The sequence below is a fragment of the Sphingobacterium sp. DR205 genome, assembly GCF_011064245.1.
GTDB classification, from domain to species: domain Bacteria; phylum Bacteroidota; class Bacteroidia; order Sphingobacteriales; family Sphingobacteriaceae; genus Sphingobacterium; species Sphingobacterium athyrii.
This window is the reverse complement of the sequence record NZ_CP049333.1, coordinates 2249186-2479871: the sequence shown is the minus strand read 5'-3', so window position 1 is coordinate 2479871 and position 230686 is coordinate 2249186. Positions and strand designations below refer to the sequence as shown.

The window sequence follows — 230686 nt, the reverse complement described above, 5'->3', positions numbered from 1 at the left end:
AGAAACTATGAATTTGGCTAAATAATTGTAATTCCACTGTTATTTAAAACTATAATAATATGTTTAAGCTTATTTTGCCATTTGCTTTTATTTTAATTTTCAGCTGCAATCTACAAGCGCAAAATTGCAATTGTGCTGAAAATCTTAAATGGGTCAAAAAAATTATTGAGGAAAATGATGCTGGTTTTCAATATGCTTTAGATCAGAAGGGACAGGATGCATATCAGGCGCATAACGCGAAAATTGAGCAGAAATTAGCGGGAATTAAATCAAACTTAGATTGCACAAAGCTCTTGTCAGAATGGCTACAGTTTATCCGCAAAGGGCATTTGTCAATAAACCGAATCGACGGAAAAGATGTTGATTCATTAGTTTCTGATACTGGTTTTATCACTAAGAACAATCATCCTACTGTGAGCATATCGGAAGACGAGTTCAGGAATTACCTTACTATAAAAAAAGAACAAAATCTAGAAGGGATATGGGATTCTCCTCCCTACAAAGTAGCTATCAAAAAGTATCCTGAGGGGTATAAGGGGATTATAGTCAGCTCTACCGCAGATAATTGGATGTTAGGTGACGTTAAATTCGCCCTAAACAATGAATTATCAGAAGGTATCTATTATCTTAGAGATAAAACTCCGGAAAAAATATCGTTTACGCTACCTATTGGCAAAAATATGTTTCAACTGGGCAATTATTTATATACAAAAATATATCCAACAGTAGAAAACACTCCTTTAGAGGCTGATTTTGTAAAATCATATTCAACAGGTAAACCTTATCTGCAAAAGATTAATGCAAAAACAATTCTGTTGCGTATCCCTAGCTTTAACGGTAGGCAAAAACAAACGATTGATAGCCTTATCGCCATCCATAGACCGCAGTTGGAAAAAATAGAGAACCTAATTATTGATATCCGAAATAACGGTGGTGGCAGTGACGGCAGCTATGCTGAAATTATTCCATTTCTATATACAAACCCCATTCGTACCATTGGAGTAACATTTTACTCCACAAAATTAAACAACCAACGGATGTTAGATTTTTGCAAAAACTATAAAGAATATGGTATAGATCCCATGGAAATTCCTTTCTACAGGGCTGCATATGATAGTTTAAATAACCATTTGGGGGAATTTGTCAATCTTAGGCCAGACCGAAAATTGGTCCGTATTGATTCCGGCTATTCAACACTCCCCTATCCCAGGCAGGTGGCTATCATCATTAATGGTGGAAATGGAAGTACTGCGGAGCAATTTTTACTTGAGGCTAAGCAAAGTAAAAAAGTAAAGCTCTTTGGTACAACAACTTCAGGTGTACTGGATATATCGAATATGTATTTTGTAGAGTCACCTTGTAAAGAATATAAATTAGGCTATGCACTCAGCAAAAGTTACCGAATCCCCAATATGGCTATAGACAATAAAGGGATACAACCAGATTATTATATTGACCAAACTATACAAAATACAGAATGGGTGGACTACGTAAGAAAGATACTGGAAGATTCAAAATAATTGTTAGTTTTCAAAAAAGACCCGGATACTCAAACAAATCAGCGTTATCAATTTCACTTGCACCCATTATAACCAAATTCACTGAGGCACAAGGTATCTCAGAATTAAAATTTAAAAAAAACAAAAAGTTATCGCAAATCAATACGCGCATCTATCCAAAAATAAGCCTGATTTTTGCGGAATAGATCTTCAGGTATCTGATGATTATAAATCAACTCTTCCAACGTATTAAAGTTGTAGCGCAGCATATCATCATTCTTGAATTGGATAGGGCGTAAAATTGCGTCTTCATCATCAATAAAAATATCTGACTCGAAAAGATTAATCTGATGCGCAGAGACCCAGGCAATGGCAGCTACCTTATCCATTCTTATCAGTGCCTTGGCTGCTTCTTGATATTGTTTCATCTCCCAAGGGAGATCTTCAGGATAGTGGGAGGCAACATAATCCTGATAAATTTTTATATCTCCTATACGTAGGCATTCATTGCGAAGCAACAACCTCGTGGTATCACGCGCGAAACTAATATAGTCCGGATGCATAAACAGTCCGTATCGTTTACTATACATTGCTATCTTGTCTGCCAATTCCTGCCTCATAATTTACGTACACAACAAAAATCATCCCAACATCCTCTCTAGCAACACGTTTTGAGCCATATTATTATTTTTTTTCAAAAACTATGATTTATCCAAAGTCAAAGCGAACATGCAAGGTATAAAGCCTAATTGTGAATTAGTCTATAGATATCCCTCTGTTTAATATTTTCGGATTTCAAATATGCAATATTTCGCTAGTACAATAACATTGAATTAGCGCGGACGGAAAGAGCCCGGTAGAATACCGAGCTCTTCTGCAAAAGATCTATTTCCATTAATCCGCTTTAATCCGTTCAACTTTTGGTGCTACTGCACTTTTTGGGCATCCCTATCACGATCAAACAAGTTATATTGCTCGAATAATATCCTCCATATTCAAACGCGACTTGGCTGTTATACTAGGCTGATTTGAGTCCTCCGCATTTCGATAACCAATAGCAACAGCAAATAAAGTATGATATTGTTCAAGTCCTAAAATATGATCATAACGATCATTTTCAATACCTTCCATCGGAGTAGCATCAATATGACTCGCGGCACATGCTGCGAGAAAAAATCCTAAAGAAAGATACACTTGCTGTTTCATCCAGGATTGCACATGCTGCTCTCCCTGTGATTTCAAAAAACGATGGTAGTAATTTATCGAACCTTCGGGTAGTGTACCGTTGATCTGCTCTTCAAATCGTTCCACATCATGAAGGGCACTAAAGACTACCAGATGACTCGCCTCATTAATTTTTTCCGCATTCCAATAAGATGCTTCAGCCAGTTTCGTTTTTGTCTCCCCATCTGAAATAAAGAAAAACCTCCAAGGCTGGCTATTGATGGAAGAAGGACTCAACCGAAGTATTTCTTTTAGTTCTGCGATCTTGTCCGCTGAGATTCTTTCCGTCGAATTATACTTCTTTGTTGTATAACGTTCTTTTGCTGTTTCTAAAAATGCCATAACATACAATTTTAAATTAACTATATTTTTTATAGTTGCAAAACTAAATATAGTGCTATATATTTGCAATAACGGTCAAATTTGATAGTAACAGATGTATTTGATAGACAACAAACAATACCCCTGCAGTACAAGCCTGACAATGAAATATATAGGCGGCAAGTGGAAGGCAGTCATCCTTATCCATTTAATTGAAAAAAAACGTTATAATGAGCTGAGAAAAGAATGTGCATTGATTACAGAGCGTACATTGAGCCTACAGCTGAAGGAATTAGAAGCTGACGGTTTGGTTAAGCGCACAGTACATACCGATAAAGCTCCCTTAAAGGTAGATTATGAGCTTACAGAATTTGGAAAGACGCTGATCCCCCTATTGGAATCCATTGCACTTTGGGGTAGAGAGACTGCAACTAGAACTGCAGGGATTCAACAGGTAAAATAATCGGTCGATTTTGACTAAGTAACATAGGCTGACAAAAGCGTTTTTAATCAGGAAGCTTCCATCTCAGTTTGCTTCCCGATTAAAACTGAAGTACATTGATTGTAGCTGCTATCTGCAGAAATCTTATCAGAAGCTTTCTTCAACCAATTCTTTATTGACCATAGCTCCGGCTAGATTACCTGCGGCGACTGCATTGGAAATAGACCGCATCATACTGGCATTATCGCCACAAGCAAAAACTCCCTTAACCGAAGTTTTTTGAAAATTGTCGACAACAATATGCCCCTGTTCTGTTAGATCACAGCCTAATTCGACAGGAATAGCTGAGTGTTGCTTAAAAGGAATTGCTGCATACAACGTATCAAATGCCCTTGTGCTGTTATCCCCGAAAACTACTTTTTCCAGCCATCCATTCTTATGTTGTATTTTGACAATCTCTTCTTCAATAACAGCTATGCCATGCTTTTCCAATTTCGCAGCCTGTTCAGCTTCAAAATTAGCTTTTCCCGAGGTCAATATTGTCAGATCTGTTGAGAGGTTATTGACCAGAGAAGCCAAATGTAAAGCTCTTTCTCCATTGGCCATAATTGCAGTTTTCTTACCGCTGAATTCATATCCATGACAATATGGACAATGGATAACTGAAATACCCCAACAAGCTGAAAAACCTTGAATGTCGGGCATGACATCTTCTATTCCAGTTGCAAAAATTATTTTTTTCGCGTTAAAAGCTTCGCCATCTACTGTGCTTATTTCAAAGCCATCATTGTTTTTCTTTCCATTTATAGCGAGCCCTTGCTGGAAACGTACTGTTGGGTAACTTAACACCTGCTCCTTAGCCTTTTGTGTTATTACCGATGGTTTTTCGCCGTCATGCGTTATGAAATTATGTGAATGTGGTGTTTGCCTATTACACGGCAAACCGCTATCTATAATCAATACCTGACGTAACGAACGCCCCAAAGCCATGGCTGCTGAGAGCCCTGCATAACTTCCGCCAATAATAATTGCGTCAAAATTTTTATCGTTTTCCATCTTTATAAATTTGATTTTAAATATTAATGATACAACCAGATTTATTAGGCTAGTTCGTAAGTTTGATGTTTATTTCCCTAGCCCACCCATTCATCTGAATAAATCAGGATAATTTCATCAAGGATTGTTTTCGTCTGTTTTACTTTTTACAAGTAATAAAATAAAAGGGATAATTCTCTTCCACTTCCCTGACTTCAATTAATCCATATTTTTCAAATGTTGTTTGAATAGATTCCAAGTCATAAAAGAACATATTAACTCCTCCAAACATTTCAAAACGGTCTTCGCCTATGGCCGTTCCCTGTCCATAGATACTTGCCTGTTTTGATACTGCCGTAAAGATCATATAACCATTGTCGGATAATTGTTCATAACAGTTATGTATAAATTTGATCCGCTCGTCAGCGGCGAGTAGGTAGATTAACCCATGGCAAAATATTCCACCGTATTTTTTGGTATCAAAAGGCATATCAACAACCGACCCATGATAAATAATCGTTTGAGATCCGAAACGTTTTCGCGCGAGTCGAATTGCTGTATTGGACAACTCTATTCCCGTAATACTTATTCCATTTTCTAGAAATACATGACCATTCCGGCCATAACCAAATCCCGGAATTAAGATTTCTTTTATATTCTTCGTCAGAAAGAAATCTTTTGCTATTTGAGCTGAATGAGCAGGACTTCCGCCCCACATCTCTCCTTTTTCCACAAAATTACGTTCCCAAAACTCCATGTCTTTAGACTTTTTATTTTAATATCTTGCATTTATTGAATTCAGCTAACAATAATCTGGTAATTACAATAAAGATAAACGAAGGTAAGTCTTTTTACTATTGCAACTATGTAGCAATAGATTTAAATGCAATTAAATTGCAAATAAATTACATTTAAAGATCTTGGCTCAAATCATGGTTATATATCAGTATTGAAAATTACTGTATGTCAACGATATCTTTGTCGTCAGAAAAAAGAATATACCCTTTGCTAAAAGAAAATCATGAAAAACATAAAAACATTTTTTGCGACCTCATTGCTTCCTTTCTTTACCATGCAGGTCACAGCACAGAAATTGGACAAGATGATCTGGTTTAATGAACCTACCGAGTGGACAATCAGCAACAACGCGCTGTCCATGTTTGTTACGCCTAAAAGTGACTACTGGCGAATATCACATTATGGATTTACTGTGGATGATGCACCTTTCTTCTATACAGAGCGCGGTGGTGAATTTGAAGTGAAGGTCAAGATTTCGGCTAACTATAAAACTCGTTTTGATCAAGCAGGTCTTATGCTACGCATAGATCATGAAAATTATATAAAAGCAGGAATAGAATTTGTCGATGGAAAGTATAACCTGAGTACTGTTGTCACACATCGGACCAGTGACTGGAGCATTATACCGGTAGACAAAGAAATCCCTTTTATATGGATAAAGGCTATCCGGAGACTTGATGCCGTAGAATTCTTTTATTCTTTTGATGATAAGCAATATACGATGATGAGAAACGCATGGCTACAAGACAACCATCCCGTATTAGTTGGATTGATGGGTGCATCACCGGATGGTGATGGCTTCCAGGCTAATTTTGAGCACTTTAGCATCAAGCATCTTCCCGACCAGCGTCGAACAAAATGGTTAAAAGAAAATAGTTCCAATTGATCAGTATCATCAAGTCTGTCAAAAAAGTTGCTTTTGACAGACTTGTCATTATTGTGAATCATCTTCTTGCTTATACATTTTATCGTATATACTGATCGCTTCGTGCAGATTGCGAACCCGCAGTTTTTGTAAAATATTTTGCCGATGCCGGTTAATGGTATTGACACTCAGACCTAACTTTTCAGCAATGTCCTTACTGATCATCCCCCCTCTTACGCAATTCAATACCTCCTTCTCACGTTGGCTCATGACATCCTTGACATCTTGTTTATGGAGTAAATAGGCCTCACCGCTTACTTGATTAAAGATATAGTTATTGTTCCCATGTTGGTCTTCTCTGTCGGGCAATAAGGTATAACAGCACAATGCCAACTGGGGAAACTCTTTGCCGGAGGTATCCAAATAGACGATCTGATGTGACATCAGCATATTCTTCCCATCTTTCCCTACCACACGGAGCACACTATTTGCCTGATATTGAAAACGTTCTTTGGGACCTATGTTCTTAACCATATCAAGAAACTGCAGTTCAAGCCTGTGTTTGACCGCCAGATCTTCAGGATGTACGCGTGCTAAGAGAAAGTCTTCCCAAATACTATTGATCTCCAATTTTCTATCAGGCGAAGACAGATGCAGACGTTCAGCTATCGCCCCCATGAAGGTAAAGCTCCAATTCGCCGTCAAATCACTTAGTACAACAATGCCATTATGGATCTCGGCATAAGTTTTGGCATATTGCTTATAGTATTTTAAAACAGACAAGTCTACACTCGTATTTCGGAGCCCTTTGCCAACAAGATTTTTATTTAATGTCTTTTTTAAATCCGATTCCATCGTTAAATATTATAGATCCAACAGACGACGATGATAATTGATCTGCCCTAAATGGTAGGTTAAATGTGTCGTTAAATGCACCAACAAATATTCCGTTGTTGTCTTCTCCTCAAACACTAATATGGGGTATATTGCGGCAAGGTCCTCCTGATTAAGCTTATCCAAAGCTAGATCAACGACACTTATGGTATTGTCTATACCATCTAAAAGTACTGATCTTGGAATATCCCGCAGGGTAAACTCAGCCTCCCTATTTCTAATATAGCCTGTCTTTCCGATCTCCGCTCCAATATAAGTTTGTAAATTGCCAATTAAATGTAAACATAAATTTCCCGCTGAATTCGCAATACCATGATCAACAATCCAGATATTCTCTTCTTGTCCATAAGATGCAATTTCTGTTTTCAATCTATTCAGATCTCTATAAAAAAGACTTTTCAATGTTTTTACAAGCATAATCTAGTTTTTAGTATAATACCATTAGCATTTCTTAATCAAAACTACCAATTTCACAATATTAATTGGTTCTTTATGTGAAGAAGAAAAAGAAAAAATTGCCTCAACTGACTGTAATTTTGAACAGATAGATCTAAACCTCTTGAAAAGTACATCCATTAAATATTCATAAGATATCGTATTTTTACTTGTATCAACAAAGTAATACATACGTATGTTTCCAAAATTTCCAAGAACGACCTGGATCATCTTCTTCATACTAACAGTAACGATCACCCTGCTATTTTCGAAATGCGAAAGTCCTTCGGATGGCAATGATGTCCTTGGTTTTCCCTTTCCCTTTTATACCTATTTAGGCGGGAAACGTTACCCAGAACCACCGGACAGAACATATTTCAACGGCATATATCTTCTTCTGAACCTTGTCGTCTATTTTGGGATCGCCTGTCTATTAAGTTATTCAATAAAAAAAATCAGAAAATAAAAGATTAAAGAAAATAGCGCGAACAGTACAAATTAAACAACATATAATTGGGAAATGAAGTTTTTACCGATTAAATTTACATTGCTAGAATTGCTATCATTATGAAAAAAAACACACAGATAACCAACCTAAGTATAGAATCTGCTGGTTTACCTAAAGATCCAAAATTGGTCATTGCTGAATATATATGGAACGGCTTTGACGCAAAAGCTACTGAAGTTGATATTGTAATTGATAGCAATGAACTCGGTTATATAAACAGTATTGGCATCAGCGATAATGGAGAGGGTATCGTTTTCGATACACTCCCCTATTCATTTGGTAATTTTCTGGATTCAGTAAAGAAAAATAGCATCAGACGAAGTTCCTATACAAGAGGAAAGAAAGGAAAAGGCAGGTTTTCTTTTTCGTTGTTTGCGACAAGAGCGATTTGGAATACAATTGTGAAAGAAGAAGGAGTTTTAAAAACATACCGCATACAGATCGATAGGGACAGCAAAGAACAATATGACGTTAGCGAAAGTACCCGTATAGAAAATCAAAAGACGGGGACCCAAGTGAGATTAGAGGGCGTTTTCGGGCTAAATTCATCCTATTTGGAATCGAAAGAATTTATAGATTTCATGGCGCAGGAATTTGGCTGGTTTCTATACCTTAACCGCGATTTAGATTACACCATACGAATCAACGGCGCCATATTAATCTATGATCATCTGATTCAAGAAACGGATCTACTGTCATGGACCTTATATAGCCCTGAAGAAGGTCCCTCCTACACGTTTCACGTCAATTATATTCGTTGGAACCAACAGATCGGGGACCGATATTACTATTACTTGCGCAATAGCGATAAAAGAGAAATTGCCAAAGTACTCAGCAGCTTTAACAATAATGCGATAGATTTTCATCACTCGGTATATGTAACATCCGATTTTTTTGACGCTTTTGAACAAGAAGATATTAGCATTTCAACGGACGTCAATCTCTTCACTGGCAAAGAGAAACAAGTTGTGTACCGTAATCTGCTTGCTGAGTTGCGCGATTTTCTGGATCGCAAACAAAAAAAATACGTTCGTGAAAATGCTGTAGCTGTCAAACTCAGTGAATTGGAAAAGAAAGGTTTTCTACCCGGTTACGGGCAAACAGACAACGACAAAAAAAGAAAAGAAACATTGCTCGCATTGCTGCAAGAAATCTACATCATAGACCCGCGCATCTTCTTTGGTGTCAAAACCGACCTGATCCGTACCTATCTGGGTTTCCTGGATCTCCTACTACAAACAGAGAAAAGCACAGACATCCTGACCATACTAGAAAAGGCAATTCCATTGTCGGACAAAGAGAGAAGCCGGATAAAACAGATCCTAATACCCCACAATACGCTCAAAAAAGGGGCTATTTGAGAACATTTGAGCGGTATTTTTATTTAATGACTTTCAAATGTCATTAAATAAAATAAAAAGTTAGAATTTTGCTTAACACTGTTAAATCATTTATGCATTAAGCATGGGTAGTAAAGAACGCATACAACGCCTTAAAGATGAGAATAGAACAAATATTCTCGATGCCGCTCTTCAAATCGTAAAAGAAGAGGGATGGCAGGCATTGAGTATGCGCAAAATTGCGGATATCATCGAATATACCGCCCCCATGATTTATGAGTATTTTGCAAACAAAGATGCAATTTTAAACGAACTTGCCAACCAAGGTTATCTCTTACTTGCCAAAAAAGTCAGACAAGCCAAATCAACTCAAACCGACTTGGAGAAACAATTGGAAGCAATGTGGTTCAGTTATTGGGATTTTGCATTTGAAGAGCGCGAATTATACCAACTCATGTTTGGGGTAGGTACAGCTTGCTGTGGGTTTGAAAAAACCTATAAGTGTGCTGAATCTCATGGCAGATTGATCAGTGACGTAATTCGTGAGATCATGAAGGATAAAAGTCCGTCAGAAGACCTGATCTGTAGAAAATATTTCACGTACTGGTCTATTATACATGGGCTCATATCCATCAATTTAGTGAATCAAGGCAACGGAGATAACACCAACCAGGAGGTACTAAAAGATGCGATCTACGGAATCACCCGTTCGCTTACTGACTAATTTTTTTGCATCAAAAAATACAACGTTAAAGAATCTAACACCGTTAAATATACCAAAACTTCAATTTTTAATATCACATGAAAACAAATGTATCACCAAGTCTTAAGAAGATTTACGTTCCTGCACTTAACAGTGTTAAACGAATTAATATCGTAAAGACTGCATATGTGCTTAGTGCAATCTTGTTGTACAGCTGTTCGACAGGAACAAGCAAACCTAATGATCCACCACCAGTTAGCCTTCCTGTTGTCAGCATCGAAAATGGCAACGAGATCGTCTATCAGGAATATCCGGCAACAATCGAAGCTTCTGCCAATATTGAAATCAGACCTCAGGTTGAGGGCATTTTGGAACAGATTTATGTCGATGAGGGTGCGAAGGTCAGTAAAGGTCAGGCGCTTTTTAAAATTAATGACCGCCCATACCAAGAACAATTGAATCAAGCTAAGGCCAACTTATTAGCTGCGAAAGCTGCATTGGAAACCGCAGAACTGGAAGTTGAAAAGAAAACAAAGTTGGTTAACACCAAAGTCCTGACTGATTTTCAATTAAAAACGGCGATCAGTGCGCGCAATGCTGCTAAAGCGAATGTACAATTGGCAATATCTGCTGTAGAGACCGCAAAAATCAATGTGGGCTATACCTTGATCCGCGCTTCGGCCGATGGATATATCGGAAGGCTGCAACGTAAACAAGGAAGTTTAGTGGGCCCAACTGATACACAACCCCTGACAGCACTTTCAAATGTCAGAGATCTCCACGTCTATTTTTCATTGGGAGAAAATGATTTTATTGCCTTCAAAAACAATACGGAAGGTAGTAATCTGCAACAAAAATTAAACAACCTTCCCCCGATCAGCTTGGTGCTTTCTGATCAGACTATTTATGATCAAAAAGGAAAAATAGATATGGTGGATGGTCAGTTTGACAAAAACACAGGCGCGATTACGTTACGCGCGACTTTCAGTAATCCCGAAGGAGTGTTACGTAATGGAAATACCGGCCGTGTCAGACTACAAAAGAAATACGATCAGGCTCTATTAGTGCCACAACTTGCTACACTTGAAATGCAAGACAAGATCTTTGTGTATACTGTCGGAAAAGAAAATAAAGTTGTACAGCAGCCTATTACTGTCATCGGAAAAAGTGGTTCAAACTATCTTGTAAGTAAAGGAATCAATGCAGGAGACCGCATTGTTTATAAGGGTATTGATTTACTGCAAGACGGCCAAAAAATTACACCACAAGCTTTATCAAAAGACAGCATCAATTAATATTATAACGACAAACTTATGCTTAAGAAATTTATAGAAAGGCCTGTACTTGCCACCGTAATTTCCATATTACTTGTGATATTGGGAGTAATCGGTATCCTAAAGCTGCCCTTACAGCAGTTTCCAGACATCGCCCCGCCTGCGGTACAGGTCACGGCATTATATCCAGGCGCAAATGCCGAAACAGTACTTCGTGCTGTTGCTCCTTCGCTGGAAGAGTCTATCAATGGGGTCGAAAACATGAGCTATATGAGCTCTACCGCCAGTAATGACGGGTCATTGATGATTACCGTATATTTTAAACTTGGTACGGATCCGGATCAGGCTGCTGTCAATGTGCAGAATCGTGTTGCACAGGCCACCAGTCAACTTCCTTCCGAAGTTGTTCAGGCCGGAATCACAACAGCCAAGCAACAAAATAGCTTGATCATGGTATTGGATCTATATACTGAGGATGAAGGTAAATATGACCAAACGTTTATTACCAACTATGCACAGATCAATATTATTCCGGAGCTGAAACGTATCCCCGGAGTGGGACAAGCGTCGGTTTTTGGCGGTAGTAAAGATTATTCCATGCGCGTATGGCTTAATCCAAACCAAATGGCTGCTTACAAACTGACCCCTGAGGAGGTAATGGCAGCTATTCAGGATAAAAACGTAGAAGCCGCTCCCGGAAAATTTGGAGAAAGTAGCCGTGAAGCTTTTGAATTTGTCATTAAGTATAAAGGTAAACTTAATCAGCCGAGCGATTACGAGAACATCATTATCCGTTCAAACACAGATGGTTCTGTATTAAAACTGAAAGATGTAGCTCGTGTTGAGTTAGGATCTTATACTTATGCCAGTAAGACCCGCATCAATGGAAAAGCTGGTCTCAACATCGGTGTAATGCAATTAGCGGGATCCAATGCGAATGAAATTCAGATTGCCATACAGGAGTTTATGAAAAAAGCTTCGTTAAGCTTTCCAAAAGGTGTAAAATATCTCGTTTTATATAACACTAAAGATGCGCTCGACCAATCCATTGATCAAGTTAAACACACATTGATCGAAGCATTTATTCTGGTCTTTTTAGTTGTTTTCCTATTTCTTCAGGATTTTAGATCAACACTGATACCGGCCATTGCTGTACCAGTGGCAATTGTAGGAACATTTTTCTTTATGCAGCTTTTTGGCTTCTCCATCAATCTATTAACCTTATTTGCGCTTGTACTGGCAATCGGTATCGTCGTGGATGATGCGATCGTGGTGGTCGAGGCTGTACACGCCAAAATGGAGCATAATAATCTCCCGCCCAAATTAGCAACGACCTCTGCCATGAGTGAGATTACGGGAGCCATTATCTCCATTACCCTGGTCATGTCTGCGGTCTTCCTCCCTATTGGTTTTATGGAAGGTTCGACTGGAGTTTTCTATCGACAATTTGCCTTTACATTGGCCATAGCAATTGTGATTTCGGCGATCAATGCACTGACATTAAGTCCGGCGCTCTGTGCCCTATTTTTAAAACCTACGCACCATAACCACGACGAGACCAAGAAACTTAATTTCAAAGAACGTTTCTTCACAGGATTCAATGTCGGTTTTGACCGCCTGACCAAAAACTATTTAGGCAGCTTACGTTTTCTGGTCCGTTACAAATGGGTAGCTTTTGCAGGCTTAGGTATCACCTTGTTGTTGACAATTTTTATGATTCGTCGTACACCAACAGGATTTATCCCTTCCGAAGACCAAGGTTTTATCGCTATATCATTTTCTATGCCAGCCGGTGCCTCTTTGGATCGGACTTCGGAAGCATTAGCTGAAGCTGAAAAACAACTTCAACATGCTGACTTCACCAAGACACTAAACGTTTTGGCTGGTTTTAATATTTTAACGCAATCAACCAGTCCATCAGCAGGTGTAGCATTTATTTTGCTGAAACCACATGAAGAACGTGGCAGTATCAAGGACATCAACGCTATTATGGCCGATGTGAACCAACGTTTAGCAAGTATCAAGGGCGCCAACTTCTTCGTGTTTACCTTCCCTACAGTCCCTGGATTTAGTAACGTGGATGGTCTCGATATGGTTCTTCAAGATCGGACAGGTGGACAACTTGGTAAATTCAGTACAATAGGTCAAGGGTTCATAGGAGAACTCATGAAGCGTCCTGAAATCATGATGGCCTTTACAACCTTCAAAGCCGACTACCCGCAGTATGAGCTACAAGTGGATGACATCAAAGCCGAACAACTTGGTGTAAGTACCAAAAGTATCTTACAAACCATGCAAGCTTATTTTGGTAGTGCGCAGGCGTCAGATTTTAATCGATTCGGAAAGTACTATCGTGTTATGGTCCAAGCGGATGCAAAAGATCGTAGCGAACCAACTTCCATGGACGGAATCTTTGTAAAAAACAGATTAGGTGACATGGTACCGATCAACACGTTGGTCAAATTGCAACGTGTATATGGACCGGAGACTGCTTCGCGTTACAATCTATTTAATTCGATCGGAATCAATGCAATCCCAAAACCCGGCTATAGTTCTGGGGATGCGATCCGTGCGGTGGAAGAAGTGGCGAAGCAACATTTACCTACTGGATTTACCTATGAATTTTCGGGTATGACCAAAGAAGAAATTGTTTCGGGAGGTCAGTCGACCCTTATTTTTATTCTTTGTTTAATCTTTGTTTACTTCCTGCTTGCAGCACAATATGAAAGTTATATTATCCCATTAGCGGTTATACTCTCTATTCCAACAGGGATATTCGGGGTCTTTGCAGCAATTAGTCTCACCGATACGGCCAATAATATTTACGTTCAGGTAGCTCTGGTCATGTTGATTGGCTTGTTGGCAAAGAATGCTATTTTAATTGTCGAATTTGCTATTCAGGGTCGGAAACAGGGACTCTCAATACCTAGTGCGGCGCTTAAAGCAGCACGCTTACGTCTGCGTCCTATTATCATGACCTCCCTAGCCTTTATTGTAGGTATGATTCCTATGATGAGCGCAGTAGGCCCCTCTGCACAGGGTAACCACTCAATCAGTATTGCAGCAGCTGGTGGAATGCTCAGTGGCGTTGTATTAGGACTGTTTATTATTCCTATCCTCTTTATTGTTTTCCAATTTATACAGGAGAAAGTAAGCGGCACGCCGGGCGAAAAACAACGGGAAAATGAATCCATTGCTTTGGAAATTCCTGTACATACAAATAATTAGTGAACAATGACAACATCGAAATATATGAATAGAAAAGCAAAGCTACTGACTATTTTCATCTTATCTTTTGCAGCGTGGTCTTGTAAAACAGATAAATTGGTCAGCAATAAAAACCTTGCGCCAAATCTGCCCGAGCAATATCGTGATCAGGGAAAAGCGTCACAAGAAAACAATATTGGTTCTATTCCCTGGCGCGACTTTTTTAAAGATCGGGTTTTACAAAGTTTGATCGACAGTGCTATCCAACATAACCTGGATATGCAATTGGCTCTTAAAAATATCGAGGCATCTCAATTGAGCTTAAGGCAGGCAAAGGCAAATTATCTTCCTTCGGCACAGTTGCAGATCAGGGGAAACAGCACCAACCCCTCCAATAACAGTATGAACGGATTGAGTTTGGGCCAATTTTTAAAACAGCACCATGTTGAAGACTATACGGCTTCAGTGGGTGTGTCCTGGGAGGCGGACCTATGGGGAAAAATCAAAAACCAGAACGCCGCTGCTTTAGCATCGTACTTACAGACGGAAGAAGCAAAAAAAGTCATACAAACACAATTGATTGCCCAGGTAGCACAAGGCTATTATCAACTTTTGATGCTCTACCAATTGCGGGATATCGCACAGCAAAATTTACAGTTGAGCGACACGACACTCCGCATCGTTAAGCAACAATACGAAGTTGGTGATATTACATTGCTCGCCTTAGAACAAGTCGATGCACAGCGTTTATCTGCGGCCGCACTTATCCCTGATTTCGAGCAGCAGATCCGACTTCAAGAGAATGCGATCCAAATCCTTAGTGGTAAACTCCCTGCGGAAATCAAAACACAGGAGCAATTGGTCAATGTTCGTTTTCCCGAAGATTTGGCTACAGGGATACCGGCAGACTTATTAAGCCACCGTCCGGATGTGAAACAGGCTGAACTTGCTGTCACAGCTTCTCAGGCCTATCAAAAATCCGCCAAAGCGAGAATGTATCCGTCCTTGGTCATTAGTGCCGAGGCTGGAGTTAATGCATTCAAAGCAAGTAACTGGTTTAATTTGCCAGGCTCGCTATTTGGTGCTATTACAGGAAGTATTACACAGCCTATTTTTCAGCGTAGAGAGTTGAAAACACAATATGAACTTGCTCGTATAGAACAAGAAAAAAATGTGATGATTTTCAAACAAAAGGTCATTGCTGCGGCTGGCGAGGTTTCCGATGCTTTGGTCTCGATCCAAAAACTAAAAGAAAAACAACAGATTACTTTGGATCGAACCAATCGTTTGAAAGAGGCTACAAAACATGCCAACCTACTGTTTGAGACGGGTATGGCTACTTACCTAGAAGTAATCACCGCGCAAAGCAATATATTGCAGAGTGAACTGGAGCTCGCGCAAGTCAAAAAAGCCGAACTTTCAGCTGTAGTAGATCTCTATCGTTCCTTAGGTGGCGGCTGGAGCAATAACTAATTTTCGAAAGTGCAATTTTTCTAATTTTATATCACATATCTGGGAGGCAGGGGACCGCGAGGGTCTCCTGCCTTATTTTTGGTAGCAACATCTTTGACCTTTTACCGTTTCCGCTAAGTTTGGACTTTCCTACTCCTACTCCTACTCCTACTCCTACTCCTACTCCTACTTGATCTCCCCCTATTGAGACTCCGATATCTTCGCCCTATCCATTACAATTTCATGCATAACGATTGCCACAGTTATAAATACTTCAAACCTTGGAATAAAAGGGACAAATGCAATCACAATCACGCAATTATTTTTGTGAGACAATAAATTCAATAACATGAAAAACTTAAAAATGATTGCAATGCTATGTTACATGGTCATTTGCACTTTATTACTTGGTAGCTGCAGTAAGGATGATGAGGTAACACCCGAACCTCAGCTGACGCCCAGCGAAATATTAGCAAGTACAGCCTGGGAAACTACCAATGCCAAAAATAACAAAGGTGAAAATGTGGTCCTGACAGATGCCAACGTTTCAAATTTTGTAGGTTTTGCCTATTTTAAATCTGATGGCACCTTTACCATGTTCAATCTTGATGACTCTCCCAAAATGCATGGCGACTGGTCGGTTTCAGCGGATGGAAAGACACGGACCATCGTTGCTAAAAACGCTGCTGGAGAAACGCTTTTCACACGTATCGTTGATATTACTGTATTGACAAAAGAGGAATTTACGTACCGGATTTATCCAAACAATGACAATAAGTCCGTTTATTTCGATATTATACACACACCAACCACACACACAGAACCAAAATAATCGGTCGTATTATTTGACGTAGAGATAAGGCGACCCCTTAATCAAAAGGATTGGCAACATTTCAAATATTGTCAATCCTTTTTATCACTTCCGTTTATCAACTTTTTGGACTACTTGAATCCATAAACTCGCTAAATTCTTCAATATCATGGTAACCAAATACCTTTATTTCGGAATGATCAGCTACAAATTCACGAATTTTATCCATCGAAGCCAGTCGTAGACGGTTATCTTCCGCTCTCATTTTGGCTAAGCTATTTACAGGATGTGTTTCGTCTGTCAACTCAACTCTCATGTAATACGCGTCAGCCACATAGAGCAACTTTACTTCCTGTGATTCTATCGCAACACCACAATGCCCCAGTGTATGCCCAAAAAGTGGAACAAGATATAAGGACAGTTTCAGATCAATCGCGAGTTTTCTCGCTTCAAGGCCATGCCATTGAAAATCACTTTTTGCATACGTCCTGATTACGGGGTTATGCAACAATGGTGTCACCAGGTAGCGTTGATTACCGGACAAATAATTTTCATACTCTTCTTGTCCAAGGTGAACTGTTGCATTTGGAAAATCAGCCAATCCACCAATATGATCGTTATCCAAATGGGATATCACACAATCCGTTACAGCGGACGGATCAAATCCAAGTTTTTCAATCTGACGGATAGCCGTTAAATCTTCATTAAATCGATAGCCGACCATTTCGACAAGTTCTTTACCAATTCGTTCTATCGGAAACATCGTATCCATTAAACCAATACCTGTATCCACTAAAACCAATCTTTCGCCTTCTTTGATTAAAAGGCAGTGTCCACATACATTGTCATTCACAGATGAAACAATCCGAACGCAATTTAAATGATAAAATTCAGCCATCTTAAAATTAATTTATAAGAGCCAATTTAAGAAAATAATAGGCTACATCCATTATTTCGATTGTAAAGCGTAATTGAATTCCTTATATTATCAACTGGATGAATGGATCAAACTAAACTGAAGAGGACAATCCAAGATTTGTATCTATACGATTGAGCTGCGGTAAATGGGTATTTCAGTTTACTCTTTGTACACTTCAGAATAAATTTGTAATCCAATTCTTAAATGAATTGCGAAATTTGTATTGATTTAATGGCAATATACACGTAAAACGTATGCAGGAGAAGACGATCTATAAGAATGAAAAAAATTTAATCAGTACAAATAAGAAGAGGTTATTATTTACCCTGTTGTCTTTTTTCCTCATCTACCTTGTTGCTTATATTATAGATCCGTTCGCCAGCTGCTGGAATGGCTATTTCCAACGAAATATATTTGAAATACTGGGCGAATGGACATTTACAATTATTTATAGTTTCCTCATTTCGGAATTTAGCATTATTGTCCATAATCGCTTGGACGCTGTCTTAACTTGGAAGGACAATCCAACTGAAAGACTGCTTATTGAAACCGTCATCAATCTCATTGTCGTTCTACTCATCAATTTATTACTGGTTTACATCATCTCCCGTTATTATTTTGAACTACAGAACGTTACCATTGCAACATCTTTAGAGGAAAAAAGAGGTGCGATACAAAATATCTCCATCAGTGTGATGATCGCTTTAATGATTATGGGGATAAATATTGGGATCCATCTGATTAACAACTGGAAAAATGAATCTATACGCGCGGCCAAACTTGGCCAAGTTATTTTAGAGGCCGAGCTTCAGTCCCTAAAACTGCAAATTGACCCTCATTTTGTATTCAATAATCTGAGCGTATTGTCGGAAATAATTTTAGAAGATCAACAGCTGGGATATGAATATGCCGAAAATTTCTCCAAAATATACCGCTATCTATTGGTGAATTCAAAAAAAGATGTTATTTCGCTGGAAGAAGAGCTCAATTTCCTTGATTCCTATATTTTCTTGATAAAGAATAGATTTGGGGATGGTGTCCATTTTGAAATTAACGTAGATCCTGCCAAGTCCAATTATCAATTACCACCGCTCACGCTACAGCTCCTGGTTGAGAATGCATTAAAACATAATCAGACCAACAAAAAGCGTTCGTTAAAAATCAAGGTATACACCAATGCACAGAATCAGCTTGTTGTCGAGAATATTTTGATACCCATAGAAAATGTATCGGAATCCTCAGGAATAGGTATTTCCAACATCATTAAAAGATATGATCTTCTGTCAAATCTACAGCCGGAGATATTGAACAACGGAAAAACATTTAAAGTAAATCTACCACTTATAGAACAAAACTCATGAGCATAACCAATGTCTTAATTATTGAAGATGAAAAACTGAATGCTGATCGTCTCAAACGACTGTTGCGGGAAATAAAACCCTCCATACAGATATTGGATGTTTTGGATAATATTGCGGACAGTATCAATTGGTTTCAAGGCAATGAATCTCCGGATTTGGTCATGATGGATATCCGTCTTTCTGATGGTTTAAGTTTCGAGATTCTGGAAAGTATAAAAATTGACTGCCCCATTATCTTTACGACCGCATTTGATGAATATGCCGTCAGGGCCTTTAAGTTCAACAGTATAGATTATCTCCTGAAACCTGTAGAGAAAAAAGAATTAGAAAATGCGCTGATCAAATTAGACAGTCTAAAACTTCAACAGACGAATCAGGACCCGATCCGGGGCTTATTGGATTTTATTTATCCAAAAGATTTCAGAACCCGATTTCTCCTACCCTACAAGGATGGTTATAAAACAATACTGGTAGAAGACATTCAATATTTTTATTCAGAGTTTAAGTTGACACATGCCAAATTGAAATGCGGCACGGTCGAAATTGTACCACAAACCTTAGAAGAACTGGAACAACAACTAAATTCCAAAGTTTTTTTCCGTGCCAATAGACAATTTATTGTGCATATAGACGCAATAAAGAGATTACATAATCATTTTAATGGCAAACTTAAAGTAGAAATCAAATATAGCGAAGATGTCGAAATCCTCGTCAGCCGCGAAAAAGCACAACTCTTAAAAAACTGGCTGGATTATTAATAGACAGCAGTCTTTAATTCCAATTTTTTGGCTCCAGTTAACAGGGTGAGATCAGTTCTGCGAGTAGCGTCTTTCTAAGGAAAACGACAAAAAAGCCCCATTCTGATTAAATAATATCAAAATTCAGCGCATTATAGCTACGTTTCAGCAAGCAATTGTTACGTCTCGGTAGATTTCCTTACAACATCCCTTAAAAGAATTCTTTCTTTTGCTTTATATAAAATGATAAAATGGCACTAAGAACGATGACTTTAAAACCTATCCTTACATTTATTACAGCAGCTACATTATTATCGTCCTGTGGAGGTAACCAAGAACAACCGCAAGAGCAGGCAGTTACTGTTGACTTTATCGAACTATCCCCTGCACAGGCGGAAACAGAAAAAAAATATCCCGGCACATTAGAGGGTACGGTCAATGTTGACGTAAAAGCTCAAGTAACGGGTTATCTGGAGCAGATCTATGTGAAGGAGGGGGATTACGTCACCAAAGGCCAAGCCCTTTTCAAAATAAAAGCAGATGTATATAATGAACAAGTTAATAACAGCAGGGCAGCTTATCAGGCAGCGCTGTCCGCAGAGCAAAATGCCAAACTGGAAATTGAAAAAATCAAGCCCTTGGTAGAAGGTAAGGTGTACACCGAACTTCAACTTAAAACTGCCGAAGCAAATTACGCTGCTGCAAAAGCTCAGGTTGCACAGGCACAAGCGGCCTTAGGCTCCTCGCAAATCAATGCGCGATTTACCTTAATAAATGCTCCAGTAAGCGGATATATCGGGCGGATCCCAAATCGTATCGGAAATCTGATTACGGCTGCAGATGCAACACCGTTGACAACATTGTCTGAAATCAATACCGTGAACGTCTATTTCTCCTTAAGCGAAGCTGATTTTATAACCTTTATGAAGGACCATAAAACAAAATCATCTCAGGATGATGCAACATTGATCCTGGCTGACGGTACAGTCTATAATCACCCTGGAAAAGTAGAAATGGCCAGCGGTAATATTGATAGGACGACTGGTAGTATGACACTAAAGGCAATCTTTTCCAACCCGGACAAAATACTTCGTTCTGGCGGTTCAGCCAAAGTTGTCCTAAAAAAGGCTCATGACAATGTATTGTTAGTGCCCATGGCAGCTGTTAAAGATATCCAGGACCGCTATTTTGTTTATGTCATCGGAGACAAAAACAAAATTGCCATGAAACAGATCGAGATTGCCGGAAATACGGCCAACGAGTATCTGCTCAAATCAGGTCTAACAGCGGGTGAAAAAATCGTAATGAATCGAATTGATATGCTTAATGACGGAATGCAGGTTCAACCTACTAAGAAATAAGAACCTGTAGTAGATTTATCTAAAATTTAAAATAAAATGCTGAAGAAATTTATTGACAGGCCAGTTTTGGCAACTGTTATATCTATCATATTTGTCATACTCGGAATCATCGGTCTACTCAGGTTACCACAGACACGGTTCCCGGACATCGCTCCACCCACTGTTCAAGTGACAGGAAGTTACCCCGGCGGTAATAGTGAAACCGTACTACGCTCAGTTGTTACACCACTGGAAGAACAGATCAACGGTGTGGAGGACATGGAATATATTACCTCAACGGCCAGTAATGACGGTACATTTTCGGTGCGTATCGTCTTCAAGGCTGGGGTAAATCCAGATCAGGCAGCAGTAAACGTACAAAACAGGGTGCAGCAGGCTACTCCAATTTTGCCACAGGAAGTGGTCCGTATGGGATTGACGACTTCCAAACAGCAGAATAGCATGATCATGATTTTCAATATCTATACCGTAGATAACAAAAAATATGATGAATTATTCCTGCAGAACTATGTCAACATTAACCTGATCCCACAGATCAAACGTGTTCCCGGCGTGGGCCAGGCCATGGTATTTGGCTCCAAAGACTACTCCATGCGCGTTTGGCTGAACCCTCAGAAAATGGCAAGTTACGGTCTTGTACCTCAAGAGGTCATCGCCGCTATTTCTAAACAAAGTCTGGAATCTGCCCCGGGAAAATTAGGTGAAGAATCAAAAGCACCCCTGGAATATGTCATTCGATATAAAGGGAAAAAGAACCTTCCGGAACAGTATGAAAACATTATTGTCAAAAATAATGATGTTCAGATCGTCCGGCTAAAAGATGTTGCCCGGATAGAATTTGGCTCGATCAGCTATAGCGGTAACTCGCAAAATAATGGTTTGAACACGGTTACAATCGGTATTTTCCAGACTTCTGGTTCCAATGCCAATGAAATCGAAATAGGGATCGATAAACAGATCGAAATAGCACAACGCTCTTTTCCTCCCGGCATCAAGATCTTTAAACTGATCAGTACCAAGGAACGTCTGGATGAAAGTACCGCTCAAGTACGTTCTACATTAATTGAAGCATTCATTTTGGTCTTTTTGGTTGTGTTCTTATTCCTGCAGGATATCCGATCGACCATTATCCCCGCAATTGCGGTACCAGTTGCCATCGTGGGAACGTTCTTTTTCTTGCTGGTATTTGGTTTTACCATCAATATATTGACCCTTTTCGCCTTGGTATTGGCGATCGGTATTGTCGTCGACGACGCCATTGTTGTCGTCGAAGCCGTCCATGGCAAGATGGAAACATCGACCATGACCGGTAATGAGGCCACACACAGTGCCATGGGCGAAATAACTGGTGCCGTAATCTCGATTACCTTGGTCATGTGTGCTGTATTTATTCCGATCGGTTTTATGACGGGTTCATCGGGAATGTTTTATAAACAATTTGCCTATACACTAGTTATCGCTATTGTAATTTCGGCAATCAATGCGCTTACATTGACCCCAGCACTATGTGCCTTGTTACTGAAAAACACACATGCCGAAAATCATAACGGGCAAACGCAGAAAGCAGGATTCTCCCAGCGGTTTTTCAAAGCATTTAATGCTGGTTTTGAGAACATGACAAATAGATATGTTGGTTCACTGAAATTCCTCGTTAAGAGAAAATGGATAGCAGCTTTATTAATTATCACCACGATAGCTGCTGCAGGATATTTGATGACGAGTACCTCAAAAAGCTTTGTTCCAATGGAAGATGACAACTTTGTCGTGTACAGTTTGGAGATGCCGCCGGGAACCGGTCTCGATCGGACGACAAAAGCCGTGGAAAAAATAGAAAAGCTACTCGCTGACCTACCCGCTATTGAAAGTCACACAAGTATAACGGGTTTCAATATGATCGGGAACAACTCCAGTGCGGCATATGCAACAGGATTCATCCGTCTAAAGGATAAGAAAAAACGTGGTGAAATGAACGATATTGATCAGATCCATCAGGTGATTTCTGAAAAGCTGACCACTGTCAAAGAAGGTAATGCAATGGCCTTCCGCTCCCCTCCTGTTGACGGTTACGGTATGATGAACGGGGCCGAACTTGTACTGCAGGATAGAGCCGGTAAATCCCCGGTGGAGCTTAAAGCGATGTCCGATTCTGTTATTGCTAAGATCATGCAACAACCGGGTGTGCAATTTGCTTATACCATGTTTAGAGCGGATTACCCTCAAATGGAACTGGAAGTTGACGAGGATAAAGCTGCCCAGCTTGGAGTCGATGTCAGTGAAATGCTTTCTTCGGTCCAGACCTATTTTGCGGGCGATCAATCATTGAATTTCAATCGCTTTGGTAAATTCTATCGTATTGCCGTAAAAGCAGATGGAATTTTTAGAACAGATAAGGACGCATTCAATGAAATATTTATCAAGAATAACAAAGGGGAAATGCTGCCCGTAAATACATTGGTAACACTACGTAAAGTCTATGGACCAGAATCCGTAACACGCTACAACCTGTACAACTCACTCACCATAAATGTCGTTAGTAATCCGGGCATCAGTAACGGAGCTATTATGGAAACATTGGAGAAAAACGTATTGAACAAGCTACCCGGAGACTATAGTTACGAATGGACAGGACTTAGCCTTGAAGAAAAATCTAGCGGCAATCAGACGATGATTATTTTGACATTGAGCTTATTGTTCGTCTACTTCTTGCTTTCCGCTCAATATGAAAGTTACCTATTGCCGTTGGCAGTTCTGTTATCGATTCCGACAGGGATTATAGGATCGTTCTTAGGAACACGTGCTATCGGTCTGGACAATAATATATACGTTCAAGTCGGATTGATTATGCTAATTGGTCTCTTGGCCAAGAATGCGATTCTGATCGTTGAGTTTGCTTTGCAGCGTAGACGGGCAGGTTCTTCACTCCTTGATTCGGCTCTGGAGGGTGCCAAAGCACGTCTAAGACCGATCTTAATGACCTCATTGGCTTTTATAGCAGGTATGATCCCATTGATGTTCGCATCGGGCGGAACAGCAACAGGCAACCACTCCATCAGCACCGGAGCAGCAATGGGGATGTTAAGCGGTGTGATCCTGGGTGTGATCGTTATACCTCTATTATACCTGGTGTTTCAATATTTGCAGGAAAAGGTTTCAAGTAAAAAACTCGTGGATAAGACAAACCATTAAAATGAAAAAATTTCATCAATATATTATCATATTAGCAGGCACTTCCCTACTGCTCGCTTCATGCAGTGTGGGCAAAAAATATACACGTCAGGACATGGAGCTACCGGAAAATTTCAGAAATAACGAAATTGTCCTGACTTCCGATACACTAGCATTATCATGGCGCAAGTTTGTGAAGGATTCCAATCTGACTGCACTCATAACGAAAGCACTGGTTAAAAACACGGATGTAAGTGTGGCACTGCTTAGTATGCAACAGCTGGAGCTCGCTTATAAACAATCAAAAAAGGGTTTGTTGCCGACACTTGACCTAAATTTGGGCGCGAATAGAACTTGGCTATCCACCAATTCCCTCAATGGTTCCCTCAGTGATCAATTTATCGGAACACCCTATATGGATGACTACAGCGCTACGCTCAGGCTTGCCTGGGAAGCAGACATCTGGGGAAAGGCAAAAATGCAGAAAGAAGAAGCTTTAGCAAATTTCTTTGGACAGAAGGAAAATTTATCTGCATTAAAGACCCGCATTATTGTTCAGGTTATCCAATCTTACTACAATTTGATCGCATTGGATGAACAGCTAAAGATTGCACAAAAAAACGTTCAGCTTAGTGACAGTACATTGGCGATGATACGCCTCCAATATAATTCTTCACTCGTGAGTTCGTTAGCTGTTGAACAAGCCGAAGCCCAAAAGAAAACTGCAGAATTGCTGATTCCTTTGGCAGACCAGAATATTGCCGTGGAAGAAAATGCCCTAAGCATTCTCTGTGGCGGTTTTCCTGATAAAATTCAGCGCTCCGAAGATCTTGATGCAACATTCGTCAACGAAACAGTAGCAACCGGTGTTCCTGCCGAACTGCTTAGCCGGAGACCCGACGTAAAAGCAGCTGAATATGCTATTGTCGCCGCTAATAGTAAAATGGGATTAGCGAAAGCTGCAATGTATCCTTCAATAAGTTTAACACCTTCGATCGGAACGAACTCCTTTCAGTTCAATCGCTGGTTTGATCTGCCGGGTTCAATAGTGAAAACAATAGCTGGCAACATCACCCAGCCCATTTTTCAAAAAGGTGCATTAAAAACGAACTATGACATCTCGGTAATCGAGCGGGAGAAATTGGCGGTACAGTTCAAACAATCCGTTATGCTCGCGGTTTCGGAAGTATCGGATGCCTTGGCTAAAATTAAACATAGCGAAAGGAGGTTACAACTGATTGAAGCTAAATCCAAATCATTGGCCAAAGCGACTTCGGATGCTGCGCTCTTATACAAAAGTGGCATGGCAAATTATTTGGAGGTCATAACCGCACAAAACAATGCTTTACAAAATGATCTCGAACATATTAGCATAAAGCGGGAAAAACTAAACGCAGTGGTGGATCTTTACCGCGCATTGGGTGGAGTTAACGATACCGAACAGTAACGGGATAAGCATAAGGTTTTCTTCAGACGATTTTGGGCATATCCATGTTATCAAAGTTTAATCAACGGGGGCTGATGAAAATTAGCCCCCGTTTTTGGCAGATACCCTCACCACAAATACAATCACCCAAATGGATCCTTGCTATTTTTCATTCATCAAAATTAAACCATTAAATTTTCTTATCTTCGGATAAGAAATAGAATGTTATGAACAGAACAAGCTGTCTTCCTCCTCCAATCGTTTAATATTTGCTAAAATATTAATAAAGTATGGCACCGAATAATCGGCTAATTGCCCATGCCTTAAATTCTCAATCAAATTTTATAACAATAAATATCTGTCTTTTTTAAGATAGATCTGGAAGACAACATCTTATGAAACATTCATATTTCATACTGCATCTTGCTGTGGTATGTTTAGGTATATCGGGCGTATTGGGCAAGGTCATCAGTCTCAATGAAGGTATGCTAACCTGGTATCGGGTATTTTTCGCTGCTATTTTTCTATTTTTTATTTTAAAATGGTTTAAAATTCCACATCAGATCAGCTTAGCTGAAAAATTAGCTATCGCAAAAAATGGGCTTTTGGTTACAGCTTCCTGGCTACTTTTTTATGCAAGTATCAAATATTCCAATATTTCCATTGGCGTAGTCTGTTACTGCATGGCTAGTTTCTTTACCGCAATCTTTGCTCCAATGATCAACAGAACAAGGTTTAAACGTTCGGAGTTTCTGCTGAGTGGACTTACACTATGTGGCATAGCATCGATATTTCATTTCGATACAGCGCATCAATTGGGTATTATCTTGGGAATCATTTCACCAGCATTCGCTTCGCTTTACGCGATTTATAATGAACGTTTGGTCAAACGATACAATAGTATAATCATCAATTATTATCAAATGATCGGCGGGACTATCGGCCTGGGTCTGCTCCTTCCCGGCTATCTTTATTATTATCCCATGTCCTCTTTTATCCCGAGTTTAACGGATATGCTGTACCTCCTCATTTTGTCCCTCTTTTGTACCGTTGCCGTATATATCGCTTTCACAGAAATTTTAAAGAGAATTTCTGCTTTTACGCTCAATTTAAGCCTTAACCTCGAACCTGTGTATGCTATCCTAATTGCATTTTTTTTCTTTCATGAATCCAAAGAACTCAATCTATCATTCTATTTCGGACTTTCATTGGTTATGCTCTCTGTGTTTATCCAGGCACTCCTCGGTAGAAAAAGAGAATAATCGAGATTTTGATATAACATAAAGACGATGAAATCGTTTAGCACGAATTAAGAACAGATTCATGAGATATGTCCAAAAATTTGTTCGGGCAAAGTCTTATATTTATATCATATCGAAAGCTCACTTGCAATAAGAAATTCAAGTGAGCTTTCGAAAAAATGAACATCACTTAGACAATATTATGAGCAATTCTTCTTCAGACAACAAACTTATCCATGAGCAAATTCAATATCTTGAATTTATATCAAGCGATCTTGAAAGAGCTAAACAATTCTATTCAGCAAGTTTTGGCTGGAGCTTTACAGATTACGGTCCTGAGTATACGGCCTTTGACGGTAAATATGTGGATGGAGGTTTTACGGTTGGAACACCGATAAACGGCAGTATTTTAGTCGTTCTTTACTCGAATGATTTGGTCGCTACGCGTGACAAAGTCACTCAGGCCGGGGGTGTCATTGTCAAAGACATCTTTAGCTTTCCTGGTGGCAAAAGATTCCAATTTAAAGACCCCGACGGCTATGAGCTGGCTGTATGGGCAACAGAATAGACCGATCAGACAGGCGAATAGCATAAAACACAAGGGGCTTAATAAATTAAGCCCTTTTTTGTTTCTGATAATTTTTATTTCTGTTCTTATTGGAACGTCTTCGATTTTGCGAATTGCCGCTTTTCTTTGTAGGATTATATTCAGGTCCAGCCTCAAAGCCCTCCGGTAAAGCGATTTGTTCTACAGGATAACCGATCAGGTTTTCAATCTGAGAAAAACGTTGCTGATCTTTGTCATTCACAAAAGTAATGGCAGTACCTGTTGTTGCAGCTCTCGCTGTACGGCCGATACGGTGTACATAATCCTCAGGATCTGGCGGAACATCATAATTTACAACCAGACTGATCCCTACGATATCGATACCGCGCGAAATTACATCCGTCCCGACAAGCACCCTCACCTGCCGTGATCTAAATCTGCTCATGATATCCTCACGCTTCGCCTGTTCGAGATCAGAATGAAAACCTTCTGCGTCTATTCCCTGTTTTTGCAGTTCTTGTGCCAATAATTTAACTGTAGTTTTTTGTGAGGCAAAAATGATGACAGAGACATAATTAACATCCTGTAAGATAATCTTCAATAGATCCATCTTTTGCTTATCATATACAAGATATGCACGCTGATCTATACCTTCCGAAGGTTTTGAAATGGCGATATTGACTTCAACGGGTTTAGAAAGAATCTTTCTCGCAAAATTTCGGATTTTGAGGGGCATCGTCGCGGAAAAAAGCAGCATTTGCTTTTTCTTTGGCAGATAGCTGACAATGCGTAATATATCATCCTGAAACCCCATATCCAGCATACTGTCCGCTTCATCCAGCACAAAATGCGTCAGATGGGTTAAATCGACTTTCATTGAGGTAAGGTGACTAATTAGTCGACCAGGGGTAGCGACAATAATATTAACACCCTCCCGGATAGCACGTTTCTGCTGTTCGTAGCCCATACCGTCACCACCTCCGTAGATCGAGATGGAAGTTGCCCCCGTATAATAGGACATCCCCATGATCTGTTGATCTATTTGCAATGCCAGTTCCCTTGTCGGAACAAGTATAATCGCACGTATGTATTCTTTAGCATCCCTAGCGACTGCATCTAAAATTGGCAACATATATGCCGCCGTTTTCCCCGTGCCTGTCTGCGCACAGGCAATCATATCGCTTCCTTCCTTTATGACGGGAATTGTCTGTTCTTGAATAGGCGTAGCCTCTTCAAACATCATGCTTTCTAAGCCCTCTTCCAATTCCGGAACAAAACCAAATTCAGTAAATCTCAAATTTTATTATTTTATTAAATATGTGCTAAGTTACTAAAACTAATCTATATATGAGGTCAGCTTTTACTTTCCAAAGGAGCATACCGAAAATAAACCTGCTGACAGCATTTTAAATCCATGCCATTTTTAGCCTATACTCTCTAGATTGTTTTTGGAATTACCCGCCAATCTCAATATCGTATATCCTATTATTCCAGCGCAAAGCGAAGCCATAAGCACCGCAAATTTTGCTTCTTCGATCAGGAAGGCGTCATCAAATGATAAGATAGATATGAAGATAGACATGGTAAAACCAATTCCCCCCAATAAACCTACACCGAAAATTTGCATCCAGCTTGCACCATCCGGAAGCTGTGCTATTTTCATTTTTTTTGCGATAAAACAAATTAAAAATATGCCAACTGATTTTCCGGCAATCAATCCCACAATAATACCGAGTCCCAATTTTGAAGTTAAACCGCCAACCATTTCTGCATGAATTGGAATTAATGTATTTGCAAACGCAAACAAAGGGATAATAATAAAATTCACGGGTTTAGTCAATAAATGCTCAAGCTTTTCCAGCGGAGACTCTGTTTCATCAGGCGTAGTGGGTAATGTCATTGCTACCAACACCCCCGCAATAGTCGCATGTATGCCAGAATGATGGATAAAATACCAAATAAAAAGCCCCGGAATAAGATAAGCCCATAGCGCTTTTACCCCAAGTTTATTGAGGACAATTAAAAAAACAAATATGCCCAGCGCAATAAATAGATAGGTTGCATGAATCCCGTTGCTATAGAACAAAGCGATAACTAAGATTGCAAGCAAGTCGTCGACAATGGCCAAAGCCGCCAGAAAAATCTTGAGGCTAGCCGGGACTTTATTTCCCAGAAGTGTGATTACGGCAAGCGCAAACGCAATGTCCGTCGCCATGGGAATTCCCCAACCGTGCGCCGTGTCGGCAGCATCTTTATTGATGATAAAATAGATTGCCGCAGGCAATAATGCCCCACCCACAGCAGCCAAAATTGGAAGAACGGCTTTACTAGGAGAAGATAGCTCCCCCTCCACAATTTCTCTTTTTATCTCCAATCCCACCAATAAAAAGAAAATAGCCATTAATCCATCGTTGAGCCATAACAACCAGGAATATTTCAGCTGGATACTGTCGGTTTCAAATCCTACTTCTCGAAGCAGAAAGTCCATGACCGATCCATATAACGATGTATTGGCCACGATCAACGCCAAGATTACACAGGAAAAAAGAATAATCCCACCAGCAAAGCTAGATTTCAAAAATTCTCTGAAGACAGTTAAATTAATAAGTTTTGACATGACATTAATATCTTTAAATGCTCAAAAGGTTCACAATATACAACTTTACGTCCATTAATCCGACCGCTGATCTCATTATTTCCACCCACGAGCCAGATGACATGAATCTGCCCCATTATAACACAAAAAATAACTATTTTTTAATCGTTCAACACCAAAAAGGTCATTTTGACAACAATCTCTTCCAATAATGTAGACATTTTAACTTTAAACATCGCCTAAAAACCCGACATCTCCATAAAAATCAACACATTATACACAACCACTGCAAACCACTTCTTGATATTGTCATTTTTGTAAAATTTATTTGTCTTTATTGCAAAAAATAGTTAGCTTGCTACTATAGTTAATAAACCGTTTATTATGTGCAAGAAGTGGATTTTCATGGTGCTTCTTTTCGTAGCAAATTTTATATATGCGCAGACGACAGAGGATACAACCCAACATCAACAACAATCAGGCTCCCATTATATTATTTTAGGGATCGTAGCTATTATTGTCATCATTTTTATATTATACAGGAGGCAAAAGAGGAAATTTAATGAATAAGGGAGATCGATTGATCTCCCTTATTGTTTCTAAATACATCCATTTTCTCTTTTAACCACATCATACCTAGTGTTTAATCGGCTCATTAGTTTGCGCTAAACGTTGTGATCCTGTATTCGCAGGGCAAGCAATATCATCTGTCGCGTCGTAAATCAACTTTTTGCCTTTCAATTTTGTGGTCAGTTCCTCGGGTACATATATCTGTACTTTGGTCATGGAGTAACCGCTAGGAAAATATCGGACGTAATAACCATCGGGATGAAGTGTCCAGATACCACTAGGGACATCAGTACGAGGTTCGGCCATACCGGCCATAATCGCATACTTTTCAAATTCGGCATAAGAATAGTTGCCAGAAGAAACCAGCTGCCTGATATTATTCTCTGCTTCAAATATAGTTTGCACAGCAGGTGGCATCTGATCTTTCGCTTTTTGCACAACATCAAACGGTAATATACCTAGTGCCCCGCCTTCCAATAACAACAACTGTTCTGGGCTCAATAACTTCAATGCTGTCTCCTTGACCTCACCAGCATAGTCTATAAATTTGGTCTTAGCAATAATAGTCCACAATAACATCTGTATCGACGATTGTGAAACTTCAGGATGTCTTTCCGCACTTTTTAAGATCGCGATAACAACCTCCCTTTTTTTTCCAAGCGTAGGGGCGTACATATAGCCATCACCCTTGGACGGGGCATAGGTACCCGCCTTCAGACAGTAACTTTTGTTGGTCATTTCAAAATGACCTGCTTCGAGTAGATAGCCGTCCTGACCATTTTTGGTTAAATTTTCCAAGGGTTTATAGACGGCTGTATTTTGAAAATCGGGCATCTGTTCACCTTTTCGATTCACATCTTCAAAACTTGTGCTTATCGCATCAGGTTCCTTTAAAAGCTTGTCCAATCCCAACATTTTGCTCCCTTTGGAAGCTACGGCCTTGCTCGCCTTATCAAGCAGTCCACCAAACTGTGCATGGGCTCCCTGCAAATTCAGCAAAAAGGCAAAAACGACTACTAAAGCATACGGAATGCTATTTCTTTTCATAATTGATTTCATTTCAACGCTAGAGCAACAAAAAAGAAGCCAATTTATAGGTATAGCACCGAATTCATAATTTATTAATCTGGCACATTTTTTTAACCATGTTCTCTACTCTACCGTAGGTCCAATGTCTGCATTTTGCATTTTCGACAGTTAGACGCTATTCACATGAAAATCCAGCTTTTACAAAAGCTAAAACCGAGGCGATTATATCAGGAACTGATGTTTGGAAATAGTTAAAAAATACAAGATTAAAACGTATCTTTGCAGCATGATTAATGTGTCAAATCTCTCCCTTCGTTATGGTAAACGTGTACTATTCGAAGATGTCAATTTAAAATTCACACCTGGCAACTGTTACGGTATTATTGGTGCCAACGGAGCTGGTAAATCTACTTTCTTAAAAATTATTTCTGGCGAAGTTGACCCTTCTACGGGCTCGGTGGCATTTACTCCCGGCGAACGCATGTCTGTATTGAGTCAGGATCACTATGCTTTCGACGAATATACGGTATTAGAAACTGTCATGATGGGTAATCAAGATCTTTACAAAATCATGAAAGAAAAAGATGCCATTTATATGAAAGAAGACTTTTCTGATGCAGATGGCGAACGTGCAGGCGAACTTGAAAGTCTTTTCGCAGAAATGGATGGCTGGAATGCAGAATCCAATGCAGCTACCTTATTGAGCAGCTTGGGCATTAAAGAAGAGCTTCACTATAAGTTAGTCTCTGAAATTGATGGTAATCAAAAAGTACGTGTCTTATTGGCACAGGCATTATTCGGTAATCCAGATATCTTGATTCTCGATGAGCCTACCAATGACTTGGACATCAATACAATTGCATGGTTAGAAGACTTTTTAGCTTCTTATGAAGCAATTGTACTTGTAGTGTCCCACGACCGTCACTTCCTGGATGCTGTATGTACGCATACCGTAGATATAGACTTTGGTAAAATGACTATTTATACAGGTAACTACTCATTCTGGTACGAATCTTCTCAACTGGCATTAAAACAGCGTGCAGACCAAAATAAAAAGATGGAAGACAAGGTTAAAGAACTACAGGAATTTATCCGTCGTTTCTCAGCCAATGCATCCAAATCAAAACAGGCCACTTCCCGTAAAAAGGCGCTGGATAAGATCAATATTGATGAGATCAAACCATCCAACCGTAAATATCCGGCAATCATGTTCAATACCATGAACCGCGAACCGGGAGACCAAACATTACAGGTAGAAGGTTTGAGCAAAACCGTTAATGGTGAAGTATTCTTCAAGGACATCACATTTATGATCAATAAAGGTGATAAAATTGCGGTATTAGGTCCCAACTCTTTAGTCACTACAGCATTTTACGATATTATCACCGGTAGAGATACTGATTTCGGTGGCGAATTTAAATGGGGGGTTACCATCACTCCAGCGGATATGCCAATTGAAAATGCAGCTTTTTTCGAAGGTAAAAATGAAAATTTGGTCGATTGGTTAAGAGACTATACAACCAACCCTGAAGCGGATGAACAGTTTCTACGTGGATTCTTGGGGAAAATGTTATTCTCTGGTGAAGAGGTGATGAAGAAAGTTTCAGTACTTTCCGGGGGTGAAAAAATGCGTTGTATGTTCTCAAGAATGATGCTACAGGGAGCCAACTTCTTAATTTTTGATGAGCCGACCAACCACTTGGACTTAGAGTCAATCACCGCATTGAACAATGGAATGTCAGACTTTAAAGGGTCAATGCTGTTCACCTCCCGTGACCACGAATTGACTGAAACTGTGGCAAACAGGATCATTGAATTGACTCCGAAAGGAATTATCGACAAATTAATGACTTACGATGAATACATCAACAGTGATGTGGTAAAAGCACAACGCGAAGAGATGTATAAATAAGATAATTTATCCCAATTTTATAAAGGCTCCATAACTTATTTATGGGGCTTTTTATTTATAGATAGCCCTGTTTGGACCGTCGAAAATACCCAAACACAAAAAAGCACTGAAGGGGCTCAGTGCTAATCGCGATTGATATGAAAGAATTGAGAAAGTCTACTGATCGAAGGGGGTAATCATGCGCCATCCCAACTGTAACGATACGGCACAATGGTCAGATAAATCTTGTCCCGCCTTGTTTTGAAAAAGATGCTTTTGAACTTGATAGTCCTTTGCTTCAAAAACAATACGGTTATTATTACGGTAATAGATCTTATCAATTCCTTCACAATCATCCGTTAAATCCAATGCAGCCCGAGCTGTAAAGTCTTGTTTATGCGAGGGTATTTCACCGTTATTTTTCAAATTTACCCAAGCATCCACCAGCGCTAACTCACTCTGAAAAGAAACAATATTATCCAAGGTGTACGCATAATGAGCATTAAAATCGCCCATGATCAACAAAGCTTGCCCTGCGGAATGCTTTCGAATATAATTTTTCAGTTGATTCAAATTCTTCTGGCGGGCCACCGTTGCATCGGGATCATCTTGAGCTGTCGCATGCACATTGTAAACATCAATAAAAACCTCTTTCGCCAGCTGGATTCTTGCATACGAAAATCCTTTAGGAGTCAAACAATCCGATCCATTACAGTCCTTCCAGCTCACCCGTTCAAAATCCTGTATAGGATATTTTGACAGTGTGCTCAATCCATCGCCGAAAGGTACACCGCCCATATTTTCAGTTCGATAGCTATGCTTGTTTCTACTGTACAAAAACTTATTATAATTAAAATCCTCCTGCACATTGACAATATCAAAAGAATTTATTAATTCACCGATCGAGGTAATGCTCGAAGCCCTTTCGGTCTCGGCACTTGAAATCAATTCTGGAAGACCAGCAATGTTATAGGTCAATAAACTAAGCCGTCCTTCCCGTGCGTTTGGCATATCGACATAAACGAAATTCATGGGCCTCACTTCCTTAGGCTTCAATTTGAAGCCCAACATGACGCCCGCCGAAGCACAAACAGCTAAAATCAGAACCTTTCGGAGACCTTTGAGTCTAGTTTTCCTTTCGAACAATAAATCTAATAACATGGACTGAATAATTTGTTCATCCCAAAAATACCATTGCAACATTAGGTCAACTATACTCTAAAATTAATTTTACTTATAAAAATTATTGACAAATTATTAATAATTAACAATTTACAAACACTTTAATGATAAAAGATTAATATCTAAATAGCTTTTGAGTTACGCTTTTCAAATATTTTTATGAAACCCCTAATTAAAATAAAATGAGAAAGGTAGCCTTTTTTACAGAAATACTCGTTGAAGATTTCGACGGTGCATCTCGCACAATGTTTCAGCTCATAAATCGTATTGACCAACAAAATTTCAGTTATTTCTTTATTTACGGTGGCGGTCCCACACAATTCCGGGACTTTCTTTCTTACAAAGTTCCCACATTTAAAATACCTGTCAATGATGATTATTGTCTGGCTATTCCGCAGCTCATCAAAAAAAAGCTCGAACTGGCATTGGATGAATTTGCACCGGACATCATTCATATCGCAACCCCCTCGCTGCTGGGCTTCTTTGCATTGAATTATGCCAAACGTAGAAATATACCCGTATTAACCATATACCACACACATTTCATCTCCTACATCGCATATTATTTCAAAAATATATTGCCTCTGGTCAAGCCCACAGAACAATGGATGAAACGTGCAATGAATAATTTCTACAACAAATGTGACATCATCTATGTTCCGACAAAATCTATCTTAGCTGAACTCCAGCAGATCGGCCTTCAACAGGACGGATTGAAGCTCTGGCAAAGAGGCATTGATACGCAGCTATTTACACCTACGAAAAAGAATATGAGTTACATCCAACAACTGACCAAAAATGGAAAACCAACTGTGCTATTTGTAAGCCGGATCGTTTGGGAGAAAAATATCAAAACCCTGATTGACATTTACCAGCAAATACAAGCTCAAAAACTGGACTATAATTTTATTGTAGTCGGCGAAGGAACCGCAAAGTCAACTGCAATGCAGGAAATGCCCGATGCTATTTTTCTGGGAAAAAAGACACATCAGGAACTTGCCATACTGTACGCATCAGCAGATGTCTTTGTCTTTCCTTCGGTTTCAGAAACTTACGGCAACGTTGTTGTCGAAGCATTGGCTTCGGGTCTGCCCTGTGTGATAGCAGATGGCGGTGGTTCAGCATCGCTGATTCAGCATGGTGTAAGTGGATTTAAATGCCAGCCCGAAAATGCGGCCGGATATGTATACTATGTAAAGAAAATCCTGTCTGACGCAGCGCTAAGAAGAAGCTTGATTACAGCGGGACTTTCTTATGTCGGCCAATTAGACTGGTCACGGCTATCCCAACAATACTTTGACGACATCGAATTACTGGCCGATAAAACACAGGACACAGACCTCGCATGGGCAAATTAACAACATTCCCTCGGTTAATCAAAGCCGTCTTTCTCATGTTGATCCTAATTTCCATGGTAATTTTCCTAACCCACAGCGATCTTTCCGCCTTGAAAAGAGAACTGTCAACTATTGGTTATCGCTTTATCATTATCGTATTGACAACTTTTGTAGCCTACTTCTTCGGAACACTGGCTTGGTGGGTTTGTCTGGGAGCCTCGAAAAAAAAGATCAACCTGATCGAGCTTTTTGCAGTGCGTCAAATCGGTGAAACAGTCGGACTCTTCAATCCCACCAGCATCATCGGCGGAGATCTGCTTAAAGCCCAATTGCTAACCCGTTATGATATCCCATTACAGCAAGGGCTAAATGCTGTCACCATCTCCCGTATCACGGCCATACTATCACAATTAAACCTTTTCTTACTTGCAATGATCTGGTTGATGTTTTCTCCGCTAAAAAAAGAAGTTATCCGATCTACAGGACCTGCGGTCTATGCCGTCTGTGCGATACTAATATTGTTTGTCATTTTTATATTCTATTGGCTCATATCCAGCAAAGCACCACCAGCACAAGTAGTCGATACATCACTTCTATTGAAAGCGAAAAATCAGATCCAGAAGTTACTTTGGAGCACAAAAGACTTCTACCAGCAGCAAAATAAGGTATTTTGGTATTCCTATTTGCTGTTTGCATTACATTGGTTAATTGGAAGCCTTGAATTCTACCTGATCTTAAAATTTATGACTGTTGATATCAAACTAATCCATGGGTTAATCCTGGATATGAGTGTAATTATATTTAAAAGTGCAGGTGCATTTATTCCGGGGCAACTTGGCGTTGAAGAAATCTCAAACAAAATACTACTTAGCATGATCGGAATTTCAGGTGGAAGCATCTGGCTAAGTGTTTCCCTCCTGCGCCGTGGCCGTCAGCTACTCTGGACTGCAATTGGAGTAATATTTTATCTCTGTATCAAAAGAAAAAATCTACATGCTACCGTCTGAAATAGAAATCTTATTTGTTAGCCACAAATATCCGCCCGCGGTCGGCGGAATGGAAAAACAGAGCTTTGAGCTCATTAATAATGTGGCACTCTATCTAAAAGTACATACAATCGTTTATGATAATAAAGAATCCATTCTGACTTTTTTCTTTCATTTGAACCGACGTATCGTATCGAAAATCAGCGACAACCCCCGCATTAAGCTCATTCATTTTAATGACGGATTAATTGCTGCTTTGGCATCTTTTCATAAGGGATATGGCCATCTCAAAAGAATCGTCACCCTTCATGGCCTTGATGTCGTTTTTCCATTTCCTTATTTTCAACGTCGGATAATCCCCCGCTTCAATGTATTTGACCGCATTATAACAGTGAGTCAGGCAACTGCCCAAGCCGCTCAATCACGTGGAATTGATGCCTCCAGAATCTTGGTCATCCCAAACGGTGTGGATCCGGCCCTTCCCAGCACTGCTGTAACACCGGAAAATGGCCTGGATTTTATCGGAACTGAGTATCGTAACTTAAGCGGAAATGCTACGCCTCTGCCTTATTTTATCACCTTAGGAAGGCCTGTAAGACGCAAAGGGTTTTCGTGGCTTATGGAACATGTCATTCCTGCAGTTCAGGGTAATTTTAAACTTGTTATGATAGGGCCGTTTGATCATAACCCTACGCCGACGGAACGTTTACTCAACTTATTGCCCAACAAACTTTATCATCTGTTTACCCTATTTCTTGGATATCCAACAGATCAACAGAATATGCGCAAATTATTGAAGGCATATCCGGAACAAATCCAGCATCTGGGAAAAGTTTCCATTGCTCAATTAAAGCAGCTGCTCGCAGGAGCCCAAGCTTTTCTGATGCCCAATATCCAGGTACCGGGGGATATGGAAGGTTTCGGATTGGTCTGTCTGGAAGCATCTGCTGCAGGCACCATCGTTGTCGCCGCCGAACTGGAAGGGATTACTAGCGCCATTACACATAATCACAATGGACTTCTGCTTGCTAGCCGGGACGCTCATGCATGGATAACGCAGTTACAGTCCATTTTAGACCATCCAGATCATTATGAAAAACTGGGGCAGAAATTCAAATGCAATACGAGCAAAGAGTTCAGCTGGGACATCATGGCCAGAAATTACGGTCAGACCTTCGTCGAACTGTGCCAAACCCTTTAACAAAAGAATAGGTTTAGTGCTTCGACAAATGAAGAATTCGTTCGTAATGATATTTTACCGGTCTATAAAAGATGAGCTGCATCATCGCAATTGTAAAGAGAACAAGGAGTGCCGGAAACGAAAAAAAAGTAATTGTTATAAATAGCAAAACCAGAAATAACCGCAGCATTTCGAGAGGAAAAACCCATTTTTCATGCTCCAGCAAGCCACCAACACAAATGACACTACACAGGATAAAGAGACCGCCCACCAACAGCTGTACACTGTTTTGGTAGTTGCCGTAAAGCAAAAAGAAAAACAGAAGTCCCATCGTGGATATGGATTGGAAGAAAATATATCGGCTCAGATTTTTTCCATGAACCCGAGTCTTGGTTCCCGCAAAGATCTTCTGCTCCAATTCCTCCCGAATTTCAGGTTGTATATCATCAGGGCGACCAAATATCGTACGCATTTTGTTTTTAAATCCCACCGCACGCTTAAACGACAGCCCTATTTCAAAGAGATAGTGAAAATGCTGCCAAAGAAAAGTATACCGATGAATTGGTTTGGTTAATCCATAGACGCAAGGCTCCGCTCTTTGTTCAGCAATAAAAGTTCCGAACATTTTATCCCAGATGATCAAAATATCACCATAATTCTTGTCCAGATAAATCTCGTTACTGCTATGATGTACACGGTGATGTGATGGAGTGACAAGTATTTTTTCAAAAATCCCCAGATTACCCACCGTTTGGGTATGGGAGAAAAACGGATATACTCCATGCACCAATAGGATTGTGGTCATCATAAAAGGCGGAAAACCCAAAAGCGGAATAAAAGCCCAGAACAAGGAGCGAAATACCGCCTGAAATATGGTAATCCTTGCAGCAACAGTAAAATTATAATCTTCGCTTTGATGGTGGACCACATGCGCCGCCCACAGCAGGTTGATCTCATGACTATATCGATGATACCAATACCACAAAAAATCCGTAAATAGAAAAAGTATGATCCAAGTCCAAAGGTTGGCTTCGATATGGAAAATCGCAAAGTTCTGGTAGACCCACGCGAAAAAAAAATAGAACAGGCTAACAGAAAACATATCGCACATACGCTCAACAATGCCAACGTTTAGATTAGAGATTGATTCATCAAATGTATAATATCGCTTTTGTTTCTTCAGACTATACCAATATTCACATAACATCAACACTAAAAACAAAGGGATAATAAAAGCTAAAAAATTAAGTCTTCCTGTATACATGCGGCCTTCTTTTGAACTAATAACTTCTTTGTAACGACTAGTTTATAGACGTATAATCTTAAAAAATATTTTATTATTTAACAATCAATTTCAAATCAGGTTTTTATTTTATGCCTTTCTGGAAATAAAAAAGCCCCCAAAAAGTGAAATTCCTTTTGAGGGCCAATAAAACGATATAAAATTTTGCGTCGATGGTTTCTGGTCCACACAGCGGTTAGTGCACACTGGACATATCGATCTGCGTCTTGCCCTGTTTGATCATCAGTACAAAAGGTACACAGATCAAAAATACAACCCCCAAATAGAGGAATACATCCATGTAAGACAGTACAGTTGCCTGCTTCATGACATTCATGTCCAGTATTTGATGCGCTTTGGCCAATGCCTCATTTGAAGCAAAGCCTTTCGCCTGAAAGCTCATCTGCAGCTGCTGTACACGTTGCTGTACCTCAAACTTACTCGGATCCAGATTGGAAACTAAGTCAACACGGTGCTTTTGAGAGTCACGCGCGATAAAAGTTGTGATCAGTGCAATACCAAATGAACCACCCAGCTGACGCATCATACCCGTAAATGCCGCTCCCTCACCGATGGATTTACCATGAAGGGTAGACAGGGATAAAGTCATTACAGGAACAAATAGCAACCCCAAACCTACCCCACGAAGGATAAGCGGCCAAAACATATGTTCAGATCCTGTATCGTTTGTCATTAGACTATACATCCAAAAACAAAACCCAAAGAAGATGCTCAATCCAACAGCAACCATATACTTCTGCGGAACACCATTCTGGATCATTTTACCAATAAATGGCATCATGATCCCAGTCATAATCGAACTTGGCAATAGCAATAGACCTGCATCCGTTGCCGTCCAACCCAATATCGATTGCGTATAAATCGGGATAATAAAGGTCGATCCAAATAAGCCGAAACCAAGGATAAAACTCATTACCACCCCTACCTGTAAATTCTTATCACGCAATACCCTCAGGTTAACAATAGGTTTGTCATATACCAGCTCCCGCCAGATAAAGAACAATAGTCCAAATACAGATAATATGGACAGACCTAAGATTAATGGGTCATCAAACCAATCATCCTGTTGACCATGTTCCAGTACAAACTGCAGTGAACCAATAAACATAATTAAAAAGATCACGCCGAACCAATCCACCTCTTTTGCCGATTGCTTTTGGCTATATTTCGGACTACGCACAAAGGACAAGGTCAGCAAAGTAGCTATAATTCCCAATGGTACATTGATGTAAAAAATATAAGGCCAGGAGAAATTGTCTATGATATAACCACCCAGAGGCGGGCCCAATGTAGGTCCAATAATAACCCCCATACCGTAAATAGCCTGTGCCATACTACGTTTCTCTTTGGGGTAACTTTCTGTGATAATGGTCTGTGCGGTCACTAGTAAAGCGCCCCCTCCCATTCCTTGCAGGAAGCGGAATGCGACAAGCTCCCAAATATTGGTTGCGTTTCCACACAAAAATGAAGATATTGTAAATATGACAATTGACGCCGCAAAGTAATTACGTCTTCCAAACTGTTGGGACAACCAACTTGTCATCGGAATCACAATTACGTTAGCAATGGCATAAGCCGTAATAACCCAGGCCACGTCTGTCAATGTTGCCCCTAACGATCCTTTCATATCGTTTAAGGCCACATTCACAATCGTCGTATCCACGATTTCCAGCAAGGCACAGAGCACGGCTGTAATCGTGATGACTACGCGTCGAAAACCATATTCAACCAGACTATCTTGTTGATTTAAATTTTCCATAGTTATTGAACATGCACATCTACGTCAGCATTCATGCCCGGTCTGAGCAAAGCAACGTTTTCAGCTTTATTATCTTTTGTCAATTTGATTTTTACCGGCAAGCGTTGTACTGTTTTTACAAAGTTACCAGTTGCATTGTCCGGAGGCAATAAAGAGAAACGTGACCCCGTCGCCGGAGAAAAGGAATTGACCTCACCTTCAAATTCGATATTTGGATAAGCATCTACCTTAATACCTACTTTTTGACCGGGTTTCATTTTTTGCAATTGTGTCTCTTTGAAATTCGCAACCACCCAAGTTTCAATATTATCAACAATATAAAATAAAGACTGCCCCGGGTTGATCATCTGACCGGGCTGCACCTTGATATTCGATACCTGACCATCAACAGAGGCTAGCACAGCAGTATAAGACAGATTTAATTTTGCAGCCTCTAATTGCGCCTTTGCCCGCTTTATATTCGCCTCAGCAACAGATGTCTGTTTAGAAGCTACGGTAGTCTTACTTACGATGGCATTCCGTTGTGAAGCGCTTGCGTTGCGCTGTTGTTGTAAGATTTCCACTTGTTTATCCGCTTCTAATTTAGTTGTTAAAGCCTGCTCATATTGCTGCTTTGTGATGGATTGATTATTATATAGATTTTGGTAACGGATATAGTCGTTGTTCGCTTGTTTCGCACGGATACGTGCTGCCTCAATGCTTCCTAAATTTGATTGAATCGTTGCGTCTGAGATCGCTACATTAGCAGAAGATGCCGAAACATCCGCCTTTGATACATCAAAGCTACTTTCAGCAGCAGCCAATGCCGCTTCCGCTTCGTCCACACGGACCTGATAATCTTGGCTTTCAATCGTAAACAAAGTATCCCCTTTTTTCACCAAATCATTGTCCTTGACGTAAACCTTGGAAATAAATCCACCCACACGCGGGATAATCGGACTCATATTCTTCTCAACCTGCGCATCGTCAGTGGTCTCATGCGCTTGACCGTGCAAATATTTATAACCTCCGTAAGCCCCACCGAAGATGACCAAAGCGGCCAGAATAATTGTGAATTTTTTATTTGTACCTTTTTTTTCAGGTGCGTTTTCTACTGTATTTTCCATGTCTAGATTAATTGCTATTTAATATTTAATGACCCATTTGCCAACAGTAAGTCATAGTATTTTTCAATTGTATTTGCTTTGCTGATTGCCAGATTTATTTTGCTCTGAAGCTGTTGAACATCTGCTGTCAATAAATCATCCGTATCCGCAATGCCATTATCATACTTATCTTTTGTGATACGGTAATTTTCAACGGCCTGATCTAATGCCTGACGGTACACCACATCTTGTTTTTGTGCCAGCATATAGCTTTCATTCGCCTGTTGCACCTGAACTTTTACCCGGTCATTGAGCAGTTCTAGGTTCTCATCAATTTCCTTGATCCGGTTCTTAACGACATTCACCTCTCTCTTATTCTTATACAAAGAACCTATATCATAAGATATTCCAACACCTACCATGGCAGCGTTCGTTACCGTAACGACTTTCTGCAGACCAAAAGCATTGTAACCGGCGGTTGCCGAAACTGTAGGCAATGTGGCCGCTTTTGTCACTTTTAACTGATCCTCCGCAACCAAGCGCTGAGACTCCATGGACTTCACATCAGAACGTACGGTCTTGGCAGTTTCGTAAGACGCCTTCAAACCTAAATCTAGCCCATTCACTTCACCTAAATTGATCTGATCCAATTGCGTATCTTCGTCAATTTTCAGAAAATTAGCCAGTTGATAATTGAGCACCTTAATATTTTTCTGCGCTTCCTGAAGCGATACCTGATAGTTTGATAGCTGCAATTCCGCTTTTAACAGGTCGTTTCGCGCGATCAAACCATTGTCCAACATCGCTTTAAAATCTGAAACCCGTTGCTCAGACTGCTTGATATTTTCAGCAATCAACAAATTGGTTTGCTGCGCCTTATACAAGCTCAGATAGAGATTTACTGCGCGGATAGCTAATTGTTCTTTACTAGCAACAGCGTTCCATTCCTCGGCTTTTAGCACATCTTTTGCAATATCAATTCCCCCTTTGATCCGCCCACCTGTATAGATTGGCATACTCACAGAAGCCTGTCCCAACCACAATTGATTTGCAGCGATATCCGGTGCGGAGCCCCCTTCACCCAGTGCCAACTTTAGATTAACATTCGGCGTGGTCATCGCCATATATTGCCCGCTCAATTTTGCATCAGGAAGCTGTTTCGATTTGGCACTTTCGACCTCAAGCTGTCTTCCCAATATTTTGGTATCGGCAGTTTTCGCTTCCACACTTTGGTTTGCAGCCATGTGAATTATTTCTTCCAAAGTCAAGTGTTTGTTGTCTTGCGCCAGCAAACCCAAAGGACTTAAAAGCAATAAAGCACTTAAATTGGCCAACTTATTTTTCATATGTCAATAAAGCTTTAATTGTTTTCTGTATGAATTCTGTTAACGTTGTTTCTATATATTGGCCATAACCTTCGTCATCGGCTATTCCTAATTGATCCTGTAAAAAGACCTGATTCATCTGAAAGTTCATAAACGTCCCCATCATCATGGAATGAATCAAAATAGGATCATTACCCGCTTTAAATACCCCGTCTGCTATACCACCATTAATAATGGATGCAATGACCTCCAAATTGTGAATTTTTAATCTTTTGAAAGCATCCGAAATCAGCATCCGCTGCTTTAAGGTACTTTCAATTGCAATAACACGATAGAGTTTCCGATGAGAGCTCATCGATTTAACATACCTGTCCACCATCACGTCAATTTTGTCAAGCGCATTGCCGACTACTGAGAGTTCATCCACATTGATCATGAAATCTGGAACGCGCCATTCAAAAAAGGTATCCAGTAGCTTATCTTTTGAGCCAAAATAATAGTTGATCATAGCCACATTAACATTTGCTTCATGTGCGATATCGCGTACGGAAGTTCCATCAAAACCTTTTGTCGCAAAAAGTCGCTCAGCTGCAAGGAGGATATCTATTTGTTTATCGTTAAATTCCATGTAAAAACCCTTAACTTTTTATAGCTAATTCCACCTGTTATCCAACAGATAAAATCGTCTTTTGTTAAATGCGGGACAAAGTTAAACAAACGTTTAATTTAAACAAGTGTTTAATTATTAAATTTATGTCAAAAAATACAGCAGAATATGCTACACAAAAAAGCTAAATGACCACAATAAATTGATTTACAGCAAGACACCCCGTAAACACAAAAACCATTTAAAGGATCTTTAAATGGTTTTTGTATCGTTTTTACAACAAAAAAATACGATAAACTGGTCACCCAATTCATCTATCAAACAAATAGACGACAGATCAGGCTAAAGGCTATCCAAGTTTTTTTTCGGCAGGTCTAAAATACCAGGATACCCCAATTAGAACCAAATAAAGCAAAGCTGGAGCCATTAAACCAAAAGCATCCCCTACCATAAGATGAGAATACAACGCTCCGGTTGCCGTAAAGAAAATACCAGCATAAGCCCATTCCTTCAATAGCGGTCTCTTTGGTGACAGCAGGGCGATGACAGCCAAAATCTTCCAGAGACCAAGCAGCGGTAGTATATAGTGGGGATAGCCCAAATGATCTACATTTTGTACGCCACCAGCACCCTCAGTTTTGATACTAAAGACCTGTATGATAGCGGTAGACATCAATCCCAAAGACAACCATGCCGTTGCGACCCAATAGATTATTTTATCTCTCTTTTTCATCATTATTTTTATTGTTTAAATAGTATTTAAAATTAGCCAAACCAATATCCTGATGATCGACTTTGACCCCCATATAATACGGACTATCCAAATCGGATTCTACGTCCAATAATTTTGCGAATAACGCTTTCGATTGTGCCATATCTTGCATCGGATAGCGCACTGTTTTAATTCCTTGATTCATTGATTATATAATTTTGCCTCCTCTTCTGGATTTTCAGCAACTCCCGTTTTTATGGCTACAACTCCACCAACTATTTGTTATGCAATGTATTACAAAACCACAACCCAAACCGGCGATCCATAAATAACAAGGCTTCACTACGTGTAGCTATTTGACTACAAAAATACATGTAGTTATTTGACTACAAAATATTTTTTGTCTTTTTTTTCAGATTAATGTAAATTCGAGTAATTTCTATCCCAAAGTGTTTTCTAAGCATACTGCGGATTGAAATGCCAATTACATACAGCAATACCAGTATTCAACATAAAACAGCATTTGATTGAAAATTTATCTTTTTACACTATTCATGAGCCTATCGCTGCTTTCAGCAGCACAGCCCCGGCATATAAGGCTAATAGGCGCTGTTTCAGCGGACAATTTCGCTGCGTATTTTAATACAGATACGGTACAGCTGAGCCAGCTAAATACGAGCAAAACACCTGCAGGAGTTTTTGTTGCTTACAGAAAAGCTGATACACTTAATTTCAAGCATGAATTTTATCAGAGCTTTGAAGCTGAAAATTACATCAAGGTTGGATTGGCATTTTACGCGAGAAAAGGAAATGACTACCAGCTGTCCTTCAAGAATGACAATGCGTTCTTTTGTGCTTCGTGCAATAATATGAGTTATTATAACGTAAATGCCAGCCGCGATACCGTAAGCATCTCGATTTCGTGGGGGCCGAATGCGCATGGTCGAAATGAGGGTTATTGTTTTGTCTATAGACCGGCGACAAAACGCTGGCAATTGGCTGAACGAGATAATTCCGGATCGGATGACGAAGGTACAAGCAGCAGCGAATATATGACCTATTCTAAAAACGTCAAGGTTTATCTAGACGACTACGATGCTGAGTCCTTATCTTATGATTCCACAGTGGTAAGCAATCAGCGGATCGCTCTGAGCTACAAGCCCGGAGACTATGCTACTCTCCTTCGCTCGTTAAAAGAAATACCTAAAAATAGCCTATTTCTGCTACCTAAAGTTTTTAACGAGCATACGGCAAAATATTTTATGGAAAATGGTCTGGACGAAGACCAGCCTGACAATACAAAGCCAATTCATGGTAAAAATGTCCTTTCGGCCAATGAGATCGGTTATTTTCTGGAGCAGGCGAATCAGCTGGATGCGGCGCAAGTTTTTTTAGATAAAGTAATTGAGCGTTTTCCTGAACGTGAGGTTGCCTATTTAAACCGTGGCGATGTGTTTTTCAAAAGAGGGCAATCTTCTTTCAAGCAAGCTGTCAACGATTACCGCACCTACGTTGCACTCATGAATAAACGCGGTCTGCAGGCAAAAATTCCACAACGGGTCGTCAAATTTCTGAGCACACATTAATCTTGAAGAACTTGCCAGCTCCTAATTTAAGATCCTATAAACCATTTCTTTGAGAATCTCCTCACTATTGAAATTGCTGGGCACATTGACGCCCTTTGATTTGAGGTCAGTCTCTTTGAGGACATTCAATACATCAAAAGTTTTTCGGCGGTTGTAATTTCGGGCAGCCAGTTCATACTCTTTCAAGAAAAACGGATGCACCCCCAATTCTTTCGCGGCAATGGATTTATCAATGAGATAATGGTATTTTAGTATTTTGGTGAAATAAGTAGCCACCTGTCCGACCACCATCACCAGCGGGTTATTCTTTGGGTTTGCCACAAAATAATCCACAATCTGATAAGCTTTCAAGGCGTTGCGCTTTGCGAGCGCGGTGTTGAGTTCAAATACATTGAAGTCTTTTGAAATACCGATATTACGTTCCACATCATCTACGCTGATCTCCTGACTTTTCGGAACATTCAGCATCAGTTTATCCAATTCATTGGATACCTTGGCCAGATCATTGCCGAGATAATCCGCGATTAAAGCCGCTGCCTGCGGATGTATTCGCCAGCCGGCATCTTTAAGATATCCGCCGATCCAAGGCGCAACTTTATCATCGTATAATTTAGCCGCATCGATCACCAATCCAGCCTTCTCAAACACCTTGTATATTTTCTTTCGCTTATCGAATTTGCCATGCTTATAGCAAAATACCAAGATAGTTGTTGGTGTCAGATGTTCCAGATATTTCGTCAACAGCTCCTCCGTATCCGATTTCCATTTGAGTTCCTGGGCTTCCTTTACAATAATCACCTGATAATCGCTCATCATTGGATATCGTTTGGCGGCATTGACCACTGTGGAAATATCGATATCCTTGCCGTAAAAAACAGATTGATCAAAGCCTTTTTGCGCCTCATTCAGCACTGTCGATTCCAGTGCATCTGCGATGGTATCAATAAAATAACTTTCCTCCCCCTGTAGCAGATAGACCGGCTTAAAAGATCTGTTCTTGATATCGGATAAGATCGGATTTATGTTCATGTAAGCGAAATTACGATTTTACCGTCAAATCTACAGCAGTAAACCGATCAGAATTCATCCCGACGTTTGATCTATTTCGGTAAAAGAGATCTAACCAATTGATTAAAAGAAGCAATTATAAAGACGAAAAAAAACCGCTTGGGGAATCTTATGATTTCCCTTTTTTTGCTAAAATTTTAGTATATTTGTGTATGTTTTCACCGACACCGCTCAATTTGCCACCATTCAAAGCTAAAATATCCAAAAAGAATAATGCGGTTTATATTTTTGACGAGCTGCGAAAAAAAGAGCTGGTATTGACGCCGGAGGAATGGGTCAGGCAACATTGGATAAATTATTTGGCATTGATCAAAAATTATCCCAAGTCACTGATGAATATTGAAGGCGGGTTAAAACTAAACAGTCTTCAGCGACGGAGTGATTTATTGATTTATAACAGTAAAGGACATAAGGTGGTTTTGGCCGAATTCAAAGCACCACATATCAAGATCACACAAAAAGTATTCGAACAGATCGCCAATTATAATTCGGTGCATCGTATCCCATACTTACTGGTGAGCAATGGCATAAATCATTATTATTGCAAAGTTGACTTTGACAACGAGTCTTATCAATTTATAGAAGAGCTTCCAGATTATGCTGAAATCGGCTAAGGACTTCTAAGTGAAATGGATAAAGCATAAGCCCTATTAATAAAACGCCTTTCTTTGCTGAAAGAGACCGTATCAAAAAAATGTAAAGTAGATGTAAAACATCTTTTCACTTTATTTGATTTTTAAAATATAGTTTTATATTAGTCCTACAGAATAGAAAAAATAAAAAGATGAATATAGATAAAAACGAATTCAGAAAATATGCAGTAAAGCATCACCGCATTGGAAGTCAACATGTTGACAGTTTTATTGCTCGTACAGAGACTAGCATTCCGACAAATCTGACGCCATACATCGTTGAGGAGCGTCAATTGAACGTTGCACAGATGGATGTGTTTTCACGTTTGATGATGGATCGTATTATATTTTTAGGAAGCGGTATAGATGACCAGGTCGCAAATATTATTCAGGCACAATTGTTGTTTTTACAGTCCACTGATGCACAGCGTGACATCCAGATCTACATCAATTCACCGGGAGGAAGTGTTTACGCAGGCTTGGGTATCTACGATACCATGCAGTACATCACACCGGACGTAGCGACAATCTGTACTGGTATTGCAGCATCTATGGGCGCGGTCCTACTTGTAGCGGGAGCAAAAGGAAAACGTGCTGCTTTACGTCACTCACGTGTAATGATTCACCAACCATCTGGCGGCGCGCAGGGAGTTGCCGCAGATATGGAGATCAATTTACGTGAAATGTTAAAATTAAAAGAAGAATTATATACCATTATTTCAGAACACTCCGGACAAACTTATGAGTGGGTGGAAAAATCTTCTGATCGTGACTACTGGATGAGAGCCAACGAGGCCAAAGAATTTGGTATGATTGATGAGATTTTACTTCCTAAGAAGGAGATTATTAAATAACGATGGCGAAGAATAACGATAGAGACATTCATTGTTCGTTTTGTGGAATAAGCAAAAATGAAGCTCAGATGCTCATTGCTGGAAATGGAGCACACATCTGTGACAGATGTATCCAACAGGCAGGAGAGATTCTGGCAGAAGAATTAAAACAACGAAAAAGCAAGACATTACAGACCGCTTTAAAATTAATACGTCCCCAAGAGATCAAAACTCACCTGGATCAGTATGTGATCGGTCAAGATGACGCAAAGAAAGTAATTTCAGTAGCTGTTTATAATCACTATAAACGTCTGAACCAAAAAGTGGATAAAGATGAAATTGAAATCGAAAAATCCAATTTGATTATCGTTGGTGAGACGGGTACAGGTAAAACATTATTGGCAAAGACCGTTGCCAAAATATTGAACGTACCTTTCTGTATCGTTGATGCCACTGTACTAACTGAGGCGGGATACGTAGGAGAAGACGTGGAAAGTATTTTGACGCGCTTGCTTCAGGCCGCCGATTATGATGTTGCATCAGCAGAACGTGGTATCATCTATATCGATGAAATTGATAAAATCGCACGTAAGAGCGATAACCCTTCCATCACAAGAGATGTCTCAGGTGAAGGGGTCCAACAGGCATTGTTAAAGATTTTAGAAGGTACGGTTGTCAATGTTCCACCGCAAGGCGGACGTAAACATCCAGACCAAAAAATGATCGCTGTCAATACCAGCAACATTCTATTTATCTGTGGTGGTGCATTCGACGGAATCCAAAAGAAAATTGCAAACCGTCTGCGTACACAAACTGTAGGTTATAAGATGAATGAAGATGAAGAGGAAATCGACTTGAACAATCTATACAAGTATATCACCCCTCAGGATCTGAAGAACTTTGGCTTAATTCCAGAGTTAATTGGACGTCTTCCAGTGTTGACTTACTTAAATCCATTGGATAAGGAAACCTTGTTGAGTATTTTAACAGATCCAAAAAATGCTTTGGTCAAACAATACAAAAAGTTATTTGAGTACGAAGGTGTTGAACTGAAATTTGATCCCGAAGTATATACTTTTATTGTAGATAAAGCGGATGAATTTAAACTTGGGGCCCGGGGGCTGCGAAGTATCTGCGAAGCGATCATGCTGGATGCCATGTTTGAAATGCCATCAACGAAAGAACAAACGGGACAGAAAAGTTTGGAAATCAGCTTGGACTATGCAAAGAAGAAATTCGAAAAATCCGATCTGAAAAAGCTTAAAGTCGCTTAAAAAGAATCCCGTTCGCTGAACGGGATTTTTTTTTAACTAGTTAACCTCGTCACTGAATTTAATAACGCCCCTATCCATATTGAAATCCGTGAATAAAAAGCGCTTAAAACAAGCCAAAGCATCATAATAAAAAGAATTAAAAATCTTATATTACAATAATAACATAGCCATAACGGAATGTTGACAGACAGATAAGAGATTCGTGAAATTAAAATTTAATGACTATGACAAAGAAAAGTACAAAAAATACAGTAAATAGCCCGATAACGCCAGGTTTAAAAACCAAAGAAGAAATCGTAAACAACTGGCTTCCGCGCTATACCGGAAGACCGCTGGAAGAGTTTGGAGAATATATCCTATTGACAAATTTTTCAAAATATATCCACCTGTTTTCGGAAATGCATGACAATGCTCCGATCTATGGCGAGGACAAACCCATGCAATCCGTCACTGCTGGCGGTATTACCATTATCAATTTTGGAATGGGTAGTCCGATGGCAGCAACAGTTATGGATCTTTTATCTGCAATCAGCCCTAAGGCAGTCCTATTTCTGGGCAAAACCGGTGGGATTAAGAAAAAGATTCCGATAGGCGAGCTGATATTACCGATCGCGGCTATCCGTGGGGAAGGAACATCGAATGATTACTTTCCACCCGAAGTGCCCTCACTACCGGCCTTCGCCATGCAGAAAGCGATATCCACGACAATCCGTGATCATCAACGCGACTATTGGACAGGAACCGTATACACCACCAATAGAAGAGTCTGGGAGCATGACAAAGCATTCAAAAAGTATCTGAAGTCTATCCGTGCCATGTGCGTCGATATGGAAACAGCAACCATATTCAGTGTCGGTTTTGCAAACAAGATCCCGACAGGCGCTTTGCTGTTGGTTTCTGACCAGCCGATGGTTCCAGAGGGAGTCAAAACATCTGTCAGCGACGTCACGGTTACGGCTAAGTATGTCGAGGCACATATCAGTATAGGTATTGACGCCCTGAAACAGCTTATTAATAACGGACTGACTGTGAAACACCTTAAATTTTAAGCGTTTCATTATAAAGAAAAAGGACTGCAAATAGATTTTCCCAAAGGATAAGGAGTTCGGTCTCCAAAAACATCCTGAAAATCGGAAAAGACTAAACATTGACGATTAAAATAATGAGCTCGATATCGGGCTCATTCCTCCGATCCCTTGCTGTCAAAGTCGAATGATCAGTAGCAAGATCAATTTACTGCTCGCAATATAATAATTATGCCGCCGACCAATACGCGCTGAAAAACAGCAATTTAAAACTAATAAACACCCTACTTGATTATTAACTGATCTGTTATTAACTATAAATTGAAACGTTAACAAATGTTAATTTGCACAATAATTAAACTATTTGGCGTTATAACTTGTAATAGTAATATTACAAATAGCACATATATCATAAATTTAATCAAGCATTGTGAAGAAAAAAACATTATCTATTTTCAGCGTCTCCTTATTGATTTGTTCAGTCTTAACCACCCAGGTAAGTTGTTCTTCAAGTTCTTCCAAAGAAAATAATACCAAAGAAAAGCCTGTAGCCCTACCAGTTTATACTGTTGTCAAGTCAGATGCTACCACAATCAAGGATTATTTAGGTACCATTGAAGGAAAAGTGAATGTTGAAGTGAGACCCCAGGTTGAAGGTTTACTACAGGAAATCTATGTTGACGAAGGTTCTTTTGTGCAAAAAGGACAAAAGCTATTCAAAGTAGACCCTTCTACTTATCAAGAAAACCTAAACAATATGGTAGCAACGGAGCAGGTTGCACGGGCCAAACTCAAAAATGCGCAACTCGAAGTGGACCGTTTGAAACCATTGGTTCAAAATGATGTCATTTCAGATGTAAAGCTGGCCTCCGCCAAATCTGACTATCAGGTCGCCAAGGCCACCCTGGATCAGGCCATTGCTGCTGTACGTTCGGCACAGATCAGCAAAGACTTTACCATTATCACCGCACCTGTAAGCGGTTATATCGGACGTATTCCAAAACGTATCGGTAATTTGGTTTCCAAAGGTGACAAGGAACCCCTCACCTACCTTTCCGACATCCAGGAAGTCTATGTTTATTTCTCCATGAATGAATCCGACTTCCTATACTTTTCAAAGGCACAGGCAAAAAAAGACAGCATTGAAGGTAAGAAATACAACCAAAACCAAAAACTGGTATTTCCCCAGGTTACACTCGTTCTCGCTGATGGCGAAGAATACCCTATCAAAGGAGTTGTTGACGCTGTCAATGGACAGATCAACAGAACCACAGGTGCGATATCTTTACGTGCGACTTTTCAAAACCGGGATAACATCCTACGTTCGGGAAGCAGCGGTACATTAAAAATTGCCGAAGTAAAAAAAGATGTACTCCAGATCCCGCAGATTGCGATCAATGAGTTGCAGGATAAAACCTTTGTTTACATATTGGATCAAAATAATAAAGCGCAACGCCGCAATATCCAGCTTTCCGGTAAAAGTAAGGGCAATTACATTGTGTACTCCGGTCTCAAGGAAAACGACCGTGTCATTACCAGCGGATTTGACAAACTAACAGATGGCTCAACCGTAGCCCCTATTCCACAAAAATAATTAGCGCACGTTTTAACGTATTTACGGCAATCCTTTTTCAGGACTGCCTGAGGTATGTCTAAAATTCTTATATATGTTAAAAACCTTTATAAATAGACCTGTCTTAGCGACAGTCATTTCTATTATTTTAGTCATATTGGGCTTGGTGGGATTAAAATTGCTTCCTGTCTCCCGATTTCCCGAAATCGCACCACCGAGTGTCCTTGTATCACTGAGTTATCCCGGTGCCAATGCGGAGACCGTGGCAAAAAGTGTACTGCTTCCCATCGAAGAGGCCATTAATGGTGTCGAAGATATGACCTATATTAAATCGTCTGCCTCCAATTCAGGTTCGGGAAGCGTTTCTGTTTATTTTAAGACCGGCACAAATCCGGACATTGCCTCGGTCAATGTGCAGACCCGTATCTCAAAGGCCATCAGTTCTATTCCTGCTGAAGTAAACGAGGCCGGAATTACCGTTATGCCACGTCAGACGGGAGTCATCATGACCATCAACCTTTATTCAGATCATCAGGATAAAGCCTATGACGAGACCTTTCTGCAGGCCTACGCGCAGATCAACCTGATGCGGCCCCTATTACGTGTAGACGGTGTCGCACAGGTATCCCGGCTCGGTGCAAGGGATTATGCCATGCGACTCTGGCTGAATCCTGAAAAACTGGCCCTTTATAATCTGGTTCCTCAGGACATTATGAATGCCATCAAAGATCAAAACTTTGAGATTGCCCCAGGGAAATTTGGGGAGACTTCCGACGAAGCATTTGAAACCGTCATTCGGCATAAAGGACGTTTTACGACACCCGAAGAATTTCAAAGCATCGTCATCAAGACAAACAACGACGGGTCGGTCCTCTACCTCAAGGACGTAGCGCGGGTAGAATTTGGTGCCACCAATCTCAGTAGCGACAATAAGGTAAACGGTCACCCCGGACTAACGCTCAATCTGACCCAGACCAGTGGTTCCAATGCCCACGATATCGACATAGCCGTTCGAAAAGTGCTCGAAGAACAAGCCAAGACATTCCCAAAAGGATTACATTATGAGGTGACTTACTCCGTGCGTGACCAGATCGATGAATCCATCAATCAGGTTGAACATACCCTCTTTGAAGCCTTTATTCTGGTTTTTATCATTGTTTTTATATTCTTACAAGATTTTAGATCCACCTTAATTCCGGCAATTGCCATACCTGTCTCTTTGATCGGTACCTTCTTTTTCCTGCAGCTCTTTGGTTTCTCGCTCAATGTATTGACAATGTTTGCCTTGGTGCTGGCTATCGGTATTGTTGTGGATGATGCAATCGTTGTTGTTGAAGCTATCCATGAGAAGATGCACAGTACGGGATTAAAACCCAAAGCTGCAACATTGTCGACCATGTCAGAAATTACGGGTGCAATCCTCTCGATTACTATGGTCATGGCGGCGGTATTTTTGCCGGTCGGTTTTATGGAAGGGCCTGCGGGTATCTTTTACCGGCAATTTGCGTACACGCTGGCAACAGCGATCTTGATTTCGGCGCTGAATGCCCTGACATTGAGTCCTGCTTTATGCGCGCTATTACTTAAGGCACCAAAGCATCAAAAAGAAGACGAGCAAAAGTCAAGAATCAACCAGTTCAAAGATCGTTTCTTTAAGGCATTCAATACCTCTTTTGATCGCCTGACGGCCCGATACGTAACCATAGTACAGTTATTGATCAATCATAAAAGAATAGCCTGGATAGGCCTGATATTGATTACTGCGATCGGTGTCATTTTGATGATCAGAACACCGAAGAGTTTTATCCCAACCGAAGATGACGGTTTTATCACCTATAACATCGCACTGCCTCCAGGGGCTTCGTTAAGCCGCACGACAGAAGTACTCCGTCGTGCTGATAGTCTACTGAAAAAGAGAAAAGATATCGAAGGCATGACGACAGTATCTGGCTTCAATGCACTGGACGGTAGTTCAAGTCCTGCCTTTGCTGCAGGTTACATTACCCTTAAACCGCATGCCAAACGCAAGCACATTAAAAATATCAATGCTTTTATGGACACCATAAGAAACGATCTGGCACAGATAAATGAGGCTACATTTACAGTATTCCCGAGACCAACAGTACAAGGATTTGGTGATTTTGCGGGTATTGAAATGGTTCTTCAAGACCGTATGGGTGGAGACGTCAGGGATTTTAACACCATTGCCGATACTTTTATCAGCCAGCTGAATACCCGTCCTGAAATCCGTAGTGCCTACACCAGTTTTAAATCCAATTTCCCACAATACGAGGTAAACATTGATGCCGTAAAAGCGAAATCACTCGGTGTTGAGATCAAAGATCTGATGTCTACGATCCGTTCCTACTTTGCGCGTGTACAGGCCAGTGACTTCAATCGCTTTGGCCGGCAATACCGTGTATACGTGCAGTCCGATTTTGATTTCCGGAAAGATCCGGAGTCTTTCAATTCAATTTTCGTACGGAACAACAAGGGCGAGATGGTACCCATCAATACCATTTTGACATTAGAAAAAACCGTCGGTCCTGAAACCATTACCCGTTACAATCTATACAACGCCATTGCGGTCAATATCACACCAGCCGAGGGCTACAGTACCGACGATGCCATGCAGGCCATCCAAAAGCTGGCGGACGAAAAGTTACCCGGAAATTATGGCTTTGAATGGACGGGAATGAGTTACGAAGAGAGCCAATCGGGATCTCAGACCATTCTGATCTTTGTTTTGAGTATCTTATTTGTTTACTTTTTGCTTTCGGCACAGTATGAAAGTTATATCCTACCCTGGGCGGTTTTGCTGTCCATACCTGTTGGCCTGATCGGTGTTTTTTCAGTGATCAATCTTGTCGGCTTACAGAATAACATCTATGTACAGGTTGGTTTGATCATGCTGATCGGTCTGCTGGCTAAAAACGCAATCCTCATTGTTGAATTTGCCGTTCAGGAACGCAAAAATGGAAAAAGTATCGTGGAAGCAGCGATCAGTGGGTCAAAACTGCGGTTGAGACCGATCCTGATGACCAGTCTCGCGTTTGTGGCGGGTCTGGTCCCCCTGATGTGGACGGTTGGCCCATCCGCCATAGGTAATCACTCCATTAGCTTCAGCGCTGCGGGAGGGATGTTATTAGGTGTTGCCTTCGGCATCTTTATTATTCCGGTACTGTTTGTTGTTTTCAAAGGTCTGGATGAAAAATTACAGGATAAACTCGCTAAAGAAGAAGAAGAATGAAGAACATAAAAAAATACATTTCAGCGCTATGTCTAGCTACGGGGCTACTGATTTCGATGAATGCCTGTAAAATCGGTAAAGATTATGTTCAGCCCAAATTAAAACTACCCAGTACTTTCCGTGGCGATACATTGGATTTTTTTGGAGATACCTCAAGTATGGGGCTGATCCATTGGAAAACCTTCTTTCATGATCCCACGCTCAAGATGCTGATCGATTCAGCACTTGCCAACAATTTTGAAATGAAAACAGCACTGCTGAATCTGCAGATCTCCAACAGAGTTCTGGCACAGAATAAATCAAATTATTTACCAAGTGTAAGCGCCACCCTAGCCAATGGAAGCCGTACCTGGCGATCGAAAGATTTTGGAAGCGGCCCCCTCACAAAGTATTATGACCGCAAAGGTGAAAAAGCGCCCGAAAATATGTTTGTCTATCAATCCCAGTTTGGTTCTGACATCAGTTTCAGCTGGGAAATAGATATCTGGAAAAAGATCAGCAGCAAGCAAGAGCAGCTTTTAGCCGAGTATCTGGATACACAAGAAGCCAAAAATGCGATTCAGACCAATATCATTACGTCTGTCGCCAAAGGCTATTTCAACCTACTGATGTTAGATGCCAAGATTGAAGTAGCCAAACGTAATGTTCAGCTGAATGACAGCACATTGCGCATGATCAAGCTTCAATACACCGCTGGAGAGATCACTGCACTGGCCATTCAGCAAACAGAATCTCAGCGTCTGCTAGCAGCCTCACTGGTACCAGAATTAGAAAAGCAGATTGTTATTCAGGAGAATGCCCTTCAGACATTAACGGGAAAACTCCCCGACAGCATCAAGCGCGGAACTTCATACGAACATCTCTTTGCCGAAAGCAAAGAGATATCCTTAGGTTCACCCGTCGAAATTATACGAAATCGGCCAGATATCCGCTCCTCTGAGTTTCAACTGATGGCCGCCAATGCGAACGCCAATATTCAGCAGGCCATGCGCTACCCTTCGTTCAATATAGGCGGTGTGCTCGGTGTAAATGCGATGCTTCCCCGAAACTGGTTCAATATTCCCGGAGCCCTATTAGGTGGCATCACCGGCAATCTGACCACACCTATATTCAAGAATAAAACATTAAAAACACAATATGAAGTTGCGAAACTGGAACGGGATAAAGCCGAAATCCAGCTTCAACAGAAAGTGGTTGAAGCCGTTGCCGAAGTCTCCAATGCTGTAGTAACAGTAGACAAACAGCGGGAACAGCTTGAACTGGCAAGAAAAAGAGTGGACAATGCACATCTTGCGGTAAAAAATGCAAACTTGCTCTTCAAAAGCGGATATGCAACGTACCTGGAAGTCATCACCGCCCAAAGCAATGCCTTAGATAGTGACTTAGATCTCGTCGAATTGCGCCAGCAACATCTGGATGGATTCTTAGATCTCTACCGATCTTTAGGAGGTGGTTGGAGATAATGATTTAAAACTCTATTTTTGTCTTATGACACCAGAGGAATTACAAGAATATTTTCAGTCACGGGACTTGCCCAAATCACTGGAGATACAACAAGATATGCAAGTATTTGATGTGGAGCGATTTATCAGCACAAGTTTTATCCATGTTGGATTATGGAAAAAAGACCTGAACAAATGCCCTTCATGGGTCAGGCTCTTAAAGTTTAAAGAAGCATTGGAAAATAGCGAAAAAGCCTAACAAATGTTAGGCTTTTTATTTTTTTAGCTGAGTTGCTTCAACAATACGGACATCTCCTCCTTCGAAAAGATCTGCTCCGCTCCTCCCGCCAGCATTTCAAGGCGTTCACACTCATCACTACTCGAGGTCAGACCAAAAATACGAATGGCGGGAAACTTATCCCTGACTATCTTCGCGGTTTCAATTCCATTTAAGATCGGCATGTGCAGATCCAATATACATACCTCAGGGAGTGCGTTTTTATGTTCAGTCAAATAGTCGATCAGATCTCTACCATTAGCAGCGCAATAAATTATTTCCAATGAATGGGATTGGGCCATTGCCTTCATCATGACATGATGGATCATCGCATCATCTGCGTAGACAATCTTACATTTGCTTTTGGTATCCATTCGAAAAAGATCTCATTCAACTAATTAATATAATAAAATTCTATAAATATGTGATAAAAATAAAAAATTTGATAAGAAGTTAGCAAAAATTATGTTAATATGCAAATCTTATTAAAAAAAATGCACAACAGCTCTTCCGTTAAATTCAGTTAGTTCGAATAATAAGAACATCATTAGGTAGTAAAATGTTGCTTAGACAATAAGTCTAACTCATTTGGATCAGTCGAAGGATTTAATTTAACGACAACATGATATCATTAAAAGTCATCCGCTATAATTTCAGCCACTCGCCCCACCTGGCCATCCGTCAGTCTTACTTTTATCCCTCTTGAATGATAAGATGAGGATGTCAGTAAATCCTTTACAATGCCTTCTGTGAGATTACCGCTACGTTGGTCCTTTTTCAAAATAATATTGACCAACATTCCTGGTTTTACGTCCGCTCTATTTCTTCCGTCCATGGTCAAATGTAAGAAATAAAAAAGGAGTTTTCCAAAAGAAAACTCCCCTATTTTTTGTTGAATTATGTATTTTTTTTCCTCCCCCTATATACGCCGGGGTCCTTGCTGTGATCACCAAGACCTATATTTTTTGTTTTCAGCAATATACGTCAGCAGTTAATGGATCTTGGCTTATTACAACGACAAGATCGCCTGGAATATTCCTATTAATGATGGTGTTCCATCACAGCCATGCGTCAATCTATTTGAACAACTTGAAAATATCATTTCCGAATATAAACACCATCAGGCCCAAAAGGATAAAGAATCCGACCATTTGTGCTTTTTCTAGAAATTTTTCACTCAGCGGTTTGCCTTGAATCATCTCAATCAGTAAGAATACAACGTGACCGCCATCCAGTGCTGGAATAGGTAACAAATTCATAAACGCAAGAGCCATTGAAAGCATACCAACCAAAGACCAGAACCGAATCCAATCTACTTCAGTGCCGAACAGTGTAGCAATACCGATAGGTCCAGATAGCGCTTTATCAGCACGCACCTCTCCTTTGAAGATTTTACCGAATCCTTTTGCATTATCCGTGATTACCGTAAATGCTTTTTTAGCACCGATCGGAAAAGCTTCCATAAGTGTATAATGCGTTGTAAACGACTTGATCGAATTATCATGATTGACACTGATACCCAACATCGCATCCGCTGGTACATTTCCTTTTAGGGAAACCTCCGCTCCCGCACGGATTACTTTAATGGCAACAGGTTTATTGATATTTGCTTTAACTAATGTTCTGAATTGATCAAAGAAAGGTACCGGAGTGTCATTTAGAGCAACAATACTATCTCCTTTAACGAAGCCCATCTTGCTGGCCACGGATCCCGGAGCCACCTGTGCTACACTTGTTGTTTTAAAACGAGGTTCAATAAACTTCTCCCCCTTTTTATCGGACAAGGTATTCAATAAGTCTGCTGGGACCTTGATTTCTTTTGTCGCGCCATCACGTTCTACCGTAAGAGCCACACCGCCCATCAATACTTTCGAACTGATTAACTCAGAGTAATTTTCAACGCGTTGCCCATCTATTGCGACGACTTTATCACCGGCCTTCAGACCGATAGATTCACCGATAGATCCCGGTACGATACCGTTTACCAATTGATCCATCTTGACATCTGTATTGCCCATTTTGAAGGTCAACATCCAAAAGACAAGAATACCTACGACAATATTGACAATAATACCACCCAACATCACAATCAGACGTTGCCATGCCGGTTTGGAGCGGAACTCCCAAGGCTGCGGCTCGCCCTTCAACTGTTCAGTATCCATTGACTCGTCGATCATACCGGCAATCTTGACATAGCCACCCAAAGGCAACCAGCCTATACCATACTCACAGCCTTTATAATTGAATTTAAACAACTTCACTCCCCATGCATCAAAGAACAAATAGAATTTCTCCACTTTAATGCCAAATGCACGTGCTGCTAAAAAATGTCCTAACTCATGTAGAACAATTAAAATTGACAAGCCTAAAATCACTTGTCCGACCATAATTAAAACACCCATGTATGCTTTCTATATTTAATCTTTGATTATTTCTTTTGTTATTAACCGCGCCAACCGATCAGTTTCCAAATAGTCTTCCAGTGTCGGATTAGCTATAAATTCCACTCTATCCAAGGTACGCTCGATCACATCGCTCATTTCCAGAAAGCCGATTTTATCGTCTAAAAAAGCGCCTACAACGACCTCATTAGCGGCGTTCAGTATACAGGATTTATTTCCGCCGGCACGAAGAGTTGCGTAAGCCAGTGCCAAGTTACGAAACGTTTCCATATCCGCTTTTTCAAAATGAAGCGTTGGATAGTCCATAAAATTGAACCGTTCGAAATTATTTTCAAATCGGGCAGGATAAGTCAATGCGTATTGAATAGGCAACTTCATATCCGGTACCCCCATTTGTGCTTTCATCGAACCATCTTTAAATTGGACCAGGGAGTGCACGATTGACTGCGGATGTACGATAACATCCACCTGATCAATGGCAAGATCGAAAAGCCATTTTGCTTCGATTACTTCCAATCCCTTATTCATCAATGAAGCGGAATCTATCGTAATTTTTGCTCCCATAGACCAATTGGGATGTTTTAAGGCCTGTACTTTCGTTACCTGTAACAGTTCATCCCGTTTTCTCCCGCGAAAGGGTCCCCCAGAGGCAGTCACGTAAATTTTCTCAATCGGATTTTGGTCCTCGCCAACCAGACATTGGAAGATTGCCGAATGTTCGGAATCTACAGGTAACATATTGACACCATATTCTTTGACCAAGGCCATGATCAGCTCCCCTGCGACCACAAGGGTCTCCTTATTGGCCAGGGCAATATCTTTCCCGGCTCGGATGGCCGTTACGGTAGGTTTTAATCCTGCAGAACCAACAATCGCATTTAAAACAATAGCAATTTCGGCATATTGCACCGCCTCAATCAGGCCCTCTTCACCGTATAAGACAGCCGTCTCCTGAGATGCCAAGGCTTCTTTAACTTTTTTATATTGGATAGGATCGGTCACAACGACCGATTTTGGTTTAAACTCTAACGCTTGTTTGATCAATAATTCGCCATTGCTGCCGCAAGTCAGAACAACTGCCTCAAACTTATCCGAAAAGGCTCTAATAACATCCAAGGCTTGTGTACCGACACTACCCGTTGCCCCTAAAATGGCAATTCCTTTTTTACTCAAAACCTTCTCTCTTTATTAAAATATATTATTCAAAATCTTCGGATCCTCTCCACCGTGGTAGTCCGACATCATTTCCCGGTAAGCAACCGAGACAACAATACAAGCCAAAGGTACCACTAAGAACGAGCTCACAAGGTTCAAAATAATAAAAATTATGTAATATTCTAAATAATTAAAATACATCTGCAGTAATTGAAAAAAAGCAAATACTGCCAAGATCAATAATAATTTGAATACATTTCCTTTGGTCAACGCAAAACTAAAGCGTAATGACTTAAAGGTTCCCGCATGTTTATCAATGATAAAGAAAGGGTAAAACGCTACACGAATAATCAAAATAAAAGTCAGTATTGCTGCTACGAAAACTACAAAAACTGTAAATTTACCCATGATTTCAGCACGATTTTCGCCATTTTCAAATAAATACAAAAATGGAAGCGATACTGCTCCCAATAGCATCAATAACGCAATAGACATTACCATGATACTCAGCATTGCGCCGAAAAAACAAGCTAATTCTTTTGAACTTGGTATGCAATGGATCAATTTTTTATCCTCGTTACCATCGATGAGATTGAGGATATATTTAAACAAAGTAAGATTCAGTCCAAAATACATTACCATAAAAAAGAAGGCCATAAAACCACTCAGTACCACATTAAAATCACTGATCGTCGTGGCCAAAAAATTAGATAAACCAGAGGTTACAAACAGTAAAAAACACAAGCCAGCAACCGAAAAATAATGCTTTTTCAGTAGCTCCAACGACCTATTAAAAACTTCATTTACGGCAAAAGTACTTTCCTTTAGGAATTGAATCATTTTTTCTTTGAATAAACTTTTACAAAGATGCCATTATTTTTAATTTTCAACAATTTACACCCACATAAAATTGACATTTTTTGTATTTTTTAACATAAAAAAAACCTTGTCCTAGCGAAAGATAAGGGTTTTTGAAAAGAATCGCAGTATAGATTACTTAAACTCTTTTGGAAGTGGTTTTTCCAATAAATATTGGTAATAGAAACGCGCACGCTCATTAAAGTCATATTTACTTTTTGAACGGTCAAATCCATGACGGCTGCCCGGATAGATCATCAATTCAAAGGGTACGCTCCGATCTGTTAATATATCAACCAGTTGAGTCGTATTCTGCAAGTGAACATTGTCATCCATATCGCCATGCATAATACGTAATACACCTTTGTAATTGTCTGTATAGGTCAATACGGATCCCGCTTTGTAACCATCAGGATTATCCTGCGGTGTATCCATCCAACGTTCGGTGTAATGGGTATCGTACAACTCCCAAGACGTCACCGGAGCACCGGCAATGCCAAAGTCAAATACATCAGCCGCTTTCGTCATCGCCAGACAGGTCATGTAACCACCATAGCTGTGGCCAGTGATCAATACTTTGTTTTTAGCTACCCAAGACTGAGATTTCAACCATTTTACGATGGTAGAATAATCGATAATTTCCCAATGTCCCAGATTACGGTGCATATAAGCTACGCCTTGTTTACCGAAGTGGCCAGAAGCCCTGTGATCCGCGGATACCTGGATAACACCTTCATTCGCCCAATACTGATTGCCTGTACCTTTCCAGGTATCCTTTACAGTACCCGCATCCGGACCACCATAGATACTGAAAACAACTGGATAAGTTTTCGATTTGTCAAAATCCGTAGGATACGTGATCGTCAGTGGCAAATCAAATAGACCGTCATCTGATTTGATATGTAAATATTCTGTTTTACCGTAGGTGTATGAACTAAAGTCCGCAGCTTTGCTATCCGCCAGTTGACGTACCACTTTGCCCTGATTATCCACTAAAGCAAAACGGTCCGGTGTGCTCACATTAGAATACCGGGTGATAAAATACTTGCCATCAGGTGATACGTTGACATCATGTGAATATTCACCAAAGGTCAAACGTTTCAGATTTTTACCCGAGTAATCTACGCGGTACAGATCAAAACGGGCCGAATTTTCCTTACGTGCGGTAAAATAAAGCACTTTATTTTTCTCGTCTATCCGTTTGATTTCGGTCACCTGCCAATCGCCAGATGTAATCGGATTTACTAAAGTGCCATCCAACTTATACAGGTAATAATGTGCCCAGCCCGTTTTATCCGATTTTAAAATGTAATACTTGTTGTCGGCAAGGTAAGTAATACGCTCATCATGATCCAGGTTGATCCATGAAGACTGCCGTTCATCGTAAATTTCCTTTTTCGAGCCTGTATTTGGATCCACCTGGTAGAATTTCAGGTTGTTCTGATCCCTGTTCATCCATTGCACCATGATATTTTTACTATCAAAAGCCCAATATGGCTGCCCGAAATACTGATCATCCTTCTCATTGAAATCCGCCCAAGTTACCTTGCCCCCGTTCAGCTGCACGATACCCATTTTGACTTCAGGATTGGGGTCACCCGCTTTCGGATAACGGGTCTCTTCGAGATAACCATGCTGTCCTTTGGATGAATAAATGGGGAACATCGGCACTTTGGTATCATCAAAGCGCATAAAAGCGATCTTCTTGCTATCTGGAGACCACCAAAAAGCTTTATAATTTGTCGAACGACCCAAAATTTCCTCATAGTAAACCCAAGAAGACCAGCCGTTGTAGATGACATCAGTGCCGTCGTTGGTATATTGTGCTTCTTTTCCCGTATTTACTTCCACGCTATACAAGTTGCTTTTGCGTGTGAAGGCCACATATTGACCATCTGGCGATAAAGTTGGATTCTGTTCGGCAATCTCGGGTGAATTGGTCAGTTTTTTTGCTGTTCCAGAGCCATTTTTGATAAAAATATCATTATTCTCAACATAGACCACAGTCCCCTCTTTTGCTGGAATAGTATAGATACTTCTCTTGCCCGATTTGACATCGACCTGATAGAGCCGGCTATCGTTGACATCATTTTCGAGATAAGCAGCTCCATCCGCCCAGCCCGGATATTGATTTGTGCGCACAGTCAAAGACTGTTTCTGTCCCCAGGATTGCGCAAAATCCAATTTTTTCTGCGCAAAAGTCAGATCATGCACAAAAAACACAATAGATGCGCCTAAGAGCACTCTTGATACTGTATTCATTAATTCTTGGATATGTTTATTAATTATTTCAGCTAAGATAAAGAATTGCGGTAAATAACAACGATTTTACCTGTAACAAGCTTATTCAGTCCGATACTTGCCAGATGACCATTCTTTAAATGGGGAGGATTTTACGGCCTACCGATAATTTTCAAAAAGAGCAAGCTGCACACCTTCTTTTGGAAAATCGGTCTCTTCGACGAAATTAGAAATTGAAATGCCAAGCAGCCTCACCTTATTAGCTAAAGCAATCTTACTCAACAGACTATGGGCTGTCGCATAAATTTTCTCTTCGGAATCAAAACTTGTATCCAGTGTAAGGCTCCGTGTCAGCTGCACGAAATCAGCATACTTAAGTTTCAGCGTCAATGTCCTGCCCGATATTTCCTTTTTTCCGATACGCTCCCAAAGCTGTCTACTCAGTCTCTGAAGAATGGCGTTCAGTTCTTCAAAAGTTTCGATATCAGCCTCAAAAGTATCCTCTATTCCGACCGATTTACTGCTCCGATTGGGGGTGACCGGTCGGTCGTCTATGCCGCGGACAATACGGTAAAAAAAATGTCCGGTCTTACCAAACCAACGCACCAGATCGTCCTCACGCTGCTTTTTGAGGTCCATACCGGTAAACAAACCCAGCTCGTGCATTTTCTTGGCGGTCACCTTACCCACACCAAAGAATTTCTCTACCGGTAAGGATTCCATAAATTTCAGGATCTTTGAAGGACCGATAAATGTGAGGCCGTTGGGTTTATCCATATCGGAAGCAATCTTTGCAACGAATTTATTAACGGAAACTCCGGCAGAGACAGTCAGATTAAGTTCTTCCTTAATCGCGGTTTTAATCGCCCTTGCGATGTCAATAGCTGAACCGATACCCTGTTTGTCCATCGTTACATCCAGAAAGGCCTCATCCAGCGACAAAGGTTCAATCAAGTCAGTATACCGCTGAAAGATTTCCCGGATCTGATAGGAAACCTGTTTATATACCTCAAACCGCGGGCGGGTAAATATGATATCCGGGCAGAGCTGAAGTGCTTTACGGGAGCTCATGGCAGATTTTACCCCAAATTTGCGGGCTTCGTAACTCGCTGTCGCCACGACACCCCGTCCATCTGGCGAACCACCTACCGCGATAGCCTTACCTCGGTATTCCGGAAAATCCCGCTGTTCTACAGATGCATAAAAAGCATCCATATCCAGATGGATAATCTTACGGTATGTTTGGGGTGAATCCATTATCCAAATTTACAAAAATTAGCAGGAATCAAGACAATTCGCAACCAAATACTAATATAATTAGCTTACTTAGCCAATTATCAGGCAGTTAATATTTTAATCGTATAATTAGCTTTTTGTTTGTCAATTTCTCAACCCGTTATAATTGGCCGAGTTCTTGTGAGAATAGGTTTTCAGTTAAAACCGTTTCAATGTGCCTACAATATAGAATGGACATGAATAACTTGAAGTGACAGTATCGTTGGATAAAATGAAAAGAAAATAATACAGTAAAAACTAGCGTAAAAATTATGGAAAATTTACCGGAACAAAAAAAGACTAAATCAGGATTTAAGAAATTTCTATTTATTCTGTTGCTCTTTTTGTTAGTAGGCTTTGGGTCTTATGGTTACTGGAAATACTATTACGTCTTTGGTGAAGGCGTAAAATCAGGTTATCTAAATTTTGCTGTCAAAAAAGGCAATATATTTAAAACCTATGAAGGAAAGCTCATTCAGGAAGGATTTGGCAGTGCCAAGACAGGCGGAATTGCCAGCAATCAATTCGAATTTTCCATCGAAGATGACTCGATATTCCGCCAGCTGGAACTAAATAGCGGTAAATATTTTGACCTTCGGTACAAAGAGTACCATGGCGTATTGCCCTGGCGTGGCAATACGGTATATGTAGTTGACAAGATCATTAATATGAAATGATGAAGGAGGGTATCCCCTCCTTTTATGCTGAGTGCACATCTCTTACAGTTAACTGTTCTCCAAAATAGCTTTTGAGTATCGTGCCATCACCATGCAATGTCCACACTTCCCGTGGAGCAACCAGCTTAATGTAATGCAAGATATCGTTCCAGTCCACATGATCCGATATATACAACTCAATATCATTCTGTGCCTGTAGCCGTTTCCATCCGGAGGCAAAGGCACGCAATACTTTTGTAGCCCTAAAATAACTGTTGAAGGTCATGGGCGGCACCAGATAAACCTTATTCTGTTCACCCTGCTTCATTTCTCTGCGGTTGTAAGGTTCATAGCTCATTTTTTTAAGCCCATGCTCATCATATAGGCGATGATAAGGCAATATTCCACTGTGTACCAACACCCTTCTTTCCGGGCAGTACCTATTGATCAGATCCGTCACCCGTTGCGCTTTACCAAGCACGTAAGTTCCCAATAGAATATTACTGGCATGTCCCTCAAGTTTCTTGATCTCTGCAATGGGGTCGGGATGGATGATCTCCGGATTTGCGAACGTACTTTCAGTGATCAACACATCAGCCTGTTGCAACTCGATGGGTTCACAGGTCTCATCAGGCTGCAGTTTATAGTCACCCGTATACAAATAACGTACCCCCTTGTATTCCATTAAGATCTGTGCCGAGCCCAAGATATGACCTGCGGGTAGAAAAGTAATTTCCACCGGACCTATTTTAAAAGTGCCGTTAAATAACTTGACCTGGTAGGAATCCTTGCGATTCTGCTTATAGCGATAGCTCATAAACAATGCTGTCCCATTGGTACAATAGACATAATCATGCCCTGAACTGGCGTGATCGCCATGGGCATGTGACACCACATTATGCGCTACAGGGCTGCCCGCATCGATAAAAAAGTCGCCATAACAGCAATAATACCCTTCCGGTTTTCTGACCAGAAAGTCAGACAATATGATAGACATATATTTATTTTAGAAATTTCTGATGCAATGTCCACACTTGCGGTAGTAGTGGAGTGATTCCATCGTTAACGATGACGAAGTCCGCAAGCTGCAATTTTTCCTCGTCAGACAATTGTTTGTTAATACGTTCGCGTACCTGTTGTTCCGTTGCGCCATCCCGCTCGATGACACGTTGTATACGAATATCCATTGGAGCAGTGACCAATATGGTATAATCCAAGTCTTTATAGGAGCCGCTTTCAAAAAGCAGTGCAGCCTCTTTAAGGGAATAACGTGTCGTCTGGCGCTCGGCCCAATCTTTCGCTTCCTGAATGACAATCGGGTGTACAATGCTATTTAACAGTTCCAGTTTTTCCTTATCCGAAAAAACCATATCAGCAAGGAAAGCCCGATCCAACCGGCCCTCCTTGTACGTTGCTTCCCCAAACTGCTCAATCAATTTCTCTTTGATCCTTGCATCGGAATTCATCAGTCTTTTGGCTTCTTCATCCGCATTATAGACCGGTATCCCCAAGGCTTCAAAAAGCTTGCAGATAAACGTTTTTCCGGAACCTATTCCGCCTGTTATTCCTATCTTCAGTCCCATTTTATCACGCTATTTTCGTACAAAGAAGTCCACATTTTGTGGCACAACACTGATAATCTTACAGTAATCCGGCACCTTGGTCAGCAGTATCGGCAGGTATTGCACCTCATTTTTCTCCCAATCTGCCAAATCCACCACCGCCTCAAAATCACGGGATGTATAATTGTTATAATCCTTGACCGACATCAATACCGTGATCACCACTTTACTGGGATTGGGCCTTACGGAACTATAACGCTGTCCATTTTCAACTTTTACAGGCAGTTCAATAACCTTCTCCGTCAACTCCCCTACGGGCATCAGCACCTCCACGGATGTGGGATAGACATTGATATTTCCCTTTTGATTGCGGGCGAGATTGGCCACCGTGCGCACATCAGTTTCCACCTCTTTTCCACGAACAGTATCTGTTTCCCAATATTCTATGGTTGAAACATCCTCGTATGGTCCTGTTATGGTCACGTATGCAGGTGTCACTTTAGTATCAGCGATAACACCATATCCCTTTTTAAATAAGATATTGGACAATGGCTTTACAGGAACCTTGCGCTGTGTTTGTTTTGAGAAATCGAAAAACAGGGTATCAGGGCTCACCGATACCACACGTTGTTCATGTGGAAACTGGCGGTTGATAAATCCTAGCTGATTAGAAAATACGATCCAATCTTTTGTTTTCAAAGAGCTGAGGTCCACCTGCACCTTGGGTGTTTCCAATGCCGCTTTCGAAAAGAGGAATTGCCATCCCGTCATCTCGAGCTTTACTTTGACCGTGTCCGATTGTTGTGGGTGAAAAGCTCTTTTTTCGGGCAGGTTGACATATTCTATCGCAGCCTTGACAGATACTGTATATTGGTTGGAAATTGAAAACAACAACCAAGCCAGCAACGAAATTGCAACACAACGCACAAAGGTGTTAATCTTGCGCCGTTGGGTCTTATTTAGTCGAACTGCATTTGCCATGTTACAAACTTAATCAATTTGCGTAAAAATCAGTTACAGCATTCATTTTTATCTGAAACATTGTCATTCCATAATAACATAAATCATGTGTAATACTTTGATCAAGTGCAGTTTTCAGCCATTTTGGTTTTGTGATGTTCAACGACATAATGAGCTGCTTCAATAATTTTGTAATCCTATCGGATTTCGATTCGATATAAACTTTGCATAACTTCCAATCATTATATAATCGACTTTCGATTGTTCGAGATTTCTCCAAAAGTTCCATATCTCCTCCTCAAATATATCCATAGACTATTTTTAGGAAAGGGTTTATGTAGAATTTTAACCTTTTTAAGCGTTTGCTGAATTTGTAAAGACGCATAGTCATTTCAGGTCGTTCTTTATATGTACGGCTAAGACCTTTTTTCAATAAATCAATCTCAGTTTCGCCAAATGACCGAGAGGGATTTTCTTTGTTACTATGTATTATAAATTTAGTTAAAAACTATCTCTTTACAAAGATGCACCACGATCTGGGCCTCCATTTAACGTACCCAACCGCTCCATCACCTTTTTCTCCTTTTTCGCCAGGATTTTGAGTGTTTCTGAAGCTTGTTGTATATACTCAACCCGAGCTGTCTCACTTATTTGATAAAACAAGTCCGAAACGGATCTCCATAAAAAGGCTATTTCCACAAATTCTTGATGTGCCTCATGAAGTTGCTCAATATGAAGCAGGTCATAACCTTCCTTTAGAAAATCGCGATATAAATTTCTGAACAGCGCACCTCCTGTACCCGCTCTTTCCATAAGATTGGCAGCCATTTTAAATTCGGTGGCTATATCCTTACTCCTATTAAACCATTTTAAAAGCTCCTGACTTGTCTTCACAATCCCCCTGTAAGAAATATTTGTAATGGGCGGATTGAGATATTCGTTTGCATTATTGACTATAGCGGAAATGACGGATTTTTTTAAGTCATAGTCTTCACTCTTTCGCTCTATGGTGTAGTATAAGTTGTTGGAAGCCATTGGCCCTTTCTCCGCCCTAGCCAAAGCCAGGCTATCGAGCGAGGTTTTGACTTTCCCACCCTGCTGTCTGGTATCGACCAAAAAAGCATTTTGATTGTCATAACCATAAATCGCCACATAATGCCCAGCGAAATGGAACGGATTGGTGAAATACTCAAGGTAGTAGGCATCAAGTTTGAGCCCGACGATTTGCCCCTTATCCAAAAGCTGTTTGACCTGTTGCCAGGCCTTTGTTTTCGAGGTAGTTTCCCTTACAGAAAGCTCGAGATTGAGGTTTTTACAGAGATTCTTTGTCAACAGATCAGTCTTGATGCGTCCACCCAAAAAAGGAAAATCCATTGTTTTCATATTCCAATAGATAAAACTAAGTCCCTCCCCGAGCCCAAAAAGCATGGGTTCGGAAAGTTCAATTCCAAGCTGCCGCAGTAACGTTCCGGTGGCTGTAGTTTCACAATGTTGTCCGTCAAACGCTTTTAGACTGCTCATGATTTTTTCTTTTGCTTAAAATTAACCGTCTAAACTGACATCACTATGTCAACAGGTGAAATGAGATTGCGGGAAAATAGCTATGCCAACAAAAAAGCTTATTACACCACAACAATTAATCAAACATGTTTAAATACTGATACAATACAAGACACTCTTTATCATTGGTTTATAAACGAGCAATCTAACATAGCAGCTTTCAGAAAAAACAGTTTATTATGGAATTAAATATACACTAAACAAAACTGAAATTCTGTCAAATTGATAAAGTGAACATTTTAAAAAACATCGCTATTCAACTAATCTCGTTACTACTATAGTAGATCTATTTAAAATCATAATTCGCGCCATCATATTTTATTTTTTGTAACTTTGATATAGCATCAATAACAAGAGTAAAGATGGAAATTACAGTAAAAATAGACAAACGGAGCAAACAAGCAAAAGCTTTTTACGAATACCTTAAAACGCTACCTTTTGTAGAAATTCAAGAGCCTCGGTACAATAAAGAAACTGAACAGGCGATAAAAGACGCCAAAGCCGGTAAAACATCTGAAATATCACTTACAGATTTCAGAAAGGAGCTTTTTTCATAGTGTATACATTAGAGCAAACCGGTCAGTTCAAAAAAGACATCAAATTAGCAAAAAAACGTGGTTTTGATATGGGGCTACTTAATGAGCTAGTTACCACTTTAGTTGAACAAGGTGTGCTTTCACAAAAATATAAGCCCCATAAGTTAACTGGTAATTATAAAGGCTTTTGGGAATGCCATATTCAGCCAAATTGGCTGCTGATATGGGAACAAAATGAAACCATTAAACTTGTTACACTTACAAGGACAGGTACTCATAGTGACCTGTTTTAGCTTCCCTCCGTATTAGCTATGGCTCCAATAATATAGCAAGCGACCAGGCATTTCCCCAAAAACATCATCAAGACAGCAAGTATCGTCAATACGGTCAGTCTCTTGTCTCGAGCGTCAATATTTATCTTCATAATTGAACGCATAAGCCATTAAGTTCTAAAAATTTATTTTCAATAGTAACGCTTTCAATTTTACCTAAGTTGATGATTCCTAAAGCCAAAATCACTTTTGAAGGTCAAAGTATCTATGGGAATGCTCTTCGCCATGTTAGGTACAAGCTAACAATTGCTTCATACCAACTTCTCTATTAATAGGGTAAATACAGGGGATTAACGGGGGGTTAACAGGGGTATAACAGGGGTAAATCCCTATTAACTCCTTATTACTATGCTGTAAAAATAGTGTTACTTCACTTTTAATTCAGAATTTGGTATTAACTTGGTAATAAGTTAGATACCAGCAATTATAAACATTACTAAAATAAGACTATGGCGATTTTACAAAACGGACCTAATGGTCCAATTACCGGAAAATTTGGTTCTGTCAGCGCTTATATATTGAATGGCCAAAATGTTGTTCGCGGACCTAAAAGGAAACGTACATCTCCTCCAAGCGAGTCAGAACTTCTAAATAGGAAAAAGCAAAAAGTTGCCGGAAGATTTGCCGGTGACAATCGGGGGATACTTGATTTTGGGTACAAGTTTTTAGCGAAAAAAGGAAGTCGGATAGGTGCTTTCCAATTGGCTCAGCGCCATATTTTTAAGGAAGCCCTGGAATTGGATTCGGAGGACAATCCTTTTGTCAATCCCGAGAAACTGATCGTATTTGCAGGACAGTTGATGCCATTGACCAGTTGCGAAGTTAGCCTTCACGGCGACGTGATAGACTTTAAATGGACTCCTAATGCACACTATGAAGATAGCATCTACAAAATCAATATCGCACTGGTCGGTTTGTATGGGGAGTCTCATTTGAGAACTTCGATCGCTGAAGTAAGACAGGGGGCTTGCTCATTACAATTTGATGGAATAAGTCGAAAAAACCACGATTACCATGTATATGCTGGTATATGGGATACCTTGTACGACAACTTTTCAAATTCCATCTATTGTGGCGTAATATAAAATAAACAAAGCCAGTCCCTTTTGGAGACTGGCTTTCAATTTTTTAAAGAAAAACCTTATGATGCGCTTTTCTCCGTTGCATTAGCGGCTTTTGAAGCATCTAAAGCAATGGCAGACTTGTCAAAACGAATTCTCACGCCTGAACCTACATCAACCAAGAAAGTCGTGTCAGATACCTCTACGATGCGTCCGTGGATACCTGCAGTGGTAACAATTTTAGAGTTTACACCCAATTCTTCAATGTATTTCTTATGGTCTTTTTGCTTCTTCATTTGAGGTCTGATCATGAAGAAATAAAATACCACAATGATCAAAACCATTGGTAAAAAACTCATCATGTTACTTCCGCCTGCCGCTTGTAATAATACTGTATTCATCTGTTATTATATCGTTTAATAATGTGTTATTTCGCTAATACTTCACCCTTTAACTGGACGGTCGTCATACTATTGGAAGCATTTGATTGGATCGTGATGATCTTTTGCTGCTTACCTACCTGTCCCTCACTCTTGAAAGTCACATGGATATCCGATGTTCCTCCCGGTAAAATGGGGCTTTTTGAAAACTCAGGTTGAGTACAACCACAAGAAGCGGTCACTTTGGACAAAATAACCGGCGCATCACCCGTATTCTTCAATACGAACGTGTGTTTCACTTCTGCACCTTCTTTAACCTGGCCAAAATCGAAAGCCGATTCGGCAAATTCTACTTTACCCAATTGTGCCGCAGCTTTAGAAAGACTGTCTGTGGCTACTGCCTCAGTTCCTGTCTTAGCCGTTTCCGCTTGTCCTTTTTGGGAATTTCCGCAAGAAAAGAAAAGCACCGATGCCAAAGCTAAGACCGAATATTTACTAAAGTTCTTCATTTGTTGATTGATCTTTAATCCCTTAAACCACGACCTGCCTTCTGGATTCTTCCCTGTTGGTTCAGGTCGCTTAATATTTTATCTAAGATACCGTTAATAAATGTATTACTTTTCAATGTACTGAATACCTTAGAGATTTCAATATACTCATTTATTGTCACTTTCACTGGAATAGATGGAAAATTCACCAATTCACATATTGCCATACGCATCAACAAGGTATCCATCAAAGCAATACGATCTGACTCCCAGTTCTTGGTCTTATCTGAGATCAGTTTCTGATACTCATTTGTATTGCGAATTGTCTTACCCAATAAGGCAATCACATAATCGCTGTCATCATTCCAGTTTTGGGTGATTTCAGCAAGTTTGTTTTTACGCGGATCTTCTGAACTGAAGTTCTTAAAAGTTTTCGCGATCAATGCTTGCAACACTTCTTTATCGACAGGCCAGTTGATAAATTTCTCCTCAAAAACCTGCTCGATAACCGGTGATTTCAAAATGATCTTTTTAAAGATATGCTTAATGATATCTTTTTCCGTACCGATCGAACGGTCCTCCTGCTGTAAATATTCCAAATAAGCCTCAGAATCCTTTAGCTGCAAAAATACCGTACGCACGATTTCCGGGTCAAAGCTCCATGAAATCTTATATTTTTTGACTCCCTCGGCATATTGCGGATTTTGTCTCAATGACTCAATAAAAGTATTTGTACTTAACTTGGTCGTTAAGGACAAGTCTTTTTCAGTCGGCAAAAACTTGTTGGCTCTGCCTTCTGCGTCTATCAATACATAATCGGATACCTCATCCAATAGATTTAGTGTCCAGATATACATCTCGTAGACCTCATCCACATTTTTTAATAGTGCTTTTTCAAATGTTTTGATGTCTTTGTCTTCTGTAAGACTGTACGCATAAAGCGTTTGCACTACTTTTACCCTCAGGTGTCTCCTGTTTAACATAGTAATTTTAAAGAACGATTTTTTATAAACTAATAAATAAGAACGATTTTGGGAAGAAGACTATCTCTTGATTTTTTTAATATCTTGGATCCGTTTCTCCGCAATGCGATTTGCCGCTTCAAAAGTAGAGATATTCTCTTCTTTTGATTTTTTCAACACATCTCTGGTCGCATTATATATGTTTTTGATCACAAATTCCGTGTGATCCACCCCATAATTCTGAATTTCTGAATAACAGCTGATCAACGCACCTGCATTGATTAAATAGTCCGGTGCATACAATATACCTCGCTCATGAAGAATTGTACTTGTGGTTACCTCATCTTTCAGCTGGTTATTTGCCGAACCGGCAATTATTTTACATTGCATTTTTTGCGCCGATTCCGGATTTACCGTACCTCCCAATGCACAAGGTGAATAGACATCAAACTCATGATCGAATACTTCGTTGTATGGGATCGGCTCGGCTTTGTATTTCGTTGCCACCTTAAGCATTTTCTCCTCAGTGATGTCGCTCACATACACACGTGCATTTTCCTCACGTAACATCGCGATCAATCGCTCTCCGACACTACCTACCCCGTGTACAATAACTTTTTTGCCTGCCACACTCTCCGATCCATACAACTCTTTCAAGCAAGCTTTAATACCGAAATAAACACCTTGGGCTGCAAAAATTGATGTATCGCCAACCCCACTGCCGTGAATTGCTTTTGGCAAACCGGCAACATGGTCAGTCTCCGTATAAATATATTCTAAATCACGCTGTGTCGTACCTACGTCCAAAGAAGCAATGAAATTACCGTTCAATCCTTCAATAAATTGGCCCAAACGGCGCAATAAAACCTCAGATTTGTCCAAACGGCTATTACCGATAATAACAGCACTTCCGCCACCTAAGTTCAATCCGGTGATCGCGGATTTATAGGTAATGGCCTTGGATAAACGTAAAGCATCCTCAATAGCTTCTTCTGTCGTTTCGTATGGCAACATACGAACCCCTCCTATTGCCGGACCCAATGTGGTATCATGGATCGCAACAATAGCTTTTAAGCCCACTAATTCATCATTACAGAAAAATAAGTTTTGATGGCCAGACTGGCTCATCAATTCAAAAATAGAATTTTGAGATGTTGACATAAAATGTACTACTCTAATTTGTTTTAATTTTTTAAGGTACTTGATGCAAAAGTAGGAAAATTATTCGTTGTGCATAATATCTTTTTTTATCCAAGACTTAACATTTGATTTCCCAATGACAGTAATTTCATCGAAATATAAAGCAGAGTTGACGAATTAGTCCTATTTTTGTACCCATAATATGAAGGATCTCGCCTACTTAAATAAGTACTTTTATAAATACCGCTGGAAACTGATTCCGGGGGTGATTTTCGTTATCATTTCCAATTACTTTGGGGTACTCCCCGCTAAAGTAATTCGCGAAGCGTTTGACTTGGTACAAGAAAATATCTACCTCTATCGGCTATTCGATGGTTTTGACAGACAGGAACTTATTTACAAAGTTTTTGGCACGAGCCTGCTATTCTTTGGTTTTGTCGTCCTGTTGCTCTCGCTCTTGCGCGGTATTTTCCTGTTCTTTATGCGGCAGACCATTATTCTGACCTCCCGGTATATCGAGTATGATCTTAAGAATGAGATTTACAACCACTATCAGGAACTGAATTTCGGTTTTTTCCGCAAAAATAACACGGGTGATCTGATGAGCCGTGCAACCGAGGATGTCAACCAGGTACGTAATTACCTGGGGCCAGCCATTATGTATGCAATCAATACCGTGGTCCTGTCCATTATGGTTATTTATGCCATGTACAGTGTCAACGGGAGACTGGCGACGTATGCGTTGGCACCGATACCTGTCTTATCGGTCATCATCCTTTTTGTCAATAAAATCATCAATAAGCGCAGCTTAAAAATCCAAAAACAGCTGGCAAACCTGTCCTCTTTTGTTCAGGAAACATTTGCAGGTATCCGTGTCATCAAGACCTATACCCGGGAGCAGAACAAAATGCAGGCTTTTGAAAAGGAAAGTACGATCTACCGCAACACAGCATTGGACCTGGTTAAGGTACAGGCTGTTTTCTTTCCGCTTATCTTATTGCTGATCGGTCTCAGCACCGTCATCACCATCTATATCGGCGGTATTGAAGTTGCCAAGGGAACGGTCACTGCCGGAAACATCGCCGAATTTATTATCTATGTCAATCAATTGACCTTTCCGGCCATGTCTTTAGCATGGGTAACTTCGCTGGTACAACGTGCCGCGGCATCACAAAAACGGATCAATGAGTTCCTTGAAACCCAATCGCCGATTGCCAATGGCAAAATAGATAAAGAAATCGCAGGTGAAATCAAGGTAGACAATATTTCATTCACCTATCCTGAAACGGGTATTCAAGCCATTAAAAATATATCCTTCCGAGTTCCTATCGGAAAAACATTGGCTATTATTGGAAAAACTGGTTCCGGAAAATCTACGCTGGCCAACCTACTGCTACGCATGTATGATATAGACGAAGGCAATATTCAATACGACGGTATCGCATTAAAAGATCTCAATTTCAAAAATCTACGTCAGCAAATTGGCTTTGTCCCTCAGGATGTATTCTTATTTTCAGATACAATTGCCAATAACATCGGTTTCGGACTGGATCATTTCACGCAGGAACAGATTGAACAGGCGGCCAAGGACGCAGCCGTGTATGACAATATCATCGCTTTTGACGAAGGCTTTGAAACGGCTGTGGGAGAGCGTGGTATCACGCTTTCGGGCGGTCAAAAACAACGGGTTTCCATTGCCAGGGCACTGGTAAAAGAACCAAACGTATTGATCTTTGATGACTGCTTATCTGCCGTGGACACCAAAACCGAGGAAACCATCTTACGCTCATTAAGTCGCATCATGAAGGGCAAAACCTGTATTTTTATTGCCCACCGGATTTCGACCATCAAAAATGCAGACCATATCCTTGTCATGGATCAGGGTGAAATTGTCGAACAGGGCACACACCTTGAATTAATGGAGAAAAAAGGCGAATACTTTGAACTCCATGAAAAACAACTGCTGGAAAGTGTGGAAGGATAAGCTCAGGAGTCAAAAAATCATAGCGATAACACTGCAAAAAATTAAATATCCCTGAATTCAGCTAATGAAAACGGGGATTATCTCTTCTACATTTGCCTTATACATTTATAGCAAACTTTTTATTGTATAAGTATCATGGAGAGAAACCAAGTGCAGAGCACATCATCAAATGACGGTAAGACCGTTGCTATCATTTCTTATTTAACCCTAATTGGTCTGATTGCAGCCATCATCATGAACAATAAGGAAAAGACTTCTTTAGGTCAGTTCCACATCAGACAGAGTATCGGTATTACCGTCACAGGAATTGCATTGGGCCTATTGCGCTTTATCCCCGGTATCGGTGGAATAATCATGAGTGCTGTTGGTATAATTTTGCTTATCGCTCTTATATTAGGTTTGATTGCGGCATTCTCGGGTGAGAAAAAAGCTCTTCCTTTTATTGGCGAAAAATATCAGCAATGGTTTGATATGGTTTAATCAGATCTTATTTAGCCCCTATTTTAGAAAAAGGCTGTTCAAAAAACTGGAATGAACCTCAAAAGCAAGATAAATACTTTTGAAGACCTGTTCAGCGTTTGAGCAGCCTTTTTTATTACTTTGTCAGATCACTTGATATCCCCTGCTGTCTGTACCATTTTTTCTTCTTTGAAAAAAACAGCGAACAGGAGCAGACAAAAAAATGAAATTCCAGCCGGTATAAACCATAGGTATTCCCAGAATTGTTCGGCATAAGCCACTTTGAGATAATCAGAAACCCCACCGGCAACCCAGAACCCGATCAGCATCCCCACACCATACATGGCAATCGTGATCAGCCCCTGTGCCGAAGCTTTATATTTTTCACCAGCAATCCGATCGGTATAGATCTGCCCGACGACAAACATAAAATCATAACAGATTCCATGCAAAACAATACCTAGGATAAGCAAAAAGGCCTTTTCCTGTCCATCCCCAAAAGCAAAGAACAGATACCGCAATGCCCATGCGGCAATGCCCAATAAAATCATTTTCTTATAGCCCAAACGTCTAAAGAAAAATGGAATCAACAGCAAACAGATCGCTTCTGAAAACTGCCCCAATGCCATTTTTGCAGTAGGATTGGGCATACCGACATTGACCAAAAAGGGGTTGGCATTTTGGTAATAAAACGAAATCGGAATGCAGATCACTATGGCCGTAACAAAAAAGATTAAGAAACTCTTTTGTTTTAACAGCCCCAGCGCATCCAGCCCGATGGCTTTTCCAAAATCAAATTTTTCGTCTTTTACCCGTATCTGCGGTGGAGTTTTAGGAAGAAACAAGCTGAATAACGCCAAAAGCACGGAACAGACAGCACCCATAATAAAGGTATTATGCAAGGCTCCCCGGCTTATTGCCTCAGGACTATCCCAGCGGAATAGATAGCTGATCACAAGACCTGAACAGATCCAGCCGATTGTTCCCCATACCCGGATTCCCGGGAAATACTTTTTTGCATCCGCGATATGTCGAAAAGCAATACCATTGGAAAGTGAAAGTGACGACATATAGGCCATAAAATAAACAAAGACGTAGGGGTAAAAATGGCTGGCATCGGGTGCTTGAGACATCCCATAAAGCAAAGCCGCCCCCAAGAGGTGTAAAACCGCGAGCACCCGCTCCGCATTAAAATAACGGTCTGCGACAAAACCAACAAAAAAAGGGGCAAATACTGCACCCAGCGACTGCGTAGAAAATATATTGGCAACTTCCATTCCCGATGCATTCAGGGATTTGATCAGATAGGTACCTAAAGTAACAAACCAGGCTCCTTTGATAAAATATTCCAAAAACATCATCAGGGATAACTGGAGGCGTAAGGTAAGCGTCATAACGGTTTAGAATTGTTTCTGTTTACGAATATATCATTTATTTCGAAGACATATCTATCGGGTAAGCAGGCCCTTTTGTAACGATCTGCTTACCGTAATCCCTTTTTTCTGTCATCAAATAGTTAACTTGAAGCTGCTGCCCTCTTATTACTCCGGCAGGGCCTTCCGCATAAAATCCAACCAGTTTTGACTGGCAATTTTTGTCAGATCAGCATCGCTGTACCCGCGCTGCTTCAATAAGCCAAAAACCTTTTGGATATCAGCAATGGTCTCCAGATCATAAGGACATTGCTCCCGGCCGAACGCTCCATCTAAATCACTTCCTACGCCAACATGATTGACATTGCCCGCCAATTGGCAGATATGATCGATGTTATCGGCCATAATTTCCATCGAGCAGTTGCTGGATTTCGGGTCAGATGTACCGCGCACCCAGTTAGGCACCATCATCCAGGCATCCAAAGCAACACCGATCACAGCTCCCTTGTCCACTAAAATCCTGATCATCTCATCGCTGAACTGCCGATTGTGATCCACAAACTTCCGGCAATTGTTGTGGCTGGCCCAGATCGCACCGTCATACTGTCCCATGGCATCCCAAAAAGCATCGTCATTGAGATGCGTGGCATCCAGAATCATGCCCAATCGTTCCATTTCCTTCAATAACTGCACCCCTTGCGCATTGAGCTTACCGGAGGAATCGGTTCCATTCGCATACCTCCCCGGCCCATAATGCGCCGGGCCGATCGCCCGCAAACCATAATTATAGGCGACTTCCACATAACTGACATCCACCAGAGAATCGGCACCTTCCAGACTCAACAAGTAACCGATGGGCTTATTTGAATGATCCGTTCCCTGAGACCACAATGCACGATGTTGATCCAAATCGGCCTTTGTTTTGATCATTTTCATGTGCCCGTCAGCTTCCATGGCCTTGTACCAGGCTAATTGTCCCTGTGTCTGCGCCCAGGCCTGCTCTGCTGAATACCAGCCTGGCAATGGACTATCGGGGCGAACAAAGCGCGCAATCTGCGTTGCCACGACCATACCGATATTCCCCTTGCGTAGTTCGTCAAAAGTAACCGTCGCTTTTGCCCGGTCGGGTTTATCATTCATACCCTCCTCCCGCCGGTTCAATTCCTGAATGGGCAGCCGGAGATCCCGGTTCCATTCCATGGCGTTCATGCTCAAATCGAGGTGTGCATCAACCACAAAAGGCATTTCAAATTCGTACATATCAATAATTTATCTTTTTACTTCGAGCCAATACCTTCCAGACCCGATCAGCAACTCCTTTATCAACTACCTGCACCTCGTCATAACAGGCGACTGTCGGACAGATGTGCCGTGGCACACAATATAGCTCATCGCCAATCTTAAAATCGGTACTGTCCCGCACTTCAACGACAAGGTGCTCCTCACTCTGCATTTTGATCGTTCCGATCCGCCGGTCGAAAAATTTGACACGGGGCTGCGGCGATTCACTTGCAACGGACTTGTAACCCAGATCCAGACACAGATGCTTATGATCCACGATGGAAACAACACGTGTCAGCAATACAGCGGCTACCAGAAAGTCCTGTTCGGCATAATTTTCGGCGTAACCAAAATCCCAGAACACAAAGGTTCCGGGACTGCATTCCACATCGTCACGTTCGGCATGGAACGGAAAACTGGGTGATCCGCCGATCACCTTTGTCAGCGGTGTAGAAGTAGAACCCTGCGCCATCAGATAGGCCATTTCAAGTACACGATATGTCTGCTGGCTTTGTTGTTCACGAACTTGATGATCTTTATCATGAATATGTCCATCATAGCCATGTACACCCATCAAATGAATGCCATCAAGTAACTGAATATCAAGCACAAGACGCTCTATTTGGGCGATAGAAGCCCCGGTACGTCCCATACCGACATTAACATCGATGTAAATTGCAAGAGGCCTGCCATATTGCAGCCCTCGCGCTGATAGCTCATGCGCTGAATCGGCATTGTCTACCAGACAGGCATAATGTGTATTGGGAAATGCTTCGATCAAATGTAGCAAACGGTCTATCTTTGGTCCTACTGGCTGATAAGCCAATAAAACATCCTTCGCTCCGACCATACCAAGAAGTTCGGCTTCAGCGATGGTCGCACATTTGAATTTGCTGATCCCGCTGTCCAACAATAACTGACAGACCTCCCTACATTTGTTGGTTTTGATATGTGGCCGTAAACGGCCGGCATCCCCATTGACAAATTTCAGTGCCCTTTCTATATTTCGAACAATACGATCAGGATACACCAGCAGTGCCGGGGAATCTACCTGATCCGCATTTTGTACCCGATACCAATTTTCCATAATCCACCGATTAATATAACTCGAATAGCGCTTCTATTTCAACAGGGATATTATCCGGTAAAGAGCCAAATCCGACCGCACTACGTGTACCGATTCCATTTTCCTCCCCCCATACCGCAGCGAACAACTCACTACAGCCATTGATTACCCCGGGATGATACAGAAAATCGGATGTACAGTTGACCATACCCAATACTTTAATAACCCGTTTAATTTTATTCAAGGAGCCCAAATTAGTTTTGATTGTCGATAACATGGTCAATCCCACTTGTCTGGCCGCAAGTTTTCCATCCTCGGGACTGATATCGCTACCAATCCGTCCAATAATCAGGGAAGCATCGTCCTGTACCGGTCCGTGTCCAGAAAGATAAAGATACTTGCCATCGATAACGTAGGGTTTATATACACCTTTAGGTGCCGGTGCCGGTGGTAGTGTCAAACCTAATTTTTCGAATTGTTCATCTGCGTTGTACATCGTGAATGATTTTAATGTTTAAAAATATATGAGCTAATATAAAATAATTTGCAATAGCAAAACAGCGATAAGCCCGACAATGGAAACGATGGCTTCCATAATCGACCAGGAAAATAAAGTATCCTTGACACTCAGGCCAAAATACTCCTTAAACAGCCAGAAGCCCGCATCGTTGACATGGGAAAACATGAGGCTTCCGGCCCCGATTGCCAATACCATCAGATTGGGGTCAACCTTGCCCGCTGTAACAATCGGCAATAAAACGCCCGCAGCTGTCAGTGCGGCAACTGTTGCCGACCCCACGCAACCTCTTATGACCGCGGTAATTAACCACGCTAATAGCAAGGGTGAAATCGGAAGCTGCTGTAAGGTATTGGCCAACAACAAGCTCACGCCGCTATCCTCCATGACCTGTTTGAATACGCCCGATCCGGCAATGATCAGCAGGATCATTGCGATATCCCTGACGGCCGACTCATAGATTGACATAACTTTGACCATGGATCGGCCAAGTTTCAACCCCAATAAGTAGGTGGCTATAACTATGGCAATGACCATCACGGCTGTTGGACTGCCTATAAATTTCAGCCAGCGCTGTACTGTCGTGTCATCGGTATGGTATATATAAGGTATAAGGGTAAATAAGATAATCAATAAGACAGGTAACAAGGCCACTGCCAAGCTGGTAACAACGGTAGGCTGCTTATACGCCTGTTGATCAACTGTTTTTTCCTGCCGAAAGATTGATTCTTGACTCGGGAGCATATTCCGCAGGCGGCGGCCGAAAATAGGTCCTCCTAATACAATCGCCGGAATAGCGATCAAAAGACCATAAATCAATGTCAGCCCCATATCTGCATGAAAAAGTGCCACCAATGCAACAGGTGAAGGATGGGGTGGAATAAATCCATGTGTTACCGATAATGCAGCCAACATGGGTAAGCCAATATACACGGCCGGCAATTTGTACCGATAGGAGACCGAAAAAATCAGGGGTACCAACAGTACGAAACCAACCCCATAGAACAAGGGAATCCCCACCACGAAGCCCGTTAGCATCAATCCCCATTGCAGGTATTTCTCCCCCATTAGTCGGACCATCTGTACAGCAATGATTTCGGCCGCACCACTCTCGGCGACAATCTTGCCCAACATGGCGCCAAGCACGATAATCAGCGTCAAGCTACCCATAACGCCCGCGATCCCTTTTTCAACGGTACCGACCAGCTGATCCGGTGCAATACCCAAACACAGTCCGCTAAGAATCGAAACCAGTAAAAACGAAAGAAACGCATTAATTTTAAAATAAGTAATGCAGAGGATGAGCAAACAAATGCTGATTACAATGAGGATTATGGTCATTATATCAATATTAGGTCAATCCCTCATAGGAGAGATTTAATAAAATTTTGGTCTAGTAAATCATTTTTTCATCCTGAAAGTACAATTATTTTTCGTTTTCTGCAAGGAAGTCAAAAAAAATAATTGAGGATATTGCTAAAGAGGGGCATCATAACGAAGGTAGTTTTTTAAGCAAGTTTAATGGATAAAGAAAGATGACATAGCCTGAATCCTCGGCACTTGGGGGTGAGTACAGCTGTAAAGAAAAGGGCTGTCCAAATCGTTGATATATCCCGGGATATAGGTAAAAACCTCTAGGTACACATCAACTTTTTAAACAGCCCTTCGTATGTTGATACGATCGTCTAAGCAGCTATTGTCACAATATATAATAGTATCTTATTTACGTGGAATCTCTCTTAGTATTTCGAGCACAAATTGCCAATATTTCTGAACAGAAGATATGGAAGCACGTTCTGCCGGTGAGTGCGCCCCCAATATCGTGGGGCCAAAGGAAATCATGTCCATACCAGGGTAGTTTGTGCCCAATATGCCACATTCTAATCCGGCATGACAGGCGACAACTTCCGGAGCCTCGCCATGTTGTTTCATATAAATGGATTTAAGCAGCTCCAAGATTTCGGAATTCGGGTTGGGCGCCCATCCTGGATAACTGCCGGAGAATGCCACGGCAAAACCACCTAATTCAAAGGCTGCCTGTAAAGAATGTGCCAGATCAAACTTGGAAGTTTCGACCGAAGAACGGGTCAAACATTTTATAGCCATCTGCCCATCCCCCACTTCAACTTTAGCTATATTGTTGGATGTTTCGACCAGGTCCTCGAAATCCGCACTGACACGGTACACACCGTTCAATGCAGCATAAACGCAATTGATTAAATTCTCCTGTACGCGGACAGGAACAACGGTCGCATGAACCGCATCGCTTGGCTGTACGATGATTTCCATCAGGGGCTCGGTCGTGGCAAATTCAAATTTGATTTCCTGTGCCAATTGTGTCAGTTCCGCAACGAATGCAGGCGATTTGTCTTTATTTATGACAACATTGGCTACGCTTTCTCTTGGGATCGCATTGCGAAGGCTGCCGCCCAATAAAGACGCAATACGTAATCCATAGCGTTCATTGGCCTTAAACAAAAGTCGGTTCATCACTTTATTGGCATTTGCAAAGCCCTTATGGATATCCATACCTGAATGCCCGCCATGCAATCCTTTTACCGTAAGTTCAAAAGATATGGCATCTGAAGGGCACGCCTCTGCTGCATAGGATTGTGTTGCTGTAACGTCAATACCACCCGCACAGCCAATGTCGATCTCATTGTCATTTTCAGTATCGAGGTTCAATAGGATCTCACCCGACAGGACACCGCCTTTTAATCCTAACGCCCCGGTCATTCCGGTTTCTTCGTCGATGGTAAACAAGGCTTCAATAGCCGGATGAACGATTTCCGCTGATTCTAAAATGGACATGATGGTCGCAACCCCCAGACCGTTATCTGCCCCCAAAGTGGTTCCTTCGGCTTTTACCCAATCGCCATCCACATACATTTTGATCCCTTCATTATCGAAGTCAAAAACGGTATCGTTATTCTTTTGGTGAACCATATCCAAGTGCGACTGCAATACGATTGTCTTGCGGTCTTCCATACCCGCACTTGCAGGTTTCTTGATCAGCACATTCCCTATTTCGTCCACGCTAGTCACTAATCCCAGTGATTTTCCGAAATCTACCATAAATGAAATGACACGTTCCTCTTTTTTCGAGGCCCGTGGAACAGCATTCAGGGCAGCAAAATTTTTCCAAATTGCTTTTGGTTCTAATTTATCTAAACTATTTTCAGCCATATCTAAAAATTTGTATCTGTCAAAGTTACTCCATTTTTACAACATATCCTGTCTTTATCCGAAGCTTATAAAAACAAAAACCCGTCGCTGATCGTTCTTATAGCGTGTAAACTTGAAAAACGCTGACATGCATAAACCTGTAAAAGTAGATCGAAAAGACATTTATTTCAAACCGGACAAGAAAAGGGTATTAGCCAGATTTTTCTCTCTCGGTGACGAGCGTACCGTCAAGGTCATCAAACGCACCCTGGGACTGAGCGAATCCGAGCGCAAAGAGGTTTTTGGTCAGATTCTCCGTAGCTATACAAAAAGACATCGTAGCATTATCAACATTTTTGAACGTAATTTTGAACGAGTGAGCCATTTACTGGAGAAAGTTCCTTTTCCGAAAGATAAACTCAGCCAATTGGACAAGCTGTTGATCGGTTCATACTTTACGATGGAGTATTCCATTGAATCCGCAGCGCTTTTTAATCCTTCCATTGTAGAACACCCGGATCAGACCGAGCTCTTTAAAGGTGAAAAACGGGTCATACTGAGCTTTAGGGCCACGGGTGAAGGCCATGTATCTTCGATTGTTTTTCGTGCCGGAACGCTTGACCTGGACAATAATATCCATATAGATTATATCGGTAATTTGCTAGACAAACCAATTCAGGTCAAAAACCACCGTTATCATAAGGAGTCCTTCTTAAAAAAGATGAACGAGCTCCATGCCGAACCCACGGAAGTGAAAATGAAGCTTGAGCAAAAATTAACAGCAACGTTTACTTATGAGGAACTCAAGCGTTATATAGACGAGGTCAGACGGGATAGCGAAGAAAACCTCGAAAACATCACCTTTTTACAACAGGCACTATGGCTGGCCTCATCCCATTATGAAATGACATTTTCACTGGACACCTCCATTTCCGAACGGGTCATCTTCCCGATTGCGGATACAGAAAAAAGAGGCATCGAGGACGCCCGTTTTGTACAGTTTAAGGATGAAAAAGGAGAAAGCATCTATTATGCGACCTACACGGCCTACGACGGATTCAGCATACTCCCCAAGCTTTTGACCACCAAAGATTTCTACCATTTCAAGGTAAAACCGATCTATGGGGAGATCGCCAATAAAGGGGCGGCACTCTTCCCCCGAAAAATCAACGGCAGGTATGCGATGCTGTGCCGTATTGATGGTGAAAACAACTATATCGCCTATTCCAATAACATCAATATCTGGCAGGAAACAGCGATTAGGATTCAGCAACCTGAATATGCCTATGAATATGTGCAGATAGGCAATTGCGGATCGCCGATAGAGACCAAGTACGGCTGGCTGATCCTGACACATGCCGTCGGCCCGATGCGCGAGTATGTCCTCGGCGCAGCCTTACTGGACCTGGACAACCCGCATGTGGAAATAGGCCGTCTTCACAGCCCCTTGATGACTCCCAATGACGAGGAGCGCGAAGGCTACGTCCCTAACGTCATTTATTCCTGTGGTGCACTGGTTCATAATGAACAGCTGATTTTGCCTTACGCAATGTCTGACTATGCATCCACCTATGCGACAATCAACCTGGAGGACTTGCTGCTTGCTATTTTGAATCCTGAGCGCTATCAATAAAAGCACCGTAAACGATAATATAGGCAAGATAGAAACACAGGGTGCTTTCGGCCCCCTGGTTTCTATTGATTCCATAAGATTCAAGGCCATCGCAGCAGCCTTTGGTTTCTTCATCGTAAAGTCCAAGCTTTAGATCATTCTCACCTAAAAACCAGCGGAATGAAGCAATCATACGGGCAAAATAGACCTTTTTGTTGGTCAGACGAAATGCTTCGCGATACATAAACACCATCGCTGTGACATCAAGCGGCTGCTGACCGAATTTGCTGATGTGTTTTCCCTGTTTTGCCCAGTCCTGATTGCCGACCAGCGAAAGAGCGCCATTCTGAACGGTAATGCTCTCCAGAAATGTCAGGGTCGATAAGCCCAATTGTTTCACTGCCTCATCGTTGAGAAATGGATAGGCTGTCAGTAAAGCATAAGGCAAAATAGCATTGTCATAGGCCAGTACAGCCTCAAACCATTGCCAGTTGTCATCCGAACTTGCCTCATATTCCCGCATCAACTTGCCGACCAGTTCCCGCATCAATTCGATCATGACTTCGTCATTCGACTGATGATGCAAATACTCCGCGATACCGAGTATGGTATAGGCAATGGCCCGATTGGATCGCAGCTGACGAAAATTTGGCACAGATCTAAAAAACAGTTCATGCCCCAACTGATAATAGCTTGTCAGCTTTGTTTCCCGCAGCAGTACCCCCAAAGCCCAGATCGTTCGGCCAAAAGAATCCTCTGATCCGACTTCATCGAGAAAATTATGCTGAAAGCTCATGAAATTATGAAACAGCCCGTCTTCCCGCTGATGATAGTAGATGTAACTCAGATAGGTGGAGATACGACGGTCTAGTCTTTTATCTGAAAAGTCACGCTGTGCCAATAAAGTGACCAGTAGTGCACGCGCATTGTCATCCAGGCAATACCCCTCTTTGTAATTGGGCAATGAATAGGTCGCATGCTGCAAAATACCAACCTGGTTGGTCAGCCGATCGATATGCTTCCAGCTGAACTTAGGCATTTCATCTTTAGAAAAGGTGACATTTTCTTTAAAACCATCCAATGAAGGCACTACCTTATCCAAAAGCCGGGTGTAGCGAAGTCCGATATTTCGCCAGGTCATCTCCCTACCAAAGTTTCGGGCATTGTCGCGCAGGGTCATACGGTATTCCTGATTGCTAAATAATGCCGTCAAGGTCCTCGCCATCTGGGCAGGATTTTTAAAGTCTACCAGTACGCCACGACCATCTGCCAACAGCTCTTTGGCATGCCAATAGGGCGTAGATACCACTGCAGCCCCCGCCCCGATGGCATAAGATAGTGTTCCGCTAGTGATTTGCGCTTCGTTGACATAAGGAGTCACATACACATCGCAGGCCGACAGGTAGGTAACGAGGTCCAACTGGCTGACAAAGGAATTGACAAATTGCACATGTTCTTCCAAATTATATGCATCAATCAAGCTCTTGAGATAATCACGGTATTCTTCTCCGGAATGGGCCAGTACATTGGGGTGCGTCTTCCCAACGATCAAATACAAAAGATCAGGTTCGTCTTTAACCACCTCAGCAAGAGACTCAATTACGGTTTCAATTCCCTTATTCCGTCCGATGAACCCGAAAGTCAATAAAATCTTTTTACCTGAAAGCCCCATCTGCGCTTTGGCTTCTTCCTGACTAAGACGAAACTCGGGTACCCCGTGATGGATGAGCCTCACTTTTGCGGTATTGACACGATAGACAGATTTCAACAGTGTAATCGCGTAATTGCTCATGACAACAACGATGGAAGCGCGTTTGACCAATTCTATCAAAATCGCCTTCTCGTCGACATTCGGTTTCTCCAGAATGGTATGAAAATTTACCAACAGCGGAATATGAAGCGCATTAATGAGCGAAAGAATATACATACCGCTATTCCCTCCAAAAATACCATATTCGTGTTCAAGTACGACGCAGTCGTAACCATTGTCATTGATGTAGTTGGCAGCTTCGATATAGGAAAGCTGATGGTGCTGGTCAATGGTAAAAACCACTTCACTTGGATAAAGATAATCTCGATCAGCAACGGCAATAACGTGCTGGGTCAGATCCTGATTGTGTAGGGCCACTGCATGCAGCAGATCTGAAGTGAAGGTTGCGATACCACATTCTTTGGGTAAATAGGTACTGATATAAGCGATTTTCATTGAAATGATTGTTTTGAATAAAAGCCTTCCGTGAAGACAATAGCATTCTGTGTGTTCCATTATCTAAATGCTTCTCAGCAGCAAATTGTTTGTAAAGAGTATATTATTTCATCCAGAAAGAATAAATTCAGCCCATAAACGACAGTTTAATTTTAACTGTCCATGTAGTGCCTAAAAAAACTTCCCGTATATTTGCGCGAGATCAAAAATATTGACTGAATGAAATCACCAAAGGAGAAAATGATTGCGGGCATCCCCTATATCGATACGGATGGACAACTATTTAAAGAAAGGCAATTTGCGAAAGAAGAGCTCAAACGTTTCAATGACTCCGAACCCAAACAGATCAAATTCAGAAAGCAGATCATTCAAAAGCTATTTAAAACGACAGGTAGCCGTTTCTTTCTGGAACCACCGTTTCGTTGCGATTATGGCTATAACATCTCCATTGGTGAGAACTTTTACAGCAATTACAACTGCACCATATTGGACGGCGCACCTGTGACAATTGGCGCAAATGTACTGTTCGGGCCAAACGTCAGTCTTTTTACCGCAGGTCATCCGATTTATTTTGAAACAAGAAATCAGGGTTGGGAATTTTCCGCAGCTATCGTTATCGAAGACAATGTATGGATCGGTGGACAAGTAGTTGTTAACCCCGGCGTACGTATCGGAAGAAATTCGGTAATTGGCTCCGGTTCGGTGGTTACAAAAGATATCCCTGCTGATGTCATTGCGGCAGGAAATCCATGTCGCGTCATCCGCCCGATTACAGCGGCAGACCAGATTGATTACACCAACATTTAGGCCGCATAAAGACCGCCGCTGGAAATGAGGGCCTGAGGTTAGTCAAAACTTATCGTTAAATACCAGCTCAGACTATTTTTCGAAATCGGTCCGGCTTACCCGATTCTTTCACCGGAACAAATCCATTTCGTGTCCAAAAATGCTGATGCTCCACATCCATCTGAACAAAAAGACGATGACCATTGAAGGTTTTGATAAATTGCACTGTATAACGCAGCAAGGCACTGCCCACTCCCCGTCTTCTAAAATCGGGATGGACAGTAAAATAAAGAATTTCATAATCGTTTTATGAACGCTTCAGGCTGAGCACACCGACAACTTCGTTTTCACTGTATGCCGCAAAATGAGATGCCTCAAAATCCCCGTCCAGCATGACCTCCGACAGATTCCCTTTTGAACTAAAAACTTCCTTTCGAAGTTTCCAGGTACGAGCCGCAAATACCTGTTCAATATACCAATCTGTCATGACTGTTTCTCCAGTTCTAAGAATGCAGCGGGGAGATGACTAATGATATCCGACGGTAATAAAGAATAAACGCCTAGCGTCTGCACCGCAATATCCGCCGCCCTGCCGTGTAAATATACCCCCATAATCAAGGTTTCCTGCGAAGAATAGCCCTGGCCTAGCAAAGCTGTCAATATCCCTGTCAAAATATCTCCGCTTCCCCCCGTAGCCATCCCCACATTGCCCGTGCTATTGAAATAGACTGTGCCATCAGGAGTAACGATTGCACTATTGGCACCTTTTATCAAAATATAAAGCTGGTATTCCTCCGCAAAGGCCTTCACTTTCTCAAGTTTTTCAAAATCATTCTGCCAAGTTCCCAGTATCCTGCTCAGTTCTTTGGGATGCGGGGTCAATATACTGCCCTTCGGAACAAATTGCCATAAGTCGCGATCCTGTGCCAGTATATTCAATGCATCAGCGTCCAATACCAAAGCAGTATCAAACCCTTGCATAATAAATACCTTGAAAGCATCAATCGTATACTGTGCCGTTCCCATACCAATTCCGACACCAATGGACTGAAAGGTACGAGTGTCGGGAAACTGCGTAATCATTTCTTCTTCGGGATCACTTATTACCATCGCTTCAGGGACAGCCGTTTGAATGCTGGTATATCCACAGGAAGGAATATAAGCAGAAGCCAGCCCGCATCCCGAGCGCAGAGCTGCTTTCAGTGCCAATTGCACCGCCCCCATCTTTCCCCTGCTGCCACCAATAATCAGACAATGCCCAAACGTCCCTTTATGGTCAAATTTATTCCTTTTCCGGTAGAACGGGCCTAACAATGCCAAATCAATATAATGAAATATGGTATCAACCTGTTCAAGAGCAGATCTGCTCAGCCCAATATCCAATACACGGAATGCTTTGGCCCACCTGCTATTACCAGGCATTAACAACCCCAGTTTAGGTGACTGGAATGTATACACCACATCTGCTTGTATGACGGGAGCCTCAGCTGCCGTTGGCCCGTCACTTAACAGCCCTGAAGGCATATCTATTGCATAAATTGGCCCGGTACAACAATTAATACCCGTGATAAGGCTACGCCATTCTTCGGCAAGCGGACGTTTCAGTCCGTAACCGAACAAGCAATCCAAGACGATTGCCCCAGCAGGAATATGAACCTGAGTGTCGGGACTAATCTTCTGAATGAGGTGGGCAGGCAGGCGTTTTTGATTCGCCAAATTAGCGGTTGAATAATCTGTCGCATCAACTAAATACACATTGACTTGAGCCTGCTGCTGATCCAGGAGTCTGGCCAATACCAATCCGTCGCCCCCGTTATTGCCTTTACCGCAGAAAATATAAAAAGTATATTGCGCCAAACGTGGGTATAACTGCTTTATTTCATCAAAAACAGTTGTTGCCGCCCGTTCCATCAGGTCAAGGCTGCTTACCTCCTGATCTTTCATGGTCTGCTGATCTACCCAGCTCATCTGGGCAGCTGAAAGTATCTTCATATCCGTTGTATTTTATTTTGGGCATCTATTGTCAATGATTCTTATGAAGACAGACGCCCGTTCTAATTTACTTAGAAAATAGAGTACAACCAAGACATGGACACTATTCAGTTATGATCACTTCCTTCACACCGCCGGTACGTTTCAATGTACCTCAGGTATTCAATTCACCTTTAATGGCTTTTCGCACTGATTTGAACAGCACGAAATACATCAGTTGACGCCAGAAAAACGTTGTGGAAACAGGTAAATTAAATTTTTCAAGGCCCCTACTGTTGCAAATTTATACCCATGCTCCTTAAAATAATGGATAATGCGGGACAATGCAGCGGGCTGCCCCGATTTCGGCACTCTGCTGAATTTTAGTTACCTTAGTAGAGTCAGTAAACATTGACTAGAAAACCCGATATGACTACAACATATTTATTATTAGCTGTACTATCTCTCCAAGCACTCATTGGCTGTGGACAGCCAAGTTCGGCTATATCACAATCGCAGCCCAAAGACCAGACCGCTGCTGAGCATACTGAGGCGTTTATTGCCCCCACAGGAATGACTGTCAAAACAAGAATTTCATTACCCAGCGGTTTTGAAAGACTCCCTTATACCACAAAAGACTTTGGCAGTTTTCTGGAAAACCTTCCGCTCTACCCGATAGACCATAAGGTCCGTTATTATAATGGAAAAATTAAGCCCAGGAACAACATCTACAATAGTGTTATCAAACTGGATATTGGTAAACGCGACCTCCATCAATGCGCCGATGCCGTAATGCGCTTACGCGCCGATTACCTCTATCAACAAAAAAGGTATCAAGACATTAAGTTTAACTTCCTATCGGATGGAAAGCCACGCAGTTATACAAATTATGTCAAAGGAGACTATTCTTATGCAAAATACTGGAAATACATGGAGTATATCTTTGCCTATGCCAATACAGCTTCTTTACATGACGAATTACCTAATGTAAAAACAACGAAGGCAGTCAAAATCGGAGACACTTTCATACAGAAAGGCTCGCCCATTGGCCATGCGATTATCGTCGTTGATCTCGCAAAAAATAAGGAAGGCAAGACAATCGTACTACTAGCCCAAAGCTATATGCCCGCGCAGGAAATACAGCTTTTGAATAATTGGAATGATCCACAATTAAGCCCTTGGTATGATATCGACAAGGATGTAATCAAAACTCCGGAATGGACATTTTATGCTAAAAACCTGAAAACTTGGGAATAGTTATCCTATTCGGCAAAGGCCATTAGCCTATTTTGAATCAATAGAGCCCGACAGTTAGCTATATGTCCGGTATCGGTTTTCGTTTAAAATTTAATAAAAGATATTTTTGTCTTTTATTAAATTTTTCTATTTTTGTTTTCGATAGTCATTTGCAAATGTATCCTATCAAGGAGTAATAATAACCTCTAAAAGAGGTAAAATCACATTTCATTCCTTTTTTTTAAAAAAATAAAAGACAAAAAGGTATTTAAATATTTTATTATGATCACCGAAACACAGAAAGATTTAATCAAAGGAACCATACCCGTTTTGAAAGAGCACGGTGTTGCGCTAACCAGCTATTTTTACAAACGCATGTTTACCCACAATCCTGAGCTTAAGCATATCTTCAATATGGGCAATCAGCAAAATGCAAAACAACAGACTGCCTTAGCTACGGCAGTATTGGCCTATGCAGAACATATTGACAATCCCACGGTACTCTTATCTGCCGTCAAACACATCGGGCAAAAGCACAGTAGTCTTAACATCCGTCCCGAGCATTATCAAATCGTAGGCAAGCATCTGCTGGCCTCTATCCGCGAGGTGCTGGGTGATGCAGCTACAGAAGAACTTATAGCAGCATGGAAAGTAGCTTACTTTCAATTGGCTGATCTGATGATCGGCATCGAAAAAGAGATGTATGATCAAATGGTCCAAAATGAAGGTGGCTGGACAGGCTGGAAGCCTTTTAATATTGTTAAAATCGTTTCAGAGACTGCAGAAATACAATCGGTTTACCTGGCACCGACCGACGGTGGGAAAGTTCCCAGACATAGCGCCGGCCAGTATGTAAGTGTGCGCGTTTACCTACCTGAACTTCATCTATATCAACCACGGCAGTATAGTCTGTCCGATGCCAGTAACGGTCAATACCTCCGTATTTCTGTAAAAAAAGAAACTCCTGCTGGAAAACCGGAAGGAATGGTCAGCAACTACCTACATCAATACTTTCAAGTAGGTAAGCAGCTGGAATTGACAGCACCTACTGGTTCCTTTAACCTGATGGAGAATAAATATCCGCATGTGTTTATCAGCGGTGGAGTCGGGCAGACTCCATTGATGGCGATGCTGGAACAGCTGGTCAATACCAACGGACAAAATGCAGTCACCTGGATCCATGGCTGTAGAAACAGTGAGCTACATGCATTTAAAGAAAGGCTCATGGCACTGGAAGAACAATACGAGCACATCAGCTGCTTCTCATTCTACGATGAACTCCAAGAGAGCGATAAGTACAATCTACCGGGTTGGGTGGATCTTGCTAAAATAGATCCCGAGCATCTGCCGCAAAAAGCCAACTACTACCTATGTGGCCCTTCGGGTTTTATCGCAAAGCATTTTCAGTATTTGACCAGCCGAGGCATCGAAACCGAAAACATTCATTTTGAAGAATTTGGGCCCGCTTCACTACAGCTCGGTTAAGCGGATAGTTATGGCCATCCGTAAATTTTTCATGGATTGCGGATGGCTATTCTTGATTTTGTACCTTTGTGGAAAAGCAAGAACAGATTATGGGTATTTTTTCCAAAACATGCGAATATGGTCTCCGGGCAGTTTTTTTTATCGCACAACGTTCGCAAGAAAACAAACGCGTAGGCATAAAAGAAATTGCTGAAAATATCCATTCTCCCGAAGCTTTCTTAGGTAAAATCTTGCAAAATTTAAGCCGAGCAGGTATTATCCGGTCCATGAAAGGCCCCGGAGGCGGGTTCTATCTGGATGCATCCGATATGTCTACCCCCTTGTCAGATGTGGTTAAAGCAATTGATGGGGAGAACCTTTTTGTGGGCTGCGGGATGGGCCTGGAGTTCTGTTCCGAACAGTACCCCTGTCCGCTACATCACGAATTTAAAAGCATTCGCAACAGCCTGTCCGAGATGCTTCAAAAAACAACCGTCGGTCAATTCAACGACGACCTCATCAAAGGAAAAATCTTGCTGACAAAATCCAAAGTTGCTCCAAATCAAGACAACTAAAACGACTCTCAAAAGCGGACAACATCGGTCCAAAATAACATATTTTTCATCCATTAGGAATGATTTCCTAGGACTTCAAGTGTTGCTACAGTCTTTCGTACACTATCATTATAGAAATCTCGACATATAAACATAAATAACAAATAAAGCTCATAAGTATACTGAAATAAAATAATTTAAATAAATTAAAAACACCAATAAATCAGCACACAACCTCATTTGACCCTGTAGCCATAACAACCGCTACCGATGTCGCCCCTCCCTAAAAAGAACATCTATAAAGCCTTCCTTCACAAATTTACCTACCTTCCATTATCGTCTGCATTAAATACCTGTATACGATGCGTTAATCAAGAATAACTTCGCGAATGCATAAGTATTTGGACGAAAAAAATGATAAAATGGCGCGGTCCAAAAGCGCATTTCTTATGGGTTAAATCACATATATCATGCTCATTATTGGTCAAAATAACCTTCTCTCAGAGTTTTCACGGCATAAAGCCAAATACAGAAAATTATATTTTATTATCATTTGAAATAGAATTCATTACATACGTTACATAAATAAAAAAATAACATATAAAAAACAGTAAAAACTACAGTTTTCATTAAAAAAAAGGTATGGATAAAATTTTATCCATACCTTTTTTTTTTCAACACAACAGCCCGCCCTGCATTGGGTGCTTGCTTGCTTGCTTGCTTGCTTGCTTGCTTGCTTGCTTGCTTGCTTGCTTGCTTGCTTGCTTGCTTGCTTGCTTGCTTGCTTGCTTGCTTGCTTGCTTGCTTGCTTGCTTGCTTGCTTGCTTGCTTGCTTGCTTGCTTGCAGCAAAACACCTTTTTATAATATCCAAAGAAAAGGAATACATGATCATCAACAACTATCCGCCAGCATGTATCGCAGCTGCCCTTTATTTAACCACATTTTTAAGAGACAGAAGCCCTCCAAAGACAACAAGAGTAGCAGAATATAGGTCAGTCAGAAAGTTGTCTTAAAAGCCATAAAAATAAGCCTACTTCAAATAGCGCACAGCAAAAATACATGATCATCAACAACTATCCGTCAGCATGTATCGCAGTGGCCCTTTATTTAACCACATTTTTAAGAGACAGAAGCCCTCCAAAGACAACAAGAGTAGCAGAATATAGGTCAGTCAGAAAGTTGTCTTAAAAACCATAAAAATAGCCTACTCCAGATAGCGCACAGCAAAAATAGATGATCATCAACAGCTGTCCGCCGACATGCGTTAGCCTCTTATTTAACTATATCTTTTAATTGACATAAGTACTTTATGCACGATATCACTAGATTTTCCACATGGAAAAATAGCTAAGAAATAATAAAAAAATCACATATAGAAGACACTATTTAAATGATAAAGTCGAAACAACAACAAAAATTTTAAAAACACAGACAAGCAAAAAGTCTTCCTTCTTGTTATCTTTGCACTACTATATAATTCATTATATGCATAATTGTTCAGCCGAAGACAGTTTGTTTGCACAGATCGAGATCAAGAAAATAAAAAAAGCCCATAACAATGCTATCGGTTTTATAATGTTATCGTTTCTCATCTACTTTGCTATTTTATTGTATGTTTTTTCGGACAGGTGGTTTCACCTCCCGGAAAAGCCGACTTTTTACCATAGCTCCACCCTATCCCTTTACACATTATTCCTATTTCCGACAATACTATTTGCTGGATTAAGTTGGGCTTTATATATCAAAAACCAAAAATATATGCGTGCCCTAAAGCAGCTCGACAGCCATGACTTAGGTACCTATCGACGGTACACAAGCGTACTTGCTCAGCGATATACAGCCATTGCGCCCTACATTTTCTGTAAAGATGAACTTATATTCTTCCCTCTTTTTGGAAATAAAAAGATTCCAATCAATCAGATCAAACGCATAGAAACAAAATTTGTCCGTAATTATCGTGATACATACAGCTTCCGCATCTATCTGTATAATGAAGCTACAAAAATCTATCAGGTAGCAATGAACCAGATAGCTGCCTTCGATTTTCTACAGAAACAGCTTCTCGAGGAAAATCCAGATCTGACGATCATCGCACGGAACCAATACCTTCTTATTTGACAAAAAAAACAAGCCTACACACTATTAATTCATGATATGGAAAGTTATTCAGCCCACAACAGTTCATTTTTACAAACTGAGATAAGGAAAATCTGCAAAGTCCGTAATGCTGGTATCGGACTATTTATAGCGATGTTTCTTTTTTGCTATGGCTTCTTCTTCTATGTTTTTTTGGATAAGTGGACAGCTGCTTCAGATAAACTGGCATTTTTTTACAAGTCCCTCCCGCTCTTGAGTACATTGTTCGTCTATTTCGGCGTATTATTCGGCGGGCTCAGCTGGTTCGTTTACGCCAAAAATCAGAAATTTATTATTGCCCTACGAGGTCTCAATAGTCGTGACCTTGCTATTTATCAGCGGTACACCCGAAGACTTGTCCGCATCTATGCAACTATTGCGCCGTACCTTTTTCAGGAGCATGAACTTGTATTTTTTCCTTTTTTTGGAAGTAAAAAAATCTCGATCAGTCAGATCCACCGCATCGAGACTAAAATTATTCAGAATCCCCGCGGTCCAAACAGCTTCCGCGTCTATTTTTACAACGAATTCTCCAAGATCCATCAGGTGACAATGAACCAGAGAGGTGCCTTTGATTTTTTACAGGAACAACTTCTACTGGAAAACCCATATCTGAGCATTACCTCAAGAAACCGATAAGATCCTTATAGCCAAACCATAAACAAAAAACCACCTTCTACCCTATCCTCAGCAATAACGGACATAATCTCCTGATTCCGCAACCAATTTGATGATACGGTTGCGCTCTTCAAACAGATGCTGATGATCCATCGACGGAAATACACCCTGTACCATCTTATCCTCAAAAAAATAGGGCTTTTCCATTTTCGTGATCCGCACCGTCAAGGTTTGATATACGCCCAGATGCTTTGCTCGCCACCGAACAATCTGCCCCGCCTCAATCAACCCACTGGTGATCCCAGCTATTGCCCGCTCATTTGTTTTCTTCGTCGAATACATATGCAGATCTATACTGCGGGCCAGATCAAAAACTATAGCTATGGGCGCATTTACAAGGGTATCTAAAACAAGTGTTGGCATACAATCGTCGTGTCAGTAAATCTGTAACGAATTTCGCAAAAATCACGATATTTTTTAGGAAAGCGTCCAACAATTATCTAACTTAATCCTATACTTAGGTTTAGATGTCAATAATAAATTTATGATCACACTACTTCCATTTGAAGAAACCGACTTTGAGCGCTTCAAATCCTGGATAAAATCCCCAGAAGAACTCCTGCAATTTGCAGGCCCTTATTTTTCTTTTCCAGTCACTGACGTACAGTTAAAAAAATACATTGCCGATCCCAAGCGTCGTGCGTACAAAATTATCAGTACAGAAACAAACAACGTTATCGGGCATTGCGAATTAAATTTTGAAAGAGCTACCCCAAGACTATCCCGCATATTGATTGCTGACAATACGGAGCGCAACAAGGGTTTCGGAAGAAAAACAATAAACGCCATGCTAAAACTTCTTTTCATCGACGATGTATACGATAGCGCGGATCTGAATGTGTATGCATGGAACAGCAATGCGATAAAATGCTATGAAGGAGCAGGATTTGAAATCAATGAAGGTGTCACAACCGATACTCCCATCGGCAATGAAGTTTGGAAAAGTCTAAATATGCAGGTTACAAAATCCAGTTGGTTAGCCAAAACACAATGAAAAGGAAACGTTTTTTTAAGAAAGGTTTTATCTCCTTCATCTTAATTGCAGCTTTGGCCGGCTATTACGCTTGGCAGATTGAACCACATTGGGTAAAATACGAGCAACTAAAGCTCCCCATAAGACATCTTCCTGAGAACCTCGAAGGGAAAACGCTTGTCCAGATTTCGGACATCCACATCGGTAACTATGTGGATAAAGATTTTATTAAAAACAGCTTCAAAAAAATTAAAAAAATAAGCCCGGACATTATTGTCTATACTGGCGATTTCGTCCGGTTGACCAACAACGCCCTACCGCTCGATGACCTTGATGATGTCATGCAAGCGGCACCAAAAGGAAAAATACTAACAGTGGCAATCTTAGGAAACCATGACTATGGACGTGCTTTTAGGGATAGTGCCGCAGCCGATTCGATTACCGCCCTTATCACAAAACATCAAATAAGGGTTTTAAGAAACGAACGTGCAAACGCAGCCGGCCTATTGCTCTACGGTATGGACGACTACTGGGGAACAAACTTCGACCCGATAAAAACAATGCAGAACTACGACAGCAAACAGGCCAGCTTAGTCATTTGTCATAATCCGGATGTTGCTGATCTGGATGTTTGGAATGGTTATGAAGGGTGGATCTTGTCCGGCCATACACATGCGGGCCAAGTTCGGATCCCATTTTGGGGCTCTCCGATAATCCCCGTCTCCAACAAAAACTATGACCAGGGTGTTAAAAAACTAGATGGAAATCGGACGCTTTATATCAACAGGGGCCTTGGCCATAGTATCCCGATTCGCTTTAATGCACGGCCAGAAATAAGCCTTTTTACTTTAACAAGAGGTTAAGTTGATGGATAACACTGCGTTTAACCTCGTCACAAGCAAGAACCGGAATTAGGTCAGGTATGGATAGAAAGCAACTTCTATCGTTTGTCGATAGTCTTCCAGCGCATCCGATTGACACCGGCCTCCCAGTACTGCAAAACTCGAATACCAGAAATCTGATATAATAAAAATCTGACGTATAAAACCCTTCAGTATAGCTATCGGTATGTCCTGCCGGAACATCCCTAACTCAGCGTAGTACCTGAAGAGGGAGACAAACTGCTCCTCACGACGCATGACAAGATCCCTGTAAGACTCACCAATTGCAGGGATCCACGCACATACCTCAACAAAATTGACAAAAATGAATCTGTATTTGTTGATCAATCTATAAGATCCGTCCGTAAACTCCCGCAATAGCTCCCGAAGCACAAGATCTTTCTTATCAAATAAAACCACCATTTCATCGTAATCACGTTGGAGTTGCCCGAAAACAGTAAAGATAATATCTTCTGTATGTTTAAAATGATAATGAAGATTTCCGGCACTGATCCCCATTTCCTGAGCAATCTGACGTGTGGTTACCGTACGTATCCCTTCGCGGTTATATAGACTTAATGCTGCCTCGATAATTTTTTCTTTCGTATTCATGACACAAAATTAGAACAATTGTTCTAATTTTGTGTCATGAATGATAAAATTAAGATCATATGAAAGATAAAAAGAAAGGAAACTGGCTGAAAAATCAATACTTCGACTTAAAACAGACACTCATTCCGATTCATCCTAACGATAGTTCATGGAAAAAATTCGGCAAACAGACAGCTTTTTTTATGTTTTTAACTTTGATGGCATGCGGAGCAATAGCGATGTTGATCGCCGTTTCCTTTGCACATTAGGAAAGGCACTTTTTGACAATATATTTATTTTCTACTGGTTGTGCTGGTTCTTTATCCGATTTACACGGCACTGCCATTTTCCGATTCCATATTTAAACAGCTGGCTTACGGATTTTGTCTTTGTTCCCATCATTGTTCACGTCTCATCTGTTGTGGGAAGTTATCTATTTAACAATGGTAATCCACATGGCTATCCGCTGTATCAAATCTGGTTTATAGCCGCTATTGTATCGCTAGTTTTTGAGTGGGTAATGCCCTACTATACGGATTATAACACAGCTGATCTTTATGATGTTCTTGCCTATTTCACCGGAGGGCTATTTTACTTTTTGTTTCATCAGCCCCGTTACATCAAAAAAAGTTCCGATGGAACCAATCATTTGGTTTGTAGCCAAAATTAAATCAGAGCCGATAAAAACACATTCTGGAACAAAATAGAATATACGTTCTGAAAAATTTTCGCTCAAAATCGCCCAGAATATCTTATTGAAAAACAGACATTAAAATAGCAAAAGCATAAACTATAATCGAAGAATAATGTTGATATTGTAATTAATTAGCAGATATAGGCAACATGACGAGAATCAAAACCAGAAGAATATGTACTAATGGGCACAGCTTCTATAAGATTACAGACTGCCCAACATGCCCAATATGCGAAAAGGAAAAGAAACCTAAAGATGGTTTTCTAGCTCTTTTGGGTAGCCCCGCTAGAAATGCACTTTTAAACCATGGCATAGATCAACTTGAAAAACTGGCTCAGTATTCGGAGAAGGACCTACTGAAGCTCCATGGTCTTGGAAAGACTTCCTTACCTTTGTTAGGTCAGGCTTTAATGGAAAAGGGATTAAAATTTAAGGAGTAGGCTGCTCCAAAGGCTATTCTGTCAGGTAATAACAAAAAATAAGCCCTCGCTTGGCTTCCACATAGTTTCTGGCTACTAAGAAGTGCTTGAGGGCTTTATAATTCAACGCTTTTAGCACAAGCGGAACCTTCGTTTACTAGTACTCAATCAAAACCTCAGTGACCTGAGCGCCTTGTTTAGCACTTTTGAATTTAAACTTCACTTTCTGATTCAAGTTCAATTTTTGTCCGACAAGACGGTCATTGAAATAGATAGATTGCTGGGTGTCATTGTCTCTAATGAATCCATAATTGGACTCTGCGTTGTAATGGACAACTTTTCCGAAAGAGTACTCGTCATGATGGTTTGAAGTCATGCTTGGACTCTCTCCTTCTTTCAATTTTATCGCAGGTCTGTCTGAGATATTCCCGTGTTCATCAACATAAGCAAACAATTCTTCCAAAGATTTTCCTTTGTCGTTGTTTGTTTTATTGAATTCTTTTTTCTCAATTTTTTGCTGTTTTTTGAGTAGTTTCTTTTTTTCTCGTTCTTTTTTGTTAAATGTAATTTGGCTTTTGCTCATTCAATATGGATTAAAATAAAATGTTCCCGAGGAGGTTTCGGACCTTTAGAGCTTTGGTGAAAAAGATAAAAATGCGAGGTGTTCTAAGGAGATAATTGCAAAGGTACAAAAAAAATAGGAGAAATCAGATAGTCGATCACCTAATTCTCCTAAGATCACGAAGGAAAAGATGTTCATTTTTTGTTCCTTTAATATATTCAGCAGAGGCCAGCGTACAGACACAATTCTTTTATATTTAAATTTGGCAACGCCGTTTAGTATCAAAACGACAGTCCATATACAGCATTCGGTCGCCGTCTCACCTAAATTCAAAAAATGAGAAGGCTCATAGATAGCTGCATATTGTATACTTGGCGAAGTAAAAATTGAAAACTTTAATAAAACAAAAATATCTTTTGGACGTTATTTTGAAAAAAACACTATGGAAGTAAAAAATATCGAAAGAGATGACAGAGGTAATTTCATCGCCGAGGTGGATAATAATGAGGCTGGGATTTTAGAGTATACATGGCAGACTGAGAACGAGTTCTCCATAGACCACACCGAGGTATATGACGAATATAAAGGGATGAGTGTCGGTAAAAAACTCGTTCTTGAAGCAGTGGATTATGCCCGGAAAAACGAGGCCAAGATTATTCCAAATTGCCCATACGCTAAATCAATTTTTGATAAAACAATTGCCTTTCAGGACGTATTAGCCTAAAAAAGCCATTTTATCACTGGGACAAAATGGCTTTTATTCTTGATAGCAGTTTGGACTAAGCTACAATATTGATTATTTTTCCTTTTACAAAAATGATCTTTTTAATAGGCTTGCCGTCCAGATGCCTTTGCACATCTGCATGTGCCTTGATCGTTTCTTCAACGGTTTGTTGATCCAAATCCAATGCGAGTGATAGATTGAACTTCATCTTACCATTGAAAGAGACCGGATATGCAAATTCAGACTCGACTAGATATTCTGGTTTAAATGTAGGATAAGTTGCCTGAGAAAGCGTACCTGCCTCATGCCCCAATAAATTCCACAATTCCTCCGTAATATGTGGTGCATAAGATTGAAGAACGATAACAAGTTGCTCCAATATCTGGCGTTTATTGCATTTCAAATCGGTCAATTCATTCACACAGATCATAAAGGCCGAAACAGAGGTATTGAACGAAAAACGCTCGATATCATCTTCCACTTTCTTAATAATCTTATGTAAAGCTTTAAACTCGGCCTTTGAAGGCTCTTCATCCGATACATTAAAATTACCTTCGGCATCGTGAAACAGGCGCCATACTTTCTTTAAAAACTTGTAAACACCTTCGATACCATTGGTGTTCCAAGGCTTAGCCTGTTCCAGTGGTCCCAAAAACATTTCGTAAAGACGTAAGGTATCAGCGCCGTAAGTCTCAATGATATCATCTGGATTAACGACATTGAATTTCGACTTGGACATTTTCTCCACCTCACTGCCACAGATATATTTGCCATTTTCCAATACAAATTCAGCATTCGCAAAATCAGGTCTGAAGTTTTTGAATTTTTCCAGATCCAAAACATCATTCGACACAATATTGACATCCACGTGCAAAGGAATTGTATTGTAATCATTTCTCAAGCCATAGGACACAAATTGATTGGTTCCTCTGCCCTCTTCATCGAGTACACGGTAAACAAAATTTGAACGTCCCTGAATCATCCCCTGATTGATCAGTTTTCGGAAAGGCTCTTCTTCATTATGATAGCCAAGATCTTTTAAAAACTTATTCCAAAAACGTGAATACAACAAGTGACCTGTCGCATGCTCTGACCCACCAATGTATAAATCAACGGCTTTCCAGTAATCAACAGCTTCCTTTGAAGCAAAGCTATCTTCATTCTTTGGATCCATGTACCTGAACCAATACCATGAAGAGCCTGCCCAACCCGGCATTGTACTCAACTCATATTCATACTGATCTTCATATTTCCAGTCCTTCGCACGTCCTAAAGGAGGTTCTCCGGACTCTGTCGGCAAGTACTTATCAACCTCAGGTAACAATAAGGGTAGTTCTTCTTCTTTAATAAGGTACGGAAGACCATTTTTAAAATAAACAGGTACAGGTTCGCCCCAATAACGCTGACGTCCAAAAATGGCATCACGCATACGGAAGTTGATTTTCGCCTTACCCAATTTCAATTCTTCCAGCCTAGTGATCAGCGTAGGTACAGCCTCCTGATAGGTCATACCATTGATAAAGTCCGAATTGATATATTTTCCATCCTTATTTGGATCAGCTTCTTCTTCAATCTGCTGTGTATCCGAAATCGGAATAATTTCTAAATTAAAATGTTTGGCAAAAACATAGTCACGTTGATCACCACTTGGCACAGCCATTACAGCTCCTGTACCATATCCGGCAAGCACGTAATCCGCAATCCAGATCTGAACATCCCGACCTGAAATAGGATGTTTGGCATAAGCACCTGTGAAAGCACCCGACACTGTTTTGGTATCAGCCATACGATCCAATTCGGATTTTTTTGATGTTTTCTCAATATAAGCTTCAACTTCAGCTTTTTGTTCGGCTGTCGTCAACGATGCGACCAATTCATGTTCAGGTGCTAAAACAACAAATGAAACACCAAAAATGGTATCTACACGTGTTGTGAAAACTTCTATCGCGGTATCCAGCTGCGGAACGGGGAATTTCACCGAAGCGCCGACAGATTTACCAATCCAGTTACGTTGCATTTCTACCAACGGCTCTGGCCAATCAATGGTATCCAGACCTTTCAATAGGCGATCAGCATACGCCGTAATGCGCATAGACCACTGCATCATTTTCTTTTGTTCAACCGGGTAACCGCCGCGTTCAGAAACACCATTGATCACCTCATCATTGGCCAATACTGTTCCTAAGGCAGCACACCAATTCACCGTACTCTCGCGCAAATAAGCAATGCGATATTTTAACAGCTCACGCTGTTGTGTTTCTTCATCAAAAGATTTCCATTCCTCTGCAGTGAATGCTAATACATCTTCGTCAGAGACTGCCTGAACAGCTGTAGAACCGTTTGTAGAAAATTTCGCAATCAATGTATCAATGGATTCCGCTTTATCCGTTTCTTTATTATACCAAGAATCGAATGATTTCATAAAAATCCACTGCGTCCATTTATAATATTCAGGTTCAGAAGTACGGACTTCTCTACTCCAGTCATAAGAGAAACCGATGTTATCCATCTGCTCGCGGTAACGATTGATATTTGCTTCGGTTGTAACAGCAGGGTGTTGACCCGTTTGAATCGCATATTGTTCTGCAGGAAGTCCAAAGGAATCATACCCCATTGGGTGTAGTACATTGAAGCCTTTTAATCGTTTATATCTTGAAAAGATGTCCGAAGCAATGTATCCCAGAGGATGACCAACATGTAGTCCCGCCCCAGATGGATAAGGAAACATATCCAACACATAGTATTTTGGCTTCTGGTGTGCATCTGATGTTTTATAGGTTTGATGATCCGCCCAAAACTTTTGCCACTTTTTCTCTAATGATTTGTGATTATACTCCATTTTTGTTCGTAAGGAATTTTTATGACTTGCGAAATTACGATTTTAATACTGAAATGTGATAAAAGTTTTGTAGTTTGAACAATAAATTCTAGTATTGAAAAGTTATTTAAACATAGGTAGAAAACAAAATTCGAATTGATTTTTATCAAAGTAATTACAAGATAAATTCGAAATCTTCCGCTCAATTAGTTACTTTCGCAAATAAATTTTTGCTTATTATGTCAGAATACGAATTAAGCACACAAAAAAGAAAAACAAAGTCTGTCTATGTTTCCACAGTGATCAGCATCGCGCTGGTGCTCTTGGTGACAGGTATGTTGGGCTTATTATTGGTGCACGCTAAAAATCTTTCAAAGTACGTTAAAGAAAACATTGTCCTGAATGTCATTGTAAACGATGGCACCAGTGAGGGTGACGTGCTCTCCTTACAAAAAGATCTTGAAAAAGATCCTTATGTGCTTCGTTCAGTATACATCAGCAAAGAAATCGCTGCGAAAAACTTGAAAGAAGATCTCGGTGAAGATTTTGTGCAATATCTTGGGCATAATCCATTATTACCTTCTCTGGATGTCTATATGAAGGAAAATTACGCCAATACAGACAGTATCAAGACATTCATTGAAAAAATCTCTAAAAATAATAGAATAAAAGAGGTGGTTTATCAAGAATCGTTAATTGATATGGTCAATAAAAATGTACGTATCATCGGTATGATTGTTTTAGCCTTCGCTGTTATTCTCTTGATTATTGCCGTTGCCTTAATCAACAATACAATACGTCTGGCCATATACTCGCAGCGTTTCTTAATTAAAAGCATGCAGTTAATCGGTGCGACCAAGAACTTTATTCGCAAACCTTTTATCACTTATGGTATTATTCATGGATTGCTTGGTTCACTGATCGCGATTTTATTGTTGATATTGACGCTCAAATTTGCGCAACAACAGATACCTGAATTGGTATTTCTGCGCAACTGGTTTGAATTTGCCGTTATCTTTTTAGGGGTTATCTTCATCGGAATTTTAATCTCAGGCCTCAGCACCTACTTTGCTGTGACGAAATATTTAAAAGCTCAATCTAACGATTTATATAGATAAAAATGGCTCAAATTAAGAAATCTACAGAATCTGTGAATAAAGGTTCTTTCGTATTTTCCAAATTAAATTATCAGCTTTTTATAGCTAGTCTGATCATTGTTGTCATCGGCTTTGCCCTGATGTCAGGTGAAACTGATATTTATAGTTTTACCAAAATTACGTTAGCCCCTATTGTTGTTGTCCTTGGCTTTGCCTTAGGCTTTGTTGCGATCCTATATCGTCCCAAAACAACGAAAACTGAAGAATAATCTTATTAAAAACAGATGTCTATTATTGAAGCTATCATCCTCGCTATCATCGAAGGATTAACGGAGTTTTTGCCTGTCTCCTCTACAGGTCATATGATTATCGCAACCGCTCTGATGGGTATTCAACCCTCTGCCTTTGTTAAATTATTTACGATTGTCATTCAATTGGGAACGATTTTATCGGTTCTCGTTTTATATTATAAAAGGTTTTTTAAATCGCTTTCATTCTATTACAAACTGGTGATTGCAGCTATTCCAGCCTCGGTGCTGGGATTACTCTTCAATGATTTCATCGATTCACTTTTAGAAAGCCCCTTGATGGTTGCCATTATGCTGGTCGTTGGTGGTGTTGTGCTTCTTTTTGTAGACAAGTGGTTTAATAAACCTACTGTTGAAGATTCGGACGAAATTTCCTATAAACAGGCTTTTATGATCGGTGTATACCAATGTTTGGCTTTGATTCCGGGCACATCTCGATCTGCAAGTACCATTATCGGTGGTATGGCCGAAAAATTAACACGTAAAGCGGCAGCGGAGTTTTCATTTTTCCTAGCTTTACCAATGATGTTTGGTGCATCAGCGGTTAAACTCCTGAAGTTTTTCAAAGAAGGAAATACATTTACAAGTGAAGAACTCAACCTGCTTATTGTTGGTAACCTCATCGGCTTTGTTGTGGCAATTATTGCCATCAAATCATTTATTGGATTTTTAACAAAGCATGGATTTAAGGCCTTTGGGTGGTACAGAATAGTGATTGGCGTTATTATACTGGTATTACTGCTTTCGGGTCATAGTTTACAAATTATCTAAAATTTTTTCATGGAAAACAGAGAGGTTGGTGAAAACTCAGCAGAGTTTAATTTTGCTGAAGGCGAAATGTTGTTGATTGATAAACCTTTGACATGGACAAGTTTCGACGTTGTAGGTAAAGTCAGGAACTCACTAAAACCATTAAAATTAAAAGTTGGCCATGCAGGCACACTGGATCCTTTGGCAACAGGATTATTGATTGTCTGCACCGGTAAATTAACAAAAAAGATCGACAGCTATCAGGCTGAAGACAAAGAATATACAGGTACAATTACACTAGGAGGCACTACCCCTTCCTACGACCTGGAAACCGAAATTGACGAGACATTCCCGATCACACATATTAACGAACAAATGATATTGGATGCTGCAAAATCATTTGTGGGTGATATCCAACAATTTCCTCCAGCACACTCTGCCATAAAGATCAATGGGGAACGTGTTTATGAAAAAGCACGCCGCGGTGAAGATGTCGAAATAAAATCCCGGCAGGTACGGATCAATAGCTTTGAAATTGAGAAGATTGAACTTCCCAACATATATTTTCGTATTTCCTGTTCAAAGGGTACATATATCCGATCCTTGGCGTACGACTTTGGAAAAGTATTACAGAGTGGATCACATTTAAGTTCATTAAGACGAACCAAAAGTGGTGATTATCGTGTCGAAAACGCTTGGAACCTCGAACAGCTTATCGCCGAAATAAAACGTCATAAAGAAATCATTAAATAACCCTATCGGCACTTTTTATTGATTCTTTATCTTATTTTTGCAAAAAATCCTATAAATGAAAATCTACAGAAGTTTAGAAGATTTCACTCCCGTTGAAAATGCAGTCGTTACCATTGGTACTTTTGACGGTGTTCATATCGGCCACCAAAAAATATTAGTCCACTTAAAGGAGGCTGCACAAAAGATTAACGGCGAAACCATATTGCTTACTTTTTTTCCTCATCCCCGGTTAATTATTAATCCAGATGATGATAGCTTACGGCTAATAAATGATATTGAAGAGAAAGTGAGCCAATTAAGCAAAGTGGGTATTGACCATTTGATCATTATCCCCTTCTCCCGTGATTTTTCCAATCAGACTCCTGAAGAATATATCAGCAATGTGCTTGTAGGAAAATTGGGCACCAAAAAGATTGTTATCGGATATGACCATCATTTTGGAAAAGACCGCAAAGGTTCCTTAGGAGACTTGGAACAATTTGCTTCGATATTTGATTATAGTGTGGACGAAATCCCAGAACAGGATATCAATGATATTGCCGTCTCTTCCACCCGTGTCCGTGAAGCACTCATTAAAGGTGATATCAAAACGGCCAACCTGTATTTAGGTTATCCTTTTGAATTGACAGGAACTGTGATCCGAGGGGATCAAATCGGGCGTACCATTGGATTTCCGACAGCCAATCTACAGGTGCATGAACCTCATAAACTCATTCCTGCCTACGGTATCTATGCCGTTGAGGTCTATATATACAATCATATCCAAAATATCACTACAGGCGAGTATAAAGAAGAGAATCCTGTTTCAATCGCTAAGGGTATGGGATATATTGGTACAAGGCCTACTGTTGACGGAATGAATCGTGCGATTGAAATCAGTCTATTTGACTTTGATCAGGATATTTATGGCAAAACACTACGCGTCAAATTCCTTCACTTTATCCGCCACGATGAACGTTTTGACTCACTGGAGGAAATGAAAGCGCAGATCAAAGCAGATGAAATAGAAATAAGAAATCTTATTGCATAATATACCTTTATAAAAAGAAAAGCGGGAATTCCCGCTTTTCTTTTTATAAATAAATTACGCTTCGCATCCTGATTTCACTAAAATACCATTTTTCAGAAGTAGCCACGACACTTTTCAATGCGTTACATGATACCTGCAGCATTGCTGATGAGAACCAAACTAAGCTTTTACCGATAAGTTTTTAAACTAACAGCGCTTCGATGCCAAGCCGGTAACTATCCAATCCGAAACCACAAATCACTCCCCTGCAATTTTTGGCCAAGAAAGAATGATGACGAAATTCCTCCCGTTGATACACATTACTGATGTGAACTTCAATGACTGGTGTCTGAACAGCGGCAATAGCATCACCAATAGCAACAGAGGTATGCGTATATGCGCCAGCATTCATTACAATTCCATCGTACTCAAAGCCAACCTCATGAATTTTATCAATTAATATCCCTTCGGAATTGCTCTGAAAATATTCCAGTTGAATCGTTGAAAAGCGTTTTTTCAATTCCTCGAAATAACTCAGGAAATCCTGACTTCCATAGATTGACTTTTCCCTAACACCCAATAGATTTAAATTTGGGCCATTTAACACAAGGATTTTTTTCATCCGTATTTAATAATTTAGACAATATTAGCGATTCGATCCATACCGGCTACCTTTGGTAACTGTAGCAGAGACCTCAAAGGCTATGAAACAGTTTTATTAAACAAGAAACATCATAATTATACATTCCATATAAGGCTTGAATAATCATGATGTTTTCATAAGCTCAATAATGTGCTTCAAATATATAAAAACTTCCTATAAATCGTTATAGATTGCTCTGAAACTCGAACGAAGTCCAAATGTAAACACCCCTGATTTATTCACGACAGGCGTCTCGTACTGTGCTTTGGCATAACGTTGCATATAGCCTAATTCTAGCCGAAGATTATATTTGGGATTGAGTACATATGCTGCTTTCGCATCGGCATAATAGATATTATTTTTGATCCCTTGCGCAATATGGTTTCCATACATATTTGGAATGGTGGTATACGATTGAAAGATATTCCCTCCCATATTGCTTCCGTCAGGCAGATCCAGTCCATTTTGTGTATACATCCCCTGCAATGAAAAGTCCCATCTGTCCCAAGCGTAGTTTACCAGACCGACCAATTCCCTGAAGTTAGCACCTTTTGGATGCGCCAATGGTTCGGCATTGTTGCTGTAGTTGGAATAGGATTTAAAGTGTGCATAGGTATAAGGCCTAGCTGTATTGTACTCCGCTAGGAAGTTTAGGTTTTTGACACCAAACATGTCGTAGCCTCTTAGCCCCAACTGCGCTCCCCATTTGTTATGTGCATAACCGTTGCCCGCAAAAAATTCCTTAGCCGTAAATTCGCCCAATAGAAACTGACCATAAACAGTCAAGTTATAAGGCAATTTATATTTTGAAGTAGCCCCTAAAAACATTTTATCCGGCGATGTGCGGTTATTGCTCTCGACAGGACGTATAAAGATAATCGGACTCAAATAACTGAAGTCAAATCCTCTTTTTCCACCCTCATCTTGTGCTGCCCAAACGACAGACTGAAAGAAACCAACGGATAATTTATTGGTCACATTCCAATCCAGGTATTGAAAGGCTCCCCATTTTTTTCCATCGCCCAAACGTCTGTTATTTTGCCCTTCCATAGGGTAGGTCCCACTGATATCTTGTCTCGGATGCGTTGGATCATTCATATAGGCCCAGATGGAAGTATACTGTACATTCCCGATCGTACCGGTCAGTTTCAGATGCGCATAATTAGATGAAAAGTCAGAAAGCAACATCGAACGATAACCATCACCAATAAAATTCTTGTCGTAAGCGATGGTCGCTTGGATATACTTGTGCGCATCGTAGGTCATGCTTGCGGTCGCATACATCCAGTCCATTTTATTTTTCGACTGAAATTTGGTATTTCCCTGACCGGGAATTACTTTATTAGCCACAATATAATCATCCAGATATTTTGGAAAAACCGCCTGGCTTTCAAATGCAGATGAGTTAAATGTGAATTTATTCCCCACATTCAGTCCTACCTGAAATCCCCTTCCGTTCATCCATGTCCGACGTTTGTCACCCTGCATATCTTTTCCGATATACATATCCGGCAAAAAGTCGGCATAGAACGTGTAATCGTCTTTTTCTACTTGAACCAAATGTTCATTAAAGATCTTCCGCATGAACCAATTTGACGAAGAAACCGGTTTATTGGATTGTATCGAGTCAAATTTGGCCAGTAACAAAGAATCCTTGATGACAAATGGTTTAGCTGTTGTGTGCATTCTCGTCTCCGTTGAATACACAACGTCGTTCATTTTCTGATAGAAATGATACGAATACGGCTGACTTTTAATTTGCCCAAACCCTGCAAAGGAGGCACTTACCCCGATGCCAGCCAGCACAATTCGAAGTAAATTACTTTTTTTTGATATATTAAGCCCCATAAAATTATTTCAAAGATTATTTCTTCTAGCAAAATGCATTCCTAACTGCAAATTAACCGAATAAAAATGACTTTATTCACATTCGAAGTCAATATTATAATGCTAAATCGTATTTGCTGTTCGTTATATTCAAAAATATTTATATCTTGCATCTTAGTAAATAACCTTGTATAACAAAAAATCAGCCCTAATAAGCATGAAACGCAGAACATTTATCCAAAACGCAACCTTATTGACAGCAGGTGCATTTGCAAGCAAATTTTCTTTTGCTCAGGAACATTCTTTTCCTGCCGTGCGTACGCCTAAAGAAAAACGACTTTTTTCCAGTAAAGTAGTCGAAGATGCAATCGCAGAATTTCAAAAAAACACAAAAAATAAGGAGTTAGCTTGGTTATTTAACAATTGTTTTCCGAACACATTGGACACCACAGTATTCCCTTATGTTCAGAATGGAAGAAACTATACCTACGTCATCACGGGAGATATTGACGCCATGTGGCTTCGTGACAGTAGTGCTCAGGTATGGCCCTATCTTCCTTTCATGAAAAAAGATAAAAAATTACAGGATCTCATCGTTGGTTTAATTCAAAAACAGAGCAAATGCATTAACATCGATCCATATGCCAATGCTTTTTACAATGATCCAACTAAAAAGGGAGAATGGTTTAGTGACCATACCAGCATGAAACCCGGAATTCATGAAAGGAAGTGGGAAATCGACTCGCTATGTTATCCGATTCGACTGGCTTATCATTATTGGAAAGAAACAAATGACAGCAGCCCATTTAATGAAGAATGGTTGGAAGCTCAACATAAAATTTATCAGACTTTTGTTGAACAGCAACGTAAAGATAATTTAGGACCTTATAAATTTGAACGGACAACCTCCAGAGGATCCGACACCTTACAGGTTGATGGCTATGGTTATCCCGTCAACCCCGTGGGTTTGATCTGTTCGAGCTTTAGACCTTCGGATGATTCAACTATTTTCTCGTTTTTGATTCCTTCCAACTTATTTGCGGTTGTTAGCTTGAGACAAGCTGCTGAAATTCTTAAAAAGGTTAAAAACGAACAGGCACTTGCATCAAAAATGGAAGCACTCGCCAATGAAGTAGAAGCAGCCGTAAATAAATATGGAATTATCGATCACCCAACACTGGGAAAGATCTATGCTTTTGAAGTAGACGGCTATTCAAGTCACTTAATGATGGATGACGCCAATATCCCAAGTTTATTGGCTCTGCCTTATTTAGGCGCCGTCGACATCCATGATGAAGTCTATCAGCGCACACGTAATTTTGTTCTGTCTGACAAGAACCCATTCTTCTTTAAAGGTACTGCAGCCGAAGGCATTGGCGGTCCCCACATCGGTCGTGACATGATTTGGCCGATGTCCATTATTATGCGCGCACAGACGTCGACAAATGATGAGGAGATCCGTAACTGTATCAAAACGTTAGTGAGTACACACGGCGGAACAGGATTTATGCATGAATCCTTCCATAAAAACGATCCAAAAAAATTCACCAGACATTGGTTTGCCTGGACCAATACATTATTTGGCGAATTAATTTGGAAAATATATAAAGAGAAACCATCTTTGCTTCAGTAAAACTGAATCTTATAACGCAATGTTATAGGTGGATGTAACTTATAGCATTGCGTTATGGATAATACATTAACTTCTGGTCCTATTGGAATTTTCGACTCCGGCTATGGAGGCCTGTCGGTATTCAGGGAAATTCAACAGCTTTTGCCCCAATATGACTATATCTATTTAGGCGACAATGCACGTGTCCCCTACGGTACGCGTTCGTTTGAGACCGTGTATGCCTATACCAAACAATGTGTATTTAAACTATTTGATCTAGGCTGTAATCTCGTTATTTTAGCCTGTAATACTGCTTCGGCGAAGGCGTTACGAACGATTCAGCAAAACGATCTTCCACCGGGAAAAAAAGTTCTTGGTGTCATCAGGCCAACAACAGAAATCATCCATAATTATACGAAAACAAATAAAATCGGTATCCTTGCCACAACAGGAACTGTAAAATCAGAATCCTATAAAATAGAGGTCCATAAATTCAATCCGGAAATTGAAGTATTTCAACACGACTGTCCTTTTTGGGTTCCTTTGGTCGAAAACAACGAAATTAACACGGAAGGAGCACACTATTTTGTTCAAAAGGATATCCATGAGCTATTACAGCAATGTGATCAAATTGACACCATTGTTTTAGCGTGTACACACTATCCCCTACTATTGCCTGTCATCGAAAAATATGTCCCCAAAAATGTCAATATTATTTCCCAGGGACCTATTGTTGCCAACAGCCTACAGGATTACCTGCACCGACATGTCGAAATAGAGGCCTGCTGTTCCAAAAACAGTCAATTGGCCTTCTACACTACGGATGACCCCAGGGATTTTGAAACCAAAGCAAAAATATTCTTTGGAAAAGAGGTGGATGCAAGCCATATCAGCGTTTAAAAATAAAAAGCGATGAATTTTTAAAACTATTGTCGTTTACTTTTCGTTATTCCTGATAAAGGAGCGTACAATGAAAAAGAATTTTATAACCATCGCATATAATGAGGAAACACAACATTGTGAATCCAAAGAGTTTTCAACTTTCCAGGAAAGCGCGGACTATTTTAAAACTTTTGAGACTTCTGCTCAGCCAAACTATGTTCCCGTATGCATCTACAATTTAAGCACCAATGCAACATTAGAAGTGAGCGATTATTTTGTCAACAAAGAAAATGAGCTGCAAAAGATATTGACACATTGTTTGAATATGCCTTAGCCTAGACACCGAAACCGTCAACAGAATGGGCGAAGTTTTTATCTTTCTCATTTTTAATGATGTTGTGATAAATGTCGATAAATTTATTACATGATATCAGAAAGCATTTCATTAATTTTTAATATCTTCAACGGAACAATAAGACAAAAAAATAAGTCATCAACAATGAAAACCAAACTGACAATAAGCCTTTTAACGATATCACTAGGCCTGACCGCCTGTAATTCCAATCATGCAAATTCAAATTCCGGTTCAGATAGCACATCAAATCCGGGTACGGATACGACTAGCTATCCACCAGTCGAAACTCAAAAAGCAAATACGGATTACAAACCTGCTTTTGCCGGACAAACCAGAATCGCCGGAGCGAAAACAACCTCCGCCTTTGAAGGCAAAGTTATTGCCGAAGGATTAAAGTCCCCTTGGGGCATTGCAGCGCTACCGGATGGTAGATTATTGATCACAGAAAAAGAAGGTGATATGCGTATCGCAAGTGCCGACGGGAAATTAAGCGAGCCAATTAAAGGCCTCCCTGCGGTGAATAGCAGCGGTCAGGGCGGATTGCTCGGATTGAGACTCGATCCGGATTTTGCAACAAACCGAATGGTATATTGGGTATTTTCGGACAATACTCCTGCAGGAACGTTAACGGCTGTTGCCAAAGGTAAGCTTTCTGCTGACGAGAAATCATTCGAGGGTGCGAAGGTTATCTATCAGGCAACTCCAGCCCATAAGGGCAACCTGCACTATGGTGGGCGAATAGTTTTCGATAAAGAAGGGAACATTATTTTTACTACCGGTGAACGCTCTGATTTGGTCACCAGACCTTTGGCTCAGGATTTAAATGCGGCTCTGGGTAAGATTTTACGCATTACAAAAGATGGAAAACCGGCACCCGGCAATCCATTTATAGGAAAAGCAAATGCACGACCAGAGATATACAGCTATGGACACCGTAATCCGCAGGGACTTGCGTTTCATCCTGAAACCGGCGATTTATGGGAAACTGAATTTGGCCCTCGTGGTGGAGATGAACTCAATAGGGTCCAAGCCGGTAAAAATTATGGTTGGCCTACCATTACCTATGGAATAGAATATAAAGGCGATAAAGTTGGCGCAGGTATACAGCAAAAAGATGGGCTTGAGCAACCTGTTTATTATTGGGACCCTGTCCTCTCCCCGAGCGGAATTACATTTTATACCGGACAGAACATTCCCGAATGGAAGAATAACCTCTTTATTTGCGGCCTGAGCAGTACCCATATCGCCCGGATTATCTTAAAAGACAATAAAGTGGTTGGCGAAGAACGCTTACTCGGCAGTGAGGGGCAACGATTCAGAGATATTACGCAAGGACAGGATGGTGCGCTATATGCCATTACTGATCTCGGCAGATTATATAAAATAGACAAAAAGTAAATTTAATAAAGATAAGTAGCCCCGATGTGGGGCTACTTATTACGTCTTATGTCCACCTTCCTATTCTTCCAATTTTATTTTATCAGATATCGATAAACCGATCAGATCACGAAAGGCAATTTGGCATAAAGCTAAAGTTTGGCGTGATTATTGACAATATCTAGTCGAAACAATAAAATATTATATGGTAAAAAAAGAAAAAATGAAAAAATTATTAGAAATTAATCCCTTATCGTTCTATGTGACCAATTGGGGATTTGTAAACAACACCGAACCAAAAAGAACGCGCAAAACTGGCCAACCTTCTCCGAAAAATTAGGCGTTCTTCTCTAAACATTCCAATCAAATTTATTAAAATCATCTGCTGATATCCTCCATACGGATATTAAGTAAGAGATTTATTCTTTTACTCCTACCGTAATTAGAGGATATCAAATTATGCAAAGTAAATTGCCAATAAAATAACAATAACGATACATGCTATCATAATGTATTTATTCAATTGGCTATTTTTCTCTCCTTCATCACTTTTATAGTGATAATCACGTTTGTTCGGCAAATTCATAAGTCTGTTTTTATTAATGATGAAGTTACGGACTTTTTTCCATATTATTCATGATGATAAGGTTCGCCTTTCATAATAGAAAAGGCTCGATAAAGCTGTTCCGTAAAGAATAAACGGATCATTTGATGCGAAAAAGTCATCTTCGACAAAGACATTTTGGAATTTGCACGATCATAGATTTTTTGATCAAAACCATAAGGACCACCGATAATAAACACCATATGCTGTACACTATTGACCATCATTTTCTCCAAATATGCGGAAAAGTCCAGGGAACGGAACTCCTTACCAAATTCATCCAGTAAAATGACCATATCCTGCGGCTGCAATTGTTTTAAAATCAATCCAGCTTCCTTGTCCTTTTGCTGCTCCTCAGAGAGACTTTTGCTATTTTTAATATCCGGTATTACCATGATAGTAAAGTTTACATAGAACTTTAGTCTTTTGATGTATTTGTCGATTCCTTCGATCAAGTATTTATCATCCGTTTTTCCAATACAAAGCAACGTTATTTTCATAATATCTAATAAGTTGCCAAAGTTCCAATTTTATTTAAAATATCCGTAAACAAAAAGCTATAAAACAATAAACAATATTATTCGTTTAGTTATAGAACAATTATTTTCGCAATAATGCACAAAAACCAAATTTTTAGTATGAAAAAAATTAAATCGATCTTTCTTATTGCACTATGTTTATTTGGCTTTCGAAGTTATAGTCAGCAAGCTCTTCCAGACACCAGTAAAATATGGACGATCAAAGGTGAAAACACTTTTCTAATTAACCAAAGTTCATTTTCCAATTGGGCGGCGGGGGGTGTCAATTCATTCTCCGGAAACCTTACCTTAAATTATGATTTCAATTATAAAAAAGATAAGTGGTCCTGGGACAACAAGGTGCTAGCGGCATACGGTTTAACTTTTCAAAAAGAATCTGACTGGCGCAAAAATGATGATAGATTGGTATTGAACAGTTTATTGGGGCATCAGGCCTCACAATACTGGTTATATACTTTTTTCTTGAATTTTAATACGCAGTTTGCCGATGGATTTGATTATACAAAAACTCCGAAAGAACGTATTTCGCGATTCCTAGCTCCGGCATATTTAAGCTTTGGCCCCGGTTTTGCCTACAAAAAATCGGATAACCTGAGGTTCAATCTGTCCCCAGCAGCAGTAAGATTCGTGTTCGTCAGCGACACGCTTCTTTCAACACGATATGGTCTAGATCCCGGAAAAAAAGTAAGAACCGAGTTCGGTGCCTCTTTTGACGCATACTACAAAGTAAACCTGATGGAGAATGTTTCCTTTGAAAATATTTTAAAACTCTATTCAAATTACCTGGACAAGCCGCAGAATGTTGACATAGACTACACCGCGAATCTATTCATGAAGGTCAATAAGTTTATTACCGTAAACGCCGGCGTACAAATGATCTATGACGACAACACCGCCATTCCGATTATTGAAGAAGGAAAAGAAGTCGGAAAAAGAAACTCCGCATTACAGATCAGACAAATCGTCGGAGCTGGAGTAACCTATAAATTTTAGTTGCAATAATCAATTCCACATCGAAAAAAAGAACAAAAATGCATTGAATAGAATTAAAAAAAGCCGAAATGTATTATTTCGGCTTTCTCATTTATGGATACTCGTGTAAAATTACATATTAAAATGGTGCATCGTCAGGCATATCGTTCATCCGTGAAGGCATGGTAATGCCACCACTAAAACCTGCTCCACCAAAGTCGTCGCCAAAATTTGGAGACGGATTCAATGCAGATGCAGAGAATGTGGCTGGCGCATCGCCAAAACCGTCACCCCCACCCATTCCGGAAAACTCGTCTTCAAGATCGACAAATTTAACAAATTTACCGACGAAACGAAGCGGCACGATCCCTGTTTCACCATTACGGTGCTTCGCAATAATAACTTCACCCACACCTGCCGTCGGACGTCCTTCCTCATCTTCTGTCAAACCATAATATTCTGGTCTGTATAAGAAAAGTACCATATCGGCATCCTGCTCAATAGACCCCGACTCACGCAAATCGGATAACATTGGCCGCTTACTATTTCCAGGTCTGGATTCCACCGCACGACTCAATTGCGACAAGGCCAAAACTGGAATATTCAACTCTTTCGCGACAGATTTCAGAGCACGGGAAATACTACCGATTTCTTGTTCCCTGTTTCCCCCACCTTTGCCTTCTGCTTTACCGTGCATCAATTGCAAATAATCGACAATCACCATTTGGATATCATATTGTGCTTTTAGACGACGGCATTTTGCCCTAAATTCAAATACGTTCAGCGCAGGAGTATCATCAATGATAATCGGAGCGTCTGTCAGTCGTCCGATACGAGAGTGCAATTGCTGCCATTCATGATCTGCGAGGTTACCTTTTTTTAGTTTTTCCTGCTCAATTTCAGTTTCCCCAGCGATCAGACGATTAACCAACTGAACCGATGACATCTCTAGCGAGAATACTGCTACAGCTTTACCGTGTTCTACCGCCGCATTTCGCGCGACAGACAATACAAATGCCGTTTTACCCATCGCTGGACGTGCAGCAATAATCACCAGATCCGAAGGCTGCCAGCCAGAAGTCATACGATCAAGCGCCGTTAGCCCTGATGGCACACCGGTCAGACCGTCCGTGCGATCACGTAACATCTCAAGATTCGAGATGGCTTCACGCATAATATCGTCCATCTTGCGGGAATCTCTTCTCAAGTTATTTTGTGCAATATCAAACAAGCTCTTTTCGGCATGGTCCAGGAGATCGAAAATATCGGAGGTCTCGTCGTAGGAGCTATTGATAATTTCAGTCGAAACTTTGATCAGTTCCCTTTGAATATATTTTTGAGAAATAATCCGTGCATGGTATTCAATATTAGCCGCTGAAACTACGCGGTCGGTCAGTTGCGTAATATAATAAGCTCCGCCTACCATTTCCAGCGCACCCATTCTCCGCAACTCGGATGTAACCGTCAAAATATCAATCGGCGAGGTCTTTTGGAATAAACCAAATATCGCTTCAAAAATCTTCTGATGCGATTCCTTATAGAAAGACTCAGGTTTTAAAATATCAATAATCTCGCTCAGTGCATTTTTCTCAAGCATCAATGCGCCCAAAACAGCTTCTTCAAGATCTACCGCCTGTGGTGGTAGCTTCCCTAAGCCGCTTACCATATTGTTTAATTTGGTACGGCGCTCACCATAATTACCTCTTTTGTTATTATCCGTATTATTCGCCTCAAAATTGCTCTCGTTCATCATGATATTATATCCGAAATATAGCTTCCCAGCTCTTAAATTTAAGATGGGATAACAAATGTATAAAAAATAAAATTCACCACGAGGATGAATTACAAACAGCAGATTTAGTTGTTCAGCCATCAACTGTCAAAACGCTTTGAAGGACACAGTTTTACCACTCTACTTATTAACACAATATGTGGAAAACATGTTGAAAATAAAAAACAAGCCCTTAAAATCAATACATTAAAAAGTGTTGATAACTTAAACCATTGTGAATAAGCAAAATTCCACAAATTCAAAATAGCAGCATTTATTTCCTATTAAAGACTGTCATAACATCTCCTTGATCAGACAGGAAAAATCTCAGCTTTAAATCGAAAAACAAATCCCATTTTAAGCATTAAAAATATACTTATATTGTATATTTGTAAAATGACGCACGATTCTTCAACATTAAAGCCCTATAAAGACGCCAACGACGGCAAGAAAAAACAGGTCGCGGATATGTTCAACAATATTTCCCATTCCTACGATTTCTTAAACCACTTCATGTCTCTGGGGATTGATATTATATGGCGCAAGAAAGCCATCAATGCCTTAAAATCCATCAAACCTCAACTGATGCTGGATGTGGCAACCGGAACTGGGGATTTTGCATTGGAATCCATCAAAATATTGAACCCAAAAAAAATCATTGGGGTTGATATCTCGCAGGGTATGCTTGATGTTGCTAAAAAGAAAATCGCAAACAAAGGGTTGGAAAATCAATTTGAAGTACAATTAGGCGATTCGGAGAGGCTTCAATTTGATGACAATACTTTTGACGCCGTGACCGTTGCATTTGGTGTCCGCAATTTTGAGAACTTAGAAAGGGGACTGTCCGATATCTACCGAGTATTGAAACCGGGTGGCAAAGCCGTTATTTTGGAGTTTTCAAATCCAAAAAAATTCCCAATAAAACAACTCTATAATTTTTACTTCAAATATGTAACACCGACTATTGGAAAGTTCTTTTCAAAAGATGCCAGTGCTTACGAATATCTACCGGAATCTGTTGCTCAGTTTCCCGATGGACAGAAATTTGTTGCTATAAATAAAAAGGCTGGCTTTGACCAAACGATTGTAAAACCCCAGACGTTCGGTATCTGTACGATTTATATCGCTACAAAATAAGTCAATAAACGATTCCACAGCTACATTTTAGCATAAAAAGACGGTCAATATCGAGTTTTAATATTTCAACTAGTAACATATATGAGAAAGACAGTTTTCATCACAGGAGCAAGTTCAGGTATTGGCCAGGCCTGTGCTGAAGTATTGGCGAAGGAAGGCTACAATCTTTTACTTTGTGCCCGCAGACTAAATCGTTTGGATGAATTAAAGGAAAAACTGAGTTCAACCTATCCGGATATCAAAATTCATACCTTTGAATTAGACGTCAGAGATTCAGAGCAGGTCCAGAATCAAATAGATGGTTTGCCGCATGAATGGAAAAAAATCCATGTGTTGATTAATAATGCCGGACTTAGTCAAGGTCTGGATCCTATTCAGGATGGCGATATCGGTGACTGGGACAGAATGATCGATACCAACGTCAAGGGCTTGCTTTATGTGAGCAAAGCAGTTATCCCACTCATGGATACTGAAAATGGGGCACATATCGTCAATTTAGGATCTATAGCCGGAAAAGAGGTTTATCCCAATGGTAATGTGTACTGTGCGACAAAACATGCCGTCGACGCGTTAACAAAAGCAATGCGTATCGACCTGCTTTCCAAAGGCATAAAAGTTAGTTCCATTGATCCCGGAATGGTCGAGACAGAGTTCTCCGAAGTTCGTTTTCATGGCGACAAGGAACGGGCAAAAAACGTCTATGTAGGCGTACAGCCCCTCACCGGAACCGACATCGCTGAAACAATACTTTTTGTCATCACTAGACCGGCGCATGTGAACATCAACGATCTATTAATAATGCCCACAGCTCAGGCTACGGGCACGATTGTCAATCGAAAATAATTAAAACATCATGTCATTAGAAACACAAATAAATCAAGACATTAAAGCGGCAATGATCGCAAAAGACACCGCAACATTGCGTGGATTACGTGCCATCAAAGCAGCTATTCTTCTTGCTAAAACTGAAAAAGGTCATGCAGAAGAGCTAAATCAGGAAGCAGAAATTAAAGTTTTACAAAAACTGGTAAAACAACGCCGTGAATCGGCTGAAATCTATAAGAATCAAAACCGTGAAGATCTTTATCAAATTGAGGTAGAAGAAGAAAAAGTGATCGAAGCCTACCTTCCTAAACAAATGAGCAAAGAGGAAGTAGAGTCCGTTATCAAAGCAATCATTGCAGAGACCGGCGCTTCATCCATTAAGGAAATGGGAAAAGTAATGGGTGCTGCCAATCAAAAATTAGCTGGTCAAGCCGACGGGAAGACAATCTCTGAGGTCGTAAAAAGCCTATTGGCGTAATCACCCCATTAACATAACATCAATCGAGTTACCGACCAATTGCTCCTGCGGTAGGGTCGGTAACTCGATTTGTCCCTCTTCATTAACCATCATGGATTATAATTGGAAACTTAAGAATTTTGACGAACTGACGAACCGGGAACTGTACCGCCTTTTAAAATTGCGTACGGAGGTTTTTGTGCTGGAACAAGCGTGTTTATATCCGGAACTGGATGATAAAGATTATGTCTGCCGACATCTTTGGGCGGAAAAGGATGGAGAGATTGTCGCCTATACCCGTTTGGTTCCGCCAGGAATTTCATACCCACAAGCGTCCATAGGGCGTGTAATTGTTGCGAAGGAGACGCGAGGAACAGGCTTAAGCCAGCTGCTGATGCATAAATCCATCGCCGCTACGCTAGAAGCGTTCGGAACGCAGGATATTCAAATCGGTGCCCAATTTCACTTAAAGTCATTCTATGAGAAATTAGGATTTGAACAAAATTCCGAACCTTATCCTGACTACGGGATTCTCCACATAGACATGACTAAATCAGTTCTTAAATAAATAATATTTATGAATCACATTGTAATCATTACCGCTGCATTATTGGGCGCTCTGGCCATTATATTAGGTGCATTTGGCGCACATGCATTCAAAAAAATTCTATCGGCTGAAAAGCTGGATTCGTTTGAGGTAGGCGTTCGATATCAAATGTATGCAGCCATCACGTTATTGGTTCTCGGACTAAACCTGTCCTTTGACTATCAGTCCGAACGGGTAGCCTATTACCTAATTACCTCGGGCACATTATTGTTTTCAGGAAGTATTTATTTTCTTTCCTTTGCGGAGTATTGGAAAAAAAACCTGAAGTTTCTTGGCCCCATCACTCCTTTAGGAGGATTACTCATGATAATGGGCTGGATTGCAATTATCATTCGTTTTTTATAACTTTGCATAACATAGTGGCAATGATGTCTGCCCAAAACCGCCCTAATAAGCTGATGACGTCTACTTTTAGTATAAAAACAACAGATTTTATATGAGTAGACTTATGGCTATCAAAACTTCAAATCAAACAGCGCAAAACAAGTTTTATTTCATTTCCAAATGGCTGATTACCTGCTGTATGGTAGGCTTTAGCGTTGGGTCAATCTGCGCATTCTTTCTTTTTTCGCTGAATTGGGTCACCGCATATAGAGAAAACAATTCCTGGATTATCTACGGATTACCGCTTGCGGGTCTGATCATTGCCTTATCCTATCAGCGTTGGGGTAATCCCTCCAGTAAAGGGAACAACCTCCTGATTGAAGAATACCTTTATCCACAGCGCCGGATACCGCTCATCATGGCACCTCTTGTCTTATTCGGAACTTTGCTCACCCATCTGTTTGGGGGATCGGCCGGACGTGAGGGAACGGCGGTCCAGATTGGCGGGGCAATATCCGACCAACTCAACCGTTGGTTTAATTTCGGCAAAACCGAACGTCGTATCTTGATATCCATTGGCATTACAGCAGGTTTTGCCGCCGTCTTTGGCACCCCACTTGCCGGAGCCGTCTTTGGCCTTGAAGTTCTCCTCATTGGCAAAAAAAGATATTTTGGGCTACTCCCCTGCATGCTCACAGCCTATATTGCACACTTTAGTTGTCAGTTGTGGAATATCCCGCACACACATTATCCTATACATGATAGTATCCCCGCAATATCTTTAAGCAATATTGGCCTTAGCCTGATTGCCGGGATTTTATTCGGCGCGGCAGCCCGGTTGTTTACTTTCACGGGAGACTTTTTCAGCGCCCAATTTAAAAAGATCAGATCCCCGCTATTCAGACCCGTTATCGGTGGTATTATCATCGTGATTACGGTGGTATCGCTAAAAAGCACAAAATATATCGGCTTGGGTATTCCAATGATACAGGAAGCTTTTAACAATCCTTCGGATTATTATGATTTCCTCATCAAATTGGTGCTAACCACATTTACGCTTTCTGCTGGCTTTAAAGGCGGTGAAGTGACCCCATTATTTTTTATTGGAGCTACGCTTGGCAGTGCGCTGAGTACGGTTATCCCGCTCCCTTTAGGGCTGCTGGCCGCCATGGGCTTTGTTGCCGTATTCTCAGGCGCCACAAATACGCCACTGGCCTGTATCATTATGGGCTATGAGCTTTTTGGTTTTCAACCTGTCGTTTTTATAGCAATTGCTTGCATAGCCGCATTTATATTTTCTGGAAAAAAAGGAATTTATGTCGCTCAAAAAGGGGGAATTAAAGAAAAATTGTACCGAAGATTGAATCTGTAACTCAGTCCATAAAAAAAGCATAAAATCAGTCCCTGATTTTATGCTTTTCATCGCTATTTTTTTTCAAACAGGCCTACAATAATTTGCCCTGCAAAAAGAACGCTGCAACGGTAAAATAAATAATCAAGCCGGAGACATCAACCAAAGTGGCCACAAAAGGTGCCGATGCCGTGGCTGGATCCAAACCGAATCGACGTAGAATAAAAGGAATAAATGAACCCGACAAAGTTCCCCATAACACGATAAACACCAACGAAACCGCCACAGTAAGACCTATTGCAATCCAATAAGGGCCATAGTCATATAAACCAAGAAAATGCCAGGCCAATATCCTAAGAAAACCAATGGCGCCCAATATACTGCCCAAAATCAGTCCCGAAGAAACTTCCCTTTTCATGACATACCACCAGTCCTTGAGTTTCAATTCACCCAAGGCCATGGCACGAATAATAAGTGAGGCAGCCTGCGAGCCCGAATTTCCACCACTGGAAATAATCAGCGGAACAAACAACGCCAATACAACCGCCTTTTCCAATTCCCCTTCAAAGAAACCCATGGCAGAAGCGGTAAGCATCTCACTGAAAAATAATATAATAAGCCATCCGGCCCGTTTTTGTACTAACTGAAGTAATGGCGTCTTTGTATAAGCCAGATCCAGCTCTTCCATCCCTCCAAATCGTTGAATATCTTCTGTGTCACGGTCTTCGATCCGGTCCAGCACATCATCAAAGGTCACAATCCCAACCAATACACCCGCTTCGGTAATAATAGGTAAGGCACTTCGATCGTATTTTTGGAAGATTTCGAAAGCCTCCTCCATCGGAGTTGAGGCTTTAATTGCTGCAAAATTATAGTCAATTAGATCCGAAATCTTTGTGGAACCATCAGACAATAGCAATTGACCGATCTTCAAATCATCAATCAAAACATTCTTCTCATCAACGACATAAATGAAATTGAGTGTCTCAGCCTTTCTTCCGAAGACTTTAATATGCCGAAAAACATCATCCACCGTATAATAGGGACGTACCTGTACATACATGGGTGTCATTAGACGGGCAATACTGTCCTCTTTATATCCGATCAACTCCAGCGCCATCTGCTTTTCACGCTCGTTCAAGAGATTGATCAAATATTTGATCAGATCATCCGGTAGCTCAGAAAGCAACTCGTTTCGCGTATCCGGCTTAAGGTTATTCAGCAATTCGGACAATTCCTGCTCGGTCATTGATTTAATCAATGTGTATTGGACATCTACTTCCAAAAATGAAAAGATTTCCAATCTATCCTCTAAAGGATAGTCCATAAAATGTTGATGTTGCTCACCTTTAGTTAGACGCGATATTTCTTCCGCAATATCGGCTGGGTGCAATGCTGAATTTTGTTCCATTGGAAGAATATTTTAATGGATTTAGCGCAAAAGTAGCTTATTTTGTATGATATCCAATCATCTACAAAAGTATTTTTTAAGAAGGAAAGGCACTATTAGATCTAAAATAGGCTGCTGACCGCTTTCGATTTATTGTTAAGCTACGAAAACAGTGCAGATTTTACAAAATCTTAAAAATTAATTAATCCGGGAGCAAGCTCCACAGCTTCACTTTCCGGTCGAAATAAACGGGCTGTCAACGTTCCCTCCAATTTTATTTCTCCTTGATTTACTTTTAGCCAACTACCTTCCCGTAGTCCAATTACGGGTTGTGAATTAAATTGATGAAATTCCTGAATACGGGTTTCCCGTGTTTCTCCTTTATGGGTCGAATTCATGTCCGGATCCAAAAAATGTGGATTAATATTAAAAGGGAGAAATCCCAACGCGTCAAAACTTGGCGGATAAACAATAGGCATATCGTTTGTTGTGCCAATGGTCAATCCGGTCAAATTAGATCCAGCAGAAGTGCCTACATAAGGAGTTCCTTTGCTTACTTGGACGCGCAATTGATGTACAAGATCCAAATCATACAATGTCTTCAACAGCAAGAAAGTATTACCGCCACCGACAAAGATTGCTTTTGCTTCCTGAATGGCCTTTTTCTTGTTCTGAAACTCATGCAATCCGGTAACTTTTATATTTTTATCATCAAGAGCTTCCTGAACCTTGGCCGTATACGCATCAAAAGATATTCCGGATGGTCTGGCGAAGGGAATAAACAGCAACTCATCGGAAGCGATAAATTTCACAAAATCTTCTTTAATGTAATCGAGAAATCCGCTGCCATGAATGGTACTTGTGCTTACGACCAATAAATTGTAGATTGGATTGATCACCATATCTTATTTCTTTAAATTATATAACAAAAAATGTACCTTTTACTTCGTTTGAAGCGAAGCCAAAGGTACATTTTTACTTTCTGATTCTTTATTTTTTATCAGCAGACTTTTTCTCCGCACTCCATCTTTTATTTTCTTGCAGCGCTCTATGTAAAAGATATTCGATCTGCCCGTTAACACTCCTAAACTCATCTGCAGCCCATTTTTCCAATGCTTTGTACATTTGATCGTCAAGCCGCAACATAAAGTTCTTTTTATCTGCCATTTCATTCAGTTTATTGGTACAAAGTACCGGTATTTACAATTGGTGTCGCGGCTTTTTCTCCACAGAGCACCACCATTAGATTGCTGACCATAGCCGCTTTTTTCTCGTTGTCCAATTCTACGATATCTTTTTCAGATAGCTTTTTGAGTGCCATTTCGACCATTCCCACAGCACCATCCACGATTTTAGAGCGCGCGGCAACAATGGCCGCAGCTTGTTGTCTTTGTAGCATCGCACCGGCAATTTCGGATGCATAAGCCAGATGGCTGATTCTCGCCTCTTTAATAATTACTCCTGCAGGTGCAAGACGATCGGCAAGTTCCTGCTCAAGGATATGATTCACCGTATCGCCACCTTCACGCAAAGTGATCTCCGCTCCCTCATCCTCCAGGTTATCATAAGGAAAACTTCCCGCAAGATGCCGTACTGCTGCTTCACTCTGCGTACGTACATAGGAGGTATAGTTACTGACATCATAAGCAGCTTTATAGGTATCCCCTACCTGCCATACGATAACAGCGCCGATCTCAATCGGATTGCCCATCTTATCGTTTACCTTTAATGTCTGTCCTTGCAGATTGTCGGAACGTAAACTGATCTTGATTGTAGAATACAGTGGATTGACAAAAAACAAACCGTTCTCTTTTACAGTACCCACATATCGACCAAAGAAATTCAAAACACGTGAATGATTTGGATTAATAATCATTAATCCCTTCAGGATAAAAAATGTTCCGATCATCAGAATGACGCCAAGTACAACATACAGCGAACTTTCCTCGACGTTGGCAAATGAAAATATGGCAGCTATAAAAGAAGCTACTGCAATTAACAAGGCTAAATAGCCCGACATAGGTTTAATCAATTTTTCCATAATTTGTTAATATATATTTGATATCATTTTAATATCATAAATATAGCAAAAAATAATTCTTATTTCAAAGCCAAAATTATTATTGTTATTTTTGATTATGCTCAAAAGGTCCTTTTTACCACTTGTGAACGCCAATACCAAAACGCTTATCCTCGGATCTTTGCCGGGTGACAGATCATTGGAGCAAAATGAATATTATGCGCATCCACAAAATCGTTTCTGGAAAGTGATCAGACATTTGTATGATAGTCCAAATACGACAGACTATATTGATAAAGTAAATCTGCTGCTTGACAACGGCATAGGTCTGTGGGACGTCTGTGCGGAAGCATCCCGTCCGGGCAGTATGGATTTAGCGATCAAAGATGAAAGCCCCAATCCAATCATCGCGCTCCTGGAGGCAAATCCGGGGATCAAACTCGTAGTCTTTAATGGGCAAAAAGCGTATAAATTGTATACGAAGTATTTTGACGAAAAAGAGAACATACGCTACCTATGCCTCCCCAGTACAAGTCCTGCAAATGCAAAAACAAACTTCGAACAACTCGTCACGCATTGGCGTACGATCATAAGTGATTAAATTACATAAATAAGGTTCGTTAATTCAGCGCTATTGCTTATTTTTGCGCTAAGATGTCAGATTTAAAATACAATCAACGAGGTGTATCCGCTGGAAAAGAGGATGTGCACAATGCGATAAAAAATATCGACAAGGGTCTGTTTCCCAAAGCATTCTGTAAAATCATTCCCGATATTTTGGGTGGAGATCAGGATTGGTGCAATATAATGCATGCTGATGGTGCCGGTACCAAGTCTTCGCTAGCCTATGTCTATTGGAAAGAAACTGGAGATATTTCGGTTTGGAAAGGTATTGCACAAGACGCTATCATTATGAATATAGACGATTTACTCTGTGTTGGAGCGATCGATAATATTCTACTGTCCTCTACAATCGGAAGAAACAAAAATCTTATTCCCGGAGAAGTTATTGCAGAAATCATCAATGGTACAGAAGAAATATTGGCTGAACTTCGTGATTTGGGTATCGGTATTTATTCTACCGGTGGCGAAACTGCTGACGTTGGCGATCTGGTACGCACAATTATAGTTGATAGTACAGTTACATGCCGGATGAAACGGGAGGATGTGATTTCAAATCACCGGATTAAAGGGGGCAACGTAATCGTCGGCTTGGCGTCCAATGGAAAAGCAAGTTATGAAAAAGCTTATAATGGCGGTATGGGCTCCAATGGCTTAACCTCAGCACGTCATGACGTCTTTAACAAAAAAGTAGCGGAAAAATATCCGGAGGCTTACGATCCGGCTGTCCCTTATGAACTTGTTTTTGCGGGGAGTCAGGATTTAACCAATGGCATCACCGTGGAAACAGGCGAAACAGTCACTGCGGGTAAACTCGTCCTTTCACCGACACGTACCTATGCCCCGGTCATCAAAAATATTTTGGATAAGTACCGTTCTCAGATTGACGGAATGGTGCATTGTTCAGGTGGAGCGCAGACTAAAGTGTTGCACTTTGTGGACAATGTACATGTCATCAAAGACAATCTTTTCCCAATTCCGCCACTCTTTGAATTGATACAGAAAGAATCCAATACGGACTGGAAAGAGATGTACAAGGTATTCAATATGGGACACCGGATGGAATTGTATGTACCTGAAGCTATTGCTGCGGATATCATTGCCATTTCGGAGTCATTCGGAATTCCGGCACAAATTATCGGTCGTGTAGAAGACGCCGCTTCTAAAAAAGTAACGATTACATCTCCTTTTGGAGAATTTATTTACGAATAAAACAAGTGTGCACCAATCTATGCGATAAAGATTGGTGCATTTATTCCTTTTGGTATCAATGAAAGAAAAACTTCTCGTGGGCTGGAAAGAGACCCTGGATTTACCTGAATTAGGAATATTTGGCATAGAAGCAAAAGTCGATACCGGCGCTGCTTCCTCGGTTTTGCATTGTAACTCCTATAAAATCGTCAATGAAGATGGTCAGGACTGGATCCATTGCGAACTCATTACCAATTTCGAAACAGAAGAAACCAAAGTTTTAAAATTAAAGCTTTACAAATCAAAACTGGTCAAGAGTTCATTTGGTCAGGAGGAAAAGCGTTATTATATCCGAACTACAGCAAAACTTTACGACCAGGTTTTCAGTATCAAGATTTCATTTCGAAATCGCTCCAAAATGACCTACCCGATGCTTTTAGGAAAGAATTTTCTCTACCGAAGATTTTTGGTTGATGTTTCCAAAGAAAATCTCTCCTTGAAGTCCCCGTCAAAATAAAAACAAATAGCAAAGCTATTTTGTTATCTTAGCACAAAAATATATTCAATATACAAACCGTGAAAATTGCCGTATTATCGACAGTAAAGAGTTTATACTCAACTCGTCGTCTCGTAGAAGCTGCACAACAAAGAGGTCACGAATGTGTTGTCATAGACCACAGTAAGTGTTACGTTGGCATTCAACAAGATAAACCCAGTATTCATTACAAAGGACAGGATCTCAGTGGTATTGACGCGATTATTCCCCGAATAGGCGCTTCGGTCACCTTTTATGGTTCGGCTATTGTCAGACAATTTGAGGTGATGGATGTAATTTCCGCAAATCCAAGTCAAGCTATTACCAGGTCCAGGGACAAATTGAGATGTCTGCAGATCTTGTCCGGTGCCGGCATTGGCCTTCCGATTACGGGCTTTGCACGGACGGCGTCCGATGTTGACGATCTGATCAGTATGGTAGGCGGAGCCCCTTTGGTGATTAAACTATTGGAAGGTACACAGGGGATTGGTGTTGTTTTGGCAGAAACCAAGAAAGCGGCGTCATCTGTTATAGAAGCTTTCTACGGCCTCGGAAACAATATTTTGATCCAAGAGTTTATCAAAGAGTCGAAAGGTTCTGACATCAGAGCTTTTGTGGTCGACGGCAAAGTTGTCGGGGCAATGAAACGTACAGCTAAAGAAGGTGAATTTCGGTCAAACATACACCGGGGCGGAACAGCTCAGGTAATACGCCTAAGCAAGGCAGAAAGAGAAACCGCTATTGCCGCCGCCGCACAATTGGGGCTTACCGTATGTGGCGTGGATATGATTCCCTCGGACCGGGGTCCGTTAGTTCTCGAGGTGAATTCTTCCCCCGGATTGGAGGGCATAGAAAAGGCCACAAAAAAGGACATTGCTTCTGAAATCATTCAATACATCGAAAGACAATATGAATTAAAACAAGCACAAATGCCAAAAGTGGTAAAGAAGAAGAAAAAGAGAGAGAGCAAATTATAAAATTACCGGACTAAAAATTAAAAGGGTTGTTAATGGCTATTGACAACCCTTTTAATTTTTAAAGACGCTAGATTTAATGAAATAAAGATTTCCAAATACTTCCTAAATTCAGCTACCGTTGAGTCCAAATTTTACTTATCTTAGGCTAAATTATGAATTAATGAAAAGATTTAGCCATCTTCTATTAGCTTTCGTACTTGTACTAGCTGCATTTTCCTGGTCTTTTAGCCAAACACCCATTCAAAAAACAGCGTCGCCAACTTGGCTCCGGCCCATTACAAAAAAAGCCATAAAGCCAAATCTGGATGATATTAGCGATGGATATTACTATGAGTTAATCGAAAATCAAATAAACTTAGCTGCCCAAACAAAATATTATAAGGACATAAAAGTATTGTTTGATCAAAGTGGGATCGAAAACCTGGGACAGGTTCAGGTAACCTTTGATCCGCATTTCCAAAAACTTCAATTACATGAGTTGAAGATCATTCGCAACGGGAAAAATATTGACTTACTGCCACAGGCAAAATTCAATCTCCTTGCATCCGAAACAGAGCTTTCGAGGTCCATCTACAACGGAAGTCAGATGGCCCATTATGTCCTGGAAGATTTACGTAAAGACGATAAGATCGTATTTGCCTATTCAATTATAGGTGCAAATCCCGTATTTGAACATAAATTTTTCGACACCTATTACTTACAGGGATATGAACCTACTGGTTTGGTCCATCTCAATTATATTGTACCTAACAGTCGTAAACTTCAATTCAAAAGTTTCAATGGCGCACCTGAAGTACAGCAACAATCCATGGGAAATGCAACAAATTTCTTTTGGGAGCTTACTGAGAACAAAACAGTTCAGTTCGAAAATTATAGTCCAGCCTGGTACAGCCCCTTAAAGTATATCCAATGTTCAGAATTCAATACCTGGCAGGACGTTGACCAGTGGAACCGCAGGATTAATCCCATCCCACAGATAGTTCCTTCAAGTACACTTCAAACTTTCGTCAATCAACTATGGAAAGAGTCAAATGGGCAGCCCTATAACTACTTAAAAAAGGCCTGTGACTTTGTACAAAACGAAATAGGTTATATGGGTATTGAGATGGGAGAATATTCACACCGGGCGAATGTTCCGGAAAAAGTATTTTCGCAGCGCTATGGCGATTGTAAAGATAAATCCATGCTGCTGGCAACAATACTCAAAAATAAGAACATCGACGCAGGACTGGTATTAGCCAATACGTATAAGGACCGAGGACTACAGGAAGAGCTCCCCTCACCTTATGCTTTCAACCACATGGTTGTTGAAGTTAATATCGGAGGACGTTACCAATATATTGATCCAACCATAACCAATCAAGGCGGAGATATCAAAAACAGATATTTCCCCGCTTATGGAAAAGTGCTCTCGACCCTGGGCAATGGAAAACTTGCCGATGTACCGCAGCATGTTGTGGGAAATATTAAAGTCAAGGAAACGTTGACGCTGGAAGGCAAATTCGAAGCTATCCTTGATGTCAAAACAGTCTATTTCGGAAATGAAGCGGACAATATGCGTACTTATTTTCAAGGTAGTGCCAAAAACGATATACAGAAGCAATACCTGGAGTATTATGCGAAAACCTATCCCAAAATCAATAAAATTAGCCATATACAATTCAAAGATGATATTGAGAACAATCGCGTGGAGATCACCGAAAAATACAAAATTAAAAACATCGGAAAAGCAGAAAACGGATCTTCCAAAAAGTATATTTCCCTGTTGGGCACAAATATAAACGACAAGCTACCCGAAATTATGGAGGATCGTATTGCCCCACTGAGCCTGCCGTTCCCTACCGATATCGAGTATGAGATCTACGTCGTTAACAAAGGAAAAAATACATTTGGCAGTCATAAAGACAATAGCTATTTTGACCGCAACGCCTATGTATTCGGAAAGACATTGGAAATAAAGCCAGATAGTATCAAGATTGCTTATACCTTGGGTTTTCACGAACCATTTGTCGAGCAAAAGGATCTGCAACAGTATTATACAGATTTTGCCGATCGTGAGAATATCTTTTTCAATGGTTTTTATCTGGACGCCGACGGATATGTAACAGATGGGATAACTAATCTGGGCACACCGACATCAGCGAAGGAAATGAATTGGTTTACCCTGATCCTAATCATTGTCCTGGTACCAGTCGTCATTTGGTATATTGTTAAAAAGTATAATAAAAGTAAGCCCTTCTTTATCAAGCCATACGACGAAGTTTATTATGAACAAATTGGTGGATGGATGATTGTACTGCTTATCGTACTATTTATAAATATATTGACCCTATCCGGTATATTTTTCTTTCAGCAGTCCTTTTTTAATTTAAATACTTGGCAAGCGGCAGATCAGTTAGATGATGTTTCACCCATTTTATACAAAATTCTGCTGCTATTGGAAATAATCGGTAATGTATTGATACTGGCTGGTTTGATTTATAGCTGTGTCTTACTGATCAAGAAAAGGGACATCTTCGCACAGACCTTCTTTATGGTTGCACTATTTATGGCCATATTCTGTACTATTGATGGAATTGCATCCTATTTTATGTTCAAAAGTTATTTAGATAAAACAGATGGTCCACTCGCACATTACAAAGATACCATAAAAGCGATTTTCTTTTTCTGCATTTGGGGAACCTATGTGTATAATTCTGAACGTGTCAAAGGCACCTGTCTTCGAACATATCACGATAACAACCCTATACCGCGAGCCGTTACTCCTCATCCTTTTGATCAAGATTTTCTAAACCCCTATCGGATACAAAAAGAACAAGATACAGAAATTACATCCGGGGATTATAAAACACAAAGAAATGAATTAGATGATAAGCAGTCTGAAGACAATCAAACTAAAAACTAGATACTATTTTTCAATAAAAAAGGGTTTTGCATGATATCATACAAAACCCTTTTTTTATTGAAATTTTTGATTATTTCATCTTCATAACCATATTATCGGCCCCTTCAGTAGATACCTTTACTTGGCCAGATTTGTTTTTAGTCGATTTGTAGTGAACGTGATTTTTGATACCTTCAATTTGAACGGTTTCGAGAGACCCAATATTAACCATATTGTCTGCGCCCTCTATCGTAACAGTCGACACGTCATTTCCCGTTACGGTATTGCCTTTGCCTTCAATAATAACTTTACTAACATTACCACGTATTACCACCTTATTATCGGCACCTTCTATTTGGATTGTCTCTCCTCCCTTGGCCTCTATTGTCCGGCTGTTACCTACACCCTCAATTGATATAACTTTTCCCTGTTGATCCGACACAGTTTTTATAGGAGCTTTGTAACCTGGCCCTTTAGCCATAACCATACCTCCAAATAACAGAAGTGAAAATCCAAATGCGATCGTTCTTGTTTTCATAATTGCATGTTTATTGCTCTTTGTACAAAAATCAAACCTAATATTGATTGAGAATGGTTATTACATATAGTTTGATAATTTCAGTTGTTTAAAAGAGGGTATAAAGCCTCCGACAAATAAAATACGATGAGCAGCTCCTTGCTATGCGTTCAAATATCGTCCAAAAAACCAGACAGCGTTCAAACGGGTGACAACAAAAAAAGGAGCCTTTGGGGCTCCTTTAATATCTCTAACAAATTGACAGCGGATTAAAAACTCTATTTTACTGCGTCTACAACTGCTTTGAAAGCTTCTGGGTTATTTAAAGCTAAGTCAGCTAAAACCTTACGGTTCAAACCAATGTTTTTAGCATTTAATTTACCGATCAATTGGGAATAAGAAATTCCGTGTTGACGAGCTCCAGCGTTGATACGTTGAATCCATAAAGCTCTAAACTCGCGTTTTTTGGTTTTACGATCGCGGTAAGCGTATTGTAAACCTTTTTCTACTGTATTTTTAGCAATAGTATAAACTTTGCTACGTGATCCAAAGTAACCTTTTGCAAGGCCTAGGATTTTTTTGCGTCTTCTTCTTGAAGCTACTGCGTTAACCGAACGTGGCATATTTTTAAAATTAGTTTGGTAAAAGGTGCCATGTATTTCAATGAACTTACGACCCTGTACCCGGTTAAAAAATTATTATTAAATAAAATCGAATAAAACTTATTTACCGATAGCAAGCATACGTTTAACGTTGCCCATATCGCCATCAGATACATAACTTGTTTGTGTTAAGTTACGTTTACGTTTTGTGCTCTTTTTTGTCAAGATGTGGCTTTTGAAAGCGTTTTTTCTTGCAATTTTACCTGTTCCAGTCAATTTGAAACGTTTCTTTGCGCTGGAATTGGTTTTAACTTTTGGCATAATACTTATAAATTTTATATCAATCTGTTAGAATTCTTAATTATTTTTTAGGAGCCTTTGGAGCTACTGTTAAAAACATACGTTTCCCTTCTAATTTTGGTAAAAGTTCTACTTTACCGTAATCTTCCAGAGCCTGAGCGAAGCGTAACAACAAGATCTCACCTTGATCTTTGTGTACGATAGCACGACCTTTGAAGTGTACGTACGCACGTACTTTTTCACCACTTTCAAGAAACTTAATCGCATGTTTCAATTTGAAATCAAAATCATGTTCACCAGAGTTAGGTCCGAAACGAATTTCTTTGATAACAGTCTGTTTTGCATTAGCTTTGATTTCCTTTTGTTTCTTCTTCTGTTCGTAAACAAACTTACTGTAGTCGATAATCTTACAAACCGGCGGTACAGCATTTGGCGAAATCTCCACTAAATCAAGTTCCAACTCATCAGCCAACTCTAACGCTTTGCGTGTAGGGTAAACTCCTTGTTCCACATTATCTCCTACCAAACGTACTTCAGGTACCTTGATTAACTCATTAATGCGGTGATCTGGTTCTTTCTTTCTCATTGGTGGTCTTGGACCACCGGGTCTTTTTAATGCCAAATGTTTAAAAATTAAACGGTTATTTCCTTAATTAATATATCTCTAAATTCGTCAGCAGTCATAGTTCCTAATTCTACTGAGCCATGTTTACGTACAGAAACTGTGCCATTTTCCACCTCTTTTTCCCCTACAATTAACATATAAGGAAGCTTTTTCACCTCGGCGTCTCTGATTTTTCTGCCCACCTTCTCGTCACGTAAGTCTATCAGTCCGCGAATATCGGAATTATTTAGCGAATTCAAAACATTTTGCGCATATTCTTCGTATTTTTCTGACACTGGCAAGACGATAAATTGCTCAGGCGCAAGCCATAACGGAAATTGTCCCGCACAGTGTTCGATCAATACGGCTACAAAACGTTCCAACGATCCAAATGGCGCACGGTGAATCATTACTGGGCGATGTTTCATGTTATCACTGCCAGTATACTCTAATTCAAAACGTTCAGGTAAGTTATAATCCACCTGAATAGTACCTAACTGCCATTTACGTCCCAGGGCATCCTTCACCATGAAGTCCAATTTCGGACCATAGAAAGCCGCTTCACCATATTCCACGACAGTTGGCAGACCTTTTTCTTCTGCAGCCTCAATGATCGCAGATTCGGCTAAAGCCCAGTTCTCATCAGTACCGATATATTTAGTACGGTTTTCAGGATCACGCAACGACACCTGTGCAGTATAGTCATTAAACCCTAAAGCACCAAATACATAAAGAACCAGATCAATTACCTTTTTAAACTCATCTTTTACCTGATCCGGGCGGCAGAATAAGTGTGCATCATCTTGCGTAAACCCACGTACCCGTGTTAACCCATGTAATTCTCCGGATTGCTCATAACGATACACGGTACCAAATTCGGCAAAACGAACCGGCAAATCTTTATACGAACGCGGCTTTACCTTATAGATCTCACAGTGATGCGGGCAGTTCATCGGTTTCAACAAAAACTCTTCACCTTCAATAGGTGTTTTGATCGGTTGAAAGGAATCCGCACCGTATTTTTCATAGTGACCAGAAGTCACATACAATTGTTTGTGTCCAATATGTGGCGTTACGACTGGCTCATACCCCGATTTCAACTGTGCCTTTTGCAAGAAATCAATTAGTTTTTGACGCAGTGCAGCTCCTTTTGGCAACCATAAAGGCAATCCAGCACCCACCTTTTCAGAAAATGCAAAAAGCTCCAGCTCCTTACCTAATTTGCGGTGGTCGCGTTTCTTTGCTTCTTCAATGAACTTTAAATATTCGGCAAGCTCCGATGCTTTCGGAAAAGTTACACCATAAATACGTGTTAACTGTTTCCGAGATTCATCACCCCGCCAATATGCACCGGCAACATTAGTCAGTTTTATGGCCTTGATAAATCCAGTATTTGGAATATGTGGTCCACGACATAAATCAGTAAACTCACCTTGGGTATAAAAAGTAATCTTTCCATCTTCCAGATCCTTGATCAGATCCAGCTTATACTCATCCCCTTTTTCGGTAAAATAGGCTAAAGCATCCGATTTAGAAACGGCTTTACGTTCAAAGATTTCTTTGCGTTTGGCGAGTTCTAACATTTTGTCCTCGATAGCCTTAAAGTCATCCGAAGAAAATTCGCGATCACCAAAATCAACATCGTAGTAAAAACCTGTTTCGATTGCCGGTCCAATACCGAATTTAATTCCCGGATACAATGTTTCCAGTGCCTCAGCTAGCAAGTGAGCCGAAGAATGCCAAAAAGTAGATTTTCCTTTTGTGTCATTCCAGGTCAACAACTTCACGCTAGCATCTTCTTCAATAGCACGGGCAGAATCCCATACTTCACCGTTCACCTCAGCAGCAAGAACATTTCTCGCTAACCCTTCAGAAATTGACAAAGCAATTTCCGCTGCAGTGATTCCTTTTTGATATTCTCTAACGGAACCATCAGGTAGTGTAATTTTAATCATTTACAACTATGATCTTTATATTGTTAAAAAATAGAAAACACAAAACAACATGTACAATTATGTTATTACACTTATGTTTTCAATAAATAAATTGTGAAACAAATTTAGCAAAATTTCTGGTAATAAACAGTTTTTTTATGATCTCTTGTCCCTTTTTAAGCAATCCTTCGTCTGGTAACACCTAACTCAGAAAAGAAAACAAAAAGCGGCGCTTCCACAAAAAACACCAAATCACCGCTCAATTTTCAACCCTATAAAAATGACATGAATTCCACTGAAAACAACAGTTTAAATTGAGCGTATCATTAATATTTACTACCTTTGCAGACTCAAATTTTAACTATGTCGAATCAAGTACCAGAAGACGGAACACGATTACCTTTGATGGAAGAGTTCTACACCATCCAAGGGGAAGGTTTCCACACCGGGACTGCTGCTTATTTCATCAGATTGGGTGGCTGTGATGTGGGCTGCCATTGGTGCGATGTAAAAGAAAGCTGGGATGCATCTATCCATCCGCTTACAGCGGCAGATTCAATTATTGAAAATGCCAAGAAATATCCCGCTAAAACAGTTGTTATTACAGGTGGAGAGCCATTGATCTATAATTTGGATTACCTCACTAAGGGACTACATGCTGCTGGAATAAAAACTTTTATCGAAACATCCGGCGCATATCCTCTAAGTGGAGAATGGGATTGGATCTGCCTGTCTCCAAAAAAATTCAAAGCACCAAGAAAAGACGTTCTTGATGCAGCCGGAGAGCTCAAAGTGATCGTTTTCAATAAAAGCGACTTTGCCTGGGGAGAAGAATATGCACAATTGGTCGGTCCGAATTGCAAATTATACCTTCAGCCGGAATGGTCCAAATCCAAAGAAATGACCCCGTCCATTATTGACTACGTCAAAGAAAATCCGAAATGGGACATCTCCCTACAGACACACAAATTTCTGAATATTCCTTAAACAGAATATAAAAATAGTGATTACAAAAAAAAGCATTCAATCATCGACATTGAATGCTTTTTTTGTCATAACTGACAGCTGTTTATCTCAATAAACTCTAAATTATTTCACATATTCTTTTATAAATACCTCAAATTCAAGCGTTTTTGTCTCCTCTCCTTCCTTATCCCGTACCAGAACTTTACCGGCACTGTCTACATCCAAAAACAACAGGTTAGGCTGAACAATAATTTTTCCATGCTCATCCAATAATCCTATTTTTCCTTCTTCTGAAAACATCAAATAATTACCCAAAAACTTGCTTATGTTTTCTTTTTTATCCAGTAAAACCTTCCCTTCTTGTGTAACGAGTCCAAAATTTCCATCTTTCTGAAAAATAGCCAATCTTTCTGTTGCCGGAGTAAGCCAGTCAAACCCTGTTTTGTTCACTTTATTCCCCTTTTTATCCAGTAGCCAGAAGTAATTATCCTTATCTGAAACGATGGCAGTCTGATCATTAAAATAAGCTAAGGAAAAAAGTGAACAGGATAGCACTTCCTGTCCCGTTGTGCTCTTTATCCCATAATATTCATCATTCGTTTCCTTGTCTTTCACCATAACCCATTTAAGCGATCTATCCAAAGGAAAAGTATCTTCAAATAAACTCACATCGTCGCCACCCTCCACAGGACCATCACCTGAAATATCAACAACTTTAATATCCTGAGGCAATCGGAAATCTTTTGTACCGGACACGCTAGCCACTTTTATTGTCTCGAAACCCAAATCAGCATTTGCACCTAACGACAATTTTAGCACCGCGCCCGGAAGATCATTGACAAACGAAAAAGCGGTCATATAATAGGTAGGTACCGCTTCCGAATACCAAACGGTGGCTTCAGCCGAATCTGCCTGATTTTTGATAAATAATTTTGCTTTTTTACAGGTCACTCCAGCTACATTTTCAATCTCACCTAGATCTTGCATCCATACATAGGGACCTTCAGATTCTTTCAATCTATTGCTCACAATTTTATAGGATGGGTAATAAGATTCCGCCGTGACAATATCGTCCCCTGCCGAAAAAGAATATGTTTTTGCCAATTTTCTATTCAAAATAGCATGCTCCTTTTGATTAATCACAGCAGAAGAATAATCGGCATCGGCTAAGATCTCAACATTTTTATAAGCCATCTTTCCTTTTAGAAAAGGCTCATAAAACTCTTTCGCAAATTCAGGAATCTCATTTTCAAATTTTTCAGGAGAAATCTCCCCTTTAAACACCAACTCCATCTGCCATTGCTTATCCTGTCCATGTACTATAGGAATGGACAAGCCGAACAACAACGCTACTTTGAATAAATTCTGCATAAGACTGATAAATATGTAGCTAAATAACAAAAGATAGACCAAAAAGCCTATCCTTCCTTTATATTTTTTATTTATTTGTTTTTTATTCCGCTATTTTTTGCAAAGGGGGTAAAAAAAAAGAAATACACCTAAATGAAATGAAAACTATAATATTACCGTTTGCTGGGTTTTCACAGCCTCATCGCAAGCGAGCGCGATGCGTAAACTATTGATGGCGTCTTCCATGGAAGAAGACAGGTCAAGATCCGCTAAGATCGCCTGCTGAAAGAAGCGTTGCTCCCTGTTACACAATTCCTGATGATCTGGTTCATCAGACAAGTTTATCCATTCATCTCCTTTGATAAATCCATTGCGTTCATCTAAATCAGCATAATGCACCCTTAAACTTTCTGTTTGCGTATGCGCTGCGACCGAATCCGATTTGCCTTCGTCACTAGCTTTGTTTGCTACAATGGACACCGATCCCCGGGGGCCGAAAACGTCTTTTACAAAAAATGCATTTTGGCTCACCATAGGGCCCCATCCGGCTTCATACCAACCGACAGACCCGTCCTCAAAATGCAACTGGAGCTGACCATAATTATAGTTCCACGCCGGAATATCGTCAGTGAGTCGGGCACCTATCGCCGAAACACGTACCGGCTTAACGCCTGCCATCTGACACATCACATCAATGTAGTGAACACCACAGTCAACAATTGGACTCAGACTTGACATCAGATTGCGATGAACATTCCACATGTAACCATGGCTTTGTTGATTGAGGTTCATCCGCATGACCAAAGGTTTTCCCATAGTCTTTGCGACCTCGATAAACTTAATCCACGAGGGGTGGTAACGCAGAATATATCCTACCACCAGTTTTTTACCATATTTTATGGCAGCATTCACGACTTCTTCGGCTGAGGTTACATCCTCCGCCAAGGGCTTCTCAATGAAAACATGAGCGCCTGATTCGAAAGCCTTAATCGCGTAGTCCTTATGGGTATCCGGATAGGTCGCAATACAGACAGCATCAGGTTTTGTTTGTTCCAATGCGGACTCGTAGGATTCAAACAAAGGGTATTCGGAACCTAATTCCGCATTAAGTTTATTTTTGCTATCACCTCTAGCAACCAGACCAACGATCTCAAATCCTTCTAGATCATGATAAGCCTTGGCATGAGAAGCACCCATATTACCACAGCCCACCACCAATATTCTAATAACTTGCATCAATTATTCGTTTAAACAAATTTCTATTTTATTTTCTTAATCCATCCAATGCAAAAGCAGAGCCTGCTCCCAACACCGCACCAGCCAGTACATCTGTAGGATAATGCACACCCAAATACATTCTGGAATAGCCAACACTAGAAGCCCAGAGTAATGAAGGAGCAACAACATACCATTTTGAATAGGCACGGGATAATGCGGAAGCTGTCGCAAATGCTGATGAGGTGTGCCCGGAAGGGAAAGAATAGCCGCTGGCTGTGCGAACGGATATAAAGTTTGGATATTTTTTAAATGGCCGGCTCCGTTTGATCAAATGTTTTATTCCCACATTAACTAATGCCGTTACAGCGGTACTACTCGCTACGTAAAGTGCATTTTGACGCATTGCTTTGTCATTATTAACAGCTCCTGCAACTAATAGGCCTACGGGTACAGCCACCTGCACATAGTTATTGATATCAGAAAGCACCTTAAAAGTTTGTGTCTGGGGCTCGGTTCTTGTTTCGGCAATAGACTCCAAAATACGGATATCTAATGTAGAAGCTGGCCTTTCCTGAGCCAGCGTAAAACCAGACAGACAGGTCATCCAGCTTACTAAAATAAATGCTATTCTTTTCATCTATACAGATTCTTTATTATACTTTACTTCATTTAACACAGTAAAACTATGCATGGCACTATAACTATTGAAGTCATCATATCGCTGATGCTTGCGGTTCCTTACCCAGCTCGGCCTATAGGCAATGGAAACTTAAAAAGACTTCATTTGTTAAAAATAAGGAATTTTCTAAGAGTTGTCAGTCTATGTTTCAAACTTTATAGAAAACAGGCAGAAATTTTAGCGATTTAAACCGCCACAGCCTGGATCCTTAAACTTTTTAAAATGATATTTTTGTATTTCCCATTAATTTACTATACATTTGCTATCAGTTATTAATACAAACATGGTCTATACCTACGTACATCATTTTCATTTGCATCATCGCCATTGTGGCGATATGTTAATTTAATGTGTTCTTACGTAGAATACCTTCCCTCTTGTTTGATTTCTTATTATTAATAATTTACTGCTAACATTTATAAAGCGTTGAAAAATCTTAAAATTGCTATCCAAAAATCGGGTAGGTTAAACGAAAAATCTGTTCAATTACTGAAAAACTGTGGTTTAGATTTCGAAAACTACAAAAGCTCCTTAATTACTACTGTGGGCAACTTCCCCCTGGAAATATTATTTCTCAGAGATGATGATATTCCGGGTTATGTCGAACAAGGAATAGCTGATCTTGGTATTGTAGGTGAAAATATCATCGATGAAACCGAATCAAAAGTAGAATATATTAAACGCCTTGGCTTCGGAAAGTGCACCTTAAAACTAGCGATACCGAAAGATAGTTCCATTCAGGACATCAAAGACCTTAACGGCAAAGCAATCGCAACCTCTTACCCTAATATTCTTAAAAATTTTCTTGACGATTACAAAATCAACGCAGATATACGATTGATATCCGGATCTGTTGAAATTTCACCCGGTCTGGGGCTTAGCGACGCAATATGTGATATTGTTTCCACAGGTGGAACATTGAAAAGCAATGGTTTAAAACCTTTTGCAGATGTCAAAAATTCGGAAGCAATTTTGGTTGGACGAAAAGGACTCGAAGGAAACGCAATCCTGGCCGAATTAGTTCAACGCATCGAATCAGTTCTGCTTGCCAAGGAGACCAAATATGTGGTTTTGAATGTAGAGAAGAAAAACCTACCCGCAATCACTTCACTATTACATGGTGTAAAAAGTCCAACTGTAGTTCCATTGGCTGAAGAAGGCTGGGTAGCCGTACACACCGTTATTACGGAGGACGATTTTTGGGATAAAATCAACAAATTAAAAGCTGAGGGTGCGCAGGGTATTGTTGTGATGCCAATCGAAAAAATCATTCTTTAAACTTGACCGATTCTGACGACCATGTTAAAAAAATATGATTACCAATCTTTAAAAGAAGAGGAACGACAACAGCTGGTTGCCCGGAATACAGACCCGAACAACGCAATTCAGGATGTCGTCCAGGATATTATTCAACAGGTACGCATACAAGGTGACACTGTACTTCTTGAGTATGCCGAAAAATTTGATAAAGTACAGCTTGACAAACTCTTTTTGGATGCGGATGACATAGATGACCTAGCGGCAACCATACAGCGCGACCAACAGCGCGCTTTGGAAATCGCATTCCAGAATATCCACCGATTCCATAGCACGCAGCTTAAAAGAGAACGCACGGTCGAGACAATGCCGGGCGTAAAATGCTGGCGGGAAATACGTCCGATTGAAAAAGTAGGCCTGTATATCCCCGGAGGTTCTGCAGTATTGCCGAGCACATTATTGATGCTGGGTATCCCGGCTCGCATCGCGGGATGTAAGGAAATCGTAGTTTGTTCACCGCCACAATCCAATGGAAAGATTAATGGATTTGTCGCTTATTGTTTGAAATTACTCAATATTAAGCGGATCTACCTTGTTGGTGGCGCGCAGGCAGTGGCAGCCATGGCGTTCGGTACGCAATCTATTCCGAAAGTCGACAAAATCTTTGGCCCTGGCAATCAGTTTGTCACCAAGGCAAAGTCAATCATACAAGGATTAACGAATGTTAGTATAGATATGCCTGCCGGCCCATCTGAGGTACTTGTCATCGCTGACGAATCCGCCAACCCCGCATTCGTAGCGGCGGACCTCCTCGCACAGGCAGAGCACGGAGCAGACAGTCAGGCCGTATTAGTTGCGACTTCCACGGCTATAGTAGATGCCGTTAATACGCAACTCGAGACACAATTAACGGTTTTGCCACGCAAGGAACTTGCCTCAAGAGCAATTGAAAACTCCTATGCTGTCACGGTTGGCAACCTCCAGGAGGCCATTCAGTTTTCAAATGAATACGCTCCGGAGCACCTTATCCTTGAAACGGATCAATGGGAATCCCTGACACGTCATATCAGTAATGCAGGCTCGGTCTTCTTAGGACACCTTACCCCAGAAAGTGCCGGCGACTACGCATCAGGCACGAACCATACATTGCCGACATCCGGGTACGCGCGATCCTATTCCGGTGTTTCCGTGGATTCTTTTGTAAAAAAAATAACATTTCAGCATATCAATGAGACCGGACTTCAACAAATCGGATCTACGGTCGAGATACTTGCCGAGCTCGAAGGACTACAAGCACATAAAAATGCTGTTTCCATCCGCAACGAACAGGTATAATCTTGTGGAATTGAAAAAATAAAAAAAAGCGGCCGCACCTTTTACGACCGCTTTTTTACGCTTCTGAATCAGACATAAAATCCATAGGAAAATTACCTTCCGAACGTATCATAATTATCGGTCGCATACTTCTCAAATCTCGTGAGAAGAGCAATATTATCTTTTTCCAACGGACTCAGTTCCGCACTTACATCTTTCGAAACCGGCACGTACCAATCTACCGGATCAAAGAACTGACGAATAGAAGGTTTAGTAAATGCATAACCATGACGTGCGAAAATCGTATTTCGGATAATCTCCAGATCTAATTTTTTTAAGTTTTTCAAGTCTTTCTCTGCCAATTTTTGTTTAGAGGCATTTATACTGAATACTGCCGGGGATGCAGACCGATAATATTCCATCACATAGGTATAAGTCGAATCACCGTCTTGATCTGTCGCTTCTTTCTTTTTCGAATTGATCCAATCGACCAAAGTTCCATATTCCTCATCTTGATTATTTAACATCAAATTGGGATTATAGGCAAACTGTTTCTTTAATAATTTGAAATTTCTTTTTTTAATTTTTACGCTCTGGTCATAGGCAACCCAGTTACCGATCAATGTATCATCCCTCAGTTTTATTTCAAAACGACCATCTGATTTTTTATCCCCAGGTTCATCTAACAGTAGCTGCATGGCATTCCCCTCGCCCTCAAGTTTCCCCGTCAGCGAACGTAGGTTCCCTTTGACCACATTCTGACCAAAAACATTCCCTTTATCGGTAATTTTTTTTATGGTCAGGTTTATTTTTGGATTATAATCTGTCGTTGGAAGGCCCTCTCCATCTTCAAGTAAATTTTCATCGATCACAAAATCGCCCACCCAATTGCCATAAAGCTCCTGATGCGCTTCACGCTCGAGAACAACGGAATCTTTTGCTTTAGGCTCAAGGGCCTTCTTATTTGTTCTATCCTTACAACCGATCAGGGCAGAAAGCGCTAACAATAAATAAATATTCCTTTTCATTTTATTATAATTTGTTTTATTAAATAAATGAGTTCATGCCATTTATAAGTCGGGTAGACCATAATGGTTTTGTAAATTATGATTTTTTCGATAAATAATAAACTCTACAAGTAATAAATTAGGAACCCAGCCCAACCAGGCGATAATCTGATAAAGATCCATCGGATTGGGATGAAAGAGATAGACCAAAATCACCTTCCAAAAGCGTAATGTAAGTGCTGAACAGGTCAGGGCAAAGCTCCGCAGCATAAAATCACGGTGAAGATTAATTTTTCTCTGAACTGCCAGACGCACTGCCTGCCATGTAAAATAGAACCATCCCAGTGCGAGCAACTCAAACGAAATGATTGCAAATACCCCGCCGTTGGCGACAGAGCCAATCAAAGCACCAGAAGGTGCTGCAAATCCCAAAATACTGACGACATACATGTAGCCGATCGTCCGGTGTAGTCGGGGGCGTTTCTTCAGTAAGCCTAAATTAAATTGGGTAAAACCAGCGGGCAAAGCAAGGATTGCGGTGCAGACATGGGTGTAAAAAGCATACTTGTACCACCAAAGCTCCTCAATTTCAGTTTGTTTTATCATGAGAAAATTTGCATCTAATGCAAAACTGTGGTAGCGCCAAGTAATTTCCGCCATCAGCGTACAGCTGTAAGCAAAAATCAAAAGCCAAAATCCATTCAATATCGAAATTTGGACTTTTTTTTCCATGACAAGTTTATTTACTACGAATTGCTTCGACAGGATCCAACCGCGAGGCCATTAAAGCCGGAACTATCCCTGATATTAGGCCAATAAAGGTCGAAAGAGAAACCGTAAGAATAACCATCTTTAAGCTGACAACAATGGCCACGCCAGTCGCCAATTGAACGATAAAAGCCAGAAAATAGACAACGACAAGACCTATCCCGCCCCCTAGTAAACAAAGCACGATAGACTCAATGAGAAACTGCGATAAGATGAAGAAGTTTTTAGCGCCTAATGCTTTTTGGATTCCAATAATATGTGTTCGTTCCTTGACGCTGACAAACATGATATTCGCGATACCAAAACCACCAACTAAAATAGAAAAAATACCAATGGAAAAACCAGCAAGATTGATGATACCAAAAAGCTGATCCAAAGCGCCCGTAATCATCGTTGTCTGGTTAATGGAAAAGTTTTCTTCACGTTGCGGGGCAATGCGACGGATCGAACGCATCAATGTTTTTGCTTCACTTTCCGCCTCCCCCAAGGTATAATTCGACTTGATCACCATGGCTATACTCGGCGAGAAATTATCATAATTGACGAGATTGCGGGCCAATTCAAAAGGAATAAAAGCCGTATCATCAGGCGATGTATTGATCAATACACCGTTACCTTCTTTTTTTAACACGCCGATAACCTGAATCTTTCTGCCCAACATACTGATATACTTCCCTACGGGCTCCTCATTTGGAAAAAGACCCTCTGCGATGTTGGCTCCTAATACCGTTACAAGAGCGCCACTTCTGGATTCACTTTCGGCAAAGTATCGACCGTCAACAATATTTAAGTTTTGGATATATAGATTTTCATAGGTAGCAGCATTTACGGAAGAGCCTTGGGCCGAATTATTCTTATATTTAATCGTCGTATTGCCGATATTGATCATATACGCCATATACTCGGCCGTGGTCATACGACTTCTTAAATCCTGGTAATTATTATAGGTAGGTTCGGGCCTATTCAAATATTTCCACCAAGGATAATTGGGACCGCCATCCCAGGGCCATTTTTCGATATAAAGCGTCTTACTGCCGATCTTCTTGACAGATTCCTCAATATTATTTCGTAAGGTATCTACCGCTGAAAACACACCTATAATGGTAAAAATACCGATGGTCACGCCCAGCAAGGAAAGCAAGGTACGTGTACGATTGTCCTTTAATGCCGAAAACGCAAACTGACAACTTTCCAATATTAATCGAAGGAATAACATAATTGCATTCTAAAATACAATATAGTTTTGATTTAATGTCAAAATCAATAAAAATATATGTATAAATTAGAAATAAGGCCTTTTGATACCCAAAAAAGTTATAACTTTGTATGCTTTTTGCAACCTAGTATTTAGTGCACTGTAATGCACTGAAAGGCAGACATTAATATATATATCATTAAAGATGAAGTTATCTCAATTTAAATTCAACTTACCAGAATCACTACTTGCTTCTGAACCTTCTGAAAATCGTGACGAATCGCGTTTGATGGTCTTACATCGGGATACTGGTAAAATTGAACACAAAATTTTCAAAGATGTATTGGACTATTTTGACGATAAAGACGTCATGATATTAAACAATACAAAAGTTTTTCCAGCGCGCCTATATGGTAATAAAGAAAAAACTGGAGCTACGATTGAAGTTTTCTTGTTACGCGAATTGAACAACGAGCTTCGTCTTTGGGATGTATTGGTTGATCCCGCACGTAAAATCCGTGTTGGCAACAAATTATATTTCGGTGATGATGACCTATTGGTCGCCGAGGTTGTTGACAATACGACTTCACGTGGACGTACAATCAGATTCCTATTCGAGGGTACCGACGAAGAATTCCGTCGCAACATTGAGATTTTGGGTGAAACGCCACTTCCTAAATATATCAAACGTAAAGCAACTCCAGAGGACAAATTCCGTTACCAAACTATTTATGCCAAAAATGAAGGCGCTGTTGCAGCACCTACAGCCGGTCTTCACTTTTCCCGTGAATTAATGAAGCGTTTGGAACTTAAAGGTGTGGATTTCGCCGAAGTTACATTACATGTGGGTCTTGGCACCTTCCGTACTGTCGAAGTGGAAGATTTGACTAAACATAAAATGGATTCGGAGCAATTCATTATTACAGATGAAGCTGCAAAAGTAGTGAACAAGGCAATTGACAATAAACGTCGCGTATGTGCTGTTGGAACCACATCCATGCGTGCGATTGAATCCTCTGTGTCCGCAGATCATCACTTAAAGGCTGCTTCAGATTGGACAAGTAAGTTCATCTACCCTCCTTATGATTTCAGCATTGCAAATTCAATGATTACCAATTTCCATACACCGGAATCTACGTTATTGGTAATGATCGCAGCATTCGCGGGATATGAGAATGTAATGAATGCCTATGAGGTTGCTGTAAAAGAAAAATACAGATTCTACAGCTACGGGGATGCGATGTTGATCATCTAAACAGAATAGATTAAAAAATAGCTTGAAACGTGGGTAGCTTGTAAACTATCCACGTTTTTTTAAATAAAAACACGCCATATCTGTCTATGAACTTTGTCATTATCGTCGCCGCCGGAACCGGAAGTCGTATGAACAGCGACTTACCGAAACAGTTTCTTGATTTAAACGGTGTACCGGTGATTATGCATACCATCGATCATTTTCATCAGTCATCAGCGATTTCCGAGATTATCTTGGTCATCAGCAAAGAAATGGAGCAATTCTGGACAGATTTATGTCTAAAACAGCATTATCGCACGCCAGTTCATTTGGCTTTTGGCGGTGATACTCGTTTCGCAAGTGTAAAAAATGGCCTTGCATATATCCAGAAAAATTTTGAATTAGGAACAAATGATTATATTGCCGTCCATGACGGTGCCCGTCCCATTGTCTCTAGTTCTTTAATTGCTCGGGCATTCCAGGGGGCATACGAACATCAAGCCATTGTCCTAGCGCAAAAGAGTATTGAATCGGTCCGGACCGGCAACAGTACATCAAATAATGCCATCGATCGAAATCAGGTTTGGTTGGTACAGACCCCTCAGGTATTCCATGCTGACTTGCTAACACGAGCCTACTGCCAAAAAGAGGATCCTCTGTTTACAGATGATGCCTCAGTGGTCGAAAAACTGGGCAATCGCATTGCTATTGTTGAAGGCGATGCTAAAAATATTAAAATCACCTATCCACAAGATCTACAAATTGCCCAGTTTTATTTGAACCTGATTAAATAGTGAATTGATTATGCGTTACCCCGAATGACGCGCAACAGCACGACAATAATGGCAATGACCAAAAGGATGTGGATAATGTTGTTTCCGGCTGCATAACCTCCAAAAAAACTGATCGCCCAGATGATCACTAAAATAACGGCGATGATGTACAATAAGTTTCCCATTTCTTTATAATTTAATACCTTATTCTGTTTTATATAGGTATAACAACAAGAAATGCACTAAAGTTTTATATTAAATGGATTCGTCAAGATTGATCTGCAATCGATCGTAAGCGAGGTAAATATTGGGCGGTAGTTCTTCGGACACCTCCGCATGTAACCCCATCCGATGCCCAATATGTGTAAAATAGGTCTTATCAGCATTAATATCCTCTGCAAATGTTATCGCCTCCTGCAGGGTTAGATGGGAAATATGGGATTCTTTTTGCAGTGCATTGACGACCAAAATTTTTACACCTTTCAGTAACTTCCTGGATTCTTCGGAGATAAATTTCGCATCGGTAATGTAGGCAAAATCATCTATCCTAAATCCAAGCACAGGCATTTTATAATGCAATACCTCGAGCGGCATAATCTCTTTTCCAAATAGAAATAATGGCTCCCCTGCTTTTATTTCTTCTAAATCCAATCGCGGAGCTCCGGGATATTTAATTTCTGTAAAGGCGTAGTAAAATTCACGTTTTAAGGCTTCATGAAGTGCCGCTGTCCCATAAATAGCAATGGAAGAATGCTGCTGATAATTAAACGCCCGTACATCATCCAACCCGGCTATATGATCTTTGTGCGGATGTGTCATCAATACGGCATCCAGATGCAGTACTTTTTCACGCAACATCTGATAGCGAAAATCAGGACCGGTATCGACCACAAGCGTATGATCATTATATTCAATAAGAATAGAAGAACGTAATCGCTTATCATGTTTGTCCTGAGATTGACAGACCTGACATTGGCACGCAATAACGGGTACCCCTTGTGATGTTCCGGTTCCTAAAAATGTTATTCTCAAACTATTGTCTTTGATTTCAATACCTCTTCATAAATCGGGAAAAGTTTTTCAGAAATAACCTCTGAATCAATTTCCACTTCCAATAAAATATTCCATAAGGACTGGATTTTTATCTCCAGATTGGAAAACTTATTCACGACTACAACCTTTGTTGCCTGCAACATGCAGGCCCCGGTGCGGAATGAACCTTTTTCATACCTTACTTTAAAGCCCTGTTCTTTAAAAAACTCCTCTATCTTTGTTAAACTACTCTGTGTAAACGGCAACAAAATCTCTCCTTCTTTTTAGTTTTTTTCTCAGTATTCCAAACTTAGATAAATTTGCCTTTATATACAAATAAATTCACTTACACACATTTTTCAGGTGTTTAAAATGCGATTTCAAAAACAGCAATAGCACGGGATATTTTCGTTATTTCCGGGTATCAATCGACTAGTTTAAGAAGCTCATTTCCAAAGGTGTCCCAGCTATATTTTTTCTTTTCGTCTAGAATGTTTGTGCGGAATTGAGCTTCCTTATCGTGACGATAGAAAGATACGATTCCATTAACGATACTGCCCACATTGGGTTCAACGACATAACCTACGCTGCCGTCTTGTACCAGTTCGGGCAAACCGCCTACATTGCTCACGATCATGGGTAAATCAAAGTGATAAGCAACCTGCGTAATTCCACTTTGTGTTGCAGTTCGATAAGGCAACACAACACAATCAGCAGCCGAGAAATACCGGCCAACCTCCTGATTGGGAATAAAATCAGTATGCATGTAAATCACATCCTCCAAATGATATTTTTGGATAAGTGCCATATAAGGTGTTGGGTCTCCGTAAAACTCCCCGGCCAATAGCAATTTGATATTTAGTTCCCGAACCCGGGCGTCCGCTAAGGCTTCCAGTAATAGATCCAGGCCCTTATATTGTCGAATAAACCCAAAAAATAGAATAACACGATCCTCCTGTTGAATATTGAGCAACTTGCGGGACTCAGCTTTACTCATGTGAAGACCATAATTATCATATAAAGGATGAGGTGTATAAACAGCTGGCATCTGTGGACTAAACATCTTTAAGTCAGCGAGTACACTTTTGCTCATGGTGACACAGGCATCCACAGATTTCAAAAAATAGCGGATCAGAAATTTATCTCCAAAACGCTGTTCATGCGGAATAATGTTATCCGCAATACAGACGATCTTGGTGTATTTATTTTTTCGCACCTGTCGTTGAATTGTACCTAAGCAGGGACCAAAAAACGGCATCCAAAAACGGACGATAAGTAGATCATATCGAGCCTGCCGGAGTTCCCTTCCTATCCTAAACCAGTTCAAAGGGTTGATCGAATTAACTTTCGTTTTAATATTCAGATCGGGTGGCGCCGGTTCATCGGAGAATTGGGATTTGCCCGGAAACAGAAAGTTGGGATATTGTAAAGTGAATGAGTAAATATCCACCTCATGCCCCAATTCTTGAAAGTGGGATGCCAGTCGTTCGTTAAAAGAAGCGATCCCTCCTCCCCTTAAAGGGTATGCGGACCCCAGAATCACAATGCGCATAGGAATTAAATGACTTTTTCGATTTGATACTCATTCCGGTCCGAACTACTTCTCGAAACCAGCTCGGCCAAAAATCCTGTCAAAAACAATTGGGTACCTAAAATGATCGCCGTCAGCGCAAAGAAAAATAATGGCTGATCGGTTATATCCCTAAAGGGTGTACCACTAGCTATACTCATCAATTTGTGGCAAATCAAATAGATTGAAATAAATAAACCTGCGAGGAAACTTATAACCCCCATAACGCCAAAAAAATGCATCGGCCGTTTGGCAAATTTTCCGACAAAGAATATCGACAGCAAGTCTAAAAAACCTTTAACAAAGCGTCCCGGTCCAAATTTTGTTGTACCGTATTTACGTGGATAATGTTGAACAATTTGTTCCTGAATATTCGTAAATCCTGCCCATTTTGCAATAACGGGAATATAGCGGTGCATTTCGCCGTAAACTTCGATATTCTTAACTACTTCTTTCTTATAAGCTTTGAGACCGCAGTTGAAATCATGTAGATTATGAATACCTGACATTGATCTGGTCACCCCATTGAATAGTTTGGTCGGAATTGTCTTTGTCAATGGATCATACCGCTTTTGTTTCCAACCCGAGACCAGATCGGCTCCCTTATTCATAATTCGGTCGTATAACTCCGGAATTTCATCGGGGCTATCCTGCAAGTCCGCATCCATGGTGATGACCACATCGCCCTGGGCTGCTGCAAATCCAACATTTAAAGCAGCGGATTTACCATAGTTACGTCTGAATTTAATGGCTGAAATATTGCCATTTTGTACTTTCAATTCTTCAATGATCTTCCAGGAATTATCCTTGCTCCCATCATCGACCAAAATAATTTCGTAAGAGAAGTGATTAGCCGTCATAACCCGGTCAATCCAGGCCGTCAATTCGGGCAAAGATTCTTCTTCATTAAATAATGGAACAACAACAGAAATATCCATGTGAATGTTAATCATGCTAAAAATGTACTATTTTAATACAAACAAAGGTATTACTTTTCTCAGCAATACCTTATGCACTATATTTTATTTTATAAAAATCTACTTGACAGGCTGAGCGAATACTGGTTTTTCTCTTTTTGAAAGCGCAGACAATAGCAATGCAAAAACAAATTGAAACAACAATGTAATGGCCAAGCCTTTAAAGATCTGACCCAAGGTTATTTTTCCGATCTCATCCACCTGCTTTTCCAATTCGGCAATTTTCGAATCAATGATTTCATCGGGAACATTATTTTTTTCCATATACTCAATGGTTACATTAATGGTGTGCGTCACAACCTGTTCCTGCAGCGTAGGATTGACAAAATTAACATAAACCTGTGTTCCGATTGTTGAAATAATAGTCGAAATAGCCAACATCATAAAAATGGATTTGAGTGCAATGGAAAAACTCCAATAACCTCCATTGGCTTTTCTAAGAGAAAAGGAAAACAATGCAGATATAATAACAAATATACCCGTATTGACGATAAATGACATAGACATAACTCCCCAGAAGGAAGTCAGATCCTTAACAACGAACAAGACGATCAGTCCAAGAACAAAAGAAATCACGCCCAGAACGACGCCATAGATAATACTCTTTTTCTTGTCAATTACCGCGTCAAATCCGGCATTGCTGGGGTTAATTGAATCTGTCATAATTATTTATTATAATAAGTGCTAAGAACCTTATAAAGAGCCAAATCAAATGCTTTATTGTTCGATACCGCAGCGTATTCTTCAAATTGTTGATCATTTGGTTTTAACTCACTAAAGAAACTCATTATGGGATAGAACAGTTCATATACCTCACTTCGAGGATTAACTCCCTTAGCGACTTTGGCTATTTCGGCATACGGGCTATCCACTAGAATCTGATTTGCAATGATATCCTCATAGATTTCATGTTCATCCTGAAACTCATCTTCATCAACCAATAAAAACTCTTTTAAGAAATCATCCAGTTCGGGTTCAATCTCGTCATCTTTACATTCACCTAAATATAGAAAAATATTCAATAATTCAGTTCCACGATCTATGGTCTCGTCTTCAATAGCTTCCCATTCTTCAGAATCCAGGTAGTCATCTTCCAGCTTGAGCACATCATTAGAAAAGAAATTCATCAATAGTAAGTCAACATAGACTTCACGAAGTTCATCAAACAAAGGATAATCGTCAAAAGACTGATCCAAAAGTTCCAATTTCTCCAGATAGGTAGCTTCAGTATTGAATACTTGAATGATTTTCGTCAGAAATTCTGGGGCCGTTTCAATCCCGTCAACTTTTCCATAATTTAAAATACCTGCTTCAACAGCAGCTTTTATGTTTGCTTCCATGGTTTAATCGTTTTTAATGATTTGATTATTATTGATGACCAATTCGACAGCCCCTTTTAATGTCTGTCCGAATAATGGGGAATTTTTTGATTTGGATTTATTTGTCTTTTCATCGAAATTCCAGGATTTCGCAGGGTCAAACAACACAAGGTTAGCCATAGCCCCTGCTTTAATTTGCGGGACAGCTAGGCCAAGAATTTGTCTTGGTCTAACAGCTAGGCTGTGTACAATTTGCTCCTCGTTTAATCCGGCACGAATTAACAAAGGTAATACAGTTTGCAATCCTATAATACCATTTTTTGCAATATGAAATTCCACATTTTTAAATTCTATTTCCTGTGGAGTATGCTGTGAAACCACTGCGTCTATGACACCATCCTTTAAACCTTTTATCAGCGCTTTCGCATCAGCTTTGGTTCGCAATGGCGGGCTCACTTTATAGTTACTGTCAAAACCAATGATATCCTCATCTGTAAATACCAATTGATGTGCTGCCACGTCACAAGTAACCCGAAGGCCTTTAGCTTTCGCTTTTTTAATTAGATCTACGGCTTCGGGCGTACTGATCGACGCAAAGTGAATCGGCGCTTCCGTATATTCCGCGAGATATAGATCACGGGAGACCATCAAAGATTCTGCAAGATTAGGAATTCCTTTCATTCCCAAATAAGTGCTCATTGCCCCCTCATTCATTTTATTGCCACCCGCCATGGACTCATCTTCGGCATGCGAAAAAATCAGTCCTTCAAATCCTTTTGCATACAACAAAGCTCTACTCATCAGTCCAGCTTGTTGCACGCCCCTATTTCCATCACTGAAAGCAACAGCACCATTCTGTTTCATATCATAGAGTTCGGCCATTTCCTTACCTTCACGCTTCTTACTAATTGCGCCAATGGGATGTATATCGACAATATTTCCCTTTGCGGCATTGACCACGAGTGCCACTTCGGACCGGCTTTGGATAGCAGGCTCGGTATTGGGCATTACGGCCACGGCAGTGAAACCGCCGGCAGCGGCAGCAGCCGTTCCCGTCCGGATATCTTCTTTGGTCTCTAAACCCGGTTCCCCAAAATTGGCATGTAAATCGAAAAATCCAGGCGATAAAATCTTACCTGTTCCATCGATGGTCTCTACGTTTTTATCAGCTACTTTGATGGTATTTCCAATCTGTGCAATCTTCCCCTTTTCGATAAGTACATCAACAGTCTGCTGATGGTATTCGTTACCCGGTAAAATTACTTTAACAGAAGTAATCAATAAGCTTTTCATATATGAATGTGATTGAAATTAATAGGATACAAATTGTCTGTTGAAGCATGTAGCGTGTTCTCTAGCAACAAACAAAAAACGAATTTATCACTATAAATTGTATAGCCATAAACAGATTTTTCGCGTGATGCTTTTGATTGCTTCATTTCGAGAAACAAAGTTACAAAATACAATTTTATTATAGAACACTAAAAATAGATTTCAGTGAACATTCATTAGGAATTTTCTCCCCATTGATAATGCTTAAAATCGAATCCGGCTAAACTCAAAATCCGATCGACCACAGTCTCAGCCAACTCCTCCAAAGTTTTTGGTAAGCTATAGAAAGACGGAGAAGCCGGACAAATGATTCCACCTGCTTCCGTAACCAGTTTCATATTCTGAATATGAATAATACTTAATGGTGTCTCACGTGTAACTAAAATAAGCTTCCTTCGTTCCTTTAACATAACGTCCGCCGCACGGGTAGTAAGATCTGAAGAAATCCCATAGGCTATCCTGGACAAGGTTCCCATAGAACAGGGGCAGACAATCATGGTATCAAAACGCGCCGAACCCGATGCAAAAGGGGCAAAAAAGTCATTTTTATCGTAGAATTTGAAAGGTACGTCCTGGTAACTCTCATCCCCCAATTCAGCCCGCCATACATCCTTCGCATTATTTGACATCACAATACCCACCTCAGTTAGCTGAGATTTTAGTGAATTCAATTTTTCCAGCAGTAACTTCGCATATATAGAGCCACTCGCTCCCGTAATAGCAACAACAATCTTTCTTTTGGACATTTCTTTTAAATATAAAAACAAAGCTATAAAAAAAGGGTCGAAGTGAGAAACACCCGACCCTACATCTACCTATGAAAAACATGCCCTTGGGAGGGGCTTAACAAAAGTACATCTACTTTTTAATTTTCAAAAATATTATATGAATTACTACACATTTGTGTATATAAATTTTAACAAAATACCTTTTTTAGCCCTTATCCCATCCAAATTATTGTCCCGATTTATATCCCTTGCAATTTTTTAGGATTTTATGACAGCCTGATTTCGCAAATAAATTCGCTACTCAAACAGTTATTTTCATTAATAAAACCTATTTTAGTAGGAGAGTTATGCAATTAGATTTGAAAATGAACCTTTCTGTTTTAGAACAATATATTGAAGAAGGCAAAAGTCACGACATCGACCTGCTATTGATTGGAAACCCTGAATTATTACAAGAGACGACCAGTCATGGAATTTCACCGTTGTTATTGGCATGTTACTACAATAAACCGCAAATTATCCGGATACTTCTTCAACATACCAAAACAATGACCATCCACGAGGCCTGTGCAGCGGGATTAACAGCATACGTGGAGGCGATTATCCAACAGGCTCCATCGGTTGTCAATGAGTGGTCTTCCCATGGTTTTACACCTTTGTTACTGGCAACCTATTTCAACAGAGTTGACATTGTTCGTCTATTGTTGTCCAAAAAGGTAAATCCTAATATAGCCAGCAGAAACGAACAACTCTGCTCCCCCCTACATATTGCAGCTTCAAATAATAATGAGGAAATCGGTAAAATGCTCATTGAAGCCGATGCCGATGTCAATGCGATTCAGGCTACAGGTGAGACTGCATTACATTTTGCGGCCCAACACGGGAATATTGACTTCATTGTTGTCTTGCTCGAATTTGGTGCCGATACAAAAATCTTCAATCTCGCAGGATTCAGTCCAGCGGACTTCGCTTTGGAAAAAGGATATAAGGAAATCGCCGAAATACTCGCGAATTAACCACTTCGCAAAATTTCGGCACCAATCCGACAATGAAGGCACTGTCTCTTATCGCAGTACATGTTCTTCAATTGCAATATCGCCTGACTTTGGGCTGCGTTTTCGGCATGCCAGTCAAATTCTCCAAACCGTTTTATGATCGCATTTTTCTCAACAGGAAGCATTTCCAAAAAATCAATAGCCTTGTCAATATACCGCTCTATCCCATAATATTTGCCATAAGCAAAAAGAAATAGCACCACAACATTAACAATGAGAATATCAATGGTATCTTTCCCTATTCTTCCAGAATGCGCCATACGCCCCTTACCTTTAGGCAAAACACGAGATTTCCAGTACTCGCTTAACTGTTCAATACGAAATAATGAACGTGCATCCTCTAAATTTTCCAGATCCAAAATCATTGAAAAACTTAATGACTTATCTGTAAATAAGGCTACCAACTGCGCTATCCGAAGTTCAGGAAAATTATAAGGTCGCATTCGCAGCTTTTTCCACACACCGCTCATGACCTCAATGCCATGAGCAAGCTGTTGATAAACAAATTCATTATAGAGCAACTTAACATGTTCATCCTCCTCTTTACCGGACAAGAAACCAGCTGCTCCAAAAAAAATTGCTTCGATCTTCAAGGTATCCGAACGATATTTTTTCAATAACGATATAGGAAGTTTTTCTCCGAGTTCATGAAATGCCTCTGCATTCACTTTCAGTCCCATACACCTACACATCCAGATCCAAAATACTTTTTCCCAATCATTGTCATTATCAGCCAATAGACTAAAGATCGTCTGGACTTTCATCTCCAGGCGCTCATAAGATAATGCACCCAACCACATTGTCTTCTTTAGTACATCAACTGAACTTAGCTGCGACTGACAAGGAATCCAGTTTGTCGTATTCATCATTGTCGAATACTGATCGAGCAAATGCTGATTTACGTACGCCGAAAGCAACATCGTTGGGATAACAGTCCCATCATTGCGGTATATGACTTTATCATTTACCCAGACAACATGAAGTATAACATTATTATAAGCTGCATCATCCCGATGATGATGCCGATCCCAATCCGATGAACGAATATGGAGCTCAATATTTCCATACCATTCTTTGTCTCCGAGTAAGATATGAGACATTAAAAAATCAGGTCCTGCATTCAGGTTATGCTGACCAAAGTTCATCAAAATCAACGGCTCTCCGTCCGTGGACCGCAATCCTATTGTATTGAATAGCCGTAGTTTCCAGATAAACTGCATTAAGTTTTCTGTCATCACCATAATTGTATACTAAGAAATTAAGCTAACCGGCTATGATTTATAATTTCTTAAATATACAATTTTATCTGCACTATTTCACATAAACCATCAGCAAATCACTGGAAATCATCCGTTTTTCCAAAATCCGTCCATTCAACTTTGGGGCGGAAACACCACGATGCAATTCCTTCTCCGATTGAAACACACGCGCTTCATCCCAAAGACCAGCGTCAATAAATGTTTGTAAAGTCTTCGCTCCCCCTTCAATGATAATGGACTGTACATCCATCAGGTACAATTGATAAAGGATACTTTGTGGTAAATACAGTCCATAATTTTCAAGTTCAATATGTTTAATATGTCCTTGCCAATCTGTTTTTTTTGCATTAAACACAATGGTATCGGCTTTTTCATCAAAAATCTTAGCTTCAGGAGAAATGACCAGATCCCGATCTATCAACACACGGATTGGATTTTTACCTTTCCAATGCCGAACAGTCAAACTAGGATTATCCAGTTGAGCAGTATGGGTTCCGACTAAAATTGCATCCTCTTCTGCGCGCCAACGATGAGTCAGTTGCTGGCTAGCGGCGTTACTGATCCACACCTGCTTATCCTGCTGACCTATCAATCCATCTTTAGATTGTGCCCATTTTAAAATAACATACGGTCGGTGCTGGCCGATTCGTGTAAAAAAACGGCGGTTGAGCCAGATTGCTTCCTTCTCCAAAAGCCCAATTTCAACCTCAATACCTGCCGCTCTCAGTATTTCAACACCTTTACCATTGACCTTTGCATAGGGATCCAGACAAGCGACAAAAACCTTCGATGGTTTTAAATCGGCGATCATATTGGCGCAGGGAGGTGTTTTACCATAGTGTGCACAAGGCTCAAGACTGACATAAAATGTACTTTCAGCCAGTAATTTCTTTGCTGTATCACCATACCGCTCCAGCACTTGGCTTACAGCATTAACTTCAGCATGAGGACCTCCGTAAGGAGAAGTATACCCCTCTCCTATAATTTTGTCATCATGAACGATAACTGCCCCCACCATGGGGTTTGGACTTACAGACCCTGCTCCTAGCTGAGCAAGATCCAAGCAGCGTTGCATATATTGCCTGTGCATATTCATAATGCAAATCTATGAAAATCGTACCTTTGAAACATGAGAATACTTCAAGATTTCGAATTATCGTTTCAGCATGAATTAAAGTCCATATATGACAGTGACGAAATAAAATCCATATTTCTACTTGTGATCGAAGAATTATTGGGTATAAAAAGAATAGCATATCCTTTTAAAAAGGATGTTATTGTTTCTGAAAACGAGGCTGCTCATTTCCAGAGGATTCTTCATGATCTCAAAAAAAACAAACCGATCCAATATATTTTAAATAAAGCAGATTTTTACGGTGAGTTTTTCGAGGTGAATGAATCGGTTCTGATCCCGAGACAGGAGACGGAGGAACTCGTTGATCTGATAATAAAAACACATGCGACCTCATCGCATCTAAAGGTGATTGATATCGGCACTGGTTCAGGTTGCATTCCCATTATTTTATCAAAATACTTAAATCAGGCGCAGGTAACTACGGTAGATATCTCTAAAGAAGCGATCCATACCGCCAGAAAAAATGCGCAAAGCTTGGGAGAACCCGTTCATTTCATCAATGCTGATATTTTAGAATGGGATTACGTCTTTTCAGATCAGCAATACGATATTATCGTTTCGAACCCGCCTTATATCACACCAAATGAAAAACAGCAAATGCAGCAAAATGTATTGGCCTATGAACCAGAACTCGCTTTATTTATTGAGGAGAGTGCACCACTGATCTTTTATGATGTCATTTCATCCTTTGCCTTAAAACATTTGGCACCAAACGGAGACCTTTATTTTGAAATTAATCAATATTTGGGACCTGAAACCAAGGATCTCATCGAGAAAAAGGGCTTCCGGCAAGTCCAGCTCATCAAAGACATCAACGGTGCCAACCGGATAATCCATGCAAAGAAAAGCATCTAGAAAAAATAATCTTTTTATTTACTAGACAGTTAACGTCGGTTAACCAAATTTTAGACCCATTTATTTGGAGCATATCAAAAGAAATTCTACCTTTGCATCACTTTCAAAAACGGAAAGGATTCCGTAGCTCAGCTGGTAGAGCAATACACTTTTAATGTATGGGTCCTGGGTTCGAATCCCAGCGGGATCACAGAGGAAAAGCTAATCGTAAGATTGGCTTTTTTTGTTTAAGGGAATTAGGATTCGAAAGAAGGGTCGGTCGGGTTCGATCCGCCGGAGGCTCAGGGATCTGCACGGGAACTGTGGGGCTGAGCCAATCCCAGCGGGATCACAGAGGAAAAGCTAATCGCAAGATTGGCTTTTCTTGTTTAAGGGGATTAGGATTCGAAAGAAGGGTCGGCCGGGTTCGATCCGTCGGAGGCTCAGGGATGTGCACGGGAACTGTGGGGCTGAGCCAATCCCAGCGGGATCACAGAGGAAAAGCTAATCGCAAGATTGGCTTTTCTTGTTTAAGGGGATTAGGATTCGAAAGAAGGGTCGGCCGGGTTCGATCCGTCGGAGGCTCAGGGATCTGGTGCAAACATACAATACGCAATAATAGGCTCTATAACCTACACATGTATTAAAAACAACTAAAATATATGGAACGCATTCACAACTATTGCCAATAGCTAGAGACCTGAATAGTTACAACTTAACTAGGTTGGATAAAAAAATCCAGCATTATTCTTTGCAAGGTTGTCGTTTGTGGTATCGTCACCAATAATATTATTTCAATTGTCCAACAACAAAAAAAGAGAAAATATGGACTTTTTAATATCGGGCTTTTATATTTTATCTTTTCCCAGAGCATTAAACTGATTGAAACCATAAATGGTAATAAAACGGCAGCAGGTAAGCCAAATCCTGGCTTCAGGTGGTTGAGCAGCCGGGACATGCCTGGATTTAGTATCACCAATGTCGCTGCGATCAGCAACGCAAGCCTGGCTTCCGTTGCTGTCAAAATATCGCTCAAGTTTAATCATAGTCTGATAGGTTAGTGGGATTAGGGTCAATTATCAAAAAGATAGTATGTGCTCATGTTTATATTGGATTCAATTTCGGCAATACACACTCTTATTCTGGTAATAACCGAATCCTTGGTCAATGACAATTCATACCGCAAGTCTTGATACTGAAAAATGATCCTATCTATTTGATCTTGGTTATAAAGAGAATAATAAATTCGAAGGTTTTGAAAAGGAATTAAATGCGCTTGAATATCAGTAGGATTTTTAATAAGTGATTGAACAGGAACTTCTTTAGCCAAATAACCAGTATTTATCGGATAGTTAACGACATCTAAATCAATATATGATATTTGCGGTGGCACTTTAGTTGTCTGGGCAATAAAACCAATCATAATGCCTTTGTCCTCGATTTCAACAGGGAATTCATCAATTTCATCATAATCAGACAAAAAATCTTCAATTTTGATTTCAAATATTTTTTCGAAATATTTTTTAAAATCTTTGCTTCTTATATCCTCTTGAAACAGATTTGAGGCTATCTTATTGCTTTCGATCGTGCTCATAATAAATTGTTTGCTCTAAGTGTGTCATAAAAATCCCCATCACTTTCCATTTGATCTATAATTTTTTTGCTCAATTCTTTTGGAGTCAACTTAGGAGATGCTTGTCCAAATACCGGGTGAATAGTGTAATCCGTTTCCACATTACTTTCCTTCATCCATTTTAGAAAAACCACAGTATCGACCTTACACAATCTTATTGGCGTTTCACAAGTATTTAAGTAGGCTTCCATATAATATTCATCTTGCCACAATAGCCGGATATTACTACCATCATTTCCAATAATTACCTGAAAAGTTTCTTCAGAAGTAATGGTGCTAAGAAAATTCTTCTCTCTTTTTAAATAGTCTGAGTTTTGAATATTTTGCTTTTTCATTTCAATACATATGCTTAATTATTGATGAACCTTGCATATTCCTATATTATAGGTTTATGCTTCTAGGTCAGGAAATTCAACCATTTTGTATCGATCTTCATAAATCGAAATATTTGGTTGAACCTTTGATTGTAATTGCATTAACAATTCGGATTGAAAAGCAACCTCCTCTTCTAATATTTGATTCCAATACCTGGGTTCCTCTGAGAAATTTTCGTAATGGTCCAGCGTGTCTATAATACCAAGAAAAAGCGCAACTAGGCTTTCCTTATTTTTGTTGTCAGCCACAGCATTATCAAAAGCATCCAATATGAAAATTGGTATCTGCTCCAGTTCTTCATAGTCATCCGCATATTCGTCTACTTCAGTAGTGCTTTTTTCCATAATTTCCTGATAGCTGGTTGTAGATTCTTTAATAATATCGTCTATCAGCTTTTCTTTGTCAATAGGAGATTTTATATACTGTTCGATCACCAATTGCCATCGAGGTAACTTAAAATAGAAAACCAGCGCCATTAGCTTTAATTGCTTCACTTGTTCAACGGATAGATTTTTAAAACCTTTGTGTAAGTTTTCTGTGTGATTTTTAATATGTTTTACGATGTCTATCATTTTTGATTTTTTTAAGACTAATTGATTAATAGTTTCTAGCAGGGAAGCCACCAGTGCATAAAGGCTACTTTCTCATTATTAAAAAACAGTTTGATATGCCCGTCAGAAATCCCTTCATGATCCTCTCTTAATTGGATTACCCAGAGCCCCCCCCTTGTCCATACCCAGTCTTCCGCTAACAGCGGTCGGGAACAATCGTTTGATATTATCCATCGCGGTATTGGCATCTATCCGAACACCTTTATAGGTGATGAAATCTCGTTCAGAAACCAAAACTCATCAACAGCCACGCTGTCCTTATTGGTTTCAAAACGTGAGCCACTTTTGTATAAATATGCATCATCAGGGGCTTCGGTGCCAAAGATGGTAACACAGGGGACTTCATTTTTCAGTAATTGTATGCTGTCGGGCTTGCCAAATACTTTTTCAAACTCTGTCATTGTAAAAAACCGTTTCAGTTTTCCATTAAACCTGATGTCATGTGTTAGCATCACATCTCTTTGTTCATAACTTGTACCAGGCTTAGCGACAGCAGCCTCCGGACTGCATAATTTGAATAGATCATGCCCCGCGAGAATGGTTTTATCGTAATTTAAGACCAGCGGCTCATCAGGGTCATTGGTAATGTCCACAAGCCTTCCTGTTTGCCTGTAAAACTCTAGCCACCCTACTGCACTTTCTACCAGCCGCTCTTCAGCAGGTGTTTCAGAGATATTATTCACAACATAAAGTTTAATTGTTGCTTTATCGGGTGTCGTATACGCAATCCGGGCTTTTACGAGGTCGTTGCCAAAATTATTCAATGAAATAGCATTGCTGGACGCTACAAGATCAGATACCAGTTGCACACATGACAAATCCTTATCTTCTGTTACAAGATCTTTTTTAACGGAATCGCCCATAGTTGTTGATCGGGGTTCTTTATTAGAAGGTCCCCCGCAGGAAAAAAATAAAATGACAATTAAAGCAACTATTCGTAACATATAATACTATTGAAGTTAAACTTAATGAGTGGCGAATAAATAGTTTTGCGCTATCCAGGATTATAATTAATCTAATATAAGGATTTACCAAATAAAAGACCAATTTCTCGTAACTGTTGATAACTTTCTTAAACCGTTGTTTCTTCTATGTTTAAACAACAACTCTTGACAAAAATCTAAACAAATATTTTTCTATATTTATATGATCGAGTTGGTAGCGCCAACTTCTTAATATCATAAAGCATGAAAGAATTAAGATTATTATTTTTTATCCTTTTTATTGGATTGGGAATTTCCCATGCCCAAACAAACAAAAATTACGTTATAGACCTACCCTCAGTCAATCAAGGTACAACCTTTGAGAACGTTTTACATCTTCTGCTTTCGAGCGATTATTTTGTCCTTTCGGCGGATAAAGATTCTGGGCTTATACAGTGTAAAATAGTCAAGGATAACAGCAAGGTATTTACAAAGTTAGAAGTAGATATTCTCGAATACAATCTATTGATCCGGGACAACCAAGATAAAGGTACTCGGATTTATATACAAGCCAACCTTAAACAAAAAATCCGTAATGTAGAAGCGAAAAAGTACGGGGTGTACATTGATGATAATGGTGTAACTAAAGAGGCAAAACACTACGCATCCCTAATAGAATTCCTTAAGTCCCATCTGATTTAGCATCTCTTTGGCACATGGACTCCAACCACAATAGCCAAGATGCTAATCCTGGTCATTGATCGTGACAAATGCTGTTGTTATTAGCTTGATACGATGAAAAGGCGAAGGAGAAAGCCCAGAATGACACCTAGAAATTCATCGTAATCAGCCAAAAGCGAGAATGGCGCAGGGAAAATTTCCCAACTGGCTATGAGAAACGAAGCAGTCTGTTGGAAAAAATCGGACGTTGTGGCGGACAGGCGCAGCGAGACAAGCCTCTACGGCCGATATGCATTAGTCTGTTCTCAGCTAAGAGCAAAGCTTTCACATCCTGATCCGATCAATTTATCAAACTAAGATCTGTAAGGCCCAAATGGGCTGTGGAGCAGGTCTAAATTTATAGAACTAAGAGCCTTTTCCTAAATATAGGTCAGGCTCCTAGTTAAAGATAGATTCCCGAAATCCCGACAATTTTTTTTCATGTACCAATTGGAGATTTACGTAGATAGTCAACACCAAATACTGCACCATTTAGTATACTACCTAAGGGACAACCAGTTAATGTTTACTATCCAATATTAACAGTACGATTCTGAACATCTTGTGTTCAAAAACGAACATTTATAGGATTGCTGTTTCGACAGCCTTAGTTAAGCCAGATTCTTTTCCTCCGATTAAGGTCATATTTTTTTTGCTTGAAAATCGATGTAGCGATCCATTGTTTTTAGAATTTCCATAATTTTCTAGTAATTGGTCAACCACCCTCTAATTGTATTATTTATTTCTCGCTTTTCTATATCTAAAATAGAGGTAACTGTAAAGTAAAAATCCTCATCCTTAGTTCCTCCATTTAAAATTTTATGGAGAGCCTGCTTAGGATCTTTTTCTAAAAGTTTTTCCACCAATAAACATGAAATGTCATATTTATAACTAGTTCCATTACCAATTCGGTCTTCTAATTCCAAAATATTAGAAAGATTGATCTGTGGGTTGTTGTTAAGATAGTTTGCAATTACTTTTCTTTTGCCTATTTTTTCCGCTTGAATAGAAAAATCAAGATACTCTGCTAGTCCTTCGTCAAAGAAGCTATGTAGGGTGCTGTAATATTTGTGGGTATAAAGATGGACTATCTCATGGGGAAAGATTTCTGAATTATTGCCACAATATACTATATTTCTATTTGGATCAGTCCGGCCGAATATTTGATAAGTATCGTACATATCTCTGTTATATAAAAATCCCATAGAGTGAAACGTCTCTTGAGAATTTTTGAAAATATAATAGTTGATTTTAGGGGACTCCGTTGCGAAAAATTTCGCTAGAGAATCACAGTACTCGCTCATTATTTTAGCTTTACCCAGATTGAAGGAGTATGAAGGAGTATAATGGTATACAATATTGCCAACCTCTTTCCTAGACCAATCTTCGGTGTATTCTGATAAAAAGTTATACACTTTAAAAGCCTTTCCTTTTTTCTTTATTATAATATCATAAATACAGTTAAGGCTTGAGTTCTTTGACCTTCCAAATCCAGAGAGATTATAAAATGCTGTCTTTACAGAATATTTATTTGAATCCAATTTTTGGATATTTAATATTTCAGCATTTATTGGCTCGGCCTCTTGTTGTTTTATATGATAGTATAACTCTATACCACCTATGGGGTCAATTTCCGTATCCCATACAGATGAGTCGATATTAAATTTGTCGTTTTTTATCAGGGAATCGAGATAAGGCCGCCATAATTCCAATATTTCTTTCGTTTCATTGCTCAATTCTGAGTATGAAAAGTTCTCGCTCAAGAAAACGCGGGGAGGCTGCTGTTCGGTATTATTCGTACAAGAATATAAGAGAATATTAAAAATAATAAATGATAAAAATTTGAAAGGCGACATGCGACGACTTAATTGAAAAAGATAAATATAAAAGAAAAAACACCAGATTAAGATAGTTTAACAGACATCATTCTGAACTGTATTTGTGCTGAATTCGTTTGTCTTGAGGATGTAACATAGGACCTGAAACGACGCGACATCCTGCCATTGTTCCATCTTAATTGAATCGAGGTTTTGCAATTCATTCACTTGAGTGGACACCGCTTTCAGGTTTTTAAGCTTAATCTTTTCATAATAACTTTATTTATCTATTGAATTAATATTCCAAAATGAGCAAAAAATATATTACAACACAACTATACGCAATAGATTTGTTACACTTTTTTTGTATAATTTTTAATGCTAAATACCATCATCATAATCTGCATGTAAATAAAAAAATGTATATCTAAATACCGCATTGCAGTTAAAATGTATTAAAAAAGGTGCGTTATTCGGGATTCCGATGACATACCCCCCTCAAAATATTGTTAAACAATGATTTTCGCATGGTTCGATCCGTCGGAGGCCCAGGGATGTGCACAGAAACTGTGAGGCTGAGCCAATCCAAGCGGTACCACAGAAAAAAGCTAATCGCAAGATTGGCTTTTCTTTTTTAAACGGTCTCAAATCTACAAAATGAGATTTATAAACCCCGGGGTATAATCGGCCAACTTTTCGGCAGAACAGAACTTTTTATTGCCGATTTTGACACCCAACAGCCAAAATCAGAAGGAAATATGGGCCTACACCCCATTAATGGGACATTTTAATGGTAAGCAAACACTTACCGTTGCTGAGGAGAGATGAACAAAACGTTCTCAGCATTTGAGCAATCGTTCTCAACATTTGATCAATCGTTCTCAGCATTCGAGCAATCGTTCTCAGCATTTGATCAATCGTTCTCAGCATTCGAGCAATCGTTCTCAGCATTTGATCAATCGTTCTCAGCATTCGAGCAATGGTTCTCAACATTTGATCAATCGTTCTCAGCATTTGATCAATCGTTCTCAGCATTTGATCAATCGTTCTCAGCATTTGATCAATCGTTCTCAGCATTCGAGCAATCGTTCTCAGCGTTTGATCAATCGTTTTCGTCATCTTGACCAATCGTTCTCAGCATTTGACCAATCGCTCTCAGCATTTGATCAATTGTTCTCAACATTTGATCAATCGTTCTCAGTATTTGACCTATCGTCCTTGGCATTTGACCGATCGTCCTTGGCATTCGACCAAATATCCTCAAGGAAACACCATCGTTGATATAATTTATACAAATGATTAACGTATATCCGTTGCTTTTGATCTCAAAAGAATGAATGGAGAATTCGAATACGTAACCGATAAACTAGATACGGATAGCGATAATATAGCTCGATTTGACACAGAAGTTGCGTTTAATTTTCCTTTTGAACTTTTAAGAGATTGACATTAAATTACCATAGTCTATCGCAGTTTGAAATGGATATGAAAAACCCCTCCTTTACATCATTGTCAGTCTTCGGTATTTCCTCTCCCGATTTATCAAATTCTTCAAATAAGCCCTTTTCAGGGAATTATTATTGGTTTTTACGATCTCCATTTGAAAACCTTTTTTTTATCTTATCTTTATAATTTAATAATTCATCATCTGAATACAATTAGACCTGCTAAGCAGCATGCATAAAAACAATTCGATCTCTATTCCGTAGTGAATGGAGCGGGAACGATTATAAGAAACGGAGAGGAAAGAGAACATGAAAAGAGTCACCTTAAAAGAGATTGGAAAGCAATTAAACCTTTCACCGGGCACCATTTCCAAGGCGCTTAACGATAGTCATGAAATCAGTGCGGAAACAAAAAGAATGATTCTAGCTTACACCAAAAAGATTAACTATATACCAAACTTTTCTGCCAAAAGCCTGAAAACAGGACGTTCAAATACCTTGGCTATTATTGTCCCTTTTATTTCTAGCTCATTCTTCTTTGATTTTTATGAAGAAATCTCACTTATCTTATCACAAACAAATTACCAATTAATTTTATTACAGACCTTCAACGACGAGAAAAAGGAAAAAGAAGCATTGGAACTCTGTGTGCAGAATAATATTGATGGTATCATTATTTCTCCTGTAAAAAATGATTCCAGCCTATCGTTGTTAATGTACATCATGGACCAAATATGTCCGATCATTATATTTGACCGAATAAATCACCAACTTGATACCTTTAAGATCGGTATACAGAATAACAAAGTGATTTATCAGGCCACGGCGGAAATGATAAAAAACGGTCGCAAAAACATTATTCTGTTACTCTGTAAAGATATCGGAGGAAATGCCACTAGAATTAAAGGCTATAAAGATGCCCTTTTTAACAGCTCTATTCCCTACAACGAAGATAATATTGTTGAAATATCCTATTCAAGCCCTAAAGATGATATTGATGCGGAACTCGAACGAAAAATAAGCGCTTTATTAAGCAGCCCAGTCCCTCCAGACGCACTTCTATCTACCACCGACACGCTATCATTAAAGGTCTTACATATTTTAAATAAACTTAAGGTAAAGATTCCTGAAAACATGAATTTAATCGGATTCAGCAACACGCCCTTTGCGAATAGCCTGAACCCGTCTTTGACAACGATTACTCAGCCCACACGCCTCATGGCTGATAAATCAGTGGAACTGTTACTGGAAATGCTAAAAAAAAGAAACAAAAAAAATTATTTTGAGTTTGAGACTTATTTTTTGGACTGCCAAATAGAACACCGAAAATCAACTTCTGCATCCCGGGAATAAATAACAAGATTTTTACATCAATTGCATAAAACAGTCTTGTAACAAACACTTTATCTTATTATAATTATATTCATAACCATAAAATATAAAAATGTCACTTCATTCGGATAACCACCCAGAACACAATTCAAGAAGGTCCTTCCTGAAAAAATCCAGTATTATTGCGCTCGGAACTTCACTACCGACCTCTACCCTGCTATCTTTTACGGATCAATCCAAAGATCAGATTATTAAAGTAGGATTAATAGGCTGTGGCGGCAGGGGTACCGGTGCAGCCATACAAGCTTTACAGGCCGACCCGAACTGCCAGATTACTGCAATGGCAGATGTTTTTCAGGATCGCATGGATGAATCTTACGCTGCTTTAATGGAAGTCCGTCCGAAACAGGTAAAAATAGACAAAGGAAACAAATTTTTGGGATTCGACGCATACGAAAAAGTCATCAATAGTGATGTGGATGTCGTCTTGCTAACCTCGCCCCCAGCATTTAGACCACTTCATTTAAAAGCTGCCGTTCAAGCAAAAAAACACATCTTCTGTGAAAAACCGATGGCGGTCGATATCCCCGGATTACACAGCGTCCAACAGTCGGTAAAAAAAGCTAAGGAATTAAATTTATCGCTTGTCTCTGGTTTTTGCTTCCGTTACGACCTCCCAAACCGGGCTACATTTACCAAGGTACTGGAAGGAGCGATAGGCCAGGTAAAATCAGTCAGCACATTTCGGTACGGCGGTGAAGCAACTTATATCGAACCTCGCCCGGAATGGAATAAAATGACGCAGCAAATGAGAAATTGGTTTTATTACAACTGGCTTTCGGGTGATTTTATTGTAGAACAGGCCGTACATAGTCTAGACATGATGTCTTGGGCCATGGGCGATGTCATGCCCATCTCCGCAATGGGTACAGGAGGCCGACAAGTCCGCATAGATCCAAAGTATGGAAATATCTATGATCATTTTGCCATTGAATTTAAATATGCAAATGGCGCAATCGGAACGCACTTCTGTCGACAACAAGCCGGAACCACGCCAAGAAACTCGGTAAGTATGCTCGGAACCGAGGGTGTCGCTGAAGTCGTGATCGGCGGAAAGCATACCATATCCGGGAAAATAGGCTGGGACTACACCGGTACAAAAAACAACATGTACCAGACACAACATGATGAGTTGTTTGCGTCAATACGAAGTAACAAACCAATCAACGATGGCGAATGGATGAGCAACAGCACCCTCTTGGCGATATGGGCGCGAATGGCCGGCTATACAGGCCAAAATTTGACATTTGACCAAGTAATGAATTCAAAAGAAAACCTTGGTCCTGAATTAGCTTCCTATAATTGGGAACTCAATGTCGATGGTCCGCCAATTGCCATTCCGGGGAAGACGAAATTTAGTTAAGTAATAAAACCTGATGAAAAGACTTATTTATACTATTTTTAGCATCTTATTGCTTAACAATAGCAACCTCATAGCGCAAACCAAAACCTTATTCGATTTTGGTCAGGAAATCCAATGGGAAGATTGGATATCAAATAAGAAAAACTCAAAAACAATACATTGGATCAATGTCAATACGGATCCGGACACTTGGCTTATCAAGAAAGATCTGCTCATCTGCAAAGGAAAACCAATAGGTGTTATACGCTCCACAAAGCAGTATGAAAACTTTATGATTGAGGTTGAATGGAACCATCAGTATGCGGGCGGTAATTCAGGAATTTTCGTCTGGTCAGACGCAAAACCCGACCCGTCGGGTAGACTTCCTGGAGGCGTCGAAGTACAAATGCTCGAATTAGATTGGGTAAATCAAAACCTTATGGATGGAAAACAGGCACCGATCGCCTATGTACATGGCGAGCTTTTTGGTGTAGGCGGTGTCACAACAGTTCCGGACAATCCCAGAGGCACACGCAGCAAGTCCATTGAAAATAGAGCTAAGGGAAAAGGCGAATGGAACAAATACACCATTGTATGTATTGATGGCACCATTAAATTAGCGGTCAATGGAAAATTTGTCAATGGCCTACGTAATTCAACCATAAAAAAAGGCTACCTCTGTCTCGAATCTGAAGGATCAGAGATTCACTTCCGTAATTTCAAACTCATCGAACTGCCCCCCGGTATCACAAGTGACCAACAAGTTGTACCGAGCATCACCCCATAATCGTTAATACAAAAAAAGGTCAACATTCCCACGGAGGGAATGTTGACCTTTTTTACCAGATACCCACAACAAAATTAGAAAATCTTGCTATTTGATCAGACCCCGTAGCGCATGCACGGGCAAATCTATTTTCGTATCGTTTGATAGATTTCCTTGCAATGTGTTCCACTGCAAGCTATCCAGCCGAACAGAAGATACCCCTTCCGTCTTGATATCCAACACATCAACTTTGGACTTATCACCCTTTCTATTGAAATAGATCTCCGAATTCTTAGCAAAAATATGAGCTGTCTTGTAATCAACACGTGGCAATCCCAGCATCGTATTCGTTGCCTCAACGAATAAATGATTGACAGGCGCCGTATTTTTGTCATCGCGGTATCCAAAATCTTCGATATGCGAGTTTGTCAAAATCAAATTAAGCGTATTTATCGCAGTTTCTCCGCTTAATGAAAGACTTTCAATGCTATCACCGACAATGGTAATTTTATCCAGCTTCGCCGAGAATTCATTCACACCGGTATTTTGCAATTTTAATAGGCTCAGATCCGGCGCAAAAACATAAACAGATTTGTAATATCGATCACCGCCCTCCAAAAAATCCAGGGAAAGGAACCCGTCTCCATCCACCTTTGCCTTTACAAAATCAGCCTGGCTCTTATTGATCTTTACCAGAAACTTATCGCTTTTTACCAGGTACAGATTTATCCCCCTCGCATCCGAACCGAGTAGCTGAAGCTTGTCAAATTTCCCGACTGGGAAGGATCGAAAATAAACATCCTTTGCATCTGCGCTTGACACTTCTTTGTCCATCTCCGCATGATAGACGTTTGTATCTACCCGATTGGTCCTGACAATATAAGAGGCCACCAATGTTGGAACGGCAAAAAGGATTATTGCGAGCCCTATCAATAATTTAGTACTTAATTTCATGATTCATTTTGATTAAAATTCTGTTCAACAAACTGTCTGTAACGTTGCTCCAATTCACTTAGACCAATTTCCAATAAATAGATATTCCGAAAGAAAGGCGGAAGATCCTCTTCCAAAAAAATGGTCTTCCTGTAGGATTTAACCTTTTTGACAGAATCTTCGGTCAGGAAGAAACCGATCCCGCGTTTATTCGCGATAATCTCCTTCTGCTGCAGTAGATCGTATGTCCGCATAACGGTATTTGGGTTCACCTCCAGCTGAACGGCCAGTTCCCGTACGGATGGCACCTTGTCGTTCGTTTTCCAGGTTTCCATTAAAATATGATCACATACATATTCCGCAATTTGTAGATAAATCGCTTTGTTGGCATTAAATTCCATATTAAATCTCCTTCTCTTTTAGCCTTAAAAAGGCAAGCCCCCACAATATCACTGTGAGCACTATTCCTGCAGCGGTGATTAAACCAAAAATGTGATAGACATCTGACCAATAATTATCATCCATACGCTGCACGGTGTTTTCCGTTTGCGTTTTCATCAGGTACACAAAAAAGCATATCCAGATCACGCAGTAAAGAACAAGTGAAATGGCTGTTTTGATATATTGATAATTCTTAAAGACAATACCACCCAGTAAAAATACCCCATTCAACAAGAATGGTAAAAAACATAAATAAAAAACTCCTCTTGGGTAATCCATACTAAAATAATATGACCAAAAATCCACGGTAACCTGCTCACCAAGCGAATTTACCTCGGTTCTTATAGCTGAGCCAAAGCCACGTAAATAAGAGACAAAGGCCAAATCGATCAGGTAATAGATCAATAAGTAAGAACTGATGCTAACGACCACCGTATAGAAAATCCCCACCAGAAATTTTTCCAGTCGGGAGGCCGGTATCATCAATTCAAAAATTGCTTTTGTCTTACTCCCGAGATCCGCAAAATAGCTACTCGAGATTACGGTAACAAAAAACATCCCTAAAACACAAAACAACGGTGATCTAAAGTTTAACACCGAATAAACTTGGACAGATTCATTTTTTATGTCATTATAATTTGCACCGATATTGAACGCATAAAAACAAAATATAATGCCTGCTATCACCCCTATTGCCATCAGATAAATTCGTCCAAAACCGATCCATTGCCTGCGGATCAGCGCAAAAAAACGAGTTGTATTAAATAGGTTTGACATATTCATCGACTTTAATAAGATTTGTAATTTTTTCCTTCTGCACCAAAACGGCATTGAACAGCAACTCCAGATCTAGTTTGGAATCCTCCCCCAGTGTATTTGGAAGAATCGCATTGAAACCTCCAAGCGCTTCTTCCGCATGGAGCACATCAAAAGACAGCTCTTTCATCTTTTTGAAACAGAGTTTATCAGTAATCAGGTTAATGGGTGCATTCAACGCAACCTTATGCTCATCAAGCAAAATGACCGCATCAATCAAGTTATCCAGATCACGCACCTGATGGGTCGAGATAATTACACAACGGTCGTCTGTAATAGCCGAAGCCATAATTTTACGAAATTGTGCCTTAGAGGGAATATCCAGACCATTTGTGGGCTCATCCATGATAATGATTTTCGTATTGGAAGCCAAACCAAAGGAAATAATGTATTTTTTCTTCTGGCCATAGCTCATCTCCGCCAATTTTTGTTCCACCGGAATTTCAAACTCATTGATCAGGCGATAAAAATATTCTCGGTCAAAATTTGGATAAAAACCAGCATTGGCTTTTAAAAATTGTTCCGACTTTACTGCGGGCAAATAAAACTCCTCGGGAATAAAACTGATCTCCCGCAACAGCGAAGGTTCCCGTCGATTTGGGTTATGCCCCAAGACCTCGACATGCCCCGAAACAGGAAACACCAGACCGGCCATGTTCTTAAGCAAAGTAGACTTGCCCGCCCCATTCTTTCCAAGTAATCCGTAAATATGCCCCTGCTCCAATGTGAGATCCATATGAAGAAAGAGTGGTCTGGATTTACTATAACTGAAATTTAGATTTTGGATAGTAATCATACTACTGTATTATTTAATTAATACACTAATATAGATACTAATTTCCCAAGTTTCCAAAAATTATTTTAAAAAAAATAACGCTTTCAAAGTTTAAGGGGATCGATGGCGTACTTCCTATAAAACCCAAACTCACGAAGAAAAAACAAAACAAATACTTTATATAAAACAATTTATAACAATGAATAATAATGTATTAAATATTAACATTGCGAAATTCATAATGAAAAAAATAGAATAATCACACTTGATTTGGCTTACGAGCTAAAGTACATTCATCGAAAAAAAACTCATATAAACCCCGTAGAAAGCGTTCGTATTTTTTTTCAACAAAACACCCACATGCGTACTAAAAATAGCTTAAAACGCTTAAAAAGCACGTAAAACAGCCATAAACACCTCAACCCTGTCTCCTTAGTTACAATTTGAGATATTCAATAGGAATTTTGAGTCGAACCGTTCAATTTGCAAATACAAAAAACACATTTGTAAGCCAAAAAACGACATTAACCTTAAGTTAATAGGAGGCACTATTAAAATTTAAAAAATTAAAAATCAAATGAATAAAAAGATTATATAAACATAAAAATCACCATACATCTATCCTATTTACTTCCCTATTTCTTCGACCAATGTTAACACCGGACACACGCTTTATTTCTCAGACCGATCTATTTACCGCGGTTAAATTCGGACTACTGATGTGATTTTTTTCATTTTATACGCATCTTTGCCATGTGATGACTTCGATTTACCCTTTCATTTTGGCACTGCATTCCACCTGGCGATGGATTGTTTTGATTATTTTTATAAGTAGTTTACTACGTTTTACTTATCAAAAAAAGAACAAGCGTAGCTTCACCCCTACTGATAATCTCCTAAAAAATTCGGTTATTTTCACGTTTTATACACAGGCATTATTGGGTATCATACTCTACATATTAAGTCCGATCACACAGTATTTTCTGACTCATTTTAACACAGCCGTACACTTGAGACAGATTCGTTTTTTTGGAATGGAGCATAGCAGTATGATGCTTCTCGCGGGCATATTTCTACTCATCGGTAGTCTAAAAAGCAAAAACGCCGATACGGATGATCGACGTTTTAAAATACTATTAATCTGGTTTGGCCTTGCTTTACTGATTGCCCTGAGTTCTATCCCCTGGGAATTTTCCCCGTTGACCAGCAGACCAAGCTTCCGTTCGTTTTGATTAGCTATTCTTCCAATGCCCTTTTCGTTTATCGCGCATTGCTGCCATTCCTTCCTGGAAATCGGCTGTCTCGCGAAGCTTGGCGAGCTCATCCAGCAGAAAGGCATAGTTATCCGCCTGCGGATTTTTTTTCAAGTGACGAAGCGCCTCAAAACCCCTTGAAATAGCCAAGGGTGCATTCGCTACAATAGCGTCTTTCAAGACTTCCAATTCAGCTTCCCCAGGTTCCAAAACTGCATACAGCAACTGCTTTTCCAAGGCTTCCGCGGCGGAGAAGGATCCCCCACGGATACAAAGGTCCATTGCTCTCCTTTCGGGCATATATTCTAGCAGCAAAGCCAGCACCTGAAATGGAAAAAGCCCAATCTTCACTTCAGGCAGTGTAAACCGCACATCTGGCGTAGCAAACAAATACGTACAGGACAGTGCTATCAAAAATCCGCCCGCAATAACGTCACCCCGAACCACACAAATGGATGGCTTATTTAGCTGCGCAAACAATTCGGCCAGCGACTTCCCTACTTTTGGAATACCGGGATTTCCGATATCTACCGTAGGATCTTCGAAAGCCTTTAAATCCATCCCTGCGCAAAATACCGGCCCCTCAGCTTCGACCTGTACCAAACGAACCTCTGGATCACTGTTAGCGACTTCCAGGGCGTAAGCAATCTCACTGACCATTGTTGGACTAAAGGCATTCCTTTTCTCTGGCCGGGCAAGGATCAATATAAATACATGCTGTTCGCGACGTATCTTTATGAAGTTTAATTTTTCCATGATTTATCTACAAGATCATTTGTCTGAAACTGTCTTCCAAGCGTGCTCTTTCGGTCAGGCTACCTCGACCGAAAAGATCCAGTAAAATTTCAGAAGGGATATTTCCAACCAGGTCATCTTTGGCAAAAGGGCATCCACCATATCCTAATAAGGCCCCTTCAAACTTACGGCAACCGGCATCATAGGCCGCACGAACCTTCGCAAGACTATCTTCCCGTTTTGCGTGAAAATGTGCACCAATGGCTAACTGCGGATATCGCGTCCGAACAAGACCATAGAGATCGGTAATCTGTGCCGCATTCGCCTCAGAAGTTGTATCCGCCAAGGAGAATTCCGTAATACCAAACTGCATGAGCTTATCAATCCATTCCTCAACCAGTACCGCAGACCAAGGATCGTTATATGGATTGCCAAACGCCATACTGATGTAGACGACCAGTACCTTGCCATGGGCATCAGCCAATGCCTTCATTTCCTTCAATTGCTGATAAGATTCTTCCAGTCCTTTATTCGTATTCCGCAACTGAAAGGTTTCTGATATCGAAAATGGGTAACCTATCAAATCTATTTTTGCCTCCTGAACGGCATCCTGAACTCCCCTCAGGTTGGCGACTATTGCCAATAACTTTACGCGATCATCTTTTTTAACTCCGGCCAGCACTTCTTTGGTGTCAGCCAACTGGGGTACTGCCTTCGGAGAAACAAAGGAGCCAAAATCTATCACATCAAACAGACCACTCTCAATCAACCTATTGATATGTTTAATTTTCTTATCCGTTGCAATAAAATTATGCAATCCCTGTATAGCATCCCGCGGACAATCGACCAATACAACCTGATCTTTCATACGGTATAATTAAATATCTTTTTCAATTTCCCGGGCAATCACCATCTTTTGAATGCTGGAAGTCCCCTCTCCTATTGTACAGAGTTTGGCATCGCGAAAGAACTTCTCTGCGGGATAATCTTTCGTAAACCCATACCCTCCAAAAATCTGCACAGCTTCATTGGAAACGCTTACTGCTGCCTCCGAAGCATATAATTTGGCCATTGCACCAATTTTAGACACACGTTCGCCATGATCTTTGAGATAACCAGCCTGACGGGTCAGTAGTTCACTGGCCTCCACTTGAGTAGCCATATCTGCCAAGGCAAATGAAACGGCCTGAAAGTCGTAAATCTTCTTTCCAAATTGCTCTCTTTCATGTGCATATTTTAGCGCACATTCATAGGCTCCCCGGGCAATACCCAGCGAAAGCGCCGCAATAGAGATCCTACCACCGTCTAAAAGTTTCAATGCCTGCACAAATCCTTGCCCCTCCTCACCAATCAGCTGATCGCGGTGTATTCTACAGTTGTCAAAAAACAGACATGCCGTTTCTGAAGCACGCATGCCTAATTTATTCTCCTTTTTTCCTGCCGTAAAGCCAGGAGTGTCTTTTTCAACGATAAATGCAGACATTCCCTTTTTATCGCCCTTTTCCCCCGTGCGTGCAATCACAACGGCAACACTCGAGCTAATGGCGTGCGTAATAAAATTCTTTGAACCATTCAACACATAGTAATCCCCATCCCTTTCGGCAAAGGTGGTCATACCACCGGCATCCGAACCGGACCCCGTTTCCGTAAGTCCCCAGGCACCGATCCATTCTGCTGTAGCCAGCTTTGGAAGATAACGTCGCTTCTGGTCTTCATTGGCAAAACTCAAAATATGATTGGTACATAAGGAGTTATGCGCCGCAACCGAAAGTCCAATCGATCCACAAACTTTGGAGATTTCATCCAACACCGTGATATACTCCTGATACCCCAGGCCCGAACCTCCGTATTCCTCGGGAACGATAACGCCCATGAAACCATGTTCACCTAATTTTTTAAAAACTTCTATTGGAAATATCTGGGCTTCGTCCCATTCCATCACATAAGGTTTGATATGATGCTGTGCAAAATCACGTGCACTTTGTCTGATCATATCCATTTGTTGTTTATTTTCAATAAACATAAGCATGAATATTAAATTTACAATCGGTAATACAATTCAAATATATCAAAATATTTAGGAATAAAATTGCAAATATTCTAAAATTTTATTTTAAATTTATCTAAAAATAAGAAATTCTTAATTATATCGCTTTTTAAACCAGAATTATAAACTATGAAGGAGCTGCTCGCATTACTTCACCAAAAAAGAGAAAATCTAAAGCTCGGTGGTGGCATCGATAAAATCAAAAAACTAAAAGAAAAAGGTAAACTGTCGGCTTGGGAAAGAATAACCTACTTACTGGATGCTGACCGCGAGTATCTTGAGATTGGCATGTTTGCAGGAGAAGGTATGTATGTTGAGCATGGCGGATGTACCAATGCAGGCTGTGCCGCCGTGATAGGTTACGTTAAATCCAAACTTTGTGTTATCGTCTCAAACGATGCGACCGTCAAAGCCGGAGCTTGGTTTCCCATTTCAGCCAAGAAAAATCTGCGCGCACAGGAAATCGCCATGGAAAATAATCTTCCGATTATCTATCTCGTGGATTCCGCGGGTGTCTTCCTTCCGATGCAGGATGAAATTTTCCCTGACAAAGAACACTTTGGGCGGATATTTCGCAATAATGCGCGTATGTCCTCCATGGGCATTCCGCAGATTGCCGCTATTATGGGTAGCTGCGTCGCTGGAGGAGCCTATTTACCCATCATGTCGGACTACGCTTTCATCGTCGAAGGTACTGGATCGGTCTTCTTAGCCGGCCCTTATCTGGTTAAATCGGCTATCGGTGAAACCGTAGATGCAGAGACACTGGGTGGAGCTTCCACACATTCTGAAATATCGGGTGTTACAGATAATAAGTTCCCCGACGACCAGAGTTGTCTTACAGCCATTAAAAATGTTATTGACAAAATCGGTGGTCATGCAAAAGCGAACTTCAACCGAAAGGAAAGCCTTCCGCCAAAAACAGATCCCGAAAAAATTATAGAAATTCTTCCGGAGGACCGCACCAAACCCTATCGGATGCAAGATATTCTCGAGGCAATTGTTGATGCGGACACACTGGAGGAGTATAAACCCGATTATGGTAAAACAATTGTCTGTGCGCTTGCACGTGTAGATGGCTGGGCAGTAGGTATTGTCGCCAACCAACGGGAGATTATCAAAGCTAAGAAACCCGGTAATGCGATAGAAATGCAAATGGGTGGTGTTATTTATAGTGACTCAGCAGACAAAGCTGCACGCTTTATTATGAACTGCAACCAGCAAAATATACCCCTTGTCTTCTTTCAGGATGTCACTGGATTTATGGTCGGCAGTCGGTCCGAGCAAGGCGGAATCATTAAAGATGGTGCTAAAATGGTCAACGCGATGGCAAATTCCGTTGTCCCTAAATTTACTTTCATCGTAGGCAATAGCTATGGCGCGGGAAATTATGCCATGTGCGGGAAGGCCTATGATCCACGCTTGATCTACGCCTGGCCAACGGCCCAAATGGCTGTCATGAGCGGTGCTGCAGCTGGTAAAACGTTATTTCAAATTCAGGAATCAGCATTAAAAGCCAAAGGGAAAGAAATCAATGAAGAAGAAAAAAACAGCCTTCTCAAGTCTATCGAAGATCGATATAATGAACAATTAAGTCCTTATTATGCTGCTGCCAGGCTCTGGGTGGACGGCATTATCGCACCGCAGGAAACCCGAAAGGTAATCAGCATGGGCATAGAAGCCGCTAATGAAAAACCTATAGTCGAGCGGTATAACGTCGGTGTAATTCAGGTATAACTATAATACAAAAAACGTGCAGAAGATAATAGCTGCCCTAGTAATTAATAGCCCTCCTATATCATTCGATACAGGAGGGCTTTATTTAAAGGGTTCCACAAACCTTTTATTGTTTATATCTTCGCCATGTTTTACTGATGATTTCAAAATCAGCCAGCCCCCACTTTGTTTTACTGTGCTGCAAATCCATTTAATTGTAGCATTTTTTTACTTAAAAAACCATTTCGGGTATATTTTCATCGGCAATTAATTTTCCAGCGGTTGCAGTTCTTATTTCATCAACACTTACACCTGGAGCTCTTTCTAAAAGCTGGAAACCTCCCTCTGGTAGAATTTCGTAAACGCCTAATTCAGTGACAATTTTTTTTATGCACTTTACGCCTGTTAATGGAAGTGTACATTCGGGGAGAAGTTTGCTTTCACCACTTTTATTAACTTGTTGCATGGCAACGATAATATTTTTGGCAGAGGCGACAAGATCCATCGCACCACCCATTCCTTTTACCATTTTTCCCGGGATCTTCCAATTAGCGATATCACCGTTTTCGGAAACTTCCATAGCACCTAAAATGGTTAAATCTACTTTTTGGGCTCTAATCATCCCAAAACTTAGCGCTGAATCGAAAACTGCCGAACCTGGCAATGTGGTAATGGTTTGCTTGCCCGCATTAATCAAATCTGGATCTTCACTGCCTTCAAAAGGAAAAGGCCCCATCCCCAGAAGTCCATTCTCGGATTGCAAAACCACATTAACGCCTTCTGGAATGTAATTAGCTACCAAAGTTGGAATTCCTATACCTAGGTTAACGTAACTATTATTTTTAATTTCTTTTGCAATACGTTGTGCAATTTGTTCTTTAGATAGTGCCATAATTTAGTTTTTAGGTCTTACGGTTCTTTGCTCGATTCTCTTTTCGTAATGTTCTCCCTGAAAAATTCTGTGAACATAAATTCCTGGAGTATGAATTTCGTCTGGATTTAGTTCGCCAATCTCTACCAATTCTTCAACTTCGGCAATGGTTATTTTACCAGCCATAGCCATTACAGGATTAAAGTTTCTAGCTGTAGAACGAAAGATAAGATTGCCTGCTTTGTCGCCTTTCCAAGCTTTAACAATAGCAAAATCGGCATCGAAAGCATATTCCAAAAGATAATCTTTGCCTTTAAAGTTTCTCACTTCTTTGCCCTCACCTATTTCGGTTCCAACGCCTGCTGGCGTATAAATGGCAGGCATTCCGTACCCTGCAGCCATACAACGTGTCGCCAAAGTCCCTTGCGGGATTAGTTCTACTTCCAATTCTCCGCTTAGAAGCTGCCTTTCGAATTCGGCGTTTTCGCCAACGTAAGATGAAATCATTTTTTTGATTTGCTTTTTTTGTAAAAGTAAGCCTAAACCAAAATTATCCACACCCGCATTATTAGAAATACAGGTTAAATCTTTCACTTCTTTTTTTACCAGCTCGGCAATAGAATTTTCGGGAATGCCACAAAGCCCGAAGCCACCTAAGATTATGGTCATTCCGTCTTCGATGCCATTGCAGGCTTCTTGTACATTTTTTACTGTTTTATCTATCATTATTAGCGTTATTTGGTTAAAAGTATCTCAAACTGATGTTTGGTTTTATCATTAATAGGATTTCCTAAATCAACTGAATAACATTAGGCCACATCTCCTTTGCTCACCATCTCCACCGTCGTATGCATGTAGCGTAATGGTGGTGAAATTAACGATGAAGGAACCCATAGGAATGTGCAAATGCATTGGTATCTGTACCCGTTTCACGACGAAACACATGCTCTGCGCAGTTTAACGTTGCTCCACTGAACCATTTCGTTCCGATAAAACTAGCGCTGTCCGCGGGGCGGGTTAATATATGCGCGGTCGACCATCCCCAGAGCTCGTGATAAGACGCAAAGGATAATTGATATCGCTGTTCGACATACTGTTTGAATCTATTGATCTCCGATTGAGATTGCTGCTCTTCTGTCGGGCTCCAGAGTAATTTTCCCATAATAGTTGGATATAAAAAACGGTTATATCCAAACTTAGCTAAATTTGCTTTGAAATGCAATTTTTATTGGGACTCAAACAGAACAAATAGACAACATCAATTACTTTATTGAAATATTATTCTGAAATACCCGCAGTTCATCAAATAAACGAGGTAAAGATCCCCCTTTAAAGCACCTCGATCTCGGTTCCGTCCACAAGCGGGTGACCGGTACACAGCAGGATTCGTCCATTCTCCATTTCACGGTCTGTTAGCACTTCGTTGTAATCCATTCTCACTTTTCCTTTGGAACATTGTGCAATACAGGTACTGCACATACCAGACTTACAGGAATAAGGCAGTTTTATTTTATGTTCAAGTCCTACATCCAAAATAGATTTATTGAAGGGAATCTCCAGATCGTAGGTTTCACCTTGAAAACGCAATTTGATCCGATAGGAGGTCATATCAACGACCCTTTCAGATTCGTCGTCATCATCTTCCTCATTTTCGGGCAATAAGAACGTTTCTCTTTTGATCTGATTAGCATCAAAGCCCATTCCCAAAAGTGTGAAACGACATAAATCCATATAAATCACCGGCCCACAGGTATAACATAGTGCATCCTCTTTTGGACCCACGAGATGATCCCTGACAATGGAAAGAATATAATCCCTGTTCAGCCGTGCTTTCATCAGATATTTACTGTTGGAATAAATCCAGACAATCGTTAGACGATCCGGGAACCGCTTGGCCCATTCCTCCAATTCCTCCCGAAAGGGTGTCTGATCAGCAGATCGATTACTGTACACCAACACGACCTTAGACTTCTCTTCAACAAGGAGTGCCGTTTTAAGAATCGAATACAAAGGCGTTATACCAATACCGGCAGCAAAAAGAAATAAAGTCCTTATTTTATATTGCTCGGGCTCATAGGTAAATAACCCCTGCGGCTCCATGGCCTGAACGATATCCCCTTCGGCAACAGTGTGATGAAGCAACCTCGAAATTTCGCCATTTTCCACACGTTTTACAGTGATGCTTAACGGTTCGTTATAATCCGGGGAACTATTAAAAGAATAAGAACGACGCACCTCCCGATCACCAAATAAAAAGGAAAGCGTAATAAATTGACCAGCTTTATAAGGAGGATAGTCGCCATCAGGAGATTCCAGCTGAAAAGTAATATTATTATTGGGCTGAGGAATTATCTTTGCTATTCGTAATGCGTACATAGGCCAAATATACTGTCGAATTTTGGCTTACACAAATGAAAAAACCGGATTCGAAAGCGGCTTTTTAAGATGCACTATATAACAATTTTGTTGTATTACAATTGACAGACAATTCTCGTACAATAATTGTAGAATTTCACGTTATATTTATATCAAAACTAATCATAATAAGATTATATGCAAACACGCAGAAACTTCCTTCAAAATGCAGCAAAAGCCACATTGGGTATTGCTGTATCTGGATCAATATTACAAGATATTGCTTCCGCGAAAGAAACTGAATTAAATGCCGCTACTTTAAAGTTTTCCCAAATCAAGTTACCTTTCAGTTATGCCGCATTGGAGCCCAATATTGATGCCCTAACGATGGAAATCCATTATACAAAGCACCATATGGCCTATATTAATGCCGTCAACGAGGCCATTGTTGCCGAATCCATCAAAGAAACTTCAGAAGAGCAGCTTTTAGCTAATATATCCAAATATTCCGCGAAAGCCAGAAATAATGCAGGTGGTGCCTGGAATCACAATTTCTTTTGGGAAAGCCTCTCCGACAAAGCAAGCCAACCTTCGGAAAAACTGTTGACCATGATCAACAAGACCTTCGGTTCAATCGACAAATTCAAAGAGCAATTTGCCGCAGCAGCAACCACGCGTTTTGGTTCGGGATGGGCATGGTTGATCCTCGACGATTCAGGAAACCTGAAGATAACGTCTACGCCAAATCAGGACAATCCATTAATGGATGTTGCGGAAGTAAAAGGTATCCCAGTGTTGGGTCTCGACGTTTGGGAGCATGCTTATTACCTGCATTATCAAAACAAAAGAGCCGACTATATCAAAAATTGGTGGAACGTCGTCAACTGGAAAAAAGTAAATGAGCGAATAGCATAACATAAAAAAAGCTCGATCTAACGATCGAGCTTTTTTTATGTTATAATCGGTCACAAGACTTACTATCCCAGCACTGCTTTCAGTTTGTTTACCTGAAAATCGATCAGCTTTTGAAGCGGACCTGTAGCGATCATTTTCATCATCATATTTAAATCGGCATCAATCACAAAAGTCGCTTTGGTCACCGTATCTGATATGGCCTGCAGTTCCCAGCGTAAGGTAACCTCAAATGGTGCCTTTTCGGAAGGGATGAGCTTAATCAATTGATTGACTACCCGTTCTTCAACTTTTAATGCCAATTTCGCCATATTTTGAATGGTAAATCGGGCTTCGTCTGCTGTTGAAGACCAATTATAAATATTTTCAGGCATTAACTGTTCGTGATTATTGAGATCAGTCAAAAAAGCAAATACTTCGCCTACATTCCTGTTGATTTCTGTGGTATTCTGAATGGTAGTCATAACGGTAAATTATTGATCTTTATTGAAAGTTTTCACCCCATCCCGCAGGGTTCAATCGCCACTTTTTCAAAATTTCAACATCCTCTTCCAATACGTAGCTATTTTCGGCTGCGACCTGAATTAGTGCGTCGTAGTTACATAGACTGAAATAAGGACATTTTGCATCTGCAAAATTATCTGTCGCCTGTTGCAACCCATACGTAAATATGGAAACCAATCCAACAACATTGCAACCTGCTTCGCGCAATGCTTTAACAGCGATCAGGCTACTTTTACCTGTTGAAATTAAATCTTCAACCACAACGACGCGTTGACCACTAACAACTTCGCCTTCAATCATATTTTGACGGCCATGATCTTTCGCTGAGCTTCTAACATAAGAAAACGGTAGGCCTAAATCCTGCGCTACCAGCACTCCCTGTGGAATACCTGCCGTAGCAACTCCAGAAATCATATCTACTGATCCAAACTCTTCTTGAATAAGCTTAGAAAGCTTCTGACGAATATACGTACGTATTGCTGGATGAGATAAAGTGATACGGTTATCACAGTAAATTGGAGACTTCCAACCCGACGCCCAAGTAAAAGGACTTTTAGGTTGCAATTTTATTGCTTTAATTTGCAATAAGGATTCAGCAACTTTTTGTTCAACCTCATTTAAATTATTCATGGCGCAAATTTATAAAATTTATATGAACGAAACCGTGCTAATTTTAGCAGATTTTGTTCCTTCGAAAACCGAAAACACGCAAACAATTAGTATTCAAGACATTGAACTTCAAAAACTTTTCAAACAATCTGAAATTGATAAAGCTCCAAAGACCTATCTCTACGTCAACAAGGATTTCGAGACCGTATTTCAAAATTTAAAAAGCAAGCTTAAAATCATCAAAGCAGCTGGCGGACTGGTCAAAAATGGTGATGGAGATTATCTTTTTATTTACCGCTTGGGCAAATGGGATCTCCCCAAAGGCAAGGTTGAAGATAATGAAAAGATGAAAGAAGCCGCCGTACGTGAAGTAGAAGAAGAATGTGGTATTAAAATAAATTATTTAGGCAAGAAGATTACCACATCATACCATACTTACTATTTACGCAATGGCGAGTTTGTATTAAAAGCAACAAACTGGTATGAAATGGGCGTTAATAAAGTTCCGAAATTGATCCCTCAAACAGCCGAAGATATTACAAAAGCAGAATGGCGTCACGTGGACCAATTTGATGAAGTGCGGGCCAATACCTACCCCATTATCGAAAACCTCATCAAAAAGCTTAAATAGGCTGTCTTTTGAGGTTCATCTGACAGTAATCCGGCAGATCATTCTTATTTTTATCGTATGGAAAATATAACAGGAAAAAGGGCTTTAGTTACAGGTGGGGCCAAAGGTTTGGGCAAGGCCATTGCCATAGCATTGGCTAAAGAAGGGGTCCACGTAGCGATTACAGGCAGAAACGAAACTGCATTGAAACAGACCGTTGCCGAACTGGCGGAATTAGGGACCGAGGTTACCTACGCAGTATTTGACGTGGCTGACAACACTGCCGTGCAACAGGAAGTTAAAAATCTCAATGATACCTTTGGCTATTTTGATATTTTAATCAACAATGCGGGTATATCTTCCTTTTCCTCGGTGATGGATATGGACGTTAATGACTGGACGGCGATTATCAATGTTAATCTGCTGGGAACCTATTTTGTTACAAAGGCTATCCTGCCACAACTTATTGAAAAAAATCAAGGCGACATTGTGATGGTGTCTTCTACCGCTGGACTGAATGGCGCGGCTACCACATCGGCCTATAGCGCTTCAAAATTTGGCGTTATTGGATTTGCTGATTCCTTGATGCGTGAAGTACGTAAAAACAACATCCGGGTATGCACCCTGATGCCGAGTACCATCGCTTCAGATATGTCTAAGGATCTTGGCCTCACGGATGGAGACCCTGAAAAGGTATTGCAACCGGAAGATTTTGCGGAGTTAATTATCGCAAATTTAAAATTACCACGAAGAGCAATGTTGAAATCAGCCTCTTTATGGTCCACAAATCCATAAGAAACAAAAAGACGAATAAACAAAACATGATGAGTCAACTATTCTCTGCCATAGACATCGGTCCTTTAAACCTGAAAAATCGTTTAGTCGTTTCCCCGATGTGCCAATATTCAGCTGAAGAAGGCTTTGCAAACAACTGGCATCTTGTTCATCTTGGCCAATTTGCAATCGGCGGTGCTGCGGCAGTCATCCAGGAAGCAACCGCCGTGACACCCGAAGGTCGAATCAGTTACGGAGACCTCGGGATATGGGATGACCGGCATATTGACAAATTAAAAGAGATAACAGCTTTTATCCGAGCAAATGGCGCTATACCCGGTATTCAAATCGCACATGCAGGCCGTAAAGCCAGCAGCAACAAACCTTGGCTTGGTCGTGGTCAATTTGCCCCATCAGATCCGCTAGGATGGCAAACAGTCGCTCCGTCTGCACTGACTTTCCATTCTGGAGATTACGTCCCTCAGGAGCTTAAAACAGCTGAAATCGAGCAGCTGATCGAACAGTTCGGTCAGGCAACCAAAAGAGCCATTCAAGCTGGTTACGAAATCATCGAGCTCCACGCTGCCCATGGCTATCTTATTCACCAGTTTCTCTCCCCCCTGAGCAATATACGAACCGACAGATTTGGTGGTACTTTTGAAAATAGAATACGCTTCCTGCTGGAAATCATCAAACGGGTAAAACAGGAAATATCGACGCAAAGCTTATGGGTACGTATTTCTGCCACAGATTGGGCCCCGGATGGCTGGGATCTGGATCAATCCATAGCCTTGTCTCAGGTTCTGACCGAGCAGGGAGTCGATATCATCGATGTATCGAGTGGCGGAGCGGTTTCCCATCAAAAAATTGATCTTGGCCCTGCCTATCAGCTTCCATTTGCACAGGCGATCAAAGAAAAAACCGGAAGTAAAACTGCTACTGTTGGACTCATTAAAACAGCGGCTCAAGCCGCCGATATTGTCGCTCATGGCCAAGCCGATCTCATTATGATCGCAAGGGGCTTTTTGGATGACCCGCATCTTCCATTGCACTTTGCCAAAGAATTATCCGTAGATATCCCTTGGCCAAAACAGTACGAAAGAGCAAAATAAGATGAAATTAAGCTTAAACAAAATACACCATATTGCCATTATATGCAGGGATTATCAGCGGTCAAAAAAATTTTATACCGAAGTCCTGGGACTGGAAATTTGGCAGGAGCATTATCGGGTAGAACGCGATTCCTATAAACTGGATTTAAAACTTAACGATACCTACATCATCGAGCTGTTTTCCTTCCCCAATCCTCCGGCCAGACCTAGTTTTCCCGAAGCGGCTGGTTTAAGGCATCTCGCTTTTGAGGTCGATAACCTGGACGCGGAAATACTTAAATTAGAGCAGGCAGGCATTACGCATGAAGGAGTAAGAATTGACGAACTGACACAAAAAAGGTTCACTTTCTTTACCGATCCCGATCAGCTTCCGATAGAACTGTACGAGCGTTAGAAACAAAAAAAGCGTTGACAAAAATCAACGCTTTTTTTATGCTGTCGTAAATCGGAGTATTACAATTTACGTTTTACTTCTACTTGTTCGTAGGCTTCCACAATATCCCCTACCTGAATGTCGTTGAAACGGTCAATATTCAAACCACACTCGTAGCCTTGTGCAACCTCTTTCACGTCGTCTTTAAAACGTTTCAGAGATGCCAATCGACCTGTATGGATAACGACACCGTCTCTGATTATGCGGATATCATTATTTCTATTGATTTTACCTTCTCTAACCATACATCCGGCAATGGTACCCACTTTAGAGATTTTAAATGTTTCTCTGATTTCAACCTCAGCAACAATTTTCTCTTCAAATTTCGGAGCCAACATACCTTCCATCGCAGATTTGATCTCTTCGATCGCATCATAGATGATAGAATATAAACGAACGTCGATTTGCTCATTCTCCGCCAATTTACGTGCATTTTGTGTTGGACGTACTTGGAAACCGATAATGATCGCATCAGAAGCAGATGCCAATAATACATCTGATTCGGAGATCGCACCAACCGATTTATGGATAATATTTACCTGGATCTCATCCGTTGACAATTTCAATAATGAATCCGATAATGCTTCAATCGAACCGTCCACGTCACCTTTTACGATAATATTAAGTTCCTTAAAGTTACCGATAGCCAAACGACGACCGATCTCATCCAAGGTAATATGTTTCGTTGCACGCATGCCTTGTTCACGTTGTAACTGAAGACGTTTGTTTGCTACCGTTCTAGCCTCAGATTCACTTTCAAGAACATAAAGCTTATCCCCTGCTGTAGGCGCTCCGGCCATACCTAATATCTGTACCGGCACTGACGGGCCTGCTTCTTTAACGCGTTCACCTCTTTCATTGGTTAAGGCTTTTACCTTACCAGAGTGCGAGCCCGCCAAAATCGGATCTCCGACACGAAGTGTACCACCTTGGATCAATACTGTAGTCACGATACCACGGCCTTTGTCCAAGGCTGCTTCGATCACCGAACCGACTGCACGTTTTTTCGGATCAGCTTTCAAATCCAACATTTCAGCTTCCAAAAGAACTTTTTCTAAAAGAAGATCAACATTTTCTCCGGTTTTTGCGGAGATCTCTTGCGCTTGGAATTTACCACCCCAATCTTCAACCAGGATATTCATTGCAGAAAGCTGCTCACGGATACGGTCCGGATTCGCTCCCGGTTTATCCACCTTCGTAAAGGCAAAAACAATCGGTACACCTGCGGCTTGAGCGTGATTGATTGCTTCTTTCGTTTGTGGCATGACTGCGTCGTCCGCCGCAATAACGATAATAACGATATCTGTTACTTTTGCACCACGTGCACGCATTGCCGTAAAGGCTTCGTGACCCGGTGTATCTAAAAACGTGATCTTACGATTGTCATCTAACTTCACCGCATAAGCACCGATATGCTGTGTGATACCACCGGCCTCACCTGAAGTCACATTTGCTTTACGGATATAATCCAACAAAGATGTCTTACCGTGGTCAACGTGTCCCATTACCGTTACGATCGGAGCTCTAGGCACTAGATTCGCCTCAGTATCCGGCTCTTCCAGTTCCGCAGTTTCCTCATCTTCAGGTTTAATAAATTCAACCTGATAGCCAAATTCGTCCGCCACAATAGTCAAAGTCTCTGCATCCAGACGTTGGTTGATTGACACAAACATTCCTAAACTCATACAAGTAGCAATGATCTGCGTGACCTGAACGTCCATCAAATTTGCCAGCTCATTCGCCGTAACAAATTCAGTGACGCGCAATACCTTCGCCATCAATTCTTGCTCCATTGCAGCTTCTTCTGCATGTTGTGCAACATCATCACGTTTCTGGCGTCTTAATTTCGCACGTTGTGCAAATTTACCAGATTTACCCGCACCGCTTAAACGGGCAAGTGTCGCTTTGATTTGATCTTGGATTTCCTTTTCAGAAGGTTCCTCCTTATTTTCAACAGGTCTTCCTTTTCCTCTATTGTCAAAACGACCATGTTGTGGTCTTGCACCACCTTGTCCCGGTCTACCTTGGTGCTGGTTGTTCCCACCCTGCCCCGGTCTACCTGGATGCTGATTGTTTTGTCCCGGACGATTGTTCGGATTATTGTTGTTCCCTGGATTTCCAGCTCGGTTACCTTGTTGGTCACGATTGTGGTTGTTATTTCCATCGCGAGGACCACGGTTCTGATTGTTGTGCCCCTGACCTTGTCCCGCATTCGGATTTACTGGACCATTTGGATTCGTGCGCTTACGCTTACGTTTCTCATTGTTGTTTCCAGCATTTGAAGAGGATGCCACAGGTTTGTGGGAAGGTCTAGCAGATGGTAATTCAATCTTACCAATTACTTTTGGACCAGTCAATCTTTCTGCACGTGCAGAAATAATATCATCGCCTTCTTTTTTCACAGGCTCCACTTTTGGAGTTACTGGTACAGCAGCTTTAGGTGCTGTTTCGTCTTTTTTCTTTTCTTCTACCTTCACAGGTTCGGTTTTTGTCTCTACAACCGGAGTTGCTTTTACTTCAGTTTTATCTACTTCAGGTTTGGGAGCTTCTACCTTAGGTGCAACGACTTCGGTTTTTTGCTCAACAACCTTTGGTTCTTCTTTTTTTGCTTCGATAACAGGCTCTTTGACTTCAGCTTCTTTCTGCTCTACTACTTTCTCTACGACCTTAGTCTCTACAGGTGTGTCATGCGTAACTTTAGGTTCTTCCTTGGAAGGCTCCTCTTTTTTAGGCTTGTTACCACCTCTATTCAGGGCATCAAGATCAATTTTGCCAACCACTTTCATACCACCTTGATGAACAGGTTCCTCAGGCTTGGCAGGAGTGACTTCTTTGACAGATGGGATTTCTACGGTATTCTTAACCAAGATTTCTTTTGGTTCCTCATGTTCTTCAAAATCCTCATTTCTAGACGATTCTTTAGGAGAAGTGGACGGCGACTCCTCACGACGAATTTTGCCAATAACAATTTGTTTAGCTTCATCTTTCAGTGATTTGTCTCCCTGAAACTCTTTTAACAGCACACCATACATCTCTCCGCTCAATTTAGTGTTAGGCTTTGCTTCTACATCATATCCTTTTTTCACTAAACATTCCACGGCAGTATGTATCCCGATGTTGAGTTCCTTTGCTGCTTTAAGCAAGTTTGTTCCTTTTCCTTCAGTCATCTATAATATAAACTATTTTAATATAATTACAAAAATATGTTTTTTTCCATCCATAAACAATTTATTCCGAATGTTAGATGGAAAAAAATTAACAAGCTGAATTTTATTCAAATTCAGCCTGCAATATACGTACGATATCACGAATGGTATCTTCTTCCAAATCGGTACGTCTAACGAGCTCTTCCTCACTGAGTGATAAAACAGATTTTGCAGAGTCTAAACCAACGCGTTTCAACTCATCGATAACCCAGCTCTCAATTTCGTCGCTGAATTCCTCGATATCCACATCCTCATCAAATTCATCATTCTCACGGTAAACATCGATCTCGTAACCGGTCAGCTTACCAGCCAGTTTAATGTTGTGTCCACCACGTCCGATTGCCAGGGATACCTGATCCGATTTTAAGTATACAGCAGCAGTTTTATTTTCTTCGTCGATCTTAATTGAGCTGATCCGGGCAGGGCTCAGTGCACGGGCAATATATAAGGAATGGTTTGTCGTGAAATTAATCACATCAATGTTCTCATTACGCAATTCGCGAACGATACCATGAATACGTGATCCTTTCATACCCACACATGCTCCAACTGGATCAATACGATCGTCGTAAGACTCTACAGCCACTTTAGCACGTTCCCCTGGTTCACGGACAATTTTCTTGATGGTAATCAGACCATCAAAGATCTCAGGAACCTCAAGCTCAAATAAACGTTGTAGAAACGCAGGTGCCGTACGGGAAATAATGATTTTCGGATTGTTGTTCATCATATCCACTTTATGGACTACTGCACGGATACCATCACCTTTTTTGAAATAATCAGCAGGGATCTGTTCCGACTTAGGTAAGATCAATTCATTACCATCCTCATCCAATACCAGGATCTCTTTTTTCCAGATCTGATAAACCTCACCAATAACCAACTCCCCTTCTCTATCTTTATATTTCTTGAAGACTTCATCTTTCTCAAGTTCCAATACTTTAGAAACAAGCGTTTGACGGGCTGCCAAAATAGCACGGCGTCCAAAGCTTTCCAAAGTGATCTGCTCGATAAAATCATCGCCTACTTCCAGATCCTCATCGTGTTTTCTCGCTTCTGCCAACTCGATTTCAAGATCATCATCCTCAGAAAATTCATCTTCAACAACGACACGCGTTCTCCAAATCTCCAAATCTCCGTTATCTGGATTTACGATAACATCCACATTTTCATCCGTACCGAAACGACGACGGATCATACTACGAAAAACCTCTTCCAATACTGTAATGACCGTAGGTCTGTCGATATTCTTAAACTCTTTAAACTCCTGAAAAGAGTCTATCAGATTGATGTTGCTGTTACTCATTATTTTTAAAATGAAATTACCACTTTTGTTGCTTTTATTTGATCAAAAGGAAGTTCTTTTTCCACCTCTTGCGCTTTTTTACCTTTTTCTTTTACTTTTTGAAGAATGCTGACCTTTGTCTCGTCAACAGCCAATAAAGTTCCTTCAATTTTAGTGTTATCGTCCAGTTTAATCTGCACGGTACGGCCTATATTTTTTTGGTACTGCCGGTTATTGACAAAATTAGAATCTATGCCCGGAGACGAAACCTCCAGACGATAAGCATTATCGATGACATTTTCTTCCTCTAAATGAAAACCAACATGACGGCTCACCTGTGCACAGTCATCAATATTAACCCCGTTGTCCCCATCCAGGAGAATTTCCAAAATCTTATTTGGGCGCATCTTTACACTAACAATAAACAAATCCTCGCGATCTGCTATTTTTTCTTCTATGAGTTCAATGACTCTTTTTTCTACATCTTGCATTGTTCTACTGCCTAGAATGCTAAATTAATTGTATTAAAAAAAGGGGGCAATACGAGCCCCCTTCCTTTCAGATATGCAAATATAGTATTTTATAAAATAAAAAACAAATCCCCAAACAACTGCGAAATTATTTTTTCTATTATTTCGAATTGTCAACAACTGCATTAATTGTTTTTTGCATCTGCGCCATCATACTGGTCAATGTTTCCATCGTCGGTTCAGGTGTTGGCTCCGGCAGTTGTGTGCTAATAAAAGCCTTCGCTTTCCAAACTTCAAGAATATCAGAAGTCTCCACCCAGTATGGTTCATATGTTTTATTATCAGAAACAAGCTTTAAGCCTTTGTCCTCCTTAAATTTAAAAGCGATACGCTTGTAAACTACCCCCTCCTCGCGCGATACGACCACATAGGTATGACCGGGCTTTATATCATGCCAATTTTCGACATATTCAGCGACAATAATGGATCCCGATGGCAAAGGCAACATCGAATCTCCTTTAATCTCAAATGCCCGAAAAGTCCCCTGCCCGAACATCGGAAGCGAAAACTTCGGAAGCTCAGCCACATACTCAGGATCGCCATAGCCATTTAAATAGCCCGCGCTCGCCTTAACCGGCACAAGCTCAATGTTTTCACGATCACTACCATCAACAGTTACACTCAATACCCTGAGATTAGAAGCATTGCTTTTAGGCACCGGCTTCCACTTATCATCAATCACATCATTTGCCAATTCATCCATGGTTAGCCCATAAAACTCGGCAATTTTTTTTAGCAATTCATATTTAGGCTCTGCCCTATCTTCTTCATAAGCGCCGACAGAAGCTCTTTTAATCTCCATGATATCAGCAAATTGCTGCTGCGTAATTTTCTTTCCTTTTCGAAGGAATTTCAAGTTGGATGAAATATTTGACATATTATTTTTTCAAAAAATATTTTGCAAAAACTAAATTTATTAGTAATATTGTGCCAATAAAATTAGTAAATAAAATTTAAACATCCAAATAATTTAGCATTATGAGCAATTTTATTGTATATATATTAACTGACAACAACAGAAGATACTTTGAAATCGACTTTACTTCCAATATACTCAGCACTGTAGTAGAGCTTCAGCAAGCGAATAGTTTCACCTTTCAACAGGGGGCCAATTTAAACAGAATCATCTATTCCGAAGCTTTTTCGAAACTGGCATGCGCAAAAAAGAGAATGAACGAGTTGCAAAATTTCACACACCTACAAATCGAACGAATTATTCGCAAGAATAACCCGAACTGGAACAACCTCTTCCCACAGCAACAGCAGTCTTACGCCAAGAGAAACAGTAATTACGCCGCCTGATAAAATACAATAAAAAAAGCCACCTAATTTTTAGTAGGCAGCTATTTATCATAGATCCAGAACAGGATAACCATTAACTAATTTTACATGAATTAAGGATTCTCCGATATACCCGTATTTTCGCCAACACCTCCTTCGTTGTGATTGCGCTCAGCGGATCCTTCTGTCGATTCCTCTTCCGGCCCAATAAATCCTTCATCCGTCTGCTCATCAACACTTGTTGAATCACTTTGTTCAGGCTCCGGATCACTATAACGCGGTGTCTCACATTTATACGACTTTGTGATTTCGACCGTAGGTTCAGGAAATTTCCCCTGTGTATACCCCAATCGCTTATCTTTATAGACGGATTCCAAAAATACACCAAATATAGGTAAAGCTGTTCGGGAACCTTCTCCGGTATGCGAATTCTTGAAGTGTATGCTTCTTTCATCACATCCAACCCAGATTCCGGTAACCAGATCCTTCGTCACGCCCATATACCAGCCGTCAACATATTCGGAAGATGTCCCGGTCTTACCGCCAATTTGATTCTCTTTATCAAAAAGGTCCCACTCCCACAATCCCTGCGATGTACCTCTGGGTTCTTCCATCCCGCCACGCAACATATAAGTCATCAACCAGGCATCTTGCTTATCGACAACCTGTTTGCGTTCTGCCTGAAAGGTAGCGATAACATTTCCGTCATGGTCTTCAATTTTAGAAACCAGTAGCGGTGTGACACGCTCGCCATGATTCATCATCGTCGAGTAACCGTTAACCATTTCAAAGACCGACACATCATTCGGCCCTAGCCCAACAGATGCTACCGGATTGAGCCTGCTCGTAATGCCGCAACGCTGCGCCGCATCAACAACTTTCGCCGGAGTAACCATATCGGTCAGCTGAACAGTAACCGAGTTAATAGATCGGGCCATCGCATGACGCAACGACATTTCACGATATGAAAAATTCCAATCTGCATTTTTCGGTTCCCACACTTCTATAGAATCCCCCTTGTCAATCTTTATGGTAACAGGCTTATCGGTAATCTTATCACAAGGTGACATCCCGGACTCCAGGGCAGCCAGATAAACAAAAGGTTTAAACGTCGAACCGGCTTGTCGTTTCGCCTGCATCACGTGATCATATTTAAAATATTGATGATCTATACCGCCTACCCAAGCCTTAATTTCACCCGAATATGGATCCATTGACATCATCCCGGCATTCAACATCATAGCGTAATATTTTAAGGAATCCATCGTGGACATCTCTTTTTCAATCTTACCATTATCCTTCCAGTTATAGACTTCCATTTTTTTCTTTTTATTCAGGAAGTAATTAATACTGTCCGGGCTATTGGCATATTTCTTACTGAGGAATGCATAATAAGGGGTCTTCTTTGCCAAATTCTCCAAAAAGTTCGGAATTACTTTTCCAGAAAGATCACGCCAAGGCTCCTGACCATCCCAGGTATTATTTAAGCGCTGCTGTAACTCAGCCATCTGTTTCGCCACAGCTTCCTCAGCATGTTTCTGAAGTTTTGAATTGATCGTTGTATATATTTTTAAACCATCCGTATAGATATCGTAATTATTTTCCTCCGACCATTTCTCCAACCATTTAGCCACAGCGGTACGCAGATAAGAATCCCCACCAGCATTCACATCCTTATTATTGGCATTCAAGACAATCTTCTCTTTAACTAAAGCATCATAAGCTGCTTTCGTCAGAAAGCCACTCTTATGCATTTGACTCAACACGGTATTTTTTCGATCAAATGCCTTCTCAGGATTTCTGATCGGATTATACAAAGTTGTTCCCTTCAGCATACCGATCAACACCGCTGCCTCATTTTGATTCAGCTGATTGGCTCCTTTTGAAAAATAACGTTTTGCAGCGGTTTCTATACCATAGGCATTATTACTAAAAGAAACAGTATTCAGATACATTTCCAATATCTGGTTTTTACTATACCGTTGCTCTAACTTATAAGCCGTCATCCACTCCTTAAATTTGGTAATGACCAGTCCGGCAACAGGCAAACGGGTCAACAGCCCTCCGGCTTTGTTGTAACGCGTGCGGTAAAGATTCTTGGCTAACTGCTGTGTAATCGTACTTGCACCGCGCTTATCTCCTTTTAACGTAGAGATAATACCCGACCCCAAACCTAAAAAATCAACGCCATTATGCTGATAAAAACGCACATCCTCAGTCGCGATAAGCGCATTAATCACCGTTTTAGGAATGCTATCAAAAGGAACCGGGTTCCTATCTTCATCAAAATACCGACCGATCAATACGCTATCAGCGGTATACAATTCAGTCGAAATATTGAGGCTGGGCATAATGATATCTTTTTTTGTGGGGGAATAGCCAAACAGCCACAAAAAATTAAGTTGTATGGCACAAACCAACACAATAACGAAATATATTGCAATAACGAGATAACGAAGAATCCGATTCTTTATACGTCTAAACATAAATGGAAATTTATCTTATATTCAACATATTGAATCAGCAAAAGGTTTTACCCCTGCTCAATATGCGCCTATACGTGTTTCAGGGGCTAAATATACAACTAAATACATCTCCCTAATTAACTATTTACATTTTTTAACAATAAAAAATAAGCATTTATTCGAACACGGTCAATAGGTAAAAACACATTTCCCTGACCTTGTTTTGCTCACTATCGCGAATTAAAATGTAAAAAAAATTGAAGAAGGACTTTGTTGAGATCAATAAGTTAGCTAACGCGTTCCGCAAATATTATACCTACTTTTAATATATTATCTATTTTATTTTAAAATAATAATGATATTTGCTTAAATTTAGATGTAAACTAGTCAACTATTAGCATGTTAAAACAGACATTACAACAAAAGCTATTACAAAAACTGTCGCCACAACAAATTCAATTTATTAAATTGTTGCAGGTACCAACAGTTTCATTAGATGCCAGAATAAAAGAAGAATTAGAAGAAAATCCTGCATTAGAAGATGGTAGCTTGACTAATATGACCGATCCAATCGAAGAATATCCGGATAAAGATCCGGATGACAATTTTGATAACGAAGAAGGTTTCGATTCAGATGATTTCAGTTTGGAGGACTATATACAAGAGGACGATTACAAAGATTATGGAAATGGGTATGATTACGGTGATGATGACGAAGACAGAAAAGAAATGCCAGTTGCCATCCAGCACTCTTTCTACGAACAACTGCAACAACAGCTAGACCTTCTGGCTTTGGACGATAAGCATTTTTTAATCGGCCAACAAATTATCGGAAGTCTGGACGACGATGGTTACCTGCGACGTCCGATCATAAATTTAGTAGATGACCTGGCTTTTGGTCAAAATGTCATGACCGAAGAGCATGAGGTATTGGATATGCTAAAAGTAATCCAGGATTTTGAACCTGCAGGGATTGGTGCCAGAGATCTCCAGGAATGTCTTTTGATTCAACTGCAAAAAAAAGACATTAACAACCCTACAATAAAACTGGCAATTAAAGTCGTTGCCAATTATTTGGATGAATTCACAAAAAAACATTATGATAAGCTCGAAAAATCTCTGGGAGTTTCATCTGAAGACTTGAAAAATGTGGTGAATGAAATCCTAAAGCTTAACCCCAAACCGGGTGATTCAGGAGCAGTGGCAGGCAAACAGCTTCATATCATTCCCGATTTTCATATCAGCAACAACGATGGCATCCTTCATCTGACCCTGAATGGACGTAATGCGCCCGAACTCCGCATAAGCCGTGACTATCAGCACATGTTTGAGCATTATGAAAAATCCGATCAAAAGGACAAAAAAATGAAGGAAGCGGTACAGTTTGTCAAACAAAAACTTGATTCGGCCAAATGGTTCATTGATGCAATCAAACAGCGTCAACAAACCTTGCTCAAAACCATGAATGCCATCATGGAATATCAATACGATTATTTTCTTAGCGGTGATGACCGCAAATTGAAACCGATGATATTAAAGGATATCGCCGATAAAATCGACATGGATATCTCGACCGTTTCCCGTGTGGCAAATTCAAAATATGTACAAACTGAATTTGGAACATTCCTGTTAAAATCATTTTTCTCCGAGGCAATCCAAACTGATTCCGGTGAGGAAGTTTCGAATAAAGAGGTCAAAAAAATACTGGAAGAGTGCATTGCCAAAGAGAACAAGCGCAAACCATTGGCCGATGAGAAATTAACCGAAATTCTTAAAGAGAAGGGTTACAATATCGCGCGCCGAACCGTGGCAAAATATCGGGAAGCATTAAACATACCCGTCGCAAGATTACGAAAAGAGCTTTAAGAGCTCTTTTTTGTTTTTCCCAACAATCAAATCTAAATTAAGAATAGTATCTTTGTGCCTGAATTAAATAAGCATTAAGGAATGAGCAAAGTAAAAGTTGGAGTTGTACAGATGAGCTGTACCGCAAACAAACAAGAGAATCTCGAAAAAGCAATCGCTAAAGTAAAAGAAGCCGCTGCAAAAGGTGCGCAAATTGTGTGTCTGCAAGAACTCTTTACTTCTTTATATTTCTGCGATGTCGAAGATTATGACAATTTCGCCCTAGCTGAATCTATCCCGGGCCCGTCTACAGACGCCCTATCCGCTGTTGCGAAAGAAGCAGGAGTCGTTATTATCGCCTCATTATTTGAAAAAAGAGCTGAAGGCCTTTATCATAATACGACGGCCGTGTTGGACGCTGACGGATCCTATTTAGGCAAATACCGTAAAATGCATATCCCTGATGATCCGGCATTTTACGAGAAATTCTATTTTACGCCGGGCGACCTGGGTTATAAAGTATTCAAAACAAGATTTGGCAAAATCGGCATATTGATCTGTTGGGACCAATGGTATCCCGAAGCATCCAGGATCACCGCATTAATGGGTGCAGAAATTCTTTTCTACCCAACGGCAATCGGCTGGGCGACAGATCAGGATGAAGAAACCAACAAGGATCAATACAACGCATGGCAAACCATCCAACGTTCCCATGCTGTAGCAAATGGCGTACCTGTGGTATCCGTCAACAGGGTTGGATTTGAACAGGATGGCGCCATGAAATTCTGGGGCGGTAGCTTTGTGACAAATGGACAGGGTAAGATATTATACCTCGCCTCCCATGACAAAGAAGAAATTGAAGTCGTCGAACTGGATCTAAGTGAATCTGATTATTTTAGAAAACATTGGCCTTTTCTACGTGACCGCAGAATAGAAACCTATTCTCCGATCACCAAACGTTTTATTGACGAAGACTAATAGCAAATCATATTGGCCATTTTAATTTTGTGATTCATACGGAAGAACGAATTAAAATGGCTTTTTACATTTTAAAGCATGGAACAAGAAAGCACTTTCACACAGGCGTATTTTAATAATTCTCCAAAAAAACAAGGTTTTTCATTTCCCCCTGAATGGGCAAAACAAGAAGCGTTGTGGTTGAGCTGGCCGCATAAAGAGGAATCTTGGCCTGGGAAAATTGAAACCATATACAAACCTTATTGCGAATTCATTAAAGCTGTTGCGTCTGGACAGAAAGTCAGAATCAATGTCGCGAACGAAGAAATGAAGGCTTTTGCGATCGCAGAACTAAAAAAAATAACAGCAGATTTTAGCAATATTGAATTCTATTTCAATCCAACCAACGACGCTTGGTGTAGAGATCATGGTCCTGCTTTCCTTATCAATCAAAATTCGGGCGCAAAAGCGGTTGTTGACTGGGGATACAATGCCTGGGGAGGCAAATATCCGCCCTTCGATCTCGATGATGTTGTCCCTACGCGTATAGCCAAAGAGTTTGACCTTCCTCTATTTACACCTAATATCGTCATGGAGGGTGGTTCTGTCGAATTCAATGGCGCCGGAACTGTTATGACAACAACAGCATGTTTACTCAATGAAAACCGAAACCCTAATTTTACAAAAGAGCAAATTGAGACATATCTCAAAGAATTCTATGGGCAAGAGCAGGTGCTGTGGTTGGGCGACGGAATCATTGGTGACGACACAGATGGCCATATTGACGACATTACCCGTTTTGTAAATGAAAATACAGTTTTAACCGTTGTCGAAGAAAATCCCGAAGATGAAAACTATGCGATCCTACAGGAGAATCTGGAAACGCTCCGTTCTTTCAAATTATTAAATGGAGAGTCACTTCATATTGTCGAGCTTCCAATGCCTGCACCGGTAATCTATGAGGACACCAGGCTTCCGGCATCATACGCTAATTTCTATATCGCAAATGATGTCGTCATCGTACCTATTTTTGATGATGCTAATGATCAGAAAGCATTGGATATCATCCAGGGTTGTTTTCCATCACGAAAAGTTATTGGGATCAATTCAGTGGACATTATCTGGGGACTGGGAAGTTTTCACTGCCTGAGTCAGCAAGAACCCGCACTCGGTTAACGATAAATTACCCATAAACAGAAAGGCTTACTGACGATGTCAGTAAGCCTTTCTGTTTATAGGCCTATAGACCCTATTGCTCCAATCCACCGCCACCGGAAAGCAAGCTATACAACAACAACGTGAACACCAGATTTTTCCAGCGACTCAACAAATCCGGCGCTCACTTTATCATCCGTAATCAATACATCAATTTTATCAAATCCACAGATCCGCCCAAAACTACGTCTTCCAAATTTAGAGGAATCAGCAAGGACAACAACCTTCTGGGCAGTATCTATCATGATACGATTCAATTGGGCTTCCTGTGCACTGGAAGTCGACACACCATATTCCAGATCTATCCCGTCCACCCCTAAAAACAATTTACTACAGTAAAAATCATGCAATAGATTCTCAGCATATTTTCCAGTGACGGAAGTAGACGTTTTTCGCAAAGTGCCCCCCATCTGCATAATTTCAACCGACGGGTATTTAATCAATTCCATGGCTACATTCAACGCTGAAGTTACCACGGTGATATTCCCCTTAGGTACAATCTGTCTGGCCAACGATTGCATGGTTGTACCGGAGGCAATAATAATCGAATCATTCTCTTCGATCATCTCAGCAGCCTTCTTCCCTATTCTGCTTTTATCATCGGATCGAAGTTTCTCTTTTTCAAATACCGTTCGGTCCGTTGTATACGGATTATATTGTGTCGCTCCACCATGGGTGCGAAAAAGTAGACCGCTCTCCTCCAATAGTGTCAGATCCTTTCGTATGGTAACAGAAGATACCCCCAGTTCCTCACAGAGATCAATTACCTGGACTATACCCACTTCTTTTAATTGCTTTAAAATATATTGATGTCGTTCTACGTTTGTCATGGCTCTTTATATGCGCTAAAATATTAAATTCACTAGTGATTTACTCATACGAATAGTGCTGTATACCTAAAATATACTCCACATCACTATCCAAATTTTAGTGGATAACTATTCTATACGAATTTCTCTAGCAGAACTGACGTTAAAATAATGAAATTATTTAATTATTTACACCCATTGTGCAAATTTAAGTTTATTCGAAAAAGATAAGTGTTTGCCGTTTCAATACACTTAAAAGTCTAGCGGATCGGGCCGGATGTAATGATAATCCAATTCCTTTTGCAGCAGGCTTCCACTGACTACTTTCTGAAAAGAATCCCCTTTTTCAAATTTTATGGGCAAATCGAAGCCATATTTTTGTACAGAAGCCAATATAACCTCCTTTTTTTTAGGGTGTATTGGTGCAACTACATTGTAAATGCGGTGACTGAAATCTTTTACAGTGGCTAAAGTAATTAAACGCACGGCATCATCGCTATGAACAAAATTCGCAAACTGTTCGCCTGTGGTACAGACACGATTCGCAAAATACTTGGCGAAAATTCGATTTTTACCAAATAACCCACCAAGGCGATATATATAGGTCTGCGGTAGCTGCAACATCAATTGCTCCGCTAAAAGGAGTTTTTCGGAAAACTCGATTCCATCAGCATTCAATTCATGGTAAACTGCATCTTTATCCGGATAAATTCCAATAGAACTCAGAAACAACTGTTTGGTACATTGGATATTTTCAAGAAATCTTGAGATATTCGAAAAACGCTTTTCTAGACCAGAAAGACTATTTTTTTGGCTGGCAGGAATACTATTTAATACGAAGTCGAACTGGCCCGGGATAAGCACATCAGGCACCACACTACTTTTATCAAAGTCAGCAATAAACGAAAAAATACCATCAGTTTTAAGCCGATGGTATTTTTCATATTGTGTGGTACTTGCCCAGACCTCATGTCCCTGATGTTTCATATCCATGGCAAACGATTCTGCCAGCCATCCGCATCCTAAAATGAGTATCCGCATAAGATCAAAAGATTAATAAGCTTTTGCAAATAAAACGCGTCTGCTAGAAGGTTTGCCCGTAAAGATACAAACACCTTCCTCCTCTTTGGCGTCCAAAGGAATACAACGGATTGTTGCCTTTGTTTCCTCTTTCACACGTTTTTCTGTTTCTGTGGTTCCATCCCAATGACAAGAAATAAATCCACCTTTACCTTCCAGCACTTCTTTAAACTCATCGTAAGAATTTACTTCAGTAAAATGGGACGTTCTAAAATCCAATGCTTTTTGGTAAATATTTTCCTGTATTGCATGCAAGAGCTGTTCAATATTTCCAGCCAATCCTTCCTGCGCCACCGTTTCTTTTGTTTGGGTATCACGACGTGCCAGTTCCACGGTTCCATTTTGCATATCTCTTGCACCAACAGCAACACGCACAGGCACACCTTTCAATTCCCATTCTGCAAATTTAAAGCCCGGACGCTGCGTATCGCGATCATCGTATTTCACCGAGATATCTTTTACCTTCAACTCATCTGTTAACCGGTTCACGAATGCGTCAATCTGTGCCTTTTCTTCATCAGTTTTAAAAATCGGAACAATAACAACCTGAATTGGTGCCAATTTTGGAGGCAATACCAATCCTTGGTCATCCGAGTGCGCCATAATCAAAGCGCCCATCAAACGGGTAGAAACCCCCCAAGAGGTCGCCCAGACATGCTCCAGCTTTCCTTCTTTAGACGTAAACTTCACGTCAAAAGCTTTCGCAAAGTTTTGTCCAAGAAAATGTGATGTACCGGCTTGCAACGCCTTGCCATCTTGCATAAGCGCTTCGATACAATAGGTATCTAAGGCACCGGCAAAGCGTTCATTTTCGGTTTTGCGGCCACGTACAACCGGTACAGCCAGAATATTTTCCGCAAATTCTGCATAGACATCGAGCATACGTTCTGTTTCGGCAATAGCCTCTTCGCTGGTTGCGTGCGCAGTATGCCCTTCTTGCCATAAAAACTCAGCTGTACGCAAGAAAAGACGCGTACGCATTTCCCAACGAACCACGTTTGCCCATTGGTTAACCAAAATTGGCAGATCCCGATACGATTCGATCCAGCCGCGGTAGGTATTCCATATAATCGTTTCAGAGGTCGGACGTACAATCAGCTCTTCTTCCAGCTTTGCATCCTCATCAACCACAATCTTACCTGTACCATCGTTTTTTAATCTATAGTGAGTGACCACCGCACATTCAGTGGCAAAACCTTCCACATGGGCAGCTTCTTTAGAAAAAAAAGACTTGGGAATGAATAAAGGGAAGTAAGCGTTGCTATGGCCTGTTTCTTTAAATCTTTTGTCTAAGATTGCTTGCATTCTTTCCCAGATAGCATATCCGTATGGTTTGATCACCATACAGCCTCGTACAGCTGAATTTTCAGCCAGATCAGCTTTGATCACAAGTTCATTGTACCATTGCGAATAATCTTCTGCACGACTTGTTATTCCTTTACTCATATGAAATTGATAAATTATTGTAACATTATTACGTTAAATCTCGTCTGTATTTCCAATACAAAAAGCGTTCAATAAAAAATATTTGTATTTTTGATTACTTCGATTAAACCCCGTCGAGAAATTTGCGTCTAAGATAGTAAATAAGGCTGTATAATCGAAAATAACGATTTAGGATATTATGAAAAAAAATAGATTATTTATCGGAGCACTTGCCATGACAGGAGCATTTATGTTAGGTTCCTGCGGTACAAGTAGGCAAATCTATGGCGACGATGTCTATGGCAATAATGGACAGGCTAGACAAAAAGTCTATCAAAGTCCAGATTACTATTACACAGATGCGGATCAGGTTCAACAAGGAGGACAGACTCAAGACGGTTACTACGACGACGAATATTCAGATCAGGATTACAACAACGATTCTTATGAAGATCTTGAATATGCAAATCGGATAAACAGATTCTATTATGCCTCTCCGGGAATGACCTACTTTGATCCATTCTTCGATCCATGGTATGGTTATGGATTCGGTGGGATGTATGGATATGGCCCTTCCTTCGGTTTAGGTTGGGGCTGGGGATCCGGCTGGGGTTCTTCATGGTCTATCGGTTTAGGCTGGGGCTGGGGTTCTGGCTGGGGCTGGGGATCTCCTTGGTATGGTGGTTATTACCCTTGGGGTGGCTGGTATGGCGGCGGATACTGGGGTTCTGGCTGGTATGGCAATGGTTATTGGGGCGGTGGCTATTGGGGTAACTCAAGACCACGTTATGCTTCTTCGCGATCATCCTATAGAGACAATTACAATGTCCGTACTTCATCTTCCCGTACCAGAACTTCAGGAACTTATGATCGTACCGGTGTTGCCCGGGATTCCAGGGGACGTATTACGGCCGTTTCCAATGGCCGGACTAGCGGCGGTAGGACAAGGAATTCTGACGGTTCTATCTCACGTGGTTCCTCTTATGATAGAACAGGCGGCAGAACGAGAACTTCAAATGGTATCTCTACAAGAAGCGGATATCCCGATGGTGGCAGAACACGGAGCTCAGACAGAACAAATGGAACATACCCAAGCATGCGGAGTTCCAGTGGTACTTCCAGAACACGGACAAGCTCAGGTGAAGTTTCCCGTCCAATGAGCCGTTCGATGGAAACGCGCTCAAGCAATCCGGGATCAACTTCTAGACCATCCTATACTCCGCCAACAAGAAGTTATGATAGCGGTTCATCACGCTCAAGTGGTGGCTTCTCCGGAGGTGGAAGTTCAAGATCCAGCGGCGGCTTCTCTGGCGGCGGCGGAAGCTCAAGATCCAGCGGTGGACGTACACGCTAGTGATAAAAAAACAAATTACAGTAGCATACATAATCCTGTGTGCTACTGCTTATTACAGACGATATTTTAGCTTATGACGATCAAAAAATTACTTTTTGGAACTGCATTTTTACTAGGTGCAGCGGGAACTGCCCAAGCACAATATACGAAAGATGTACTTTTGTTTTCCCAAGGGGACAATGGCGGTACTGCTCGCTTCAAAGCAATGGGAAACGCATCTACCGCATTAGGTGGTGATATTAGCTCAATTACCGGAAACCCGGCAGGCTTAGGTTACTTCAATCAATCCGATGTCTCCGTAACAGGCAGATACCTTAACAATAAAAATAAAACAGATTATTTCGGCCAAAATTCGAATAGCAGCAAAAATAATTTCAACCTGGATAATGCCGGCATCGTCTTTCATTTACCTACTTACCGAAATGGCGGAAACCTGGAGCGAGGCTGGCTGAATTTCAATGTTGGTATAGCCTACAACCGAAATTATGTCTATAACAACCTCTTAGAGTATAGAGGTGTCAATAATACGAGTTCAATTACTGATGCCTATTCTGACCGCCTATCTTCACCCGGCGGGATGAAAGGCTGGGGACAGGAAGTTTATAATAATTCGCTGCTGTTTGATGAAGAAACAGACAATAAGGGAAGCTATTTCCCTATTACTGACTTTGATAATTTCAATGGAAAGGATGGCTTTAGCCAAGTGAACTCTATCCTTGAGAAAGGAAGCAAATCAGAATCTGTATTATCTTTTGGTGCCAACTATAGCAACAAATTATACTTGGGAGCTGCTTTAGGATTTACGGCCTTTAGTTATGACAATTCGAGCTGGTTTACCGAGTATGGCAGGACTATGGAAGCCGCAGATTTGGCAAAACGTAATCCAGGTTCTGACTTTCTAAAACCAGAAGCAGCATATGCAAACAAACGTGAGATGCTGGGCAATGATTATGAGCTGTATGATGACTATGCACAAGTAACGGATGGTACAGGGGTGGATTTCAAGTTAGGTGTAATCTATAAATTCACACCGACCTTTAGTATGGGCTTTACAGCGAAGTCTCCGACATTCATGAGCATCCGAGACGAGTCTTATAGCAATTCCGAATTCCGTTATTTTAAAACGAATGAAGATAAGTCCTTTAAAGAATACCGTACCAGCGATGATGCAGGGCATAGCTACCTCGAGTACAATATGAATACCCCATACAAGCTCTCCTTAGGTGCCAGTCAGGTATTCTCCAGAGGATTAATTACCGCAGATGTAGAATGGGTAGATTATGCGGCGATGCGTTTTAAAGATCCCGGCGCATATAATAAAGCTTTGGAACAGGAAATGAACCAAAACATTAAAAACACGTATCAAGGCGCCTTCAATGCGCGCATTGGTGGTGAGGTTTTATTTGATAACGTGTTTAGTGGTAGAGCTGGTTTTAATTATAGCGGCAATCCTTATAAAGATGTGGATTACACCAACTATACTGCTTCGTTGGGTATAGGTGCGAAACTTGGCCGTGGTATGTATATTGATTTGACAGGAGCTTACAATGCCATCAATTACAAGGAAAGCCCTTATGTCATTGACGAAAACTATTGGAATGCTGCCAGCCCGGTTGCGGATATAAAAAATCAACGGACGAATGTCGTGTTGACAATCGGTTCTAAATTTTAAGAGATTCATCTCAGAAAAAAACGTCCAGCTAATCTGGACGTTTTTTATTTATTACAATCCCGACAACCATAATTTAAAAGCTTTTAGTAAATTTGTCCTCTTGGTTGAAAATCACATGACGAATCAGACAATCTCAAAAGCATTCAATGCCGTATTTACCTATCCCATCTGGCGGATCGAAATCGATGCTGAAAGTAGGTTGATTGCTGTGGAGACCAGGAATCCAGCAGACACACGCCCCTATTTCAATGTCATTACTTTCGAAGGAAACGATGTACTTCAAGACTTCCAGGCAATAAGCAAAGAGTGGGTGCTTGCAGGAATTCAATGTCAGAAGCTTATTTTAAAAAAGATCTCCAGTAATTCACCCATTGATGCAGGTGTACAGATCATTGACTGTTATCAGCCAAATCAGCAAGAAACCTGGTTTAATTATCTTTTTGTTGAAATGGTCAATGGAGGAATACTGCTTCGTCCCAAAATGATCGAACAAGGAATGCAGTTGTTTTTAGATTTAAAAACAATGTCCATTGAAAACAAAAAAGAGGAATCATTTAAACCTTTTGACAGCCAAATAGTCTACCCAGTAATTTACAATGGTCAAATTCCCCAATTTTTGACAGATTTCACCGCCGATGGCGAAATTTGGATCAGTGCATTGGATGACTATTTTATTTGGGCTTTCTATGAAAAAAACACAGCTAATCACTATCAAATCCGGATAGTGCAATCAACAAAAGAGCGGTTAATTGACGCTGTAATTGCAGTCGATCAGTTACCATTAAAATTTTTCAACATCTATTTTCTTGTTAACAAACAAATATTCCTTTTGACAGACAATAAACGGGAGTTTGTTTCGTATTTAGTATAATTGCAAAATATATGAAACTATTATTCGAATTAAATACATATAAAAAGGTAGTCATTTTATCGATTTCAATGCTATCAATTCAACAAGTCGAAGCGAAAAATCTCACTTCATTACGTGTAAATACTGTTCCCGACTCCGTCGGTACTGAGGTAATCAACGGCGAAGAATTTGTCCTTTTCAAGATCGAAAAAGGCGATAATTATTATCAGCTCAGCAAGAAGTACAAAACAACGGTAGGTCAGCTCACTCAGATAAATGGTAATGGCACATTAAGCCTCGGACAGATTGTTAAAGTCCCCACTGGACGAAAACCTGCTCCTCCGGTAAATAAAAACACAGGTAACACTGCACAGCAGAATCCGCGTAACCCACAACAGGGGTTCACAGAATATATTGTTGGTGAAAAAGAAACGTTATATGCCATATCCAAGAGGTTTAGTATTACTGTTGAGGATATCAAAAAAGCCAATAACCTCAAAAACAACATCATAAGCGGTGGAATGAAATTAATGATCCCGAATCAGCCACTGCCACCGGAAAGACCAAAATTGGTTGAACCTAAAGGAATCGAAATTATTGCGCCCGATTCCACAAACGATGACGATAAAGAAGAAAATCAAATTTCAACAAACCGTTACGGGATACGCGAAAAATCTGAGCGGGGGATTGGCGTATGGATTGATGGTTTGTCTACCCAAGGCACAAGCAACCTCGCACTTCACAAAAGTGCACCCGTCGGAACGATCTTAAAAATCACCAACCCGATGACAAAAAGCGTAACCTATGCGAAAGTCGTTGGAAAATTTAATGATAATGCCGAAAACCAAAATGCCATTGTAGTGTTATCAAAGTCCGCAGCGGCAAGTATCGGTGCTCTGGATAAACGTTTTCAGGTAGAAATCGCCTACGGATTACCTTTAGAAAATTAATTAAAATAAAAATAGCTCCTGCAGCGCGAAACAAGAATGAATAACAAACCGTATGTCATAGGGATTGCCGGAAGTAGTGGTTCTGGAAAAACATTTTTTTTGAATAGTTTTTTGAAACATTTTAAAACCGATGAAGCCACCTTGATTTCTCAAGATGACTATTATATCCCTGCCAATACAAAGACACAAGAGGAAAATAGACTCTATAATTTTGATATCCCAACATCCATAGACAGAGAAGCTTTCTATACCGATATCAAAGCACTTTTTAATGGAGAGACGATTTATAAAGAAGAATATACCTTTAATAATCCTTCGCTAACTCCAAAAATATTAGAGATCAAGCCAGCCCCCATACTGATTATCGAAGGGTTATTCATTTTCTACTATACAGAAATCAACGCGCTTATTAACCACAAGATCTTCCTGAGTGCAGATCAGGATATCGCACTCCGCAGAAGGCTACATCGTGATTTGGTCGAACGTGGTTATTTTGAAGATGATGTCATGTACAAATGGGTTAACCATGTGCTTCCTTCATATAACGAGTATTTATTGCCATTTCAGGATTCTTGTGATCAAGTTATATTTAACAATACTGACGAACCTGAACCGATTTGGGACATTACCAATCAGATTTCTGAAGAATTGAAAGCGAAACTCAATTTAGTATAATACACTAAAGACGGGCGTATGAGGGCATACGCCTGTCTTTATTTAAAAGTGCTTGATTTATTGACATCAAGACTTTAAATTCTTATCTTTGCGCCACGAAACAAATCCATCATAATGAACCATCCTGTAAAGATTAAAAATGCTTTGGTTTCAGTCTATTATAAAGACGGCCTAGCTCCTTTAGTTGAATTATTAAACAAATACGGTGTTACATTCTATTCCACTGGAGGGACAGAAACATTTATCAAAGATTTAGGTATACCTGTCGTTCCTGTTGAAGACTTGACAAGCTATCCTTCGATTTTAGGAGGCCGTGTTAAGACCTTGCACCCAAAAGTTTTCGGAGGAATTTTGGCACGCCGTCCGCTTGAATCGGACCAACAGCAACTTGCTCAGTATGAAATACCAGAGATCGATTTAGTTATCGTGGATTTGTATCCATTTGAAGAAACTGTTGCATCCGGAGCTGCTGAACAAGATATCATCGAAAAAATTGACATTGGTGGAATCTCATTAATTCGTGCTGCAGCGAAAAACTTTAATGATGTTGTGATCATCTCTTCTAAAAATGATTATAAAGAGCTTGAAGAAATTCTAGCGAACCAAGAAGGTAATACATCACTTGAACAACGTAAAGAATTTGCAAAACGGGCATTCAATACGTCATCACATTATGATACGGCAATTTTCAATTATTTCAATCAAGAAAATCCAATTGAAGTATTTAAACAATCTGAGCAAAAAGCTCAAGTATTGAGATATGGTGAAAACCCGCATCAAAAAGGTATCTTCTTTGGTGACTTGGACAACATGTTCGACAAATTAAATGGAAAAGAGCTTTCTTACAACAATCTTGTTGACGTGGATGCTGCCGTTGCTTTAATTGACGAATTTCAGGAACCTACATTTGCTATCCTAAAACACACAAACGCTTGTGGTGTGGCCTCTCGCCCAACAATCAAACAAGCATGGATCGATGCTTTGGCATGTGATCCTGTTTCAGCATTTGGCGGGGTTTTGATTACTAACGGTGAAGTGGATGGCGCAACAGCAACGGAGATCAATAATTTGTTCTTCGAGGTCTTAATCGCACCTGCTTATTCTGAAGAAGCAATTGCTATCCTTACGGCCAAGAAAAATAGAATTATCCTAGTGCGTAAAGATGTAAAATTACCTGCTCAACAATTCAAAACTTTATTGAATGGTGTCATTCTTCAAGATAAGGATAACACAATTGAAGCGCCTGAGCAAATGGTCGCCGTAACCACAGTAAAACCTACAGCTGAACAACTGGAAGATTTATATTTTGCCAATAAAATTGTAAAACATACTAAATCAAATACCATTGTTTTTGCCAAAAATGGCACCTTGTTAGCATCAGGTGTTGGGCAGACATCACGGGTTGATGCCTTAAAACAGGCAATTGAAAAAGCAGTTTCATTTGGTTTTGACTTAAAAGGCTGTGCAATGGCATCAGATGCTTTCTTTCCTTTCCCAGATTGTGTAGAGATCGCTTCAAATGCAGGTATTGCAGCCGTTTTGCAGCCAGGCGGTTCCATCAAAGATCAATTATCCATTGATATGGCCAATGAAAAAGGCATTGCAATGGTAACTACTGGTGTAAGACATTTCAAACATTAAGAATAGTCTTGCTACTTCATAAAAAAAGCTACTTTTAAAAAGTAGCTTTTTTTATTTGTTGGCCTGCCAGCCCAGTCGTTCTAATTTATATCGTTCTATTTCTTCTGAAAGCTTCCGGATCGCATAGGTAACAATAGCAACATCATCTAACCAACCACCTACGGCAATAAAATCCGGAATTGCATCTACCGGAGAAACCACATAAATAATAGTCCCGATAATAATGGATAGATTCCAGCTGTTCATTTTAAACTTACCAGTAATTGCATCCTTGCACATGGCGATCAGTAATTTGAAATCGCCAACATAGCTTCCTAGATTTTTTGCCTTAGATTCCGCCTGTGACAACTCCGCTTCCGTAATTTTACGATGTCTAAAGCGCTCAAACATACCCGTTGCAATCTTTTTGATTCTACTGTTCATAACTCAAAATTATCAATATTTTTTAATTAACAAAGCCTGTGCCTTTTTTAAATGAAAGCACAAACGCGGACCAAAGTCCACTCAAATACCAACTATATTCGACAGCGCCTTGGGAATGGTTGCTGAGAAAAATATCTTCGGAGATAGCCATTATATTAAAATAAACCCCAATTTTATTATTTTTACAGCTAACTGTAGCAAAGTGTATGTCACCACCGTATAATAGACAACACAAGCGCAATGTGTTTACACAAAAAATAGATTTTAATATTACACGGTTATGAAAAACTATAGATTATTTAATTTTATTGCCATCGCTTTAGCAACATTCTTACTATCCAGCTGTTTGAAAGATGACGATGACCAACGAATTCCAGCGGCTCTCTTTACAATGGTCAATGGCTACAGTGACGCTAATGCAGTCATCTATTACGCCGATGGGGGCCCTTTACAAAATCCCAATTATCCCATGGAATTTAAAAGCTATAGACCTATAGTTGGCCTATTCACCGGAGCAAGAAAAATAGCCGTTTCTGCGGAATATAACAATATCCTTGTTGACACAACAGTTACGATCAAAGACAGCACGATATACACCTCATTTGTTTACGGTACCAAAGAGAAGCCTGTTCAGGTAATTACAACAGATAAAATTAACAAGGAAATCAAAAACACGGAATCCGGTTTACGTTTCTTTAATCTTGCGGAGGGAACAGATCAGGTAACCCTTCAGATTGGCAGTCAGACTTCTCCAACAGAATGGACGAATAGGGCGAAAGAAACACAAAATTCAGCTACTGCCCACCAAGGATTCATCGCGCAAAAAAGTGGCACTTTTGATGTCATTGCCAAAGATAAAGCCGGAAAAACAATTGCAACACGCAAAGATATCAAGCTGGTAGAAAATTACTATTATTCATTGATATTGATCGGTAAGGCAAATGACGAGAAAAAGCCTTTGTACCTAGGCTTGGTAGCTCAAGCTGCAAATTAAAAATACCCCGTTTTCTATATACAAAAAAAGACCATCGTATTTCTATGATGGTCTTTCTTATTTAAGGCTTTTCTTGGGGAGCGACTTTAGATACGACGTAGATATCTTCATTCTCCTTTTTCATTTTATATTTCTCCCTGGCAATACGCTGCACTTCCTGTGGGTTGGACCGGATATCGTTAATCGTCTTTATAATGGCTGCATTCTCTTTCAGGTAAAAAGAGCGTTCGGTTTCCAAATTAGCTTTTTGCTTTTGGTAGCTGTATTGCGTAGCAAAATCATTTCTATCAAAAAATAACATCCACACCAAAAAAGCCAAAGTGGCTAATAAATACTTATTTCTTATTAAAGACCATAATCGTTGCATAGGACAAAAATACTATTTAGCTTTCAGACTACCGATATTTTCTTCCGAAGTTAAACATCGTTAATTAAAGATATGGAATAATGCCCTCAAATTCATCATATCTTTAGAATAATATTATCTTTAACAAGTCAAAACAACATGCTATTAAATAGCCCGAATGGAAGGCATAAATACTGGTAAAAAAATACTGTTTCTTCCATATGGGCATTAAATAACAAACCGGGTGCAATGGATTCATTTTTACTGATGAAAAACTGCGCCAATACATAATCACTTTTCTATGAAATACTATCTTATTGCAGGTGAAACATCAGGCGACCTACATGGTGCCAATCTGATCAAAGCGCTTAAAAATGAAGATCCCGACGCGACCTTCAACATTGTAGGTGGAGATTTAATGCAGGAAGCGGCAGGAGAAAAAGCATTGATACATACCTCAGCAATGGCTTTTATGGGTTTTGTGGAAGTTTTGAAAAATCTGGGTAAGATATCCAAAAATTTGAAAGCGGTAAAAAGTGATCTTCTAAAAGAAATGCCCGATACAGTCATACTCATCGATTTTCCGGGTTTCAATCTGAAAATTGCTGAATTTGCAAAAAAACATGGGATCAAAACATGTTACTATATTTCACCAAAAGTATGGGCATGGAATCAGGGCCGCGTCAAAAAGATCAAAAAAATTGTTGATCACATGTTCTGTATCCTACCTTTTGAAGTGGATTTCTATAAAAAATGGCGTATGCCGGTCGATTACGTAGGCAATCCCCTATTAGATGCGATTTCAACGTATCCTTTTAATCCGAAATTCAGGGAAGAAAACGGTTTTACAGACAAACCGCTTATTGCCTTATTACCGGGCAGCCGGGAGATGGAGATCATTAAACTTCTGCCGATCATGGCCGAACTACCCTATTTTTTTCCTGTTCATCAGTTTGTCATTGCCGGTGCTCCAAATTTTGACGAATCTTATTACAAGCAATTTTTGAAGGGTATTGATATTCCCGTTCTTTTCAATCAAACTTATGATATCCTCAATAATGCGGAAGCTGCCGTAGTCACTAGCGGCACGGCAACCCTTGAAACAGGTATATTGAAAGTTCCACAGGTTGTGGTTTACAAAGCTAATCCGATATCTGTCTGGATAGCAAAGCTTGTGGTAAAAGTAAAGTTTATATCCCTGGTCAATCTGATTAATAATTTTCTGTCCGTACGCGAGCTTATTCAGGATGATTGTACAGCTTATGATATTTCCTATGAAGTGGGCGAACTCATAAACAACAAAGCGCATCGGGCGAGTGTGATGGAAAATTACGATATCCTGACAGAGAAACTTGGCTCACCCGGCGCCTCAGAAAAAACAGCTAAGTTAATTGTAAAATACCTGGGTAAAAATTAAACTCTTTGGGCTTTCAATTGTCAAACTATTAATTAGTTACATATAATTAAAGCTTTATGAAATCGAAACTTATTTTAGGCTTTCTTTTTTGCTTCGCATTTACCTTTGTCGGTAAAGCGCAGGAGACACAGCATTTTTCTAAACTTGAAATTGGAAAAAAAGCCAAGAAAAATATTGACAGCAAAGATTCCACAGCCGTTATTCATATCGACACATTGATTATGAAGGATAACGCTACACTTTCCTTTTATGGAAAGAAAAATGTTAAAATCACCGTAGGTTATGCGGAAATAGGTAATAAGGCGACTTTCTATGGTACAGACGGGAAGAATAATGGCGCCAATTTTGATATCAATGCCAATTTTCAAAAACTAGGATCATTGTATATTATTGCGAAAGGTGATGATGCTTTTAATGGCACAAAAACATTTCCCAATGGAAATGGTGGTAAAGTCAAGGTAAACTTGGCTACGGGAAGTATAAAACCACAGACAACAGACAAGAAGTCACCAAATTACATCTATGCAGATGTCGTAGCGGGTGGTAGGGCTGTCAATGCAAACACAGACCTAAGAAACATTTATGACCGCATCAAAACTGCACCTACAGGTCTCCGGGGATTGCCACAGGGACAGATTTACTCTGGTAGTGCAGGTACGGAAGGTTCCTTTGAACTGATTTCAACTCAATAGGACAAGCGAAATGAATAGCTAAAAAAACAGCATCTTAAGGTTGATGCTGTTTTTTTAGCTATTCATTTTTAGATAAACTTCAATGACAACCTCTCTTTTTGAGTTCATAAGCGAGCACCAATCTCGTCATGCGATCATATCTTGCAATTCCCTCTTTTTGATTGTTATGTGTTAAGTATTGGTTGTAAAACAGCCCCATCAGGTCGTTAATCCAGCCCGTATAATTGCTCCAAAATAAACGCTCCGCCGCCACATCTTCCAGTACTGGTTTACTCAATTTGATTTGATACACTTTAGAAAGCTCCGGGTACATGCCACGAAGTTCGCCCAGCATATAAAGCGTTGTTTGCAAATACGCTGAGTAACGATAAAAAGCCTGTGGATGATGCTGCAAGCGAACAAAAGCGATAAAATTGGCTTCATCCTCAAAACCTACCCCCTGTTGATGGGCAAGCTCATGCACATACGTAAACGGAAAAGATAGAGCTGGCATAGCATAATTGACTTGCGCTTCATGCGTGAACGGATTAAAATAGCCCGAAACACCAAAATAAGAAACGATCCTGCTATTTAATGGAGATTTGGCGTTGATCTGACTGCCTGACAAAAAAGAAGAAAATGTAGTATCTTTTTTCACCCAGATCGCCAGATCTTCCCGCATATGATCCTTCCTTTCGCCCCACAGTGCAGGGTCCACCTGTCCCCGTAAAGCGTTTGTACTATCCAGGTATTCGTCAAGCACCATGAGGTAATCCGCCAGCCGCAAGCTATCGACCTTCAGCTGGGTATTTATGCTGATCGGCTTCCTGTAATAATTTAATCCCCAGGAGATATAAAAGAAAATATAGAGTCCAAACAACAGGTTTAGCAAAAATAAAAAAGCTCGGCCTGCATCGGTCCATTTTCTATGCCATACTTTTCGGATGAGATTGGCCAGCCGATAAAATAAAAAAATAAGCGCGAAAGCATAAAAAATATCCCCCACACTAAAAGGAATATAGCCAAAAATATACTTCGGAATATAGCCGTAAAACCGGTAAAATCCCTGCGCATAAAAAGCTTCGATCCATGAACTATTGCTTTCGATCAGCGATAAGAAGAATAGCAGCCCAATGAATAATACCAAAGTAAGAATAGCAATTTTGTTGCGCTTTACCATAAATCATCAACTTTCGTTTTCGAAATAGACCTTATAATAGTTCATCCCTTTATCTTCATCAAATCCTTTTTCAAGATATTCCCGTTTTCCATGCACGTAGATATGAAAGTTCTTATCCAATTTCAGCACGGATTTGTAAGAAGATTCCATCTTTTTGACCGCCTTGTCTGCTATTTCAAAACTCGACTGGAAGGGTGAATCAAATTCATCTTCAAACCCTGCTTTATAATCCTGGAACAGGGCGATAGCCTGGGGATTACCCAATACCTCCTCCTCAAACTCCTCCTGAACAAAAGTTTCCTTTTCCTTAAAGTAGTTCATTGACTTGTTCATCAGATCGATCTTATCGGCTTTCTCAAGTTCAAATGTTTCATCGAGTTTCTCCTGAACAAAATTCTTATAGACCTTCAGGTAATTTCCGGTCTGATTAAAATTGTCATTGCGCACGCGCAGTTTCAGAAACTCATCTTTCCAATAAACGGCTTCCTGCTGTCTATTGGTTTGATCCAGCACAAGAACCTTATAACCTTCTTCTTCCTCCACATTGATAATGATACAGCCTTTGTCCAACTTATTGATATTAATCGCTTCCTGTTCATATTCTAAGGTGAACGCACCTTGTTCAGGATATACTTTTAGGTAAGTCTCTTTGTTTTCCGATTTAAATATGCCGATCGCGTCGTGTTCTTCGCCTTCAATCTGTACATTTTTTAGCGCTACCACATACACCTCCCCTGCTTTAATCTTGGGGTGGCTGGATACCTCATAAAGGTGCTTCGAAATTTGCTGGGAAAAATCATGAAAGGGTAACTGTTCTTTAAAGTACTGGCGAACAAAATAGAATACCTCGTTCAGGTCCAGCTCATCATTGGGATGATATAGACGATATACTTCGTTCACTTTAGCAAAGGGACTCATAAAGTACTGCATCAAAAGTCCAGGCAATACTTCATCGCCCTCGAGGGATACAGGGGCGTCTGACAGGATATAAAACTCGTCCTGTGCTTTGTTTCCTACACGGTGTATGGATAATGCTTCAAAAGTTGCGTCTTGGTGAAAAAACATATTCTTATTTTATAAATGATATAAATCTATTGCTATTTTAAATGTTTGGCAATGTGCATTGACAATATCTTTGATCCGGGGCGAATACCCCCCGCCCATACTTACCTGAACCGGAATATGCAACTGATGACATAAGCCCAGTACGAGTTCATCCCTTCGTGCACAGGTCGCTGGACTTAAATTCAATTTGCCCAGTTTATCTGTTGCTAAGATATCCACACCTGCCTGATAAAAAACAAAATCAGGCCGGATACGATCAAATAATTCCAGCAGATTTTTATTCAGGATCTCCAAATATTCTTTATCAGTTATATTTTCAGCGAGTCCAATATCCAAGTGTGAACGTTGCTTGATAAAGGGATAATTTTTCTCGCCGTGCATCGAGAAGGTAAACACCTGTTGGTGCCCTTCAAAGATATCTGCCGTTCCGTTTCCCTGATGGACATCCAGATCAATAATAAGGATTCGATCTGCCCGGTTATGTTGCAATAAATAACCTGCAGCAGTAGCTTGGTCGTTCAGCAGGCAAAAACCTTCACCAAAATCATAACCCGCGTGGTGCGTTCCACCTGCAACCGTAAAAGCCACTCCATATTTTAAGGCATAACAGGCAGCCTGAATTGTCCCATCCAAAATGTAGCGTTCACGATCTACCAAGCGCTTACTTAAGGGAAATCCGATCCGGCGCACCATTTTTGGATCCAGGGTCAAATCGAACAGTTTTGCCACATAAGCCGGATCATGTACCAGACAACAGGTCTCAAAACTTGCCAGTTCAGGTCTGAAAAAATTAGTTTCATTGGCCAATCCTTCATGCTTTAACTGCAGCGGGATCAACTCATACTTTAACATCGGAAAACGATGTCCTTCTTTGACCGGATGGATAAATTCGGGATGAAAAGCTATCTTGAGCACTTTAAATCTTATTTTATTCATGCGAAGATAAGAAAAACTAAAGCAATCCCATTTTATCCAACAATATCAATCAGATATTTTGGAGTTGTATGGGAAAAAGGGCATCTTTGGATAAGAACAAAACCTTAAGTTGATGTCGGGCGCCGTTTGGCATTAAACTTATATTCGATCATAAATAAATACATCAAAAATAACATGGAAACGACTAATCTGCCTCAATTGTCTGCAATGGAACAGCGTGTCCTAGGCTCTCTGATTGAAAAATCAAAGGTGACCCCTGAATATTATCCCATGACGATCAACAGCTTACAGGCTGCATGCAATCAAAAAACTTCCCGCAAGCCTGTAGTTCAATATAGCGAAGAAGACATCGTCAATACACTGGACATCCTGAAAAAGAGAGGATTGATTTCAACCGTTATCGGTGGTGGATCCAGGGTAACCAAGTATAAACACAATTTTGCCATACAATTTCCGCTAGTACCATCCGAACTGGCTATCATTTGCCTATTGCTGCTGCGCGGACCGCTAACGGCGGGTGAAATTAATTCAAGCGCCGGTAGGCTCTACGAATTCGAATCATTGAGTGAAATTACTGAACAATTGGAAAAACTGTCGCAAGGAGGGTACCTAAAATCCCTTCCAAAACAAGCCGGTCATAAAGAGGTGCGGTATATTCACCTGCTTGGCGAGGTAAATCTTGAAGCTTTTGAACATGCCGGCAGTTCACATGCCACTGTCGCAGATCAGGCGCTCTTGGAACGTGTTGGACAACTCGAACAGGAGGTCGCTGCCTTAAAGCAAAAATTTCAGGATTTGTGGGACGAATTACATTAACTGATGATTCCTATTACCGATTCCAAAACAGAATTATCTCAGGCAACCTTATGGCTGATGACCATCGCCACTGGCTTGGTTGTTGCCAACAACTATTACAATCAGCCATTATTGGGACTGATTGCAAAGGATCTGGATGTTGGTGAAGCTACCGTAAGTAATTCGGCCATGCTGACACAAATCGGCTATGCCTGCGGCCTATTGTTGATTGTCCCATTGGGGGATATGTTCAAAAGAAAGAAAATGATCTTGATTGATTTTATCTTTATTATTCTTTCTTTGGCCGGAATGGCCCTCTCCCATTCCATTGTTTCTATCCTAATCTTCAGCTTTTTGATCGGTTTTACATCGGTGATACCACAAGTTTTTGTACCAATGGCGGCAGAGCTTGCCTCAAAGGAGAAACAAGCCGCTGCGATAGGCATGGTGATGTCCGGATTATTGATCGGCATCTTATTATCGCGTGTGGTCAGTGGTTTTGTCGGCTCTTACTTTGGGTGGCGCGAAATGTACTGGATCGCTACTGGGGTCATGGTGGTTACGGCATTGACTATCGCCGTTAAGCTTCCTGAGGTAGCTCCGAACTTTAAGGGTACCTATAAAGAATTGATGCTTTCCGTATGGAACTTCGCCAGAAAACAACCGGTACTACAACTTGCCGCATTTCGCGGAGCCATGGGATTTGGTGCATTTTCGGCCTTCTTTACGACGTTGGTTTTCCACATCGAAGGTCCGCCATTTTTTGACGGACCGGCTACCGCCGGAGCATTTGGCCTTGTCGGCGCCTGCGGCGCTCTTGCTGCAGCTTTTGTCAATCGGGCGACCGTATTCATAGGTACCGCTAAAATTATCCTGTATGCTATCTTATTAATGGTATTTAGCTGGCTGCTCTTTGCGTTATTCGGAAATTACTATTGGGGGTTAATCATTGGAGTTATTCTCATTGATCTTGGACTGCAATCCATGCATATCCTAAACCAAAGTGATTTTTACGCGCTGAACCTCGGCGCCAACAACCGCCTGAACACTGTATATATGGTCAGCTATTTTATTGGCGGTTCAACAGGCACCTTTTTTGCAGCACAGGCATGGCAACACTTCCAATGGCCCGGTGTAATAGCCGTTGGAACCCTGTATACGCTATTGGCATTGCTCGCGCATGTATTATTTGATCATAAATTAAGAAAAAAAACAATATGAAATTTGGCCAAGTAGATCATCCCGAAGAGGTAGATTTCACCCTACCACCTACTCCAAAAGAGACCTTAACCCTTTTGCAGCATTTCAAAAACGACGAACCATTTGAAGTGTATGTTGGCTGCGCAAAATGGAACAAACAAGATTTAAAGGGCTTTTATCCAAAGGGGACGAAAGACGAACTTGTCTACTATGCAAATCAGTTTAACAGTATCGAACTGAATGCGACATTTTACAGCACACCCAGCCGAGAGCAGGTAGAAACCTGGAAACAGAAAACACCGGCAGACTTTAAGTTCTTCCCAAAAGTCCCACAGTCCATCAGTCATTTCAGCCGATTGCTGAATGCAACGGATAAGGTCAAACTATTTACGGATGCCGTTGTCCAATTTGACGAAAAGTTAGGCATGGTATTTCTGCAGATGCATGACAACTACAATCCAAAAGATATGGCCCGTTTAAAACTATTCTTACACGACTGGCCGAAGGATGTCCCATTAGCATTGGAAGTCCGAAATAAAGACTGGTTTTCAAAACCTGAAGTAACAAAAGAACTCTATACGTTATTGGAGGAGACCGGCGTGACCAATGTATTGGTAGATACGGCCGGAAGAAGAGACATGCTGCATATGCGCCTCACCAGCCCGGTCGCTTTTGTGAGGTATGTGGGCGCCAATCATCCCTCGGATTACGAACGCTTGGACAATTGGATAGAAGTGCTAAAACTTTGGCGGGATAATGGATTACAGAAACTGTACTTTTTTATCCATCAGAATGTCGAGATTGAATCGCCGTTGCTTGCGACTCATTTTATCAAAAAAGTCAATGAAACATTTGATCTCAATCTCAAATACCCGAATAAAGCGACAGGAAATACCTTATTTTAATTTTATATCTATGGCAAAAATATTTGCAGCATTCTCATTTATCTTACTGGTCTTTTTATCATGCGGTGCCCAGCGAGCTATAATGGAAACCGACTCAAACATAAAAAAAATAAAGCTGGGTATGAGCAAACAAGAAGTGATCAATACCATGGGAAAGCAATATAGAGTCGCTGGCGCAGACCGCCTGAATGACGACTCGGTAATGGAATTGATAACCTATGAAAATGCATATAATGAAGAATATCAGCTGTGGTTCAAAAATGAGGTACTCATGAAATGGAACAGAATACATAAATACAATCATAGTCATGATCGAAGTAGAAGGGATACGATCCATTAAATGTAATTCCTACTCTCCTTTTCAGGATAAAACTAAATTAAAAAATAAGGCCTAATCTACAGATTAGGCCTTATTTTACTAGCATGATAGGATAAACCTATTTTTTTGCATATTTAAAGTTTTTGCCGATGAAGCGAGCATTACCACCCAATTCTTCTTCGATACGCAACAACTGATTGTATTTAGCCATACGGTCAGAACGGGAAGCCGAACCTGTTTTGATTTGGCCACAGTTTAGCGCAACTGCCAAGTCAGCAATCGTTGCATCTTCGGTTTCACCTGAGCGGTGAGACATTACTGAAGTGTAACCAGAATTTTGCGCCAAAGTAACCGCGTTGATCGTTTCAGTCAATGAACCGATTTGGTTTACTTTTACCAAAATAGAGTTTGCAGTATGGGTATCTATACCTTGTTGAAGACGTTTTGTATTTGTTACGAAAAGATCATCACCTACCAATTGAACGTGATCACCAATTTTGTCAGTCAATGTTTTCCATCCTGTCCAGTCATCTTCAGCCATACCATCTTCGATAGAGATAATTGGGTATTTAGCTGTCAATTCTGCTAAATAGCTTGCTTGTTCTTCGCTAGAACGTACCGCTCCTTTATCGCCTTCAAATTTAGCATAATCATATTTACCATCTTTGTAGAATTCAGAAGAAGCACAATCCAATGCCAAACAGATGTCTTGACCCGGTTTGTAACCTGCAATTTCAATCGCTTTCAAGACAGTCTCGATTGCATCTTCTGTTCCTTCAAACGTTGGCGCAAATCCACCTTCGTCACCTACAGCAGTAGAAAGACCTCTATCGTGTAAGATTTTTTTCAAGGTATGAAATACTTCTGTTCCCCAACGTAATGCTTCAGAAAAAGAAGGAGCACCTACTGGCATGATCATAAATTCTTGGAATGCGATAGGCGCATCAGAGTGAGAGCCACCGTTGATGATGTTCATCATTGGGATAGGCAATGTATTTGCGTTAACCCCACCAATATAACGGTACAAAGGTTGACGTGACTCTTGTGCAGCTGCTTTTGCTACAGCCAAAGAAACACCAAGGATAGCGTTTGCACCTAAATTACCTTTATTTTCACTACCGTCTAAATCAATCATGATTTTATCGATGGCATTTTGCTCGAAAACATCCACGCCTTCCAAAGCTTTCGCTATTTTGGTGTTTACATTTTCAACAGCTTTCAAAACACCTTTACCCAAGTATTTTGATTTGTCGCCATCGCGCAATTCTACTGCTTCGTGAACACCTGTTGAAGCACCTGAAGGAACAGCTGCACGACCAACAAAACCATTTTGTGTAGTAACATCTACCTCAATTGTAGGGTTACCGCGCGAATCCAAAATTTGACGCGCATGAACATCGATAATTAAACTCATCTCTTTATTAGACTATAATTTATTTTCATTACTTAGTGTAAATAAGACACACTCTTATCTACAGACATTTTTCACAACCAAATATAACAAAAAATGTATTTAATCCGTCATTTATTGTGAATAAAATATGACCAATCTGAATAATTGGTTCAGCAAATACCATAAAAAACCCTCCACAATAGGGAGGGTTTTTATGGTATACTACGTTTGCTTAGTTTTTGATCATTGCAACGAAATCATCAAACAGGTAACGTGAATCGTGTGGACCTGGAGATGATTCAGGGTGATATTGCACCGAGAATGCTTTTTGTCCTTTAATACGGATACCTTCGATAGACTGGTCGTTCAAATTAACGTGTGTAATCTCCACATTTTCGGAATTTTGGATATCCTCTGCTACGACACCAAAACCATGGTTTTGTGAAGTAATTTCACAACGGTTAGCGATAATATTTTTGACCGGGTGATTGATACCACGGTGTCCGTTATGCAATTTACTGGTGCGAATACCATTGGCTAAAGCTAAGATCTGGTGCCCCAAACAGATACCGAACATCGGCTTCTGTGCATTCAAAATAGATTTTACCGTTTCGATGGCGTAATCCATTGGAGCAGGATCACCTGGACCATTTGAAATAAAGTAACCATCGGGATTCCATTTTTCCATTTCTTCAAATGTAGTCTTAGCAGGGAAAACCTTTGTATAAACATCACGTGCTTCAAAATTGCGCAAGATATTTTTCTTGATCCCCAAATCCAACACTGCGACGCGTAAAGATGCATTTTCATTTCCAAAGAAATAAGGTTCAGCAGTAGTTACTTTAGAAGACAGTTCAAGTCCATCCATGGAAGGAACTTTTGCTAATTGGCTTTTTAATTCTTCCACATCAAGTGTTTCGGAAGAAATAATTGCATTCATTGCTCCTTTATCACGGATATGCCTTACCAATGAACGTGTATCCACATCGGAAATACCCACCAAATTTCCTTCTTCAAAATAGCTTTGAATAGATTCATCGGCCATTTTACGGCTATAGTTGATGTTGTAGTTTTTACAAACTAGTCCCGCAATCTGAATTTGATTTGACTCGGTATCATCCTCATCAATACCATAGTTACCAATATGTGCATTGGTTGTTACCATGATTTGTCCAAAATAAGATGGATCTGTAAAAATCTCTTGATAACCGGTTGTTCCTGTATTAAAACAGATCTCACCAGTAGTCGTACCAATTTTACCAGCGGCTTTACCGTGATAAACTGTACCATCTTCTAAAACTAAAATTGCAGGCAATTTGCTGTAGTTGGTCATTATCGATGTAATATTATAAAATGTGTATCTCTTCTGTTCTGAATTTTAAAACCGTTCCTATTGGATATAAAAAAAGCCCTCAAATGGGCTAAAATATTAATTAACAATGCATTACCACGATTGACAAACCGTTTCCTAAGGTACCTACCAATAAAGACTCTACTTTAATTTTCACGGGAGACAAAGTTACGACATATCAGTTAAAAGTGAAAAACATTTTTCAATTATTTTAGTCCGCATGTGACAATCGACGTTTAAATCGCCGAAAGTCTTTCAAAATCAAAAAAATAAATACCGGGATAAGGACAAAGATCATTGGATTTGCTGACCAGGCATCCCCCCATTTCATGTGCAACAGCGCAATAAAAGCCGTTGTGAGTCCGCAGCCCGGGCATTCATGTCCTGAGATCGCCTTCCAGAGACAAGGAATAAGGATATGAATGTCCGACACCATATAAAGCCCTATAGCGATACTAAAATACCCCATTGCGATGGAGTAGATCCAATGCAACCGAAGGTATTTTAGTACGAGAAAGACCATTAATTATTGTTTATCGGACTTTTAATGTATTGGCCATCCGCATCTTTGTATTTACCAACAACGATCATGATCAGATCAATCAGCCACCAAATTCCACAGCCCCCTAAGGTGACCAATTGGATCACTGCCGTTCCGATCTGCCCCAGATAGAAACGATGTGCCCCGAACGAGCCTAGAAAGACACAAAACAATAAAGCGGGCAGCCAGCGATCATCCTGCAGGCTACGGTTCTGTTGCTGAAAGGGTTGATTCGCATAGAATATAGGTTGTCTCACCCCACAAAAAGGACAAACCTCTGCCTTGACATGAATTGCCTGACCACATTCTACGCAATATTTTTCATCTTCTGCTTTCATTTTAGATTAATTTGTCAATGAAATTAGTAAAAAACTCTGAAAGATTATACATTTTATCCCGATATCACCATCCATGCTGAAAACCATTTCACAGCTTCACGAACCTACGTTGAGCAAGAATAACCAATTTTGCCCGTCTTCCTAAAAAATAGGACGTGGATCCCATCTTTTTGTGAGTACAACGACCTTATACCTCGCGTGGCATTTTATTTCCCTCAGAACCGTCTGATTGTTTTTAAACCAGATAGCGATCCTAGGACGAAAAACGGGAGCAATAAAAAGTGATTTCAAAAAAAAACGCTTCATAAATGAAGCGTTTTTATAACATGTTCCTTTGCGATCAGGAATTGATTGCTTTCCAGATCATATCTTTCAATGGCAAAATATTCTTACCGGCAACAGACGAAATGAAAATATGGGGAAGCCCTTCGGGAAGTTCCTTTTCCATTTCCCTTTCAAGCTCATCATCAAGCATATCTGATTTTGTGATTGCCAACAACTTGGGTTTATCCGCCAGTTCGGGATTATATGCTGTCAGCTCATTCAGCAAAATACCATACTCCTCGGCTATTGTCCGATCGGTATCAGCAGGCACCATAAATAATAACACTGAATTCCGCTCGATATGTCTTAAGAAACGATAGCCGAGCCCTCTGCCTTCCGAAGCCCCCTCAATGATCCCCGGAATATCCGCCATCACAAACGAGCGGTTATCGCGGTAACTCACCATACCGAGATTGGGCACCAAAGTGGTAAATGGGTAATTGGCAATTTCAGGTTTTGCGGCCGAAACGACAGACAATAAAGTTGATTTACCAGCATTTGGAAAACCTACCAAACCGACATCTGCCAGTACCTTCAGTTCGAGAATCATCCATTGCTCTTTGCCTGGCATTCCGGGTTGCGCAAAGCGGGGTGTCTGTTGTGTAGGCGACTTAAAATGCCAGTTACCTAAACCACCCTTTCCTCCCGGAACCAAGATCTTCGTCTCCCCATCTTCGGTAATATCAAACAACACCTCTCCGGTCTCCGCATCCTTTGCAATGGTACCCAAAGGTACTTCCAATATTTCATCCTTGCCGGTAGCACCAGTCCGTAAAGAACTGCCCCCGGACTCCCCATTAGAGGCAATGATGTGTTTGCGGTACTTCAAATGGAGCAATGTCCAGATATTCGTCGTTCCCTTTAGGATGATATGTCCTCCACGGCCTCCGTCACCACCATCCGGACCACCTGTAGCGGTATGCTTGTCACGGTGCAAATGAGCCGAACCTGCCCCCCCATGTCCCGAACGACAACACACTTTCACATAATCAACAAAATTCGATCCTTGCGCCATTACAATGTATTACTGTCTAAAAAAGTATTTATTTCAATTAATAATTATCGATAATATCCGTTAGGCTTTTGAAGATTGTATCAATCTCTCCAATGCCATCCACTTTGGATAATTTACCTTGCGCTTCATAATAAGGCAACACATGAATAGTTTTTGTAAAATACTCATCAATGCGTTTCACCAATTTATCAGCATCGTCATCCGAACGTCCAGAAATCTCTTTGCGTTTGGCGATGCGCGCTTTCAATTCGTCTTCATTTACATCCAGTGCGATTACGACGGAGATTGAGGTGTTGATACCTTCCAAAAAAGCATCCAATGCCTCTGCTTGAGCAACAGTACGTGGGAATCCGTCAAAGATAAATCCCTTTGCATCAGGATTTTTTTTCACTTCTTCTTCCAGCATTGCTATCGTAATCGAATCTGGCACTAAATTTCCCTCAGCAATAATCTGGCTTACTTGTTGACCAAGTGGCGTTTGACCTTTAATATGTGCTCTAAAAATATCACCAGTTGAAATATGTATCAATTGATATTTTTCAATAAGCTTTGCAGATTGAGTTCCCTTACCTGCACCCGGAGGGCCAAATATTACAAGGTTTAGCATAGTTTTATTTAAGAAATTAAAACGAGTTAAAAAATAAAAGCCTAATCACAGATGATGACTAGGCTTTTCAGTCGTGCGCTCCAAGGGAGTCGAACCCCTAACCTTCTGATCCGTAGTCAGATGCTCTATCCAATTGAGCTAGGAGCGCAGTAAACCATTACGTTTAGAACTCTGTCCCATTTGTTTTGGTGACGCAAATATAGTCAGAATTCATTTTTTTTACAAACTTTTTTTTAAAAGAACTTTCCATATCTCCCTCTAATACCATGTACAGCACCTTCTTTCAGTAAAAAAGCCAATCCTTAAGATTGGCTTTTGTGCACTCCAAGGGAGTCGAACCCCTAACCTTCTGATCCGTAGTCAGACGCTCTATCCAATTGAGCTAGGAATGCCTCTTTTTAAGTATACAGAACCTGTATATTGTGCGCGCCAAGGGAGTCGAACCCCTAACCTTCTGATCCGTAGTCAGATGCTCTATCCAATTGAGCTAGGAGCGCTAGGCAACCAAAACAGATCTTTATTCTTTTCCGTTTTGGTGATGCAAATATCGACATATTTATGGATTTAACAAACATTTTTTCTCTTTTTTCAACTTTATGAAACAACATTTCGTTTATCTCGTTGATAATATTATATTTAAAATATCAACTTTTTTTTTCAGACACTGACAAATGTTATTATTCATGAGCAAAAGAGAATTAAAACTCAGCAAAATCCGCATTGGAGACATCAGCATCTCGTATTATATCCGCCACAGTAAATCATACCCCGCCCCTAAAACCGTCCTATTTATCCATGGATTCCCTTTCAACAAGAATACCTGGAAACAGCAATTGCTGGATCTTGACGAAGAATACACCGGGATAGCCATTGATGTCAGGGGACACGGCCTCAGCACAAATGGACATGGTTTCTTTTCGGTTGATGTGTTTGCCAAAGATCTTGTTGAATTTATACGCAAACTGGACCTTAACCATGTTGTGCTCTGCGGCATCTCCATGGGTGGCTATATCGCCCTGCGCACCTATGAGCTGATCGGCCAACAGTTAGCAGGATTGATTTTATGTGATACCAACTCCCTTGCGGACGACAATAAAGCCAAACAAAAACGATTCGATTCAATACAGGCATTACTCAAATATGGGAGAAGACCATTTGCGATTGGTTTTACGGAAAATGTATTCTACGAAAAAACTATTCAGGAAAACCCAGAGGCTGTCGAACTCATCAAAAGCTGTATTCGTAGAAATGAACTTTCCAGTATCTGTGCAACACAACTTGCACTCGCTACCCGTACAGATACAACGCATTCTCTAAAAACGATTATTATCCCGACCCTGGTGATCAAAGGTAAACATGATAAATTGATGAGTGAGGAGCAGACAAATATTCTTATTGAAAATATTCCTGATGTTAGATTCGTGGAATTTGAAGAATCAGGACATTTACCAAATCTCGAAGAACCCGAAAAGTTCAACAGGGTACTGAACGATTTTTTAGCCATCATTTAGCATACATTCGGACCAATAGAATATATTCAAACCAAGTGCATACTGCCTTGGGCCATAAAAAAAAGCCACGCGAGTGGCTTTATTTCTTTTTTCATTGAGATTTCATTCTACAACACGTTAGAACGAAAAATCATCTTTTGAACGACCATCAGCTTCCTCAGCATATGCATCGTCAAAGTTAGGCTCATATCGTTTTTCGATTACTTCCTGATTAGACTTAATGTAATTTACAACATCCGTCAAACCTTCCGCAAATTTTTCAAAATCTTCTTTGTATAAGAAAATCTTATGCTTAATAAACTGGCCATCCTCAAAGCGCTTCTTGCTTTCTGTGATAGTAATGTAGTAATCGTTCGATCGAGTTGCTTTTACATCAAAAAAATAAGTTCGCTTACCTGCTCTCACCTTTTTTGAAAAAACCTCTTCACGCTCTTTGTTTTCAAAATCTCCCATTGGTTGTTATTTAAGTTTAAAGTAATCTTAATCTTTGATAAATATATAATAATTCATTTTAATACACCAAATAATATTAAAAAAAAAGACAATAAACCGCAAAAATGATATATTCGTTCAACCGACATCGGATAAAAATTAAACAACAATATTTTTTAC

The 230686-nt window shown here is 40.3% G+C and carries 225 protein-coding genes, 4 tRNA genes and 1 riboswitch; of the genes, 108 read left to right on the top strand and 121 right to left on the bottom strand.

What is annotated here, in order from left to right:
- Nucleotides 1-59 precede the first annotated feature (59 nt).
- The gene (locus G6053_RS10495) at nt 60-1520 is read left to right on the top strand and encodes a S41 family peptidase (protein WP_165306384.1); all 1461 of its coding nucleotides are present in this window, start codon (nt 60-62) and stop codon (nt 1518-1520) included.
- Between the two features lie 128 nt (nt 1521-1648).
- Here G6053_RS10495 and G6053_RS10490 read toward each other — a convergent pair whose 3' ends face one another.
- Both G6053_RS10490 and G6053_RS10485 read right to left on the bottom strand, forming a co-directional pair.
- Nucleotides 1649-2119 (bottom strand): hypothetical protein, encoded by a 471-nt coding sequence (locus tag G6053_RS10490; RefSeq protein ID WP_108632149.1) that lies wholly within the window; start codon nt 2117-2119, stop codon nt 1649-1651.
- A 346-nt stretch (nt 2120-2465) separates the two neighbouring features.
- The gene (locus G6053_RS10485; RefSeq protein ID WP_108632150.1) at nt 2466-3065 is read right to left on the bottom strand and encodes a nitroreductase family protein; all 600 of its coding nucleotides are present in this window, start codon (nt 3063-3065) and stop codon (nt 2466-2468) included.
- Nucleotides 3066-3207: 142 nt separating this feature from the next.
- Between G6053_RS10485 and G6053_RS10480 the strand changes: the two genes are divergently transcribed.
- Nucleotides 3208-3507, top strand: coding sequence for a winged helix-turn-helix transcriptional regulator (locus tag G6053_RS10480; RefSeq protein ID WP_199768582.1), 300 nt, complete (start codon nt 3208-3210; stop codon nt 3505-3507).
- A 126-nt stretch (nt 3508-3633) separates the two neighbouring features.
- On the opposite strand, the gene G6053_RS10475 is transcribed toward G6053_RS10480, so the two are convergent.
- Nucleotides 3634-4542, bottom strand: coding sequence for an NAD(P)/FAD-dependent oxidoreductase (locus tag G6053_RS10475; protein ID WP_108632151.1), 909 nt, complete (start codon nt 4540-4542; stop codon nt 3634-3636).
- 139 nt (nt 4543-4681) lie between these two features.
- On the bottom strand, nt 4682-5278 hold the full coding sequence (locus G6053_RS10470) for a class I SAM-dependent methyltransferase (protein ID WP_108632152.1): 597 nt from the start codon (nt 5276-5278) through the stop codon (nt 4682-4684).
- A 264-nt stretch (nt 5279-5542) separates the two neighbouring features.
- Here G6053_RS10470 and G6053_RS10465 point away from each other — a divergent pair, with 264 nt between their 5' ends.
- Entirely contained in the window at nt 5543-6205 is a 663-nt protein-coding gene (locus G6053_RS10465; RefSeq protein ID WP_181390435.1) for a DUF1349 domain-containing protein, read from the top strand.
- Nucleotides 6206-6253: 48 nt separating this feature from the next.
- Here the strand turns inward: G6053_RS10465 and G6053_RS10460 are convergent, their stop codons facing one another.
- On the bottom strand, nt 6254-7039 hold the full coding sequence (locus tag G6053_RS10460) for a helix-turn-helix transcriptional regulator (RefSeq protein ID WP_108632153.1): 786 nt from the start codon (nt 7037-7039) through the stop codon (nt 6254-6256).
- 9 nt (nt 7040-7048) lie between these two features.
- Entirely contained in the window at nt 7049-7495 is a 447-nt protein-coding gene (locus tag G6053_RS10455) for a DUF1572 family protein (RefSeq protein WP_108632154.1), read from the bottom strand.
- A gap of 214 nt (nt 7496-7709) precedes the next feature.
- Between G6053_RS10455 and G6053_RS10450 the strand changes: the two genes are divergently transcribed.
- From G6053_RS10450 to G6053_RS10420, 7 genes are all read left to right on the top strand, one after another.
- Nucleotides 7710-7979 carry a hypothetical protein gene (locus G6053_RS10450; protein ID WP_108632155.1) on the top strand — a complete coding sequence of 90 codons (270 nt, stop codon included), beginning with the start codon at nt 7710-7712 and terminating at the stop codon, nt 7977-7979.
- A 101-nt stretch (nt 7980-8080) separates the two neighbouring features.
- The gene (locus G6053_RS10445) at nt 8081-9382 is read left to right on the top strand and encodes an ATP-binding protein (protein ID WP_108632156.1); all 1302 of its coding nucleotides are present in this window, start codon (nt 8081-8083) and stop codon (nt 9380-9382) included.
- A gap of 103 nt (nt 9383-9485) precedes the next feature.
- Nucleotides 9486-10085, top strand: coding sequence for a TetR/AcrR family transcriptional regulator (locus G6053_RS10440; protein ID WP_108632157.1), 600 nt, complete (start codon nt 9486-9488; stop codon nt 10083-10085).
- Nucleotides 10086-10162: 77 nt separating this feature from the next.
- Nucleotides 10163-11359 (top strand): efflux RND transporter periplasmic adaptor subunit, encoded by a 1197-nt coding sequence (locus G6053_RS10435; protein ID WP_108632158.1) that lies wholly within the window; start codon nt 10163-10165, stop codon nt 11357-11359.
- An 18-nt stretch (nt 11360-11377) separates the two neighbouring features.
- Nucleotides 11378-14566, top strand: coding sequence for an efflux RND transporter permease subunit (locus G6053_RS10430; protein ID WP_108632159.1), 3189 nt, complete (start codon nt 11378-11380; stop codon nt 14564-14566).
- A gap of 24 nt (nt 14567-14590) precedes the next feature.
- Nucleotides 14591-16018, top strand: a complete 1428-nt coding sequence (locus tag G6053_RS10425; protein WP_108632913.1) for an efflux transporter outer membrane subunit — start codon at nt 14591-14593, stop codon at nt 16016-16018.
- 328 nt (nt 16019-16346) lie between these two features.
- Entirely contained in the window at nt 16347-16829 is a 483-nt protein-coding gene (locus tag G6053_RS10420; protein ID WP_108632160.1) for a DUF4822 domain-containing protein, read from the top strand.
- A gap of 97 nt (nt 16830-16926) precedes the next feature.
- Here the strand turns inward: G6053_RS10420 and G6053_RS10415 are convergent, their stop codons facing one another.
- Complete coding sequence (locus tag G6053_RS10415; RefSeq protein WP_108632161.1) at nt 16927-17706, bottom strand: MBL fold metallo-hydrolase; 780 nt, start codon at nt 17704-17706, stop codon at nt 16927-16929.
- 275 nt (nt 17707-17981) lie between these two features.
- Between G6053_RS10415 and G6053_RS10410 the strand changes: the two genes are divergently transcribed.
- The 7 genes from G6053_RS10410 to G6053_RS10380 all read left to right on the top strand — a co-directional run bounded on the left by G6053_RS10410 (nt 17982) and on the right by G6053_RS10380 (nt 27586).
- Nucleotides 17982-19088, top strand: a complete 1107-nt coding sequence (locus G6053_RS10410; RefSeq protein WP_108632162.1) for a histidine kinase — start codon at nt 17982-17984, stop codon at nt 19086-19088.
- Nucleotides 19085-19846: a LytTR family DNA-binding domain-containing protein gene (locus G6053_RS10405; protein ID WP_108632163.1), complete on the top strand. Its 762-nt coding sequence runs from the start codon at nt 19085-19087 to the stop codon at nt 19844-19846. Before G6053_RS10410 ends, G6053_RS10405 begins: the two co-directional genes overlap by 4 nt.
- 230 nt (nt 19847-20076) lie before the next feature.
- Nucleotides 20077-21186 (top strand): efflux RND transporter periplasmic adaptor subunit, encoded by a 1110-nt coding sequence (locus G6053_RS10400; protein WP_108632164.1) that lies wholly within the window; start codon nt 20077-20079, stop codon nt 21184-21186.
- 36 nt (nt 21187-21222) lie between these two features.
- Entirely contained in the window at nt 21223-24372 is a 3150-nt protein-coding gene (locus tag G6053_RS10395) for an efflux RND transporter permease subunit (protein WP_108632165.1), read from the top strand.
- A 1-nt stretch (nt 24373) separates the two neighbouring features.
- Nucleotides 24374-25798 (top strand): efflux transporter outer membrane subunit, encoded by a 1425-nt coding sequence (locus G6053_RS10390; RefSeq protein WP_108632166.1) that lies wholly within the window; start codon nt 24374-24376, stop codon nt 25796-25798.
- Between the two features lie 374 nt (nt 25799-26172).
- The gene (locus G6053_RS10385) at nt 26173-27039 is read left to right on the top strand and encodes a DMT family transporter (RefSeq protein WP_108632167.1); all 867 of its coding nucleotides are present in this window, start codon (nt 26173-26175) and stop codon (nt 27037-27039) included.
- A 181-nt stretch (nt 27040-27220) separates the two neighbouring features.
- On the top strand, nt 27221-27586 hold the full coding sequence (locus G6053_RS10380; RefSeq protein WP_108632168.1) for a VOC family protein: 366 nt from the start codon (nt 27221-27223) through the stop codon (nt 27584-27586).
- Between the two features lie 46 nt (nt 27587-27632).
- Here G6053_RS10380 and G6053_RS10375 read toward each other — a convergent pair whose 3' ends face one another.
- The 3 genes from G6053_RS10375 to G6053_RS10365 all read right to left on the bottom strand — a co-directional run bounded on the left by G6053_RS10375 (nt 27633) and on the right by G6053_RS10365 (nt 31778).
- Nucleotides 27633-28862: a DEAD/DEAH box helicase gene (locus G6053_RS10375; protein WP_108632169.1), complete on the bottom strand. Its 1230-nt coding sequence runs from the start codon at nt 28860-28862 to the stop codon at nt 27633-27635.
- A 126-nt stretch (nt 28863-28988) separates the two neighbouring features.
- Nucleotides 28989-30182, bottom strand: coding sequence for a Na+/H+ antiporter NhaA (gene nhaA / locus G6053_RS10370; protein ID WP_165306383.1), 1194 nt, complete (start codon nt 30180-30182; stop codon nt 28989-28991).
- A gap of 615 nt (nt 30183-30797) precedes the next feature.
- On the bottom strand, nt 30798-31778 hold the full coding sequence (locus G6053_RS10365; RefSeq protein WP_165306382.1) for a hypothetical protein: 981 nt from the start codon (nt 31776-31778) through the stop codon (nt 30798-30800).
- 268 nt (nt 31779-32046) lie between these two features.
- On the opposite strand from G6053_RS10365, the gene G6053_RS10360 reads away from it, so the two are divergent.
- Complete coding sequence (locus tag G6053_RS10360; protein WP_121121663.1) at nt 32047-33672, top strand: ATP-binding cassette domain-containing protein; 1626 nt, start codon at nt 32047-32049, stop codon at nt 33670-33672.
- A 156-nt stretch (nt 33673-33828) separates the two neighbouring features.
- Here G6053_RS10360 and G6053_RS10355 read toward each other — a convergent pair whose 3' ends face one another.
- A complete protein-coding gene (locus G6053_RS10355; RefSeq protein ID WP_165306381.1) occupies nt 33829-34812 on the bottom strand; it encodes an endonuclease/exonuclease/phosphatase family protein in 984 nt (327 codons plus the stop codon).
- Nucleotides 34813-35015: 203 nt separating this feature from the next.
- Between G6053_RS10355 and G6053_RS10350 the strand changes: the two genes are divergently transcribed.
- The 3 genes from G6053_RS10350 to G6053_RS10340 are packed head-to-tail and all read left to right on the top strand — an operon-like array spanning nt 35016 to nt 38357.
- Entirely contained in the window at nt 35016-36191 is a 1176-nt protein-coding gene (locus G6053_RS10350) for a glycosyltransferase family 1 protein (protein ID WP_121121659.1), read from the top strand.
- 35 nt (nt 36192-36226) lie between these two features.
- A complete protein-coding gene (locus G6053_RS10345; protein ID WP_206531917.1) occupies nt 36227-37177 on the top strand; it encodes a lysylphosphatidylglycerol synthase transmembrane domain-containing protein in 951 nt (316 codons plus the stop codon).
- On the top strand, nt 37164-38357 hold the full coding sequence (locus G6053_RS10340) for a glycosyltransferase family 4 protein (protein ID WP_165306379.1): 1194 nt from the start codon (nt 37164-37166) through the stop codon (nt 38355-38357). Before G6053_RS10345 ends, G6053_RS10340 begins: the two co-directional genes overlap by 14 nt.
- Before the next feature lie 13 nt (nt 38358-38370).
- Here G6053_RS10340 and G6053_RS10335 read toward each other — a convergent pair whose 3' ends face one another.
- The 7 genes from G6053_RS10335 to G6053_RS10305 all read right to left on the bottom strand — a co-directional run bounded on the left by G6053_RS10335 (nt 38371) and on the right by G6053_RS10305 (nt 45332).
- Entirely contained in the window at nt 38371-39600 is a 1230-nt protein-coding gene (locus G6053_RS10335; RefSeq protein ID WP_165306378.1) for a sterol desaturase family protein, read from the bottom strand.
- 214 nt (nt 39601-39814) lie between these two features.
- Nucleotides 39815-41398, bottom strand: coding sequence for an MDR family MFS transporter (locus G6053_RS10330; RefSeq protein WP_165306377.1), 1584 nt, complete (start codon nt 41396-41398; stop codon nt 39815-39817).
- A 2-nt stretch (nt 41399-41400) separates the two neighbouring features.
- The gene (locus tag G6053_RS10325) at nt 41401-42504 is read right to left on the bottom strand and encodes an HlyD family secretion protein (protein WP_165306376.1); all 1104 of its coding nucleotides are present in this window, start codon (nt 42502-42504) and stop codon (nt 41401-41403) included.
- Nucleotides 42505-42518: 14 nt separating this feature from the next.
- Nucleotides 42519-43829, bottom strand: a complete 1311-nt coding sequence (locus tag G6053_RS10320) for a TolC family protein (protein WP_165306375.1) — start codon at nt 43827-43829, stop codon at nt 42519-42521.
- Nucleotides 43819-44436, bottom strand: a complete 618-nt coding sequence (locus G6053_RS10315; protein WP_108632180.1) for a TetR family transcriptional regulator — start codon at nt 44434-44436, stop codon at nt 43819-43821. The genes G6053_RS10320 and G6053_RS10315 overlap by 11 nt, the downstream gene beginning before the upstream one ends.
- A 328-nt stretch (nt 44437-44764) precedes the next feature.
- Entirely contained in the window at nt 44765-45151 is a 387-nt protein-coding gene (locus G6053_RS10310) for a DoxX family protein (protein ID WP_241254977.1), read from the bottom strand.
- Entirely contained in the window at nt 45132-45332 is a 201-nt protein-coding gene (locus G6053_RS10305) for a hypothetical protein (RefSeq protein ID WP_108632182.1), read from the bottom strand. The genes G6053_RS10310 and G6053_RS10305 overlap by 20 nt, the downstream gene beginning before the upstream one ends.
- 322 nt (nt 45333-45654) lie before the next feature.
- On the opposite strand from G6053_RS10305, the gene G6053_RS10300 reads away from it, so the two are divergent.
- The gene (locus G6053_RS10300; RefSeq protein ID WP_165306374.1) at nt 45655-46713 is read left to right on the top strand and encodes a hypothetical protein; all 1059 of its coding nucleotides are present in this window, start codon (nt 45655-45657) and stop codon (nt 46711-46713) included.
- A gap of 21 nt (nt 46714-46734) precedes the next feature.
- On the opposite strand, the gene holA is transcribed toward G6053_RS10300, so the two are convergent.
- Nucleotides 46735-47742 carry a DNA polymerase III subunit delta gene (gene holA, locus G6053_RS10295; protein WP_108632184.1) on the bottom strand — a complete coding sequence of 336 codons (1008 nt, stop codon included), beginning with the start codon at nt 47740-47742 and terminating at the stop codon, nt 46735-46737.
- Nucleotides 47743-47933: 191 nt separating this feature from the next.
- Between holA and G6053_RS10290 the strand changes: the two genes are divergently transcribed.
- The 8 genes from G6053_RS10290 (at nt 47934) to G6053_RS10255 (ending at nt 58069) form a co-directional block, all read left to right on the top strand.
- The gene (locus G6053_RS10290; RefSeq protein WP_108632185.1) at nt 47934-48395 is read left to right on the top strand and encodes a type I restriction enzyme HsdR N-terminal domain-containing protein; all 462 of its coding nucleotides are present in this window, start codon (nt 47934-47936) and stop codon (nt 48393-48395) included.
- Nucleotides 48396-48565: 170 nt separating this feature from the next.
- The gene (gene clpP, locus G6053_RS10285; protein ID WP_104382492.1) at nt 48566-49267 is read left to right on the top strand and encodes an ATP-dependent Clp endopeptidase proteolytic subunit ClpP; all 702 of its coding nucleotides are present in this window, start codon (nt 48566-48568) and stop codon (nt 49265-49267) included.
- A gap of 2 nt (nt 49268-49269) precedes the next feature.
- Nucleotides 49270-50520 carry an ATP-dependent Clp protease ATP-binding subunit ClpX gene (gene clpX / locus G6053_RS10280; RefSeq protein WP_108632186.1) on the top strand — a complete coding sequence of 417 codons (1251 nt, stop codon included), beginning with the start codon at nt 49270-49272 and terminating at the stop codon, nt 50518-50520.
- A gap of 224 nt (nt 50521-50744) precedes the next feature.
- Nucleotides 50745-51569 (top strand): AMP nucleosidase, encoded by an 825-nt coding sequence (locus tag G6053_RS10275; RefSeq protein ID WP_077435194.1) that lies wholly within the window; start codon nt 50745-50747, stop codon nt 51567-51569.
- A 406-nt stretch (nt 51570-51975) separates the two neighbouring features.
- Nucleotides 51976-53139, top strand: a complete 1164-nt coding sequence (locus G6053_RS10270; RefSeq protein ID WP_241254976.1) for an efflux RND transporter periplasmic adaptor subunit — start codon at nt 51976-51978, stop codon at nt 53137-53139.
- A gap of 73 nt (nt 53140-53212) precedes the next feature.
- A complete protein-coding gene (locus tag G6053_RS10265; RefSeq protein WP_165306373.1) occupies nt 53213-56368 on the top strand; it encodes an efflux RND transporter permease subunit in 3156 nt (1051 codons plus the stop codon).
- On the top strand, nt 56365-57831 hold the full coding sequence (locus G6053_RS10260; protein WP_165306372.1) for an efflux transporter outer membrane subunit: 1467 nt from the start codon (nt 56365-56367) through the stop codon (nt 57829-57831). Before G6053_RS10265 ends, G6053_RS10260 begins: the two co-directional genes overlap by 4 nt.
- 25 nt (nt 57832-57856) lie before the next feature.
- Nucleotides 57857-58069 (top strand): hypothetical protein, encoded by a 213-nt coding sequence (locus G6053_RS10255; RefSeq protein WP_108632191.1) that lies wholly within the window; start codon nt 57857-57859, stop codon nt 58067-58069.
- A 23-nt stretch (nt 58070-58092) separates the two neighbouring features.
- Here the strand turns inward: G6053_RS10255 and G6053_RS10250 are convergent, their stop codons facing one another.
- The 7 genes from G6053_RS10250 to dinB form a co-directional block, all read right to left on the bottom strand.
- Nucleotides 58093-58461 (bottom strand): response regulator, encoded by a 369-nt coding sequence (locus tag G6053_RS10250; RefSeq protein ID WP_165306371.1) that lies wholly within the window; start codon nt 58459-58461, stop codon nt 58093-58095.
- Between the two features lie 257 nt (nt 58462-58718).
- Nucleotides 58719-58922 (bottom strand): YwbE family protein, encoded by a 204-nt coding sequence (locus tag G6053_RS10245; RefSeq protein WP_121122101.1) that lies wholly within the window; start codon nt 58920-58922, stop codon nt 58719-58721.
- A 241-nt stretch (nt 58923-59163) separates the two neighbouring features.
- Nucleotides 59164-60489, bottom strand: a complete 1326-nt coding sequence (gene rseP / locus G6053_RS10240) for an RIP metalloprotease RseP (RefSeq protein WP_108632194.1) — start codon at nt 60487-60489, stop codon at nt 59164-59166.
- 15 nt (nt 60490-60504) lie between these two features.
- Nucleotides 60505-61662, bottom strand: coding sequence for a 1-deoxy-D-xylulose-5-phosphate reductoisomerase (locus G6053_RS10235; protein WP_165306370.1), 1158 nt, complete (start codon nt 61660-61662; stop codon nt 60505-60507).
- A 15-nt stretch (nt 61663-61677) separates the two neighbouring features.
- Nucleotides 61678-62484: a beta-carotene 15,15'-monooxygenase gene (locus G6053_RS10230; protein WP_108632196.1), complete on the bottom strand. Its 807-nt coding sequence runs from the start codon at nt 62482-62484 to the stop codon at nt 61678-61680.
- 153 nt (nt 62485-62637) lie between these two features.
- Nucleotides 62638-64764: a S9 family peptidase gene (locus G6053_RS10225; protein WP_165306369.1), complete on the bottom strand. Its 2127-nt coding sequence runs from the start codon at nt 64762-64764 to the stop codon at nt 62638-62640.
- Nucleotides 64765-64902: 138 nt separating this feature from the next.
- Nucleotides 64903-66000: a DNA polymerase IV gene (gene dinB / locus G6053_RS10220; RefSeq protein ID WP_165306368.1), complete on the bottom strand. Its 1098-nt coding sequence runs from the start codon at nt 65998-66000 to the stop codon at nt 64903-64905.
- A gap of 290 nt (nt 66001-66290) precedes the next feature.
- On the opposite strand from dinB, the gene G6053_RS10215 reads away from it, so the two are divergent.
- Complete coding sequence (locus tag G6053_RS10215) at nt 66291-66695, top strand: hypothetical protein (protein ID WP_165306367.1); 405 nt, start codon at nt 66291-66293, stop codon at nt 66693-66695.
- A gap of 22 nt (nt 66696-66717) precedes the next feature.
- Here G6053_RS10215 and G6053_RS10210 read toward each other — a convergent pair whose 3' ends face one another.
- The 4 genes from G6053_RS10210 to G6053_RS10195 form a co-directional block, all read right to left on the bottom strand.
- Complete coding sequence (locus G6053_RS10210) at nt 66718-67671, bottom strand: MBL fold metallo-hydrolase (RefSeq protein ID WP_241254975.1); 954 nt, start codon at nt 67669-67671, stop codon at nt 66718-66720.
- Nucleotides 67672-67675: 4 nt separating this feature from the next.
- Nucleotides 67676-68257: a dephospho-CoA kinase gene (gene coaE / locus G6053_RS10205; protein ID WP_108632202.1), complete on the bottom strand. Its 582-nt coding sequence runs from the start codon at nt 68255-68257 to the stop codon at nt 67676-67678.
- A gap of 9 nt (nt 68258-68266) precedes the next feature.
- Complete coding sequence (locus G6053_RS10200) at nt 68267-69217, bottom strand: CdaR family protein (protein WP_108632203.1); 951 nt, start codon at nt 69215-69217, stop codon at nt 68267-68269.
- 495 nt (nt 69218-69712) lie between these two features.
- The gene (locus G6053_RS10195) at nt 69713-70717 is read right to left on the bottom strand and encodes a BtrH N-terminal domain-containing protein (protein ID WP_165306366.1); all 1005 of its coding nucleotides are present in this window, start codon (nt 70715-70717) and stop codon (nt 69713-69715) included.
- A 401-nt stretch (nt 70718-71118) separates the two neighbouring features.
- On the opposite strand from G6053_RS10195, the gene G6053_RS10190 reads away from it, so the two are divergent.
- The 3 genes from G6053_RS10190 (at nt 71119) to G6053_RS10180 (ending at nt 72709) form a co-directional block, all read left to right on the top strand.
- Nucleotides 71119-71313, top strand: coding sequence for a hypothetical protein (locus G6053_RS10190; protein ID WP_165306365.1), 195 nt, complete (start codon nt 71119-71121; stop codon nt 71311-71313).
- On the top strand, nt 71313-71585 hold the full coding sequence (locus G6053_RS10185) for a type II toxin-antitoxin system YafQ family toxin (protein ID WP_165306364.1): 273 nt from the start codon (nt 71313-71315) through the stop codon (nt 71583-71585). The genes G6053_RS10190 and G6053_RS10185 overlap by 1 nt, the downstream gene beginning before the upstream one ends.
- A gap of 488 nt (nt 71586-72073) precedes the next feature.
- A complete protein-coding gene (locus G6053_RS10180; protein ID WP_165306363.1) occupies nt 72074-72709 on the top strand; it encodes a hypothetical protein in 636 nt (211 codons plus the stop codon).
- Nucleotides 72710-72765: 56 nt separating this feature from the next.
- On the opposite strand, the gene yajC is transcribed toward G6053_RS10180, so the two are convergent.
- From yajC to G6053_RS10160, 4 genes are read right to left on the bottom strand one after another with little or no spacing between them, the layout of a single operon-like run.
- On the bottom strand, nt 72766-73086 hold the full coding sequence (yajC, locus tag G6053_RS10175; protein ID WP_165306362.1) for a preprotein translocase subunit YajC: 321 nt from the start codon (nt 73084-73086) through the stop codon (nt 72766-72768).
- Between the two features lie 26 nt (nt 73087-73112).
- Nucleotides 73113-73574 (bottom strand): DUF1573 domain-containing protein, encoded by a 462-nt coding sequence (locus G6053_RS10170; RefSeq protein WP_108632210.1) that lies wholly within the window; start codon nt 73572-73574, stop codon nt 73113-73115.
- A 14-nt stretch (nt 73575-73588) separates the two neighbouring features.
- On the bottom strand, nt 73589-74536 hold the full coding sequence (gene nusB / locus G6053_RS10165) for a transcription antitermination factor NusB (protein WP_108632211.1): 948 nt from the start codon (nt 74534-74536) through the stop codon (nt 73589-73591).
- A gap of 60 nt (nt 74537-74596) precedes the next feature.
- A complete protein-coding gene (locus tag G6053_RS10160) occupies nt 74597-75676 on the bottom strand; it encodes a Glu/Leu/Phe/Val dehydrogenase (RefSeq protein ID WP_165306361.1) in 1080 nt (359 codons plus the stop codon).
- Nucleotides 75677-75857: 181 nt separating this feature from the next.
- Between G6053_RS10160 and G6053_RS10155 the strand changes: the two genes are divergently transcribed.
- A complete protein-coding gene (locus G6053_RS10155; protein ID WP_165306360.1) occupies nt 75858-77639 on the top strand; it encodes an ABC transporter ATP-binding protein in 1782 nt (593 codons plus the stop codon).
- A gap of 135 nt (nt 77640-77774) precedes the next feature.
- The gene (locus G6053_RS10150; RefSeq protein ID WP_165306359.1) at nt 77775-78119 is read left to right on the top strand and encodes a hypothetical protein; all 345 of its coding nucleotides are present in this window, start codon (nt 77775-77777) and stop codon (nt 78117-78119) included.
- A gap of 128 nt (nt 78120-78247) precedes the next feature.
- On the opposite strand, the gene G6053_RS10145 is transcribed toward G6053_RS10150, so the two are convergent.
- The 6 genes from G6053_RS10145 to G6053_RS10120 all read right to left on the bottom strand — a co-directional run bounded on the left by G6053_RS10145 (nt 78248) and on the right by G6053_RS10120 (nt 85521).
- Complete coding sequence (locus G6053_RS10145) at nt 78248-79492, bottom strand: MFS transporter (RefSeq protein ID WP_165306358.1); 1245 nt, start codon at nt 79490-79492, stop codon at nt 78248-78250.
- Nucleotides 79493-79639: 147 nt separating this feature from the next.
- Nucleotides 79640-80731, bottom strand: a complete 1092-nt coding sequence (locus G6053_RS10140) for a membrane dipeptidase (protein WP_241254974.1) — start codon at nt 80729-80731, stop codon at nt 79640-79642.
- 1 nt (nt 80732) lies between these two features.
- Nucleotides 80733-81839 (bottom strand): D-TA family PLP-dependent enzyme, encoded by a 1107-nt coding sequence (locus G6053_RS10135; protein ID WP_165306357.1) that lies wholly within the window; start codon nt 81837-81839, stop codon nt 80733-80735.
- 10 nt (nt 81840-81849) lie between these two features.
- A complete protein-coding gene (locus G6053_RS10130) occupies nt 81850-82314 on the bottom strand; it encodes a RidA family protein (protein WP_108632217.1) in 465 nt (154 codons plus the stop codon).
- A 33-nt stretch (nt 82315-82347) separates the two neighbouring features.
- Nucleotides 82348-83676 (bottom strand): gluconate:H+ symporter, encoded by a 1329-nt coding sequence (locus tag G6053_RS10125; RefSeq protein ID WP_165306356.1) that lies wholly within the window; start codon nt 83674-83676, stop codon nt 82348-82350.
- Between the two features lie 378 nt (nt 83677-84054).
- Nucleotides 84055-85521 carry an aminoacyl-histidine dipeptidase gene (locus G6053_RS10120; protein WP_165306355.1) on the bottom strand — a complete coding sequence of 489 codons (1467 nt, stop codon included), beginning with the start codon at nt 85519-85521 and terminating at the stop codon, nt 84055-84057.
- Nucleotides 85522-85648: 127 nt separating this feature from the next.
- Here G6053_RS10120 and G6053_RS10115 point away from each other — a divergent pair, with 127 nt between their 5' ends.
- Entirely contained in the window at nt 85649-87133 is a 1485-nt protein-coding gene (locus G6053_RS10115) for a glycoside hydrolase family 130 protein (RefSeq protein ID WP_108632220.1), read from the top strand.
- Here G6053_RS10115 and G6053_RS10110 read toward each other — a convergent pair.
- The gene (locus tag G6053_RS10110) at nt 87105-89318 is read right to left on the bottom strand and encodes a glycosyltransferase family 4 protein (protein ID WP_165306354.1); all 2214 of its coding nucleotides are present in this window, start codon (nt 89316-89318) and stop codon (nt 87105-87107) included. The two genes, G6053_RS10115 and G6053_RS10110, sit on opposite strands and share 29 nt — an antisense overlap.
- 219 nt (nt 89319-89537) lie before the next feature.
- On the opposite strand from G6053_RS10110, the gene G6053_RS10105 reads away from it, so the two are divergent.
- Entirely contained in the window at nt 89538-90125 is a 588-nt protein-coding gene (locus G6053_RS10105; RefSeq protein ID WP_108632222.1) for a sugar O-acetyltransferase, read from the top strand.
- Nucleotides 90126-90411: 286 nt separating this feature from the next.
- Here G6053_RS10105 and G6053_RS10095 read toward each other — a convergent pair whose 3' ends face one another.
- Together G6053_RS10095 and G6053_RS10090 are read right to left on the bottom strand one after the other, a co-directional pair.
- Nucleotides 90412-90591 (bottom strand): hypothetical protein, encoded by a 180-nt coding sequence (locus tag G6053_RS10095; RefSeq protein WP_165306352.1) that lies wholly within the window; start codon nt 90589-90591, stop codon nt 90412-90414.
- Nucleotides 90588-92096, bottom strand: a complete 1509-nt coding sequence (locus G6053_RS10090) for an NAD(P)H-hydrate dehydratase (RefSeq protein WP_165306351.1) — start codon at nt 92094-92096, stop codon at nt 90588-90590. The genes G6053_RS10095 and G6053_RS10090 overlap by 4 nt, the downstream gene beginning before the upstream one ends.
- 408 nt (nt 92097-92504) lie before the next feature.
- Here G6053_RS10090 and G6053_RS10085 point away from each other — a divergent pair, with 408 nt between their 5' ends.
- The 3 genes from G6053_RS10085 to G6053_RS10075 all read left to right on the top strand — a co-directional run bounded on the left by G6053_RS10085 (nt 92505) and on the right by G6053_RS10075 (nt 95350).
- A complete protein-coding gene (locus G6053_RS10085) occupies nt 92505-93332 on the top strand; it encodes a DUF4846 domain-containing protein (protein WP_165306350.1) in 828 nt (275 codons plus the stop codon).
- A gap of 261 nt (nt 93333-93593) precedes the next feature.
- Nucleotides 93594-94796 carry an NO-inducible flavohemoprotein gene (gene hmpA / locus G6053_RS10080; RefSeq protein WP_241254973.1) on the top strand — a complete coding sequence of 401 codons (1203 nt, stop codon included), beginning with the start codon at nt 93594-93596 and terminating at the stop codon, nt 94794-94796.
- A gap of 68 nt (nt 94797-94864) precedes the next feature.
- The gene (locus G6053_RS10075) at nt 94865-95350 is read left to right on the top strand and encodes an Rrf2 family transcriptional regulator (protein WP_346774519.1); all 486 of its coding nucleotides are present in this window, start codon (nt 94865-94867) and stop codon (nt 95348-95350) included.
- A 556-nt stretch (nt 95351-95906) separates the two neighbouring features.
- Here the strand turns inward: G6053_RS10075 and G6053_RS10070 are convergent.
- Nucleotides 95907-96179, bottom strand: coding sequence for a hypothetical protein (locus G6053_RS10070; RefSeq protein WP_165306349.1), 273 nt, complete (start codon nt 96177-96179; stop codon nt 95907-95909).
- A 636-nt stretch (nt 96180-96815) separates the two neighbouring features.
- Here G6053_RS10070 and G6053_RS10065 point away from each other — a divergent pair.
- Together G6053_RS10065 and G6053_RS10060 are read left to right on the top strand one after the other, a co-directional pair.
- Nucleotides 96816-97448, top strand: a complete 633-nt coding sequence (locus G6053_RS10065) for a hypothetical protein (RefSeq protein WP_165306348.1) — start codon at nt 96816-96818, stop codon at nt 97446-97448.
- Between the two features lie 36 nt (nt 97449-97484).
- Nucleotides 97485-98105, top strand: coding sequence for a hypothetical protein (locus G6053_RS10060; RefSeq protein ID WP_165306347.1), 621 nt, complete (start codon nt 97485-97487; stop codon nt 98103-98105).
- Nucleotides 98106-98153: 48 nt separating this feature from the next.
- Here G6053_RS10060 and G6053_RS10055 read toward each other — a convergent pair whose 3' ends face one another.
- Entirely contained in the window at nt 98154-98507 is a 354-nt protein-coding gene (locus tag G6053_RS10055) for an SRPBCC family protein (protein WP_165306346.1), read from the bottom strand.
- Between the two features lie 121 nt (nt 98508-98628).
- Between G6053_RS10055 and G6053_RS10050 the strand changes: the two genes are divergently transcribed.
- Nucleotides 98629-99138 carry a GNAT family protein gene (locus G6053_RS10050; protein ID WP_108632232.1) on the top strand — a complete coding sequence of 170 codons (510 nt, stop codon included), beginning with the start codon at nt 98629-98631 and terminating at the stop codon, nt 99136-99138.
- Nucleotides 99135-99980, top strand: a complete 846-nt coding sequence (locus G6053_RS10045; protein ID WP_165306345.1) for a metallophosphoesterase — start codon at nt 99135-99137, stop codon at nt 99978-99980. The genes G6053_RS10050 and G6053_RS10045 overlap by 4 nt, the downstream gene beginning before the upstream one ends.
- Before the next feature lie 48 nt (nt 99981-100028).
- Here the strand turns inward: G6053_RS10045 and G6053_RS10040 are convergent, their stop codons facing one another.
- Nucleotides 100029-100610, bottom strand: coding sequence for a TetR/AcrR family transcriptional regulator (locus G6053_RS10040; RefSeq protein ID WP_165306344.1), 582 nt, complete (start codon nt 100608-100610; stop codon nt 100029-100031).
- Between the two features lie 59 nt (nt 100611-100669).
- On the opposite strand from G6053_RS10040, the gene G6053_RS10035 reads away from it, so the two are divergent.
- The 3 genes from G6053_RS10035 to G6053_RS10025 all read left to right on the top strand — a co-directional run bounded on the left by G6053_RS10035 (nt 100670) and on the right by G6053_RS10025 (nt 101723).
- Entirely contained in the window at nt 100670-100858 is a 189-nt protein-coding gene (locus G6053_RS10035; protein WP_108632234.1) for a hypothetical protein, read from the top strand.
- A complete protein-coding gene (locus G6053_RS10030; RefSeq protein ID WP_165306343.1) occupies nt 100813-101259 on the top strand; it encodes a hypothetical protein in 447 nt (148 codons plus the stop codon). Before G6053_RS10035 ends, G6053_RS10030 begins: the two co-directional genes overlap by 46 nt.
- A gap of 173 nt (nt 101260-101432) precedes the next feature.
- Complete coding sequence (locus G6053_RS10025; RefSeq protein WP_165306342.1) at nt 101433-101723, top strand: RNA polymerase alpha subunit C-terminal domain-containing protein; 291 nt, start codon at nt 101433-101435, stop codon at nt 101721-101723.
- Between the two features lie 136 nt (nt 101724-101859).
- Here G6053_RS10025 and G6053_RS10020 read toward each other — a convergent pair whose 3' ends face one another.
- On the bottom strand, nt 101860-102285 hold the full coding sequence (locus tag G6053_RS10020) for a cold shock domain-containing protein (RefSeq protein WP_108632237.1): 426 nt from the start codon (nt 102283-102285) through the stop codon (nt 101860-101862).
- Between the two features lie 421 nt (nt 102286-102706).
- On the opposite strand from G6053_RS10020, the gene G6053_RS10015 reads away from it, so the two are divergent.
- Nucleotides 102707-102988: a GNAT family N-acetyltransferase gene (locus G6053_RS10015; protein WP_108632238.1), complete on the top strand. Its 282-nt coding sequence runs from the start codon at nt 102707-102709 to the stop codon at nt 102986-102988.
- A 55-nt stretch (nt 102989-103043) separates the two neighbouring features.
- Here the strand turns inward: G6053_RS10015 and leuS are convergent, their stop codons facing one another.
- Nucleotides 103044-105827: a leucine--tRNA ligase gene (gene leuS, locus G6053_RS10010; protein WP_165306341.1), complete on the bottom strand. Its 2784-nt coding sequence runs from the start codon at nt 105825-105827 to the stop codon at nt 103044-103046.
- A 218-nt stretch (nt 105828-106045) separates the two neighbouring features.
- Here leuS and G6053_RS10005 point away from each other — a divergent pair, with 218 nt between their 5' ends.
- Genes G6053_RS10005 through G6053_RS09985 form a run of 5 tightly spaced genes read left to right on the top strand, consistent with a single transcriptional unit; the run spans nt 106046 to nt 109744 of the window.
- Nucleotides 106046-106924 carry a permease-like cell division protein FtsX gene (locus tag G6053_RS10005; RefSeq protein WP_108632240.1) on the top strand — a complete coding sequence of 293 codons (879 nt, stop codon included), beginning with the start codon at nt 106046-106048 and terminating at the stop codon, nt 106922-106924.
- A gap of 2 nt (nt 106925-106926) precedes the next feature.
- Nucleotides 106927-107172: a DUF3098 domain-containing protein gene (locus tag G6053_RS10000; RefSeq protein ID WP_104382545.1), complete on the top strand. Its 246-nt coding sequence runs from the start codon at nt 106927-106929 to the stop codon at nt 107170-107172.
- Nucleotides 107173-107187: 15 nt separating this feature from the next.
- Nucleotides 107188-107982, top strand: coding sequence for an undecaprenyl-diphosphate phosphatase (locus G6053_RS09995; protein WP_165306340.1), 795 nt, complete (start codon nt 107188-107190; stop codon nt 107980-107982).
- 9 nt (nt 107983-107991) lie between these two features.
- Nucleotides 107992-108714, top strand: coding sequence for a tRNA pseudouridine(55) synthase TruB (gene truB, locus G6053_RS09990; protein ID WP_165306339.1), 723 nt, complete (start codon nt 107992-107994; stop codon nt 108712-108714).
- Nucleotides 108715-108769: 55 nt separating this feature from the next.
- A complete protein-coding gene (locus G6053_RS09985) occupies nt 108770-109744 on the top strand; it encodes a bifunctional riboflavin kinase/FAD synthetase (RefSeq protein WP_108632243.1) in 975 nt (324 codons plus the stop codon).
- A 181-nt stretch (nt 109745-109925) separates the two neighbouring features.
- Here the strand turns inward: G6053_RS09985 and aroQ are convergent, their stop codons facing one another.
- A complete protein-coding gene (gene aroQ, locus G6053_RS09980) occupies nt 109926-110345 on the bottom strand; it encodes a type II 3-dehydroquinate dehydratase (protein WP_165306338.1) in 420 nt (139 codons plus the stop codon).
- Nucleotides 110346-110540: 195 nt separating this feature from the next.
- A complete protein-coding gene (locus tag G6053_RS09975; protein ID WP_241254972.1) occupies nt 110541-112214 on the bottom strand; it encodes a gliding motility protein RemB in 1674 nt (557 codons plus the stop codon).
- Nucleotides 112215-112410: 196 nt separating this feature from the next.
- Between G6053_RS09975 and G6053_RS09970 the strand changes: the two genes are divergently transcribed.
- The 4 genes from G6053_RS09970 to G6053_RS09955 all read left to right on the top strand — a co-directional run bounded on the left by G6053_RS09970 (nt 112411) and on the right by G6053_RS09955 (nt 116440).
- A complete protein-coding gene (locus G6053_RS09970) occupies nt 112411-113826 on the top strand; it encodes a glycoside hydrolase family 125 protein (protein WP_108632245.1) in 1416 nt (471 codons plus the stop codon).
- Between the two features lie 54 nt (nt 113827-113880).
- Nucleotides 113881-114705, top strand: a complete 825-nt coding sequence (gene murI / locus G6053_RS09965; RefSeq protein WP_165306337.1) for a glutamate racemase — start codon at nt 113881-113883, stop codon at nt 114703-114705.
- 70 nt (nt 114706-114775) lie between these two features.
- Nucleotides 114776-115021: a hypothetical protein gene (locus G6053_RS09960; protein ID WP_108632247.1), complete on the top strand. Its 246-nt coding sequence runs from the start codon at nt 114776-114778 to the stop codon at nt 115019-115021.
- A 165-nt stretch (nt 115022-115186) separates the two neighbouring features.
- Nucleotides 115187-116440, top strand: coding sequence for a PQQ-dependent sugar dehydrogenase (locus G6053_RS09955; protein WP_165306336.1), 1254 nt, complete (start codon nt 115187-115189; stop codon nt 116438-116440).
- Nucleotides 116441-116876: 436 nt separating this feature from the next.
- Here the strand turns inward: G6053_RS09955 and G6053_RS30900 are convergent, their stop codons facing one another.
- Together G6053_RS30900 and rlmH are read right to left on the bottom strand one after the other, a co-directional pair.
- Nucleotides 116877-117005, bottom strand: a complete 129-nt coding sequence (locus G6053_RS30900; RefSeq protein ID WP_262507815.1) for a hypothetical protein — start codon at nt 117003-117005, stop codon at nt 116877-116879.
- A 44-nt stretch (nt 117006-117049) separates the two neighbouring features.
- Nucleotides 117050-117523: a 23S rRNA (pseudouridine(1915)-N(3))-methyltransferase RlmH gene (gene rlmH, locus G6053_RS09950; RefSeq protein WP_165306335.1), complete on the bottom strand. Its 474-nt coding sequence runs from the start codon at nt 117521-117523 to the stop codon at nt 117050-117052.
- Nucleotides 117524-117661: 138 nt separating this feature from the next.
- On the opposite strand from rlmH, the gene G6053_RS09945 reads away from it, so the two are divergent.
- Nucleotides 117662-118555, top strand: coding sequence for a DUF3078 domain-containing protein (locus G6053_RS09945; RefSeq protein ID WP_165306334.1), 894 nt, complete (start codon nt 117662-117664; stop codon nt 118553-118555).
- Nucleotides 118556-118673: 118 nt separating this feature from the next.
- On the opposite strand, the gene dnaB is transcribed toward G6053_RS09945, so the two are convergent.
- A complete protein-coding gene (dnaB, locus tag G6053_RS09940) occupies nt 118674-120287 on the bottom strand; it encodes a replicative DNA helicase (protein ID WP_104382556.1) in 1614 nt (537 codons plus the stop codon).
- 414 nt (nt 120288-120701) lie between these two features.
- Here dnaB and ubiE point away from each other — a divergent pair, with 414 nt between their 5' ends.
- From ubiE to G6053_RS09910, 6 genes are all read left to right on the top strand, one after another.
- Nucleotides 120702-121442, top strand: coding sequence for a bifunctional demethylmenaquinone methyltransferase/2-methoxy-6-polyprenyl-1,4-benzoquinol methylase UbiE (ubiE, locus tag G6053_RS09935; RefSeq protein WP_165306333.1), 741 nt, complete (start codon nt 120702-120704; stop codon nt 121440-121442).
- Nucleotides 121443-121523: 81 nt separating this feature from the next.
- Nucleotides 121524-122285, top strand: a complete 762-nt coding sequence (locus tag G6053_RS09930; RefSeq protein WP_165306332.1) for an SDR family oxidoreductase — start codon at nt 121524-121526, stop codon at nt 122283-122285.
- A gap of 10 nt (nt 122286-122295) precedes the next feature.
- On the top strand, nt 122296-122745 hold the full coding sequence (locus G6053_RS09925) for a GatB/YqeY domain-containing protein (protein ID WP_108632252.1): 450 nt from the start codon (nt 122296-122298) through the stop codon (nt 122743-122745).
- A gap of 91 nt (nt 122746-122836) precedes the next feature.
- On the top strand, nt 122837-123292 hold the full coding sequence (locus tag G6053_RS09920; protein WP_206531916.1) for a GNAT family N-acetyltransferase: 456 nt from the start codon (nt 122837-122839) through the stop codon (nt 123290-123292).
- 9 nt (nt 123293-123301) lie between these two features.
- The gene (locus tag G6053_RS09915) at nt 123302-123676 is read left to right on the top strand and encodes a DUF423 domain-containing protein (protein WP_108632254.1); all 375 of its coding nucleotides are present in this window, start codon (nt 123302-123304) and stop codon (nt 123674-123676) included.
- 7 nt (nt 123677-123683) lie between these two features.
- Nucleotides 123684-123746, top strand: a riboswitch (Fluoride riboswitch).
- A 21-nt stretch (nt 123747-123767) separates the two neighbouring features.
- Nucleotides 123768-125027 carry a chloride channel protein gene (locus G6053_RS09910; protein ID WP_241254971.1) on the top strand — a complete coding sequence of 420 codons (1260 nt, stop codon included), beginning with the start codon at nt 123768-123770 and terminating at the stop codon, nt 125025-125027.
- Between the two features lie 73 nt (nt 125028-125100).
- Here the strand turns inward: G6053_RS09910 and mgtE are convergent, their stop codons facing one another.
- The 4 genes from mgtE to G6053_RS09890 all read right to left on the bottom strand — a co-directional run bounded on the left by mgtE (nt 125101) and on the right by G6053_RS09890 (nt 128437).
- Entirely contained in the window at nt 125101-126417 is a 1317-nt protein-coding gene (mgtE, locus tag G6053_RS09905) for a magnesium transporter (protein WP_108632256.1), read from the bottom strand.
- Between the two features lie 170 nt (nt 126418-126587).
- Nucleotides 126588-127298 (bottom strand): dipeptidase PepE, encoded by a 711-nt coding sequence (gene pepE, locus G6053_RS09900; RefSeq protein WP_165306331.1) that lies wholly within the window; start codon nt 127296-127298, stop codon nt 126588-126590.
- Nucleotides 127299-127386: 88 nt separating this feature from the next.
- A complete protein-coding gene (locus G6053_RS09895; protein WP_104382565.1) occupies nt 127387-127563 on the bottom strand; it encodes an Arc family DNA binding domain-containing protein in 177 nt (58 codons plus the stop codon).
- Between the two features lie 10 nt (nt 127564-127573).
- On the bottom strand, nt 127574-128437 hold the full coding sequence (locus tag G6053_RS09890; RefSeq protein WP_165306330.1) for an SPFH domain-containing protein: 864 nt from the start codon (nt 128435-128437) through the stop codon (nt 127574-127576).
- 97 nt (nt 128438-128534) lie between these two features.
- Here G6053_RS09890 and G6053_RS09885 point away from each other — a divergent pair, with 97 nt between their 5' ends.
- The 5 genes from G6053_RS09885 to G6053_RS09865 all read left to right on the top strand — a co-directional run bounded on the left by G6053_RS09885 (nt 128535) and on the right by G6053_RS09865 (nt 134645).
- Nucleotides 128535-129017, top strand: a complete 483-nt coding sequence (locus G6053_RS09885) for a DNA-deoxyinosine glycosylase (RefSeq protein WP_108632259.1) — start codon at nt 128535-128537, stop codon at nt 129015-129017.
- A gap of 53 nt (nt 129018-129070) precedes the next feature.
- On the top strand, nt 129071-130249 hold the full coding sequence (locus tag G6053_RS09880) for an AIR synthase related protein (RefSeq protein WP_108632260.1): 1179 nt from the start codon (nt 129071-129073) through the stop codon (nt 130247-130249).
- Between the two features lie 58 nt (nt 130250-130307).
- Nucleotides 130308-130745, top strand: coding sequence for a RimK/LysX family protein (locus G6053_RS09875; RefSeq protein WP_165306329.1), 438 nt, complete (start codon nt 130308-130310; stop codon nt 130743-130745).
- 59 nt (nt 130746-130804) lie between these two features.
- Nucleotides 130805-131740, top strand: coding sequence for a 30S ribosomal protein S6--L-glutamate ligase (gene rimK, locus G6053_RS09870; RefSeq protein ID WP_108632262.1), 936 nt, complete (start codon nt 130805-130807; stop codon nt 131738-131740).
- A 160-nt stretch (nt 131741-131900) separates the two neighbouring features.
- Entirely contained in the window at nt 131901-134645 is a 2745-nt protein-coding gene (locus G6053_RS09865; protein WP_165306328.1) for a DUF3857 domain-containing protein, read from the top strand.
- A 70-nt stretch (nt 134646-134715) separates the two neighbouring features.
- Here G6053_RS09865 and G6053_RS09860 read toward each other — a convergent pair whose 3' ends face one another.
- From G6053_RS09860 to thrS, 5 genes are all read right to left on the bottom strand, one after another.
- Entirely contained in the window at nt 134716-135162 is a 447-nt protein-coding gene (locus tag G6053_RS09860) for a DUF3060 domain-containing protein (RefSeq protein ID WP_206531915.1), read from the bottom strand.
- 257 nt (nt 135163-135419) lie between these two features.
- Nucleotides 135420-135764, bottom strand: a complete 345-nt coding sequence (gene rplT, locus G6053_RS09855) for a 50S ribosomal protein L20 (protein WP_046674462.1) — start codon at nt 135762-135764, stop codon at nt 135420-135422.
- A gap of 99 nt (nt 135765-135863) precedes the next feature.
- A complete protein-coding gene (rpmI, locus tag G6053_RS09850) occupies nt 135864-136064 on the bottom strand; it encodes a 50S ribosomal protein L35 (protein WP_002993964.1) in 201 nt (66 codons plus the stop codon).
- A gap of 40 nt (nt 136065-136104) precedes the next feature.
- Nucleotides 136105-136665, bottom strand: coding sequence for a translation initiation factor IF-3 (gene infC / locus G6053_RS09845; protein WP_077435368.1), 561 nt, complete (start codon nt 136663-136665; stop codon nt 136105-136107).
- A gap of 11 nt (nt 136666-136676) precedes the next feature.
- Nucleotides 136677-138602, bottom strand: coding sequence for a threonine--tRNA ligase (gene thrS / locus G6053_RS09840; protein WP_165306327.1), 1926 nt, complete (start codon nt 138600-138602; stop codon nt 136677-136679).
- A 342-nt stretch (nt 138603-138944) separates the two neighbouring features.
- On the opposite strand from thrS, the gene G6053_RS09835 reads away from it, so the two are divergent.
- Entirely contained in the window at nt 138945-139568 is a 624-nt protein-coding gene (locus G6053_RS09835; RefSeq protein ID WP_108632265.1) for a 7-carboxy-7-deazaguanine synthase QueE, read from the top strand.
- A 102-nt stretch (nt 139569-139670) separates the two neighbouring features.
- Here the strand turns inward: G6053_RS09835 and G6053_RS09830 are convergent, their stop codons facing one another.
- The 3 genes from G6053_RS09830 to G6053_RS09820 form a co-directional block, all read right to left on the bottom strand.
- Nucleotides 139671-140918 carry a hypothetical protein gene (locus tag G6053_RS09830; protein WP_165306326.1) on the bottom strand — a complete coding sequence of 416 codons (1248 nt, stop codon included), beginning with the start codon at nt 140916-140918 and terminating at the stop codon, nt 139671-139673.
- 144 nt (nt 140919-141062) lie between these two features.
- Nucleotides 141063-142133, bottom strand: coding sequence for a Gfo/Idh/MocA family oxidoreductase (locus G6053_RS09825; RefSeq protein WP_165306325.1), 1071 nt, complete (start codon nt 142131-142133; stop codon nt 141063-141065).
- 28 nt (nt 142134-142161) lie between these two features.
- Nucleotides 142162-142752 (bottom strand): phosphatase PAP2 family protein, encoded by a 591-nt coding sequence (locus G6053_RS09820; RefSeq protein ID WP_165306324.1) that lies wholly within the window; start codon nt 142750-142752, stop codon nt 142162-142164.
- 468 nt (nt 142753-143220) lie between these two features.
- On the opposite strand from G6053_RS09820, the gene hisG reads away from it, so the two are divergent.
- Together hisG and hisD are read left to right on the top strand one after the other, a co-directional pair.
- Entirely contained in the window at nt 143221-144072 is an 852-nt protein-coding gene (gene hisG / locus G6053_RS09815) for an ATP phosphoribosyltransferase (protein ID WP_165306323.1), read from the top strand.
- A gap of 21 nt (nt 144073-144093) precedes the next feature.
- Nucleotides 144094-145386 (top strand): histidinol dehydrogenase, encoded by a 1293-nt coding sequence (hisD, locus tag G6053_RS09810; RefSeq protein WP_165306322.1) that lies wholly within the window; start codon nt 144094-144096, stop codon nt 145384-145386.
- Between the two features lie 92 nt (nt 145387-145478).
- On the opposite strand, the gene G6053_RS09805 is transcribed toward hisD, so the two are convergent.
- Genes G6053_RS09805 through G6053_RS09795 form a run of 3 tightly spaced genes read right to left on the bottom strand, consistent with a single transcriptional unit; the run spans nt 145479 to nt 148356 of the window.
- Nucleotides 145479-146393, bottom strand: a complete 915-nt coding sequence (locus G6053_RS09805; protein ID WP_108632271.1) for a YARHG domain-containing protein — start codon at nt 146391-146393, stop codon at nt 145479-145481.
- Nucleotides 146394-146435: 42 nt separating this feature from the next.
- The gene (locus tag G6053_RS09800; protein WP_206531914.1) at nt 146436-147104 is read right to left on the bottom strand and encodes a DUF2306 domain-containing protein; all 669 of its coding nucleotides are present in this window, start codon (nt 147102-147104) and stop codon (nt 146436-146438) included.
- 7 nt (nt 147105-147111) lie between these two features.
- Nucleotides 147112-148356, bottom strand: a complete 1245-nt coding sequence (locus G6053_RS09795) for an ABC transporter permease (RefSeq protein WP_172394580.1) — start codon at nt 148354-148356, stop codon at nt 147112-147114.
- A gap of 184 nt (nt 148357-148540) precedes the next feature.
- Between G6053_RS09795 and queA the strand changes: the two genes are divergently transcribed.
- Together queA and G6053_RS09785 are read left to right on the top strand one after the other, a co-directional pair.
- Nucleotides 148541-149590, top strand: a complete 1050-nt coding sequence (queA, locus tag G6053_RS09790; RefSeq protein ID WP_108632273.1) for a tRNA preQ1(34) S-adenosylmethionine ribosyltransferase-isomerase QueA — start codon at nt 148541-148543, stop codon at nt 149588-149590.
- A gap of 86 nt (nt 149591-149676) precedes the next feature.
- Nucleotides 149677-150363 (top strand): 2-C-methyl-D-erythritol 4-phosphate cytidylyltransferase, encoded by a 687-nt coding sequence (locus G6053_RS09785; protein WP_165306321.1) that lies wholly within the window; start codon nt 149677-149679, stop codon nt 150361-150363.
- 8 nt (nt 150364-150371) lie between these two features.
- On the opposite strand, the gene G6053_RS09780 is transcribed toward G6053_RS09785, so the two are convergent.
- From G6053_RS09780 to G6053_RS09740, 9 genes are all read right to left on the bottom strand, one after another.
- Nucleotides 150372-150527, bottom strand: coding sequence for a lmo0937 family membrane protein (locus G6053_RS09780; RefSeq protein WP_104382583.1), 156 nt, complete (start codon nt 150525-150527; stop codon nt 150372-150374).
- 70 nt (nt 150528-150597) lie between these two features.
- Entirely contained in the window at nt 150598-151374 is a 777-nt protein-coding gene (locus G6053_RS09775; protein WP_108632275.1) for an MBL fold metallo-hydrolase, read from the bottom strand.
- Entirely contained in the window at nt 151371-151643 is a 273-nt protein-coding gene (locus tag G6053_RS09770) for a hypothetical protein (protein WP_104382585.1), read from the bottom strand. The genes G6053_RS09775 and G6053_RS09770 overlap by 4 nt, the downstream gene beginning before the upstream one ends.
- A 155-nt stretch (nt 151644-151798) precedes the next feature.
- A complete protein-coding gene (locus G6053_RS09765; protein ID WP_165306320.1) occupies nt 151799-152926 on the bottom strand; it encodes a glycosyltransferase in 1128 nt (375 codons plus the stop codon).
- A gap of 5 nt (nt 152927-152931) precedes the next feature.
- Nucleotides 152932-153882, bottom strand: a complete 951-nt coding sequence (locus G6053_RS09760; RefSeq protein ID WP_108632277.1) for a glycosyltransferase family 2 protein — start codon at nt 153880-153882, stop codon at nt 152932-152934.
- A 99-nt stretch (nt 153883-153981) separates the two neighbouring features.
- A complete protein-coding gene (locus G6053_RS09755; protein WP_165306319.1) occupies nt 153982-154584 on the bottom strand; it encodes a DUF4199 domain-containing protein in 603 nt (200 codons plus the stop codon).
- Between the two features lie 2 nt (nt 154585-154586).
- A complete protein-coding gene (locus G6053_RS09750; RefSeq protein WP_108632279.1) occupies nt 154587-155261 on the bottom strand; it encodes a hypothetical protein in 675 nt (224 codons plus the stop codon).
- Between the two features lie 3 nt (nt 155262-155264).
- Nucleotides 155265-156533, bottom strand: coding sequence for a dihydroorotase (locus G6053_RS09745; RefSeq protein WP_108632280.1), 1269 nt, complete (start codon nt 156531-156533; stop codon nt 155265-155267).
- A 215-nt stretch (nt 156534-156748) separates the two neighbouring features.
- Complete coding sequence (locus G6053_RS09740) at nt 156749-157318, bottom strand: UbiX family flavin prenyltransferase (protein ID WP_108632281.1); 570 nt, start codon at nt 157316-157318, stop codon at nt 156749-156751.
- Nucleotides 157319-157647: 329 nt separating this feature from the next.
- On the opposite strand from G6053_RS09740, the gene G6053_RS09735 reads away from it, so the two are divergent.
- Nucleotides 157648-158316 (top strand): ankyrin repeat domain-containing protein, encoded by a 669-nt coding sequence (locus tag G6053_RS09735; protein ID WP_241254970.1) that lies wholly within the window; start codon nt 157648-157650, stop codon nt 158314-158316.
- Here the strand turns inward: G6053_RS09735 and G6053_RS09730 are convergent.
- Nucleotides 158313-159590, bottom strand: a complete 1278-nt coding sequence (locus G6053_RS09730; RefSeq protein ID WP_165306318.1) for a DUF2851 family protein — start codon at nt 159588-159590, stop codon at nt 158313-158315. The two genes, G6053_RS09735 and G6053_RS09730, sit on opposite strands and share 4 nt — an antisense overlap.
- 76 nt (nt 159591-159666) lie before the next feature.
- On the bottom strand, nt 159667-160710 hold the full coding sequence (gene ribD, locus G6053_RS09725) for a bifunctional diaminohydroxyphosphoribosylaminopyrimidine deaminase/5-amino-6-(5-phosphoribosylamino)uracil reductase RibD (protein ID WP_165306317.1): 1044 nt from the start codon (nt 160708-160710) through the stop codon (nt 159667-159669).
- A 33-nt stretch (nt 160711-160743) separates the two neighbouring features.
- Between ribD and prmC the strand changes: the two genes are divergently transcribed.
- Together prmC and G6053_RS09715 are read left to right on the top strand one after the other, a co-directional pair.
- Complete coding sequence (prmC, locus tag G6053_RS09720; protein ID WP_165306316.1) at nt 160744-161604, top strand: peptide chain release factor N(5)-glutamine methyltransferase; 861 nt, start codon at nt 160744-160746, stop codon at nt 161602-161604.
- A gap of 117 nt (nt 161605-161721) precedes the next feature.
- Nucleotides 161722-161794 (top strand) — tRNA-Lys (locus tag G6053_RS09715).
- Nucleotides 161795-162431: 637 nt separating this feature from the next.
- Here G6053_RS09715 and G6053_RS09710 read toward each other — a convergent pair.
- The 5 genes from G6053_RS09710 to G6053_RS09690 all read right to left on the bottom strand — a co-directional run bounded on the left by G6053_RS09710 (nt 162432) and on the right by G6053_RS09690 (nt 165146).
- On the bottom strand, nt 162432-162629 hold the full coding sequence (locus G6053_RS09710; RefSeq protein WP_165306315.1) for a hypothetical protein: 198 nt from the start codon (nt 162627-162629) through the stop codon (nt 162432-162434).
- Between the two features lie 26 nt (nt 162630-162655).
- On the bottom strand, nt 162656-163177 hold the full coding sequence (locus tag G6053_RS09705) for a hypothetical protein (protein WP_165306314.1): 522 nt from the start codon (nt 163175-163177) through the stop codon (nt 162656-162658).
- Nucleotides 163174-163551, bottom strand: coding sequence for a hypothetical protein (locus G6053_RS09700; protein WP_165306313.1), 378 nt, complete (start codon nt 163549-163551; stop codon nt 163174-163176). Before G6053_RS09700 ends, G6053_RS09705 begins: the two co-directional genes overlap by 4 nt.
- Before the next feature lie 54 nt (nt 163552-163605).
- Entirely contained in the window at nt 163606-164163 is a 558-nt protein-coding gene (locus G6053_RS09695) for a hypothetical protein (protein ID WP_165306312.1), read from the bottom strand.
- A 227-nt stretch (nt 164164-164390) separates the two neighbouring features.
- Nucleotides 164391-165146, bottom strand: a complete 756-nt coding sequence (locus G6053_RS09690; protein ID WP_165306311.1) for a hypothetical protein — start codon at nt 165144-165146, stop codon at nt 164391-164393.
- Between the two features lie 243 nt (nt 165147-165389).
- Between G6053_RS09690 and G6053_RS09685 the strand changes: the two genes are divergently transcribed.
- Nucleotides 165390-165827 (top strand): hypothetical protein, encoded by a 438-nt coding sequence (locus tag G6053_RS09685; protein WP_165306310.1) that lies wholly within the window; start codon nt 165390-165392, stop codon nt 165825-165827.
- A gap of 722 nt (nt 165828-166549) precedes the next feature.
- On the opposite strand, the gene G6053_RS09680 is transcribed toward G6053_RS09685, so the two are convergent.
- Nucleotides 166550-167581, bottom strand: a complete 1032-nt coding sequence (locus G6053_RS09680) for a hypothetical protein (protein ID WP_165306309.1) — start codon at nt 167579-167581, stop codon at nt 166550-166552.
- 905 nt (nt 167582-168486) lie between these two features.
- On the opposite strand from G6053_RS09680, the gene G6053_RS09675 reads away from it, so the two are divergent.
- The 4 genes from G6053_RS09675 to G6053_RS09660 all read left to right on the top strand — a co-directional run bounded on the left by G6053_RS09675 (nt 168487) and on the right by G6053_RS09660 (nt 172628).
- On the top strand, nt 168487-168786 hold the full coding sequence (locus G6053_RS09675; protein ID WP_165306308.1) for a hypothetical protein: 300 nt from the start codon (nt 168487-168489) through the stop codon (nt 168784-168786).
- Nucleotides 168787-169416: 630 nt separating this feature from the next.
- Complete coding sequence (locus tag G6053_RS09670; protein ID WP_165306307.1) at nt 169417-170460, top strand: LacI family DNA-binding transcriptional regulator; 1044 nt, start codon at nt 169417-169419, stop codon at nt 170458-170460.
- 91 nt (nt 170461-170551) lie between these two features.
- Nucleotides 170552-171862: a Gfo/Idh/MocA family oxidoreductase gene (locus G6053_RS09665; protein WP_165306306.1), complete on the top strand. Its 1311-nt coding sequence runs from the start codon at nt 170552-170554 to the stop codon at nt 171860-171862.
- 13 nt (nt 171863-171875) lie between these two features.
- Nucleotides 171876-172628, top strand: coding sequence for a DUF1080 domain-containing protein (locus G6053_RS09660; RefSeq protein ID WP_165306305.1), 753 nt, complete (start codon nt 171876-171878; stop codon nt 172626-172628).
- A gap of 87 nt (nt 172629-172715) precedes the next feature.
- Here the strand turns inward: G6053_RS09660 and G6053_RS09655 are convergent, their stop codons facing one another.
- From G6053_RS09655 to G6053_RS09640, 4 genes are read right to left on the bottom strand one after another with little or no spacing between them, the layout of a single operon-like run.
- Nucleotides 172716-173561 (bottom strand): hypothetical protein, encoded by an 846-nt coding sequence (locus tag G6053_RS09655; RefSeq protein WP_165306304.1) that lies wholly within the window; start codon nt 173559-173561, stop codon nt 172716-172718.
- Nucleotides 173558-173941, bottom strand: coding sequence for a GntR family transcriptional regulator (locus G6053_RS09650; protein WP_108632294.1), 384 nt, complete (start codon nt 173939-173941; stop codon nt 173558-173560). Before G6053_RS09650 ends, G6053_RS09655 begins: the two co-directional genes overlap by 4 nt.
- A 1-nt stretch (nt 173942) precedes the next feature.
- Nucleotides 173943-174758, bottom strand: a complete 816-nt coding sequence (locus G6053_RS09645) for a hypothetical protein (RefSeq protein WP_165306303.1) — start codon at nt 174756-174758, stop codon at nt 173943-173945.
- Nucleotides 174742-175593 carry an ABC transporter ATP-binding protein gene (locus G6053_RS09640; protein WP_165306302.1) on the bottom strand — a complete coding sequence of 284 codons (852 nt, stop codon included), beginning with the start codon at nt 175591-175593 and terminating at the stop codon, nt 174742-174744. The genes G6053_RS09645 and G6053_RS09640 overlap by 17 nt, the downstream gene beginning before the upstream one ends.
- A 737-nt stretch (nt 175594-176330) precedes the next feature.
- On the opposite strand from G6053_RS09640, the gene G6053_RS09635 reads away from it, so the two are divergent.
- Complete coding sequence (locus tag G6053_RS09635; protein WP_108632297.1) at nt 176331-176804, top strand: hypothetical protein; 474 nt, start codon at nt 176331-176333, stop codon at nt 176802-176804.
- Here G6053_RS09635 and G6053_RS09630 read toward each other — a convergent pair whose 3' ends face one another.
- Genes G6053_RS09630 through G6053_RS09620 form a run of 3 tightly spaced genes read right to left on the bottom strand, consistent with a single transcriptional unit; the run spans nt 176805 to nt 179583 of the window.
- A complete protein-coding gene (locus G6053_RS09630; RefSeq protein WP_108632298.1) occupies nt 176805-177581 on the bottom strand; it encodes an enoyl-CoA hydratase-related protein in 777 nt (258 codons plus the stop codon).
- Nucleotides 177582-177588: 7 nt separating this feature from the next.
- The gene (locus tag G6053_RS09625; RefSeq protein ID WP_108632299.1) at nt 177589-178428 is read right to left on the bottom strand and encodes a hydroxymethylglutaryl-CoA lyase; all 840 of its coding nucleotides are present in this window, start codon (nt 178426-178428) and stop codon (nt 177589-177591) included.
- Nucleotides 178429-178437: 9 nt separating this feature from the next.
- On the bottom strand, nt 178438-179583 hold the full coding sequence (locus G6053_RS09620; RefSeq protein ID WP_108632300.1) for an acyl-CoA dehydrogenase family protein: 1146 nt from the start codon (nt 179581-179583) through the stop codon (nt 178438-178440).
- 153 nt (nt 179584-179736) lie between these two features.
- On the opposite strand from G6053_RS09620, the gene G6053_RS09615 reads away from it, so the two are divergent.
- On the top strand, nt 179737-181344 hold the full coding sequence (locus G6053_RS09615) for an acyl-CoA carboxylase subunit beta (protein WP_108632301.1): 1608 nt from the start codon (nt 179737-179739) through the stop codon (nt 181342-181344).
- 211 nt (nt 181345-181555) lie between these two features.
- Here G6053_RS09615 and G6053_RS09610 read toward each other — a convergent pair whose 3' ends face one another.
- From G6053_RS09610 to G6053_RS09595, 4 genes are all read right to left on the bottom strand, one after another.
- Nucleotides 181556-182215: a 3-oxoacid CoA-transferase subunit B gene (locus G6053_RS09610; RefSeq protein ID WP_108632302.1), complete on the bottom strand. Its 660-nt coding sequence runs from the start codon at nt 182213-182215 to the stop codon at nt 181556-181558.
- A 3-nt stretch (nt 182216-182218) separates the two neighbouring features.
- On the bottom strand, nt 182219-182920 hold the full coding sequence (locus G6053_RS09605) for a CoA transferase subunit A (RefSeq protein WP_165306301.1): 702 nt from the start codon (nt 182918-182920) through the stop codon (nt 182219-182221).
- 148 nt (nt 182921-183068) lie between these two features.
- On the bottom strand, nt 183069-183356 hold the full coding sequence (locus G6053_RS30750; protein ID WP_241254969.1) for a hypothetical protein: 288 nt from the start codon (nt 183354-183356) through the stop codon (nt 183069-183071).
- Between the two features lie 167 nt (nt 183357-183523).
- Entirely contained in the window at nt 183524-184570 is a 1047-nt protein-coding gene (locus tag G6053_RS09595; RefSeq protein ID WP_165306300.1) for a ferredoxin--NADP reductase, read from the bottom strand.
- Between the two features lie 177 nt (nt 184571-184747).
- Between G6053_RS09595 and G6053_RS09590 the strand changes: the two genes are divergently transcribed.
- A complete protein-coding gene (locus G6053_RS09590; protein WP_165306299.1) occupies nt 184748-185464 on the top strand; it encodes a superoxide dismutase in 717 nt (238 codons plus the stop codon).
- A 62-nt stretch (nt 185465-185526) separates the two neighbouring features.
- Here the strand turns inward: G6053_RS09590 and G6053_RS09585 are convergent, their stop codons facing one another.
- A complete protein-coding gene (locus G6053_RS09585; protein WP_108632306.1) occupies nt 185527-185925 on the bottom strand; it encodes an SRPBCC family protein in 399 nt (132 codons plus the stop codon).
- Nucleotides 185926-185944: 19 nt separating this feature from the next.
- Nucleotides 185945-186595 carry an orotate phosphoribosyltransferase gene (gene pyrE, locus G6053_RS09580; RefSeq protein ID WP_077435452.1) on the bottom strand — a complete coding sequence of 217 codons (651 nt, stop codon included), beginning with the start codon at nt 186593-186595 and terminating at the stop codon, nt 185945-185947.
- A gap of 22 nt (nt 186596-186617) precedes the next feature.
- On the opposite strand from pyrE, the gene G6053_RS09575 reads away from it, so the two are divergent.
- The 4 genes from G6053_RS09575 to G6053_RS09560 are packed head-to-tail and all read left to right on the top strand — an operon-like array spanning nt 186618 to nt 189464.
- The gene (locus G6053_RS09575) at nt 186618-187205 is read left to right on the top strand and encodes an NUDIX domain-containing protein (protein ID WP_241254968.1); all 588 of its coding nucleotides are present in this window, start codon (nt 186618-186620) and stop codon (nt 187203-187205) included.
- A gap of 57 nt (nt 187206-187262) precedes the next feature.
- Nucleotides 187263-187979 carry a 3-ketoacyl-ACP reductase gene (locus G6053_RS09570; RefSeq protein ID WP_108632308.1) on the top strand — a complete coding sequence of 239 codons (717 nt, stop codon included), beginning with the start codon at nt 187263-187265 and terminating at the stop codon, nt 187977-187979.
- Nucleotides 187980-188005: 26 nt separating this feature from the next.
- On the top strand, nt 188006-189070 hold the full coding sequence (locus G6053_RS09565) for an NADH:flavin oxidoreductase/NADH oxidase (protein ID WP_241254967.1): 1065 nt from the start codon (nt 188006-188008) through the stop codon (nt 189068-189070).
- A gap of 1 nt (nt 189071) precedes the next feature.
- Complete coding sequence (locus tag G6053_RS09560; protein ID WP_108632309.1) at nt 189072-189464, top strand: VOC family protein; 393 nt, start codon at nt 189072-189074, stop codon at nt 189462-189464.
- Between the two features lie 59 nt (nt 189465-189523).
- Here the strand turns inward: G6053_RS09560 and infB are convergent, their stop codons facing one another.
- The 4 genes from infB to G6053_RS09540 all read right to left on the bottom strand — a co-directional run bounded on the left by infB (nt 189524) and on the right by G6053_RS09540 (nt 195401).
- A complete protein-coding gene (gene infB, locus G6053_RS09555; protein ID WP_108632310.1) occupies nt 189524-192670 on the bottom strand; it encodes a translation initiation factor IF-2 in 3147 nt (1048 codons plus the stop codon).
- A 103-nt stretch (nt 192671-192773) separates the two neighbouring features.
- The gene (gene nusA / locus G6053_RS09550; RefSeq protein WP_104382659.1) at nt 192774-194015 is read right to left on the bottom strand and encodes a transcription termination factor NusA; all 1242 of its coding nucleotides are present in this window, start codon (nt 194013-194015) and stop codon (nt 192774-192776) included.
- Between the two features lie 5 nt (nt 194016-194020).
- The gene (gene rimP / locus G6053_RS09545; RefSeq protein WP_108632311.1) at nt 194021-194485 is read right to left on the bottom strand and encodes a ribosome assembly cofactor RimP; all 465 of its coding nucleotides are present in this window, start codon (nt 194483-194485) and stop codon (nt 194021-194023) included.
- A 139-nt stretch (nt 194486-194624) separates the two neighbouring features.
- Nucleotides 194625-195401, bottom strand: coding sequence for a LexA family transcriptional regulator (locus G6053_RS09540; RefSeq protein ID WP_108632312.1), 777 nt, complete (start codon nt 195399-195401; stop codon nt 194625-194627).
- 101 nt (nt 195402-195502) lie between these two features.
- Here G6053_RS09540 and G6053_RS09535 point away from each other — a divergent pair, with 101 nt between their 5' ends.
- Nucleotides 195503-195826, top strand: a complete 324-nt coding sequence (locus G6053_RS09535; RefSeq protein WP_108632313.1) for a hypothetical protein — start codon at nt 195503-195505, stop codon at nt 195824-195826.
- Between the two features lie 92 nt (nt 195827-195918).
- Here the strand turns inward: G6053_RS09535 and G6053_RS09530 are convergent, their stop codons facing one another.
- Nucleotides 195919-198291: a transglycosylase domain-containing protein gene (locus G6053_RS09530; RefSeq protein ID WP_108632314.1), complete on the bottom strand. Its 2373-nt coding sequence runs from the start codon at nt 198289-198291 to the stop codon at nt 195919-195921.
- 378 nt (nt 198292-198669) lie between these two features.
- On the opposite strand from G6053_RS09530, the gene rpoN reads away from it, so the two are divergent.
- The 3 genes from rpoN to G6053_RS09515 all read left to right on the top strand — a co-directional run bounded on the left by rpoN (nt 198670) and on the right by G6053_RS09515 (nt 202248).
- A complete protein-coding gene (gene rpoN / locus G6053_RS09525) occupies nt 198670-200136 on the top strand; it encodes an RNA polymerase factor sigma-54 (RefSeq protein WP_108632315.1) in 1467 nt (488 codons plus the stop codon).
- Nucleotides 200137-200217: 81 nt separating this feature from the next.
- A complete protein-coding gene (locus G6053_RS09520; RefSeq protein WP_165306298.1) occupies nt 200218-201093 on the top strand; it encodes a carbon-nitrogen hydrolase in 876 nt (291 codons plus the stop codon).
- A 78-nt stretch (nt 201094-201171) separates the two neighbouring features.
- Nucleotides 201172-202248: an agmatine deiminase family protein gene (locus G6053_RS09515; RefSeq protein ID WP_165306297.1), complete on the top strand. Its 1077-nt coding sequence runs from the start codon at nt 201172-201174 to the stop codon at nt 202246-202248.
- Nucleotides 202249-202355: 107 nt separating this feature from the next.
- Here G6053_RS09515 and agaR read toward each other — a convergent pair whose 3' ends face one another.
- The 3 genes from agaR to proS all read right to left on the bottom strand — a co-directional run bounded on the left by agaR (nt 202356) and on the right by proS (nt 205622).
- Nucleotides 202356-203117: a transcriptional repressor AgaR gene (gene agaR / locus G6053_RS09510; protein ID WP_108632318.1), complete on the bottom strand. Its 762-nt coding sequence runs from the start codon at nt 203115-203117 to the stop codon at nt 202356-202358.
- 231 nt (nt 203118-203348) lie between these two features.
- Complete coding sequence (locus G6053_RS09505; protein WP_165306296.1) at nt 203349-204137, bottom strand: GDP-L-fucose synthase; 789 nt, start codon at nt 204135-204137, stop codon at nt 203349-203351.
- A 12-nt stretch (nt 204138-204149) separates the two neighbouring features.
- Entirely contained in the window at nt 204150-205622 is a 1473-nt protein-coding gene (gene proS, locus G6053_RS09500) for a proline--tRNA ligase (RefSeq protein WP_108632320.1), read from the bottom strand.
- Between the two features lie 178 nt (nt 205623-205800).
- Between proS and G6053_RS09495 the strand changes: the two genes are divergently transcribed.
- The 6 genes from G6053_RS09495 to purH all read left to right on the top strand — a co-directional run bounded on the left by G6053_RS09495 (nt 205801) and on the right by purH (nt 212743).
- A complete protein-coding gene (locus G6053_RS09495) occupies nt 205801-206955 on the top strand; it encodes a hypothetical protein (protein WP_165306295.1) in 1155 nt (384 codons plus the stop codon).
- Between the two features lie 73 nt (nt 206956-207028).
- A complete protein-coding gene (locus G6053_RS09490) occupies nt 207029-208627 on the top strand; it encodes a hypothetical protein (protein ID WP_165306294.1) in 1599 nt (532 codons plus the stop codon).
- 115 nt (nt 208628-208742) lie between these two features.
- Complete coding sequence (locus tag G6053_RS09485) at nt 208743-209498, top strand: hypothetical protein (RefSeq protein WP_165306293.1); 756 nt, start codon at nt 208743-208745, stop codon at nt 209496-209498.
- A gap of 11 nt (nt 209499-209509) precedes the next feature.
- Nucleotides 209510-210427: a LysM peptidoglycan-binding domain-containing protein gene (locus G6053_RS09480; protein ID WP_165306292.1), complete on the top strand. Its 918-nt coding sequence runs from the start codon at nt 209510-209512 to the stop codon at nt 210425-210427.
- Nucleotides 210428-210463: 36 nt separating this feature from the next.
- A complete protein-coding gene (locus tag G6053_RS09475; protein ID WP_165306291.1) occupies nt 210464-211102 on the top strand; it encodes a P-loop NTPase fold protein in 639 nt (212 codons plus the stop codon).
- Nucleotides 211103-211216: 114 nt separating this feature from the next.
- Nucleotides 211217-212743 carry a bifunctional phosphoribosylaminoimidazolecarboxamide formyltransferase/IMP cyclohydrolase gene (gene purH, locus G6053_RS09470; protein ID WP_165306290.1) on the top strand — a complete coding sequence of 509 codons (1527 nt, stop codon included), beginning with the start codon at nt 211217-211219 and terminating at the stop codon, nt 212741-212743.
- 51 nt (nt 212744-212794) lie between these two features.
- On the opposite strand, the gene G6053_RS09465 is transcribed toward purH, so the two are convergent.
- Nucleotides 212795-213166 (bottom strand): YkvA family protein, encoded by a 372-nt coding sequence (locus G6053_RS09465; RefSeq protein ID WP_165306289.1) that lies wholly within the window; start codon nt 213164-213166, stop codon nt 212795-212797.
- A 280-nt stretch (nt 213167-213446) separates the two neighbouring features.
- Here G6053_RS09465 and G6053_RS09460 point away from each other — a divergent pair, with 280 nt between their 5' ends.
- The gene (locus G6053_RS09460; RefSeq protein WP_165306288.1) at nt 213447-214160 is read left to right on the top strand and encodes a DUF4397 domain-containing protein; all 714 of its coding nucleotides are present in this window, start codon (nt 213447-213449) and stop codon (nt 214158-214160) included.
- 61 nt (nt 214161-214221) lie between these two features.
- Here G6053_RS09460 and G6053_RS09455 read toward each other — a convergent pair whose 3' ends face one another.
- On the bottom strand, nt 214222-214527 hold the full coding sequence (locus G6053_RS09455) for a septum formation initiator family protein (protein WP_108632329.1): 306 nt from the start codon (nt 214525-214527) through the stop codon (nt 214222-214224).
- Between the two features lie 280 nt (nt 214528-214807).
- On the opposite strand from G6053_RS09455, the gene lpxB reads away from it, so the two are divergent.
- Together lpxB and G6053_RS09445 are read left to right on the top strand one after the other, a co-directional pair.
- The gene (gene lpxB, locus G6053_RS09450) at nt 214808-215923 is read left to right on the top strand and encodes a lipid-A-disaccharide synthase (RefSeq protein WP_165306287.1); all 1116 of its coding nucleotides are present in this window, start codon (nt 214808-214810) and stop codon (nt 215921-215923) included.
- 56 nt (nt 215924-215979) lie between these two features.
- On the top strand, nt 215980-216615 hold the full coding sequence (locus tag G6053_RS09445; RefSeq protein ID WP_165306286.1) for a hypothetical protein: 636 nt from the start codon (nt 215980-215982) through the stop codon (nt 216613-216615).
- Nucleotides 216616-216694: 79 nt separating this feature from the next.
- On the opposite strand, the gene G6053_RS09440 is transcribed toward G6053_RS09445, so the two are convergent.
- From G6053_RS09440 to G6053_RS09430, 3 genes are read right to left on the bottom strand one after another with little or no spacing between them, the layout of a single operon-like run.
- Nucleotides 216695-217774, bottom strand: a complete 1080-nt coding sequence (locus G6053_RS09440) for a DUF3810 domain-containing protein (RefSeq protein WP_165306285.1) — start codon at nt 217772-217774, stop codon at nt 216695-216697.
- Nucleotides 217775-217780: 6 nt separating this feature from the next.
- Nucleotides 217781-218839 (bottom strand): nucleoid-associated protein, encoded by a 1059-nt coding sequence (locus G6053_RS09435; protein ID WP_165306284.1) that lies wholly within the window; start codon nt 218837-218839, stop codon nt 217781-217783.
- Between the two features lie 9 nt (nt 218840-218848).
- The gene (locus G6053_RS09430; RefSeq protein ID WP_165306283.1) at nt 218849-219775 is read right to left on the bottom strand and encodes a histone deacetylase; all 927 of its coding nucleotides are present in this window, start codon (nt 219773-219775) and stop codon (nt 218849-218851) included.
- A 174-nt stretch (nt 219776-219949) separates the two neighbouring features.
- On the opposite strand from G6053_RS09430, the gene G6053_RS09425 reads away from it, so the two are divergent.
- The 4 genes from G6053_RS09425 to G6053_RS09410 all read left to right on the top strand — a co-directional run bounded on the left by G6053_RS09425 (nt 219950) and on the right by G6053_RS09410 (nt 223015).
- Nucleotides 219950-220591 carry a YceH family protein gene (locus G6053_RS09425; RefSeq protein ID WP_165306282.1) on the top strand — a complete coding sequence of 214 codons (642 nt, stop codon included), beginning with the start codon at nt 219950-219952 and terminating at the stop codon, nt 220589-220591.
- Between the two features lie 3 nt (nt 220592-220594).
- Complete coding sequence (locus G6053_RS09420) at nt 220595-221791, top strand: MFS transporter (RefSeq protein ID WP_165306281.1); 1197 nt, start codon at nt 220595-220597, stop codon at nt 221789-221791.
- Complete coding sequence (locus G6053_RS09415; protein ID WP_165306280.1) at nt 221788-222675, top strand: DUF72 domain-containing protein; 888 nt, start codon at nt 221788-221790, stop codon at nt 222673-222675. The genes G6053_RS09420 and G6053_RS09415 overlap by 4 nt, the downstream gene beginning before the upstream one ends.
- A gap of 121 nt (nt 222676-222796) precedes the next feature.
- Complete coding sequence (locus tag G6053_RS09410; RefSeq protein WP_146190968.1) at nt 222797-223015, top strand: hypothetical protein; 219 nt, start codon at nt 222797-222799, stop codon at nt 223013-223015.
- A gap of 97 nt (nt 223016-223112) precedes the next feature.
- Here G6053_RS09410 and eno read toward each other — a convergent pair whose 3' ends face one another.
- The 9 genes from eno to G6053_RS09365 all read right to left on the bottom strand — a co-directional run bounded on the left by eno (nt 223113) and on the right by G6053_RS09365 (nt 229060).
- Nucleotides 223113-224408 (bottom strand): phosphopyruvate hydratase, encoded by a 1296-nt coding sequence (eno, locus tag G6053_RS09405; RefSeq protein ID WP_108632339.1) that lies wholly within the window; start codon nt 224406-224408, stop codon nt 223113-223115.
- A gap of 211 nt (nt 224409-224619) precedes the next feature.
- Nucleotides 224620-225720, bottom strand: a complete 1101-nt coding sequence (carA, locus tag G6053_RS09400) for a glutamine-hydrolyzing carbamoyl-phosphate synthase small subunit (RefSeq protein ID WP_108632340.1) — start codon at nt 225718-225720, stop codon at nt 224620-224622.
- Between the two features lie 229 nt (nt 225721-225949).
- Nucleotides 225950-226261 carry a DUF2752 domain-containing protein gene (locus tag G6053_RS09395; protein ID WP_108632341.1) on the bottom strand — a complete coding sequence of 104 codons (312 nt, stop codon included), beginning with the start codon at nt 226259-226261 and terminating at the stop codon, nt 225950-225952.
- Nucleotides 226261-226617 carry a TM2 domain-containing protein gene (locus G6053_RS09390; RefSeq protein ID WP_108632342.1) on the bottom strand — a complete coding sequence of 119 codons (357 nt, stop codon included), beginning with the start codon at nt 226615-226617 and terminating at the stop codon, nt 226261-226263. Before G6053_RS09390 ends, G6053_RS09395 begins: the two co-directional genes overlap by 1 nt.
- A 340-nt stretch (nt 226618-226957) precedes the next feature.
- On the bottom strand, nt 226958-227956 hold the full coding sequence (gene obgE / locus G6053_RS09385) for a GTPase ObgE (RefSeq protein ID WP_108632343.1): 999 nt from the start codon (nt 227954-227956) through the stop codon (nt 226958-226960).
- Between the two features lie 37 nt (nt 227957-227993).
- Nucleotides 227994-228563, bottom strand: a complete 570-nt coding sequence (locus G6053_RS09380) for an adenylate kinase (protein ID WP_104382693.1) — start codon at nt 228561-228563, stop codon at nt 227994-227996.
- Nucleotides 228564-228637: 74 nt separating this feature from the next.
- Nucleotides 228638-228711 (bottom strand) — tRNA-Arg (locus tag G6053_RS09375).
- Nucleotides 228712-228881: 170 nt separating this feature from the next.
- Nucleotides 228882-228955: transfer RNA gene (locus G6053_RS09370), tRNA-Arg, on the bottom strand.
- 31 nt (nt 228956-228986) lie between these two features.
- Nucleotides 228987-229060 (bottom strand) — tRNA-Arg (locus G6053_RS09365).
- A 186-nt stretch (nt 229061-229246) separates the two neighbouring features.
- Between G6053_RS09365 and G6053_RS09360 the strand changes: the two genes are divergently transcribed.
- Nucleotides 229247-230074, top strand: coding sequence for an alpha/beta hydrolase (locus tag G6053_RS09360; protein WP_108632344.1), 828 nt, complete (start codon nt 229247-229249; stop codon nt 230072-230074).
- A 117-nt stretch (nt 230075-230191) separates the two neighbouring features.
- Here the strand turns inward: G6053_RS09360 and G6053_RS09355 are convergent, their stop codons facing one another.
- Entirely contained in the window at nt 230192-230527 is a 336-nt protein-coding gene (locus G6053_RS09355) for a DUF3276 family protein (RefSeq protein WP_077435530.1), read from the bottom strand.
- Nucleotides 230528-230686 lie beyond the last annotated feature (159 nt).

What these genes read in the sequence shown, in the direction of transcription:
- G6053_RS10495 (WP_165306384.1), top strand. Translation starts at nt 60, where the DNA reads ATGTTTAAGCTTATTTTGCCATTTGCTTTTATTTTAATTTTCAGCTGC.
- G6053_RS10490 (WP_108632149.1), bottom strand. Translation starts at nt 2,119, where the DNA reads ATGAGGCAGGAATTGGCAGACAAGATAGCAATGTATAGTAAACGATAC.
- G6053_RS10485 (WP_108632150.1), bottom strand. Translation starts at nt 3,065, where the DNA reads ATGGCATTTTTAGAAACAGCAAAAGAACGTTATACAACAAAGAAGTAT.
- G6053_RS10480 (WP_199768582.1), top strand. Translation starts at nt 3,208, where the DNA reads ATGAAATATATAGGCGGCAAGTGGAAGGCAGTCATCCTTATCCATTTA.
- G6053_RS10475 (WP_108632151.1), bottom strand. Translation starts at nt 4,542, where the DNA reads ATGGAAAACGATAAAAATTTTGACGCAATTATTATTGGCGGAAGTTAT.
- G6053_RS10470 (WP_108632152.1), bottom strand. Translation starts at nt 5,278, where the DNA reads ATGGAGTTTTGGGAACGTAATTTTGTGGAAAAAGGAGAGATGTGGGGC.
- G6053_RS10465 (WP_181390435.1), top strand. Translation starts at nt 5,543, where the DNA reads ATGAAAAACATAAAAACATTTTTTGCGACCTCATTGCTTCCTTTCTTT.
- G6053_RS10460 (WP_108632153.1), bottom strand. Translation starts at nt 7,039, where the DNA reads ATGGAATCGGATTTAAAAAAGACATTAAATAAAAATCTTGTTGGCAAA.
- G6053_RS10455 (WP_108632154.1), bottom strand. Translation starts at nt 7,495, where the DNA reads ATGCTTGTAAAAACATTGAAAAGTCTTTTTTATAGAGATCTGAATAGA.
- G6053_RS10450 (WP_108632155.1), top strand. Translation starts at nt 7,710, where the DNA reads ATGTTTCCAAAATTTCCAAGAACGACCTGGATCATCTTCTTCATACTA.
- G6053_RS10445 (WP_108632156.1), top strand. Translation starts at nt 8,081, where the DNA reads ATGAAAAAAAACACACAGATAACCAACCTAAGTATAGAATCTGCTGGT.
- G6053_RS10440 (WP_108632157.1), top strand. Translation starts at nt 9,486, where the DNA reads ATGGGTAGTAAAGAACGCATACAACGCCTTAAAGATGAGAATAGAACA.
- G6053_RS10435 (WP_108632158.1), top strand. Translation starts at nt 10,163, where the DNA reads ATGAAAACAAATGTATCACCAAGTCTTAAGAAGATTTACGTTCCTGCA.
- G6053_RS10430 (WP_108632159.1), top strand. Translation starts at nt 11,378, where the DNA reads ATGCTTAAGAAATTTATAGAAAGGCCTGTACTTGCCACCGTAATTTCC.
- G6053_RS10425 (WP_108632913.1), top strand. Translation starts at nt 14,591, where the DNA reads ATGAATAGAAAAGCAAAGCTACTGACTATTTTCATCTTATCTTTTGCA.
- G6053_RS10420 (WP_108632160.1), top strand. Translation starts at nt 16,347, where the DNA reads ATGAAAAACTTAAAAATGATTGCAATGCTATGTTACATGGTCATTTGC.
- G6053_RS10415 (WP_108632161.1), bottom strand. Translation starts at nt 17,706, where the DNA reads ATGGCTGAATTTTATCATTTAAATTGCGTTCGGATTGTTTCATCTGTG.
- G6053_RS10410 (WP_108632162.1), top strand. Translation starts at nt 17,982, where the DNA reads ATGCAGGAGAAGACGATCTATAAGAATGAAAAAAATTTAATCAGTACA.
- G6053_RS10405 (WP_108632163.1), top strand. Translation starts at nt 19,085, where the DNA reads ATGAGCATAACCAATGTCTTAATTATTGAAGATGAAAAACTGAATGCT.
- G6053_RS10400 (WP_108632164.1), top strand. Translation starts at nt 20,077, where the DNA reads ATGGCACTAAGAACGATGACTTTAAAACCTATCCTTACATTTATTACA.
- G6053_RS10395 (WP_108632165.1), top strand. Translation starts at nt 21,223, where the DNA reads ATGCTGAAGAAATTTATTGACAGGCCAGTTTTGGCAACTGTTATATCT.
- G6053_RS10390 (WP_108632166.1), top strand. Translation starts at nt 24,374, where the DNA reads ATGAAAAAATTTCATCAATATATTATCATATTAGCAGGCACTTCCCTA.
- G6053_RS10385 (WP_108632167.1), top strand. Translation starts at nt 26,173, where the DNA reads ATGAAACATTCATATTTCATACTGCATCTTGCTGTGGTATGTTTAGGT.
- G6053_RS10380 (WP_108632168.1), top strand. Translation starts at nt 27,221, where the DNA reads ATGAGCAATTCTTCTTCAGACAACAAACTTATCCATGAGCAAATTCAA.
- nhaA (WP_165306383.1), bottom strand. Translation starts at nt 30,182, where the DNA reads ATGTCAAAACTTATTAATTTAACTGTCTTCAGAGAATTTTTGAAATCT.
- G6053_RS10365 (WP_165306382.1), bottom strand. Translation starts at nt 31,778, where the DNA reads ATGAAAAGAAATAGCATTCCGTATGCTTTAGTAGTCGTTTTTGCCTTT.
- G6053_RS10360 (WP_121121663.1), top strand. Translation starts at nt 32,047, where the DNA reads ATGATTAATGTGTCAAATCTCTCCCTTCGTTATGGTAAACGTGTACTA.
- G6053_RS10355 (WP_165306381.1), bottom strand. Translation starts at nt 34,812, where the DNA reads ATGTTATTAGATTTATTGTTCGAAAGGAAAACTAGACTCAAAGGTCTC.
- G6053_RS10350 (WP_121121659.1), top strand. Translation starts at nt 35,016, where the DNA reads ATGAGAAAGGTAGCCTTTTTTACAGAAATACTCGTTGAAGATTTCGAC.
- G6053_RS10345 (WP_206531917.1), top strand. Translation starts at nt 36,227, where the DNA reads ATGTTGATCCTAATTTCCATGGTAATTTTCCTAACCCACAGCGATCTT.
- G6053_RS10340 (WP_165306379.1), top strand. Translation starts at nt 37,164, where the DNA reads ATGCTACCGTCTGAAATAGAAATCTTATTTGTTAGCCACAAATATCCG.
- G6053_RS10335 (WP_165306378.1), bottom strand. Translation starts at nt 39,600, where the DNA reads ATGTATACAGGAAGACTTAATTTTTTAGCTTTTATTATCCCTTTGTTT.
- G6053_RS10330 (WP_165306377.1), bottom strand. Translation starts at nt 41,398, where the DNA reads ATGGAAAATTTAAATCAACAAGATAGTCTGGTTGAATATGGTTTTCGA.
- G6053_RS10325 (WP_165306376.1), bottom strand. Translation starts at nt 42,504, where the DNA reads ATGGAAAATACAGTAGAAAACGCACCTGAAAAAAAAGGTACAAATAAA.
- G6053_RS10320 (WP_165306375.1), bottom strand. Translation starts at nt 43,829, where the DNA reads ATGAAAAATAAGTTGGCCAATTTAAGTGCTTTATTGCTTTTAAGTCCT.
- G6053_RS10315 (WP_108632180.1), bottom strand. Translation starts at nt 44,436, where the DNA reads ATGGAATTTAACGATAAACAAATAGATATCCTCCTTGCAGCTGAGCGA.
- G6053_RS10310 (WP_241254977.1), bottom strand. Translation starts at nt 45,151, where the DNA reads ATGATGAAAAAGAGAGATAAAATAATCTATTGGGTCGCAACGGCATGG.
- G6053_RS10305 (WP_108632182.1), bottom strand. Translation starts at nt 45,332, where the DNA reads ATGAATCAAGGAATTAAAACAGTGCGCTATCCGATGCAAGATATGGCA.
- holA (WP_108632184.1), bottom strand. Translation starts at nt 47,742, where the DNA reads ATGAACATAAATCCGATCTTATCCGATATCAAGAACAGATCTTTTAAG.
- G6053_RS10290 (WP_108632185.1), top strand. Translation starts at nt 47,934, where the DNA reads ATGTTTTCACCGACACCGCTCAATTTGCCACCATTCAAAGCTAAAATA.
- clpP (WP_104382492.1), top strand. Translation starts at nt 48,566, where the DNA reads ATGAATATAGATAAAAACGAATTCAGAAAATATGCAGTAAAGCATCAC.
- clpX (WP_108632186.1), top strand. Translation starts at nt 49,270, where the DNA reads ATGGCGAAGAATAACGATAGAGACATTCATTGTTCGTTTTGTGGAATA.
- G6053_RS10275 (WP_077435194.1), top strand. Translation starts at nt 50,745, where the DNA reads ATGACAAAGAAAAGTACAAAAAATACAGTAAATAGCCCGATAACGCCA.
- G6053_RS10265 (WP_165306373.1), top strand. Translation starts at nt 53,213, where the DNA reads ATGTTAAAAACCTTTATAAATAGACCTGTCTTAGCGACAGTCATTTCT.
- G6053_RS10260 (WP_165306372.1), top strand. Translation starts at nt 56,365, where the DNA reads ATGAAGAACATAAAAAAATACATTTCAGCGCTATGTCTAGCTACGGGG.
- G6053_RS10255 (WP_108632191.1), top strand. Translation starts at nt 57,857, where the DNA reads ATGACACCAGAGGAATTACAAGAATATTTTCAGTCACGGGACTTGCCC.
- G6053_RS10250 (WP_165306371.1), bottom strand. Translation starts at nt 58,461, where the DNA reads ATGGATACCAAAAGCAAATGTAAGATTGTCTACGCAGATGATGCGATG.
- G6053_RS10245 (WP_121122101.1), bottom strand. Translation starts at nt 58,922, where the DNA reads ATGGACGGAAGAAATAGAGCGGACGTAAAACCAGGAATGTTGGTCAAT.
- rseP (WP_108632194.1), bottom strand. Translation starts at nt 60,489, where the DNA reads ATGGGTGTTTTAATTATGGTCGGACAAGTGATTTTAGGCTTGTCAATT.
- G6053_RS10230 (WP_108632196.1), bottom strand. Translation starts at nt 62,484, where the DNA reads ATGATTCAATTCCTAAAGGAAAGTACTTTTGCCGTAAATGAAGTTTTT.
- G6053_RS10225 (WP_165306369.1), bottom strand. Translation starts at nt 64,764, where the DNA reads ATGAATACAGTATCAAGAGTGCTCTTAGGCGCATCTATTGTGTTTTTT.
- dinB (WP_165306368.1), bottom strand. Translation starts at nt 66,000, where the DNA reads ATGGATTCACCCCAAACATACCGTAAGATTATCCATCTGGATATGGAT.
- G6053_RS10215 (WP_165306367.1), top strand. Translation starts at nt 66,291, where the DNA reads ATGGAAAATTTACCGGAACAAAAAAAGACTAAATCAGGATTTAAGAAA.
- G6053_RS10210 (WP_241254975.1), bottom strand. Translation starts at nt 67,671, where the DNA reads ATGTCTATCATATTGTCTGACTTTCTGGTCAGAAAACCGGAAGGGTAT.
- coaE (WP_108632202.1), bottom strand. Translation starts at nt 68,257, where the DNA reads ATGGGACTGAAGATAGGAATAACAGGCGGAATAGGTTCCGGAAAAACG.
- G6053_RS10200 (WP_108632203.1), bottom strand. Translation starts at nt 69,217, where the DNA reads ATGGCAAATGCAGTTCGACTAAATAAGACCCAACGGCGCAAGATTAAC.
- G6053_RS10195 (WP_165306366.1), bottom strand. Translation starts at nt 70,717, where the DNA reads ATGAGCAGTCTAAAAGCGTTTGACGGACAACATTGTGAAACTACAGCC.
- G6053_RS10190 (WP_165306365.1), top strand. Translation starts at nt 71,119, where the DNA reads ATGGAAATTACAGTAAAAATAGACAAACGGAGCAAACAAGCAAAAGCT.
- G6053_RS10180 (WP_165306363.1), top strand. Translation starts at nt 72,074, where the DNA reads ATGGCGATTTTACAAAACGGACCTAATGGTCCAATTACCGGAAAATTT.
- yajC (WP_165306362.1), bottom strand. Translation starts at nt 73,086, where the DNA reads ATGAATACAGTATTATTACAAGCGGCAGGCGGAAGTAACATGATGAGT.
- G6053_RS10170 (WP_108632210.1), bottom strand. Translation starts at nt 73,574, where the DNA reads ATGAAGAACTTTAGTAAATATTCGGTCTTAGCTTTGGCATCGGTGCTT.
- nusB (WP_108632211.1), bottom strand. Translation starts at nt 74,536, where the DNA reads ATGTTAAACAGGAGACACCTGAGGGTAAAAGTAGTGCAAACGCTTTAT.
- G6053_RS10160 (WP_165306361.1), bottom strand. Translation starts at nt 75,676, where the DNA reads ATGTCAACATCTCAAAATTCTATTTTTGAATTGATGAGCCAGTCTGGC.
- G6053_RS10155 (WP_165306360.1), top strand. Translation starts at nt 75,858, where the DNA reads ATGAAGGATCTCGCCTACTTAAATAAGTACTTTTATAAATACCGCTGG.
- G6053_RS10150 (WP_165306359.1), top strand. Translation starts at nt 77,775, where the DNA reads ATGGAGAGAAACCAAGTGCAGAGCACATCATCAAATGACGGTAAGACC.
- G6053_RS10145 (WP_165306358.1), bottom strand. Translation starts at nt 79,492, where the DNA reads ATGACGCTTACCTTACGCCTCCAGTTATCCCTGATGATGTTTTTGGAA.
- G6053_RS10140 (WP_241254974.1), bottom strand. Translation starts at nt 80,731, where the DNA reads ATGTACGAATTTGAAATGCCTTTTGTGGTTGATGCACACCTCGATTTG.
- G6053_RS10135 (WP_165306357.1), bottom strand. Translation starts at nt 81,839, where the DNA reads ATGGAAAATTGGTATCGGGTACAAAATGCGGATCAGGTAGATTCCCCG.
- G6053_RS10130 (WP_108632217.1), bottom strand. Translation starts at nt 82,314, where the DNA reads ATGTACAACGCAGATGAACAATTCGAAAAATTAGGTTTGACACTACCA.
- G6053_RS10125 (WP_165306356.1), bottom strand. Translation starts at nt 83,676, where the DNA reads ATGACCATAATCCTCATTGTAATCAGCATTTGTTTGCTCATCCTCTGC.
- G6053_RS10120 (WP_165306355.1), bottom strand. Translation starts at nt 85,521, where the DNA reads ATGGCTGAAAATAGTTTAGATAAATTAGAACCAAAAGCAATTTGGAAA.
- G6053_RS10115 (WP_108632220.1), top strand. Translation starts at nt 85,649, where the DNA reads ATGCATAAACCTGTAAAAGTAGATCGAAAAGACATTTATTTCAAACCG.
- G6053_RS10110 (WP_165306354.1), bottom strand. Translation starts at nt 89,318, where the DNA reads ATGAAAATCGCTTATATCAGTACCTATTTACCCAAAGAATGTGGTATC.
- G6053_RS10105 (WP_108632222.1), top strand. Translation starts at nt 89,538, where the DNA reads ATGAAATCACCAAAGGAGAAAATGATTGCGGGCATCCCCTATATCGAT.
- G6053_RS10095 (WP_165306352.1), bottom strand. Translation starts at nt 90,591, where the DNA reads ATGACAGATTGGTATATTGAACAGGTATTTGCGGCTCGTACCTGGAAA.
- G6053_RS10090 (WP_165306351.1), bottom strand. Translation starts at nt 92,096, where the DNA reads ATGAAGATACTTTCAGCTGCCCAGATGAGCTGGGTAGATCAGCAGACC.
- G6053_RS10085 (WP_165306350.1), top strand. Translation starts at nt 92,505, where the DNA reads ATGACTACAACATATTTATTATTAGCTGTACTATCTCTCCAAGCACTC.
- hmpA (WP_241254973.1), top strand. Translation starts at nt 93,594, where the DNA reads ATGATCACCGAAACACAGAAAGATTTAATCAAAGGAACCATACCCGTT.
- G6053_RS10065 (WP_165306348.1), top strand. Translation starts at nt 96,816, where the DNA reads ATGCATAATTGTTCAGCCGAAGACAGTTTGTTTGCACAGATCGAGATC.
- G6053_RS10060 (WP_165306347.1), top strand. Translation starts at nt 97,485, where the DNA reads ATGGAAAGTTATTCAGCCCACAACAGTTCATTTTTACAAACTGAGATA.
- G6053_RS10055 (WP_165306346.1), bottom strand. Translation starts at nt 98,507, where the DNA reads ATGCCAACACTTGTTTTAGATACCCTTGTAAATGCGCCCATAGCTATA.
- G6053_RS10050 (WP_108632232.1), top strand. Translation starts at nt 98,629, where the DNA reads ATGATCACACTACTTCCATTTGAAGAAACCGACTTTGAGCGCTTCAAA.
- G6053_RS10045 (WP_165306345.1), top strand. Translation starts at nt 99,135, where the DNA reads ATGAAAAGGAAACGTTTTTTTAAGAAAGGTTTTATCTCCTTCATCTTA.
- G6053_RS10040 (WP_165306344.1), bottom strand. Translation starts at nt 100,610, where the DNA reads ATGAATACGAAAGAAAAAATTATCGAGGCAGCATTAAGTCTATATAAC.
- G6053_RS10035 (WP_108632234.1), top strand. Translation starts at nt 100,670, where the DNA reads ATGAAAGATAAAAAGAAAGGAAACTGGCTGAAAAATCAATACTTCGAC.
- G6053_RS10030 (WP_165306343.1), top strand. Translation starts at nt 100,813, where the DNA reads ATGCGGAGCAATAGCGATGTTGATCGCCGTTTCCTTTGCACATTAGGA.
- G6053_RS10025 (WP_165306342.1), top strand. Translation starts at nt 101,433, where the DNA reads ATGACGAGAATCAAAACCAGAAGAATATGTACTAATGGGCACAGCTTC.
- G6053_RS10020 (WP_108632237.1), bottom strand. Translation starts at nt 102,285, where the DNA reads ATGAGCAAAAGCCAAATTACATTTAACAAAAAAGAACGAGAAAAAAAG.
- G6053_RS10015 (WP_108632238.1), top strand. Translation starts at nt 102,707, where the DNA reads ATGGAAGTAAAAAATATCGAAAGAGATGACAGAGGTAATTTCATCGCC.
- leuS (WP_165306341.1), bottom strand. Translation starts at nt 105,827, where the DNA reads ATGGAGTATAATCACAAATCATTAGAGAAAAAGTGGCAAAAGTTTTGG.
- G6053_RS10005 (WP_108632240.1), top strand. Translation starts at nt 106,046, where the DNA reads ATGTCAGAATACGAATTAAGCACACAAAAAAGAAAAACAAAGTCTGTC.
- G6053_RS10000 (WP_104382545.1), top strand. Translation starts at nt 106,927, where the DNA reads ATGGCTCAAATTAAGAAATCTACAGAATCTGTGAATAAAGGTTCTTTC.
- G6053_RS09995 (WP_165306340.1), top strand. Translation starts at nt 107,188, where the DNA reads ATGTCTATTATTGAAGCTATCATCCTCGCTATCATCGAAGGATTAACG.
- truB (WP_165306339.1), top strand. Translation starts at nt 107,992, where the DNA reads ATGGAAAACAGAGAGGTTGGTGAAAACTCAGCAGAGTTTAATTTTGCT.
- G6053_RS09985 (WP_108632243.1), top strand. Translation starts at nt 108,770, where the DNA reads ATGAAAATCTACAGAAGTTTAGAAGATTTCACTCCCGTTGAAAATGCA.
- aroQ (WP_165306338.1), bottom strand. Translation starts at nt 110,345, where the DNA reads ATGAAAAAAATCCTTGTGTTAAATGGCCCAAATTTAAATCTATTGGGT.
- G6053_RS09975 (WP_241254972.1), bottom strand. Translation starts at nt 112,214, where the DNA reads ATGGGGCTTAATATATCAAAAAAAAGTAATTTACTTCGAATTGTGCTG.
- G6053_RS09970 (WP_108632245.1), top strand. Translation starts at nt 112,411, where the DNA reads ATGAAACGCAGAACATTTATCCAAAACGCAACCTTATTGACAGCAGGT.
- murI (WP_165306337.1), top strand. Translation starts at nt 113,881, where the DNA reads ATGGATAATACATTAACTTCTGGTCCTATTGGAATTTTCGACTCCGGC.
- G6053_RS09960 (WP_108632247.1), top strand. Translation starts at nt 114,776, where the DNA reads ATGAAAAAGAATTTTATAACCATCGCATATAATGAGGAAACACAACAT.
- G6053_RS09955 (WP_165306336.1), top strand. Translation starts at nt 115,187, where the DNA reads ATGAAAACCAAACTGACAATAAGCCTTTTAACGATATCACTAGGCCTG.
- G6053_RS30900 (WP_262507815.1), bottom strand. Translation starts at nt 117,005, where the DNA reads ATGAATTTGCCGAACAAACGTGATTATCACTATAAAAGTGATGAAGGA.
- rlmH (WP_165306335.1), bottom strand. Translation starts at nt 117,523, where the DNA reads ATGAAAATAACGTTGCTTTGTATTGGAAAAACGGATGATAAATACTTG.
- G6053_RS09945 (WP_165306334.1), top strand. Translation starts at nt 117,662, where the DNA reads ATGAAAAAAATTAAATCGATCTTTCTTATTGCACTATGTTTATTTGGC.
- dnaB (WP_104382556.1), bottom strand. Translation starts at nt 120,287, where the DNA reads ATGATGAACGAGAGCAATTTTGAGGCGAATAATACGGATAATAACAAA.
- ubiE (WP_165306333.1), top strand. Translation starts at nt 120,702, where the DNA reads ATGACGCACGATTCTTCAACATTAAAGCCCTATAAAGACGCCAACGAC.
- G6053_RS09930 (WP_165306332.1), top strand. Translation starts at nt 121,524, where the DNA reads ATGAGAAAGACAGTTTTCATCACAGGAGCAAGTTCAGGTATTGGCCAG.
- G6053_RS09925 (WP_108632252.1), top strand. Translation starts at nt 122,296, where the DNA reads ATGTCATTAGAAACACAAATAAATCAAGACATTAAAGCGGCAATGATC.
- G6053_RS09920 (WP_206531916.1), top strand. Translation starts at nt 122,837, where the DNA reads ATGGATTATAATTGGAAACTTAAGAATTTTGACGAACTGACGAACCGG.
- G6053_RS09915 (WP_108632254.1), top strand. Translation starts at nt 123,302, where the DNA reads ATGAATCACATTGTAATCATTACCGCTGCATTATTGGGCGCTCTGGCC.
- G6053_RS09910 (WP_241254971.1), top strand. Translation starts at nt 123,768, where the DNA reads ATGAGTAGACTTATGGCTATCAAAACTTCAAATCAAACAGCGCAAAAC.
- mgtE (WP_108632256.1), bottom strand. Translation starts at nt 126,417, where the DNA reads ATGGAACAAAATTCAGCATTGCACCCAGCCGATATTGCGGAAGAAATA.
- pepE (WP_165306331.1), bottom strand. Translation starts at nt 127,298, where the DNA reads ATGGTGATCAATCCAATCTACAATTTATTGGTCGTAAGCACAAGTACC.
- G6053_RS09895 (WP_104382565.1), bottom strand. Translation starts at nt 127,563, where the DNA reads ATGGCAGATAAAAAGAACTTTATGTTGCGGCTTGACGATCAAATGTAC.
- G6053_RS09890 (WP_165306330.1), bottom strand. Translation starts at nt 128,437, where the DNA reads ATGGAAAAATTGATTAAACCTATGTCGGGCTATTTAGCCTTGTTAATT.
- G6053_RS09885 (WP_108632259.1), top strand. Translation starts at nt 128,535, where the DNA reads ATGCTCAAAAGGTCCTTTTTACCACTTGTGAACGCCAATACCAAAACG.
- G6053_RS09880 (WP_108632260.1), top strand. Translation starts at nt 129,071, where the DNA reads ATGTCAGATTTAAAATACAATCAACGAGGTGTATCCGCTGGAAAAGAG.
- G6053_RS09875 (WP_165306329.1), top strand. Translation starts at nt 130,308, where the DNA reads ATGAAAGAAAAACTTCTCGTGGGCTGGAAAGAGACCCTGGATTTACCT.
- G6053_RS09865 (WP_165306328.1), top strand. Translation starts at nt 131,901, where the DNA reads ATGAAAAGATTTAGCCATCTTCTATTAGCTTTCGTACTTGTACTAGCT.
- G6053_RS09860 (WP_206531915.1), bottom strand. Translation starts at nt 135,162, where the DNA reads ATGAAAACAAGAACGATCGCATTTGGATTTTCACTTCTGTTATTTGGA.
- rplT (WP_046674462.1), bottom strand. Translation starts at nt 135,764, where the DNA reads ATGCCACGTTCGGTTAACGCAGTAGCTTCAAGAAGAAGACGCAAAAAA.
- rpmI (WP_002993964.1), bottom strand. Translation starts at nt 136,064, where the DNA reads ATGCCAAAAGTTAAAACCAATTCCAGCGCAAAGAAACGTTTCAAATTG.
- thrS (WP_165306327.1), bottom strand. Translation starts at nt 138,602, where the DNA reads ATGATTAAAATTACACTACCTGATGGTTCCGTTAGAGAATATCAAAAA.
- G6053_RS09835 (WP_108632265.1), top strand. Translation starts at nt 138,945, where the DNA reads ATGTCGAATCAAGTACCAGAAGACGGAACACGATTACCTTTGATGGAA.
- G6053_RS09830 (WP_165306326.1), bottom strand. Translation starts at nt 140,918, where the DNA reads ATGCAGAATTTATTCAAAGTAGCGTTGTTGTTCGGCTTGTCCATTCCT.
- G6053_RS09825 (WP_165306325.1), bottom strand. Translation starts at nt 142,133, where the DNA reads ATGCAAGTTATTAGAATATTGGTGGTGGGCTGTGGTAATATGGGTGCT.
- G6053_RS09820 (WP_165306324.1), bottom strand. Translation starts at nt 142,752, where the DNA reads ATGAAAAGAATAGCATTTATTTTAGTAAGCTGGATGACCTGTCTGTCT.
- hisD (WP_165306322.1), top strand. Translation starts at nt 144,094, where the DNA reads ATGTTAAAAAAATATGATTACCAATCTTTAAAAGAAGAGGAACGACAA.
- G6053_RS09805 (WP_108632271.1), bottom strand. Translation starts at nt 146,393, where the DNA reads ATGAAAAGGAATATTTATTTATTGTTAGCGCTTTCTGCCCTGATCGGT.
- G6053_RS09800 (WP_206531914.1), bottom strand. Translation starts at nt 147,104, where the DNA reads ATGGAAAAAAAAGTCCAAATTTCGATATTGAATGGATTTTGGCTTTTG.
- G6053_RS09795 (WP_172394580.1), bottom strand. Translation starts at nt 148,356, where the DNA reads ATGTTATTCCTTCGATTAATATTGGAAAGTTGTCAGTTTGCGTTTTCG.
- queA (WP_108632273.1), top strand. Translation starts at nt 148,541, where the DNA reads ATGAAGTTATCTCAATTTAAATTCAACTTACCAGAATCACTACTTGCT.
- G6053_RS09785 (WP_165306321.1), top strand. Translation starts at nt 149,677, where the DNA reads ATGAACTTTGTCATTATCGTCGCCGCCGGAACCGGAAGTCGTATGAAC.
- G6053_RS09780 (WP_104382583.1), bottom strand. Translation starts at nt 150,527, where the DNA reads ATGGGAAACTTATTGTACATCATCGCCGTTATTTTAGTGATCATCTGG.
- G6053_RS09765 (WP_165306320.1), bottom strand. Translation starts at nt 152,926, where the DNA reads ATGCGCATTGTGATTCTGGGGTCCGCATACCCTTTAAGGGGAGGAGGG.
- G6053_RS09760 (WP_108632277.1), bottom strand. Translation starts at nt 153,882, where the DNA reads ATGGATATTTCTGTTGTTGTTCCATTATTTAATGAAGAAGAATCTTTG.
- G6053_RS09755 (WP_165306319.1), bottom strand. Translation starts at nt 154,584, where the DNA reads ATGACAGATTCAATTAACCCCAGCAATGCCGGATTTGACGCGGTAATT.
- G6053_RS09750 (WP_108632279.1), bottom strand. Translation starts at nt 155,261, where the DNA reads ATGGAAGCAAACATAAAAGCTGCTGTTGAAGCAGGTATTTTAAATTAT.
- G6053_RS09745 (WP_108632280.1), bottom strand. Translation starts at nt 156,533, where the DNA reads ATGAAAAGCTTATTGATTACTTCTGTTAAAGTAATTTTACCGGGTAAC.
- G6053_RS09740 (WP_108632281.1), bottom strand. Translation starts at nt 157,318, where the DNA reads ATGTCCAAAAGAAAGATTGTTGTTGCTATTACGGGAGCGAGTGGCTCT.
- G6053_RS09735 (WP_241254970.1), top strand. Translation starts at nt 157,648, where the DNA reads ATGCAATTAGATTTGAAAATGAACCTTTCTGTTTTAGAACAATATATT.
- G6053_RS09730 (WP_165306318.1), bottom strand. Translation starts at nt 159,590, where the DNA reads ATGACAGAAAACTTAATGCAGTTTATCTGGAAACTACGGCTATTCAAT.
- ribD (WP_165306317.1), bottom strand. Translation starts at nt 160,710, where the DNA reads ATGAATATGCACAGGCAATATATGCAACGCTGCTTGGATCTTGCTCAG.
- prmC (WP_165306316.1), top strand. Translation starts at nt 160,744, where the DNA reads ATGAGAATACTTCAAGATTTCGAATTATCGTTTCAGCATGAATTAAAG.
- G6053_RS09710 (WP_165306315.1), bottom strand. Translation starts at nt 162,629, where the DNA reads ATGATTAAACTTGAGCGATATTTTGACAGCAACGGAAGCCAGGCTTGC.
- G6053_RS09705 (WP_165306314.1), bottom strand. Translation starts at nt 163,177, where the DNA reads ATGAGCACGATCGAAAGCAATAAGATAGCCTCAAATCTGTTTCAAGAG.
- G6053_RS09700 (WP_165306313.1), bottom strand. Translation starts at nt 163,551, where the DNA reads ATGAAAAAGCAAAATATTCAAAACTCAGACTATTTAAAAAGAGAGAAG.
- G6053_RS09695 (WP_165306312.1), bottom strand. Translation starts at nt 164,163, where the DNA reads ATGATAGACATCGTAAAACATATTAAAAATCACACAGAAAACTTACAC.
- G6053_RS09690 (WP_165306311.1), bottom strand. Translation starts at nt 165,146, where the DNA reads ATGTTACGAATAGTTGCTTTAATTGTCATTTTATTTTTTTCCTGCGGG.
- G6053_RS09685 (WP_165306310.1), top strand. Translation starts at nt 165,390, where the DNA reads ATGAAAGAATTAAGATTATTATTTTTTATCCTTTTTATTGGATTGGGA.
- G6053_RS09675 (WP_165306308.1), top strand. Translation starts at nt 168,487, where the DNA reads ATGAACAAAACGTTCTCAGCATTTGAGCAATCGTTCTCAACATTTGAT.
- G6053_RS09670 (WP_165306307.1), top strand. Translation starts at nt 169,417, where the DNA reads ATGAAAAGAGTCACCTTAAAAGAGATTGGAAAGCAATTAAACCTTTCA.
- G6053_RS09665 (WP_165306306.1), top strand. Translation starts at nt 170,552, where the DNA reads ATGTCACTTCATTCGGATAACCACCCAGAACACAATTCAAGAAGGTCC.
- G6053_RS09660 (WP_165306305.1), top strand. Translation starts at nt 171,876, where the DNA reads ATGAAAAGACTTATTTATACTATTTTTAGCATCTTATTGCTTAACAAT.
- G6053_RS09655 (WP_165306304.1), bottom strand. Translation starts at nt 173,561, where the DNA reads ATGAAATTAAGTACTAAATTATTGATAGGGCTCGCAATAATCCTTTTT.
- G6053_RS09650 (WP_108632294.1), bottom strand. Translation starts at nt 173,941, where the DNA reads ATGGAATTTAATGCCAACAAAGCGATTTATCTACAAATTGCGGAATAT.
- G6053_RS09645 (WP_165306303.1), bottom strand. Translation starts at nt 174,758, where the DNA reads ATGTCAAACCTATTTAATACAACTCGTTTTTTTGCGCTGATCCGCAGG.
- G6053_RS09640 (WP_165306302.1), bottom strand. Translation starts at nt 175,593, where the DNA reads ATGATTACTATCCAAAATCTAAATTTCAGTTATAGTAAATCCAGACCA.
- G6053_RS09635 (WP_108632297.1), top strand. Translation starts at nt 176,331, where the DNA reads ATGACTTCGATTTACCCTTTCATTTTGGCACTGCATTCCACCTGGCGA.
- G6053_RS09630 (WP_108632298.1), bottom strand. Translation starts at nt 177,581, where the DNA reads ATGGAAAAATTAAACTTCATAAAGATACGTCGCGAACAGCATGTATTT.
- G6053_RS09625 (WP_108632299.1), bottom strand. Translation starts at nt 178,428, where the DNA reads ATGAAAGATCAGGTTGTATTGGTCGATTGTCCGCGGGATGCTATACAG.
- G6053_RS09620 (WP_108632300.1), bottom strand. Translation starts at nt 179,583, where the DNA reads ATGTTTATTGAAAATAAACAACAAATGGATATGATCAGACAAAGTGCA.
- G6053_RS09615 (WP_108632301.1), top strand. Translation starts at nt 179,737, where the DNA reads ATGAAGGAGCTGCTCGCATTACTTCACCAAAAAAGAGAAAATCTAAAG.
- G6053_RS09610 (WP_108632302.1), bottom strand. Translation starts at nt 182,215, where the DNA reads ATGGCACTATCTAAAGAACAAATTGCACAACGTATTGCAAAAGAAATT.
- G6053_RS09605 (WP_165306301.1), bottom strand. Translation starts at nt 182,920, where the DNA reads ATGATAGATAAAACAGTAAAAAATGTACAAGAAGCCTGCAATGGCATC.
- G6053_RS30750 (WP_241254969.1), bottom strand. Translation starts at nt 183,356, where the DNA reads ATGGGAAAATTACTCTGGAGCCCGACAGAAGAGCAGCAATCTCAATCG.
- G6053_RS09595 (WP_165306300.1), bottom strand. Translation starts at nt 184,570, where the DNA reads ATGTACGCATTACGAATAGCAAAGATAATTCCTCAGCCCAATAATAAT.
- G6053_RS09590 (WP_165306299.1), top strand. Translation starts at nt 184,748, where the DNA reads ATGCAAACACGCAGAAACTTCCTTCAAAATGCAGCAAAAGCCACATTG.
- G6053_RS09585 (WP_108632306.1), bottom strand. Translation starts at nt 185,925, where the DNA reads ATGACTACCATTCAGAATACCACAGAAATCAACAGGAATGTAGGCGAA.
- pyrE (WP_077435452.1), bottom strand. Translation starts at nt 186,595, where the DNA reads ATGAATAATTTAAATGAGGTTGAACAAAAAGTTGCTGAATCCTTATTG.
- G6053_RS09575 (WP_241254968.1), top strand. Translation starts at nt 186,618, where the DNA reads ATGAACGAAACCGTGCTAATTTTAGCAGATTTTGTTCCTTCGAAAACC.
- G6053_RS09570 (WP_108632308.1), top strand. Translation starts at nt 187,263, where the DNA reads ATGGAAAATATAACAGGAAAAAGGGCTTTAGTTACAGGTGGGGCCAAA.
- G6053_RS09565 (WP_241254967.1), top strand. Translation starts at nt 188,006, where the DNA reads ATGATGAGTCAACTATTCTCTGCCATAGACATCGGTCCTTTAAACCTG.
- G6053_RS09560 (WP_108632309.1), top strand. Translation starts at nt 189,072, where the DNA reads ATGAAATTAAGCTTAAACAAAATACACCATATTGCCATTATATGCAGG.
- infB (WP_108632310.1), bottom strand. Translation starts at nt 192,670, where the DNA reads ATGACTGAAGGAAAAGGAACAAACTTGCTTAAAGCAGCAAAGGAACTC.
- nusA (WP_104382659.1), bottom strand. Translation starts at nt 194,015, where the DNA reads ATGAGTAACAGCAACATCAATCTGATAGACTCTTTTCAGGAGTTTAAA.
- rimP (WP_108632311.1), bottom strand. Translation starts at nt 194,485, where the DNA reads ATGCAAGATGTAGAAAAAAGAGTCATTGAACTCATAGAAGAAAAAATA.
- G6053_RS09540 (WP_108632312.1), bottom strand. Translation starts at nt 195,401, where the DNA reads ATGTCAAATATTTCATCCAACTTGAAATTCCTTCGAAAAGGAAAGAAA.
- G6053_RS09535 (WP_108632313.1), top strand. Translation starts at nt 195,503, where the DNA reads ATGAGCAATTTTATTGTATATATATTAACTGACAACAACAGAAGATAC.
- G6053_RS09530 (WP_108632314.1), bottom strand. Translation starts at nt 198,291, where the DNA reads ATGTTTAGACGTATAAAGAATCGGATTCTTCGTTATCTCGTTATTGCA.
- rpoN (WP_108632315.1), top strand. Translation starts at nt 198,670, where the DNA reads ATGTTAAAACAGACATTACAACAAAAGCTATTACAAAAACTGTCGCCA.
- G6053_RS09520 (WP_165306298.1), top strand. Translation starts at nt 200,218, where the DNA reads ATGAGCAAAGTAAAAGTTGGAGTTGTACAGATGAGCTGTACCGCAAAC.
- G6053_RS09515 (WP_165306297.1), top strand. Translation starts at nt 201,172, where the DNA reads ATGGAACAAGAAAGCACTTTCACACAGGCGTATTTTAATAATTCTCCA.
- agaR (WP_108632318.1), bottom strand. Translation starts at nt 203,117, where the DNA reads ATGACAAACGTAGAACGACATCAATATATTTTAAAGCAATTAAAAGAA.
- G6053_RS09505 (WP_165306296.1), bottom strand. Translation starts at nt 204,137, where the DNA reads ATGCGGATACTCATTTTAGGATGCGGATGGCTGGCAGAATCGTTTGCC.
- proS (WP_108632320.1), bottom strand. Translation starts at nt 205,622, where the DNA reads ATGAGTAAAGGAATAACAAGTCGTGCAGAAGATTATTCGCAATGGTAC.
- G6053_RS09495 (WP_165306295.1), top strand. Translation starts at nt 205,801, where the DNA reads ATGAAAAAAAATAGATTATTTATCGGAGCACTTGCCATGACAGGAGCA.
- G6053_RS09490 (WP_165306294.1), top strand. Translation starts at nt 207,029, where the DNA reads ATGACGATCAAAAAATTACTTTTTGGAACTGCATTTTTACTAGGTGCA.
- G6053_RS09485 (WP_165306293.1), top strand. Translation starts at nt 208,743, where the DNA reads ATGACGAATCAGACAATCTCAAAAGCATTCAATGCCGTATTTACCTAT.
- G6053_RS09480 (WP_165306292.1), top strand. Translation starts at nt 209,510, where the DNA reads ATGAAACTATTATTCGAATTAAATACATATAAAAAGGTAGTCATTTTA.
- G6053_RS09475 (WP_165306291.1), top strand. Translation starts at nt 210,464, where the DNA reads ATGAATAACAAACCGTATGTCATAGGGATTGCCGGAAGTAGTGGTTCT.
- purH (WP_165306290.1), top strand. Translation starts at nt 211,217, where the DNA reads ATGAACCATCCTGTAAAGATTAAAAATGCTTTGGTTTCAGTCTATTAT.
- G6053_RS09465 (WP_165306289.1), bottom strand. Translation starts at nt 213,166, where the DNA reads ATGAACAGTAGAATCAAAAAGATTGCAACGGGTATGTTTGAGCGCTTT.
- G6053_RS09460 (WP_165306288.1), top strand. Translation starts at nt 213,447, where the DNA reads ATGAAAAACTATAGATTATTTAATTTTATTGCCATCGCTTTAGCAACA.
- G6053_RS09455 (WP_108632329.1), bottom strand. Translation starts at nt 214,527, where the DNA reads ATGCAACGATTATGGTCTTTAATAAGAAATAAGTATTTATTAGCCACT.
- lpxB (WP_165306287.1), top strand. Translation starts at nt 214,808, where the DNA reads ATGAAATACTATCTTATTGCAGGTGAAACATCAGGCGACCTACATGGT.
- G6053_RS09445 (WP_165306286.1), top strand. Translation starts at nt 215,980, where the DNA reads ATGAAATCGAAACTTATTTTAGGCTTTCTTTTTTGCTTCGCATTTACC.
- G6053_RS09440 (WP_165306285.1), bottom strand. Translation starts at nt 217,774, where the DNA reads ATGGTAAAGCGCAACAAAATTGCTATTCTTACTTTGGTATTATTCATT.
- G6053_RS09435 (WP_165306284.1), bottom strand. Translation starts at nt 218,839, where the DNA reads ATGTTTTTTCACCAAGACGCAACTTTTGAAGCATTATCCATACACCGT.
- G6053_RS09430 (WP_165306283.1), bottom strand. Translation starts at nt 219,775, where the DNA reads ATGAATAAAATAAGATTTAAAGTGCTCAAGATAGCTTTTCATCCCGAA.
- G6053_RS09425 (WP_165306282.1), top strand. Translation starts at nt 219,950, where the DNA reads ATGGAAACGACTAATCTGCCTCAATTGTCTGCAATGGAACAGCGTGTC.
- G6053_RS09420 (WP_165306281.1), top strand. Translation starts at nt 220,595, where the DNA reads ATGATTCCTATTACCGATTCCAAAACAGAATTATCTCAGGCAACCTTA.
- G6053_RS09415 (WP_165306280.1), top strand. Translation starts at nt 221,788, where the DNA reads ATGAAATTTGGCCAAGTAGATCATCCCGAAGAGGTAGATTTCACCCTA.
- G6053_RS09410 (WP_146190968.1), top strand. Translation starts at nt 222,797, where the DNA reads ATGAGCAAACAAGAAGTGATCAATACCATGGGAAAGCAATATAGAGTC.
- eno (WP_108632339.1), bottom strand. Translation starts at nt 224,408, where the DNA reads ATGAGTTTAATTATCGATGTTCATGCGCGTCAAATTTTGGATTCGCGC.
- carA (WP_108632340.1), bottom strand. Translation starts at nt 225,720, where the DNA reads ATGACCAACTACAGCAAATTGCCTGCAATTTTAGTTTTAGAAGATGGT.
- G6053_RS09395 (WP_108632341.1), bottom strand. Translation starts at nt 226,261, where the DNA reads ATGGTCTTTCTCGTACTAAAATACCTTCGGTTGCATTGGATCTACTCC.
- G6053_RS09390 (WP_108632342.1), bottom strand. Translation starts at nt 226,617, where the DNA reads ATGAAAGCAGAAGATGAAAAATATTGCGTAGAATGTGGTCAGGCAATT.
- obgE (WP_108632343.1), bottom strand. Translation starts at nt 227,956, where the DNA reads ATGGCGCAAGGATCGAATTTTGTTGATTATGTGAAAGTGTGTTGTCGT.
- G6053_RS09380 (WP_104382693.1), bottom strand. Translation starts at nt 228,563, where the DNA reads ATGCTAAACCTTGTAATATTTGGCCCTCCGGGTGCAGGTAAGGGAACT.
- G6053_RS09360 (WP_108632344.1), top strand. Translation starts at nt 229,247, where the DNA reads ATGAGCAAAAGAGAATTAAAACTCAGCAAAATCCGCATTGGAGACATC.
- G6053_RS09355 (WP_077435530.1), bottom strand. Translation starts at nt 230,527, where the DNA reads ATGGGAGATTTTGAAAACAAAGAGCGTGAAGAGGTTTTTTCAAAAAAG.